Annotated in this window: 223 protein-coding genes and 7 tRNA genes (2 of these 230 cut by a window edge); 156 read left to right on the plus strand and 74 right to left on the minus strand. The window is 66.0% G+C overall.

The window, feature by feature from the left end; all coding sequences use genetic code 11:
• On the minus strand, nt 1-135 hold the beginning of the coding sequence (locus tag H1343_RS06985) for a 50S ribosomal protein L11 methyltransferase (protein WP_185985173.1). Its footprint begins 726 nt before the window's first position; the window shows 135 of its 861 coding nt (coding positions 1-135); it begins with the start codon at nt 133-135; its stop codon lies beyond the left edge, outside the window.
• Nucleotides 136-140: 5 nt separating this feature from the next.
• Nucleotides 141-770: an SCO family protein gene (locus H1343_RS06990; protein WP_185985174.1), complete on the minus strand. Its 630-nt coding sequence runs from the start codon at nt 768-770 to the stop codon at nt 141-143.
• 101 nt (nt 771-871) lie between these two features.
• Between H1343_RS06990 and H1343_RS06995 the strand changes: the two genes are divergently transcribed.
• Entirely contained in the window at nt 872-1,549 is a 678-nt protein-coding gene (locus tag H1343_RS06995) for a DapH/DapD/GlmU-related protein (RefSeq protein WP_246333420.1), read from the plus strand.
• The gene (locus H1343_RS07000) at nt 1,546-2,370 is read left to right on the plus strand and encodes a PhzF family phenazine biosynthesis protein (RefSeq protein ID WP_185985175.1); all 825 of its coding nucleotides are present in this window, start codon (nt 1,546-1,548) and stop codon (nt 2,368-2,370) included. Before H1343_RS06995 ends, H1343_RS07000 begins: the two co-directional genes overlap by 4 nt.
• Here the strand turns inward: H1343_RS07000 and H1343_RS07005 are convergent.
• Nucleotides 2,325-3,485 (minus strand): Gfo/Idh/MocA family protein, encoded by a 1,161-nt coding sequence (locus H1343_RS07005; protein WP_185985176.1) that lies wholly within the window; start codon nt 3,483-3,485, stop codon nt 2,325-2,327. The genes H1343_RS07000 and H1343_RS07005 overlap by 46 nt on opposite strands.
• Nucleotides 3,486-3,542: 57 nt before the next feature.
• The gene (locus tag H1343_RS07010) at nt 3,543-5,153 is read right to left on the minus strand and encodes an isovaleryl-CoA dehydrogenase (RefSeq protein WP_185985177.1); all 1,611 of its coding nucleotides are present in this window, start codon (nt 5,151-5,153) and stop codon (nt 3,543-3,545) included.
• 94 nt (nt 5,154-5,247) lie between these two features.
• On the opposite strand from H1343_RS07010, the gene H1343_RS17090 reads away from it, so the two are divergent.
• On the plus strand, nt 5,248-5,379 hold the full coding sequence (locus tag H1343_RS17090) for a hypothetical protein (RefSeq protein WP_281374791.1): 132 nt from the start codon (nt 5,248-5,250) through the stop codon (nt 5,377-5,379).
• Between the two features lie 10 nt (nt 5,380-5,389).
• Here the strand turns inward: H1343_RS17090 and H1343_RS07015 are convergent, their stop codons facing one another.
• Nucleotides 5,390-8,110, minus strand: a complete 2,721-nt coding sequence (locus tag H1343_RS07015) for an ATP-dependent helicase (protein WP_185985178.1) — start codon at nt 8,108-8,110, stop codon at nt 5,390-5,392.
• Between the two features lie 273 nt (nt 8,111-8,383).
• Here H1343_RS07015 and H1343_RS07020 point away from each other — a divergent pair, with 273 nt between their 5' ends.
• The 11 genes from H1343_RS07020 to H1343_RS07070 all read left to right on the plus strand — a co-directional run bounded on the left by H1343_RS07020 (nt 8,384) and on the right by H1343_RS07070 (nt 21,626).
• The gene (locus tag H1343_RS07020) at nt 8,384-12,127 is read left to right on the plus strand and encodes an AsmA family protein (protein ID WP_185985179.1); all 3,744 of its coding nucleotides are present in this window, start codon (nt 8,384-8,386) and stop codon (nt 12,125-12,127) included.
• A gap of 82 nt (nt 12,128-12,209) precedes the next feature.
• Nucleotides 12,210-13,979: a gamma-glutamyltransferase gene (ggt, locus tag H1343_RS07025; RefSeq protein WP_210270089.1), complete on the plus strand. Its 1,770-nt coding sequence runs from the start codon at nt 12,210-12,212 to the stop codon at nt 13,977-13,979.
• A gap of 96 nt (nt 13,980-14,075) precedes the next feature.
• Entirely contained in the window at nt 14,076-15,086 is a 1,011-nt protein-coding gene (locus H1343_RS07030; RefSeq protein ID WP_185985180.1) for a glycine betaine ABC transporter substrate-binding protein, read from the plus strand.
• 136 nt (nt 15,087-15,222) lie between these two features.
• A complete protein-coding gene (locus H1343_RS07035; protein WP_185985181.1) occupies nt 15,223-16,218 on the plus strand; it encodes a tetratricopeptide repeat protein in 996 nt (331 codons plus the stop codon).
• 20 nt (nt 16,219-16,238) lie between these two features.
• Complete coding sequence (der, locus tag H1343_RS07040; protein ID WP_185985182.1) at nt 16,239-17,642, plus strand: ribosome biogenesis GTPase Der; 1,404 nt, start codon at nt 16,239-16,241, stop codon at nt 17,640-17,642.
• 230 nt (nt 17,643-17,872) lie between these two features.
• Nucleotides 17,873-18,898 carry a cell wall hydrolase gene (locus tag H1343_RS17190; protein ID WP_246333422.1) on the plus strand — a complete coding sequence of 342 codons (1,026 nt, stop codon included), beginning with the start codon at nt 17,873-17,875 and terminating at the stop codon, nt 18,896-18,898.
• Nucleotides 18,899-18,972: 74 nt separating this feature from the next.
• Nucleotides 18,973-19,332: an AtpZ/AtpI family protein gene (locus H1343_RS07050; RefSeq protein WP_185985184.1), complete on the plus strand. Its 360-nt coding sequence runs from the start codon at nt 18,973-18,975 to the stop codon at nt 19,330-19,332.
• Between the two features lie 76 nt (nt 19,333-19,408).
• On the plus strand, nt 19,409-20,158 hold the full coding sequence (locus H1343_RS07055) for a F0F1 ATP synthase subunit A (RefSeq protein ID WP_185985185.1): 750 nt from the start codon (nt 19,409-19,411) through the stop codon (nt 20,156-20,158).
• Between the two features lie 65 nt (nt 20,159-20,223).
• Nucleotides 20,224-20,448: a F0F1 ATP synthase subunit C gene (locus H1343_RS07060; RefSeq protein WP_185985186.1), complete on the plus strand. Its 225-nt coding sequence runs from the start codon at nt 20,224-20,226 to the stop codon at nt 20,446-20,448.
• A gap of 73 nt (nt 20,449-20,521) precedes the next feature.
• Nucleotides 20,522-21,151 carry a F0F1 ATP synthase subunit B gene (locus tag H1343_RS07065; protein WP_185985187.1) on the plus strand — a complete coding sequence of 210 codons (630 nt, stop codon included), beginning with the start codon at nt 20,522-20,524 and terminating at the stop codon, nt 21,149-21,151.
• On the plus strand, nt 21,144-21,626 hold the full coding sequence (locus H1343_RS07070) for a F0F1 ATP synthase subunit B family protein (protein ID WP_185985188.1): 483 nt from the start codon (nt 21,144-21,146) through the stop codon (nt 21,624-21,626). Before H1343_RS07065 ends, H1343_RS07070 begins: the two co-directional genes overlap by 8 nt.
• Before the next feature lie 207 nt (nt 21,627-21,833).
• Here H1343_RS07070 and H1343_RS07075 read toward each other — a convergent pair whose 3' ends face one another.
• The gene (locus H1343_RS07075) at nt 21,834-22,523 is read right to left on the minus strand and encodes a ribonuclease HII (protein ID WP_246333431.1); all 690 of its coding nucleotides are present in this window, start codon (nt 22,521-22,523) and stop codon (nt 21,834-21,836) included.
• A gap of 117 nt (nt 22,524-22,640) precedes the next feature.
• On the minus strand, nt 22,641-23,792 hold the full coding sequence (locus H1343_RS07080; protein ID WP_185985190.1) for a PA0069 family radical SAM protein: 1,152 nt from the start codon (nt 23,790-23,792) through the stop codon (nt 22,641-22,643).
• A 119-nt stretch (nt 23,793-23,911) separates the two neighbouring features.
• Between H1343_RS07080 and H1343_RS07085 the strand changes: the two genes are divergently transcribed.
• Nucleotides 23,912-24,436 carry a glycosyltransferase family protein gene (locus H1343_RS07085; RefSeq protein ID WP_185985191.1) on the plus strand — a complete coding sequence of 175 codons (525 nt, stop codon included), beginning with the start codon at nt 23,912-23,914 and terminating at the stop codon, nt 24,434-24,436.
• Here the strand turns inward: H1343_RS07085 and moaB are convergent.
• The 4 genes from moaB to H1343_RS07105 all read right to left on the minus strand — a co-directional run bounded on the left by moaB (nt 24,433) and on the right by H1343_RS07105 (nt 28,908).
• Complete coding sequence (gene moaB / locus H1343_RS07090) at nt 24,433-24,975, minus strand: molybdenum cofactor biosynthesis protein B (protein WP_185985192.1); 543 nt, start codon at nt 24,973-24,975, stop codon at nt 24,433-24,435. The two genes, H1343_RS07085 and moaB, sit on opposite strands and share 4 nt — an antisense overlap.
• Nucleotides 24,962-25,891 (minus strand): 4-(cytidine 5'-diphospho)-2-C-methyl-D-erythritol kinase, encoded by a 930-nt coding sequence (locus H1343_RS07095; protein ID WP_185985193.1) that lies wholly within the window; start codon nt 25,889-25,891, stop codon nt 24,962-24,964. Before H1343_RS07095 ends, moaB begins: the two co-directional genes overlap by 14 nt.
• Nucleotides 25,892-25,902: 11 nt before the next feature.
• Nucleotides 25,903-27,735 (minus strand): tetratricopeptide repeat protein, encoded by a 1,833-nt coding sequence (locus H1343_RS07100; protein WP_185985194.1) that lies wholly within the window; start codon nt 27,733-27,735, stop codon nt 25,903-25,905.
• Nucleotides 27,736-27,894: 159 nt separating this feature from the next.
• Nucleotides 27,895-28,908 (minus strand): polyprenyl synthetase family protein, encoded by a 1,014-nt coding sequence (locus H1343_RS07105; protein ID WP_246333435.1) that lies wholly within the window; start codon nt 28,906-28,908, stop codon nt 27,895-27,897.
• A 154-nt stretch (nt 28,909-29,062) separates the two neighbouring features.
• On the opposite strand from H1343_RS07105, the gene H1343_RS07110 reads away from it, so the two are divergent.
• From H1343_RS07110 to H1343_RS07160, 11 genes are all read left to right on the plus strand, one after another.
• On the plus strand, nt 29,063-29,281 hold the full coding sequence (locus H1343_RS07110; protein WP_185985195.1) for a putative signal transducing protein: 219 nt from the start codon (nt 29,063-29,065) through the stop codon (nt 29,279-29,281).
• Complete coding sequence (locus H1343_RS07115; protein ID WP_185985196.1) at nt 29,268-30,053, plus strand: methyltransferase; 786 nt, start codon at nt 29,268-29,270, stop codon at nt 30,051-30,053. The genes H1343_RS07110 and H1343_RS07115 overlap by 14 nt, the downstream gene beginning before the upstream one ends.
• Before the next feature lie 69 nt (nt 30,054-30,122).
• Complete coding sequence (locus H1343_RS07120) at nt 30,123-30,983, plus strand: S49 family peptidase (protein ID WP_246333437.1); 861 nt, start codon at nt 30,123-30,125, stop codon at nt 30,981-30,983.
• 84 nt (nt 30,984-31,067) lie between these two features.
• Entirely contained in the window at nt 31,068-31,250 is a 183-nt protein-coding gene (locus H1343_RS07125) for a hypothetical protein (protein ID WP_185985539.1), read from the plus strand.
• A gap of 91 nt (nt 31,251-31,341) precedes the next feature.
• Entirely contained in the window at nt 31,342-32,283 is a 942-nt protein-coding gene (locus H1343_RS07130) for a glycine--tRNA ligase subunit alpha (RefSeq protein ID WP_185985197.1), read from the plus strand.
• 208 nt (nt 32,284-32,491) lie between these two features.
• Complete coding sequence (gene ypfJ / locus H1343_RS07135; protein WP_185985198.1) at nt 32,492-33,385, plus strand: KPN_02809 family neutral zinc metallopeptidase; 894 nt, start codon at nt 32,492-32,494, stop codon at nt 33,383-33,385.
• Nucleotides 33,386-33,461: 76 nt separating this feature from the next.
• Complete coding sequence (gene glyS, locus H1343_RS07140) at nt 33,462-35,588, plus strand: glycine--tRNA ligase subunit beta (RefSeq protein ID WP_185985199.1); 2,127 nt, start codon at nt 33,462-33,464, stop codon at nt 35,586-35,588.
• Between the two features lie 368 nt (nt 35,589-35,956).
• The gene (locus H1343_RS07145; RefSeq protein ID WP_185985200.1) at nt 35,957-37,435 is read left to right on the plus strand and encodes a glycoside hydrolase family 25 protein; all 1,479 of its coding nucleotides are present in this window, start codon (nt 35,957-35,959) and stop codon (nt 37,433-37,435) included.
• Nucleotides 37,436-37,505: 70 nt separating this feature from the next.
• Nucleotides 37,506-38,471: an L-threonylcarbamoyladenylate synthase gene (locus tag H1343_RS07150; protein ID WP_185985201.1), complete on the plus strand. Its 966-nt coding sequence runs from the start codon at nt 37,506-37,508 to the stop codon at nt 38,469-38,471.
• A gap of 16 nt (nt 38,472-38,487) precedes the next feature.
• On the plus strand, nt 38,488-39,927 hold the full coding sequence (locus tag H1343_RS07155; protein ID WP_185985202.1) for an FAD-binding oxidoreductase: 1,440 nt from the start codon (nt 38,488-38,490) through the stop codon (nt 39,925-39,927).
• A 175-nt stretch (nt 39,928-40,102) separates the two neighbouring features.
• Entirely contained in the window at nt 40,103-40,678 is a 576-nt protein-coding gene (locus H1343_RS07160) for a DUF6101 family protein (RefSeq protein ID WP_425484638.1), read from the plus strand.
• Nucleotides 40,679-40,687: 9 nt separating this feature from the next.
• Here the strand turns inward: H1343_RS07160 and ubiA are convergent, their stop codons facing one another.
• Nucleotides 40,688-41,689, minus strand: coding sequence for a 4-hydroxybenzoate octaprenyltransferase (gene ubiA, locus H1343_RS07165; protein ID WP_185985541.1), 1,002 nt, complete (start codon nt 41,687-41,689; stop codon nt 40,688-40,690).
• A 129-nt stretch (nt 41,690-41,818) separates the two neighbouring features.
• On the opposite strand from ubiA, the gene purD reads away from it, so the two are divergent.
• The 6 genes from purD to H1343_RS07195 all read left to right on the plus strand — a co-directional run bounded on the left by purD (nt 41,819) and on the right by H1343_RS07195 (nt 51,515).
• A complete protein-coding gene (purD, locus tag H1343_RS07170) occupies nt 41,819-43,066 on the plus strand; it encodes a phosphoribosylamine--glycine ligase (RefSeq protein ID WP_185985203.1) in 1,248 nt (415 codons plus the stop codon).
• 94 nt (nt 43,067-43,160) lie between these two features.
• The gene (locus tag H1343_RS07175; protein ID WP_185985204.1) at nt 43,161-45,434 is read left to right on the plus strand and encodes an acyl-CoA dehydrogenase; all 2,274 of its coding nucleotides are present in this window, start codon (nt 43,161-43,163) and stop codon (nt 45,432-45,434) included.
• Nucleotides 45,431-46,714, plus strand: coding sequence for an acetyl-CoA C-acetyltransferase (locus tag H1343_RS07180; protein WP_185985205.1), 1,284 nt, complete (start codon nt 45,431-45,433; stop codon nt 46,712-46,714). Before H1343_RS07175 ends, H1343_RS07180 begins: the two co-directional genes overlap by 4 nt.
• Nucleotides 46,711-48,906, plus strand: a complete 2,196-nt coding sequence (locus H1343_RS07185) for a 3-hydroxyacyl-CoA dehydrogenase NAD-binding domain-containing protein (RefSeq protein WP_425484639.1) — start codon at nt 46,711-46,713, stop codon at nt 48,904-48,906. Before H1343_RS07180 ends, H1343_RS07185 begins: the two co-directional genes overlap by 4 nt.
• Before the next feature lie 52 nt (nt 48,907-48,958).
• Nucleotides 48,959-50,749 (plus strand): acyl-CoA dehydrogenase family protein, encoded by a 1,791-nt coding sequence (locus tag H1343_RS07190; protein WP_185985206.1) that lies wholly within the window; start codon nt 48,959-48,961, stop codon nt 50,747-50,749.
• A gap of 16 nt (nt 50,750-50,765) precedes the next feature.
• Complete coding sequence (locus H1343_RS07195) at nt 50,766-51,515, plus strand: crotonase/enoyl-CoA hydratase family protein (RefSeq protein WP_185985207.1); 750 nt, start codon at nt 50,766-50,768, stop codon at nt 51,513-51,515.
• Here H1343_RS07195 and H1343_RS07200 read toward each other — a convergent pair.
• The 6 genes from H1343_RS07200 to aroC form a co-directional block, all read right to left on the minus strand.
• Nucleotides 51,512-52,729 carry a class I SAM-dependent RNA methyltransferase gene (locus H1343_RS07200; RefSeq protein WP_185985208.1) on the minus strand — a complete coding sequence of 406 codons (1,218 nt, stop codon included), beginning with the start codon at nt 52,727-52,729 and terminating at the stop codon, nt 51,512-51,514. The genes H1343_RS07195 and H1343_RS07200 overlap by 4 nt on opposite strands.
• A complete protein-coding gene (locus H1343_RS07205) occupies nt 52,726-53,475 on the minus strand; it encodes a TlyA family RNA methyltransferase (RefSeq protein ID WP_185985209.1) in 750 nt (249 codons plus the stop codon). The genes H1343_RS07200 and H1343_RS07205 overlap by 4 nt, the downstream gene beginning before the upstream one ends.
• Nucleotides 53,472-55,388: a 1-deoxy-D-xylulose-5-phosphate synthase gene (dxs, locus tag H1343_RS07210; protein ID WP_185985210.1), complete on the minus strand. Its 1,917-nt coding sequence runs from the start codon at nt 55,386-55,388 to the stop codon at nt 53,472-53,474. Before dxs ends, H1343_RS07205 begins: the two co-directional genes overlap by 4 nt.
• 138 nt (nt 55,389-55,526) lie before the next feature.
• Complete coding sequence (locus H1343_RS07215; RefSeq protein ID WP_185985211.1) at nt 55,527-55,796, minus strand: exodeoxyribonuclease VII small subunit; 270 nt, start codon at nt 55,794-55,796, stop codon at nt 55,527-55,529.
• 28 nt (nt 55,797-55,824) lie between these two features.
• Nucleotides 55,825-56,751: a histone deacetylase family protein gene (locus H1343_RS07220; RefSeq protein WP_185985212.1), complete on the minus strand. Its 927-nt coding sequence runs from the start codon at nt 56,749-56,751 to the stop codon at nt 55,825-55,827.
• A 19-nt stretch (nt 56,752-56,770) separates the two neighbouring features.
• A complete protein-coding gene (aroC, locus tag H1343_RS07225; protein ID WP_185985213.1) occupies nt 56,771-57,868 on the minus strand; it encodes a chorismate synthase in 1,098 nt (365 codons plus the stop codon).
• 167 nt (nt 57,869-58,035) lie between these two features.
• On the opposite strand from aroC, the gene H1343_RS07230 reads away from it, so the two are divergent.
• Nucleotides 58,036-58,254: a DUF1344 domain-containing protein gene (locus H1343_RS07230; protein WP_185985214.1), complete on the plus strand. Its 219-nt coding sequence runs from the start codon at nt 58,036-58,038 to the stop codon at nt 58,252-58,254.
• A 3-nt stretch (nt 58,255-58,257) separates the two neighbouring features.
• Here H1343_RS07230 and H1343_RS07235 read toward each other — a convergent pair whose 3' ends face one another.
• From H1343_RS07235 to H1343_RS07250, 4 genes are all read right to left on the minus strand, one after another.
• Nucleotides 58,258-58,878: a histidine phosphatase family protein gene (locus tag H1343_RS07235; protein ID WP_246333441.1), complete on the minus strand. Its 621-nt coding sequence runs from the start codon at nt 58,876-58,878 to the stop codon at nt 58,258-58,260.
• A gap of 8 nt (nt 58,879-58,886) precedes the next feature.
• On the minus strand, nt 58,887-59,705 hold the full coding sequence (gene fabI / locus H1343_RS07240; protein WP_185985215.1) for an enoyl-ACP reductase FabI: 819 nt from the start codon (nt 59,703-59,705) through the stop codon (nt 58,887-58,889).
• Nucleotides 59,706-59,809: 104 nt separating this feature from the next.
• Nucleotides 59,810-60,757 (minus strand): DnaJ C-terminal domain-containing protein, encoded by a 948-nt coding sequence (locus H1343_RS07245; RefSeq protein ID WP_185985216.1) that lies wholly within the window; start codon nt 60,755-60,757, stop codon nt 59,810-59,812.
• A 94-nt stretch (nt 60,758-60,851) separates the two neighbouring features.
• Complete coding sequence (locus tag H1343_RS07250; protein ID WP_185985217.1) at nt 60,852-61,274, minus strand: RT0821/Lpp0805 family surface protein; 423 nt, start codon at nt 61,272-61,274, stop codon at nt 60,852-60,854.
• Between the two features lie 70 nt (nt 61,275-61,344).
• Between H1343_RS07250 and pdxH the strand changes: the two genes are divergently transcribed.
• On the plus strand, nt 61,345-61,959 hold the full coding sequence (gene pdxH / locus H1343_RS07255; protein ID WP_185985218.1) for a pyridoxamine 5'-phosphate oxidase: 615 nt from the start codon (nt 61,345-61,347) through the stop codon (nt 61,957-61,959).
• A 3-nt stretch (nt 61,960-61,962) separates the two neighbouring features.
• Here the strand turns inward: pdxH and tldD are convergent, their stop codons facing one another.
• Together tldD and H1343_RS07265 are read right to left on the minus strand one after the other, a co-directional pair.
• Complete coding sequence (tldD, locus tag H1343_RS07260) at nt 61,963-63,378, minus strand: metalloprotease TldD (RefSeq protein ID WP_185985219.1); 1,416 nt, start codon at nt 63,376-63,378, stop codon at nt 61,963-61,965.
• 64 nt (nt 63,379-63,442) lie between these two features.
• A complete protein-coding gene (locus tag H1343_RS07265) occupies nt 63,443-63,955 on the minus strand; it encodes an invasion associated locus B family protein (RefSeq protein WP_185985220.1) in 513 nt (170 codons plus the stop codon).
• A gap of 405 nt (nt 63,956-64,360) precedes the next feature.
• Here H1343_RS07265 and coxB point away from each other — a divergent pair, with 405 nt between their 5' ends.
• The 11 genes from coxB (at nt 64,361) to rnhA (ending at nt 73,471) form a co-directional block, all read left to right on the plus strand.
• Nucleotides 64,361-65,254: a cytochrome c oxidase subunit II gene (coxB, locus tag H1343_RS07270; RefSeq protein ID WP_185985544.1), complete on the plus strand. Its 894-nt coding sequence runs from the start codon at nt 64,361-64,363 to the stop codon at nt 65,252-65,254.
• A 34-nt stretch (nt 65,255-65,288) separates the two neighbouring features.
• Nucleotides 65,289-66,890: a cytochrome c oxidase subunit I gene (gene ctaD, locus H1343_RS07275; RefSeq protein WP_185985221.1), complete on the plus strand. Its 1,602-nt coding sequence runs from the start codon at nt 65,289-65,291 to the stop codon at nt 66,888-66,890.
• Between the two features lie 133 nt (nt 66,891-67,023).
• Complete coding sequence (gene cyoE, locus H1343_RS07280; RefSeq protein WP_425484641.1) at nt 67,024-67,959, plus strand: heme o synthase; 936 nt, start codon at nt 67,024-67,026, stop codon at nt 67,957-67,959.
• Entirely contained in the window at nt 67,959-68,099 is a 141-nt protein-coding gene (locus tag H1343_RS07285) for a hypothetical protein (RefSeq protein WP_185985223.1), read from the plus strand. Before cyoE ends, H1343_RS07285 begins: the two co-directional genes overlap by 1 nt.
• The gene (locus tag H1343_RS07290; protein WP_185985224.1) at nt 68,096-68,722 is read left to right on the plus strand and encodes a cytochrome c oxidase assembly protein; all 627 of its coding nucleotides are present in this window, start codon (nt 68,096-68,098) and stop codon (nt 68,720-68,722) included. The genes H1343_RS07285 and H1343_RS07290 overlap by 4 nt, the downstream gene beginning before the upstream one ends.
• Nucleotides 68,723-68,838: 116 nt before the next feature.
• Nucleotides 68,839-69,717: a cytochrome c oxidase subunit 3 gene (locus H1343_RS07295; RefSeq protein WP_185985225.1), complete on the plus strand. Its 879-nt coding sequence runs from the start codon at nt 68,839-68,841 to the stop codon at nt 69,715-69,717.
• An 81-nt stretch (nt 69,718-69,798) separates the two neighbouring features.
• The gene (locus H1343_RS07300) at nt 69,799-70,191 is read left to right on the plus strand and encodes a DUF983 domain-containing protein (protein ID WP_185985226.1); all 393 of its coding nucleotides are present in this window, start codon (nt 69,799-69,801) and stop codon (nt 70,189-70,191) included.
• Nucleotides 70,178-70,990, plus strand: a complete 813-nt coding sequence (locus H1343_RS07305) for an SURF1 family protein (RefSeq protein WP_246333443.1) — start codon at nt 70,178-70,180, stop codon at nt 70,988-70,990. The genes H1343_RS07300 and H1343_RS07305 overlap by 14 nt, the downstream gene beginning before the upstream one ends.
• Nucleotides 70,991-71,001: 11 nt before the next feature.
• A complete protein-coding gene (gene ispH / locus H1343_RS07310) occupies nt 71,002-72,027 on the plus strand; it encodes a 4-hydroxy-3-methylbut-2-enyl diphosphate reductase (protein ID WP_185985227.1) in 1,026 nt (341 codons plus the stop codon).
• Nucleotides 72,027-73,004, plus strand: coding sequence for a homoserine kinase (locus H1343_RS07315; RefSeq protein ID WP_185985228.1), 978 nt, complete (start codon nt 72,027-72,029; stop codon nt 73,002-73,004). Before ispH ends, H1343_RS07315 begins: the two co-directional genes overlap by 1 nt.
• Complete coding sequence (rnhA, locus tag H1343_RS07320; protein WP_185985229.1) at nt 73,001-73,471, plus strand: ribonuclease HI; 471 nt, start codon at nt 73,001-73,003, stop codon at nt 73,469-73,471. Before H1343_RS07315 ends, rnhA begins: the two co-directional genes overlap by 4 nt.
• Before the next feature lie 18 nt (nt 73,472-73,489).
• Here rnhA and H1343_RS07325 read toward each other — a convergent pair whose 3' ends face one another.
• Together H1343_RS07325 and H1343_RS07330 are read right to left on the minus strand one after the other, a co-directional pair.
• Nucleotides 73,490-73,975, minus strand: coding sequence for a peroxiredoxin (locus tag H1343_RS07325; RefSeq protein ID WP_185985230.1), 486 nt, complete (start codon nt 73,973-73,975; stop codon nt 73,490-73,492).
• A gap of 58 nt (nt 73,976-74,033) precedes the next feature.
• Nucleotides 74,034-74,864: a protein-disulfide reductase DsbD domain-containing protein gene (locus H1343_RS07330; RefSeq protein WP_185985231.1), complete on the minus strand. Its 831-nt coding sequence runs from the start codon at nt 74,862-74,864 to the stop codon at nt 74,034-74,036.
• Nucleotides 74,865-74,888: 24 nt separating this feature from the next.
• On the opposite strand from H1343_RS07330, the gene H1343_RS07335 reads away from it, so the two are divergent.
• Nucleotides 74,889-75,497: a YqgE/AlgH family protein gene (locus H1343_RS07335; RefSeq protein WP_185985546.1), complete on the plus strand. Its 609-nt coding sequence runs from the start codon at nt 74,889-74,891 to the stop codon at nt 75,495-75,497.
• An 8-nt stretch (nt 75,498-75,505) separates the two neighbouring features.
• Here H1343_RS07335 and H1343_RS07340 read toward each other — a convergent pair whose 3' ends face one another.
• The 4 genes from H1343_RS07340 to thrC are packed head-to-tail and all read right to left on the minus strand — an operon-like array spanning nt 75,506 to nt 81,823.
• On the minus strand, nt 75,506-78,412 hold the full coding sequence (locus tag H1343_RS07340; RefSeq protein WP_185985232.1) for a sensor domain-containing phosphodiesterase: 2,907 nt from the start codon (nt 78,410-78,412) through the stop codon (nt 75,506-75,508).
• Nucleotides 78,413-78,422: 10 nt separating this feature from the next.
• Entirely contained in the window at nt 78,423-79,064 is a 642-nt protein-coding gene (locus H1343_RS07345) for a GNAT family N-acetyltransferase (protein ID WP_185985233.1), read from the minus strand.
• 15 nt (nt 79,065-79,079) lie between these two features.
• A complete protein-coding gene (locus H1343_RS07350; RefSeq protein ID WP_185985234.1) occupies nt 79,080-80,396 on the minus strand; it encodes a M16 family metallopeptidase in 1,317 nt (438 codons plus the stop codon).
• On the minus strand, nt 80,393-81,823 hold the full coding sequence (gene thrC, locus H1343_RS07355) for a threonine synthase (protein ID WP_185985235.1): 1,431 nt from the start codon (nt 81,821-81,823) through the stop codon (nt 80,393-80,395). The genes H1343_RS07350 and thrC overlap by 4 nt, the downstream gene beginning before the upstream one ends.
• A 152-nt stretch (nt 81,824-81,975) precedes the next feature.
• On the opposite strand from thrC, the gene H1343_RS07360 reads away from it, so the two are divergent.
• Complete coding sequence (locus H1343_RS07360) at nt 81,976-82,443, plus strand: hypothetical protein (RefSeq protein WP_185985236.1); 468 nt, start codon at nt 81,976-81,978, stop codon at nt 82,441-82,443.
• A 6-nt stretch (nt 82,444-82,449) separates the two neighbouring features.
• Here H1343_RS07360 and H1343_RS07365 read toward each other — a convergent pair whose 3' ends face one another.
• Nucleotides 82,450-83,130 (minus strand): HAD family hydrolase, encoded by a 681-nt coding sequence (locus tag H1343_RS07365; RefSeq protein WP_185985237.1) that lies wholly within the window; start codon nt 83,128-83,130, stop codon nt 82,450-82,452.
• Between the two features lie 162 nt (nt 83,131-83,292).
• On the opposite strand from H1343_RS07365, the gene H1343_RS07370 reads away from it, so the two are divergent.
• A complete protein-coding gene (locus H1343_RS07370; protein WP_185985238.1) occupies nt 83,293-84,429 on the plus strand; it encodes a site-specific DNA-methyltransferase in 1,137 nt (378 codons plus the stop codon).
• Between the two features lie 3 nt (nt 84,430-84,432).
• Here the strand turns inward: H1343_RS07370 and mutY are convergent, their stop codons facing one another.
• Entirely contained in the window at nt 84,433-85,512 is a 1,080-nt protein-coding gene (gene mutY / locus H1343_RS07375; protein ID WP_185985547.1) for an A/G-specific adenine glycosylase, read from the minus strand.
• Nucleotides 85,513-85,588: 76 nt separating this feature from the next.
• Between mutY and H1343_RS07380 the strand changes: the two genes are divergently transcribed.
• The 6 genes from H1343_RS07380 to H1343_RS07405 all read left to right on the plus strand — a co-directional run bounded on the left by H1343_RS07380 (nt 85,589) and on the right by H1343_RS07405 (nt 92,698).
• On the plus strand, nt 85,589-86,326 hold the full coding sequence (locus H1343_RS07380; protein ID WP_185985239.1) for a glycosyltransferase family 25 protein: 738 nt from the start codon (nt 85,589-85,591) through the stop codon (nt 86,324-86,326).
• The gene (locus tag H1343_RS07385) at nt 86,323-87,549 is read left to right on the plus strand and encodes an O-antigen ligase family protein (RefSeq protein WP_185985240.1); all 1,227 of its coding nucleotides are present in this window, start codon (nt 86,323-86,325) and stop codon (nt 87,547-87,549) included. The genes H1343_RS07380 and H1343_RS07385 overlap by 4 nt, the downstream gene beginning before the upstream one ends.
• Complete coding sequence (locus tag H1343_RS07390; RefSeq protein WP_185985241.1) at nt 87,546-88,061, plus strand: DUF721 domain-containing protein; 516 nt, start codon at nt 87,546-87,548, stop codon at nt 88,059-88,061. The genes H1343_RS07385 and H1343_RS07390 overlap by 4 nt, the downstream gene beginning before the upstream one ends.
• Nucleotides 88,018-88,986, plus strand: a complete 969-nt coding sequence (locus tag H1343_RS07395) for a DsbA family protein (RefSeq protein WP_246333453.1) — start codon at nt 88,018-88,020, stop codon at nt 88,984-88,986. The genes H1343_RS07390 and H1343_RS07395 overlap by 44 nt, the downstream gene beginning before the upstream one ends.
• 123 nt (nt 88,987-89,109) lie before the next feature.
• The gene (gene ppdK, locus H1343_RS07400; protein ID WP_185985242.1) at nt 89,110-91,782 is read left to right on the plus strand and encodes a pyruvate, phosphate dikinase; all 2,673 of its coding nucleotides are present in this window, start codon (nt 89,110-89,112) and stop codon (nt 91,780-91,782) included.
• A 70-nt stretch (nt 91,783-91,852) separates the two neighbouring features.
• On the plus strand, nt 91,853-92,698 hold the full coding sequence (locus tag H1343_RS07405) for a DUF1499 domain-containing protein (protein ID WP_185985243.1): 846 nt from the start codon (nt 91,853-91,855) through the stop codon (nt 92,696-92,698).
• A gap of 3 nt (nt 92,699-92,701) precedes the next feature.
• On the opposite strand, the gene H1343_RS07410 is transcribed toward H1343_RS07405, so the two are convergent.
• Entirely contained in the window at nt 92,702-93,607 is a 906-nt protein-coding gene (locus tag H1343_RS07410) for an MBL fold metallo-hydrolase (RefSeq protein WP_185985244.1), read from the minus strand.
• Between the two features lie 150 nt (nt 93,608-93,757).
• Between H1343_RS07410 and H1343_RS07415 the strand changes: the two genes are divergently transcribed.
• Complete coding sequence (locus tag H1343_RS07415; protein ID WP_185985245.1) at nt 93,758-95,413, plus strand: acetolactate synthase large subunit; 1,656 nt, start codon at nt 93,758-93,760, stop codon at nt 95,411-95,413.
• Between the two features lie 34 nt (nt 95,414-95,447).
• Nucleotides 95,448-96,830 carry an aldehyde dehydrogenase family protein gene (locus H1343_RS07420; protein ID WP_185985246.1) on the plus strand — a complete coding sequence of 461 codons (1,383 nt, stop codon included), beginning with the start codon at nt 95,448-95,450 and terminating at the stop codon, nt 96,828-96,830.
• Nucleotides 96,831-96,964: 134 nt separating this feature from the next.
• Here the strand turns inward: H1343_RS07420 and aztB are convergent, their stop codons facing one another.
• Nucleotides 96,965-97,840 (minus strand): zinc ABC transporter permease AztB, encoded by an 876-nt coding sequence (gene aztB / locus H1343_RS07425; RefSeq protein WP_185985247.1) that lies wholly within the window; start codon nt 97,838-97,840, stop codon nt 96,965-96,967.
• The gene (gene aztA, locus H1343_RS07430; protein WP_185985248.1) at nt 97,840-98,655 is read right to left on the minus strand and encodes a zinc ABC transporter ATP-binding protein AztA; all 816 of its coding nucleotides are present in this window, start codon (nt 98,653-98,655) and stop codon (nt 97,840-97,842) included. The genes aztB and aztA overlap by 1 nt, the downstream gene beginning before the upstream one ends.
• Before the next feature lie 117 nt (nt 98,656-98,772).
• Between aztA and H1343_RS07435 the strand changes: the two genes are divergently transcribed.
• From H1343_RS07435 to H1343_RS07445, 3 genes are all read left to right on the plus strand, one after another.
• Nucleotides 98,773-99,174 (plus strand): Fur family transcriptional regulator, encoded by a 402-nt coding sequence (locus tag H1343_RS07435; RefSeq protein WP_185985249.1) that lies wholly within the window; start codon nt 98,773-98,775, stop codon nt 99,172-99,174.
• Nucleotides 99,175-99,728: 554 nt separating this feature from the next.
• Nucleotides 99,729-100,751, plus strand: a complete 1,023-nt coding sequence (locus tag H1343_RS07440; protein WP_210270108.1) for an SDR family oxidoreductase — start codon at nt 99,729-99,731, stop codon at nt 100,749-100,751.
• The gene (locus H1343_RS07445; protein ID WP_185985250.1) at nt 100,748-102,580 is read left to right on the plus strand and encodes a glycoside hydrolase family 15 protein; all 1,833 of its coding nucleotides are present in this window, start codon (nt 100,748-100,750) and stop codon (nt 102,578-102,580) included. Before H1343_RS07440 ends, H1343_RS07445 begins: the two co-directional genes overlap by 4 nt.
• A 245-nt stretch (nt 102,581-102,825) precedes the next feature.
• Here the strand turns inward: H1343_RS07445 and H1343_RS07450 are convergent, their stop codons facing one another.
• Nucleotides 102,826-103,593 carry an SDR family oxidoreductase gene (locus H1343_RS07450; protein ID WP_185985251.1) on the minus strand — a complete coding sequence of 256 codons (768 nt, stop codon included), beginning with the start codon at nt 103,591-103,593 and terminating at the stop codon, nt 102,826-102,828.
• A gap of 1 nt (nt 103,594) precedes the next feature.
• Entirely contained in the window at nt 103,595-104,296 is a 702-nt protein-coding gene (locus H1343_RS07455; RefSeq protein WP_185985252.1) for a GntR family transcriptional regulator, read from the minus strand.
• Nucleotides 104,297-104,496: 200 nt separating this feature from the next.
• On the opposite strand from H1343_RS07455, the gene H1343_RS07460 reads away from it, so the two are divergent.
• From H1343_RS07460 to H1343_RS07490, 7 genes are all read left to right on the plus strand, one after another.
• On the plus strand, nt 104,497-105,474 hold the full coding sequence (locus tag H1343_RS07460) for a 3-hydroxyacyl-CoA dehydrogenase (RefSeq protein WP_246333454.1): 978 nt from the start codon (nt 104,497-104,499) through the stop codon (nt 105,472-105,474).
• Nucleotides 105,458-106,387, plus strand: a complete 930-nt coding sequence (gene kce, locus H1343_RS07465) for a 3,5-dioxohexanoate:acetyl-CoA acetone transferase (protein WP_185985254.1) — start codon at nt 105,458-105,460, stop codon at nt 106,385-106,387. Before H1343_RS07460 ends, kce begins: the two co-directional genes overlap by 17 nt.
• Before the next feature lie 8 nt (nt 106,388-106,395).
• Entirely contained in the window at nt 106,396-107,706 is a 1,311-nt protein-coding gene (gene hisD, locus H1343_RS07470; RefSeq protein ID WP_185985255.1) for a histidinol dehydrogenase, read from the plus strand.
• 5 nt (nt 107,707-107,711) lie between these two features.
• On the plus strand, nt 107,712-108,461 hold the full coding sequence (locus H1343_RS07475) for an SDR family NAD(P)-dependent oxidoreductase (RefSeq protein ID WP_246333456.1): 750 nt from the start codon (nt 107,712-107,714) through the stop codon (nt 108,459-108,461).
• 49 nt (nt 108,462-108,510) lie between these two features.
• Nucleotides 108,511-109,488 carry a TRAP transporter substrate-binding protein gene (locus tag H1343_RS07480; protein ID WP_185985257.1) on the plus strand — a complete coding sequence of 326 codons (978 nt, stop codon included), beginning with the start codon at nt 108,511-108,513 and terminating at the stop codon, nt 109,486-109,488.
• A 76-nt stretch (nt 109,489-109,564) separates the two neighbouring features.
• Nucleotides 109,565-110,086 carry a TRAP transporter small permease gene (locus H1343_RS07485; RefSeq protein WP_185985258.1) on the plus strand — a complete coding sequence of 174 codons (522 nt, stop codon included), beginning with the start codon at nt 109,565-109,567 and terminating at the stop codon, nt 110,084-110,086.
• Nucleotides 110,083-111,357 (plus strand): TRAP transporter large permease, encoded by a 1,275-nt coding sequence (locus H1343_RS07490; protein ID WP_185985259.1) that lies wholly within the window; start codon nt 110,083-110,085, stop codon nt 111,355-111,357. The genes H1343_RS07485 and H1343_RS07490 overlap by 4 nt, the downstream gene beginning before the upstream one ends.
• Nucleotides 111,358-111,641: 284 nt before the next feature.
• On the opposite strand, the gene H1343_RS07495 is transcribed toward H1343_RS07490, so the two are convergent.
• A tRNA-Pro gene (locus H1343_RS07495) sits at nt 111,642-111,718 on the minus strand.
• Nucleotides 111,719-111,853: 135 nt separating this feature from the next.
• Here H1343_RS07495 and H1343_RS07500 point away from each other — a divergent pair.
• The 5 genes from H1343_RS07500 to mmsB all read left to right on the plus strand — a co-directional run bounded on the left by H1343_RS07500 (nt 111,854) and on the right by mmsB (nt 116,729).
• A tRNA-Gln gene (locus tag H1343_RS07500) sits at nt 111,854-111,928 on the plus strand.
• A gap of 159 nt (nt 111,929-112,087) precedes the next feature.
• Complete coding sequence (locus H1343_RS07505) at nt 112,088-113,584, plus strand: CoA-acylating methylmalonate-semialdehyde dehydrogenase (RefSeq protein ID WP_185985260.1); 1,497 nt, start codon at nt 112,088-112,090, stop codon at nt 113,582-113,584.
• Between the two features lie 54 nt (nt 113,585-113,638).
• Nucleotides 113,639-114,790, plus strand: coding sequence for an acyl-CoA dehydrogenase family protein (locus H1343_RS07510; RefSeq protein ID WP_185985261.1), 1,152 nt, complete (start codon nt 113,639-113,641; stop codon nt 114,788-114,790).
• The gene (locus H1343_RS07515) at nt 114,787-115,851 is read left to right on the plus strand and encodes an enoyl-CoA hydratase/isomerase family protein (protein WP_185985262.1); all 1,065 of its coding nucleotides are present in this window, start codon (nt 114,787-114,789) and stop codon (nt 115,849-115,851) included. The genes H1343_RS07510 and H1343_RS07515 overlap by 4 nt, the downstream gene beginning before the upstream one ends.
• Nucleotides 115,852-115,883: 32 nt before the next feature.
• On the plus strand, nt 115,884-116,729 hold the full coding sequence (mmsB, locus tag H1343_RS07520) for a 3-hydroxyisobutyrate dehydrogenase (protein WP_246333569.1): 846 nt from the start codon (nt 115,884-115,886) through the stop codon (nt 116,727-116,729).
• Here mmsB and H1343_RS07525 read toward each other — a convergent pair whose 3' ends face one another.
• The 4 genes from H1343_RS07525 to H1343_RS07540 all read right to left on the minus strand — a co-directional run bounded on the left by H1343_RS07525 (nt 116,730) and on the right by H1343_RS07540 (nt 121,111).
• A complete protein-coding gene (locus tag H1343_RS07525; protein ID WP_185985263.1) occupies nt 116,730-118,697 on the minus strand; it encodes a polysaccharide biosynthesis protein in 1,968 nt (655 codons plus the stop codon). It lies immediately after the preceding gene.
• Between the two features lie 122 nt (nt 118,698-118,819).
• The gene (gene ribB, locus H1343_RS07530; protein ID WP_185985264.1) at nt 118,820-119,938 is read right to left on the minus strand and encodes a 3,4-dihydroxy-2-butanone-4-phosphate synthase; all 1,119 of its coding nucleotides are present in this window, start codon (nt 119,936-119,938) and stop codon (nt 118,820-118,822) included.
• A 65-nt stretch (nt 119,939-120,003) separates the two neighbouring features.
• Nucleotides 120,004-120,465 carry a preQ(1) synthase gene (gene queF, locus H1343_RS07535; protein ID WP_185985265.1) on the minus strand — a complete coding sequence of 154 codons (462 nt, stop codon included), beginning with the start codon at nt 120,463-120,465 and terminating at the stop codon, nt 120,004-120,006.
• Nucleotides 120,466-120,478: 13 nt separating this feature from the next.
• Nucleotides 120,479-121,111: a TerC family protein gene (locus tag H1343_RS07540; RefSeq protein WP_185985266.1), complete on the minus strand. Its 633-nt coding sequence runs from the start codon at nt 121,109-121,111 to the stop codon at nt 120,479-120,481.
• 198 nt (nt 121,112-121,309) lie between these two features.
• Between H1343_RS07540 and fdhD the strand changes: the two genes are divergently transcribed.
• Nucleotides 121,310-122,176: a formate dehydrogenase accessory sulfurtransferase FdhD gene (fdhD, locus tag H1343_RS07545; protein WP_185985267.1), complete on the plus strand. Its 867-nt coding sequence runs from the start codon at nt 121,310-121,312 to the stop codon at nt 122,174-122,176.
• Here fdhD and H1343_RS07550 read toward each other — a convergent pair.
• The 3 genes from H1343_RS07550 to H1343_RS07560 all read right to left on the minus strand — a co-directional run bounded on the left by H1343_RS07550 (nt 122,112) and on the right by H1343_RS07560 (nt 126,935).
• The gene (locus H1343_RS07550; protein WP_185985268.1) at nt 122,112-123,266 is read right to left on the minus strand and encodes an osmoprotectant NAGGN system M42 family peptidase; all 1,155 of its coding nucleotides are present in this window, start codon (nt 123,264-123,266) and stop codon (nt 122,112-122,114) included. The genes fdhD and H1343_RS07550 overlap by 65 nt on opposite strands.
• 100 nt (nt 123,267-123,366) lie before the next feature.
• Nucleotides 123,367-125,157 carry an N-acetylglutaminylglutamine synthetase gene (gene ngg / locus H1343_RS07555; RefSeq protein ID WP_185985269.1) on the minus strand — a complete coding sequence of 597 codons (1,791 nt, stop codon included), beginning with the start codon at nt 125,155-125,157 and terminating at the stop codon, nt 123,367-123,369.
• 2 nt (nt 125,158-125,159) lie between these two features.
• Nucleotides 125,160-126,935, minus strand: coding sequence for an N-acetylglutaminylglutamine amidotransferase (locus H1343_RS07560; protein ID WP_185985270.1), 1,776 nt, complete (start codon nt 126,933-126,935; stop codon nt 125,160-125,162).
• Between the two features lie 172 nt (nt 126,936-127,107).
• Here H1343_RS07560 and H1343_RS07565 point away from each other — a divergent pair, with 172 nt between their 5' ends.
• Together H1343_RS07565 and gph are read left to right on the plus strand one after the other, a co-directional pair.
• Nucleotides 127,108-127,608: a MaoC family dehydratase gene (locus tag H1343_RS07565; protein ID WP_185985271.1), complete on the plus strand. Its 501-nt coding sequence runs from the start codon at nt 127,108-127,110 to the stop codon at nt 127,606-127,608.
• Nucleotides 127,605-128,291 carry a phosphoglycolate phosphatase gene (gene gph / locus H1343_RS07570; RefSeq protein ID WP_185985272.1) on the plus strand — a complete coding sequence of 229 codons (687 nt, stop codon included), beginning with the start codon at nt 127,605-127,607 and terminating at the stop codon, nt 128,289-128,291. Before H1343_RS07565 ends, gph begins: the two co-directional genes overlap by 4 nt.
• A gap of 4 nt (nt 128,292-128,295) precedes the next feature.
• Here gph and H1343_RS07575 read toward each other — a convergent pair whose 3' ends face one another.
• From H1343_RS07575 to H1343_RS07585, 3 genes are all read right to left on the minus strand, one after another.
• Complete coding sequence (locus H1343_RS07575) at nt 128,296-128,901, minus strand: DUF2076 domain-containing protein (RefSeq protein ID WP_185985273.1); 606 nt, start codon at nt 128,899-128,901, stop codon at nt 128,296-128,298.
• Between the two features lie 132 nt (nt 128,902-129,033).
• Nucleotides 129,034-129,109, minus strand: a tRNA-Thr gene (locus H1343_RS07580).
• A gap of 73 nt (nt 129,110-129,182) precedes the next feature.
• Nucleotides 129,183-130,157, minus strand: coding sequence for an NAD(P)H-dependent flavin oxidoreductase (locus H1343_RS07585; RefSeq protein WP_185985274.1), 975 nt, complete (start codon nt 130,155-130,157; stop codon nt 129,183-129,185).
• A 165-nt stretch (nt 130,158-130,322) separates the two neighbouring features.
• On the opposite strand from H1343_RS07585, the gene H1343_RS07590 reads away from it, so the two are divergent.
• The 4 genes from H1343_RS07590 to H1343_RS07605 all read left to right on the plus strand — a co-directional run bounded on the left by H1343_RS07590 (nt 130,323) and on the right by H1343_RS07605 (nt 133,638).
• Nucleotides 130,323-130,694: a hypothetical protein gene (locus tag H1343_RS07590; protein ID WP_343048908.1), complete on the plus strand. Its 372-nt coding sequence runs from the start codon at nt 130,323-130,325 to the stop codon at nt 130,692-130,694.
• A 69-nt stretch (nt 130,695-130,763) separates the two neighbouring features.
• Nucleotides 130,764-131,573 (plus strand): exonuclease domain-containing protein, encoded by an 810-nt coding sequence (locus tag H1343_RS07595; RefSeq protein ID WP_185985275.1) that lies wholly within the window; start codon nt 130,764-130,766, stop codon nt 131,571-131,573.
• A gap of 63 nt (nt 131,574-131,636) precedes the next feature.
• The gene (locus tag H1343_RS07600; RefSeq protein ID WP_185985276.1) at nt 131,637-133,304 is read left to right on the plus strand and encodes a cisplatin damage response ATP-dependent DNA ligase; all 1,668 of its coding nucleotides are present in this window, start codon (nt 131,637-131,639) and stop codon (nt 133,302-133,304) included.
• Nucleotides 133,305-133,368: 64 nt separating this feature from the next.
• Complete coding sequence (locus H1343_RS07605; RefSeq protein WP_185985277.1) at nt 133,369-133,638, plus strand: DUF6460 domain-containing protein; 270 nt, start codon at nt 133,369-133,371, stop codon at nt 133,636-133,638.
• 10 nt (nt 133,639-133,648) lie between these two features.
• On the opposite strand, the gene H1343_RS07610 is transcribed toward H1343_RS07605, so the two are convergent.
• From H1343_RS07610 to H1343_RS07625, 4 genes are read right to left on the minus strand one after another with little or no spacing between them, the layout of a single operon-like run.
• Nucleotides 133,649-134,551 carry a histone deacetylase family protein gene (locus H1343_RS07610; protein WP_185985278.1) on the minus strand — a complete coding sequence of 301 codons (903 nt, stop codon included), beginning with the start codon at nt 134,549-134,551 and terminating at the stop codon, nt 133,649-133,651.
• Between the two features lie 10 nt (nt 134,552-134,561).
• Nucleotides 134,562-135,674: a quinone-dependent dihydroorotate dehydrogenase gene (locus H1343_RS07615; protein WP_185985279.1), complete on the minus strand. Its 1,113-nt coding sequence runs from the start codon at nt 135,672-135,674 to the stop codon at nt 134,562-134,564.
• Nucleotides 135,671-136,039, minus strand: a complete 369-nt coding sequence (locus H1343_RS07620; RefSeq protein WP_185985280.1) for a DUF952 domain-containing protein — start codon at nt 136,037-136,039, stop codon at nt 135,671-135,673. The genes H1343_RS07615 and H1343_RS07620 overlap by 4 nt, the downstream gene beginning before the upstream one ends.
• Nucleotides 136,036-137,022 (minus strand): alpha/beta hydrolase, encoded by a 987-nt coding sequence (locus H1343_RS07625; RefSeq protein WP_185985281.1) that lies wholly within the window; start codon nt 137,020-137,022, stop codon nt 136,036-136,038. Before H1343_RS07625 ends, H1343_RS07620 begins: the two co-directional genes overlap by 4 nt.
• Nucleotides 137,023-137,123: 101 nt before the next feature.
• On the opposite strand from H1343_RS07625, the gene H1343_RS07630 reads away from it, so the two are divergent.
• The 49 genes from H1343_RS07630 (at nt 137,124) to H1343_RS07870 (ending at nt 174,763) form a co-directional block, all read left to right on the plus strand.
• Nucleotides 137,124-137,570 (plus strand): secondary thiamine-phosphate synthase enzyme YjbQ, encoded by a 447-nt coding sequence (locus tag H1343_RS07630; RefSeq protein ID WP_185985282.1) that lies wholly within the window; start codon nt 137,124-137,126, stop codon nt 137,568-137,570.
• Nucleotides 137,571-137,646: 76 nt separating this feature from the next.
• On the plus strand, nt 137,647-138,117 hold the full coding sequence (mscL, locus tag H1343_RS07635; protein WP_185985283.1) for a large conductance mechanosensitive channel protein MscL: 471 nt from the start codon (nt 137,647-137,649) through the stop codon (nt 138,115-138,117).
• Between the two features lie 104 nt (nt 138,118-138,221).
• Nucleotides 138,222-139,391 (plus strand): pyridoxal phosphate-dependent aminotransferase, encoded by a 1,170-nt coding sequence (locus H1343_RS07640; RefSeq protein WP_185985284.1) that lies wholly within the window; start codon nt 138,222-138,224, stop codon nt 139,389-139,391.
• Nucleotides 139,388-140,464, plus strand: coding sequence for an AbrB family transcriptional regulator (locus H1343_RS07645; protein ID WP_246333459.1), 1,077 nt, complete (start codon nt 139,388-139,390; stop codon nt 140,462-140,464). The genes H1343_RS07640 and H1343_RS07645 overlap by 4 nt, the downstream gene beginning before the upstream one ends.
• Nucleotides 140,465-140,578: 114 nt before the next feature.
• Nucleotides 140,579-140,654: transfer RNA gene (locus tag H1343_RS07650), tRNA-Trp, on the plus strand.
• Between the two features lie 122 nt (nt 140,655-140,776).
• A complete protein-coding gene (gene secE, locus H1343_RS07655) occupies nt 140,777-140,977 on the plus strand; it encodes a preprotein translocase subunit SecE (protein ID WP_185985285.1) in 201 nt (66 codons plus the stop codon).
• Nucleotides 140,978-140,999: 22 nt separating this feature from the next.
• Nucleotides 141,000-141,530 carry a transcription termination/antitermination protein NusG gene (gene nusG, locus H1343_RS07660; RefSeq protein WP_185985286.1) on the plus strand — a complete coding sequence of 177 codons (531 nt, stop codon included), beginning with the start codon at nt 141,000-141,002 and terminating at the stop codon, nt 141,528-141,530.
• Between the two features lie 142 nt (nt 141,531-141,672).
• Nucleotides 141,673-142,101: a 50S ribosomal protein L11 gene (gene rplK / locus H1343_RS07665; RefSeq protein ID WP_185985287.1), complete on the plus strand. Its 429-nt coding sequence runs from the start codon at nt 141,673-141,675 to the stop codon at nt 142,099-142,101.
• A gap of 4 nt (nt 142,102-142,105) precedes the next feature.
• Nucleotides 142,106-142,807: a 50S ribosomal protein L1 gene (gene rplA, locus H1343_RS07670; protein WP_185985288.1), complete on the plus strand. Its 702-nt coding sequence runs from the start codon at nt 142,106-142,108 to the stop codon at nt 142,805-142,807.
• Nucleotides 142,808-143,168: 361 nt separating this feature from the next.
• A complete protein-coding gene (gene rplJ / locus H1343_RS07675) occupies nt 143,169-143,687 on the plus strand; it encodes a 50S ribosomal protein L10 (protein WP_185985289.1) in 519 nt (172 codons plus the stop codon).
• Nucleotides 143,688-143,737: 50 nt separating this feature from the next.
• The gene (gene rplL / locus H1343_RS07680) at nt 143,738-144,115 is read left to right on the plus strand and encodes a 50S ribosomal protein L7/L12 (protein WP_185985290.1); all 378 of its coding nucleotides are present in this window, start codon (nt 143,738-143,740) and stop codon (nt 144,113-144,115) included.
• A 273-nt stretch (nt 144,116-144,388) separates the two neighbouring features.
• The gene (rpoB, locus tag H1343_RS07685; protein ID WP_185985291.1) at nt 144,389-148,531 is read left to right on the plus strand and encodes a DNA-directed RNA polymerase subunit beta; all 4,143 of its coding nucleotides are present in this window, start codon (nt 144,389-144,391) and stop codon (nt 148,529-148,531) included.
• A 152-nt stretch (nt 148,532-148,683) separates the two neighbouring features.
• The gene (gene rpoC, locus H1343_RS07690) at nt 148,684-152,880 is read left to right on the plus strand and encodes a DNA-directed RNA polymerase subunit beta' (RefSeq protein ID WP_185985292.1); all 4,197 of its coding nucleotides are present in this window, start codon (nt 148,684-148,686) and stop codon (nt 152,878-152,880) included.
• 375 nt (nt 152,881-153,255) lie between these two features.
• Complete coding sequence (rpsL, locus tag H1343_RS07695; protein ID WP_039192521.1) at nt 153,256-153,627, plus strand: 30S ribosomal protein S12; 372 nt, start codon at nt 153,256-153,258, stop codon at nt 153,625-153,627.
• Between the two features lie 41 nt (nt 153,628-153,668).
• Entirely contained in the window at nt 153,669-154,139 is a 471-nt protein-coding gene (gene rpsG / locus H1343_RS07700) for a 30S ribosomal protein S7 (RefSeq protein ID WP_185985293.1), read from the plus strand.
• Between the two features lie 30 nt (nt 154,140-154,169).
• Entirely contained in the window at nt 154,170-156,260 is a 2,091-nt protein-coding gene (fusA, locus tag H1343_RS07705) for an elongation factor G (protein WP_185985294.1), read from the plus strand.
• Between the two features lie 66 nt (nt 156,261-156,326).
• Nucleotides 156,327-157,502 (plus strand): elongation factor Tu, encoded by a 1,176-nt coding sequence (gene tuf, locus H1343_RS07710; RefSeq protein ID WP_185982939.1) that lies wholly within the window; start codon nt 156,327-156,329, stop codon nt 157,500-157,502.
• Nucleotides 157,503-157,666: 164 nt separating this feature from the next.
• Nucleotides 157,667-157,975, plus strand: a complete 309-nt coding sequence (gene rpsJ / locus H1343_RS07715; protein ID WP_006205468.1) for a 30S ribosomal protein S10 — start codon at nt 157,667-157,669, stop codon at nt 157,973-157,975.
• A gap of 61 nt (nt 157,976-158,036) precedes the next feature.
• On the plus strand, nt 158,037-158,762 hold the full coding sequence (gene rplC, locus H1343_RS07720) for a 50S ribosomal protein L3 (protein WP_185985295.1): 726 nt from the start codon (nt 158,037-158,039) through the stop codon (nt 158,760-158,762).
• Nucleotides 158,762-159,382: a 50S ribosomal protein L4 gene (rplD, locus tag H1343_RS07725; RefSeq protein ID WP_185985296.1), complete on the plus strand. Its 621-nt coding sequence runs from the start codon at nt 158,762-158,764 to the stop codon at nt 159,380-159,382. The genes rplC and rplD overlap by 1 nt, the downstream gene beginning before the upstream one ends.
• Nucleotides 159,379-159,672, plus strand: a complete 294-nt coding sequence (locus tag H1343_RS07730; RefSeq protein WP_185985297.1) for a 50S ribosomal protein L23 — start codon at nt 159,379-159,381, stop codon at nt 159,670-159,672. Before rplD ends, H1343_RS07730 begins: the two co-directional genes overlap by 4 nt.
• Before the next feature lie 21 nt (nt 159,673-159,693).
• A complete protein-coding gene (rplB, locus tag H1343_RS07735; protein WP_185985298.1) occupies nt 159,694-160,530 on the plus strand; it encodes a 50S ribosomal protein L2 in 837 nt (278 codons plus the stop codon).
• A 12-nt stretch (nt 160,531-160,542) separates the two neighbouring features.
• Nucleotides 160,543-160,821, plus strand: coding sequence for a 30S ribosomal protein S19 (gene rpsS / locus H1343_RS07740; protein ID WP_185985299.1), 279 nt, complete (start codon nt 160,543-160,545; stop codon nt 160,819-160,821).
• Between the two features lie 2 nt (nt 160,822-160,823).
• Nucleotides 160,824-161,210, plus strand: a complete 387-nt coding sequence (rplV, locus tag H1343_RS07745; protein WP_185985300.1) for a 50S ribosomal protein L22 — start codon at nt 160,824-160,826, stop codon at nt 161,208-161,210.
• A complete protein-coding gene (gene rpsC / locus H1343_RS07750; RefSeq protein ID WP_185985301.1) occupies nt 161,210-161,926 on the plus strand; it encodes a 30S ribosomal protein S3 in 717 nt (238 codons plus the stop codon). The genes rplV and rpsC overlap by 1 nt, the downstream gene beginning before the upstream one ends.
• A 21-nt stretch (nt 161,927-161,947) precedes the next feature.
• Nucleotides 161,948-162,361: a 50S ribosomal protein L16 gene (rplP, locus tag H1343_RS07755; RefSeq protein ID WP_185985302.1), complete on the plus strand. Its 414-nt coding sequence runs from the start codon at nt 161,948-161,950 to the stop codon at nt 162,359-162,361.
• Nucleotides 162,362-162,372: 11 nt separating this feature from the next.
• Nucleotides 162,373-162,573, plus strand: a complete 201-nt coding sequence (rpmC, locus tag H1343_RS07760) for a 50S ribosomal protein L29 (protein ID WP_185985303.1) — start codon at nt 162,373-162,375, stop codon at nt 162,571-162,573.
• 12 nt (nt 162,574-162,585) lie between these two features.
• Entirely contained in the window at nt 162,586-162,831 is a 246-nt protein-coding gene (rpsQ, locus tag H1343_RS07765) for a 30S ribosomal protein S17 (protein ID WP_185985304.1), read from the plus strand.
• Nucleotides 162,832-162,894: 63 nt separating this feature from the next.
• A complete protein-coding gene (rplN, locus tag H1343_RS07770; RefSeq protein WP_185985305.1) occupies nt 162,895-163,263 on the plus strand; it encodes a 50S ribosomal protein L14 in 369 nt (122 codons plus the stop codon).
• 12 nt (nt 163,264-163,275) lie between these two features.
• A complete protein-coding gene (gene rplX / locus H1343_RS07775) occupies nt 163,276-163,596 on the plus strand; it encodes a 50S ribosomal protein L24 (RefSeq protein ID WP_185985306.1) in 321 nt (106 codons plus the stop codon).
• On the plus strand, nt 163,589-164,146 hold the full coding sequence (gene rplE / locus H1343_RS07780; protein WP_185985307.1) for a 50S ribosomal protein L5: 558 nt from the start codon (nt 163,589-163,591) through the stop codon (nt 164,144-164,146). The genes rplX and rplE overlap by 8 nt, the downstream gene beginning before the upstream one ends.
• 25 nt (nt 164,147-164,171) lie before the next feature.
• Nucleotides 164,172-164,477: a 30S ribosomal protein S14 gene (gene rpsN / locus H1343_RS07785; RefSeq protein WP_185985308.1), complete on the plus strand. Its 306-nt coding sequence runs from the start codon at nt 164,172-164,174 to the stop codon at nt 164,475-164,477.
• A gap of 12 nt (nt 164,478-164,489) precedes the next feature.
• Nucleotides 164,490-164,888: a 30S ribosomal protein S8 gene (gene rpsH, locus H1343_RS07790; RefSeq protein ID WP_185985309.1), complete on the plus strand. Its 399-nt coding sequence runs from the start codon at nt 164,490-164,492 to the stop codon at nt 164,886-164,888.
• A 47-nt stretch (nt 164,889-164,935) separates the two neighbouring features.
• A complete protein-coding gene (gene rplF / locus H1343_RS07795) occupies nt 164,936-165,469 on the plus strand; it encodes a 50S ribosomal protein L6 (protein ID WP_185985310.1) in 534 nt (177 codons plus the stop codon).
• A gap of 11 nt (nt 165,470-165,480) precedes the next feature.
• Nucleotides 165,481-165,843, plus strand: a complete 363-nt coding sequence (rplR, locus tag H1343_RS07800; protein ID WP_185985311.1) for a 50S ribosomal protein L18 — start codon at nt 165,481-165,483, stop codon at nt 165,841-165,843.
• Nucleotides 165,844-165,998: 155 nt separating this feature from the next.
• Nucleotides 165,999-166,550, plus strand: coding sequence for a 30S ribosomal protein S5 (rpsE, locus tag H1343_RS07805; protein ID WP_185985312.1), 552 nt, complete (start codon nt 165,999-166,001; stop codon nt 166,548-166,550).
• A 55-nt stretch (nt 166,551-166,605) separates the two neighbouring features.
• Nucleotides 166,606-166,809 (plus strand): 50S ribosomal protein L30, encoded by a 204-nt coding sequence (gene rpmD, locus H1343_RS07810; RefSeq protein WP_185985313.1) that lies wholly within the window; start codon nt 166,606-166,608, stop codon nt 166,807-166,809.
• Nucleotides 166,810-166,827: 18 nt separating this feature from the next.
• Nucleotides 166,828-167,304, plus strand: a complete 477-nt coding sequence (rplO, locus tag H1343_RS07815; RefSeq protein WP_185985314.1) for a 50S ribosomal protein L15 — start codon at nt 166,828-166,830, stop codon at nt 167,302-167,304.
• 209 nt (nt 167,305-167,513) lie between these two features.
• A complete protein-coding gene (gene secY / locus H1343_RS07820; RefSeq protein ID WP_185985315.1) occupies nt 167,514-168,854 on the plus strand; it encodes a preprotein translocase subunit SecY in 1,341 nt (446 codons plus the stop codon).
• Nucleotides 168,855-169,448 carry an adenylate kinase gene (locus H1343_RS07825; RefSeq protein WP_185985316.1) on the plus strand — a complete coding sequence of 198 codons (594 nt, stop codon included), beginning with the start codon at nt 168,855-168,857 and terminating at the stop codon, nt 169,446-169,448.
• A gap of 208 nt (nt 169,449-169,656) precedes the next feature.
• Nucleotides 169,657-170,025: a 30S ribosomal protein S13 gene (gene rpsM, locus H1343_RS07830; protein WP_185985317.1), complete on the plus strand. Its 369-nt coding sequence runs from the start codon at nt 169,657-169,659 to the stop codon at nt 170,023-170,025.
• A gap of 106 nt (nt 170,026-170,131) precedes the next feature.
• Nucleotides 170,132-170,521: a 30S ribosomal protein S11 gene (gene rpsK / locus H1343_RS07835; protein WP_185985318.1), complete on the plus strand. Its 390-nt coding sequence runs from the start codon at nt 170,132-170,134 to the stop codon at nt 170,519-170,521.
• A gap of 133 nt (nt 170,522-170,654) precedes the next feature.
• On the plus strand, nt 170,655-171,674 hold the full coding sequence (locus H1343_RS07840; RefSeq protein WP_185985319.1) for a DNA-directed RNA polymerase subunit alpha: 1,020 nt from the start codon (nt 170,655-170,657) through the stop codon (nt 171,672-171,674).
• Between the two features lie 132 nt (nt 171,675-171,806).
• Nucleotides 171,807-172,229 (plus strand): 50S ribosomal protein L17, encoded by a 423-nt coding sequence (gene rplQ, locus H1343_RS07845; protein ID WP_185985320.1) that lies wholly within the window; start codon nt 171,807-171,809, stop codon nt 172,227-172,229.
• A 113-nt stretch (nt 172,230-172,342) separates the two neighbouring features.
• A tRNA-Thr gene (locus H1343_RS07850) sits at nt 172,343-172,417 on the plus strand.
• Nucleotides 172,418-172,584: 167 nt separating this feature from the next.
• Complete coding sequence (locus H1343_RS07855; RefSeq protein WP_185985321.1) at nt 172,585-174,078, plus strand: alanine/glycine:cation symporter family protein; 1,494 nt, start codon at nt 172,585-172,587, stop codon at nt 174,076-174,078.
• An 80-nt stretch (nt 174,079-174,158) separates the two neighbouring features.
• Nucleotides 174,159-174,235: transfer RNA gene (locus H1343_RS07860), tRNA-Pro, on the plus strand.
• Between the two features lie 122 nt (nt 174,236-174,357).
• Nucleotides 174,358-174,666: an ETC complex I subunit gene (locus H1343_RS07865; RefSeq protein WP_185985322.1), complete on the plus strand. Its 309-nt coding sequence runs from the start codon at nt 174,358-174,360 to the stop codon at nt 174,664-174,666.
• A 21-nt stretch (nt 174,667-174,687) separates the two neighbouring features.
• Nucleotides 174,688-174,763: transfer RNA gene (locus tag H1343_RS07870), tRNA-Arg, on the plus strand.
• Between the two features lie 537 nt (nt 174,764-175,300).
• Here the strand turns inward: H1343_RS07870 and H1343_RS07875 are convergent.
• Nucleotides 175,301-177,073, minus strand: a complete 1,773-nt coding sequence (locus tag H1343_RS07875; RefSeq protein ID WP_185985323.1) for a peptidoglycan D,D-transpeptidase FtsI family protein — start codon at nt 177,071-177,073, stop codon at nt 175,301-175,303.
• 218 nt (nt 177,074-177,291) lie between these two features.
• On the opposite strand from H1343_RS07875, the gene H1343_RS07880 reads away from it, so the two are divergent.
• On the plus strand, nt 177,292-178,149 hold the full coding sequence (locus H1343_RS07880; RefSeq protein ID WP_185985324.1) for a glycine betaine ABC transporter substrate-binding protein: 858 nt from the start codon (nt 177,292-177,294) through the stop codon (nt 178,147-178,149).
• 47 nt (nt 178,150-178,196) lie between these two features.
• Here the strand turns inward: H1343_RS07880 and phnF are convergent, their stop codons facing one another.
• Nucleotides 178,197-178,934, minus strand: a complete 738-nt coding sequence (gene phnF / locus H1343_RS07885; RefSeq protein ID WP_246333465.1) for a phosphonate metabolism transcriptional regulator PhnF — start codon at nt 178,932-178,934, stop codon at nt 178,197-178,199.
• 106 nt (nt 178,935-179,040) lie between these two features.
• On the opposite strand from phnF, the gene phnG reads away from it, so the two are divergent.
• The 14 genes from phnG to H1343_RS07955 all read left to right on the plus strand — a co-directional run bounded on the left by phnG (nt 179,041) and on the right by H1343_RS07955 (nt 190,308).
• A complete protein-coding gene (gene phnG / locus H1343_RS07890) occupies nt 179,041-179,517 on the plus strand; it encodes a phosphonate C-P lyase system protein PhnG (protein ID WP_246333467.1) in 477 nt (158 codons plus the stop codon).
• On the plus strand, nt 179,517-180,116 hold the full coding sequence (gene phnH / locus H1343_RS07895) for a phosphonate C-P lyase system protein PhnH (RefSeq protein WP_185985325.1): 600 nt from the start codon (nt 179,517-179,519) through the stop codon (nt 180,114-180,116). The genes phnG and phnH overlap by 1 nt, the downstream gene beginning before the upstream one ends.
• Nucleotides 180,117-180,119: 3 nt before the next feature.
• On the plus strand, nt 180,120-181,220 hold the full coding sequence (locus H1343_RS07900) for a carbon-phosphorus lyase complex subunit (protein WP_185985326.1): 1,101 nt from the start codon (nt 180,120-180,122) through the stop codon (nt 181,218-181,220).
• Complete coding sequence (locus H1343_RS07905; RefSeq protein ID WP_185985327.1) at nt 181,217-182,107, plus strand: alpha-D-ribose 1-methylphosphonate 5-phosphate C-P-lyase PhnJ; 891 nt, start codon at nt 181,217-181,219, stop codon at nt 182,105-182,107. Before H1343_RS07900 ends, H1343_RS07905 begins: the two co-directional genes overlap by 4 nt.
• Nucleotides 182,104-182,880, plus strand: coding sequence for a phosphonate C-P lyase system protein PhnK (gene phnK, locus H1343_RS07910; protein WP_185985328.1), 777 nt, complete (start codon nt 182,104-182,106; stop codon nt 182,878-182,880). The genes H1343_RS07905 and phnK overlap by 4 nt, the downstream gene beginning before the upstream one ends.
• 3 nt (nt 182,881-182,883) lie before the next feature.
• A complete protein-coding gene (gene phnL, locus H1343_RS07915; protein WP_185985329.1) occupies nt 182,884-183,606 on the plus strand; it encodes a phosphonate C-P lyase system protein PhnL in 723 nt (240 codons plus the stop codon).
• On the plus strand, nt 183,606-184,223 hold the full coding sequence (locus H1343_RS07920) for a DapH/DapD/GlmU-related protein (protein ID WP_185985330.1): 618 nt from the start codon (nt 183,606-183,608) through the stop codon (nt 184,221-184,223). The genes phnL and H1343_RS07920 overlap by 1 nt, the downstream gene beginning before the upstream one ends.
• A 102-nt stretch (nt 184,224-184,325) precedes the next feature.
• Complete coding sequence (phnC, locus tag H1343_RS07925; protein ID WP_185985331.1) at nt 184,326-185,174, plus strand: phosphonate ABC transporter ATP-binding protein; 849 nt, start codon at nt 184,326-184,328, stop codon at nt 185,172-185,174.
• 30 nt (nt 185,175-185,204) lie between these two features.
• Entirely contained in the window at nt 185,205-186,200 is a 996-nt protein-coding gene (phnD, locus tag H1343_RS07930) for a phosphonate ABC transporter substrate-binding protein (protein ID WP_185985332.1), read from the plus strand.
• A gap of 114 nt (nt 186,201-186,314) precedes the next feature.
• Nucleotides 186,315-187,121, plus strand: coding sequence for a phosphonate ABC transporter, permease protein PhnE (gene phnE, locus H1343_RS07935; protein WP_185985333.1), 807 nt, complete (start codon nt 186,315-186,317; stop codon nt 187,119-187,121).
• Nucleotides 187,121-187,810 carry a DUF1045 domain-containing protein gene (locus H1343_RS07940; RefSeq protein ID WP_185985334.1) on the plus strand — a complete coding sequence of 230 codons (690 nt, stop codon included), beginning with the start codon at nt 187,121-187,123 and terminating at the stop codon, nt 187,808-187,810. Before phnE ends, H1343_RS07940 begins: the two co-directional genes overlap by 1 nt.
• A complete protein-coding gene (locus H1343_RS07945) occupies nt 187,807-188,946 on the plus strand; it encodes an alpha-D-ribose 1-methylphosphonate 5-triphosphate diphosphatase (protein ID WP_185985335.1) in 1,140 nt (379 codons plus the stop codon). Before H1343_RS07940 ends, H1343_RS07945 begins: the two co-directional genes overlap by 4 nt.
• Nucleotides 188,936-189,538, plus strand: a complete 603-nt coding sequence (phnN, locus tag H1343_RS07950; RefSeq protein ID WP_185985336.1) for a phosphonate metabolism protein/1,5-bisphosphokinase (PRPP-forming) PhnN — start codon at nt 188,936-188,938, stop codon at nt 189,536-189,538. The genes H1343_RS07945 and phnN overlap by 11 nt, the downstream gene beginning before the upstream one ends.
• Nucleotides 189,539-189,675: 137 nt before the next feature.
• Nucleotides 189,676-190,308, plus strand: coding sequence for a methyltransferase family protein (locus H1343_RS07955; protein ID WP_185985337.1), 633 nt, complete (start codon nt 189,676-189,678; stop codon nt 190,306-190,308).
• A 19-nt stretch (nt 190,309-190,327) separates the two neighbouring features.
• Here H1343_RS07955 and H1343_RS07960 read toward each other — a convergent pair whose 3' ends face one another.
• From H1343_RS07960 to rfbA, 11 genes are all read right to left on the minus strand, one after another.
• Complete coding sequence (locus H1343_RS07960) at nt 190,328-190,909, minus strand: hypothetical protein (protein WP_185985338.1); 582 nt, start codon at nt 190,907-190,909, stop codon at nt 190,328-190,330.
• Complete coding sequence (locus tag H1343_RS07965) at nt 190,906-192,228, minus strand: glycosyltransferase family protein (protein ID WP_185985339.1); 1,323 nt, start codon at nt 192,226-192,228, stop codon at nt 190,906-190,908. The genes H1343_RS07960 and H1343_RS07965 overlap by 4 nt, the downstream gene beginning before the upstream one ends.
• Nucleotides 192,229-192,253: 25 nt before the next feature.
• On the minus strand, nt 192,254-192,649 hold the full coding sequence (locus H1343_RS07970; RefSeq protein WP_185985340.1) for a GtrA family protein: 396 nt from the start codon (nt 192,647-192,649) through the stop codon (nt 192,254-192,256).
• Entirely contained in the window at nt 192,646-193,629 is a 984-nt protein-coding gene (locus tag H1343_RS17095) for a WxcM-like domain-containing protein (protein WP_281374795.1), read from the minus strand. Before H1343_RS17095 ends, H1343_RS07970 begins: the two co-directional genes overlap by 4 nt.
• A 17-nt stretch (nt 193,630-193,646) precedes the next feature.
• Nucleotides 193,647-194,642, minus strand: coding sequence for a glycosyltransferase family 2 protein (locus tag H1343_RS16990; protein WP_246333469.1), 996 nt, complete (start codon nt 194,640-194,642; stop codon nt 193,647-193,649).
• Complete coding sequence (locus tag H1343_RS07985) at nt 194,630-195,751, minus strand: DegT/DnrJ/EryC1/StrS family aminotransferase (protein WP_185985341.1); 1,122 nt, start codon at nt 195,749-195,751, stop codon at nt 194,630-194,632. The genes H1343_RS16990 and H1343_RS07985 overlap by 13 nt, the downstream gene beginning before the upstream one ends.
• A 135-nt stretch (nt 195,752-195,886) precedes the next feature.
• Nucleotides 195,887-198,208, minus strand: coding sequence for a glycosyltransferase family 2 protein (locus H1343_RS07990; RefSeq protein WP_185985342.1), 2,322 nt, complete (start codon nt 198,206-198,208; stop codon nt 195,887-195,889).
• Between the two features lie 5 nt (nt 198,209-198,213).
• Nucleotides 198,214-199,092, minus strand: a complete 879-nt coding sequence (rfbD, locus tag H1343_RS07995; protein WP_185985557.1) for a dTDP-4-dehydrorhamnose reductase — start codon at nt 199,090-199,092, stop codon at nt 198,214-198,216.
• 7 nt (nt 199,093-199,099) lie between these two features.
• Nucleotides 199,100-200,158 (minus strand): dTDP-glucose 4,6-dehydratase, encoded by a 1,059-nt coding sequence (rfbB, locus tag H1343_RS08000; protein ID WP_185985343.1) that lies wholly within the window; start codon nt 200,156-200,158, stop codon nt 199,100-199,102.
• A 100-nt stretch (nt 200,159-200,258) separates the two neighbouring features.
• Nucleotides 200,259-200,813 carry a dTDP-4-dehydrorhamnose 3,5-epimerase gene (rfbC, locus tag H1343_RS08005; protein WP_185985344.1) on the minus strand — a complete coding sequence of 185 codons (555 nt, stop codon included), beginning with the start codon at nt 200,811-200,813 and terminating at the stop codon, nt 200,259-200,261.
• Nucleotides 200,806-201,684 carry a glucose-1-phosphate thymidylyltransferase RfbA gene (gene rfbA, locus H1343_RS08010; RefSeq protein ID WP_185985345.1) on the minus strand — a complete coding sequence of 293 codons (879 nt, stop codon included), beginning with the start codon at nt 201,682-201,684 and terminating at the stop codon, nt 200,806-200,808. Before rfbA ends, rfbC begins: the two co-directional genes overlap by 8 nt.
• Before the next feature lie 566 nt (nt 201,685-202,250).
• Between rfbA and H1343_RS08015 the strand changes: the two genes are divergently transcribed.
• From H1343_RS08015 to H1343_RS08025, 3 genes are read left to right on the plus strand one after another with little or no spacing between them, the layout of a single operon-like run.
• Nucleotides 202,251-203,045, plus strand: coding sequence for an ABC transporter permease (locus H1343_RS08015; protein ID WP_185985346.1), 795 nt, complete (start codon nt 202,251-202,253; stop codon nt 203,043-203,045).
• A complete protein-coding gene (locus tag H1343_RS08020; RefSeq protein ID WP_185985347.1) occupies nt 203,035-204,363 on the plus strand; it encodes an ABC transporter ATP-binding protein in 1,329 nt (442 codons plus the stop codon). The genes H1343_RS08015 and H1343_RS08020 overlap by 11 nt, the downstream gene beginning before the upstream one ends.
• On the plus strand, nt 204,360-205,583 hold the full coding sequence (locus H1343_RS08025) for a class I SAM-dependent methyltransferase (protein WP_185985348.1): 1,224 nt from the start codon (nt 204,360-204,362) through the stop codon (nt 205,581-205,583). Before H1343_RS08020 ends, H1343_RS08025 begins: the two co-directional genes overlap by 4 nt.
• Nucleotides 205,584-205,596: 13 nt before the next feature.
• Here the strand turns inward: H1343_RS08025 and H1343_RS08030 are convergent, their stop codons facing one another.
• A complete protein-coding gene (locus H1343_RS08030) occupies nt 205,597-206,766 on the minus strand; it encodes an acetyl-CoA acetyltransferase (protein ID WP_185985349.1) in 1,170 nt (389 codons plus the stop codon).
• A 120-nt stretch (nt 206,767-206,886) separates the two neighbouring features.
• Between H1343_RS08030 and H1343_RS08035 the strand changes: the two genes are divergently transcribed.
• The 6 genes from H1343_RS08035 to H1343_RS08060 all read left to right on the plus strand — a co-directional run bounded on the left by H1343_RS08035 (nt 206,887) and on the right by H1343_RS08060 (nt 211,094).
• Nucleotides 206,887-207,075 (plus strand): hypothetical protein, encoded by a 189-nt coding sequence (locus H1343_RS08035; RefSeq protein WP_210270092.1) that lies wholly within the window; start codon nt 206,887-206,889, stop codon nt 207,073-207,075.
• A gap of 415 nt (nt 207,076-207,490) precedes the next feature.
• Complete coding sequence (locus tag H1343_RS08040; protein ID WP_185985351.1) at nt 207,491-207,796, plus strand: hypothetical protein; 306 nt, start codon at nt 207,491-207,493, stop codon at nt 207,794-207,796.
• Between the two features lie 73 nt (nt 207,797-207,869).
• Complete coding sequence (locus H1343_RS08045; protein WP_185985352.1) at nt 207,870-208,313, plus strand: (2Fe-2S)-binding protein; 444 nt, start codon at nt 207,870-207,872, stop codon at nt 208,311-208,313.
• A gap of 47 nt (nt 208,314-208,360) precedes the next feature.
• A complete protein-coding gene (locus H1343_RS08050; RefSeq protein ID WP_185985353.1) occupies nt 208,361-208,774 on the plus strand; it encodes a DoxX family protein in 414 nt (137 codons plus the stop codon).
• A gap of 89 nt (nt 208,775-208,863) precedes the next feature.
• The gene (locus H1343_RS08055) at nt 208,864-209,583 is read left to right on the plus strand and encodes a response regulator (protein ID WP_185985354.1); all 720 of its coding nucleotides are present in this window, start codon (nt 208,864-208,866) and stop codon (nt 209,581-209,583) included.
• Complete coding sequence (locus tag H1343_RS08060) at nt 209,583-211,094, plus strand: ATP-binding protein (RefSeq protein WP_246333471.1); 1,512 nt, start codon at nt 209,583-209,585, stop codon at nt 211,092-211,094. The genes H1343_RS08055 and H1343_RS08060 overlap by 1 nt, the downstream gene beginning before the upstream one ends.
• Before the next feature lie 52 nt (nt 211,095-211,146).
• On the opposite strand, the gene H1343_RS08065 is transcribed toward H1343_RS08060, so the two are convergent.
• Both H1343_RS08065 and H1343_RS08070 read right to left on the minus strand, forming a co-directional pair.
• Complete coding sequence (locus tag H1343_RS08065) at nt 211,147-212,325, minus strand: acyl-CoA dehydrogenase (RefSeq protein ID WP_246333573.1); 1,179 nt, start codon at nt 212,323-212,325, stop codon at nt 211,147-211,149.
• Between the two features lie 327 nt (nt 212,326-212,652).
• Nucleotides 212,653-213,249, minus strand: coding sequence for a DUF922 domain-containing protein (locus tag H1343_RS08070; RefSeq protein ID WP_185985356.1), 597 nt, complete (start codon nt 213,247-213,249; stop codon nt 212,653-212,655).
• Nucleotides 213,250-213,379: 130 nt separating this feature from the next.
• On the opposite strand from H1343_RS08070, the gene folP reads away from it, so the two are divergent.
• Together folP and folK are read left to right on the plus strand one after the other, a co-directional pair.
• Nucleotides 213,380-214,246: a dihydropteroate synthase gene (folP, locus tag H1343_RS08075; protein ID WP_185985357.1), complete on the plus strand. Its 867-nt coding sequence runs from the start codon at nt 213,380-213,382 to the stop codon at nt 214,244-214,246.
• Nucleotides 214,243-214,743: a 2-amino-4-hydroxy-6-hydroxymethyldihydropteridine diphosphokinase gene (gene folK, locus H1343_RS08080; protein WP_281374796.1), complete on the plus strand. Its 501-nt coding sequence runs from the start codon at nt 214,243-214,245 to the stop codon at nt 214,741-214,743. Before folP ends, folK begins: the two co-directional genes overlap by 4 nt.
• Before the next feature lie 11 nt (nt 214,744-214,754).
• Here folK and H1343_RS08085 read toward each other — a convergent pair whose 3' ends face one another.
• The 4 genes from H1343_RS08085 to H1343_RS08100 form a co-directional block, all read right to left on the minus strand.
• Complete coding sequence (locus H1343_RS08085) at nt 214,755-215,285, minus strand: hypothetical protein (protein WP_185985358.1); 531 nt, start codon at nt 215,283-215,285, stop codon at nt 214,755-214,757.
• 55 nt (nt 215,286-215,340) lie between these two features.
• Nucleotides 215,341-216,441, minus strand: coding sequence for a YcjF family protein (locus tag H1343_RS08090; RefSeq protein ID WP_185985359.1), 1,101 nt, complete (start codon nt 216,439-216,441; stop codon nt 215,341-215,343).
• Nucleotides 216,438-217,892 carry a YcjX family GTP-binding protein gene (locus tag H1343_RS08095; RefSeq protein WP_185985360.1) on the minus strand — a complete coding sequence of 485 codons (1,455 nt, stop codon included), beginning with the start codon at nt 217,890-217,892 and terminating at the stop codon, nt 216,438-216,440. Before H1343_RS08095 ends, H1343_RS08090 begins: the two co-directional genes overlap by 4 nt.
• A 77-nt stretch (nt 217,893-217,969) precedes the next feature.
• Nucleotides 217,970-218,461, minus strand: coding sequence for a SixA phosphatase family protein (locus H1343_RS08100; protein WP_185985361.1), 492 nt, complete (start codon nt 218,459-218,461; stop codon nt 217,970-217,972).
• Between the two features lie 264 nt (nt 218,462-218,725).
• Here H1343_RS08100 and dksA point away from each other — a divergent pair, with 264 nt between their 5' ends.
• The 3 genes from dksA to H1343_RS08115 all read left to right on the plus strand — a co-directional run bounded on the left by dksA (nt 218,726) and on the right by H1343_RS08115 (nt 222,149).
• Nucleotides 218,726-219,142 (plus strand): RNA polymerase-binding protein DksA, encoded by a 417-nt coding sequence (gene dksA / locus H1343_RS08105; protein WP_185985362.1) that lies wholly within the window; start codon nt 218,726-218,728, stop codon nt 219,140-219,142.
• 149 nt (nt 219,143-219,291) lie between these two features.
• A complete protein-coding gene (locus H1343_RS08110; protein ID WP_185985363.1) occupies nt 219,292-220,836 on the plus strand; it encodes a hypothetical protein in 1,545 nt (514 codons plus the stop codon).
• Nucleotides 220,837-220,943: 107 nt separating this feature from the next.
• Nucleotides 220,944-222,149, plus strand: coding sequence for an AI-2E family transporter (locus tag H1343_RS08115; protein WP_185985364.1), 1,206 nt, complete (start codon nt 220,944-220,946; stop codon nt 222,147-222,149).
• Nucleotides 222,150-222,241: 92 nt separating this feature from the next.
• On the opposite strand, the gene H1343_RS08120 is transcribed toward H1343_RS08115, so the two are convergent.
• Both H1343_RS08120 and H1343_RS08125 read right to left on the minus strand, forming a co-directional pair.
• Nucleotides 222,242-224,209, minus strand: a complete 1,968-nt coding sequence (locus H1343_RS08120) for an OmpA family protein (RefSeq protein ID WP_185985365.1) — start codon at nt 224,207-224,209, stop codon at nt 222,242-222,244.
• Nucleotides 224,210-224,378: 169 nt separating this feature from the next.
• A protein-coding gene (locus tag H1343_RS08125; protein ID WP_185985366.1) for an FAD-dependent monooxygenase crosses the window boundary here: on the minus strand, nt 224,379-225,080 show its 3' portion. 405 nt of this gene lie beyond the right edge of the window; the window shows 702 of its 1,107 coding nt (coding positions 406-1,107); its start codon lies off the right edge, out of view; the stop codon is at nt 224,379-224,381.

Raw genomic sequence — 225,080 nt, forward strand, 5'->3', positions numbered from 1 at the left:
CTGCTCGCCGCTCGCCTCGTCGATCTCGACAATAGCAACGGGCACGCCCTCCTCGCCGAAACGGGCGTCCAGCCGGTCGAACAGGGCGAGGGCGTCGGTCTTGCCGGCGCGCGCGAAGTAGCGGGTCTGGGTCATGATGCTCAAAGGGTCGCGAGACGGCGCAGCGCTTCGCGAGCCGTCTCCGGGTTCTCGCCGTAGGGAATGGTGCCGACGAATTGGCCGGCCGAACCAAGAAGGATGACCGAGGCGGTGTGGTCCATCGTGTAGTTATCGCCTTCGCCGACCTTTTCGTGCTGGATGCCCCAGCCTTCGAGCATGGCATCCACTTCGGCGGGCTCGCCCGTGATCGCGGTGATGGGCGTGCCCATTGATCCGACATACTGGCCGAGGATCTCCGGCGTGTCCCGCTCCGGGTCGACCGTGACGAAGACGACGTTGAGGTCCTGGCCCTCTTGCTCGAGCGCCTGCTTGTGGCCGGCAAGCTCATAGAGCGTCGTCGGGCAGATGTCCGGACAGTGGGTGAAGCCGAAGAACACCGCGCTCGGGCGCCCGCGCAAAGCCGCTTCGGTGATCGGCTCGCCGTTCTGGTCGATCAGCGTGAAGGGCGTGCCGTAGGGCTCGGTCGCGGCCGTCATCGAGCGCTCGACGCTCTGGAAGCCGAAGGTCCACAGATAGAGAAGGATCGCCGCGACGACGACGACCATCGCCCACAGGGCGGCTCGCAGCACCGCCAGCGGGCGGCGCGGCCCGCGCTCGTTCGTCTTCGCCATGGACGTTTTCTCCTGTTCGCCGGTGCGATACATGATCGCGGTCCCGCCGCAAAGCATCGTGCTGCCGGGCCGGGTCACGAAGCGGCGAAGAGGGGGGAGCCTTGGGCGAGGAGCGCGACTATATCGGCCGGGACGGCGAGGATCTGCGCTTCCGCAAGGGCGAGCCGCGCATCCATCCGAGCGCCGACCTGAAGGAGACGCGCCTAGGCCGCTTTTGCGATATCGGCCCGCGCTGCCTGCTGCGCGAGGTCACGCTCGGCGACCATTCCTATTTCGAGCGCGGCGGCGAGGCGACCTACGCCACGATCGGCAAGTTCTGCTCCATCGCCTCGAATGTGCGGATCAACGCGCTCGCGCACCCGCTGGACCGAGTGACGACCCACAAGATCAGCTACCGGCCCAACGAGGTCTTCCGCTTCCTCGGCGTGGACGAGAGCGTGCGCGCCGCGCGCCGCGAGGATCGCGTGACGATCGGCAACGACGTGTGGATCGGTCACGGCGCGGTGGTGCTGCCGGGCGTGTCCATCGGCGACGGGGCGGTCGTGGGCGCGGGGGCCGTGGTGACGCGGGACGTTGCGCCTTACGCGATCGTCGCCGGCGTGCCGGCCAAGACCCTGCGCGAGCGGTTTCCATCGGAGATCGCGGGCAGGCTGCGCGCCCTCACTTGGTGGGACTGGCCGCCCGAAACGCTGTTCGAGGCGATCCCGGACATGCAGGCGATGGATGTCGGGGCCTTCCTCGACAAATGGGAAGGCCTCAAGCGAGAGGACGAAAGATGACGACACTGCCGATCTATCAGGTCGATGCCTTCGCGAGCGCGCTGTTCGCCGGCAATCCCGCCGCCGTGGTGCCGCTGGAAGCTTGGCTCGCGGACGAGGTGCTGCAGGCGATCGCCACAGAGAACAACCTTTCCGAGACGGCCTTCCTCGTGCCCGCGGGGCCGGGGCAGTGGGAGCTGCGCTGGTTCACGCCGAAAGCCGAGGTGCCGCTGTGCGGCCACGCGACGCTCGCCTCCGCCCATGTTCTCACCGAGTGCCTCGGCGAGACGGCGCAGACGCTGCGTTTCTCGACGCGCTGGTCGGGCGAGCTTACTGTGACGCGCGTCGGTGAGCTCTACGAGATGCGCCTTCCTCGCCGTCGCTTCGAGGCCGTCGATGGCGAGGCTGCCGTGAGCGAGGCGCTTGGCCTTGCACCGGTCGAATCCTATTGCGTGCCGGTCCCCGGCGACGAGATCCTGATGGTCGTCCTGCCCGACGCGGCGGCGGTGCGCGATCTGGCGCCGGACCTTGCAGCGGTAAAGCGCCTCTCCTGGCGCAGCGTTCTCGTGACGGCGGCGGGAGAAGGCGACGTTGATTTCGTCTCCCGCTATTTCGCGCCGCGCTTCGGCATCGATGAGGACCCCGTCACAGGCTCCGCGCACTGTTCGCTCGCGCCTTTCTGGGCCGAGCGGCTGGGGCGGAGCGAATTGAAGGCTCGCCAGCTCTCCGAGCGCGGTGGAGAGATCGCCTGCCGCGTCGAGGACGAGGTGGTCGTCGTCGCCGGCCGGGCCATCCTCTATCTGGAGGGGCGCATCCACTTGAACGATGAGCGCGGCCGATAGGGCATCGTGTAGCGCCCTGCGTTCTGCGCGACGAGCGCAAGTTCCGTGACGTGCAGCGCGAAGTCGGTGTCCATTGGCGGCGCGCGTCCTGCCGAGATCGCCGCCGCCATCACGGCCGGGCCGCGCATGAAGTCCATCCGGGACGACGAAGCTGGCACGATGGCCTTGCTCGCCGGCACGGGCACGCGGCGGCCGAACCAGTGCCGCAGCGGACGCCCGCGCTCCAGCCGGCGCACGATCTTCGGCAGGATCGGCAGGCGCGAAGCCCAGCCGCCATCCGTGTCTCGCTGGTAGATCGCCGATTGCGCGTCCCACCCGTCGGTAAGGGAGAGGACACCCTCGGTGCCGACGATATGGAGCGAGCGGTCGCGCGGCGCGGCGAGGCCGCAGGTCAGCCGCATGACGGGGCCGGAGGCGAAGGTGAGGACCGCGACGGAGAAATCTTCGGCCAGCTCGTCCGGCGTCTGCGCGGTGCCCTTCTCGTCGAAAAGCCGCGCGGAGGCGGCGGTCATCTGCACCACCGGTCCGAAGAAGAGGCACGCCCAGGTTAGATAGTAGCCCGCGTGTTCCAGCGTGCAGCCGACGCCGAACTCGTCCTCGGCCGGCCAGGGCGCTCCGGAAGTGGAGCGCCAGTGGCGGTGGTCGTGGCGGAAGACCTGTCCGTCCTCCATCTCCGCATAGACGAGTTTCACGTCGCCGATGCTTCCCGAGGCAAGGGCCGCGCCGAGCGTTTGTGCGGCTTCGCCGAGCACGGAGGCGGGTGCGGCGACGAGGTGAAGGCGCTTCTCCGTGGCAAGGCTCACGAGTTCCTCGGCTTGCGCGAGGTCCATCGCCAGCGGCTTCTCGGAGTAGACGTGAAGGTCGCGCTCGAGGATCGCGCGGCTCACCGCGTAGTGGCTGTCGGGGTTGGTGAGGTTGAGCACCAGCTCCGCGCCGGAATCCGCCAGCAGCGCATCGAGGCTGTCAAAGCCGGGCACCTGGTGGAAGGCGGTGAAGCGGGCGAGGGCGGTGGGATCCCGGTCGTGGGCGCCGACGAGCGTCAGCGCCGGATGGTTGACCAGCGTCGTCATGTAGTAGTCGGCGACGAAGCCGCAGCCGACGATGGCGATCCTCATGCCCGGCTCCCCGTGTGCAGCGCGCGGCCACCATGCAACCGACGCACCAACATCCGCTTAACGATCGGGCGGAAAGGCCCGGTCGACTAAGGTGCGCGCGGCGGCCGGATCGGCGATGCCCGTGAAGGTGGAAGCCGCGCGACCCGAAAGACGGTTCTCGATGAAAGCGTCGGCGACGGCCGGTGGCGCGTGACGGCGCAGGAGGCTGGCTGCGCTCGTGACCGCAATACGCTCGGCGGCCTGACGCGCGCCGCCTTCGGTGAGACCAGCCAGCATTGCCGGCAGCGCGTAGACGGCGTCAAGCAGCGTCGCATCTCCGCTCGCCGCGTCCTGCATTTCGGACAGGACCGTGCCCGCCGCGTCCCGGTCGCGAGACAGCACGCGCAAGAGGTCGAGCGCCATGACGTTGCCCGATCCCTCCCAGATCGCGTTGACGGGCGCCTCGCGATAGGCGCGAGCGAGGAGGCCATCCTCGATGTAGCCGTTGCCGCCGAGGCACTCCATCGCCTCGTAGAGGAAGGCGGGCGCGGCCTTGCACACCCAGTATTTGACGACGGGCGTCATCAGCCGCGCATAGGCGGCTTCGCTCGGGTCCGAGCCGGCGCGATCGAAGGCGCGCGCGAGGCGGAAGACGAGTGCCGTCGCGGCCTCCACCGCCATGGCAAGGTCGGCGAGCACGGCCAGCATCAGCGGCTGGTCGACGAGCTTTCTCTGGAACACGGTGCGGTGGCGGGCGTGATGGATCGCAACCGCGAGACCGAGCCGCATCAGCGCGGCCGAGGCGAGCGCGCAGTCGAGCCGCGTGAGCGTCACCATCGGGATGATCGCCTTCACGCCGGCTCCCTCCTCGCCGACGCGGTGGGCGAGCGCACCCGCAAACTCGACCTCCGACGATGCGTTGGAACGGTTGCCGAGCTTGTCCTTCAGCCGCTGGATGTGCAGGGCGTTGCGGCGGCCGTCCGGCAGGACGCGGGGCAGGAGGAAGCAGGTGAGGCCGCCCGGCGCCTGCGCGAGTACGAGGAAGGCGTCCGACATCGGCGCCGACATGAACCATTTGTGGCCGGTGAGCGCGTAGAGGCCGGGCTCCGCCAGAGGCTCGGCGCGGGTCGTGTTGGCGCGAACGTCCGTGCCGCCCTGATTCTCGGTCATCCCCATGCCGATCGTCACGGCCGTCTTTTCGGCCAACGGACGCAGCACCGGATCGTAGGTCCGCTCGAGGATCTTTGCTCGCCACTCCGCGGCAAGCTCCGGCTCGGCCGATATCGCGGCGAGGCTCGCATGCGTCATCGTGAGCGGGCAGATATGTCCGCACTCCGCCTGCGCCGAAAGATACAGCTTCGCCCCGCGCACGACGTGGCTCTCGCCCGCCCATGTCGAGGCGTGCAGGCCCGCTTCCATGCCGTGCGCCATCAGGACGTGCCATGCGGGATGGAACTCGACCTCGTCGAGCCGGTGGCCCTTCTCGTCGAAGCTCCTCAGGCGCGGCGGCCAGGTGTTGGCATCCCGGCCGAGCGCGAAGGCCTGCGCGCTGCCGCGCGAGCGGCCGAAATACGCCAGATCGTCACCCGCCGCGTCGTTCGCCTCGACAGCCTCGCGCAGCGGCGCGTCGGTTCCCCACAGGTCGATATCGGCGAAAATCGGCGACTGGTTGAAGACGGCGTGGGTCATCGGCAACCTCCCCCTTGGCAGGATAGGGCAGGGCGCCCCGCCTTGGAATGGCCGCTTGCCTCATCCACGAAGGCGCCCTCAGGAGACCCACGTCATGCGTAAGACCGCTGCCGCCTTCATTCTCGTCCTCGCGCTCGCCGGATGCGCGCAGATCAATAAGCCGATCACTCCGGACGATCCGTGGCGGGACCAGGCGGCTGCGCTCGACAACTCGCTCTTCTACTGACGGCCAACGCTCAGATCGCCTCGACGAAACCGTCGAGGACGCGCTTCTGGCCGGCCTTGTCGAAGTCGATCGTCAGCTTGTTGCCTTCGACCACCGCGACGGTGCCGTTGCCGAACTTCATGTGGAAGACCCGATCGCCAAGAGAGAAGCGGCTTTCCTCCGTCGCGACGGACTTGGCGACAAGCTCGCCGGTGATCTCGCGCGGACCGCCGGCCTTGGCCGAGGAATAGAGCCCGGCCCCTTTTCGCGGCGGCTCGTTCTTGCCGCGTCCGTGGCTGGCCGAGAAGGGCTCCGTCAGCCGGCCGGCAAAGCCGGAGCGGTCGAACACCGAGCCGCTCGCGGCCTGCGGCGACCGGCCGGCACCACCGTCGCGACCAATGTAACGATCGGCCTTGGAAGCAGCATCGGAGCGGCGCGCGCGCAGATTCTCGCCCGTCGCGCCACGCTCGTCGTAGGAGACGGAACGATCGCGGTAGTCGCTCGTCGAAGCGCCGGAAGCTGCTTGCGCCCGGCGCCAGCCCGGCGTCTGGTAGGAGGACGCCGAGAAGGCATTCTGATCCCAGCGAGAGGCCCCGTAGCCTCCCATGCCTCCGGCGCCGTATCCACCGTAGGAGTTCGACGCCTCGATCACGTCCACATGCGCCTCGGGCAGTTCGTCGAGGAAACGCGAGGGGATGGTGGACTGCCAGAGGCCGTGGATGCGCCGGTTCGAGACGAACCAGAGCTTCACGCGCTTCTTGCCGCGCGTCAGCCCCACATAGGCGAGGCGTCGCTCCTCCTCGAGCGCGGACCGGCCTCCCTCGTCCAGCGCGCGCTGGTGCGGGAACAAGCCTTCCTCCCAGCCGGGCAGGAACACCGTCTCGAACTCCAGGCCCTTGGCGGAGTGCAGCGTCATGATGGAGACCGCGTCCATCTCCTCCGCCCGCTCGGCGTCCATGACCAGCGCCACGTGCTCGAGGAACGATGGCAGGCTCTCGTACTCGTCCATCGAGCGGACGAGTTCCTTCAGATTTTCCAGCCGGCCTGGTGCTTCGGCGGAGCGGTCGTTTTGCCACATCTCCGTGTAGCCGCTCTCGTCGAGGATCATCTCCGCCAGGTCGGTGTGGCGCATGGTCGACAGGCTTTCCGACCAGCGCTCGAAGTTGCGCACGACCTCCGCCAGCGCCGCGCGGGGCTTGGGCTTCAGCTCGTCAGTGGTGATCAGTTCGGCTGCGGCGGCCAAAAGCGGGACGCGGCGCTCTCGCGCGAAATCGTGCAGGAGACGGATCGCAGCGTCGCCGAGCCCGCGCTTGGGCGTGTTGACGATGCGCTCGAAGGCGAGGTCGTCGGCCGGCTGGCAGACGCAGCGCAGATACGCCATCGCGTCCCGGATCTCGAGCCGCTCGTAGAAGCGCGGGCCGCCGATGACGCGATAGTTGAGGCCGAGCGTGACGAACCGGTCCTCGAACTCGCGCATCTGAAATGAGGCGCGCACGAGGATCGCCATGTCGTTCAGCGCGTGGCCCTTGCGCTGGAGCTGCTCGATCTCCTCGCCGACGGCGCGCGCCTCCTCCTCCGAATCCCAGGCGGCCGTGACGGTGACCTTCTCGTCCTCGGGCGAGGACTTCTCGGTGAACAGCGTCTTGCCGAGCCGATCCTCGTTGTGGGCGATGAGATGGCCCGCTGCGCCGAGAATGTGCGCCGTCGAGCGATAATTGCGCTCCAGACGAATCACCGTGGCGCCCGGAAAGTCCTTCTCGAAGCGCAGGATGTTATCGACCTCGGCCCCGCGCCAGCCGTAGATCGACTGGTCGTCGTCGCCGACGCAGCAGACATTGATCTCGCTCCCGCTGTCGCCGCTGCGCGGGAGCGCGCCATCAAGCGCGACGGCCGTTCGGCCTTGCCTCGCTCCGCCCGGAAGCGCGTCCCGCGTCGTCTTCGGTCGCTGGGCGAGAAGCCGGAGCCACAGATACTGCGCGACGTTGGTGTCCTGATACTCGTCGACGAGGATGTAGCGGAAGCGCCGGTGATAGTCGGCGAGGATGTCCGGGTTCTCCGACAGGATGCGGATCGGATGGAGCAGGAGATCGCCGAAATCGGCGGCGTTCAACTGCACCAGCCGCTCCTGATAGGCGCGGTAGAGATGCCGACCCTTGCCGTTGCCGAAGGCGCGCGCGTCACCCTCGGGGATCTTGTCGGGCGTCAGCCCCTTGTTCTTCCACCCGTCCATCATGTTGGCGAAGGTGCGGGCCGGCCAGCGCTTGTCGTCGAGATTTTCCGCCTGGATGAGCTGCTTGATCAGGCGGATCTGGTCGTCCGTGTCGAGGATGGTGAAGTTCGACTTGAGGCCGACGATCTCCGCGTGCCGGCGCAGGATCTTCACGCCGATCGAGTGGAACGTGCCGAGCCACGGCATGCCCTCCACCGCCTCGCCGACGAGAAGGCCGATGCGGGTGCGCATCTCGCGCGCCGCCTTGTTGGTGAAGGTGACGGCAAGGATCTGGCTCGGGAAGGCGCGGCCCGTCGCGAGAATGTGCGCGATGCGCGTCGTCAGGACGCGCGTCTTGCCTGTGCCGGCGCCGGCCAACACCAGCACCGGGCCCTCGGTGGTCTCCACCGCCAGTCGCTGCTCGGGGTTGAGACCCGCCAGATAGTCCGGCGCGGCATTCTCGCGCGCGCCGCCCCGCGCGGCCATCGCACGCTGCGAGATGGAAAGGCCGCGCTTCGGCGCGCTTTCGGGGGAATCGCTCATGGCCGCTTTATTTAAGCCTTTCGAGCCGGAACACTAGAGCGCCGCGCGTCCTCTCGGGCGCACAAAAGGTCGCTCTAACCTTTTGAATCTATGCATCGGGCCTTCCGAGAACCGAACACTGTTTTTGGGCCGATCCTGTGGGGGAGAGGGCCGCGAACAGGTGTCGTCCGACCCTCGACAAAGAGCCCGCGTTCTGGCCTAAACATCGGCGACACGCGGATATTTCACCGGGCGGGGCGCGTCCGGGCGGCAGGCCGAAAGGAGGGCGGACGGATGCGGTTCTTCATTGCGATCGGCGGCCTCGTCGTCCTTCTACTCACCGCCGTCCTCGTCGCACCCTATTTCGTCAACTGGACGGCCTTCCGCGACGATTTCGAGCGCGAGGCGAGCCGTGTTCTCGGCCAGCCCGTGCGTGTCGCGGGCGATGCCGAGGCCCGGCTGCTGCCGTTTCCCTCGCTCACCTTCAACGACGTGATCGTCGGCGAAGGCAGCCGCGAACCGGTGATGACGTTGGCGCGCTTCTCGATGGACGCCGAGCTCGCGCCGCTCCTGTCCGGCGAGACGCGCATCTTCCAGATGCGGATCGAGGCGCCGCATCTGCGCCTTTCGGTGGACGAGAGCGGGCAGGCGACATCCCTGCCGGGGCTGGCGAACCTCTCCGGCACCTCCGTCGTCCTCGAAAATGTCGAGATCGCGGATGGGCGCATTTCGCTGCAGAATTCGGCGACGGGTCGCTCGCGCGAGATCACGGGCCTCGATGCGCGCCTGACGGCCCAGAGCCTCGCCGGCCCGTTCTCCGGCGGCGGCGAGATGCGCGCGCAGGGCGAGCCCCTGTCCTTCTCGCTTTCGTCCGGCCGCATCGAGCAGGACGGCCGCTTCCCGGTTCGGCTGACGCTCGGCTCGCATCGCCTCGGCGTCGATTTCACGATGGATGGCGCGACGGTCCTCTCAGATCCGCAGGGCGGTTTCGACGGGCGCTTCACCCTCGCCAGCCGCACCGGCGCCGATCCGCAGGCGCAGGCCCTCCTGCCGCAACTGCGCCTGACCGGCGGGCTCGCGATGTCGCGCCGCGACGCGCGGTTCACGGAAATCCGCGCCGAAGTCGGTGCACCGGAGCGTCCCTACGTCCTGTCCGGCGAGGGCACGCTGAACATTTCCGACATTCCGCATTTCGACATGACGCTGCGCGGGGAGCAGGTGGATGTCGATCGGCTGGCGGCCGAGACCGGCGAGGCGCCGGAAGCCTCGGTCGGCTTCTCCGAGCGTGCGGAGGCGGTGCGAGCGACGCTGGCCGCCGTGCCGCGCATCGACATTCCGGGCCGCCTCGACCTGACGCTGCCGATCGTGACGGCCGGCGATACGGCGATCCGCAATCTTCGCCTGCGTGGCTCGCCCTCCTCGGAAGGCTGGAGTGTTTCGTCCTTCTCGGCCGAGTTGCCGGGGCGCGCGCTCGTCGAGGCATCGGGCATCCTGCGCTTTCGCGAATCGCTGGCCTTTTCCGGCGATCTCCTGCTCGCCGCGCGCGAGCCCTCGCGCTTCGCCGTCTGGCTGACGGGCGAGGCGCCGCCCGCCTTCGCCGGCCTCGGGCGCGCGGGCTTTTCGGCGCGCGTCGACCTGTCGGCCGAGCGGCAGCGCTTCGAGGGGCTCGAGGTCGATGTTGGCGGGCAGATGCTGACGGGCGAGCTGGAACGGGCAGGGGCGCCGGGTGCGCGCACCGTCTCGGCCGACATCGTCGGCGGTGCGGCTGATCTCGACGCTTTCCTCGCCTTCGCCGGCCTTTTCGCCAGCGAGAGCGAGGTGATCGAGCCCGTGACGGTGATGGACGTGCGTTTCGAGGCAGGCCCCGTGAGCTATGGCGGGCTGTCGGCGGGGACGCTCGCCGCCGACTTCTCGTTCCGCGACGATCTCCTCGATCTGCGCGAGATGAATGCGAGCGATTTCGCGGGAGCGGACATCGGCATGCGGGGAACGGTGGCAGGGCTGACGACGGCACCCGTCCCGGACCTTGCCCTGGATGTCTCCTCGCAGGCGCCAGGTCCGTTTCTGCGGCTTCTTTCAGAGCGTCTTCCTGGCGCGAATCTCTCCCGAACGCTGGCAGAGCGCGCCGCGACCCTTTCGCCTTTGTCCCTGTCGGGCACAGTCGCCCCGCGCGAAGGCGGTACCGTGGCGTTGGCGGCGGCTGGCACGGCGGGGACGACACGCGTCGATCTGACGGGCGAGGTGGCGAACGGCTTCGCGGATGACGCTTCCGGCCCCCACGATCTGGACGTCTCGCTTTCAAGCGAGGCGCCGATGGACCTTCTGGCACAGTTCGGTTTCTCCGGCCTCGACCTCGGGCTGCCCGACGAACTGGCCATCACCTTCGCGCTCGACCGCACGAGCGGCGGGGCGGCGCAGGCACGTCTTGCCGCTGAGGCCGGCGAAAGCCGCTTCACGGCCGATGGCGATGCGATGCTCGACGGCAGCGCTCTGACCGGGCTCGATCTTGCGCTGGCGGCGCAGAGCGAGGATGCGGCGCCGTGGATGACGGCGGCGGGCCTCGCCTTCGGACAAGGGCTCGACGCTTTGCCTGTCGATCTGACTGGCCGCCTCGCATGGAACACGGAAAGCTGGTCACTTGCCGATCTCGCGGGCTCTGCGGCCGGCATCGAACTTGGCGGTCGCCTCCAAGCATCGGCCGGCGCTCCTGTCGCTGGTGCGATCGAGCTCGGCGAGCTCTCGCTGCCATGGCTCGTTTCGCTCGTCGCCGGCGTTTCGCCCGACCTCCCGTCGCCCGACAGCGCGTGGCCGGCGGAAGCGTTCGGGGGCTCGCTCCTTTCCGAGCGTGGTTTCGCCCTCGACGTTTCGGCGGCGCGGCTCGATCTCGGCCGCGATGCGCTGCTGCATAATTTCACAGGGCGGCTGGAGAGCTCGCGTGACAGGCTCGCCATTGCGGACGCTTCCGCCGAGCTGGGCGATTCGGGACGTCTCGGCGGATCGCTGTCGCTCTCCAACCTCGCTGGTTTCGGCACTCTTGCCGCCGATCTGACGCTCGAGGGTACGCGCCTGCCCGACGACGCCCTGGTGCCCCTGCGTGGCACGCTCGGCGGGCGGCTTACGGTGGAGGGGAGTGGGCGCAGCTTCGCGGAGATCGCGGGATCGCTGACGGGGGCGGGCGAGGCGCGGCTCGCCGACGGCGCGCTGGAGGGGATCGCGCCGGGCCGGTTCGCCGGCCTCTTGGTCGGCGCCGATGCCGAGGGCTTCGAGCCGGAGGCGGAGGCTGTTCAGGCGCTGGCGACGTCTTCGGACGTCGGCGCAAGCTATCCGCTGCCTGCCGTCACGACCCCGCTGACAGTCTCTCTCGGTGTGGTGCGTGCCGCCCCGGTCAGTGCTGCCAACGGCGACGAGACGTTGACGACGAGCGCGGCCTTCGACTTCTCCGATCTCAGCGCGGAGGGATCCGCGACGCTCGCTTTCATCCCCTCCGAAGACGAGACGATCCCCGACACCGCGCCAGCGATAAGCTATGTGTATCAGGGGGATGCGGCGGAAGGCTGGCGCATCGCCGGAATCGAACCGTTGACGGGATACCTCTCGCTGCGCGCCTACGCCCGAGAGCAGGAGCGGCTGGAGATGGTCCGCGAGGAGTTGCGCGAGACGCTGCGCCTGCGCCGCGAGGCGCGCCTCTATCGCGACCGTGCGGCCGAGCGTGAGCGGATCGAGGTCGAGCGGATCGCCGCCGAGGAAGCCGAACGTGCCCGGCTCGAAGCGGAGGAGGCCGAGCGGGAGCGACAGGAGGCGGAACGGCAGGCGGCGGCGGAAAGGGCCGCGCAGGCTGCGGCCAACGCGCCGATCCCGACGCCGCAGCCCTCTACGCCGACCCAGCCGGCTCAACCGAGTCAGCCGCCCCCCGCCAGCACGCCGCCGCTCGATTTCGAGCTCACGCCGCTGCCCGGCCTGCCATCCGCTCCATCGAACGAGGGCTTCGAGGGCCTGCCCGGCGTGACACCGCTGCCCAGCCTGCCCGCTCCCGGCTGAATTCGGACGCGTTTCATTTGGCGCAGACGACGTTTCGAGCCATCATCGCCGGCAAGATACAAGCAGGAGCGGGGAGAGCGGCATGACGACGATGAGACGTTTCTGGACGGCGGCGGGGCTTATGGTGCTCATGACCTCCGTCGCGCAGGCTCAAGACGCGGTGCGCCCAGCGCCGGAGGCGGCGACCGGCTTCACCGAGCGCGAGGAAGTGACGAGCGAGACCGACATGGTCGTCGCCGCCCATCCGCTGGCCGCTGAGGCAGGGGCCCGGATGCTGCGCGAGGGCGGCAGCGCTATCGACGCGATGATCGCGACGCAGCTCGTGCTCGGCCTCGTCGAGCCGCAATCCTCGGGCATCGGTGGCGGCGCGTTCCTGATCCATCGCGACGCCGCCAGCGGGCGCATGATCGCCTATGACGGGCGCGAAACCGCGCCGAACGCCGTCGGGCCCGACTTGTTCCTCGACGATTCGGGCCAGCCGCTCGCCTTTCTCGACGCCGTCGTCGGCGGGCGCTCCGTCGGCACGCCGGGCACGGTGCGGCTTCTGGAGCTGACGCACCGCCTGCACGGAAAGCTGCCCTGGGCGCAGCTGTTCCAGCCGGCGATCGAACTCGCCGAAGACGGCTTCCCGGTCGGCGAGCGTCTGGCCGCGCTCGTCGAGGGCGAGCGCGAGACGATGCGCCAGGATGCAATCCGGGACTATTTCCTGCCGGGCGGCCAGCCGATCGCGGCCGGGGACACGCTGACCAACCCGGACTATGCCGCCACGCTGCGCACCATCGCCGAAGACGGCGCCTCCTCCTTTTACGAGGGCGAGATCGCTGGGGACATCGTCGCGGCCGTCCAGGGCTTCGAAGCCAATCCCGGGCTTCTGGAGGAGAGCGATCTCGCCGACTACCGCGTTCTCGTGCGCGAGCCGGTCTGCGCGCCGTTCCGCGCCTACGAGGTATGCGGCATGGGGCCGCCGTCCAGCGGCGCGCTGACCGTCGGGCAGATCCTCGCGCTGCTCGATCATTTCGATCTCGAAAGCCTCGATCCTCTCTCCGCTCAGGCGACGCATTTCTTCGCCGAGGCCTCGCGCCTCGCCTATGCCGATCGCGGCCTCTACATGGCGGATCCGGCTTTCGCGTCGGTGCCCACTAGGGGGCTGCTCGACCCGTCCTACCTGACGGCTCGCGCGCAGCTGATAGACCGTTCGCGAGCGGCCGAGGCGGTATCCGCCGGCAATCCACCGTGGCGCGAGGCGGCGCAGCGCGCGCCCGACCGCAGCCTCGAAATCCCTTCGACCAGCCATGTCTCCATTGTGGACGGGGAGGGCAACGCCGTCTCGCTCACCACCACGATCGAGGCCGGCTTCGGCTCGCGGCTGATGGTGCGCGGCTTCCTTCTCAACAACGAGCTGACCGATTTTTCCTTCGTGGCCGAGGAGGACGGCGCGACGGTCGCCAACCGCGTCGAGGGCGGAAAGCGGCCGCGCTCCTCGATGGCGCCCACGATCGTCCTCGATGCATCCGGCGAGCCGGTGCTCGTCGTCGGCTCGCCCGGCGGCGCGCGCATCATTCCCTACGTCGCACGCACGATCCTCGGGGTGCTCCTCTGGGAGATGAGCCCGCAGGACGCCGTCTCGATGCCGCATGTCACGACGCTCGGCGGCCCACTCGATCTGGAGGAGGGCAGGGCGCCGGCCGGTCTCGCCGACGCCCTGACGGCGATGGGCCACGAGGTGCGCGAGATGGAGCTGAACAGCGGCATCCACGCCATAGCCCTCGAAGGCGGCCGGCTCCGCGCCGGCGTCGATCCGCGCCGCGAGGGCGCTGCCGTCTCCAGCGGGGATGTGTCGCAGGGGGACTGAGGGCGCGGGCGGTTTGACACCGCGCCTTCTCGCCACAGTTTTGCCAAGAGATCACGTTGCCGCTTTTGCGGCCGGACCCAAGCTCGGGGAACCAGCATGAAACGACTTCTTCTCGCCTCGGCAGCCGGCTTCGTGGCCATCGCCGCCACGCCCGCACTGGCGCAGGACGCTGCGCCCGAAGATTGCGGGACGATCCGCATCGCCTCGATGAACTGGGCCTCCGCCGAGACGATGGCGGCGATCGACCAGTTCATCCTGGAGAACGGCTACGATTGCGACGCGCAACTCGTGCCCGGTGACACGATGCCGACCTTCACCTCGATGACTGAGCGCGGAGAGCCGGACGTCGCGCCGGAGATGTTCGTCAATCAGTTCCGCGCGCAGATCGACGCCGCCGTTTCCGAGGGCCGCATCGAATACGCCGCCAAGGTCCTGTCGGACGGGTCGCAGGAAGGGTTCTGGATCCCGCAATATATCGCGGACGCCAATCCCGAGATCCAGACGGTGGCCGATGCGCTGGCACGCCCCGACCTCTTCCCCTCGCCGGAAAACCCGGATCGCGGTGCCTTCCACGATTGCCCGGCGGGCTGGGGCTGCCAGATCATGGTCGGCAATCTGTTCCGCGCCTATGGCGGCGAGGACAGCGGCTTCGACCTCGTCGACACCGGCTCCTCGGCAGGCCTCGACGGCTCGATCGCCAATGCCTACGAGAATCAGCGCGGCTGGATCGGTTACTACTGGTCCCCGACGCCGATCGTCGGTCGTTACCCGATGAAGCTCCTCGATTTCGGCGTGCCCTTCGACGAGGAACAATGGACCTCCTGCACGACGCAGCCGGACTGCGCCGACCCGCAGGAGAACGCCTGGACGCCTGCCGATGTCTACACGCTGGTGACGCCCGCGATCGCCGAAGGCTCGCAGGCTGCGGCGGATTATCTGAACACCCGCGCCTGGTCGAACGATGTCGTCAACGCCGTTCTCGCCTGGAAGGACGAGAATCAGGCGACCGGCGAGGATACGGCGCTGCACTTCCTCGAGACGCAGCCGGATGTGTGGAAGGCGTGGGTTACGCCGGAGGCAGCCGAGAAGGTCGAAGCAGCTCTATAAAGGGGCGCTTTTCGCCATCGGCGGACTTCAACCTTCCGTTCGCCGCAAAAACCGTTAGAAAGCCGCTGTGTTTTCAACGTCCGCCCCGTCCGTCCTTTGACGTGCGGGGCGGGTGCGCGACAGGTGACAGCGGCCGATGAGCGACGATACCTTCATCCGCGAGGTGAACGAGGAAATCCGGCAGGAGCGCGTTCGCAGCTTCTGGTCGCGCTTCGGTTGGCTGGTCATCACCTTCGTGGTCGTCGCGATCCTCGGCACGATCGGCTACGTCCTGTGGGAGCGCCATCGTGCCTCCGTGGCCGCGGCCGACGGCGACCGCTATCTGGCCGCCATCGAGATGGCCGACAACGGCGACTTGGCCGGCGCGACGGAAGGCTTCGAGGCACTGGCATCCGACGGCGTCGGCGCTTATCCGCATCTCGCCCGCCTGCGTCTGGCTGGCGCCCTTGAAGCCTCGGGCGATCTCTCGGGAGCGGTGACGGCGCTCGACGAGGTCACGGACGCCTCGGGCGCCCCCCGCGGTCTGCGGGACGTGGCGGCCGTTCGTGCCGCCTACATTCTCGTCGATACCGGCACTCCGGACGATGTGCGCCAGCGCGTCGAGCGCCTGACCGGCGAAAGCGAGCCGCTGCGCCATCAGGCGCGCGAGGCGCTCGGCCTCTCGCTCTGGAAGGCTGGGGACGGCGAGGCCGCACAGCCCTTCTTCGAGCAGCTGACGAGCGATGCCGGTGCGCCCTCGGGGATGCCACAGCGCGCACGTCTGATCCTCGATCTCATCGCTGCCGGCACGGTCCTGCCGTCAGCCGACACGCTGGAGGCAGCTCCGCCGATCACCGCGGCACCGGCTGCCGAAACGCCTCCCGCCGCTCCGGATGCCGCTGAAGTGCCGGCTGAGGCGGATGTGGTGCCGCCGGCCGAGACTGCCGACGAGGTGTTGTCGACGCCGCTCGCCGACCAGCTCGATCTGCCCGACGCCGATGCCGCGCCGGCCGACGCGCCCGAGGCGCCAGCCGGCCAGGCTGCACCAGCCGACGAGGTGGAGGGGACGCCTGCCGTCCCCGAGACGCAGACCCCTGCCGAGCCTTCCGCGCCCGCCGAGCCGCAGGCTCCCGGCGCGACGCCGCCCTCCTGATCGCGAAAGCGCGCCCGCCCATGCCCACCATCGCCATCATCGGGCGCCCGAACGTCGGCAAGTCGACGCTGTTCAACCGTCTCGTCGGCAAGCGTCTTGCGCTCGTCGATGATCGGCCGGGCGTGACGCGCGACCGGCGCGAGGGCGAGGCCTCGCTTCTCGACATCGAGTTCACGATCGTCGACACGGCTGGTCTCGAGGAGGCAGGCGCCGATACGCTCGAGGGCCGCATGCGCGCCCAGACCGAGACGGCGATCGACGCGGCGGACCTCTCGCTCTTCATCGTCGACGCCAAGTCAGGGATGACGCCGCAGGACCTCTCCTTTGGCGATCTCCTGCGCCGCAAGGGGCGCCCCGTCGTGCTCGTTGCGAACAAGGCCGAGGCGCGAGGGTCCGACGAAGGCTTCTACGACGCCTTCACTCTCGGGCTCGGCGAGCCTGTCGCGATCTCGGCCGAGCACGGCGAGGGCATGGGCGACCTGCGCGACGCGATCGTCGCCGCGCTCGGTGAAGAAGCCTTCGCGGACGAGGGCGAGGAGGCCGAGGCGTCCGTCGACGTGGAGTTCGATGCCGATGGCGAGCCGATCGAGAGCTACGACGACACCAAGCCGCTGCGGATCGCCATCGTGGGGCGGCCGAATGCCGGCAAGTCGACGCTGATCAACCGCTTCCTCGGCGAGGAACGACTGCTGACCGGACCGGAAGCCGGCATCACGCGTGATTCGATCTCGGTCGAGTGGGAATGGCGGGGACGCCGCGTGAAGATGTTCGACACGGCGGGCCTGCGTCGAAAGGCGAAGGTGCAGGAGAAGCTCGAGAAGCTTTCCGTCGCCGACGCCCTGCGCGCCATCAAGTTCGCCGAAGTCGTCGTCGTCGTCCTCGATGCAACGATACCCTTCGAGCGGCAGGATCTGCAGATCGCCGACCTCATCGCCCGCGAAGGGCGCGCGCCTGTGATCGCCTTCAACAAATGGGATTTGATCGAAGATCGTCAGGCGACGCTGGCGGATCTGCGCGAGAAGACGGAGCGGCTTCTGCCGCAACTTCGCGGCGTTCAGGCCGTGACGATCTCGGGTGAGACCGGCGCTGGTCTCGACCGACTGATGAAGGCGATCGCGGCCACGCACGCGACCTGGAACCGACGTGTTTCGACGGCGCGGCTCAATCAGTGGCTGGAGCGGATGGTGACGCACCATCCGCCTCCGGCGGTCGCCGGGCGGCGCGTCAACGTGAAATACATGACGCAGGTGAAGAGCCGTCCACCGACCTTCGTGATCTCCACCTCGCGACCCGAGGCACTCGGCACCAGCTACGTCCGCTACCTCATCAACGGCCTGCGCGAGACCTTCGACCTGCCCGGGATTCCGATCCGCATCAACCTGCGCAAGCCGGCCAATCCCTACGCATCCAAGAAGAAGCGTTAAGGCACGGGTCACGATCCCAGCCATCGTGGCTTGAATGTCACGCTCGCGTGTGAAACACGAAGCACGAAAACCGACTGGGCGCAGGCCGCCCGCAGATCGCCATTTTCGATGCGTTAACCAAGAAACAAGGTTAATGCTCGATTATCGCTCCACGTTAAGGTGATGTGGAGCGGACCATGCGGGCGAGGGGACTACGAGGGGGGCGACCGTTGGGGCGCAGCAAGAGGACGATGGCGGCCGCGGTCGCCCGTGTCACCGTGCTGGCGACGCTGTCGCTGACCTTCACCCCGTTTCTCGCCACGTCCCTTTCCACAGGTGACCGTCCGTCCGTCGTCGAGGAGGCGAACGCGGCGCTCTTTGCCGAGGGGCTCGTCTCCGAATCGCGCGGGCTCTGGGAGGATCGCGGTCCGGCCAACATGGCCGAGCGTGGCGGCCGCGTCCTGATGCTCGTCGCCGAGCGCGGCGACCGCCCGTTTCAGGCGGGCCGGATCGCAAGCCGGGGGAGCCTTCTGGGCAGCGGCCTCGTGGCGGGGGACGAACTGATGCGCACCGCCCTGGCTGGCCCGCAGGACATTTCCACCCGCATGAGCCTGGCCGCCAATCTCATGCGCCGCGGCATCCGCGTCGATGCGCCGGCGGGCGTCATGACGGCGGCACTGCGCACCGATCAGGGCCCGGGCAGCACCGCCAATGACGGCGCCGAGCTCGCCTACGCACCGTCTGCCGGGCCTTCGGCATCGTCGCGCTTCAACGACATCCTCCAGGATCGCGGCGGCGCGTTCATCCCGCCGATCGGCGAGAAGGACCACTCCTGGGCCGCGACACCGCTGTCACCCGCCGTCTTCTCCAAGGAGGAGCAGACCTGTCTCGCCACCGGCATCTACTTCGAGGCGCGCGGCGAGGTGTCGCGCGGCCAGGAAGCGGTCGCGCAGGTGATCCTGAACCGGGTGCGCGCACCATCCTATCCGGACACGATCTGCGGCGTCGTCTACCAGAACCGCCACATGCGCAATCGCTGCCAGTTCTCCTTCGCCTGCGACGGCATCCCCGACCGCATCACCAACAAGGCAGCCTACGCCAAGGCCGAACGTATCGCGCTGGCGACCACAAAGGGCGAAATCTGGCTTCCCGAAGTCGGCTCGGCCACGCATTACCATGCGACCTATGTGCGCCCGCGCTGGGCCCGCGCGATGGAGCGCGTCGACAAGATCGGGCTGCACGTCTTCTACCGCACCTTCGGCGGCGGCTGGAACTGACGCTCGGCTGCAGTACATGACTTGACGCGGGCGGTGCCGATGCGCCGCCCGCTCTCGTATTTCCGGAGCGTGCGATGAGCGAAAAGGGCGAGGACCATCAGTGGGCCGAGCGCCGCGCGAGCCTCGATGAGAAGCTCGGCGTGCACAGGGCGCGGCGGGAAGTGGAGACGCGGGCGCAGGCCCAGCGTGTCGGTGGCATGCGCGGAATGGCCGAAGGCCTCAAGATCGCCAGCGAATTCGTCTCGGGAATCGCCGTCGGTGCGCTTCTGGGCTACGGCATCGACTATTTCGCCGGAACCGGGCCCTTCGGCCTCATCATCTTCCTGCTTCTCGGTTTTGCCGCAGGAGTTCTGAACGTGGTTCGCTCCCAGTCGGGCCAGCGCGGGCCACACAGCGCCGATAAGGTCGAAAACGAGGGCGATTCATCGCCTTGAAGGTGTTGCGAAGCTGGTTTCGGGACGCTAAGGGAGTGGCGCCCGGCAAAGGGCACCCAGCATGAGGACCTGACGTTTGGCGACCGATCCGCTCTACCAGTTTCAGATTTCACGGCTTGTTCCGATCGAAGTCGGGGGCGTCGATCTCTCCTTCACCAATTCTTCGCTGTTCATGGTTGCGACCGTCGCGGCGACAACCGCGTTCCTCTACTGGTCGACCCGCGGGCGCGGCCTCGTGCCGAACCGCTCACAGTCGGTTTCCGAGCTCGCCTACGAGTTTATCGCCAAGATGCTCCGAGACGGCGCAGGGTCGGACGGGATGCGGTTCTTCCCCTTCGTCTTCTCGCTCTTTCTCTTCATTCTCGTCGCCAACCTCTTCGGAATGTTCCCGTATTTCTTTACGGTGACGAGCCATATCATCGTGACTTTCGCGCTCGCGATGCTGGTGATCGGCACGGTTGTGGTTTACGGCATCTACCATCACGGGCTCGGCTGGTTCCGCATCTTCATCCCGTCCGGCGTGCCGGCTGCCGTGGTGCCCTTCGTCTCGCTGATCGAGGTGATCTCGTTCCTCTCGCGCCCAGTGTCGCTGTCGGTTCGTCTCTTTGCCAACATGCTGGCGGGCCACATCACGCTCAAGGTCTTCGCGGGCTTCATCATCTCGCTCGGCAGTCTCGGTGCGCTCGGCATTTTCGGTGCCGTCCTGCCGCTGATCATGACGATCGCGATCACCGCGCTCGAATTTCTGGTCTCGTTCCTCCAAGCCTACGTCTTCGCGGTTCTGACCTGCATGTATCTCAATGATGCGCTGCACGTGCATCACTGATCTTCCGCACCGCGCGGCCTGAGGCTGCGTGACTATCCCGCACGATCCCATTGAAGGAGTTTGACATGGAAGCGGACGCTGCACGTTACATTGGCGCTGGCCTGGCCTGTTTCGGCATGGCCGGTACGGCTCTGGCCCTCGGCAACATCTTCTCGAGCTTCCTGACGGGCGCCCTGCGCAATCCGTCGGCTGCCGACGGTCAGTTCGGCCGCCTCGTCTTCGGCTTCGCCGTGACCGAGGCTCTCGGCATCTTCTCGCTGCTGATCGCGCTGCTCCTCCTCTTCGTCTGATCGAAGTCGAGAAAGAGGATCGTGTTTCCGGCCGCCCGTTCGGGGCGGCCGGTCAGTTTCGCCGGAGTGACAGATGTTTGTCCGTGACGCGCAAGCGCAGACAAGTGAGCCGGACGTCGGCGGGGCGCACACCCTGACTGATTCACCGACACCGCCGACCGCGGAAGCCATCGGGCTTCACGAGGAGGAGGTGGGCGGATTCCCGCCGCTGGAGAGCGAATTCTTCGCATCCCAGCTTCTCTGGCTCGCAATCACCTTCGGCCTTCTCTACTGGGTGATGTCGAAGACGCTGGTTCCGCGTCTGTCCGGCATCATCGAGAACCGTCAGGACCGGATCGCGCTCGACATCGACGCCGCAGAGCGCATGCGCGCCGACGCGGACGCCGCTCAGGCTGCATACGAGCAGGATTTGGCGGAGGCGCGCGAGCGCTCTCACAAGATCGCGTCGGACGCGCGCGACGCGGCCAAGGCGGAGGCGGAAGCCGAGCGCAAGAGATCGGAGGCCGAACTTGACGCCAGGCTCGAAGCCGCGCAGGTGAGGATCGGCGAGATCAAGGCGAAGGCTCTGGCCGACGTCGACGCGATCGCCGAGGAGACTGCCGAGGCGATCCTCAACGAACTCACCGGACTGAACGTCACGCGCGAGGAAGTCGCCGCCGCCGTTCGAGAGACCGGAATGGGCCAGGAGGCGCGTCATGCTTGAGGATTCCAGTTTCTGGGCCCTTGTCGGCCTCATTCTCTTCCTCGCGCTGATCGCCTATCTCGGTGCGCCGAAGATGATCGCCAAGTCGCTCGACGGGCGTGCGGAGCGCATTCGCCGCGAGCTGGACGAGGCGCGCGACCTGAAGGAAGAAGCCAAGCAGCAGCTTGCCGAGTATCAGCGCCGGCGCCGTGAAGCGGAGGCCGAAGCACGCGAGATCGTCGCAGGAGCCGAGCGGGAGGCCAAGGCAATTCTCGACGAGGCACGCAGCAAGAGCCACGATTACATCGAGCGCCGCACGCGCTCGGCTGAGATGAAGATCGCCCAGGCCGAGAACGATGCCATCGCGGAAGTTCGCGCTTCTGCCGTCAATCTCGCGATCGATGCGGCAACGCGGGTGATCTCGCAAAAGGATGCGGGCGCCGACCCGGCGATGACGCAGAAGTCGATCGAGGAGATCCGCCGCCGCCTGAACTAGGCTTCGGTCGATACCCTGATCAATGAGAGCGCCGGTCCAGAGGGCCGGCGTTTTGCGTTTTGCGTCGGAGTAAGGGCGGGCTGGGGTGAGGCGCTGCGGCACGGCCAACCCCAACGGCCGAGGCTTCGGAAGCAGGTACGGCGTTTTGTTCTCCCGCGTCCACCACGATCAGCCGATGGCATCGGGTTCGAGGCAGCCGACGATCGGTCAGATCAGGAGGGGCTCTTCCTGGCGAATGGGCCGGAAGCTCATGCGGTGGAAGGGGCAAGGGCCATGCCGCAGCAGTGCCTCGAGATGCGGCGGCGTCGCATAGCCCATGTGGCGACTGAACCCATAGTTCGGAAAGCGCGCGCAGAGCCGCGTCATGATCCGGTCTCGCGCGACCTTGGCGACGATCGAGGCCGCCGCAATCGACAGCGAGCGCGCATCGCCTCCGACGATGGCCGAGCCCTCGCGCAGGAGCGGTGAGGGGACGTCGCGGCCGTCGATCAGGACATGGCAGGGGCGCGTGCCGAGACCGCGCGCGGCTCGCACCATCGCCAGCAGCGTCGCTTGCCGGATGTTCAGAGTGTCGATCTCGATCGCGCTCGCGGAGGCGATCGAGACGCTTGCCCAGCGCAGGATCTCCGGGAACAGCCGTTCGCGGTCCGCCGCATCGAGTTTCTTCGAATCGTTCAGCCCATCAGGCACGTTGAGTGGGTCGAGGATAGCCGCTGCCGTCACCACCGGCCCGGCGAGGGGGCCGCGTCCGGCCTCGTCCACCCCCGCGACGATGCGTGCGCCCCGCGCCCGGCGCTCATCCTCAAGCGAAAAGTCAGGTACAGTCGTTGCGGCAGGCGCGCGACGAGCGCGAGCGGTCGACGAATTGCGCGGAGAATCGGGTCGAAGGAAAGCCATGGTGCGGCGAGGCTCCTCCATCGCCCGATTCTCCGCAAGCCTTTCCCGCCGATGAAGCGGGAAAGGCGGCACCGGCCGCGTCGAGGAACGCGGACGGCGATCGGCATGCCGGTCTTCTCAAAGCAGTGCCAGCTGGACGCCAGCCCCCTTCGGAGCCGTGAAAAGGTCGGTGCGCAGAGCGGTGCGTCGTTCGTTCAGGCCGAGACGGCGAGCGGCGAGTTCAAAGCGTCGCCGGATTTGCATGGCGTACGGGCCCGTGCCGCGCATGCGCTTGCCCCATTCGGCGTCGTAGTCCTTGCCGTCCCGCATCGAGCGCAGGAGTGAGAGCACGTGCCGGTAGCGATCCGGGTAATGCTGCAGGAGCCAGTCCTTGAAGATCGGCGAAACCTCCAGCGGCAGGCGCAGCAGCACATAGCCCGCCTCGCGGGTGCCGGCTTCGCGCGCAGCCTCCAGAAGTCGCTCGATCTCGCTGTCCGTCAGCCCGGGGATGATCGGCGCCGTCATCACCATCGTCGGTACGCCCGCCTCGCTGAGTGCCTTCACAGCCTCCAGCCGCCGCGTCGGCGTGGCGGCGCGCGGCTCCATCGTGCGGGCGAGCCGCCGATCGAGCGTCGTCACCGACATGGCCACCTTCGCGAGGCCCCTGGACGCCATGCGCGACAGGATGTCGATGTCACGCATGACAAGCGCCGACTTCGTCACGATGCCGACCGGGTGGTTCGCGGCCTCCAGCACCTCGAGGATCTCGCGCATGATGCCGTAGCGCTTTTCGATGGGCTGGTAGGGGTCGGTGTTGGTACCGATCGCGATCGTGCGGACCTCGTAGCCGGGCTTGGAAAGCTCGGCCTCGAGGAGCGATGCCGCGCCCGGCTTTGCGAAGAGCTTCGATTCGAAATCGACGCCCGGCGACAGGCCCATATAGGCATGTGTGGGGCGGGCGAAGCAGTAGACGCAGCCGTGTTCGCAGCCGCGATAGGGGTTGATCGAGCGGTCGAAGGAAATGTCCGGAGAGGTATTGCGGGTGATGATCGTGCGTGGCCGCTCGACCTGAACGTCGGTCTTGAAGGCCGGTAGGTCTTCCAGCGAACTCCAGCCGTCGTCAAAGCTGGAGCGGGCGAAGGGTTCGAAACGCCCGCTCGGATTGATGCCGGCACCGCGCCCGCGCCTTCGCGCGGGGTCGATCCGTGTCCGCGCCAGCATCCGATTGGCGATCTCGACTCCATCGCTCTGCGCAAAGGCCGCGCGATCCGCTGCCATGATCTCCTGCATCAGAGGCACTCCCTCGGTGTGTTAACGAAGTCCTAACGCCGGAGGGAGAACAATACAAGAACAAAAGGGTTCCGTGGCGCAGCGCTGGCCTCGCTTGTTCCGTTGCGTTATCGAGGGACATGGTCAGCGCTTTTCTGGAAATGCGGGACAATGACGCCGCCGCGCTCGGCATGACGCTGGCATCGCTCGTGCCCGGCGCCGTGGAAGGCGTACTGCGCGAAGTCGTCATACTCGATGCCGGCATGGGAGCCGATGTGAGAGCCGTCGCCGAACACGCGGGCTGCGTGGTGCGCCCCGTCGACGAGCTCGAGGGGGCGCTCCACGGTGCAAAAGGGGAGTGGGTGCTTCTTCTGGAACCCGGTGCGACCCTGATGCCGGGCTGGGCCGAGGCTTTGGGGACGACGGTCGCGGCCGCTGGCGATGCATGCCGCCTCACGAACGAGGATCGTTCCCTCATCGCGCGGCTGTCGGACATGACGGCCCGAAAACGGCCGTGGCGGCTCGGCCTCGTGATGCGTCGGCGGGTCCTGTGCGATCGTGCGCGCTCGGGCCGCGTCAGTCTCGTCGAATTGACCAGAGCCGTCCGCGCCGGTCCCGTGCCAGCACTGATCCGGCCTGCGAGAAGACCGGCGGCGGGTCTTTAGGCCGACCGACCGCCCCTTCGCAGATGCTCGTCGAGGCGCGGCATGATCTCGACGAAGTTGCAGGGCCGATGACGATAGTCGAGCTGGTCCTTGAGGATATGGGCCCACGCATCGCGGCAGGCGCCGGGCGAGCCCGGCAGCACGAACACGAAGGTTGCGCGTAGGACGCCGGCCGTTGCGCGGGACTGGATGGTCGAGGCGCCGATCGTCTCGAACGAGATGCGATGGAAGATCGCGGAGAAGCCATCCATGCGCTTCTCGAAGAGTGGCTCCAAGGCTTCGGGCGTCACGTCTCGGCCGGTGAAGCCGGTGCCGCCGGTGGTGATGACGACATCCACCGCCGGATCGTCGGCCCAGCCGTTCACGGCGTCACGGATCGCCTCCACGTCGTCGGCCACGATGCGGCGTTCCGCCACCCGATGGCCGGCTTCCGTCAAAAGGCTTTCCAGCGTGTCGCCGGAGCGATCGTCGGCGGCCGTGCGCGTATCGGATACCGTCAGAACCGCGATGGAAAGCGGCAGGAAATCACGATCGCTCATCACCTGGCCTTGCGTTGCCGCAGGTCGTCGCAACGACCCACCATTGCGGGAAGGTGCGGGCGAGGGCACCCGCTGCCTCATCGGCCTCCTCCATCGTCTGGAAGAGGCCGAACACGGTGGCGCCGGAGCCGGACATCCGCGACAATGCCGCGCCACTCGTCGTGAGGGCCGCGAGCGCTTCGCCGATGGCGGGAGCGATGGACAAAGCTGGCTGCGTCAAATCGTTTCGGCAGCTGCGAAGGTAGCCGACAAGCGCTTCGGCGTCCCGGAACCCATCGCCGGGTAGAGCCGCCGGCAAAGCGTTGTTGCGGTCCATGAGGCCTGCGAAGACTGCGCGCGTTTCCACAGGAACGCCGGGATTGACGAGGACGACCGGCATCCGTCCGAAGGCGGCGACGGGCTCGACCATCTCGCCGATCCCACTGACTCGTGCGGCGAAGCCATCGAGGCACATCGGCACGTCGGCGCCAAGGGTCACCGCCTCCCGGGCGACGGCGTCGCGCAGATGCGGGTGATCGGCGAGAAGGATGGACAAAAGCGCTGCTGCATCGGCTGAGCCGCCACCGACGCCGGAGGCGACGGGCAGCCGTTTTTCGAGGTGGATCGCGAGCGGCGGGATCGTATCACCGGCTTGTTCGGCGATCCGCCTCGCGAGCCGCAGTGCCCTGAGAACGAGATTGTCGTCGTCCGCCGAAAGACCCGCGGAGAAAGCCCCGACGATCGTCAGGCGGTCGGCGTGCGAGGGTTCGATGGTCAGTTCGTCGCCGTGGTCGGCGAAGGCGACGAGACCGTCGATCCGGTGATAGCCGTCCTCGCGAAGCCCCACGACATGCAGAGACAAATTGATCTTGGCGGGCGCGCGGATCGCCTTTGTGCCGATCTTCGTCGCCTCGGGCGCGAGCGCGTCCGCTTCCATTGCGGCGTTCCTTACTGCGCCGGCTGCGTGCCCTCGGCGCGCTCCTCGGGCGCCTGCGGCTCCGTCTGGTCCTGGTAGGAGGGCGTGACGTCTGAGCCGACGGGACCGAGACCCTCGTCCAGCTTGACGCGGATCTTCTCGGCAACGTCTTCTTCCGGCGCCGGGTTGGCGTTCAAGGCCCGTTCCCACTGGAAGCGGGCCTCGCGCTGACGCCCCACCCGCCAGTAGGCGTCGCCCAGATGATCGTTGATCGTCGGGTCGGACGGCGTGATCAGGACGGCGCGCTCAAGCTCCTCGACGGCCTCGTCGAAACGCTGGAGACGATAATAGGCCCAGCCGAGAGAATCGATGATGTAGCCGTCATTCGGGCGCAGATCGACGGCTGTGCGGATCATCTCGAGGCCCTCCTCGAGATTGCGGTTCATGTCGACCCAGGAATAGCCGAGATAATTCAGGACCTGCGGCTGATCAGGCGAGAGCTCGAGAGCCCGTCTAAAGTTCGGCTCGGCGCGGTCCCACTCTTTCAGGCGCTCATAGGCGATGCCGCGCTGGTAGTAGATGTTCCAGTTGTTGGCACCGTCCTCGGGCGCGATCTCGATCGCACGCTCCAGAACTTCGGCTGCCCGCCGATAGTCCCTGTTCGCGGACAGGACGTCGGCGAACGCGAGATGGGCCTGCAGATCGTCCGGATAGTCCGCAACCGCCCTTTCCAGATGGTCTCGAGCCTCCTCCTTGCGGTCGGCGTACCAAAGGTCGAGGCCCATCTGGAGCTCGGCCGTGCGCCGGTAGGGCGAAGTGGTCGGCACCTGCTCGTAGTAGGCGATCGCGGCGTCGATCCGCCCCGCACGCTCGGCGATGCCGGCCAACGCAGTCAGAAGCTTGGGCGAGGTCTCGTCTGCGACCGCGTCGGCGAACTGGAAATAAAGGAGTGCGACCTGCTGGCCTTCGCCACGGTTGATCGCCTGACCTAGGATGTAGAGGGCCTCCGACGCGCCGTCGCGGGCACTCCTGACGGGCGCGGCGATCGACTCGCGCAGAGCTGCGTCGTCGTCTCCGGCGGCCTCGATCTTCGCTTCGAGCGACAGGAGCGGATCGTAGGTTGGGGCAAGTTCCAGTCCGCGCTGTGCAGCCGCGAGCGCCGCCTCGCGGTCCCCGGCACGCGCCTCGATCTGCGTCAGTGCCTCGGCTGCGGCGAGATAGGCGTCCGGTGAGGTCTGCACCGAGGTGCGGTCGTCGAGGAGGACGTTCAGAATGCGCCGCGCCTCGTCGTCCTGCCCGTCGAGCGAGGCCATCAGTGCGCGCTGGTAGAGGTTGAAGATCGGGAACCACGGCGGCCCGTTGATCTCGTCGACGCGCTGCATGGCATCCGAGACCCGTCCGTCGCCAGCTTCGGCCCAGGCTGCGAGATGGCCGATGAGGAGCTGATCCAGCTCGCTCGGCTCTTCGATGGCGAGCCGTTCGATCGCTTCGGAGGCACGCCCGTCACGAAGAGCGGCGATGCCGAGGGCGAGGCGCGCGACCTTGCCGGCGTCCGGATCGTCGGCCAAATCCCGCGCAAGGGCCACGCCATCGTCGAAGCGGCCCTCGGCGAGATAGGCGAACATCGCCTCCTGGCGCAGCGTGGTCGATTCAGGATCGATCTCGAGAGCCTTGTCGAAATAGATGCCCGCCGCATCCAGAGCGCCCTCGGCCTGCGCTGCCTTGGCGGCGAGATACGCGCCGGGAAGCGTCTCGGCGTTCATCGCCAGCGCCTCCCGTGCCGTCGTGGCGAAGGCGGTGCCGCCCAGTGCCGTAGAGGCGAGAGCGGCCGCAAGGGCTAGACGGGACAGGCGCAGGATCTGCACGGATCGTTATCCTTTCACGATCGACCGATCGAAAGCGACGATGGGCCTTCCAGAATGGTCGATAGGGTCCTGAGGCGGCGAAGGCACCGCAAATCTACCGGGCGTGGGCAGAGTCGGAAAGCAGATAGACGTTTTTGCGGCCAACGACCGCGATAGGTATCAATTGATGCGGTCGATGCAGAAGGCGACCACATCGGCCAGTGCCTCGCGCGCCGCGGGATCGGGCACCGCCCGCGTTGCGGCGAATGCCGAACGGCCGAATGCGCGTGCTCGCTCCTTCGTCTCGTCGAGGGCGCCGTGAGCGGCCAGAAGCGAACGGGCATGCCGCAGCGCGTCATTGCCGTTCTCGCCTTCCTCCATCGCCGAGCGCCAGAAGACGCGCTCCTCCTCGCTGCCGCGTGCATAGGCGAGGATCACCGGCAGCGTGATCTTCCCCTCGCGAAAATCGTCGCCGACATTCTTCCCCAGCGCGTCGGCCGAGCCGCCATAGTCGAGCACGTCGTCGACGAGCTGGAAGGCGAGGCCGAGATCGCGGCCGTAGAGGCGCATCGCGTCCTGCGCCTCCTGCGGGGCCTGCGCGATGACGGGGCCGACCTCCGTTGCCGCCGAGAAGAGCGCGGCGGTCTTGGCGTCGATGACGGCCATGTAGTCCTTTTCGCTCGTCGCCATGCTTTTCGCCGCCGAAAGCTGCCAGACCTCGCCCTCGGCAATAACGGCCGAGGCATTGGAGAGAATGGCGAGCGCGCGCATCACGCCCACTTCGACCATCATCCGGAACGCCTGGCCGAGGAGATAGTCGCCGACGAGGACGCTCGCCTGGTTGCCCCAGATCATGCGCGCCGTCTTGCGACCGCGACGTAGATCGCTCTCGTCCACGACATCGTCGTGCAGAAGCGTCGCCGTGTGCAGGAACTCGACGCTCGCCGCCAGCTTCACATGCGCTTCGCCGCGGTAGCCGAAGGCGAGGGCGGAGGCGATGGTCAGCATCGGGCGCAGGCGCTTGCCGCCCGACGAGATGAGATGATCGGCGATCTGCGGAATCAGCTCGACGTTGGAGCCGGCCATCGAGAGGATGAGCGCGTTGACGCGGCTCATGTCCGCCTTCGTCAGGTCGGCGATCGCGGCGACCGAGGGGCGGGCCGCGACGTCGGGCTTGGGATGGGCGACGCTCAAGGCGAACCTCCGTTGTTGCGCGCGGCATAAACACGCGCGACGGCGACGGCAAGGCGGAAGATCATAACGCCGGGCATCGGGTATGGTGCCGAAGCGGTGCTGCCGGGCGTCGCATGCCTTGCGGCTGCCCCTCTTTTGGTGGACATCATGCCCCATGCTCGAGCTGATGCGCACCACCGACGCCGTCCTGATCTCCTTTGTGGACGCCCTTTTGAAAGACGCCGGTATCACGCATATCGTCGCGGACAGCCACATGAGCATCCTCGACGGCTCGATCGGCATTCTCCCCCGTCGCATCCTCGTCGATGCCGAGCGCATCGAGCAGGCGCGCCGCATCCTGCGCGATGCCGAACTCGGCCATGAGCTCTCCTGAGGCCGGCGAGCGGGCCGACCGCTTTCATCGCGGCCGCTTCACCCTCATCCAGCCGGCCGTCGGCGGCTACCGCGCCGGGCTCGACGCGATGCTCCTCGCCGCGACCGTGGCAAAGGACATGGAGGGTACCGCGCTTGATCTCGGCGCGGGAACCGGCGCCGTCGGGCTTGGCGCGGCGGCCCTTGCTCCCGCGCTTCGGGTGGTGCTCGCAGAACGGGACGAAGCCTGCGCCGCCGCACTTGCGCGCACGCTCTCGCTCGCCGGGAACGCTGACTTCGCCGCGCGCAGCCGGGTCGCACGGCTGGACGTGCTGGCCGGACGCGCGGCGCGCGAGGCGGCCGGTCTCGCCGATGGCGGTTTCGATCTCGTTCTGACGAACCCGCCATTCTATCCGGCCAATCATCGCGTTTCGCCCGATCCACGCCGCCGCGCCGCGCTGAACGTCGAAGGACCGGATTTCCTCCTGCGCTGGCTGCGGGTTGCGGCCGCGCTCGTCGCTCCGCGCGGTCGTCTCCACGCGATCGTGCGACCTGCTGATCTGCCGACCGTCTTCACGGCACTGGAGAACAGGCTCGGGGCGCTCTCGATCCTTCCGGTCCACACGAGGCCCGGGGCGGCGACGCGCCTCCTCGTCGGCGCGCGCCGCGGCTCGCGAGCCGCGCCGTCGATCCTTCGGGCCGTCGTCCTCTTTGGGCCGGACGGTTCGGCGAACGAGCTTTCGGGTGAGATCGGCGACGGTGCCGCACATCTTTCGCTTGCCGCGGGGCGCTGACCGGCCTTTGCGAAGGAGCGCCGTGGCTCTTACATCCGCCGGATCGAAGCAAGATAAAGGCGATGCCCCGTGAGATTCCCGACAAGGCTCCTCCCGAAGCGCTTTCGCAAGGACGAGGTCGCCGTTCCGGTCGTCCGCATTCACGGAACCATCATGTCGGGAGGCGGGCCGCTGCGCCAGAGCGTTTCGATGGCCTCCGTCGCCCCGCTCCTCGACCGGGCCTTCGCGATGAAGGACGCGCCGGCGGTCGCCATACAGGTCAACTCGCCGGGCGGCTCGCCCGTCCAGTCCCGTCTGATCTTCCAGCGCATCCGCGATCTGGCGGCCGAGAAGAACAAGCATGTCATCATGTTCTGCGAGGATGTCGCAGCCTCAGGCGGCTACATGATCGCCTGCGCGGGTGACGAGATCGTCGCAGATCCGTCCTCGATCGTCGGGTCAATCGGCGTCGTCTCGGGCGGCTTCGGTTTCGTCGACCTTCTCGGCAAGATCGGCGTCGAGCGGCGTGTCCACACAGCCGGTACGAACAAGGCGATCCTCGATCCGTTTCGCCCCGAGCGCGCCGAGGACGTGGAACATCTGAAGAGCCTGCAGGCCGAAATCCACGAGACCTTCGTCGACCTCGTCAAGACGCGCCGCGGCGGGCGCCTAGTGGACGACCCGGACCTCTTCTCTGGGCTGTTCTGGTCCGGCACTCGTGGCCGGGCGCTCGGCCTCGTCGACAGGCTCGGCGACCTGCGTTCCGTTCTGCGCGAACGGTATGGCGATAAGGTGCGACCTGTGATGATGCAGGCGCGTCGCGGCCTCTTCGGAACGCGGGCCCCGGCACCGGGCATCGAAGGCAGCGCTGCCGCGATCGGCGCGGGCGCCGTTTTACAGATCGCCTCACTGGCGGAGGAGCGCGCTCTGTGGGCGCGTTACGGCCTTTGACGGAGCTTTGATCGCAGTGCCTTTACTTCGCCGCTCTGGCTCAACATAGTCGGCGACAGAAGGTCTCTTCCCATGGTCGATCTCATGCCTCCGCTGCTGCTTCTGGGTTTTGTAGGTGCTGCCGCCTATTACGGCTTCCAGCAGATGAAGAAGGATGCCGCGCGCGTGACCGAGCGCAACCGGCAGGCGGAGGCCGAGCAGCGCAACCGCGCGCACGGCACGCTCGTGCGCGGCCAGGATGGCGTGTATCGCCTTCGCAAGGATTGAGGGACCTCGCTTTCGCGCGATCCTCTGCCATTGACCCTTCACGGGCGCGCGTGGCACGAGCGGGTGAAGCCGCTTCAACCTCAGGCGCCCGATGCTCGAAACTGCCCCTTACATGCGCCCGGAACGCTCGTTCCAGGGTCTGATTCTCGCCCTTCACCGCTACTGGGCGGATTACGGCTGTGTCGTCCTGCAGCCCTATGACATGGAAGTGGGCGCGGGCACGTTCCATCCGGCGACGACGCTGCGCGCGCTCGGGCCGAAGAGCTGGAACGCGGCCTATGTGCAGCCTTCGCGCCGTCCCAAGGATGGGCGCTACGGTGAGAATCCCAACCGCCTCCAGCACTACTACCAGTATCAGGTGATCCTGAAGCCGAACCCCTCGAACCTGCAGGAACTCTATCTCGGCTCCCTGAAGGCGATCGGCATCGACACCGCACTCCACGATATCCGCTTCGTCGAGGACGACTGGGAGAGCCCGACGCTCGGCGCCTGGGGCCTTGGCTGGGAATGCTGGTGCGACGGGATGGAGGTCTCGCAGTTCACCTATTTCCAGCAGGTCTGCGGGATCGAGTGCGCGCCTGTGGCGGGTGAACTGACCTACGGGCTCGAGCGGCTGGCGATGTACGTCCAGAACGTCGACAACGTCTACGACCTGAACTTCAACGGCCGCGACGGCGACGAGAAAGTCACCTATGGCGATGTCTTCCTGCAGGCCGAGCAGGAGTATTCGCGCTTCAACTTCGAAATCGCCGACACGAAGATGCTGCTGTCGCATTTCGACGATGCCGAACGCGAGTGCGCCGCGATCCTGAAGGCGGGCGAGCCGGGCGAGAAGGGCGGACTTCACCGCTGCGTGTTGCCGGCCTACGACCAGGCTATCAAGGCGAGCCATGCCTTCAACCTCCTCGACGCGCGCGGGGTGATCTCCGTGACGGAGCGTCAAAGCTATATCCTGCGGGTGCGCACCCTCGCCAAGGCGTGCGGCGAGGCATTTCTGCTGACGGAAGCCGGCGGGGCGCTGCTCGCCGCCTGATCGAGGTGTCCCGGGTCGTTCGCCCTTCCGGCGACGACATTCTCCCCGCCGCACCGGCGCTCGGGAACGACATTCGCGCTGGGTGTCGTCATGGCATTGGGTGGCAAGCGATCCGAAAGCCTCGGACACATAGCTCGCTGGCCGTCGGACCTGTTCCGGCTGGCCCCCCGCTCTATCTGCCTGTCCTCAACGATCGAGGGAACCGGTCATGCAGTGGAGAGGCCGTCGCCAGAGCACCAACGTCTCAGACCGCCGAGGCGGGGGAGGCGGTTTTTCCGGTGGTCGCGGCGGCGGTTTGCGGGTTCCGATCCGCGCCGGCGGCGGCGGCGGAATCGGTTTTCTCCTCATCATTGGCGCGCTCTGGCTCTTCTTCGGCATCAATCCGCTGACGCTCCTCGGAATGACTGACGGCGGCGGCAATGCACCGACCCGAACCGCGCAGGGCCCGGGTGTTCAGGGCACGGCCGATGAGACGGACGATTTCATCGCGACAGTCCTCGCCGACACCGAGGACGTCTGGAACGCGCGCTTCGAGGCCGCGGGCGAGACCTATCCCGAGCCGACGCTGGTGCTCTTCACCAACACCGTCTCCTCCGGCTGCGGGTTCGCGGGAGCGGCCACCGGCCCCTTCTACTGCCCCCGCGACCAGAGCCTCTACCTCGACCTCGGTTTCTTCGGCCAACTCGCGAACGATCTCGACGCGCCGGGCGACTTTGCGCAGGCCTATGTGATCGCGCACGAGGTCGGGCATCACGTCCAGAACGTGATGGGAACGCTCGGGGAGACGCAGCGGCTTCGCCAGCAGCTGCCCGAGGCGGAGGCGAACCGAATCTCCGTCCAGACCGAGTTGCAGGCGGACTGTTATGCCGGCGTGTGGGCGCACGACGTCTACCAGGACGGGTATCTCGATGACGGGGACATCGACGAGGCGCTGAACGCGGCCAGCCAGATCGGCGACGACACGCTCCAGCGCCGCAGCCAGGGCACCGTCGTGCCCGATTCCTTCACGCACGGCACCTCCGAGCAACGCCAGACATGGTTCCGTCGTGGATACGAGAGCGGCGAGACGGCGAGCTGCGACACCTTCGCAGGCGCGCTCTAGCCTTGCATTCGGACGGCGGGCGTGATGTTTCGCCCCGCGCGACATCACCCCGCCCGAAAGCCTGACACGCGATCCCATGCCCGACCTGCTTCTCGAACTCCGCTCCGAAGAGATTCCCGCGCGCATGCAGCGCAAAGCCGCCGGCGACCTGCGCAAGCTCGTCACCGACGCTCTGGTGGAGGCGGGGCTCACCTACGAGGGGGCGCGCGAATACTGGACTCCGCGCCGTCTGACGCTCGACATCCGTGGGCTGGAAGCGCGTTCGAAGGACCGGCGCGAAGAGCGCAAGGGACCGAAAGTCGGCGCGCCGGAAAAGGCCATCGAGGGCTTCTTGCGCGCTGCCGGCCTGGCCTCCATCGAGGAGGCGAGCATTCAGAGCGACAAGAAGGGCGACTTCTACGTCGCGACGAGCGTGAAGCCAGGCCGCCCCGCGGAAGAGATCGTCGCCGAGTTCATGCCGGCTATCGTGCGCGATTTCCCGTGGCCAAAGTCGATGCGCTGGGGCCCTGCCTCCGCACGCCCCGGCTCCTTGCGCTGGGTACGCCCGTTGCAGTCGATCCTGTGCGTTTTCGGCCCCGAAGTAGGCGAGACGGCGGTGGTGGAATTCGAGATCGACGGCTTGCACTCCGGCAACACCACCGTCGGCCACCGTTTCCACGCGCCCGACCCGATCATGGTGCGGCGTTTCGATGATTATGTCGCGAAGCTCGAAGCGGCCCACGTCGTTCTCGATGCCGAGCGCCGGAAGGAGGTCATCCGCACCGACGCGCAGAACCTCGCCTTTGCGCAAGGGCTTGAGCTCGTCGAGGACGAGGGGCTTCTGGAGGAAGTGTGCGGTCTCGTTGAGTGGCCTGTGGTGCTGATGGGCGCCTTCGACGAGGCGTTCCTCTCCATCCCGCCGGAGATGATCCGCCTGACGATCCGCACCAACCAGAAGTGCTTCGTGACGCGGCAGATGGGCGGTGAGGGGCTTTCCAACCGCTTCCTCCTCGTCTCCAACATCGAGGCGAGCGACGGCGGCGCCGAGATCGCGCGCGGCAACGGCAAGGTGGTTCGCGCGCGGCTCTCGGACGCGCTCTACTTCTGGAACACCGACCAGCAGGACCTGCCGGACGTCGCCGCGCTGAAAGGCTCGGCGGAGGCCTTCGGGCTCGACCTCGCCCGGCCGCTCGATCAGCGCATGGCCAAGCTCGACGCGCTGGGCGTCACCTTCCACGCCAAGCTCGGCACGCAGGGCGAGCGGGTGAAGCGCATCGCCGCGCTCGCAGAGGCGCTGGCACCGAGCGTCGGCGCCGATCCGGCCGAAGCGCGCCGTGCAGCCGTCCTCGCAAAGGCGGACTTGACCAGCGAGGCCGTGGGCGAGTTCCCGGAACTGCAGGGCCTGATGGGCCGCAAATATGCCGGCCTCCAGGGCGAGAGCGAAAGCGTGCAGGCGGCGATCGAGGATCACTACAAGCCGCTCGGGCCGACCGATAGCGTGCCAGCCAATCCGGTGGCGGTGGCAGTCGCGCTTGCCGACAAGCTCGATACGCTCGTCGGCTTCTGGGCGATCGACGAGAAGCCGACTGGCTCGAAGGACCCCTACGCGCTGCGCCGAGCCGCGCTCGGCGTCATCCGCATCGTCCTCGACAACCGCCTGCGCCTGCCGCTTGGACCGCTGATGCCGGCGGGCGATCTCCTTTCCTTCTTCCACGACAGGCTGAAGGGGCAGTTGCGCGACGAAGGTGCGCGGCACGATCTCGTCGACGCTGTTCTCTCGTCCGGCTCGGGCGAGGGTGCGAAGGACGACCTTCTCGACATTGCGGAACGCGTCGCCGCGCTCGGTTCGCTTCTGGAGACCGAGGACGGCCGCAACCTCCTCGCCGCCTATCGCCGCTCGGCCAACATCCTTGCCGCCGAAGAGAAGAAGGGCACCGCAGTCGCGCCCGCCGTTTCGCGCGATGTGCTCGTGGAAGCGGAGGAAACGGCGCTGTTCGATGCTGTCGAGTATGCTGAACGCGAGCTCGACACGGCGCTCGCTGCCGAGGATTACCGGCAGGCGACGGCTGCTCTCGGAAAGTTGCGCGGCCCTGCCGACGCGTTCTTCGAGAAGGTTCTCGTCAACGCGGAAGACGAGGGGCTGCGCGCCAATCGCCTGGCGTTGCTGGCGCGAATCCGGTCGGCCACCGAACGCGTCGCGGACTTTTCGCGGATCGCCGGTTGATCCGCCGCACGGGTTCCCACGGTCCGTCGCGCCGCAGGCAAGCTTTCGTTAAGCAAGATTTGGCTTGATAGGCGCTCGGCCGAAAAAAATGTCGAGGTCGCCGGACCGACGCCTGCCACAATGAATCACGGGAACGTGACGAAGTCGCCCGGAACCTGACAAAAACTGTCGGCACAAGGACTTAATCGCATCCGGCTCCTCTGCGGAGACAGGCCGGGCCCGAAATCTCTGTACGCATTCCCGGTCGTCCCCTCCTCGCGTTTTCTGGGGAATGACGCCGGATCGCATGGGGCAGGTCGACCGACCTCTTCGCCGCTTCCCGCCAGGGGTGCGGCGGCGATGGCGGTGACGACGAGGGGAACTCCTGTATGCTGAAGTTGAGCGTGGCCATCGCGGCCGCCGGTCGATGGTCGTTGGCATTCGTTGCCGGAGCGATGGTGCTCGGTGCGCTTCCCGCGCAGGCCGAATGGGATCGCCCCTGGAAAGACGAGAGCCGGGCCCTCGTGATCGACGCCTATGAGTTCAATCCGATCAATTGGGCGGAGATGACCTCGGACGAGCGGATCGCCGGCTTCATCTCGAAGGCTTCCGACGGTTTGCCGCCCGCCTGGTCGTGCCGAGGCCTTTCGGGAGACGACGAGCGCCTGTGCAAGAACCGCTGGTGGAAGTACTCCGTCACGCAGGAGCTCTATTTCACCCGCCGCGAGATGGCGAAGATGCTTGGCCTCAAATGGGGCGCCTACCATCTCGGCCGCCCCGGCAATCCGCGCGAGCAGGCCGACCACTTCATCGACTTCGCCAAGCCCGAGGAGGACGAGCTGATCGCCCTCGACATCGAGGACAACGATCCCGACGCCTGGATGTCGCTCGCGGACGCGGAAATCTTTGCCGAGCAGATCAAGATCCGCGTCGGGCGCTATCCGGTGCTCTACACCAATGGCAGCACCGCCGCCTACATCTCGAAGAACGCTTCGGATTATCCCCTGCTGTCGCGCCTGCCGCTCTGGTACGCGCGTTATCGCGACGACATCACCGGCATGTTCCCGGAGGAAACGTGGCCCAGCTACGCGCTGTGGCAGTTCGCATCCATGCACAATTGCAACGGCCGCTCCTGCCCCTATCGCGTGCAGGGCACGAAGACCGACATCGACGTGAACGTCTCGCCGTTGACGGTGGCCGAACTGAAGGAGGCGTGGCCCTTCGCCGATCTGGTCGGCGACGCCCCAGCGCCGCCCATGCACCCGAACTCCGACGCGCTGATCGCGAGTGCGGCAGCAAAGGCCGGCGATTCGATTGAGGCCGTCGGCTCGATCGTCGCCGCCAATGACAATGCGGACGACGAGGGACCTGGCGCGATGCTTGCCGCCTACGGGCCGAGCGGAGAGTCGGGCGGCAGCCACGTTGATCCGCTTCAACTCCTGACGGAGGTTGCGCGCCGCGAACACACCCAGGCTGGCCGCAGCCCGGTTCTCTCCGCGCTGACGACCACTGCCCCGCGCGTCGAGCCGGATCTGCCCGCCGACGCCAAGGTCCGCCGCGCGCCACCGCTGCGCACGCAGGATGTCTCGGCCGGCATGATCGATGCGTTCGGTCAGCTTCAGGGCGATATGTCCAAGGTGCGGGAAATCCTGGCCCCGGAAACGCCGGCCGCCGGAACGCTGCAGAACGCCGCACGCCTCGATGAACTGGCGCAGGCGCGGGTCGACGCCCACTCTCGCATCGCGGAGCGCCTCCGCGAAGCGGCTGCCCATCCCGAGCCGGAGCGGCGTTCGTCGCTCGACGATGAAGAGAAGGGCGGCTGGGCGCTTTCGAGCGTGACCAGCCGCATCGCATCCGCCTTCCGGTAGTCGACATTCGCGGGACACGTCCGGCCCGCGCTTGGAGCGCGGGTCTTTCCGCATTATGGCTTGCCGCGTGATGGACACGCGTACCCTTTCCCTGAACGATCCGCATGCCGAGGCCGAGGCGGTTCGTGTGCTGGCGGCCGGCGGTCTCGTCGCGCTGCCGACCGAAACGGTCTACGGCCTGGCCGGCGACGCCACGCGCGGCGAGAGTGTCGCGCGCATCTTCGAGGCGAAGGGTCGGCCGAGCTTCAACCCGCTGATTGCTCACGTGAGCGATCGCGAGATGGCACGCCGGATTGCGCGGTTTGATGCTAGCGCCGAACGGCTCGCCGATCTGTTCTGGCCCGGTCCGCTGACGCTCGTCCTGCCGCTGGAGGAGGGGTCGCCCGTGCATCCGCTGGCGCTGGCCGGGCTCTCGAGCGTCGCGGTTCGAATGCCGCGCGGCGCCGCTTCCGACATCATTGCCAAGCTCGGTAGACCGCTCGCGGCACCCAGCGCCAACGCCTCTGGCCGCGTCAGCGCGACTAGCGCCGGGGAGGTTCGACGCACGCTCGGCGGACGGATCGAGCTCATCCTCGACGGTGGGCTATGCGCCCTCGGTCTCGAATCGACGATCCTCAAGGTCGAGGCGGACGGGATCCGTCTCCTGCGGCCCGGCGCGCTGACCGTCGAAGAGGTCGAGGCCGCGACAGGGGCGCAAATTCTGGCCGCGTCGGGCGGCGGTATCGAAGCGCCCGGCCAGATGTCGTCGCACTACGCGCCTTCCGGGAGAGTGCGGCTCGGCGCGCGAAACGTGGAGCCGGGCGAGCATTTTCTCGCCTTCGGTCCACAGGAGGTGCCGGGCGCCGGCGAGGCGGCGGCGCTCGTTAATCTCAGTGAGGCAGGCGATCTGCGCGAGGCGGCGGCGGGGCTCTTCGCCGCACTCGCCGGTTTCGACGATCCGGCGATCGAGCGCATTGCCGTCGCGCCGATCCCGGAGAGGGGGCTCGGACAGGCGATCAACGACCGCTTGCGGCGCGCCGCTGCGCCGCGTGAATGACAGGAAAGGGAGGGTCATGGACGCGAGGGGAGAGACAAAGGGCAGGCCGCTCGACGAAGCGGTGATCGAGCGCTTCCGCGAGATCGTCGGGCCGGCCAACGCATTGAGCGAGCCGGGCATGATCGCGCCTTACATGCACGAGCCGCGCGATCTCTTCGCGGCCGATGGTCGGCTGGTTCTGCGCCCGGCCGATGTCGGCCAGGTTTCCGCGGTCCTCCGCCTGGCGAGCGAGACTCGCACCCCCATCGTGCCGCAGGGCGGGAACACCGGTCTCGTCGGCGGCCAGATGCCGCGCGGCCCGGGGGAGGTGGTGCTGTCGCTGTCGCGCCTCGATCGCATCCGCGAGGTCGATCCGGTCGGGCGCACGATGACCGTCGAAGCCGGCGCTGTCCTTCAGAACGTGCACGAGGCGGCGGACGAGGCCGGGCTGTTCTATCCGCTGTCGCTCGGTTCGCAGGGCTCGTGCCAGATCGGAGGTAACCTTGCTTCCAACGCAGGCGGCACGGGCGTTCTGGCCTATGGCAACAGCCGCGATCTGTGCCTCGGGATCGAGGCGGTGCTGCCGTCCGGCGAAGTGCTGAACGGCCTGCGTCGCCTCAAGAAGGACAATCGCGGATACGATTGGCGTCATCTCCTGATCGGCTCGGAAGGCACGCTTGGCGTTATCACCGCCGCCGTCCTCAAGCTCTTTCCCAAGCCTGCGGGGCGCGAGGTGGCCTTTGTCGGCCTGCGCTCGCCCGACAAAGCGATCGCGCTTCTGCGGCGCGCGGAGGGGCTGGCGGGCGGCCAGTTGACGGCGTTCGAGCTGATGGCGCGCATCGGCATGGAATTCACGTTGCGCCACACGCAAGGCGCCCGCGACCCGATGGGCGAGCCGCACGGATGGTACGTGCTTCTCGAGATCTCGTCGCAGCGCTCGGGAGAGGACGCGCGCGAGACGATGGAGCGCGTGCTGTCGGAGGCCTTCGAGGCGGGCGAGATCGAGGATGCCGCGATCGCCCAGTCGGGCGCCGACGCCGAAGCGTTCTGGCGCATGCGCGAGGCCATGAGCTGGGCGCAGAAGCCCGAGGGCGGCTCGATCAAGCACGACGTCGCCGTGCCCGTGGCCGAGGTGCCCCGCTTCCTGCGCGAGGCGGGGGCAGCGGTGACGGCCGCGATGCCGGGCGTGCGCATCGTCGCGTTCGGGCATCTGGGAGACGGCAACATCCACTACAATCTGACGCAGCCGGTCGGGATGGATTCCGCTGTCTTTCTCGATCGCTGGCACGAGATGAATGCGATCGTCCACGCCGTCGTCGCCGGCCTTTCAGGCAGCTTCTCGGCCGAGCATGGAATTGGCCAGCTCAAGCGCGAGGAACTCGCGCGCACCAAGGAGCCGGCCGAGATGGCGCTCATGCGCGCCATCAAGGCGACCGTCGATCCTTACTCGATCTTGAATCCCGGTAAGGTTCTCTAAAGTTTCGTTCAAATTGCGTTTTCGATAACCTTGAGCGCATGCAGGAAGACTTAACCGACTTTCTTAGGTCGAGCGAAACAGCCCCCCTGTAGCCTGCAGTTATCCGAGCCGGGAAACATCGGCCGGATCGACAGGACCGGAAGCATTTCCGGAACAACAGGCAGAGGTTTCGACCATGAGCTCGCTGACCAGCACTCTTCCGCACCGTCCCGAATGGGCGAGCGTTCCCATCCGCGTCGACCCGGCCTTCGCCGATCGTCGCCAGGTCTTCGAGATGATGGACGGCGAGGAGGTCGTCGGCTACCGCATTGACCATCGCGGCGCCGTCGTGCGCCGTCGTCTCGCCCACAGCGGCGTGCCCGTCTCGATCGCCCTGCCGGCGAACGCCTTCAAGGGTGTCGCCGCCCGCGCGATGGAGGATGGCGAGGGCAAGGTGACGGTCACGCTGGAACTGCACCACGAGAACCCCAAGCTCTGCGTGCCGCTTCTGGTCGCGAGCGATCTCTTCGACGTCGCCGCCGACTGGCGCGGCTGGTCGGAGCTCTTCGGGCTGGCCATGCTGATGGTGGAGGCGGACGGCTCCGTCGTACCGCTTGAGGAGACGCTCGGCCGCGTTCGCACCGCCGATCCGATGCCGCGGCGGCGCGCGGTGCCGAAGAACCGCCGCCCGCGCTTCCTCGCGCGCCGTAAGCCGGGCGGCCTTGGCATGCGCCTTTGCGTCAGCGGCGAAGAGATCATCGCCCGTTCCTGACCTCTCGCTTCAATAGTGGGTCGGGAAGGAGAGCATCCAGAGCGATGAGACGATCAGCCCGAGGAAGATGATCCAGCCGAAGAGGTTGTTCGACTTGAAGAGGGCGAGGCACTGCTCGGCATCGTCGATGTCGAGCGACCAGATCTGCCAGATCATCTGGCCTGCGCCGATCGCCAGTGCCGCGTAGGCGGGCCATGCGGGCCCGCCGCTCGTCCCGCCGGTGAGCTGGTAGGCGAGTGCGAAGCACAGGATCGTGCCGAGATAGAGGATTGCGAGCGCGGGCTTGGTGCGCTCGCCGAAAAGGCGGGCGGTGGAGCGCACGCCCACCAGCGCATCGTCCTCCCGATCCTGATGCGCGTAGATCGTGTCGTAGCCCACGGTCCAAAGCACCGCGCCGACATAGAGCGCGAAGGGCGCCCAGCCGAGCGTGCCCCAGTATCCCGCCCATCCCATCAGCGCGCCCCAGGAGAAGGCGAGGCCGAGGCCGACCTGCGGCCAGTCCGTCACGCGTTTCAGGAACGGATAGATCGCAACCGTGGCCAGGGAGGCGATGCCGAGCCCGATGGCGAAGAGGTTGAACTGGACGAGCACCGCGAGGCCCACGAGCGACTGGGCGACGAGGAAGAGCTTGGCGTTCAGCCGCGTCACCCGGCCCGAGGGCAAAGGGCGGGAGCGCGTGCGCGTCACGCGCCCGTCGATCTCGTGATCCACGAGGTCATTGTATGTGCAGCCCGCTCCGCGCATGGCGATGGCGCCGATGACGAAGAGGAGAAGGTGCCAGAAATTCGGCAGGCCGGTGTGGACGGCCGAGGCCGCCGCCCATTGCGGCGCGAGTGCCGCCGACCACCAGCACGGCCATAGGAGAAGCTGCCAGCCGATCGGCCGGTCCCAGCGCGCCAGCTGCGCATAGGGCCAAAGGGCGCGCGGCAAGGCGCGGTAGACCCAATTCTGCGACGGCGCGTCGACCACGCGCTCGCCGGATGCGACCGTGCGGTCGTGCCAGTTCTGCATGGGTGCTGAGAAAGGCCGGAAAGCGGCGCGCGTCAAGCCGTTTCCTCGCCGAGTCCACGCTTGACCGGCAAGGCGGGCGCCTCGTAACTGCGCGCACTCGATCGAGCATCACGAAGCGGACCTCTTCCCATGACCAACGTCCTCCTGATCGGCGCCGGTGGGCGCGAACATGCGCTGGCCTGGAAGTTGAAGCGCTCGCCCTCGATCGGCCGCCTGTTCGCCGCGCCCGGCAATCCCGGGATTGCAGAGGAGGCGGAGATCGCCGCGCTGGACATCGCGGACGGCGCGGCCGTCGTCGCCTTCTGCCGGCAGAACGCCGTCGATTTCGTTGTGGTGGGCCCCGAGAAGCCGCTTGTGGACGGGCTTGTGGACGAGCTTTTGGCGGCCGGGATCGCGGCGTTCGGCCCGAGCGCCGCTGCTGCACGGCTGGAGGGCTCGAAAGCGTTCACCAAGGCGCTTTGCGACGTCAAATCGATCCCGACTGCCCGCTATGCGCGCTTCGATGACCTTGCCGCGGCGCGCGCCTATGTCGAGAGGCAAGGCGCGCCGATCGTCGTGAAGGCGGACGGGCTCGCGGCGGGCAAGGGCGTGACGGTCGCCGCGAGCGTCGACGAGGCGCTGGCCGCGCTGGAGGATTGCCTCGCCGAGCCGGGCTCAAGCGTCGTCGTCGAGGAATGCCTTGAAGGGCCTGAAGCAAGCCTCTTCTGTCTGTGCGACGGCCGCACCGCGATCGCCTTCGGCACGGCTGAGGACCACAAGCGCGCCTTCGACGGCGACAAGGGCCCGAACACCGGCGGCATGGGCGCCTATTCGCCGTCCGGCCTGATGGACGAGGCGCTGGTGGAGCGCGCGATGGCCGAAATCGTGCGCCCGACGCTGGAGGGCATGGCCGAGGCGGGAACGCCCTTCAAGGGCGTGCTTTACGCCGGACTGATGCTTACCGTCGAGGGGCCGAAGCTCATTGAATACAATGTCCGCTTCGGCGACCCGGAGTGTCAGGTTTTGATGATGCGCCTTGAGGACGACATCCTGCCGATCCTGATGGCCACCGCTTCGGGCGGTCTCGCCGACGTGTCGCCGCGCTGGCGCGACGAGGCGGCAGTGACCGTGGTGATGGCGAGCCCCGGCTACCCTGGAGCGCACAGGCGCGGGACCGTGATCGCCGCGCTGCCGCCCGAGAGCGATACCGTGAAAGTGTTCCACGCCGGCACGACGCTGGAGGGCGATGTCCTGACCGCGACAGGCGGCCGCGTCCTCAACGTCTCCGCGATCGGCACGGATGTCGGAAAGGCAGCGGATGCGGCCTACGAAGCCGTCGCGCAGGTCGACTGGCCCGAAGCCATGTGGCGCACGGACATCGCGCATCGCGCGCGCTGATCGGCGACGAACCCGAAAGGCATCTTCACGAAACGGCTGGATTTTTTCGGGGCGTTCTTACGTTAACGGTAAAGCCGAAGACGGGAGAGCCACCATGTCGTTCCGCAAGGAAAAGCTGACCAAGCCTATCTATCGCTGGGCCAAGGGCGTCCTGCCCTCGATCTCGGAGACCGAGGCGAAGGCGATCGACGCGGGAACGGTCTGGTGGGACGGCGAGCTGTTCTCCGGCTCGCCGGATTGGGACAAGCTCCTGGCGATGCCGCCGGCCAAGCTGACGCCGGAAGAGCAGGCCTTCCTCGACGGACCGGTCGAGGATCTGTGCGCGATGATCGACGACTGGAAGATCGCGCACGAAGACCATGACCTCCCGCCGCAGGTGTGGGCCTTCCTGAAGGAGAAGAAGTTCTTCGGGATGATCATACCGAAGGAGTATGGCGGGCTCGGCTTCTCCAACACCGCTCATTCGGAGGTCGTGCGCAAAGTCTCCTCCGCCAGCGTAGCGGCCGGCGTCACCGTCATGGTGCCCAACTCGCTCGGACCGGGCGAACTGATGTTGCATTTCGGCACGCAGGAGCAGCGGGACTATTGGCTGCCCCGCCTTGCGGACGGGCGCGAAATTCCGTGCTTCGGCCTGACCTCGCCTGAGGCGGGCTCGGATGCGGCCGCGATGATCGATACGGGCATCGTCGAGCATGGCGAGTTCGAGGGCGAGCGTGTCCTCGGCATCCGGCTGAATTTCGAGAAGCGCTACATCACGCTCGGGCCCGTCGCCACCGTGATGGGCCTCGCCTTCAAGATGCGAGACCCGGACAACCATCTCGGGCGGGGCGAGGATCTCGGCATCACCGTGGCGCTGATCCCGGTCGACACGGCGGGCGTCACGACGGGTGACCGACACGTTCCGCTCTCCACCTACTTCCAGAACGGCCCCCTCCACGGGTGCGACGTCTTCGTGCCGATGTCCTCGATCCTCGGCGGCGAGGAGCAGATCGGCGAGGGATGGACGATGCTGATGACGGCGCTCGCTGCGGGGCGCGGCATCTCTCTGCCTTCGCAGTCGGCGGCAGCCTGCGCGATGGCCGCGCGCGTCTCCGGCGCCTATGCCCGCGTGCGCACGCAGTTCAACCTGCCCATCGGCATGTTCGAGGGCATCCAGGAGCCTCTCGCCGAGATCGCGGCCAACGCTTATCAGGTGGATGCGGCCCGTCGGTTGACCGTCGCGGCGCTCGACGAAGGGCATCGCCCGTCCGTCGTCTCGGCGATCATGAAGTACAACGCCACGACGCGGATGCGCGAGACGATCACACTTGCGATGGACATCCACGGCGGGAAGGGCATCATCGACGGGCCGAAGAACTATCTCGGCGCGCAGTACAAGTCCGTGCCGATCGGCATCACGGTCGAGGGCGCCAACATCCTCACCCGTTCGCTGATGATCTTCGGGCAGGGGGCGATCCGCGCGCATCCCTTCATGCTGAAGGAGATGAAGGCGCTCACCGAGGAGGACCGCGAGAAGGGCCTCGATGCATTCGATACCCATTTCTGGGCCCATGTCGGTCATTCGGCGAAGAACGCGGGGCGCGCCTGGCTGCGCGGGTGGACAGGTGGGCTTGCCGGCCCCGCACCGCACAAGGCGGCCTTCACCAGCCACTGGCGCCAGCTTTCGCGCTTCTCGGCTGCATTCGCGCTTCTCTCCGACCTTGCGCTCCTGACTCTCGGCGGCGCTCTCAAGCGCCGGGAGATGATCTCCGCGCGGCTCGGCGACATCCTCTCCGAGATGTATTTGCTCGCCGCGACGCTGAAACGCTTCGAGGTCGAGGGGCGGCCGGAGGTCGATCGACCGATCGTTGAGTATCTGATGATCCGCGGGTCCAACCGCATCGGCGCGGCCTTCGAGGGCGTGCTGCAGAACCTGCCGGCGCGCTGGGCTTCGGTCGTCACCCGCCTGATCGCTTTCCCGCTCGGCGTGCCTAACCGGGCCATGGCCGACGAACTGGTCACGGAAGTCGCGGGGATCCTGATGCGCCCGGCCGCACAGCGCGACCGCCTCACGCCGGACCTCTACCTCGGCACCCGCCATGAGGAGCACCCGATCCGCGACCTGGAAGCCGCCTTCGACCTCGTGACGCGCGCCGCACCGGCCGCCAAGAAAATGCGCGAAGCGAAGTTGCGCGATCGCGACAAGGCGCTGGAGGGCAAGATCATCACGGCCGAGGACGCGGCGCTTCTGGCCGAAGCGGAAGCCGCCGTGGCCAGAGTGGTCGCCGTCGACGCCTTCCCGGCCGAGGACGTCTCTCCGCTTGCCGCTCAGCATCGCCGCGACAAGGAGCCTGCCCGGAGTGAAACGCGCGCGGAGGCCGCCGAATGAGCCGCCCTGTCTATATCGTCGACGGCGCTCGCACGCCCTTCATCAAAGCGCGCGGCAAGCCGGGGCCCTTCAGCCCGGTCGACCTCGCGGTCCAGTGCGGGCGCCCGCTGCTTCTGCGGCAGGACTTCTCGCCCGAGTTGGTGGACCTTGTGATCCTCGGCTGCGTCAACGTCGTTGCCGACGAGATGAACCCGGCGCGCGTTGCGGCTCTGCGCCTCGGCCTGCGACCCGAGATCTCGGCCTTCACGGTGCAGATCAACTGCGGCTCCGGCATGCAGTCGATCGACACCGGCTTCCGGGCCATCGAGGACGGCACTGCCGAGATTGTTCTAGCAGGCGGGACGGAAGCGCTCAGTCACTCGCCGCTGGTCCTGCGCCGCGGCGCCGTCGAGTGGTTCGCGCGGCTGAACGGCGCGCGCTCGGCGACCGATCGGCTGAAGGCCGCGGCGAGTTGGCGGCCTGATTTCCTCAAGCCCGTGATCGGGCTGGAGCGCGGGCTGACCGACCCGATCACCGATCTCAACATGGGCCAGACGGCGGAGAAGATCGCGCACCTCTTCGACGTCTCGCGCGAAGAGGGCGATGCCTACGCGGTGGAAAGCCATCGGCGTCTGGCGAGCGCACAGGCGGAAGGGCGGCTTGCCGGCGAACTCCTGCCGGCTTTCGCGCGCGACGGGCAGGTCTTTGACCACGATGACGGCGTGCGGCCTGACTCAAGCATCGAATCACTGTCCCGGCTCAAGCCGGTGTTCGAAAAGCCTTATGGGCGGGTGACGGCGGGCAATGCCTCGCAGATCACCGACGGCGCGTCGTGGACGATCCTCGCCTCCGAAGCCGCCGTCGAACAGCATGGGCTGACGCCGCTCGCGCGGATCGTGGATTCGCACTGGGCGGGCCTCGACCCTTCGATCATGGGGCTTGGCCCGGTCGTCTCGATGATGCCGATCCTCCAGCGCCGCGCAATCTCGCTCGACGAGATCGATCTGTTCGAGCTCAACGAGGCTTTCGCGGTGCAGGTGCTCTCCTGCCTCCGTGCGCTCGAGGACGAGACCGTCTGCCGCGAGGTTCTCGGGCTGGACGGGCCAGCCGGCACGATCCCTCATGACAAGCTGAACGTCGACGGCGGCGCCATCGCTCTCGGCCATCCGGTCGGAACGAGCGGCAACCGCATTACCCTGCATCTGGCGAACGCCATGCGTGCGCGGGGCGTCAAACGGGGCATCGCAACCGAGTGCATCGGCGGCGGGCTCGGCGGCGCCATGCTTCTGGAGGCCGCATGACCATGATGGACGACGCGCGAAACCCATCCCTCGACGGAGATCGCCCGATGCGCTCCATGCTGGACGCCCTTTCTGACCGCGTCATCGAACTGGGCGCTGCGGCGACTGCCGAGCCCGAAGGCAACTGGCGCTATGGCGTCGACGCCTCAGACGTCGCCTGGCTGGTGCTCGACCGGCCGGGCAAGGGCGTCAACACGATCGACCGCAGCGTGCTGGAAGAGCTCGACGGGCTCCTGGCGCGCCTCGAGGCGGCGCGACCGAAGGCAGTCGTGCTGCGCTCTGCCAAGCGTGCGGGTTTTGCGGCGGGCGCCGACATCAACCAGTTCGTCGGCGCGTCGACGATCGAGATCGCAGCGATGCTGCGCGAGGGGCACGGCGTTCTCGACCGGCTCGCGGCGCTTCCGATGCCGGCGATCGCGGTGATCCACGGGCATTGCCTCGGCGGCGGGCTCGAACTCGCGCTCGCCTGCCGACACCGCATCGCCGTGCCGGGCGCGAGCCTTGGTTTTCCCGAAGTGATGCTCGGCCTGCATCCGGGCCTTGGCGGCACGTTCCGCGCCACCGAGATCGCCGATCCTGTCGAGGCGATGACGATGATGCTCACGGGCAAGACCGTGCGCGATCGCAAGGCGAAGGCGATCGGCCTCGTCGACGAGATCGTGGAAGAGCGTCATGTCGCTGCCGCCGTTCGCTCCGGCTCGCTGCGTTCGGCCGGCGGCGGGCTCAAGGCCAAGGCCTTCGCGCTTCGCCCCGCCCGGGCTTATGCCGCCAGCCAGATGCGCCGCAGCGCCGAGGAGAAGGCGCCGAAGCGGCACTACCCCGCGCCCTACCGCCTGATCGACAGTTGGGAGGCCCATGGCGGCAACGCGAAGGCGATGCGCGAGGCGGAGATGAAGAGCTTCGCCGAACTGGTGGAGACGGACACGGCACGCAATCTCGTGCGCGTGTTCTTCCTGCGCGAGGCAATGCGTGGCCTGCGTGAGGGCTCCTCGGCCATCTCGCATGTCCACGTCATCGGCGCCGGCGCGATGGGCGGCGACATTGCGGCCTGGGCGGCGCGCGAAGGCTTCCGCGTGACGCTCGCCGACATCGCCCCAGCCTCTATCGGGGGCGCGATGAAGCGTGCGACGGCCATGCTCGAGGCGACGCTCAAGGACCCGTTGAAGGTGCGCGACGCGCTCGACCGGTTGATGCCGGACCTCGATGGCAACGGCGTGCGCCATGCTGATCTCGTGATCGAGGCCGCGCCCGAGAAGCTCGACCTCAAGCGCCGCCTCTATGCAGAAGTGGAGTCGAAACTGAAGGTTGGCGCGCTTCTTTCGACCAACACTTCGGCGCTCCCGCTGGAGCAGCTCGCTGAAGGGCTGAAAGACCCGTCGCGCTTCGTCGGCCTTCACTTCTTCAATCCCGTCTCGCGCATGCAGCTCGTCGAGATCGTGCGGCACGAGAAGACGGGCAGCGAGACGCTGCGGCGGGCCACGGCCTTCGCGGTCGAGCTTTCGCGCCTGCCGGCGCCCGTCACCTCCGCGCCGGGCTTTCTCGTGAACCGTGCGTTGACGCCATACATGGCCGAGGCGCTGATCATGGTCGACGAGGGTATTCCGAAGGAGCGGATCGACGCGGTGGCCGAAGAGTTCGGCATGCCGATGGGGCCGGTGGAACTCACCGATCAGGTCGGGCTCGACATCGCGCTCGATGTCTCGTCCTCGTTGCGCGAGCGGCTGGACCGGCCGTTCCCCGAGACGCCGGAATGGCTGGTGCGCATGGTCGAGCAGGGCCGGCTCGGCCGCAAGACCGGCGGCGGCCTCTACGACTACGAGGACGGCAAGCCGAAGAAGGCCAAGGTGGAGCCGGCCGGCGAGAGTTCGCCCTCCGACGCAGACATCCTCGACCGCCTGCTCCTTCCGATGCTCGACGCACTGGTCTCGAGCCTTCGAGAGGGCGTTGTCGCCGACGAGAAGATCGCCGACGGCGCGATGATCTTCGGCACGGGCTTTGCGCCCTTCCGTGGCGGACCGCTCCACTACGCTCGCCAGCGCGGCATCGGAAAGATTGTCGACCGGATGCGGACGCTGGAGGCGAAGCATGGGCCGCGCTTCCGCCCGGACGATGGCTGGCACGCGCTGGGCGATTCGGCCGAGGGCGACGATCGCCGGCCGCAGGAGCAAGCGCCGGCTGTTACCGTCGATTGACGTTTACGTACGGTGGCGATAGCCCTCGTTCAGAGTTCGGGGAGGAACATGCATGTACAAGGCACCCGTCGGTGAGATCGGCTTTGCGCTGAACAAGGTCGCGGGGCTCGAGGCCGCGATCGAGCAGGGGCTGCACGGCGAACTGACGCCTGACCTCGTCGATGCCATCCTTGAGGAGGCCGGGCGCTTCTCGGCGGAGGAGATCGCCCCGCTCGCCGCCATTGGTGACACGCAAGGGGCGCGGCGCGAGAACGGCACGGTGCGCACGCCGGACGGATGGCCGGCGCTTTACACGCGCTGGCGCGAGGCCGGCTGGAACGCGCTGACCGGCCCCGAAGATCACGGCGGGCAGGGCCTGCCCACCGCGCTTTCGGCGGCGGTCACGGAGATGTGGAACGGCGCCTCTATGGCTTTCGCCATCGGCCCGACGCTGACGATCGGTGCGGTCGACGCGCTGGAGAAGCACGGCAGCGAGTATCTCCGGAAGACCTATCTGGACAAGCTCGTCTCGGGCGAGTGGATGGGAACGATGAACCTGACGGAGCCGCAGGCGGGGTCGGATCTTTCAGGCCTGCGCACGCGCGCCGAACGCCGCGACGACGGCACCTACCGGATCTTCGGCCAGAAGATCTTCATCACCTATGGCGACCACGACTGGACGGAGAACATCGTTCACCTCGTCCTCGCGCGGCTTCCGGATGCGCCTGCCGGCGTTAAGGGCATTTCGCTTTTCCTCGTGCCGAAGTTCCTCGTCGAGGGCGACGGCACGCTCGGGCCGCGCAACGACGTTCTGTGCCACTCGATCGAGCACAAGCTCGGCATCCACGGTTCGCCGACCTGCACGATGATCTACGGAGACGGTGCCGGCGAGACGGGAGAGGCGGGTGCGATCGGCTGGCTGGTCGGCGAGGAGAACAAGGGCCTCGCCTGCATGTTCACGATGATGAACTCGGCGCGGCTCTATGTCGGCCTGCAGGGGCTCGGCGTCGCGGAAGCTGCGTTCCAGAAGGCCTTGGCCTACGCGCAGGAGCGCCGCCAGGGCCGTTCGACGCTGCTCGCGAAGTCTCCTGAACCCTCGCAGGGCGCTTCGCCCATCGTGGAGCATCCGGACGTCGCGCGCATGCTCTTGACGATGAAGGCGCTGACAAGCTCGGCCCGCGCTATCGCCTATGCCTGCGGCCACGCGATCGATCTCGGACGCATCCACGAGGGAGATGAGGCGCGGCGCTGGCAGGAGCGGGCCAGCCTTCTCACCCCGCTCGCCAAGGCCTTTCCGACCGATGTCGGCGTGGAAGTCGCATCCCTCGGCGTGCAGGTCCACGGCGGCATGGGCTTCATCGAGGAGACGGGGGCCGCGCGCCTCCTGCGGGACGCACGCATCGCGCCGATCTACGAGGGCACCAACGGCATCCAGGCGATTGACCTCGTTACCCGCAAGCTGCCGCTTTCGGGCGGCGCCGCGGTCGCTGCCTATATCGACGAGCTCGCCGCGGTGGTGAACGATCTTCGCGGCTCGAACCGCGATGGCCTCGGCATGACCGCCGACCGGCTCGCCGACGCCCTCGACGATCTGCGCGAGACGACGGACTTCCTCCTTGCCGCTCTCAAGGATGGTCGTACCGATGAGGCGCTTTCGGGCGCTACCGCCTATCTGCGTCTCTTCTCGCTGACGGCCGGTGCCTCCTATCTCGCACGCGGCGCGCTGATCGACAGCGATGGCGAGGCCCGCATGGCGCTCGCACGCTTCGCGGCGGAGAACCTCCTGCCTGAGGTCGGCGCCCTCAAGCGGCAGGTGCTGGAGGGCGCGGCCTCGCTGGAAGCTGCGCGCGCCGCACTGAACTGAGCGTGAGAGGGGGAATATGACCGACACGATCAAGACCGCGATCGCTGATGGCGTGATGACCATCGCGCTCGACCGGCCGGAGAAGAAGAACGCGCTCGACCAGGCCATGTATGGCAAGCTCGTCTCAGCTTTCGAGGAAGCCGCGTGCGAGGACGCTGTGCGGGTCGTCCTCGTCAAGGGCGTGCCGGGTTCGTTCAGCGCGGGCAACGACATCAAGGACTTCGTGACGCGCGCCTCGGGGGGCGACGCCGGAGAGGAAACGGCCCGGTTCCTGCGCATCCTCGCCGGCTTCAGGAAACCGCTCGTTGCCGCCGTCGACGGGCTCGCGATCGGCATCGGCACGACCATGCTGATGCATTTCGACCTCGTCTATTCGAGCCCGGCTTCGCTCTTCCGCACGCCCTTCCTCGACCTTGGGCTGGTGCCCGAGGCCGGTTCCAGCCTGATCGCGCCGCGCCTGATGGGGCACACGCAGGCCTTCGCCCTGCTCGTGGCGGGCGAGCCTTTCAATGCCGAACGCGCCACGCGGGCCAACATCGTGACCGAGATCGTCGCGGCCGATGCGCTCGAAGCCCATGCTCTGAAGGCCGCGGCGTCGCTGGCGGCGAAGCCGCCGGAAGCGCTCCGCATCGCTCGCGCGCTGGTGCGCGGCGACGAGGCGGGCATTCTGGAGCGGATCGAAGTCGAGATTCGACATTTCGCCGAGCGCCTGCGTTCGACGGAAGCGCGCGAGGCCTTCACCGCCTTCATGAACCGCAGTCGCTAGCGCGAGAAGAGCGCCACAGCCTCGACATGGTGCGACCAGAGGAACTGGTCGATCGGCGTCACCGAGAGGAGGGCGTAGCCGCCTTCGATGAGGATCGCCGCGTCGCGCGCGAGTGTCGTCGGATTGCAGGAAACCGCCGCGACCCGCTTCACCTTCGAGGCTGCAAGCTCGCGGGCCTGCGCCTCCGCGCCCGCGCGAGGCGGGTCGAAGACGACCGCATCGAAGCGCGCCAGTTCCTTCGCGGTCATCGGGCGGCGGAAGAGGTCGCGGCGTTCGCTCGTTACCGGCTTCAGGCCCGGTGCGCCGCGACGTGCTTTATCGAGTGCCGCAAGGGCCGGCGCCTCGCCCTCGACCCCGTGAACGGCCGTGTGCCGCGCGAGACGCAGCGTGAACGTGCCGACGCCGCAGAAGAGATCGGCGGCTGCCTTGGCGTCTTCGAGATGCGTCTCCACCAGAGTCGCCATCTGCGCCTCGGCTCCCGTGACAGCCTGCAGAAAGGCGCCGGGCGGTGGTTCCACGACGATGCCACCGAGATCGACGACCGGCCGGCGCGATTCAACCAGCACCTCGCCGCCCACCGTCAGCCGCGCGAGACCGGCCTCGAGCGCCATCGTCAGAGCAGACTGACGCAATGCGTGGGTCAGGCGCGCGGCGTCTTCGGCGGCGATGTCGAGCCCGGCCGGGCCGGCGAAGACCGTCAGCCGCAGTGGGCGCTTGCGGTCGATCAGTGTCGCGGCGAGCCTGCGAAGCAGAGGCAACGCCTTCTCGATCGCCGGGACGGCGACGAGGCAGGTCTTCAGATCCTCAATGCGGTGGCTCTGCGCCTGATGGAAGCCGAGGAGGACGCGCGGCCCGGCGCGAACGGCCGTGAACACAGCCCTCCGGCGGGTTCCGGGCGCGCAGGGGACTAGGGGCGCCACCTCGGTCTTGATGCCTGCCCGCCGGAAGGCCTCCGCGACGAGCTCGCGCTTGAAGGCGCGGTAGAGTTCGTCCGAGGCGTGTTGAAGGTCGCAGCCGCCGCAGGCGCCGAAATGCGGGCAGGGGGGCTCCCTGCGTTCGGCCGAAGGTTGGACGATGCGCAGGGGGCGGGCGCGCGCGCCCCGGCGTTCGACCTCGACCGTCTCTCCGGGAAGCGCGAAGGGCACGTAAAGCGGGCCCGGCGCGATGCCGTCGCCCTTTGCGCCGAGCGCCTCGATCTGGACCGTTTCGCTCATGTTTTTCTTGCGCCCATCAGGAATTCGCGGTTGCCGTCGCCGCCGTCGATCGGGGAGGGGACGAGGCCGATCGAACGCCAGCCCGGCACCGTATCGAACCAGTCCCGCACGCCCTCGGCCACGGTCTCGGCCGATCCTGGATCGCGCAGAAGGCCGCCCTTGCCGATGGCTTCGCGACCCGCCTCGAACTGCGGCTTGACCAGAAAGAGGCCGAGCGCGCCGGGTTCGGCGAGATCGAGAGCCGGCGGCAAGGCGAGGCGCAGCGAGATGAAGGACACGTCGGCGACGACCATCGTGATCGCACGGGCGTCCAGATCATCCCGCACCATTTCGCGTGCGTTCAGGCCTTCTCGCAGCGTCACGCGCGGATCACCGGCGATCAGTGGATGCATCTGCCCGTGGCCGACATCCACCGCCACGACATGCGGGGCGCCGCGCCCGAGCAGCACCTGCGTGAAGCCTCCCGTCGAGGCACCGATGTCGAGAGCCTCGCGCCCCGCCGGGTCGAACCCGAAGGCGTCGAGCCCTGCAATGAGCTTCAACGCGGCGCGCGAGACGTAGTCGCCGACCGGGTCGTCCACAGTGATCGCAGCATCGACCGCCACGCTCTGGGACGGCTTTCGCGCCGGCTCGCCATCGACGCGCACATGGCCGCGCAGAATGGCGTCGCGCGCCCGCGCCCGCGACGGAAAGATGCCACGCTCTGCCAGGAACTCGTCGAGGCGTTGTCTGGAAGCGGCGTTCACGCCTTCATGACGCGCTGAGCGCCCGGCCCGAGCGCGCGGAAGACAGCGTCCACGATGCCCGCCTTGTCGAGCCCGGACTGGCGGATCATCGCCTCCGGTGCCGCGTGATCGACGAAGCTGTCCGGCATGGTCAGCGGGCGTACCTTGATGCCGGTGTCCAGGAGGCCGGTGCGCGCCATGTGCTCGAGCACATGGGCCGCGAAACCTCCGGCAGCGCCCTCTTCGAGCAGGATCAGCACCTCGTGGTCACGCGCCAGTCGCGCGACAAGCTCGGCATCGAGCGGCTTGGCGAAGCGCGCGTCGGCGACCGTGGTCGAAAGGCCGAAGCCTTCGAGTTCCTCGGCGGCGAGGACGGCATCGGTCAGCCGCGAGCCGAAGGACAGGATTGCGACCTTCGAGCCCTCGCGCACGATCCGACCCCTGCCGATCGGCAGGATCTCGCCACGCTCCGGCATCTCGACGCCCGTGCCGTTGCCGCGCGGGTAGCGGAAGGAGATCGGGCCGTCGTCATAGGCGGCAGCCGTGCGTACCATGTGGCGCAGTTCGGCCTCGTCGCTGGCGGCCATCACCACCATGTCCGGCAACGCGGCGAGGAAGCCCGTATCGAAAGAGCCGGCGTGAGTCGGCCCATCCGCGCCGACGAAGCCGGCACGATCGATCGCGAAGCGCACCGGCAGGTGCTGGATTGCGACGTCGTGGACGATCTGGTCGTAGGCGCGTTGCAGGAAGGTGGAGTAGATGGCGCAGAAGGGCTTGTAGCCCTCCGAGGCGAGGCCCGCCGCGAAGGTGACGGCGTGCTGTTCGGCGATGCCGACATCGAAGGTGCGCGTCGGGAAGGCTTCGCCGAAGAGATCGAGGCCGGTGCCGTTCGGCATCGCCGCATTGATCGCGACGATCTTCTCGTCGGCCTCTGCCTCCTGGATGAGGCTTTGCGCGAAGACCTTCGTGTAGCTCGGCGCATTCGCCTTGGCTTTCGCCTGCGTGCCCGTCACGACATCGAATTTGGAGACGCCGTGATACTTGTCCGCGCTCGCCTCGGCTGGCGGATACCCTTTGCCCTTCTTTGTCACGACATGGACGAGGATAGGGCCTTCCTTGGCGTCGCGGACGTTCTTGAGCACGGGAAGGAGATGGTCGAGGTCGTGACCGTCGATTGGCCCGACATAGTAGAAGCCGAGTTCCTCGAACATCGTGCCGCCGGTGAAGAATCCGCGTGTGAACTCCTCGGTCTTGCGCGCGCCCTCGCGCATGAACTCCGGCAGCTTCTTGGAGATGGCCTTAGCGCGGTGGCGCAGAGAGCGGTACGCCTTGCCGGAGACGAGCCGTGCCAAATAGGCGCTCATTGCCCCCGTCGGCGGGGCGATCGACATGTCGTTGTCGTTGAGGATGACGACGAGACGGGCGTCGAGCGCGCCGGCGTTGTTCATCGCCTCGTAGGCCATGCCGGCCGACATCGCCCCATCGCCGATGACGGCAACGACGTTGTTTTTCGCGCCGGCCAGATCCCGCGCGACCGCCATGCCGAGGCCGGCGGAGATCGAAGTGGACGAGTGCCCCGCACCGAACGGGTCGTATTCGCTCTCCTTGCGCTTGGCAAAGCCCGACAGGCCGCCCTCCTGGCGCACGGTGCGCATGCCTTCGCGGCGCCCGGTGAGGATCTTGTGCGGGTACGCCTGATGGCCGACGTCCCAGATCAGGCGGTCGTTCGGCGTGTCGAACACATAGTGGAGCGCGACTGTGAGCTCGACGACGCCGAGGCCGGCGCCCAGATGCCCGCCGGTGCGCGAGACCGCGTCGATCAGGTCCGACCGCAACTCGTCTGCGAACTGGCGCAGGTCGGTTTCGGGCAGCGCCCGAAGGTCTGCCGGCACACGAACCTTGTCGAGCAGCGGGGTGTCGTTGGTCTGCGTCACAGGCTCACGCGCCTTCCATTTTCGTCTTACGCTCCACGAGCATGCATTCGCGTCAAACGCGGTGCGATCCCTGGAACCCTTGTAAATCGCGGAACGTGCCTTTCCTTCAAGGGGAAAGGCGGCAGGCGGGACGTTTTGTCAGGCCGGGTCGAGCGGTTCAGTGCCGTCGGTCTTGCCGGCGCGGGAGGCCTTGATCTTCTCCACCTTGTCTTCAGCGGCGTTCAGAAGCCGGTCGCAATGCGTCTTCAGCTTCTCCCCGCGTTCGAAGATGCGAATCGACTGTTCGAGCGGAACGTCGCCGCGTTCGAGATTGGAGACGATGCCTTCCAGCGCCGCCAGCGCCTCCTCGAAGCTCATGCGGCGGATGTCGGAATCGTCGTTCGGGACGGCGGGGTTCGGATCGGACATGCATCACCAGATAGAGAGAAAGATCGGCTCAGCCAACGATCAGGCGTTCGACATGCCTAGCGACGCTCCTGCCGAGCGCGTCGAGATCGTAGCCGCCTTCCAAGATCGACACGAGCCGCCCGTCGCAATGGCGATAGGCGGCGTCGAGAAGTTGGGCTGTCGCCCAGTCGAAATCGTGCTCCGTCAGCTTGAGGCCGGCGAGCGGATCGCGCCAGTGTGCGTCGAAACCGGCCGAGACGATAAGGAGATCGGGGTGAAAGGCCTCCACGGCCGGCAGGATCACGGATCTGAAGGCGTCTCGGAATTCGTCGCTGCCCTCACCTTCGCGGAGCGGGGCGTTGAAGATGTTGCCGGCGCCGGTCTCGCTTTTCGCGCCCGTGCCCGGATAGAGCGGCATCTGGTGGGTGGAGGCGTAGAGGACAGACGGATCGGACCGGAAGATGTCCTGCGTGCCGTTGCCGTGATGGACATCCCAGTCAATGATCGCGACGCGCGAGAGGCCGTGCGCGCTCTGCGCGTGGCGCGCCGCGATGGCGGCCTGATTGAACAGGCAGAAGCCCATGGCCGTCGCGCGTTCGGCATGGTGACCCGGCGGGCGGGCGGCGACGAAGACATTGTCCGCGCGCTTCTCCACCACGTCGTCGACGCCCGCGCAGGCCGCGCCAACGGCCAGAAGCGCTGCGGTGAAGCTCTTCGGGCTGACGATCGTGTCGCTCTCGATCCGCGCCAGACCCTCCGTCGGGATCACGCGCGCGAGCTGGCGCACATAGTCGTGCGGGTGACAGAGAAGCACCTGCTCGGTCGTGCCCTCGGGAGCCTCGGCGCGGTCGAGATGCTGGAAGGGCTCGGCTTCGAGCACCGCCTCCACCGCGGCCATGCGCTCCGGTCGCTCGGGATGGTCCGGCCCGGTCAGATGCTCGGCGAAAAGGGAATGCCGGTAGAGCCGCGTCGTCATGCGCGTTCCGCTTCGCCCTTCACTCACCCCTCCCGGTCTGACCACGGTGGCGAAGATAGTGGTCCGCAATCGCGCAGGCCACCATCGCCTCGCCGATCGGCACCGCCCGGATGCCGACGCATGGATCGTGGCGCCCCTTGGTCATGACATCGACCTCCTGCCCGTCGGTATCGATCGACCGACGCGGTGTCAGGATCGAGGAGGTTGGTTTCACGGCAAAGCGCGCGACCACCGGCTGACCGGTCGAGATGCCGCCGAGAACGCCGCCGGCATGGTTGGACAGGAAGACCGGCCGGCCGTCCTCGCCCATGCGTATCTCGTCGGCGTTCTCTTCACCCGACAGTTCGGCGGTGAGGAAGCCGTCTCCGATCTCGACACCCTTCACGGCATTGATCGACATGAGGTTGCCGGCGATATCCTGATCGAGCTTGCCGTAAAGCGGCGCGCCGAGCCCGGCGGGCACGCCCTCGGCGACGATCTCGATCACCGCGCCGATGGAGGAGCCGCGCTTGCGTACTTCGTCGAGGAGTGTCGCCCAGCGTTCTGCGGCCGCGCGATCCGGGCAGAAGAACGGATTGTCGTCCACTGCGTCCCAGTCGAACTTCGCGCGATCGATCCTGTCCGAGCCGACCTGGACGAGCGCGCCCCGCACGGTGAGGCCTGGCACGATGAGCCTTGCGATCGCCCCCGCGGCAACGCGTGTCGCCGTCTCGCGGGCGGAGGAACGCCCGCCGCCGCGATGGTCGCGCAGGCCGTACTTCATGTCGTAGGCGATATCGGCGTGGCCCGGCCGGTAGCTCTGCGCAATGTTGGCGTAGTCCTTGGAGCGCTGGTCGACGTTGCGGATTTCCATCGCGATCGGCGTTCCGGTGGCCACCAACTCGCCGGGGCGCTCGCCTTCGACGACTCCGGACAGGATCGCGACCTCGTCCGGCTCGCGCCGCTGCGTCGTGTAACGCGACTGGCCGGGGCGACGGCGGTCGAGAAACGCCTGCACGTCCTCGCGCGTGAAGCGCAGTCCCGGTGGCGTCCCGTCAACCACGCAGCCGATCGCCGGCCCGTGACTTTCGCCCCAGGTGGTGACGCGGAAGAGATGGCCGAAGCTGTTGTGGGACATGGGGTTCCAGGGCTTGGGGAGGCACGGCGCGAACGGGCGGGATTTAGAGGGGCCGGGCCATGCGGTCAAATATCGCGGCACTCACGCGTCGCGGCGTCAAACGGCCACATTCGCGCGAAAGCTTCACGCAAGGCCGGCTGCGGCGTCGAGACGAGGAGGAACCTGACATGACCGGGCGTATCGTAGGTCTCTTCGGCAGTTCCGTTCTCGCGATATCGCTGTGCGTTCCCGCGCTCGCACAGGAGACGACCGGCGTCGTCGCGGCGGTGGATGTCGGTGCCCGGACCATCGCACTCAACGACGGCACGCTTTATCTGGCTCCTGACCACATTGCCCTCGGCAACGTCTCGCCCGGCATGGAAGTGTATCTGATCTTCACGAGCTGAGGATCAGACCCACTCGGCGATGCCGTCTTCCCAACGCAGGACACGGTTCTGGAAGACGCGCGCATGGGCCGCATCCGCCGGATCGACACTGCCATAGGTGTTCAGAAAGGCACGCGTGATCCCGCCGTGGGCGACGACGATGGCCGGGCCTTTCAACCCCTGGAAGACAGGGATGCAGCGCTCCACCAGCATCCGGTAGCTCTCGGCCGCGTCGCCCGAAGGCCGGAAGTTCCACTTGTCGGCGTCGCGCTCCGCGACGATGCCCGGCCAGCGCGCCTCGATCTCGGCGAGCGTCATGCCCTGCCAGTCACCGAAATTGAGCTCCATCAGCCGCTCGTCGGTCCTGAAGCCGTCCTCCGGGAGCCCGGCCTCGCGGCGCAGGATGCGCATCGTTTCCTGCGTGCGGTTCATCGGGCTGGCGACGAAGTCCCACCCGTCCAGAGCCTCGCCCAGTGTCTCGCGCAGGAAGGCGCCGTTTCGCGCGGCCTGCGAGCGGCCGTGGTCGTTCAGCGGAATGTCGCGCTGCCCCTGGATGCGCCCTTCGGCGTTCCAGTCGGTCTGGCCGTGGCGGCACAGGAACAGGCGAGGCAGGGCGGCCGGATCGGCAGGCACGGCGAGCGGCACGGGCGCGCTCAGTCCTTGACGACGGAGATGTCGGGTGCGTCCACGGCTTTCATGCCGACCGTGTGGTAGCCCGAATCGACGTGGTGGACTTCGCCGGTGACGGCGGTCGACATGTCCGAGAGAAGATAGAGCGAAGACTGCCCGACCTCGTCGATCGTCACCGTACGCTTGAGCGGAGAGTTGTACTCGTTCCACTTCAAAATGTAGCGGAAGTCGCCGATGCCGGAGGCGGCCAGCGTCTTGATCGGTCCGGCCGAGACAGCGTTGACGCGGATGGCCTTCTTGCCGAGATCGACTGCCAGATAGCGCACGGACGCTTCGAGGGCGGCCTTTGCGACGCCCATGACGTTGTAGTGCGGCATCACCTTCTCGGCGCCGTAATAGGTGAGCGTCAGCATGGAGCCGCCCTCGCTCATCAGCTTCTCGGCGCGCTGAGCAACGGCGGTGAACGAATAGACCGAGATCAGCATCGTCTTGGTGAAGTTCGCTTCGCTCGTATCCACGTAGCGGCCGGTCAGCTCGTCCTTGTCGGAGAAGCCGATGGCGTGGACGAGAAAGTCGATCTTGCCCCACTTCTCGCGCAGCGTGTCGAAGACGGCGTCGATCGTGGCCGCGTCGCCGACGTCGCAATGGCCGGCCAGCGTGGCGCCGAGTTCGGCAGCCAGAGGCTCGACGCGCTTCTTCAAGGCATCGCCCTGATAGGTGAGCGCGATCTCCGCGCCCTCGTCGGCGAGCGCCTTGGCGATGCCCCAGGCGATCGAACGGTTGTTCGCCACACCCATGATCAGCCCACGCTTGCCCGCCATCAGGCCGCTCGTCCGTGCCATGGGTGCTCCTTCCGCCTGCCTCTTTTCAGTGCGGGGCGGTATGGCATAGGCATCAGAAGCCAGCAAGCCGAGGCGCGATCACGCATCTCGCTGCTTTGTTGCGCTCAGACGGCGCCCGACTCGCGACGGGCACGCAGGAAATCGGCAAGGCTCTCGTCGGGTTCGGCCGGAAGCGCGATCTTGAGCGAGACGAGAAGGTCACCGCGTCCGCCGCCCTTCTTCGTCAGCCCCTTGCCCTTCAGCCGAAGAACGCGACCACTCGTCCAGGGGGCGATCTTGGTGGCGATGCGCCCGTCCAGCGTCTCGACCTCGACTCGCCCGCCCAATACGGCGTCCTCCAGCGAGACCGGCTGATCGAGGTGAAGATCACGGCCCTCGACGCGGAAACGCGGGTGCTCTGCGAAAGCGATCGTCACCAGTGCGTCGCCCGCGGGCGAGTCGGGGAAGGGCGCCGGCTGGCCCTGGCCCCGTAGGCGAATGGTCTGCCCGTCCTCGACGCCGTCCGGCAGCTTGATCGCGAGGCGCTTGCCGTTCGGAAAGATCGCCTCGACCTTCTTGTTGGAAACGACGTCTTCCAGGGCGACCTTGAGCGTCGCCTTGATGTCCTCACCTTTCACAGGCGCATTGCGCGCCGCCGTGAAGCCGGAGCGCCCGCTGCGCGCGCCAGCTGCGGAGAAGGCCTGCTCGAAGAAGTCGGCAAAGCCGCCCCCGCCCATATCTGCGCCGGCCGCTGAGCGGAAGTCGAACCCGCGCGTTCGCGCACCGCCGCCGAACGGGCTCGCACCCCCGCTGGCGCTGCCGCCGAAGCCGCCGAAACCTTGGAACTTCGGCTTGCCCTCGCCGTCGATCTCGCCACGGTCGAACTGTCCGCGTTTCTCCTTGTCGCCAAGAATCTCGTAGGCCTGGTTAGCCTCGTTGAAGCGCGCGGCCGCGTTGGCATCATCGGCGTTCGCGTCCGGATGATACTTCTTGGCCAGCTTCCGGAAAGCGGATTTGATCTCGGCGTCTGTGGCCGACTTGGCAACGCCGAGGACGGCGTAGGGATCACGCATGGCGTCTGTTGGGTCCTTCGATGAAGCGGAACAGGGCAATTGTCGCGCTTCTATATGGTCCGCGTCGGGGCCCTATTGAAGAGCCGTCCGAACGTCAGTCGCCCTCGGCGAAGCTCGTGAGCGTCCATTCGCCGTCGCCGGTCGTGCAGGTCTCGCCCCTGAAAAGGGCGATTCCATCGAAGCGTTGGCGTGATGTCTTGAAGGTGCGGCAGATGTTCTTGCCGCTGCGCGCCTCGACGATGGAGGTGATCATGCCGCTCGCCCCCGTATCGGCGTTCGCCCAGGCCAGCGGCGCGCCTTCCGCCCGGCCGAGATCGGCGGCCGAGACGGCGTTGCGCACGGTGCGGCTGTCTGAGACTTCCTCGCGGTTCGGCATGGGGACGGCCGGAGCATTGATCGAGCCCGTCACGATGGAGCGATCGACCATCTCCTCCATTGCTTCGCCGCTCATGACTGTGCAGCCAGCGCCGGAGGCGGCTGCGACGAGGACGAGGAGGGTTCGGAGCATCTCCGACATCAAGTTCGCTCTCTTTGCCGGAGGTGGCGGGGCGGCTATGAAGGCTTCCGTCTGAAGAGGAAAGACGAAAATGGCCGGGCAATCGCTAAAATTGGATGAAACCGACGAACCGATGGCGTTCTTTGCGGGCTGGCTCGCCGAGGCCGAGGCGTCGGAGCCGAATGACCCCAACGCGATGGCGCTCGCGACGGTCGATCCGAGCGGCCTGCCAGATGTGCGCATGGTGCTTCTGAAGGGACACGATGCGCGGGGCTTCGTCTTCTACACCAATTTCGAGAGCGTGAAGGGTGCCGAGATCCTCGCAAGCGGCAAGGTCGCGTTGTGCCTGCATTGGAAGTCGCTGCGCCGGCAGGTGCGCGCGCGCGGGCCCGTCGAACAGGTGACGCCGGCGGAGGCCGACGCCTATTTCGCCTCCCGCCATCCGGCGAGCCGCCGAGGGGCCTGGGCCTCGCAGCAATCGCGGCCGCTCGATTCGCGCCAGACGCTGGAGGGAAGGCTTGCCGAAATACAGACGCTGTACCCCGACGACGATGCGATTCCGCGCCCGCCGCACTGGTCGGGATTTCGCATCGTGCCGAGCGAGATCGAGTTCTGGCAGGACGGCGCGCACCGACTGCACGACCGTTTCCGCTTTACGCGCGGCGAGGCGGCGCAGCCCTGGAAGGTGCAGCGGCTCTATCCGTGAGCGTCAGGTCTGCGTGCCGCCGACGGTGATCGCGTCCATGCGCAGATGCGGCTGGCCAACGCCGACCGGCACGCCCTGGCCAGCCTTGCCGCAGGTTCCGATGCCGGTGTCGAGTGCAAGGTCGTTGCCGATCATCGAGACGCGATGCATCGCGTCCGGCCCGTTGCCGATGAGCATGGCGCCTTTCACCGGCTCCGAGACGATGCCGTTGCGGATGCGATAGGCCTCGGTGCAGGCGAAAACGAACTTGCCGCTGGTGATGTCGACCTGCCCCCCGCCGAAGGACACGGCATAGAGCCCGTCCTTCACCGAGGCGATGATTTCCTCGGGCGTCTTGTCACCGGCCAGCATCATCGTGTTGGTCATGCGCGGCATCGGGACATGCGCGTAGGATTCGCGGCGGCCGTTGCCGGTCGGCGCCATGCCCATGAGCCGGGCGTTCTGCCGATCCTGCATGTAGCCGACGAGCTTGCCGTCCTCGATCAGCACGGTGCGGTTGGTCGGCGTGCCCTCGTCGTCGACGCTGAGCGAGCCTCTGCGTTCGGAGATGGTTCCGTCGTCGACGACCGTTACGCCGCGGGCTGCCACCTGCTGATTCATCAGCCCCGCGAAGGCGGATGTCTTCTTACGGTTGAAATCGCCCTCTAGGCCGTGGCCGACGGCCTCGTGCAGCATGACACCGGGCCAGCCGGCACCGAGAACGATGTCGAACGCGCCTGCGGGTGCGGGCACCGCGCGCAGGTTCACCTTAGCCTGCCGCAACGCCTCGTCGGCGACAGTGCGCCAATTCGCTTCCGCCATGAACTCGCCGAAGCCGCGACGCCCGCCGATGCCGTGCGTGCCGGTCTCCTGCCGGTCTCCCTCGCCGGCGACGACGGACACGTTGAGGCGCATGAGCGGGCGCACGTCGCGAACGAGGCGGCCATCGGCCCGCAGGATCTCGGCCACCTGCCATTGGGCCGCGATCGAGACGGTCACCTGCCGTACCGCTTCGTCGGCGCCGCGCAGGTAGCTGTCGATCGACTGCAAAAGCCTGACCTTCTCCTCGAACGAGGGGGAGGGGATGGGGTTTTCGTCGCCGTAGAGGCGATGGTTGGTGCCGGCCGGCGCGGGTGCGAGGACGCCCGAACGCCCGGTGCGCACGGCCGAGACGGCGTCGGCGGCGCGGGCAAGGGCTGCTTGGCTCATCTCGCCGGAATGGGCGTAACCGACGGCTTCGCCGGCGACGGCGCGCAGGCCGAAGCCCGAATCAGTGGAGAAATTCCCGGCCTTCAGGCGGCCATTATCGAAGACGAGCGATTCCTGCTCGCGATACTCGATGAAGAGCTCCCCGTCATCGGCGCCAGCCAGCGCATCGCCGAGGATGCGCTCCACCGCCGCCTGGGAGACGTCGAAGCGTTCGATGAGCGAGCCGGCCATGTCGCGCGTGTCCTTATCGTCGAAATGTCAGCGACGAGATAGGCACGCGAGCCGCGCTTGTCACTTACGGAAGCGCGGCGAACCCGTCCGCGAAGCCGTCGAGATCGACCGGGATGCCGATGCCCTGCTCAGGCGTCTGGAAAACGATGAAGGTCGCCGAGTCGCCGTCGGACAAGGTCTGCCGCAGCCCGTCCTCCAGAATGACCTCGGCGTAGCAACCGTCCTCGAAGCAGCGCACGAACTGCGCCCGGCCGATGTCCGTGCCGTCGACATACAGACCGAGGCCGTTGGGCAGGAGAATGCCGAGCGGGGCGAGGACGCGCAGGATCTGCGCCTGGCCGTCCGCCGTCTTCAGGGCGAGCACGGACAGCCCCACCTCCGGCCTGTCTTCCGCAACAACGTTCTGCAGAAGCGCGCACTGTTCGCCGGAGGCGCCGGCGGGCTCGTCGCAGACGACGGACCAGGCGCCATGCTGGGAGCGCACCTCGCCGGTCAGCGCCGATTGCGCGTGAGCGGGGAGGGTGCCGGCGGCGCCGAGAGCGGCGAGGGCCGCAAGGTGGAGAAGGGGCAGTCTCATGGCAGGCGAATCCGTAACACGATCGTGGCGATCTTCCGGCGGCATGGCAAACAAATCGTTACCGCGCCAGCGCTGTTCATATCGGACCCGCTCCGTTCATGTTCGTGCGTCATCGTTTCGCGCTTCCGCGCGAGAGGCGCGCGGCGTATGACGGAAGGGTCCGCACAGCGCGCGAAGGACGGGAGGCGAGCGCGCTCATCATGTTGCGAACGGGCGGGTTTCGTGGTTGAAGCGGCCGAACGTACATTGGCGGCATTCTAAACGCGGACGGCTCTTGCGAGCGTCCGCTTCGGACGGACGGGGGCGTTCGTCGCCACTGGCAAGATGATCCTCACGGGGAGAGCATTCGTGAAAAGACCGATCCTCGCAGCCGCGACGCTTCTGGCTCCGACGCTTCTGGCATCGATGCCCGGCGCCAGCGCGCAGGAGAGCACGGACCTGTTGCCGGGCCAGCCGCATCCCTGGCAGCTCGGGCTGCAGGAGCCAATGGGCGGCATGAAGGCCCAGATCGACTGGTTCTCGAACTACACGCTCTGGTTCATCATCCCGATCACCATCTTCGTCGCGCTGCTGCTGGCCTGGTGCATCATCCGCTACCGCGAGAAGGCCAACCCGACGCCCTCGCGCACCAGCCACAACACGACGATCGAGGTGGTCTGGACGCTCGCGCCGGTGCTGATCCTCCTGGCGCTGGCCATTCCGTCCTTCCAGCTCCTGACCGCGCAGTACAATCCCCCGCGAGAGCCCGAACTGACCGTGAAGGCGACGGGTTACCAGTGGTACTGGGGTTACGAGTATCAGCCGGCCGAGACGGACGCCGCCGCCGAGGGTGGTGCGGCGGAAGAGGCGGGCGCGGCCGCGGAGCCGGTGTCGTTCCTCTCGTATATGCTGAACGATGCCGACCGTGAGGGTGCTGCCAAGCAGGACACCAACCTCTACCCGCACCTCCTCGCCGTCGACAACGAGATGGTCGTGCCGGTGAACACGGTGGTGCGCCTTCTGACCACGGCGGGTGACGTGATCCACTCCTTCGCGCTGCCCTCGCTCGGCGTGAAGGTGGATTCGATCCCCGGCCGGATCAACGAGTACTGGTTCGAGGCCAACCGCGAAGGGATCTTCTACGGCCAGTGCTCCGAGCTTTGCGGGCGCGACCACGCCTTCATGCCGATCGCCGTCAGGGTTGTGAGCCAGGAGCAGTTCGACAACTGGCTGGCGGCCGCCGCTGGCGGTGTCGAGGCGGCGAACGAACAGCTCAACGCCGAGATCGAAGCCGCGGGCGAAGTCGTCGCAGCGCGCTGAACCTTTTTAGAATATCCGTCCAACGGAGAGCGAGATGGCTCACGCCGCCGACCACGAAGCCCACGCACACCACCAGCCGACCGGCTGGGTGCGCTGGGTCTATTCCACGAACAACAAAGACATCGGTATCCTGTACCTGATCTTCGCGATCGTCTCGGGCATCATCGGCGGTGCCCTGTCGATCGCGATGCGTATGGAGCTCCAGGAGCCGGGGATGCAGATCTTCGGTGATCCGCAGGTCTTCAACGTCTTCGTGACGGCGCACGGTCTCATCATGGTTTTCTTCATGGTGATGCCCGCGCTGATCGGCGGCTTCGGAAACTATTTCGTTCCGATCATGATCGGCGCCCCGGACACCGCGTTCCCACGCGTGAACAACATCGCCTTCTGGCTGTTGCCGCCTGCGCTGCTGCTGCTCATCATGTCGCTCTTCGTAGAGGGTGCGCCCGGTTCGTGGGGCGCGGGCACCGGCTGGACGCTCTATCCGCCGCTGTCGACGGCCGGCCATCCGGGCCCGGCGGTGGATCTTGCGATCTTCTCGCTGCACATCGCGGGCGCCTCGTCGATCCTCGGCGCGATCAACCTGATCACGACGATCCTCAACATGCGGGCGCCGGGCATGACGCTGCACAAGATGCCGCTCTTCGTCTGGTCGCAGCTCGTCACCGCATTCCTGCTGCTGCTCTCGCTGCCGGTGCTCGCGGGCGCGATCACGATGATCCTGACGGATCGGAACTTCGGCACGACGTTCTTCGCGCCCGAGGGCGGTGGCGACCCGATCCTCTACCAGCACCTGTTCTGGTTCTTCGGCCACCCCGAAGTCTACATCATGATCCTGCCGGCCTTCGGCATCATCAGTCACATCATCGCGACTTTCTCCAAGAAGCCGGTTTTCGGCTATCTCGGCATGGCCTACGCAATGGTGGCGATCGGCGTCGTCGGCTTCGTCGTGTGGGCGCACCACATGTATACGACCGGCATCTCGCTCAACACGCAGCGCTACTTCGTCTTCGCCACGATGGTGATCGCGGTGCCGACCGGCATCAAGATCTTCTCCTGGATCGCGACGATGTGGGGTGGGTCACTGCGCTTCACCACGCCGATGCTCTGGTCGATCGGCTTCATCTTCCTGTTCACCGTCGGCGGCGTCACGGGCGTCAAGCTCGCCAATGCCGGCATGGATCGCGTTCTCCACGACACCTACTACGTGGTCGCACACTTCCACTACGTGCTGTCCCTCGGCGCGGTATTCGGCATCTTCGCGGGCTGGTACTACTGGTTCCCGAAGATGAGCGGCTACATGTACAACGAGACGATCGGCAAGATTCACTTCTGGCTGACCTTCATTTCGGTCAACATCGTCTTCTTCCCGCAGCACTTCCTGGGCGCGGCCGGAATGCCCCGCCGCTATGTCGATTATCCGGAGGCTTTCGCGGGGTGGAACTACGTGTCCTCGATGGGGTCCTACCTATCGGGCTTCGCGGTGCTGATCTTCATCTACGGCGTCTTCGAGGCCTTCGCGAAGAAGCGCGTCGCCGGCGACAATCCTTGGGACGTCGGTGCGACGACGCTGGAGTGGAAGCTCTCCTCGCCGCCGCCATTCCACCAGTGGGAGGAACTGCCGCGCATCCGCTGAGGCGGCGCACGGACAACCGTCATGCGGACCGGCCGGCACAACCGGCCGGTCCGCTCCGTTTCCCGGCCCCGGATGAAGGGCCGGTGCCGGATTGCCTTCGGAGCATGATCGGCAGAGTATGAGGTCGAAGGATTTGAGCGTGACAACCAGCCCCGCCATGGCGCGTGCCGGCATCAGCCTCGCCGAACCGGGAGACTATCTAAGCCTCCTCAAGCCGCGCGTGATGTCGCTCGTGGTGTTGACGGCTGTCACCGGTTTCGTGCTCGCTCCGGGCTCGATGAACCCGTTCCTCGCCATCATCTCCATCCTCGCGATCGCTGTCGGAGCCGGCGCCTCCGGCGCGCTGAACATGTGGTATGATGCCGACATCGACGTACTGATGGCGCGTACCGCCAAGCGGCCCGTCCCTTTGGGCAAGATCACTCCGGGCGGCGCGCTCGCTTTCGGCCTCTCGCTCTCCGTCCTCTCGGTGATCCTGCTCGGCCTAGCCTCGAACTGGTTCGCGGGCGCCTTCCTTGCCTTCACCATCTTCTTCTACGCCGTGATCTACACGATGGGTCTCAAGCGCTCGACGGCGCAGAACATCGTCATCGGCGGTGCGGCCGGCTCCTTTCCGCCGATGATCGGCTGGGCCGCGGTGACGGGCGGTGTCAGCTTCGAGTCCTTCGTCCTGTTCCTTATCATCTTCCTGTGGACGCCGCCCCACTTCTGGGCGCTGTCGCTCTTCAAGATGAAGGACTACGGCGCCGCGGGCATCCCGATGCTGCCGAACGTGGCGGGCACGGCTTCCACGCGCCGGCACATCTTCGCCTATAGCCTGGTCCTCGCACCGGTCGGTGTCCTTCCCTTCGTCCTCGGCTATGCCAGCCCGGTGTACGGCATTGCGTCCGCGCTTCTGGGTGCCGTGTTCCTGTGGCATGGCTTTCGGGTCCTGCGCATGAGCGACGAGGACGCCGCTATGGTGCCCGCCAAGAAGCTTTTTGCCTTCTCCATCCTCTACCTCTTCGCGCTGTTCGTTCTGCTTCTAGGCGAGGGTGTCGTCGGCAAGCTCGCGTTCGGGGCGGCCTGATGGAAAACGACGAGCCCATCCGCCTTACCGAGGCCGAGCGCAAAGCGCAGCGCCGACGTTCGGTCGCCATCGCGCTGGTCCTCGCCGCGCTGATCGTTATCTTCTACGTCGTCACGATCTTCAGGATGGGAGCGTCATGACCGATCGCGAGCGTCCCGCCGAGGCTGCGAAGCCATTCGATCCGAAGCGCGCAAGGCGGATCGCCGTCGGCTGCTTCGCTTTCTCGCTTGGCATGCTGGGCGCAGCGTATGCGTCCGTGCCGCTGTACGAGCTGTTCTGCCAGGTGACGGGCTACGGCGGGACGACCCAGCGCGCCGAGGCCAACGCCGCGACGGTGAGCGACCGCGAAATCAATGTCCGGTTCGATTCGAACGCCTCGCCGGGCGTTCCCTGGACCTTCAGGCCGACCGAGCGGCAGGTGCGTGTGAAGCTTGGCGAGACACGCCAGACGGCTTATCGCGTACGCAACGATGCGAACCACCCGGTGAAGGCGATGGCGACGTTCAACGTCACGCCGCTTTCGGCCGGCGCGTACTTCAACAAGCTCTACTGCTTTTGCTTCGACGAGCAGACGTTGCAGCCTGGCGAGGAGGTCGACATGCCGATCGTCTTCTTCGTCGACCCGGCGATGCTGGAGAAGGAAGAGCTGAAGAACGCGCCGACCATCACGCTCTCCTATACGTTCTTCCCCGTCTCCGGCGGCTCCGCTCCGGTGGCGAGCGCGAAGGGCGCTCCGCAAGACGGTGAGGCGGACAGCCTCTGACCGGCGTTTGAGGAGGATGCGCCTTCGGGCGCACGGGGCGCGCGGGCGCCCGCCACAGATTGGAATCGATCCGGCAACGCGCTATGAGCGATGGGACCGGAGGAACGGGGCAGGGCATGGCTGACACGCACGCGAAACATCACGACTATCATCTCGTCGAGCCGAGCCCGTGGCCCGCGCTCGCCTCGCTTGGCGCCTTCATCCTGATGGTCGGCTCGGTTGCGCTGTTCCGCTGGCTGAACGATGCGCCGTTCAACTTCATCGGCGTTAACTGGGCGACGCCGTGGATCTTCTTCATCGGCCTCGCCATCGTTCTTTACACGATGTTCGCATGGTGGTCGGACACGATCCGAGAGAGCCAGGCGGGCGCGCACACACCCGTTGTCTCGCTACACCTGCGCTACGGCATGATCATGTTCATTGCCTCGGAGGTGATGTTCTTCGTCGCGTGGTTCTGGGCCTTCTTCGACGCAAGCCTCTTTCCGGGCGAGGCACATCAGGTGGCCCGCACGCAGGCGCTCGGTGGCCAATGGCCGCCCGCCGGCATCGAGGTTCTCGACCCGCTCCATCTGCCGCTCTTCAACACCGTGACGCTGCTGCTCTCCGGCACGACCGTGACGTGGGCTCACCACGCGCTTCTGGAGAACGACCGCAAGTCGATGGTCACGGGCCTCGCGCTCACTGTCGTCCTCGGCGTGATCTTCTCTTTCGTCCAGTATGTCGAGTATGCTCACGCGCCGTTCGAGTTCGCGGGCTCGATCTACGGTTCGACGTTCTACATGGCGACCGGTTTCCACGGCTTTCACGTCATCGTCGGCATCATCTTCCTGTTTGTCTGCCTCCTGCGTGCGAGCGCCGGCCAGTTCACGCCGCAGAAGCACTTCGGCTTCGAGGCGGCAGCCTGGTACTGGCACTTCGTCGACGTCGTGTGGCTGTTCCTCTTCTTCGCCATCTACGTGTGGGGAAGCTGGGGCGCTCCGATCTACGGGGGCTGACGGGCGCAGGGCCCGGCACCATATGAGCCTTTGCGGGGCGGCCGGTGTTCCGGTCGCCCCTTTCGTTTGCCGAGTAGCTTCATGACCGATGATCCATCGCACCGCGCCGAAGCCGAAGCCGCCATGGCTGGGCTGAAAGGCCGTTGCCCGCGATGCGGGCAGGGCCGGCTGTTTGCTGGTGTCCTCAGCCTCGAGCCGGCGTGCGAAGATTGCGGGCTCGATTTCGGCCCGTTCGATTCGGCGGACGGTCCCGCCTTCTTCGTCATGTCGATCGTCGGCTTTGTGATCGTCGGGCTGGCTCTCTATGTCGAGGTCGCACATTCGCCGTCAGTCTGGGTTCACATCGTCCTGTGGCCACTTCTCGCAGCCATTCTCACGCTGCCGCTCCTTCGGCTGTGCAAGGGGCTGATGGTCGGGCTGCAGTACCGCAACAGGGCGGCCGAAGGTCGGTTGGTTGATCGTGACGAGGTCTGACGTCGTGACGGCTGGCGAGTCGATCGAGAACGCGGCGCCGATGTCGCGGGCGCGCTACTGGAGCGCGGTGGTGCTCTGCCTTGCGGGAATAGCAATTCTTCTCAATCTCGGTGCCTGGCAGGTGGAGCGCCTGACGTGGAAGGAGGGGATCGTGCGCACGATCGATGCGCGCATCCATGCCGAGCCACGTCCCGTCGCGGAGATCGCGCGCCTTGCCGAAGCCGGCGAGGACATCGAGTACATTCCCGTCACGGTGCGGGGCCGCTTCCTCCACGATGGCGAGCGCTACTTTCTTTCGACACATGACGGGGAGGCCGGCTGGCACGTCTATACTCCGCTGGCGCTCACGGGCGCCGGCGATGTTGTCTTCGTCAACCGAGGCTTCGTTCCCTATGCCCTGAAGGATCCCGCGACTCGTCCCCTCGGCCAGGCCGAGCGCGAGGTGGAGATCACCGGTCTCGCGCGCAACGCGCAGGACGAGAAGCCGGGCGGCATGGTGCCGGACAACGATCCCGCGCAGGGCGTCTTCTTCTGGAAGAACATCGACGAAATGGCGCAAGGCCTTGATCTGGAGTCCGGAGCGCGTGTCCTGCCGCTGATCGTCGATGCCGGGCCGGGGGCTGCCGAAGGCGGCTATCCGATCGGGGGCGTCACCGTGATCGACATCCCCAACAACCATCTGCAATACGCGATCACCTGGTTCTCGCTCGCCTTCCTCATGGCCGGGATGCTGGTGATCCTCGTCGTGACGCAATGGCGGCGACGCCGCGCCTTGACACGCGGCGGCCCCGTCCGTTGATTGCGGGCGCCATGCCACAGGAGCCGATCTTGGACAGCGTCCTCGTCAAGCCGAACCTCACCGTGCGTCTGTGCGAGCCGCGCGGCTTCTGCGCAGGCGTCGACCGGGCGATCCAGATCGTCGTGCTTGCGCTGAAGAAATACGGCGCGCCGGTCTATGTGCGCCATGAGATCGTGCACAACAAATACGTCGTCGAGGGACTGCGCGACATGGGCGCAGTGTTCGTGCGCGAGTTGACCGATATTCCCGATGACGGGCGGCCCGTCGTCTTCTCGGCGCATGGCGTGCCGAAATCCGTGCCGGCCGAGGCAGATCGGCGCGAGATGCTGTATCTCGACGCGACCTGTCCGCTGGTCTCGAAGGTCCACAAGCAGGCGATGCGTCACATGCGGCTCGGCCGTCACGTGCTCCTCATTGGCCATGCGGGCCATCCCGAGGTCATTGGCACGATGGGCCAACTGCCCGAAGGCACGGTCACGCTGATCGAGACGGAAGAAGACGTCGCCGCTTTCGATCCGGTCGACCCCGCCGGGCTCGGCTTCGTGACGCAGACGACGCTCTCGGTCGACGACACCGCCGGTATCCTGGCCGCGCTGGAGGCGAAGTTCCCGCTCCTCAATGCGCCGTCATCCGAATCGATCTGCTATGCGACGACCAATCGGCAGGACGCAGTGAAGGCCTCAGCGCCCGGAACCGATCTCTTCCTCATCGTCGGCGCGCCCAACTCGTCCAACTCCAAGCGGCTCGTCGAGGTCGCCGAGCGCGCAGGTTCTCGGGTGGGGCGGCTCGTACAGGGTGCGCAGGAACTGCCTTGGGAGCTTCTGGAAGAAACCCGAACGCTCGGCATGTCGGCCGGTGCCTCGGCCCCCGAGATCCTCACGGACGAGATATTGGCGGCCCTGCGTGAGCGCTTCGAGGTGCGGATCGAGATCGTGCAGACGGCGATCGAGAACGAGAACTTCCCCGTCATGCGTTCGCTGCGCGACACGCCGCTCCTGCCGGCCGACATGGCCTTCGTGAACGGCAACGCAGCCTGATGGCAGTCTATACCGATGTGAGCGAGCCGGAGGTCGCAGCGTTTCTGTCGCGCTACGATCTCGGGCGCCTTCTTTCCTACAAAGGGATCGCGGAGGGGGTGGAGAACTCCAACTTCCTCCTGCGGGCGGAGGGGGGCACCTTCATCCTGACGCTCTACGAGAAGCGCGTCGATCGCGGAGACCTGCCGTTCTTCGTCGGCCTGATGCGGCATCTGGCGGCGGCGGGCCTCTCCTGTCCGCTGCCGGTCGAGCCGCGAGAGGGCGAGACGCTGGGCGAACTCGCGGGCCGCCCCGCTGCGCTCTTCACCTTCCTCGAAGGCATGTGGACGCGCAGGCCGACGGCCGAACACTGCCGCGGCGTCGGTGGTGCGATGGCCGCGATGCATCTGGCAGGGCAGGACTTTGCGATGCGGCGCGAGAACGCTCTGTCACTTGGCGCATGGCGCCCGCTCTTCGCCGGCTGTGGTCCGCGCACCGACGAGATCGAGCCGGGATTGGCCGATGAGGTCGAGGCGGAACTGGCCGCGCTCGAGGCCGGCTGGCCGCGCGCCCTGCCTGCCGGCGTGATCCACGCAGACCTCTTCCCCGACAACGTCTTTTTCCTCGGCGGCGAGCTCTCGGGGCTGATCGACTTCTACTTCGCCTGCAACGACATCCTCGCCTACGATCTCGCCATCTGCCTCTGTGCCTGGTGCTTCGAGGCGGACGGGGCGTTCAACGTGACCAAGGCGCGCGCGATGATCGAGGGCTATCGCGCGGTACGGCCGCTCGGCGGCGACGAACTCGACGCCCTGCCGATGCTGGCGCGAGGCGCGGCGATGCGCTTCTTCCTGACGCGCCTCTACGACTGGATCCACATTCCCGATACGTCCTTCGTCACCAAGAAGGACCCGCGCGAATATCTGCGCAAGTCGCGCTTCATGCGGCAGGTCCGCGATGTCCGCGAGTTCGGACTCGTCACCGAGGCGCTGCGATGAACGACAAGACGCGGGTGGAGATCTTCACGGACGGCGCCTGTTCCGGCAATCCCGGGCCGGGCGGCTGGGGCGCGATCCTCGTTCACGGCGAGACGCGACGCGAGATGTCCGGCGGCGAGGCGATGACGACCAACAACCGGATGGAGCTTCTGGCGGCGATCGAGTCCCTGTCGGCACTCAAGCGCCCCTGCGCCGTCGATCTGCACACCGATTCGCAATATGTGCGCAACGGCATAACCAAATGGATCCACGGCTGGAAGCGTAACGGCTGGCGCACGGCCGACCGCAAGCCGGTGAAGAACTCCGAGCTCTGGCAGCGCCTCGACGAGGAGCGCGGTCGCCACGAGGTGACCTTCCACTGGGTGAAGGGCCACGCCGGGCACGACATGAACGAGCGCGCCGACGAACTGGCGCGCGAGGGCATGGCGCCCTTCAAGGCCAACCGAAAGCCGATGCCGGCCGCCTGAGCGCGGGAAACTTTCGCGTCAGAGCTGGCCGAGGATCGTCTGCGCGGAGGACTTGTCGGCCTGGCCCGGTGCTTCCTCGATGTTGAGCAGCTTCACGACGCCGTCTTCCACGAGCATGGAATAGCGCCGCGAGCGCGGGCCGAAACCGGCGACCGAAAGGTCCGCGTCGAGGCCGATCGCCCGCGTGAACTCGGCATTGCCGTCGGCGAGGAACAGAATACGATCGTCCGCGCCGGTCGCCTTCTTCCAAGCATCCATCACAAAGACGTCGTTCACCGAGACGACCGCGATCGTGTCGACGCCCTTTGCTCGAATCTCATCGTTGAGGTCGATGAAGCCGGGAAGATGGTTCATCGAGCAGGTCGGCGTGAAAGCGCCAGGCACGGCGACGAGGACAACGCGTTTGCCCGAAAAGATCTCGTCGCTCGTGAGGTTGACGGGGCCATCCTCGCCGGGGGTGCGGAAGGTGGCGGAGGGCAGGCGGTCGCCGGGTTTGATGCTCATTTGTCCGATCTTCGCTGTTCGCCGCGGGCGGCGGGTTTCAGTTTGCCGTTTCTCCATATCACGGGCGAAGGCGCAAATCGAAGCGGGTGGCCGTTGCCGCGTCATCGCGCGTGCTGACGGCCTCGAAGGCGTCGTCGTCACCGGTCAAGGGGCTTGCAAGGACGGGCACACGCCACGCCCCGTCCTCTATTCGGGCCGGCCCGAAGCCCCAGCCGGCGGGGCCGGCGACGAAGAAATCGGAGCCTTGCGCGCCATCGATCACCAGATGGGATCCGTCCTCGTCGAAATGCGCGTCGAGGGGCGCGTCCGCATGGGCCGGGCGCGATAGAAACGCCCTGTCGATGGCGTTCGCATCGGCAAGGTCGGGCATGAGACCGAGATCGCGCGACAGGTCGACTGAAACCGGCACGCAGATCTCGCGGCAGAGGCCGAGGGTCGCGCGCAGGACAAGGCGAGGGACGGTCGCATCGGCGTGTGCGCTGAGCGCAATGACGACGGGTTGGTCGTAGCCGTTGGAGACGTTGTCGCCCTCGCGGAAGCGCGACGGCGCAGGAAAATCGACTGTGAGCCCGCTGACGCCCTGGCTGGCCGAAATATCGAGAACGGGGGCAAGACCGCTTTCGCCCGGATCGCGCCAATAGGTCTTCCAGCCGGGCTCGAGGTCGATCGCAAGCGCCGCGCGGATCGCGCCATTCTCGTTAGGGGGCTCCGAAAGGAGGCGAATGGTCGCGCCTTCGGTGCGATAAATGTCCTGAAACTGAGCGGAGGCGGGCGGAATGCCCGCGAGCAGAGTCACCGCCGCAAGGAGCGTGCGGCCGAGCACGCAGGCGTGATTGCGCCGCAATGCTCGCAAAGAGCTCTCGCCGAGGTGTAGAGGATGAAAAGCCAAGAGACCTCGTCTATCTTTGTGGGCATGGACGTCGACACGCTCAAGAACCGCACCGATGGCACCGCTTCTCTCGAGGGGCACTTTCTCATTGCCATGCCCGGCATGGAAGACGAGCGCTTCTCGCGCAGCGTCGTCTACATCTGTGCCCATTCCGCGTCGGGCGCCATGGGTTTCATCATCAACAAGGCGCAGGACCTGACCTTTCCCGATCTCCTGCGCCAGCTCGACATCGTCTCCAGCTCCGAGGAGATCCGTCTGCCGGAGAAGGGGATGGAGATTTCGGTCTGTCAGGGCGGGCCGGTGGAGCGAGGTCGCGGGTTCGTCCTGCACTCCGACGACTATGACTCGGAATCGACCGTTCAGGTGGATGGGCGCATCGCGCTCACCCCGACCCTTGATATTCTGAAGTCAATCTCGAGGGGCATCGGCCCCGACTCGGCCATCATGGTGCTCGGCTATGCCGGCTGGAGCGCCGGCCAGCTCGAGACCGAAATCGCGGCGAATGGCTGGCTCACATGCCCTGCCAATTTCGACATCGTCTTCGACCGCGAACTCGACGCCAAATATGCCCGCGCTCTCGCGATCCTCGGTGTCGATCCGGCCTTCCTTGCGAGCGAAGCCGGACACGCCTGAGATCGTCGTCAGCCGGCGCGGGTGAGCGTGCCGGGCGCGTTCTGCCTGTCCTGAAGAAGACGACGCGCCTCCTCGGCCGCGAGCGGCGGCGCGAACATGAAGCTCTGGACATACTCGCATTTCAGCGCCTTGAGGCGCGCGGCATCCTTCTCCGTCTCGACACCCTCGGCGACGACAGCAAGGCCGAGTTCGTGCGCCATCGTCACGATCGACTGGACGATGATCGAGCGCTGCGGGCCGGTATCGCCGCGCAGGAAGGACTGGTCGATCTTCAGCGTGTCGAAGGGAAACTGCATCAGATAGGCGAGTGACGAGTAGCCCGTGCCGAAATCGTCCAGCGACAGGCCGACGCCCATCTCGCGAAGCTGGGCCAGCAGCTGGCTGGAGCGCTCCGGATTGTCCATCACCATCGATTCTGTCAGCTCGAGCTTCAGCGATTCCTCGCGGATGCCGTAGCGTTTCACCACCGCGCGCACATCGTTCAGAAGGTCCTGCCGGATGAGCTGGCGCGACGAGATGTTGACGGAGACGGTGAGACCCGCGCGCCCGCTGAGCTTCTGCCAGTCCGAAAGCCGACGCGCGGCCTCGTCGAGGGCGAACTGCCCGAGCTGGACGATCAGCCCGCTCTTCTCTGCGATCGGAATGAATTCGGCCGGCGAGACGAAGCCGCGCTTGGGGTGATCCCAGCGGAGCAACGCCTCGAAGCCCGCGACCTGGCCGTCCGACAGGCGGATGATCGGTTGGAAGGCGAGCGAGAGTTCGTGGCGCGCGAAGGCGCGGCGCAAGTCCGATTCCAGTTCCAACCGGCCCGAGCCGACCGTCTTGAAAGCAGGGCGGAAGGCCTCCACACGGTCGCCGCCCATGCGCTTTGCCTGGTAGACCGCGAGTTCGGCCTCCTTCAGCACCTCGTCGCTGCCCGCGCTTTCGCTCCAGCCCGTCAGGCCGACGGAGGCGGTGAGGATGATCTCGCGGTTGGTGAAGCCGATCGGTGCGCGGATGACGTTACGCAATGCCTCAGCGAAGCGGGCGACACCCTCGACATCGGTCTGTGACATCAGGATCAGGCCGAACTGGTCGCTCGAGAGGCGGGCAAGCGAATCCTGCGGCTTGAGAAGGCGCTTCAGCCGGCGGCCGACGGTCAGGAGGATCGTGTCGCCGGTTGCGATGCCGAACTCGTCGTTCACCTGCTTGAACCGGTCGATGTCGATCATGAAGATCGTCGGGCGCAGATCGGGCCGCGTCGCGGCGATCGCGGCCAGCGAGTCGAGCCGGTCGAGGAAAAGTTCGCGGTTCGGCAGTCCCGTCAGCTGGTCGTGCAAAGCGTCGTGGAGAAGGCGCTCCTCGGCTTTCTTGCGCTCGGTCACGTCCTTCAGCGTGCCGACGCAGCGCACGACTTCTCCGTCCGAGCCGAGCACGGGGCGGGCGCGCAGGTTCATCCAGTGGTAGTGGCCGTCGCCCGCGCGGAGGCGGAAGTCCTGCGCGATACGCCCGCGCCTGTGCTCGACGATCGTGTCGAGCGTCAGCTTGAAGCGGTCGCGGTCGTCCGGGTGGATGATCGGCAGCCAGTCGCGTGCCGGGCCGTTCATGTCGCGGACCGGCATGCCGGCCATGCCGTCTCCGTCGGTCGAGGCGAAGATGCGGTCGCGCGCGACGTCCCAGTCCCAAATCGCGTCGCCCGTGCCGGCGAGTGCGAGCGCCCGGCGCTCCATGTCGGAGATGAGGCCGCTCGCGAAGGTGCCGCCGGCGAAGGCGTGCTGCATCACCGTGAAGCCGATGAGGAGCACGATGAGGACGAGCCCGCCGCCCAGCGCGGGCTGGATGATGTCGTTGTCGATGCGCCCCGTCACGGTCATCCAGCCGCCGATGAGCCAGGCGATGATGAGGAGCCAGGTCGGGATCAGCATCACCGCGCGGTCGAAGCGCTGGAACGCCATCACCAAGATCAGCACGAGGCCGACGCCGCCCGTTGCGGCCAGTGACAGGCGGGCGAGGCCGGATGCGAGCGGCGGGTCGACGATCGCCATGAAGCCGAGGCCGAGGAGCCCGGCGAGCCAGACGATGGTGAAGGCCGAGAGTGCGCTGTGCCAGCGGTTGAGGTTCAGATAGGCATAGAGGAAGACGATCAGCGTGAAGGCGAGGGCGACCTCCGTCGCCGCCCTCCAGATCGATTCCTGTCCGGGCTGGGTGGGCACCAGCCGCTGCCAGAAGTCGAAGTCGATGCAGATATAGGCGAGCACCGCCCAGGCGAGGGCGGCCGTGGCTGGAAACATCGCCGAGCCCTTCACCACGAAGAGGATAGTCAGGAAGACCGCCAGAAGGCCGGCGATGCCGAGTACGATGCCACGATAGAGCGTGTAGGCGTTGACGGTGTCCTTGTAGGCGTTCGGTTCCCACAGGCGAAGTTCGGGCAAGCGGTCGGACGACAGTTCAGCCACGAAGGTAACGACCGAAGCGGGGTCCAGCGTGACCAGGAAGAGATCGGCTTCAGAGGGATCCTGCCGCTCCGGGGCAAAGCCTTCCGAGGGCGTGATGGCCGCTATCCGCTGCGAGCCCAAGTCCGGTGAGAGAACACCGGAGCCCGCCAGCTTGAAATGAGGCGCGACGACCAGCCGGTCGATCTGGACGTCGGTGTTGTTGGCGAGGGCGAAGACGGCCCAGCCACGGGCCGCGCCGCCGCTCCCCGATTCCACCTCGATGCGCCGCACGATGCCGTCGGCGCCCGGCACCGTGGAGACCTGAAAGCTCGATCCGGATCCGGGGTGCATCTCCACCGCCGGCAGGAGATCGATCGCCACGTCATCGCGAGAGATCCCGACGGGCTCGAGCGCGAGCGCGGGTATCGACAGGAAGACGAGGCCAAGGATCGCCGCGACGAGGGCGAGGATCGGACGAGGGATGCGGAGTAGGTCGAACATGAAGGCGGGATCAGGACCAATCGGCGGGAGGCATGTGCGCCATTGGCGCTTGAGTGCGTCTATCACCCGAAGCGGACCAATCTTCGGCGAGCAGCGCATAGAGGTGGTGGTCCTCCCAGTTTCCGGCGATCCGCAGGTATTTTCGCAGATGACCTTCCCTTGCGAAACCTGCTTTTCGCAGAAGCGCGATGGAGCGTTCGTTGCGCGGCAGGCACGTCGCTTCGATGCGGTGCAGCCCCTCGGGACCGAAGCCGTGCGCGCAGACGAGGCCCAGTGATTGCGACATTCGGCCGGAACCGGCATAGCGCTCGCCCATCCAGTATCCAAGGACGCCGGCCTGGGAAACGCCGCGCCGGATCTGGCCGAGCGTAATGCCGCCGCATAGGGCCCCGCTGGCGCGATCGGTGATCATGAAGGCGAGGGCGCTCCCGTTCCGCGCGTCCTGCCGATAGCGGGCAAGGCGCTCGCGCCAGGCGGCGGGGGACAGCTCGTCCGCCGTCCAGGCCGGCTCCCAGGGCGTGAGGAAGGCGCGGCTTTCGTCGCGCAGCGCCCGCCATTCCTCATAGTCGCCGCGCCGGGGCAGGCGAAGCATGACGCGCTCGCCCTCCAGCACGGGGCCGGGAGGCGACAGGAACCGCTGGAGGATGCCCATCGGCTTCGCGGACCGTCAGCGCGCCGCTGCGGGCCGTGCCTGCCGCACCTGAGGCGCCCGTCCACCGGCAAGACGCTCTTCCAGTTCTCCCAGCGATGCCAGGCGCTTCAACGGACCGATGGCGGCGAGCGTCGGCTTGGCGCCGACGAAGGTCGTCTCCGCGAGTCCGGCGAGGCGCTGCGCGGTGATCGCCGACAGGCGGTCCATCAGCTCCACATTGTCGATGAGCTCGCCTTTGAACATCAGCTGGCGGGCAATCTGGCCGGCGCGCGCAGCCGGGCTTTCCTGGCTCATCAGGAGGCTGGAGCGCATCTGCGCGCGAGCCCGAACGACCTCCTTCTCGGAGATGCCTTCAGCTGCGCGCATCAGCTCGTCGACGATCACCGGCGCGAGTTCGGCAAGCTCTTCCTCGCCGGTCGCGGCGTGGATGCCGAAGATGCCCGAATCGGCAAAGCTCCAGTGAAAGGCGGAGATCGCGTAGCAGAGCCCGCGCGTCTCGCGGATTTCCTGGAACAGCCGCGAGGACATGCCGCCGCCCAGAATGATCGAGAGCACCTGCGACGCATAGAAGTCGCGCTTGTAGTAGGGCCGTCCCTCGAAGCCGAGGACGAGCTGCGCATCGGCCAGATCGCGTTCTTCGCGGAACTCGCCGCCGGTGTAGACCGCCGGTTCCCGTTCCTCCACCGGCGCGGCTCGACCGGGGGCTACAGCCCCGAAGCTCGCCGAGACGCGATCCACGATGTCCTGATGGGACACGGCGCCCGTCGCCGAGACGACCATCTTCTCCGGGGTGTAATGGCTGCCGAGATAGGAGCGCAGCCCCTTCGGCGTGAACGAGCGCACCGTCTTGCGCGTGCCCAGGATCGGCCGGCCGAGGATCTGGTCGCGGAAGGCGCGCTCCTGGAAATGGTCGAAGACGATGTCGTCCGGCGTATCCTCGGCCGCACCGATCTCCTGAAGGATAACGTGCTTCTCGCGCGCCAGCTCGTCCTCGTCGAAGCGCGAATCGAGCAGGATGTCCGACAGGATGTCGAGCGCCAGCGGCACGTCCTCGCGCATCACACGCGCGTAATAGGCGGTCGTCTCGACACTCGTCGAGGCGTTCAGCTCGCCGCCGACGTCTTCGATCTCCTCGGCGATGCCGCGCGCCGAGCGGCGCGTCGTGCCCTTGAAGGCCATGTGCTCGAGGAGATGGGCGATGCCGTGCTCGTGCGGCCCCTCGTCGCGCGCGCCCGCCTTCACCCAGACGCCGAGCGCGGCACTCTCGAGCGATGGCATGGTCTGCGTGGCGATGGTCAATCCGTTGGACAGCTTCGTGATCTCGACGCTCATGCCGCGGCTCCGAGGCGCACGGCGCGGCTTTTCTCACGCACGAAGGCCTGGACGGCGGAAAGGTCGTTGGCGATCGTCTCGAACACTTCCGGGCGGCTCATCAAGTCGGCGTGGGTCGGCGGCAACGGGGGCTCGGTGCCGATGGCGGCCTTCACGGCAGCCGGGAACTTCGCCGGATGGGCGGTGCCCAGCGTGATCATCGGAACGGCACCCTGATGGCGCGAAGCGACCCTCACGCCGACCGCCGTGTGCGGGTCGAGGAGATAGGCCGAGTTCCCAAAGGTCTCGGCGATGGTCTCGCGCGTCTCCTCTTCGCTCGTGCGGCCCGCGTCGAACTCGGTGCGGATCGTGTCCAGCGTCTCTGCGGGAAGAGTGAAGCCGCGCGACTGCGAGAGCCCGTCCATCAGGCGGCGGATGGAGGCGCCGTCACGCCCGCCGGCCTCGAAGAGCAGTCGCTCGAAATTCGAAGAAATCTCGATGTCCATCGAGGGCGAGGTCGTGGCGCGCACGCCCTCCATCTCGTAACGCCCGCTGGCGAGCGCACGCGCGAGGATGTCGTTCTCGTTGGTGGCGACGACGAGCCGCTCCACGGGAAGGCCCATCCGCTTGGCCGCGTAGCCGGCGAATATGTCGCCGAAATTGCCGGTCGGCACTGTGAAGGAGACCTTGCGGCCAGGGGCGCCGAGCGCGCTCGCGGCCGTAAAGTAATAGACGATCTGCGCCATGATGCGCGCCCAGTTGATCGAGTTGACGCCCGAAAGCGCGGTCTCGGCCCTGAACCGGCGATCATTGAACATGGCCTTCACCATCGCCTGGCAGTCGTCGAACGTGCCCTCGACGGCAATCGGGTGGACGTTCGGCGCGGCGGAGGTCGTCATCTGGCGCTGCTGCACCGGCGAGACGCGCCCGCGCGGGAACAGTATGAAGACGTCGGCCCGGTCGCTGCCGGCAAAGGCCGAGATCGCCGCGCCGCCCGTATCGCCGGACGTCGCGCCGACGATCGTCGCGCGCTGGCTGCGCTCGGCAAGGACATGATCCATCAGTCGGGCGAGGAGTTGCATCGCCACGTCCTTGAAGGCGAGCGTCGGGCCATGGAAAAGCTCGAGCACGAAGGCGTTCGGCCCGGTCTGGACGAGCGGGGCAACGGCCGGATGGCGGAACGTCGCATAGGCCTCGTCGACCATGCGCCTGAGGGCGCCGGCCTCGATCTCGCCGCCGACATAGGGCGTCAACACCTCCAGCGCGACTTCGGCGTAGGCCCGGCCGGCAAAGCCGGCGATGGTCTGCGGCGAAAGCTCGGGCCAGCTCTGCGGAACATAGAGCCCGCCATCTTCGGCAAGGCCGGCGAGCAGGACATCTGAGAAGCCCAGAACGGGCGCTTCGCCCCGCGAACTCACATATTTCACGGCAACTCCCTGGCCGCGCATGCGGCGGTCAATTCCCGGGCCGCGCGAGCGGCCGTCGATCCATGTCGTCGCGGGCTTGGCGCCGCGCGGGTTGGATGCGCGCCTCCAGCAGTCGCGCGGGATCCATCGCGATGATATAGAACGGCGCCGTACGATAAGGGAAGAACCGCACGATGCTTCCTTCCATGCCGGCGCACCCGGCATCGCTTCTCATCCTCGCCGCCCTCGCTCTCGCAGGCTGTTCGTCAGGCGCCGGCAATGGACCGGCGGCCTCGGTGCCGCAGGCGGATATGCCCGCCCGGTGCCCGGACATCGCCGTACGCGACGGCACACGCAGCCTGCGCACGCAGAACCACAGCGCCACGATCATCCAGACCACGCGCTCCTGCAGCGTGATCGACGGACGGCTCGCCGTGCAGGTTCGCGTGGCGGGGGACGTCTCGTTCATCGGAACGAGCCCGGCCGAACTGCCGATCCGCGTCGCAGTCGTCGATGGCGCCTCGGTCCAGTATTCGCAGCTCGGCCGCCAGAGCGTTACGCCCGGAGCGTCGACCTTCACCTTTCTCGACAGTGCCCTTCGCCTCACCGAGCCGGCCGGCCCGAACGTGACGATCTATGTCGGCTTCGACGAGCGGAACTGAGCGTCTTCAGGCTTCGTCCCAGGAGGAAAGCGCCTCGACGACGGCCGGAAAATCCGAGAGGCGCGAGATCACCGTCTCGGCCCCGGCTTCGCTCAAGGCTTCCGCGTGGCCAGGATGGGTATGGCTGGCGCCCGTGAAGCCGATGGCGCGGCAGCCCGCAGCGACGGCCCCGGCGACGCCGTGGACCGAGTCTTCCAGTACGATCGCCTCGCGCGGGTTGATCTCGAATTCGCGGCAGGCGTGCAGGAAGACGTCGGGCGCGGGCTTGATGCGCTTCTCGCCGACCTCGCGCGAGGCGAAGACGTAGGGGCGGAAACGGTCCCACAGCCCGTTCGGCTGGAGCATCAGCTTCAAACGCGGTGTCATCGAGTTCGAGCAGATGCAGCGCGGCAGATCGAGCCGGTCCAGCATCTCGTGGACGCCGGCAATGGGCGCGACGGTGGCGAGGCGCCGGTTGCCCTCGGCTTCGGCCTTCGTGGCGAAATCCTCCGGCAGCGTGACGCCGGTTTCGGTCTCCAGCGTCTCCAGGATGCGCACGAGCGTCAGGCCGGCGAAGCGCTCGGCGAGTTCCTCTGCCGAGATTTCGATGCCGTGCTCCTTCAGCATTTCCGATTCGATGCGCGCGGCGACGATCTCGGAATCGACGAGCACGCCGTCGCAGTCGAAGATGATGAGGGAGAGGGCCATTCTTTGCTCCGCCTGATAGCGGCCGGGGCCTAGCATGGCGCGCATCGCGAGGCCAACCGGAGATGGATCGCCGGCTTCGCCGGCCGTTTCACCGATCGTTTACCCCGTTCGGTAACTATGACCGCGGTTCTTCAAGTTCTTGCGTCAGACCCCGGTGATCGAATGTCCAACGTCGTGCGTGCGCATCCCGTCCCGTCCCAGGCCGCGGCGAAAGCTGATTGGCTCGACACCATCATCAAGGGCGACTGCGTGTCGCGGATGGCGGCGCTGCCGGAGCATTCGGTGGATGCGATTTTCGCCGACCCGCCCTACAACCTCCAGCTCGGCGGCGATCTGCTGCGGCCCGACCATTCGAAGGTCGATGCGGTGGACGATGCCTGGGACCAGTTCGAGAGCTTCCAGGCCTACGACGCCTTCACGCGCGCCTGGCTCCTCGCGGCGCGCCGCGTCCTGAAGCCCAACGGCACGATCTGGGTGATCGGGTCCTACCACAACATCTTCCGCGTCGGCGCGGTCATGCAGGATCTCGGCTTCTGGATGCTGAACGACATCGTCTGGCGCAAGGCCAATCCGATGCCGAACTTTCGCGGCCGCAGGTTCCAGAACGCCCACGAGACGATGATCTGGGCGTCCCGCTCTCAGGACGCGAAGGCCTACACCTTCAACTACGAGAGCATGAAGGCGGCGAACGACGATCTCCAGATGCGCTCGGACTGGATGTTCCCGATCTGCTCGGGCTCGGAGCGCCTCAAGGGAGCGGACGGCAAGAAGGCTCATCCGACGCAGAAGCCCGAGGCGTTGCTGGCCCGCGTCATCCTCTCCTCCACCAAGCCGGGCGACACGATCCTCGATCCGTTCTTCGGCACCGGCACGACCGGGGCCGTCGCCAAGCGTCTCGGTCGACACTTCGTCGGGATCGAGCGCGAGGACGCCTATATCGAGGTCGCCACGCGCCGCATCGAGGAGACGGTGCAACTGGACAATCTCTCGGTGCAGGTGGCCACCGGCAAGCGCGCCGAGCCGCGCATCCCCTTCACGACGCTGATCGAGGCGGGGCTGATCGCGCCCGGCGCCGAGCTGACCGACATCAAGGGTCGTTTCTCGGCACGGGTGCGCGCTGACGGCACCATTGTGGCGGATGGCGAGGCCGCCTCCATCCACCGGATCGGTGCCCGCGTTCAGGGGGCGGAAGCCTGTAACGGCTGGACCTTCTGGCACGTCCGCGAGGGCGCGCAACTCACCCTGATCGACGATCTTCGCAAGGAAGTGCGCCAGCGTATGGGCGCCGCCGGCGCCTGAGCTTCAAGCGGCGAGGGCGGTCTCGATCGCCTTGCGCATGAGCGTCGGCAGGGCCTCGGCGTCCAACGCGTCGGCGGGGGCCCACCAGCCTGATGTGTCGGGCACTTCCATCACCACGGCGCGCCAGACCTCGAGCGTCAGGTCGAAATGGGTGAAGCCGTGGCGCACCTCGCCGACGAGCCGCCAGTCGGCCGGAAAGGGGGCGGCGTCCTCTCCCGTTGCGCCGTCCGCTCGTGCGCTCCAAGCGGTCGTCGGCGGTTCGCTCATCCCGCCGAGCATTCCTGTGGACGGGCGCTTGCGCAGGAGCACGGCGCCATCGCCGCGCCGGAGCGCCACGAAGGCGGCCCCGATGCGGCTCGGCTTGGCAGCCTTCTTCACCTTCACGGGGAACGTCTCCTGCCGCCCTTCCGCCCGCGCCCGGCAGGGCTCGGCGATGGGGCAGATCACGCAGGCGGGCTTTCGCGGCGTGCAGATTGTGGCGCCGAGATCCATCATCGCCTGCGCGAAGTCTCCCGGCCGGTCTGCCGGCGTCATCGCGTCCACATGGTGGCGCACGAACGGGCGGCCGGCGGGCAGGGGCGTCTCGATCGCGTGGAGGCGGGTCGTCACGCGCTCGACATTGCCGTCCACCACGGCGACCCGTTCGCCGAAGGCGATCGCGGCAATTGCGGCTGAGGTATAGTCGCCGATGCCAGGCAGTGCTCTGAGACCCTCGGCGCTCGTGGGAAACAACCCGCCGCGTTCGCCAGCGACCACTCGCGCGCAGGCGAGGAGGTTGCGGGCGCGCGCATAGTAGCCAAGGCCCGCCCAGGCGCTCATCACCTCGCCGTCCTGTGCTGCCGCCAACGCTTCCACGCTCGGCCAGCGTTCGGTGAACCGCGCAAAGTAGCTCTTCACCGCCGCGACGGTCGTCTGCTGGAGCATGATCTCAGAAAGCCAGACCCGGTAAGGGTCGGCACGCTCGCCTTCAACTGCACGTTCCGGCCCCAAACGCCAGGGAAGCTCTCGCGCGTGTCGATCGTACCAGGGCAGGAGAAGACCGGCGATCCGGGCGTCCGGCGCGTGTTCGCTCGGAAGGCGCATACGGCTCAATGATTGACTTCCATGCAGTTTGACGCCATCCGGTGAGCCGATCGGACCCTGCCATAAAGCGTATCTCTTGGCGACCAAGGCCTATCTTATCAATCTCGACCGTTCGCAAGACAGACTGAAACGCATCCGGGGCGAAGCGGAACGTGCGGGTGTCGAGCTCGTGCGCGTGCCCGCCGTGGACGGTCGGACGGTGCCTGCGGCCGAACGTGCGCTCCTCGACGAGCCCGGCTTTCTGCGCGACCACGGCAAGCGACCGCTGCCGGGGGAATACGGGTGCTATGCGAGTCATCTAAAGGCTTTGGAGATGTTTCTTCAAAGCTCGGATGAATTCGGTCTCATCCTTGAGGACGACGTGGTCCTCTCTCCCGATCTCTCGCAAACGCTGTCGGCGCTCGAGACCGTGGGCGGCTGGGACGTGCTGAAGCTCGTTCATCACCGGCGCGCCATGCATCTCACGGAACGGAGCCTCCCGAACGGCCTGCGGGTGGGGCGCGCCGCCTTCGGGCCGAGCGGTTCGGCAGCGGCCTATCTCGTGCGGCGTGAGATCGTGCCGCGACTCTTGCGATCGCTGACGCCGATGCGCTTGCCTTACGATGTCGCGCTCGAGCGCGAATGGGCCCTCGGCGTGCGTCTGCGTCACGTTCATCCTGACCCGATCGGCCTCGCGGGAACCAGAAGCCTGACCCGAGACGGGCGGAAATACGCCGACCAGAACCTGCCCCTCTGGCAGCGGCTGACGACATTGCGCTTCCGCACGATCGATGCAGCACGTCGCCTGCTTGGCGCCATGCGGCCATCGCGATGACCTTCAAGCGGATCCTCCTGGCGCGGCGGCGCCTCGACCCTCTCGTCCTGATGACGGCGGTAGCGACGGTGATCCTGCTATTCGCCGTCGGCAAGGCTGGCTTCATCGCGTTCGCCGCCTGTGGGTTCTACCTCGTTCTGGTACGTCACCGCGTGTGCCGGCATCTGCCGCCGCTCTATTCGGCATTGCTTCTCACCTACGTGATATGGGCGATCGCGCTGTCGCTCGGGCGTGGGGAGCCGGTGCAGGGGAACCGGCAACTCGGCTACGCGCTTGTGGAGCTTTCGGCCTTCTTCATCCCGGTCGGACTGTGCCTCGTGCGCAGGCCCGTCGACGCTATGGTGATCGGCGCGCGCATGGCGTTGCCAACGCTTCTCGTCGCTTCCGTGCTTCAGGTCCTGCTGCTGAAGGGCGAGCGCCTCGACCTCGGTGAGAATGCGGCGATACTGGCCTTCCTTGTGGCGGGGGCGGCGGTGATGGCGCGCATCGATGCCGCCCGGCCGCCGCGCTTCCTGCCCAACGGGCGCTGGTGGGCGTATCTGGCGATCGCGCCGATCCTTCTCACGCAAACGCGCGGGGCCTGGATCGTTTTCCTGCCGATTGTGGCGATCGACCTGTGGGCGATCTTTCGCGGCGACCAGCCGAGCCGGCGCATGGCGGTGCTGACGGCCGGTCTCGCCGGCCTCGTCGCGGCGTCCTTTGTGGCGTACCCGCTCGTCGCTGATCGCGTCTCGCGCGCCGTGGAGGAGATGGAGCGCTTTAACGCTACCGGCAGCGCCAGCGGTTCGGTCGATGTGCGGCTGACCTTCTGGAACGCCAGCCTCCAGATCGTGGCAGAACATCCCTTAACGGGCGTAGGGGCCATGAGCCGGATGGAGCGGGTCGCGGAGTTCTCCGGCCCGAACGCCGAGCGCGTCATGCAATTCCAGCACCTCCACAACTTGTTCCTCGACGAGATGCTCTCGAACGGACTCGTCGGGCTCGCCCTGCTGCTCGCGATCTTCGCCGCTTTCGCCGTCTCATGTGTCAGGTTCGGCTCGCGAAACCTCGTTGCCAACGCCGCCGTGTTCGTCTTCCTCGTCTTCTCCTTCGGCGCCTTTCATGGTGTGCTCCTGAACGAGTGGATGATCATCTTGGTTTTCGGCTTCATGGGCATCGTCCTCACCAGCCTGCGGCGCACGGAACTGGCACTGACCGGGCGCCGCCTCGGTCCCTCGTCATGAAGGCGGCGAGCGCGCCAAAGCGTCCCGGTGTCAAGCCGCTCGCGGACCTCGTGGCCGGCCTCGTCGATCCGATCCTGGCGAAAAAGGCGGGCATGACGAGCGGGCTCGTCACGGCGTGGCCGGAGATCGCCGGCCCACGGCTCGCGGCTGGGACACGGCCGGAAAAGCTGATCTGGCAGGCGCGGCGCAGCGACAACGATCCGTTCGAGCCAGCAACGCTCGTCGTCGCCTGTGAGGGTGCATCGGCGCTGAGGCTTCAGCACGAGAGCAGCGAGCTGCTCCAGCGAATCGACGCCTTCTTCGGCTTTCATGCCGTCGGGCGTCTGAAGATCATACAGAAGGCGCTGCCGCTGCCACCGGCCTCCCGCAAGCCCGCGACGGCGCCGCTCTCCGCAGCGGACAAGGCAGCTATCGAAGCGCAGGCTGGATCGGTGGAGAATGAACGCCTGCGGAAGGCTCTGACGCGTCTTGGCGAAAGCGTTCTGGCGCGCAACCGGGCGCCTACGGACTGAACACTGCGTTCAGGATTCGTTCAAGCGCAATCGCGCAATCGTCAGGATGGTGTATTGGAAAAGCCCCAATCGCCTCCTAGACAAGGCATCTCCGCATTGTTGCGGCGCGCAATCGAAGGCCCATGAAGGACATTCATCGATGAAAGCTTCCAAGCAGACCATCACCGTCGGCCCCTCGCTTATGCAGCGGGCGCGCCATGCATCGGTTCTGCTCGGCAGTGCCGCGGTGCTGGCCCTTGCGGCGTGCGCTGACGACGACGGCACCTTCCGGCTGATCGGTACGGCACAGGCTCAGGAGGCGCCGGCCGCGAACCCCGACGCCGCCCCGGCCGAGCGCCGCACTGATCCTTCGTCCGCCACAGCTCCGGAGCCGCAGGGCAGCGTCGATGTCGCGGAGCTCATGGCTGAGGGCGCGCTGCCCGACATCGTCATCGGTGACCCGAACGCGCCGGTTACCATCGTTGAGTACGCCTCACTGACCTGCCCGCATTGCGCCCAGTTCCACAATCAGGTGCTGCCGGACATCAAGGCGGACTATGTCGACACCGGCATCGCCAAGGTGATCGTGCGCGAGTTCCCCTTCGACCCGCAGGCGCTCGCCGGTTTCATGCTGGCGCGGTGCGTGCCGGAAACCCAGCGCGAGCCGATGGTCGACGTCCTGTTCCAGCAGCAGGCGACCTGGACGCGCGCCGAGAACGTCTCCGCAGCGCTTCTCCAGATCGCGCGCCTCTCCGGCATGAGCCAGGAAGCTTTCGTCGCCTGCCTGCAGAACCAGGAGCTGCAAGGTCAGGTCGCGGCCGTCAAGGAGCGCGGCGAGAACGAGTTCGGCGTGCGTGCCACGCCGACCTTCTTCATTAATGGCGACCGTTATTCCGGCGCGATGACCGCCGACCAGATGGCGGCGGTCATCGAAGCGCATCGGTGAAGGCGGTTTAGCGCCGCGGCGCGCAAGGCGGGGCTTGGGGTTCTGCGGCGAATGCCGTAATCGGACCACTGGCTCTTAAGGACGGGCCCGGTGGCCATCCGGGCGACGGCGTGGTGCGAGTGCATGGCGAAGCGCGTGTTCACCTTCAAGCGAGGATCGGCGGAACGGCCCGCCGACGCTTCGGAGGCGCTCGGGCTGAAAGGCGCCAATCTCGCCACGCTCGCCTCTCTGGACTTGCCGGTGCCCCCCGGCTTCACGGTCTCCACGCTCGGTTGGCGGCAGAGCATGACGGCGCATGGCGAGGTCTCGCAGAGCCTTCGCTCGGAGATCCTGTCTGCCGTCGAATGGCTCGAGCAGACCACGGGCCGGGTGTTCGACGGCAAGACGCGGCCACTTCTGCTCGCGCTGCGCGTCGGCGCTCGCGCTCCCATGCCAGGGCTCGCCGACACCATTCTGGATATCGGCCTCAACGATCGCACGGTGGAGACCTTCTCCACGGAACTCGGCGATCCGGCCTTCGCCTTCCGGTCCTATCGCCGCTTCATCGAGAGCTTCGCGCTTCTCGTCTACGGCGCCGATCCCGGCGAGTTCGAGGACATTGCAGACGACGAGCGCGATCGGGCCGGCTGGGGCGGTGCGGAGCCGGCGACCGTGCCGCAATGGCGCGCGCTGATTGCCCGTGACCTCGCCTTCCTAGAGGAAGAACTCGGGCACGCCTTCCCGCAGACGCCATTCGAGCAATTGATCGCAGTGGTGGAAGCCGCCTTCTCGAGCTGGCGCGGCCCTGTCGCGCGCGCCTTCCGGGTTCTGCACGGCATTTCGGAGAATGCGGGCCTCGCGGTGACGGCACACGCGATGATCTTCAACGAGCGCGGCGAAAAGTCCGGCACGGGCCGAGCGTTTTCGCGGGACATGGCAACGGGACGTTCGCTTCTCACCGGCGAGTTCGAACTGCGCGGTCGCGACGATGCGCGGGAGATCGGCGAGCGCGGGACCATGCTGGACCTGTCTGTCGGGGACGATACGCGCTTCCCGGGAGACCTCGCGGCGCTCTCCACCTATGTCCGCCGGATCGAGGCGCATTTCGGCGATGCCTGCGAGGTCGACTTCATGGTCGGCGACGGCGCGCTCTTCCTCCTCCAGTCGCGGCCCGCCCGGCGCGGCATCGCGGAGGCCATTCGCGTGGCCGTCGACATGGTGCGCGAGGGGCTGATAGACGAGGAAGAGGCGCTCCTGCGCATCGACCCGGCCTCGCTGGACCAGATGCTGCACCCGACGATCGAGCGGGCCGAGAACCTCGACATCCTCGCGCGCGGGCTTCCCGCCTCGCCCGGCGCGGCGAGCGGCGAGATCGTCTTTTCCGCCGAGCGCGCGCTGGAATTGGCCGGCGAGGGGCGCCCCTCTATCCTGGTGCGCACCGAGACGCTGCCCGACGACATCCACGGGATGCACGTCACCGAAGGCGTCCTGACGGTGCGCGGCGGCACGACGAGCCATGCGGCCGTGGTGGCGCGCGGCATCGGCAAGCCGTGCGTGACCGGCGCGAGCGCGCTTCGCATCAATCTGGACGCGCAGACGCTGACGGCGGCGGGCCGTGTCCTCCGGGCCGGCGACCGGCTGACGATCGACGGCGCGACGGGTGACATCATCGCAGGCGCCTGCAAGCTGACGACGCCTTCGCTCTCGGGCGACTTCGCCACGCTTATGGAGTTCGCGGACCGGGCCCGGCGCATGGCTGTGCGCACCAATGCGGAGACGCCCGCGGAGGCGCGAGCGGCCCGCGCCTTCGGCGCCGAGGGCATCGGCCTTTGCCGCACCGAGCACATGTTCTTCGAGGGCGGCCGCGTCGGCGCGATGCGCGAGATGATCCTCGCCGGCAGTGAGGAGGGGCGGCGGGCGGCGCTTGCGCGGCTCCTGCCGATGCAGCGGTCCGACTTCGTCGAGCTTTTCGAGATCATGGCCGGCATGCCGGTGACAATCCGCCTTCTCGATCCGCCCTTGCACGAATTCCTGCCGAAGGGCGAGGGCGAGGTCGCCGAGACTGCGCTTGCGCTCGGCATTCCCGAGAAGGTCCTCGCCGAGCGCATCGAGACGCTTCAGGAATTCAACCCGATGCTCGGCCATCGCGGGTGCCGCCTCGCGATTTCCTATCCGGAGATCGTCGAAACGCAGGCCCGCGCCATCTTCGAGGCCGCGATCGAAGCCGGCGAGCGCAAGGGCAAGGACGTCGTTCCCGAGATCATGGTGCCGCTCGTCGGCCTGCGAAAGGAGCTCGACTTCCTCAAGGCCCGCATCGTGGAAGTCGCCGAACTCGTGCAGGCCGAGCGGCGCCGGCGCGTTTCCTACCATGTCGGCACGATGATCGAGCTGCCGCGCGCCATCATCCGCGCCGACACGATCGCCGAGGTGGCCGACTTCTTCTCCTTCGGCACCAACGACCTGACGCAGACGGTCTACGGCATCTCGCGCGACGACGCGGCCAATTTCATGTCGACCTACGAGCGTCACGGCATCATCGATCGCGACCCTTTCCAGTCCATCGATGTCGAAGGCGTCGGCGAACTCATCTCGATCGGCGTGGAGAAGGCGCGGCGCGCGCGGCCGGACATCACGCTCGGCATCTGCGGCGAGCAGGGGGGCGACCCCGCCTCGATCAGCTTCTTCGAGCAGGTCGGGCTCGACTATGTCTCTTGCTCGCCCTTCCGCGTGCCGATCGCGCGCGTGGCCGCGGCGCAGGCTGCCATCCGCTTCTCACGCGGCTCGCGCGGGTCCGGCAAGGCAAGGGCGCGCGGCTGAGGATGCTGACGCTGGCGTTGCTTCGATCTGCCTGTGATATGCTCGCCCGGACGGCAGTGCGAGGCATGGCGTGAGCGGACACTACATCAGGAAGCGTGCGCGTTCGGCCGGTTGGGCCTGGGCGCTGGCCACTTTCGCGCTCGCACTTCTGGCTGTCGCGCTGATCTTTTTCCGCCTCCAGATCCTGAACCTGCAAGCGTTCTCGCTCGTCGTCGTCACGGTGGGCGGACTGGTGGTCGTTGCGCTCCTCTGCGCACTCTTCGCCGCCGCAAAGGCCTGGTTCCGCGGCCATCGTGGCGGCGGGCGCGCGGTGGCCGCACTCTTCCTATCCTGCTTCCTGGCCGTTCCCTTCGCGGTCGGCATGTTCCTGGCGATCGAGTATCCCAATTCAGCAATGGCCGAGACGGACGGCATGGCCGCCCAGCTTTCACCGTCCGCCGGCCTGCCGATCGAATCGACGCGCGTCGTTCTCGGCCGCGATTTCCGCGCGACGGCCGCCGAGGTCTACGGCGCGGCGCGGAGCGCCATCGACGCATCGGGGTGGGAGGTGGAGGACATCGTTGCAGGCTCTGGCCCGCAGCCTGCCGAAGGCGATCTGGGCGTCGCCGGCACGGTGGTCACCGCCGTGCCGACGCTGCGCGATACGCTTGCGGCCGAGGGCGAACAGGACCCCTCGGCAGTTCAGGATTCGGACCAGTACGTGATCTCGGCAGTTGCCTACGCGCCGATCCTCGCCCTGCCGAGCGACGTGACCATCCGTATCGTGGAGGAAGACGGCGTCAGCTATGTCGATGTGCGGTCGGTCTCGCGCGACGTGCCGCGCGATCTTGGCCAGAACCGCCGCTTCATCGACGCTTTCCTCGCGCGGCTGGATGCTGCGATGGATCTTCTGCGCAGCGGCCCCGTCGAGGAATAGGCTTCAAACGCGTTCGAAACGCGCTCCGATCAATGGCGGGCCATCGCTCGCCGCAAGGCCCCGGCCGACGAGGTCCTCCAGATGGGCGAGGACCGAAAGTCCGGCCGCCCCATGCAAGCGCCTGTCCGTCGTCGCATAGAGGGCGGCGACGATCTCCGGGATGGTTCGATCGCCGGACTGCAGACGTTCGAGGATTGCCGCCTCGCGCATGCGGCGATGCGAACGCAGCGCGCGCATGAAGGGGAGCGGGCGCTCGAGCGGCGCGCCGTGCCCCGGCAAGTAGAGGCTCTCCGGGCGCGCCATCAGCTTGTCGAGCGAGGCCATGTAGTCGGCCATCGAGCCGTCCGGCGGTGCCACGATGGTGGTCGACCACGCCATGACGTGGTCACCGGAGAAGAGCGCCGGAGTTCCTTCGAGCGCAAAGGCCAGATGGTTCGCGGCGTGGCCGGGCGTCGCGATCGCGGTGAAGCTGCTGGCCCCGAAGCGCACCGTCTCGCCGTCGCCAACGCGGATATCCGGCGCGAAGCCGCGATCGGCGCCGGCGTCGAGGGCGTTCGTCTCGCCCTCGTGCAGGGTCCGCGCGGCGCGGTGCGGGCCTTCGGCGTAAACTAGCGCGCCCGTCGCAGCCTTCAGCTTTGCCGTAAGGCCGGTGTGGTCGAGATGGGTGTGGGTGACGAGGATTGCTTCCAGCGGCGCCCCGCCCAGCGCATCGAGGATCGCCGCCAGATGCGCCTCGTCGTCCGGCCCGGGATCGACGAGGACCAGGCGCTCCGTGCCGACGAGGTAGGTGTTGGTGCCGCGAAAGGTGAACGGCCCCGGATTGGGCGCGGTGATGCGGCGCACGTTGTCCGCGATCTCGACGGGCTCACCCGGCTGCGCATCGAAGGTCAAATCGAATTCCATTGCCATTTGTCCCAGGTCGAGCTCCGGGGATGCACCGTTGTCAAGGCGCGTATTGCTTGACGCGACGTTCACGCCCGGAGGTAGCTTGAGCTTGCCCTGTGCCCATTTATGGTGGGCACACACGACTGTCCGCAATCCCATCACGAGGTCGAAACCATGCCTAAGGGCTCGGATCTGTTTGTCGCCGCGCTGGAGAACGAGGGCGTCGAGCGCGTCTTCGGCGTTCCCGGGGAAGAGAATCTCGACGTTCTGGAATCGTTGCGAACCTCGTCCATCGAAGTGGTCCTGACACGCCATGAGCAGGCGGCCGCCTTCATGGCCGCGACGCACGGAAGGCTGACCGGCAAGCCCGGCGTCTGTCTGGCGACGCTCGGCCCGGGTGCGCTGAACTTCTCCACCGGCGCGGCCTATGCTCATCTCGGCGCCATGCCGATGATCCTCATCACCGGGCAGAAGCCGATTCACACCGCAAAGCAGGCGCGCTTCCAGATCGTCGATATCGTTGCTTCCATGAAGCCGCTGACCAAGATGACGCGCCAGATCGTCAGCGCGGGCAGCATCCCCTCGACGGTGCGCGACGCCTTCCGTGTCGCGATGGAGGAGCGGCCGGGTCCGGTGCATCTCGAACTGCCCGAGGACGTGGCCGCCGAGGAAGTCGAGAATGCGCCGGTCATCCCGTCCCACGTCCTGCAATGGCCCGTCGCGCAGTCGTCCGTGCTCGACCGCGCTGCGGACACGATCCTTGCCGCCAAGCGTCCGCTCGTGATGATCGGGGCGGCCGGAAACCGGCCCTCGCTCGTCGATGCCCTGTCGAACTTCATCGCGCGCACGCGTGTGCCCTTTTTCAACACGCAGATGGGCAAGGGCGCGGTGACCGGGGGCTCGAACCTTTACGTCGGCACGGCGGCGCTGTCCGAGGGCGATTATGTCCATGAGGCTATCGAGCGCGCGGATCTGATCATCGCCATCGGTCACGATACCGTCGAGAAGCCGCCGTTCCTGATGAAGAGCGCAGGCGGGCCGAAGGTCGTCCATGTCGGCTATCAGTCGGCGACCGTCGAGCAGGTCTATCATCCCGACATCGAGGTCATCGGCGATATCGCGACGACCGTCGACGCGCTCGCGGAGCGCCTCGAAGGCAAGCTGACCTCCGATGAGGGGATGCTGGAATTGCGCCAGCGGATTCTCGCGCGGATCAACGACCGCGCCGAAGAGGACCGTTTCCCGGTGACGCCGCAGCGCATGGTCCACGATGTCCGCAAGGTGATGCCCGAGGACGGGATCGTGTGCCTCGACAACGGGATGTACAAGATCTGGTTCGCGCGCAACTACCGCACCCATGTCGCCAACACGCTGCTCCTCGACAACGCGCTCGCCACGATGGGCGCTGGGCTGCCCTCGGCCATGATGGCCGCGATGCTCAATCCGGGCCGGCGTGTGATGGCCGTCTGCGGTGACGGCGGCTTCATGATGAATTCGCAGGAGATGGAGACGGCGGTCCGCCTGGGGCTGAACCTCGTCGTTGTCATCCTGAACGATTCGGCCTACGGCATGATTCGCTGGAAGCAGGCTGTGGACGGCTTCCCGGATTTCGGCATGAGCTTTGGCAATCCAGATTTCGTGCGCTACGCCGAGGCCTACGGCGCCAAGGGCTCGCGGGTGAACGCGGTGGAAGACCTCGTGCCGACGCTGGAGGCGGCCTTCGCGGGCGGCGGCGTGCATCTGGTCGAGGTGCCGATCGACTATTCGGAGAACACCCGGGTTCTCGTCGACGAACTGCGCAACCGCACGCCGGACGTCGAGTGCGCCTGAGCTGAGAGGCTCGTGAAGGCGTGAGGGAGATGACATGCTGACAATCGTGCAGGCTTTCGATCGCGAGCCGATCGCTGAGGTCGATACCGACGACGCGACGGCCCTGGAGCGCAAGCTCCAGGCGGCGGAGCGCGCCTTCAAGGACCGCGGCGGCTGGCTGAAGCCGCACCAGCGCATCGCGATCCTGCGCAGGCTGGCCGCGCTGATGGAGGGGCGGCGCGATCACCTCGCCATGCAGATCGCGCGAGAGGGTGGCAAACCGCTGCCGGATGCGATCGTGGAGACGAGCCGGGCGATCGACGGTGTCCACAACGCCGCGGACGAGCTTCGCAACTTCGCCGGCCGGGAAATCCCGATGGGGCTTTCGCCTGCGGCAGACGGTCGATGGGCCTTCACGACGAAGGAGCCGATCGGCATCGTCGCGGCGATCTCGGCTTTCAACCACCCCTTGAACCTGATCGTTCATCAGGTCGCACCGGCGATCGCGGTCGGCTGCCCTGTGATCATCAAGCCGGCGAGCACGACGCCGCTCTCATGCCTCGAATTCGTATCCATGGTGCATGAGGCGGGCCTGCCGGAAGCCTGGTGCCAGAGCTTCCTACCGGAGGGCAACGAACTGGCGGAAAAGCTGGTGACCGATCCGCGTGTGGCGTTCCTAAGCTTCATCGGCTCGGCGAAGGTCGGCTGGTCGCTCCACTCCAAGCTCGCCCCCGGCGTGCGCTTGGCGCTGGAGCACGGGGGCGCGGCGCCGGCCATCGTCGACCGCAGCGCCGATCTTGATAAGGTCATCGAGCCGATCGTGAAGGGCGGTTACTACCATGCCGGCCAGGTCTGCGTTTCGACGCAGCGCATCTTCGTGCATTCCGATCTCGCCGAGGATTTCACGCAAAGGCTCGTCGCGCGCGTCGAGACGCTGCGCACGGCCGATCCCGTCTTGCCCGACACGGAGGTCGGGCCGCTGATCCTGCCGCGAGAAGCCGATCGCGTCGCGCAGTGGATCGAGGAAGCGGTGAAGAGCGGGGCGGTGCTTGCGACCGGAGGCGAGAGGCTGTCCGAGACGAGCTTGAGCCCGACAGTGCTCGTCGACCCGCCGGCCGATGCAAAAATCTCGACGCTGGAAGTGTTCGGCCCCGTCGTTGCCGTCTACCGCTACGACGATCTCGACGAGGCGATCGGGCGCGCGAACGCGTTGCCGACTGCCTTTCAGGCCAGTGTCTTCTCGCAGGACATCGATGTCGCCATGCATGCGGCCGACCGGCTGGACGCCTCGGCCGTGATGCTGAACGATCCGACGGCGTTCCGCACGGACTGGATGCCCTTCGCGGGGCGCAGGACTTCCGGCTACGGAACGGGCGGCATCCCATACACGATGCGCGACATGACGCAGGAAAAGATGATCCTGATGCGCAGGGGCTGATGCCGCTCGGTTCCGCCCGCGCTTGGACGATCTTGGTCGGCACCGTGATCTCCGCCGCCACCCTGCCCGAAATGGAGACGGTCGCCACGACGCGGAGCAATCCGGCTTGAGCCGTGTTGCCGTGTCCTGGCGGTTCAGGCTGTTCGGTGGGCCGCGGGCCGGCGATGTGTCAGGATCAGGCCGCGCGGCGCGACGAGGACCGAGATCGCATAAAGGATGCCGGCCGAAAGGATGATCGCCGGGCCCGAAGGAAGGGAGGCGTGGTAGGACAAGAGCAGGCCGGCGACAGATGAGACGGCCCCGAGAACGACAGCGAGCGCGCACATGCCTTGAACACGGCTGGCCCAGAAGCGCGCGGCCGCCGCTGGCAGGATCATCAGGCCCACCGACAGAAGCGTTCCGAGCGCCTGAAACCCGGCAACGAGATTGAGGACGACGATCCCCAAGAAAATGAAATGAACCGGCGACCCGAGCCGCGAAACCGAACGCAGGAAAAGCGGGTCCATGCATTCGGCTACGAGAGCGCGTCCGAATATAGACAGGCATCCGAGCGTGATCGCCGTGACGAGGGCGATAAGGGTGATCGCCGCGCCGTCGAGGGCCAGAACGGTGCCGAAGAGCACATGCATCAGGTCGATGTTGGAGCCGCGTAACGAAACGATCAGCACGCCGAGCGACAGGGAAATCAGGTAAAAAGCCGCCATGGAGGCGTCTTCCTTCTGCACCGTGAAGCGCGCGACGGCGCCCGCGCCAAGGGCCACCAGCACGCCGGCGACCAAGCCGCCGATCGTCATCGGCACGATCTCCAGCCCGTAGAGGAGAAAGCCGACCGCTGCGCCCGGCAGGATGGCATGTGCCATCGCGTCGCCGGTGAGGCTCATGCGCCGTAGCATCAGGAAGACACCGATCGGCCCGGCAGCGACCGAAAGCATCAGTGCGCCCAGAAGGGCGCGCTGCATGAAGGCGAATTCGACGAACGGCGCGATGAGGAGGTGGTAGGCGGTCTCCATCAGGCAGCTTTCCCGGCGCGTGCTTCGCCGGTCCCGTCGTTCGCGGAAGAGCCTTGCGCCTTGTCGCCGTGTTCGTGCGTGTCGCCGACGCCGCACCATGGCGCGTGCTCGTCCCAGGCTTCCTGGAACTGCCGCGCTCGCAGGAGGTTTTCAGGCGCCAGCGCGCCGGGCAGGGCGCCCCACGCCACCGGACGCCTCGCCAGGAGAAGGGCCTCGGGGAAATTCGCGCGCACGAGTTCCAGATCGTGAGCGACGACGAGGACGGTGCGCATCTCGCCGTGCCAGCGTTTAATCAGTGCTACGAGATCGACCACGGTTCGCGCGTCGACTGCGTTGAACGGTTCGTCGAGAAGGATGAGATCGGCATCCTGTACGAGAACGCGCGCGAAGAGCGCGCGCTGCAGCTGGCCGCCGGACAGGGTGTCGATCGGGCGCCTCTCGAAGCCGGCCAGGCCAACGGCGCGCAGCGCTTGCGCGAGTGACGCTCTGTCCTCGGCCGTGTGGCGTCGGAAGAAGCCACGGCGCGGCCACAGGCCGAGCGCGACGAGGTCGAGCACCCGGGCGGGGAAGGACCGATCAAGCTCGGACTGCTGCGGCAGGTAGGCGATGCGCGTGCCGGGGCGGACGTCGCACCGTCCGCTCATCGGCGTCATCATACCTGCAATGCCCTTGAGAAGCGTCGATTTTCCCGAGCCGTTGGCGCCCACGATCGCCATCAGCGCACCGCGCGCGATGGTGCCATCCACGTGATGCACGGCTGGATGGCTGCCGTAGCCAAGAGTCAGATCGTCGAGGGTGATCAGGGCTTCCGGCATAATCGTTCCAGGAGAGCGCCCTACGGTGATATCGCGCCGTAAAAGGCGCTCGTAAAGCTGGTGTTATGTTATTATGTTTGCTCAGTCGTCATTGCAAGGCGTGATAAGGAGGCGGCCATGATCGCCCATTCGAGCGAACTGACACGCAACCAGAGCCTGGTTCTGGACGCGCTCGTCGATGCCAAGGGCCCGGCCAGCGCGTATGGTCTCCTCGACACGCTGCGCGCGCAGGGGCTGCGCGCCCCGCCCCAAATCTATCGGGCGCTCGACAAGCTCGTGGAGTTCGGTCTTGTCCACAAGCTCGAGAGTATGAACGCCTATGTCGCGTGCGCGCACCGCCATGATCACGACGGTTGCGGGGCGACGGCCTTCGCCATCTGCGAGCGGTGCGAGAGCGTGGTGGAATTCTGTGATGCTCAGGTTGCCGAGCGCCTGTCCGCCTGGGCTGGCGCCCACAAGTTTCGCTCTCGTCGCACCGCTATCGAACTGCGCGGCGTCTGCGCCGCGTGTTCCACCTGAACCCGGATCCTTCGTTCGGCGCCTGACGGAAGCATCTCGGCGAACGGGGCAAAGCCATTTCCGTGAGCCGCTTCCACCAACGATGCGGAGCTTTGCGTGACCTTGACGCTCCGAAGGCTTGCGGAGTGGGCTGCGTACCAAGACCGGCTACCCATCCTTGAAGCCGGACGGACGATATCTCAGCTTTCCTAAGAGCGAACCTGCGCGATCGTTGCTCCCTAGGCAGCCTTCACCCGCGACAGGAAGTTCCGGAGTTCTCTCGTCCGCTTGGCCGCGCTCGCGGATTGCGCCGGGCCCTTTGCTGGTCGGCTGTCTCGCTGGCGACGATGAGGAGGGTCGGAGCCACGGTGTTCCAGTCGCATTCGTTGGCGGGTCTTGGCTGCGCCCATCATACCTGGATCGATGCCGGCATCAGGCGATCTCGAGGCCCCGGCTGATCTGTCGCACCTGCAACTCCGAACTCCCTAGAACGTCTTCGCGGCCGGAACGTTGTGCAGCGCAAGGCAATCACCGCTCTCGCTCATGAGCGCTTCGATCGTCGTCTTCATCGGCCAATGCGTTCCAGGAGAGCGAGAATGAAGGTAGCAGTTGTCACCGGCGCGAGCGCCGGTATCGGGTTTGCAACCGCCGAGCGGTTCGCGCGATCCGGCTGGCGGGTCGCGATCCTTGCACGCGATCCCGACCGTCTCCGAGATGCCCGCTCGCAGCTCGAGCGCATCGGCGGCACGATCCTGGATATTCCGACCGATGTCGCCGACGCGGCGCAGGTTGAAGTGGCAGCTAAGCGTGTCGTGCGCGAACTGGGCTCGATCGACGCGTGGGTCAACAACGCGATGACGACCGTCGTCGCGCCGGCGCACGAGATCACCGCCCAGGAATACCGCCAGGTCACGGCCTCGACATACCTCTCGCAGGTCTACGGTACGCTCGCGGCGCTGCGTCGGATGCGGAGCCAAGGACGCGGTGCCATCATTCAGGTCTCGTCGGGTCTTGCCATTCGGGCTGCGCCCCTGCAGGCAGCTTATTGTGCGGCGAAGGCTGCTGTCGGTGGGTTCACTGACTCGCTGCGCGCCGAGCTGATCGCCGAAAAATCGCCTGTCACTCTCTCGGTCGTCTACCTGCCGGGCGTGAACACGCCACAGCCGACATGGGCGCGCAATCGCATGGGCCACGAGCAGGTCATACCGGACCCGCTGTTCGATCCGCGTCTCTGTGCGGAAGCGGTCTACTCGGCCGTGCGGGATCCGCAGCGTGAGATCTGGGTCGGACGCTCAACGATGATGATGGCGCTTGGTCAGGCGTTGTCGCCGAGCGTCGCCGATCGACGGGCGGCCAGCATGGTCGAGGCGCAGCAGGGCGATCCGATGCCGCACCGCGACGGTAATCTCGCGGGGCCAGAGACCGGACCTGCCCGCATCGACGGCCCGCGGACGCGGGACGTCGTCGGTTCGCGCTCGGAGTTCGTGACGAGCCGCGATGTGCGCCTTCTCAAGCTGGCGGCAGCGGGTGGGCTGCTGCTCGCGGGCGCAGCCCTGAGGACGCTCACAGGGCGCGGCGCGTCGGAGCGCTTGCGATGACCGTTGTTGAAAGGATCGCGGCTTTCGTGCCGGGCAAGTCCGGCACGCGTCGTCGCGGAGATCGCACAGCCGGCTATCTCGCGCTCGAGGACTACGGCGCGATCGGCGAGGGGCGCTCGGTTGCTCTCTCCGGCGCGGATGGGTCGATCGACTGGTGGTGCGTTCCGAACATGGATTCGCCACCGTTGTTCGACCGCCTGCTCGACGGCGAAAATGGCGGTCGCTTCTCGATCTGCCCAGAAGAGCCGTTCGAGGTCGAACAACGCTACCGCGAAGCCAGCAACGTCTTCGAGACCGTGTTCACCACCGCCAACGGCAAGGCGATCATGACGGAATCGCTGAACAGCGGGACGGCAGGACGCCTGCCTTGGGCGGAACTCGCACGCCGTGTCGAGTGCGTGCGCGGTTCGGTGAAATTCGATGTCCTGATGCGGCCGGGCCGGCGCGGCGATACGGTGAACCCGTACCATTCGACGATCGGCGCGCAGACTGTCTTCAACGTCGGCACGGTGCTCGGCCTCTTCCTGCATTCTACGGGGCTCGGTTTCGACTGGTCGGACGAGTGCATTTCCGGACGCTTCGAAGTCCGCGAAGGTGAGCGGCGTACGCTGGCGATCGTCGCGTGCAGCGACGGGCCGCTCGTGGTCCCCTCGATCGAGGAAATCGACGAGCGGATCGACATCTCCGACGAGGAATGGCGCGTCTGGGCCCGTCGCGTCTCCTATGACGGGGAGAACCGGGAAGCCTTCGTACGCAGCGCTCTGGCGCTCAAGCTCCTCCTGTTCTCGCCCTCCGGTGCCATCGCGGCAGCACCGACGACCTCGCTGCCGGAGAAGATCGGCGGTCCGAAGAACTACGACTACCGCTACGCCTGGGTGAGGGACGCGGGATACACGATCAAGGCGTTCCTCGCTGCGGGCGCCGAGGCAGAAGCGAAGGCAGCTTTCTCCTGGCTCCTGAACCGGATCGAGGAACACGGTACGCAGGTCTGCTACACGCTCGACGGCGGGCTCGTGTCGGGCGTCCATGAATGGGCAATGCCGGGCTACCGCGGCTCCAAACCCGTGGTTACGGGGAACGTCGCTGCCAAACAGCGCCAGCACGGCGTCTACGGCGATATCTTCGAGACCGCGTCGCGCTTCGTGGAGCGCGGCAACATCCTGGATGCGCGAAGCGCCATGACGCTCTCGTCGCTAGCAGACGAATGCGCCGACCTTTGGCGCACGCCCGATGCCGGCATATGGGAACTGGAAGACATCCAGCACTATACGATGTCGAAGATCAGTTGCTGGCAGGCGCTCGCCCGGGCGGTGGAACTCGCCGACAACGGGCAGTTGCCGACGACCTGCCGCGAACGCTGGGTCCGCGAGCGCGACCGGATCGCGGCCTGGATCGAGGAGCATTGCTGGTCCGAGGAAGTGGGCAGTTTCGTCATGTATCCCGGCTCAACGCGCCTTGATGCCTCGCTCGCGCTTGCCGTGCGGTTCGGGTTCGACGGTCGTGATCGGCTGCGCGAGACGCTCGAGGCAATCGATCGCGAACTCGGCAGCGGGCCGTTCCACTACCGCTATTCGGGGGCGGAAAGGGAGGAAGGCTGCTTCCTCGCTTGTTCGTACTGGATGGCCGAAGCCTGGGCGATCCTCGGCGAACGGGATCGCGCCAAGGAGCGATTGGCCGAACTCGAACGGGCTCTTGCGCACGGCGCCGGCGTCCTCTCCGAGATGGTCGATCCCCGAACCAACGCGTTCCTCGGCAACATGCCGCAGGGCCTCAGCCACCTTGCACATATCATGGCGATGTCGACGCTGAGTGGCGAGGACGCGGCATAAGAGATGAACGTCCGAACTCGGACCGATATCCGGTGAACGGGAACCGCCGCTAGGAAGACATTCGGCGCTCGTGATCCTTATTCGAGCGAGGAATACGGGCTGACGTGCTGTCGTGACGTTGCCAGCTTTCGATAACACCTTTCTTTCGCGGGCGGCCCAGCGCCATGCGCGTGGTATTCGCCCTGAGGATAGCGATCCACTGGCGCACGACTTTGGCGATGATCCCCCCGAGGGACATCACTAATTCAGGCCAGCATGTTGGTATCGCCGCATACTGAAATGGCCTGCCCCGAGATCGTGCGGCCCGTGCGCCCTGCCAGGAACAAGGCCTGGCCCGCAATCTCGGAAGGCTCCACGTAATGCCTGATCGACGTGTAGGAGAAGGCCTCCGCCTCGGTCTCCGCGAAGCTGCGCCCTTGCCGTTGCGCCTTCGCCTCCAGGACACGCCGCTGGCGATCCCCCGCGACAAGGCCGGGCAGGATGGCGTTGACCCGGATGTCGTCCGGGCCGAGCTCGGCCGCAAGCGATTTCGTCAGCCCGACTACCCCCCATTTGGCGGCCGCGTAGGGCGTGCGAAGTGCGAAGCCCATTCGGCCGGCCAGCGACGAAAGATTCACGATCGAAGCATTATTCGAGCAGCGCAGGGCGTGCACGGCCCGAGAGGCGGCAAGATACTGGCTCGTCAGCACCACGCGCAGGCAATGATCCCAATCAGCGAGGTCGATATCCTCCACCCGTGCCGTCGGCCCGGCTATGCCGGCATTGTTGACGAGGCAGTCGAGCCCGCCGAAGGCCTCTATCGCCTCGTCGATGAAACCGGTGAACGCCTCAGGATCGGAGACGTCGATCTTCCTGGCGAGCACATCCTGCGGAAGGGAGGCGAGCGCCGCGTCGTCGATGTCGCAGGTCGCGACCTTGGCTCCCTCCCCACGGAACGCATCGACGATCGCGCGTCCGATCCCGCCGGCTCCGGCGGTGACGATCACGCGCGCGTCCTGCAATCCCAGGTCCATCTCAGTCCTCCTTAGGCCTGTCCGCGCCGAGCGCGTTTTCGATAATCGAGGCAGCCGCGCTCTGAATGTCGATCGTCACTGCGGCCGCCGCGCCCTCGACATCGCCGGCTTCCAGCGCCAGCAGGAGCGCGGCATGCGCCTGCATCGAGCTGGCATTGCGGGAGCGGCGCGTCGGCATGCCGATATCAAGGTTGATCATCGGCCCCGCGCGCAGCCAGTTGCTGGCGATGATGCGCGACAATGTTGCGGAGCCTGCGGCGTCGTAGAGGCAGAAGTGCAGGCGCTGGTTGATCGGCACGGGCTCGGTGGAGCCCGGATCGCCCATCGCCTCCACGAACGCGTCGTTGATCCGGCGCAGCTCATTTAAGATTTCCGGGGTCATCCGTTGGGCCGCCCGGCGCGTCGCCTCAGCTTCGGTGAGGATGCGCGCCTCGGTCAAATCCTGAAAATCGGCGATCGAGAGCTTCGGCACCACGACGGCGCGGTTTCGCTCGATGGCGAGCGCACCCCCCGCCACCAGACGCGAAACGGCGTCCCGCACCGGCATGGTGGAAACGCCCATGGCTTCGGCCAGCTCTCGGATGGAAGTGCGATCTTCCGGCTTGAGCACACCGCTGCAAAGCATGTCCTCCAGGCGCGCACGCACCTGATCGGCTAGCGAATGGCTGGCCAATGGCAGCTCTGCAAAATCCGTGAAGCCCATTTTCGACGCTCGGCGGCCATTGACGTGAAGTTAGATTATGCCATCATGATCTGAGATCACAGTGGTGTTGAAGAAGATCTATATCTTTTGAACGCCGCCGTGAAGGGAGGAGAGTTCGACATGGACCATACGCGTTTGGCCGCATCGGGCGGCGCGCGATATAAGTCGCTACTGCACGGCGTTCGCCCTTTTGCGGACGCATGCGCGAAATGACGACGGTCGCCATCGTCGGCGCGGGCCTAGTCGGGCGGGGCTGGGCCTTCGTTTTCGCACGGGCCGGAATGGCCGTGCGCGTCTGGGATGCCGAGCCAGCTGTCCTCGAACGGTTGCCCGCAGAGATCGCGAAAATGGCTGCAGAGGCCGGCGCCTTCGGCTGCGGCGGCTCCGATCACGCCGGGCTCGCGGACCGAATCCTCACTTTCGCTTCGCTCGACGAGGCGTTGCGCGGCGCATCGCTGGTGCAGGAGAGCGGGCCGGAAGTTCTGTCGGTCAAGCAGGCGTTGTTCACCCGTCTCGATGAGCTCGCCGAGCCCGATGCGGTCGTCGCCTCCTCAAGTTCGGGGCTGACCGTCTCGCAATACACGGACGAACTGCCAGGCCGGCACCGCTGCCTCGTCGGCCACCCGGTCAACCCGCCGCATCTCGTGCCGGTCGTCGAGCTTTCGCCCGGCCCGCACACCGATGCGGCGACGCTTGATACGGCGGAGCGTATTTACCGCCAGGCTGGCCAGGTGCCCGTTCGTCTCGAACGCGAAATCGACGGCTTCATCCTCAATCGCCTGCAGGCGGTGGTGCTGGCCGAGGCGCTGCGTCTCGTCGACGAGGGCTATGTGAGCGCGCACGGGCTCGACGACACGATGCGCCACGGCCTCGGCCGGCGCTGGGCCTTCATGGGGCCGCTCGAGACGATCTCCCTCAACGCGCCGAACGGCATTGCCGACTATCTGCGCCGCTACGGACCAACGATGGCGCGCCTCGCCGACGATGCGGCGCGCGGCGAAGCCTTCAACGAGGCCGCGATCGAAAAGGTCGCGCGGGCTTTTCCGGTGACCGAAAGCGACAAGGTGAGGGCGCGCCAGGCATGGCGTGACGACGAACTGGCCGCCTTGGCGCGGCATCTGGCCGAGCGCAATGCCCGGCATGCGGAAGGGGAGGGACGTCATGGCGGGCAAGCGTAAGGTCGTCATCACATGCGCGGTGACGGGCGCTATCCATACACCCTCCATGTCACCGCATCTGCCGATCAGCGCGTCGCAGATCGCGGACGCCGCAATCGGTGCGGCAGAGGCCGGTGCGGCCGTCATTCATCTCCATGCGCGTGACCCGGAGGACGGGCGGCCCGACCAGAGCGCCGGGGCCTTCGAGCCGTTCCTGCGCCGGATCAAGCAGGCGAGCGACGCGGTGGTGAACATCACCACCGGCGGCGCTCCGACGATGGCGATCGCCGAGCGCATCGGCCCGGCGCTGCACTGGAAGCCCGAGCTGGCCTCGCTCAACATGGGTACGATGAATTTCGGCCTTTTCCCCATGCTCGGGCGCTTCAAGGATTTGAAGCATCAGTGGGAGCGGGACTATCTGTCCAACAAGGACATCATCTTCCGGAACACGTTCGGCGACATCGAGCATGTCATGACCGAACTCGGCGCCAACGGCACGCGCTTCGAGTTCGAATGCTATGATACCGCCCATCTCTACAATCTGAAGCACTTCAAGGATGCCGGCCTCGTCACGGGGCCTCTCTTCATCCAGACGGTCTTCGGCCTGATGGGCGGTATCGGCGCTCATCCCGACGACGTCCTGCACATGAAGCGCACCGCCGACAGACTGTTCGGCGAGGATTATCGCTGGTCGGTTCTGGGCGCGGGGCGCAACCAGCTTCCCGTGGCCGCGATGGCCGCAGCCATGGGCGGCAATGTTCGGGTGGGTCTGGAGGATTCCCTGTGGGCCGGGCCGGGGCGTCTTGCCGAGACAAATGCCCAGCAGGTGCGTTCGGTGCGCCAGATCATCGAAGGGCTGGGCCTCGAGGTCGCTTCGCCCGCCGAGGCGCGCGAGCTCCTTGCCCTCAAGGGCGGCGACGCGGTCGGCTTTTAGGAGGAAAGATGGCAGTCGAACACATCAAGTGTGGCAAGGCCGATACCGAGCGCAACGAGGACGACCGCGCGGTGCGCACTCAGGTCGAAGCGGCACTCGCCGACATCGAGACGCGCGGTGACGCAGCCGTGCGCGAGATGAGTGCGCGCTTCGACGGCTATGAACCGGCCTTGTACCGGCTTTCGCAGTCCGAGATCGACGCGCTGATCGGAACACTGGACGCGCGCGAGATCGAGGACATCCGCTTCGCGCAGGCGCAGGTGCGCAACTTCGCGGAGATCCAGCGGGCCAGCATGCGCGACGTGGAGGTAGAGACGCTGCCCGGCGTCACGCTTGGCCACAAGCACATCCCGGTGCAGGCGGTCGGTTGTTACGTGCCAGGCGGCAAGTTTCCGATGGTGGCCTCGGCCCACATGTCGGTGCTGACGGCTTCTGTCGCCGGCGTGCCACGCATCGCGGCGGCCACCCCGCCCTTCAAGGGAGCACCCAACGCGGCCGTCATCGCCGCGATGCACTGGGGAGGCGCGCACGAAATTTACGTGATGGGCGGCATCCAGGCCGTCGGGGCGCTCGCCCTCGGCACCGAGACCATTGCGCCGGTGGACATGCTGGTCGGGCCGGGCAACGCCTTCGTGGCCGAGGCTAAACGCCAGCTTTACGGGCGAGTCGGCATCGACCTCTTCGCCGGCCCGACCGAGACATTGCTGATCGCGGACGAGACGGTGGACGCGGAATTGTGCGCGACAGACCTTCTCGGGCAGGCGGAGCACGGTTTCAACTCTCCGGCGATCCTCCTGACGACTTCTCGCAAGCTCGCGCTGGCGACGCTCTCGGAGATCGACCGTCTTCTCGGCATCATGCCGACGGCCGCCACCGCGGGTGCGAGTTGGCGCGACTACGGCGCCGTCATCGTGTGCGACACGCATGAGGAGATGCTCGCCGCCGCCGAGGAGATCGCGTCCGAGCACGTACAGGTGATGACCGATCGCGACGACTGGTATCTCGAGAACATGACCGCCTACGGGGCGCTGTTCCTCGGGCCGCGCACGAATGTGGCGAACGGAGACAAGGTGATCGGCACGAACCATACGCTGCCGACAAAGAAGGCGGGCCGCTACACTGGCGGGCTATGGGTTGGCAAGTTCCTCAAAACGCATACCTATCAGCGCATCACCACCGACGAGGCGGCGGCCGATATCGGCCGCTACTGTTCGCGCCTTTCGATGCTCGAGGGTTTTGCCGGCCACGCCGAGCAAGGCAATGTCCGCGTCAGGCGTCACGGCGGCCAGACCGTGCCCTATGCGAGCGCCGCGCAATGACGCCAATGCCATCCTTTTCGCTGGAAGGCCGATCCGCGGTCGTGACAGGCGCAGGGCGCGGCATCGGCCGGGCCATCGCCGAGACCTTTGCGCAGGCAGGCGCCGAAGTCTGGCTCTGCGCGCGCACGGGAGCCGAGATCGAAGAAGCGGCCTCGGCTATCCGCGACGCGGGCTACAAAGCCGAGGCGTTGGCGATTGACGTGACTGACATCGCCGGCTTTCGTGCCGCGATCGACGGCATCGGATGCCTCGACGTCTTCGTCAACAACGCAGGCACCAACCGGCCAAAGCCGTTGATCGAAGTCGAAAAGGACGATTACGACGCGGTCGCGGACCTGAATGCTCGTGCCGCCTTCTTCGCCCTCCAGTCCGCCGCGCGCCGGATGATCGCGCTCGGGACGGGAGGGTCGATCATCAGCATGTCCTCCCAGATGGGGCATGTCGGCGCACCGAACCGTTCGCTCTACTGCGCGACGAAATGGGGTCTCGAAGGGCTGACGAAGGCCGCTTCGATGGAGCTCGCGCCGCATGGCATCCGGGTCAACACGATCTGCCCGACCTTTATCGAAACGCCGCTCACGCGGCCGTACTTCACCGACCCCGCGTTTCGCGAGGAAACGTTGAATAAGATCAGGCTCGGCCGATTGGGGCAGGTCGAGGACATCACCGGAGCGGCCCTGTTCCTCGCCAGCGACGCCTCGTCGCTGATGACGGGCAGTGCCGTCCTCGTCGACGGCGGCTGGACGGCGGGCTGAATATTACAGGCTAAGAATAGACGACAATCGATTTCGGGAGGAAATCACCATGAGAACCATCACCATCGCCCTGTCGGGTATTGCGGCTCTCGCCACCGTCGCGACGGCCGGCGCTCAGGAACGTGTCTTCGACGTCAGCCTGCCGCTCGGACCCGAATCCCATCAGGGTATCGGCGTCCTGAAGTTCGGCGAGGAACTGGAGCGGCTTTCGGATGGGCGCCTGTCGATCCGCCCCCATTACGACAATGCTCTGGGCGGCGAACGCGAGGTCGTGGAGGGTGTCGGGCTCGGCATCATCGATGCCGGCATCACGTCCACCGGGCCGATGGGCGGCTTCTCCGATCCGTTCTTGCTGTTCGATCTGCCCTACATCTTCACGAGCTACGACCAGGCACACGCCTTCCTCGACAGCGAGTACGGGGACCAGTTGGCTCAGCAGCTGGAGGACGCGACGGGCGCCAAGATCATCGCCTGGATGGAGAACGGCTTCCGGCACAACACCAACAATGTTCGCCCCCTCCACACACCGGACGATCTGCGGGGCATCAACCACCGCACACAGGAAAGCCGCGTGCAGGTCGACACCTGGCAGGCGCTCGGCGCCAACGCGTCGCCCATGGCCTGGACGGAGGTCTTCACCGCGCTCCAGCAGGGCGTGATGGACAGCCAGGAAAACCCGCTGCCCACGATCTACGACGTCAATTTCTACGAGGTGCAGCGCTATCTGAACCTTACGCAGCATGTCTATTCGCCGGCCCCGTTGATGATGGGGCGTGACCTCTTCAATTCCCTTCCCGAAGAAGATCAGGCGATCGTTCTGGAAGCAGCGGCTCTGGCGCTTCCCGTTCAGCGCGAGGCGAGTGCGCGCCTCGAAGCTGAGTACAAGGAACGCCTCGCCGAACTCGGCATGGAGGTGACGGAACCCGACCTCGATGCTTTCGCCGAAAGGGTGCAGCCGGTGATCGAGAACTGGACCCCGACTGTAGGCGCGGAACTCGTCGAGGCTGCCCGCGGCTTCCAGCCCTGATCCCAGCAAAGCAGGCAGGTCCGCGCACGCGTCGGTCGTGCCGGGCCTCCTCGTCCAGGCACGCCGGAGAGCGATCATGCAAGCGATATTGAAGGCGGCGAACCGTGCCACGCACGGTTTGAACTGGCTGGTGGGGTGGCTCATCGCCACGCTGCTCGCCGTGATGACGGTGCTGATCACCTGGCAGGTCTTCGCGCGCTACGTGATGGGGAGCCCGCTGACCTTCTCGGAGGAAATCGCGCGTTTCTCGATGGTGTGGATGACGATGCTCGGCGCCGGCTACGCTTTCCGCTACGGGGCGCTCATCTCGGTCGACATCGTTTCCGAGTTCGCGCCGAAGCGCATCGCGCGGTTTGTGGAGATCAGCGTCGTGCTACTCGTCGCTGTCTTTGCGCTGGTTCTCTTGAAGGAGGGCTGGTCCCTTGCCGAGCGCGTCTCAGCCCAGACCGCGCCCAGCACGCGCATCTCCATGCTTTGGCTCTATGGCGCCATGCCAGCCGGCGCCGTCCTCATCCTCATCAACGCGGCCGGTCTTCTGATCGACAAGGCGACAGGCGAGGAACCCGTTCTTGCAGAGAAAGAGGCATTGAGCGAATGATCGCGCTTCTCTTCGGGCTTCTTCTCGCCCTTCTGCTGCTCGGCGTTCCGATCGCCTTCGCGCTCGGTATCGCGGCTATCGCCACGATCTGGCAGGGATCGCTGATGCCGATGCTGATCGTCCCGCAGGAAACGATCCGCTCTATCAACTCATTCCCGCTGCTCGCAATCCCGTTCTTTGTCCTCGCCGGCTTTCTGATGCAGTCGGGCGGCATCTCGCGCCGCCTCGTCGATTTCTCGAACACGCTGGTGGGCGCGACGACGGGGGGCCTCGCCATCGTCGCCATCGTAACGTCCCTCTTCTTCGCGGCGATCTCCGGTTCGGGCACGGCAACCACGGCCGCAGTGGGCTCGATCCTCATCCCGGCCATGATCGCAAGGGGCTATAACCGCGACTATGCGGCCGCCAACCAGGCCGCCTCCGGCGCACTCGGCGTGATCATTCCGCCTTCGATCCCGCTGATCCTCTATGCTATTTCAGCCAACGTCTCCGTGGGCGACATGTTCGTCGCGGCCGTGATCCCCGGCATTCTCGTCGCGCTGTCCCTGATGGTCTACGCCTATGTCTATGCGCTCGGTCATCCGCATGTGCGCGAGGAGGCCGCAAGCCTCGGCGACATTATGAAGGCGGGGCGGAGCGCGATCCTCGCCATCCTCATGCCGATGATCGTGCTCGGCGGCATCTACGGCGGCATCGTCACACCGACCGAAGCCGCCGTGATCGCCGTCGTCTATTCGCTCTTCGTCGGAGTCGTCGTCTATCGAGAGATCGGCCTAGCGGATCTGCCGGGAATCTTCCGCAAATCCGCGGTGACGGCCGCGATCGTGCTTGTCATCATCGCCACCGCAGGCCTTTACGGTCGCATCATCCTGTCCCTGCAGGTGCCGGGCATGGTCTCCAACCTCGTCGTCGGCTCGATCGACAACGCGATCCTGTTCCTGATCCTCGTCAACCTGCTCCTGCTCCTCGTCGGCATGTTCCTGGAGGCAGCGGCGGCGATCCTGATCTTCACCCCGATCCTCCTGCCGATCGCGCAGACCTTTGGCGTTCATCCGGTGCATTTCGGGGTGATCGTCGTGGTCAATCTGGCCATGGGCATGTTCACGCCGCCGGTCGGGCTGAACCTCTTCGTGGCTTCGCAGATTTCCGGCTCAGGCATCTCCCGCCTGTCTCGCTACATCCTGCCTTTCGTGGTCGTGGTCTTCGTCAACCTTCTGGCTATCAGCTTTCTGCCAGTGCTCTCGCTCTGGATGCCAGGGCTATACGAGTAGGTGGGGCAATTCGGCAGCAGCGCTCACTCTCCAGCGATCTTGACTGGCATAGTTCGGTACGGCCTCGTCTTCCGACGTTGAAGAGCCTTTTCGGCAAAGTTCGAGTGTTGCCGCCCTAATGATCGCCACCCTCGAATCATGCAGAGCCACGATCGATTGTACGCAACGGGCTGCGAAACCCGCCTCGCGAGCGCCCCTCGCGGGCAGGCTTCCGGCAGTTGTTTCTGTTGCCGCTGGAATTTCGGAAAGGCTCACGAAATCCATAGTGACTGTGGTGATTGGAGTGGTCGGAGTGGCAGGATTCGAACCTGCGACCCCCTCGTCCCGAACGAGGTGCGCTACCAGGCTGCGCTACACTCCGAAGCCGCCGGGTGTATAGCGGGCGCCATCGCGGCGGGCAAGAGCCGAAAACACGTTCGCCGGCATGAAAACGCAGAGCCGCGGATGCGTTGCGTGCCTTCGGGCAACGAGCTATAGAAGCGCGCCGTCGCGGCGTTGGGGCGTAGCCAAGCGGTAAGGCAGCGGTTTTTGGTACCGCCATTCCCTGGTTCGAATCCAGGCGCCCCAGCCATCATCGTTTTTCCTCGCTATCGCTATCGCTCCTCTCCAGGGCCGCGGGGGCGATCGCAATTTGCTCATCGGCCGTCTTTCTGCCGCCGTCCCTTGGCGGGCTCTGACGTTTCGTCCTACAAATCGTCGAGCAGGACAGGGTACGGCAAGGGAGGACTGCATGCGGGACGTCGGGCATTTCATCGGTGGAGAGCATGTCGCCGGGCGTTCGGGGCGAAGCTCCGACATTTTCCAGCCGATGACGGGCGAGGTCGTCGGAAAGGTCGCGCTGGCCGGCGCCGACGAGGTGCGCCGCGCGGTGGAGAACGCCAAGGCCGCGCAGCCTGCCTGGGCTGCCGTGAACCCGCAGCGGCGCGCCCGCGTGATGATGCGCTTTCTCCAACTCGTCGCCGACGAGGTCGATAGTCTGGCGGATCTTCTCGCCCGCGAGCACGGCAAGACGGTGCTGGACGCGAAGGGCGATATCCAGCGCGGCGTCGAGGTGGCCGAGTTTTCGCTGGGCGTTCCGCATCTGATGAAGGGCGAGTTCACCGACAATGCCGGGCCCGGCATCGATGTCTACTCCATGCGCCAGCCGCTCGGCGTCGTCGCCGGCATCACGCCGTTCAACTTTCCCGCGATGATTCCGCTCTGGAAGTTCGCGCCGGCCATCGCCTGCGGCAATGCGTTTATCCTCAAGCCATCCGAACGCGATCCGGGCGTTCCGATGCGCATGGCCGAGCTGATGATCGAGGCGGGCCTGCCCGCCGGCATCCTCAACGTCGTCAACGGCGACAAGACGGCCGTCGACGCGATCCTCGACGATCCGCACATCAAGGCCGTCGGCTTCGTCGGATCGACGCCCATCGCCGAATATGTCTACAGCCGCGCGACGGCCGCGGGCAAACGCGCGCAGTGCTTCGGCGGCGCCAAGAACCACATGATCATCATGCCGGACGCCGACATGGACCAGGCCGTCGACGCTTTGATCGGCGCCGGCTACGGGTCGGCCGGCGAACGCTGCATGGCCGTCTCCGTGGCCGTGCCGGTCGGGCAGGCGACGGCCGACGCGTTGATGGAGAAGCTCGTGCCGCGGGTCGAAGGGCTGAAGATCGGCCTGTCGACGGATTCTTCGGCCGACTACGGGCCGTTGGTTACGCGCGAGGCCGTGGAGCGCGTGCGGAACTACATCGATATCGGCGTGAAGGAAGGCGCGCGGCTCGCTGTCGACGGGCGCGATTTCAAGATGCAGGGCTACGAGGACGGCTTCTATCTAGGCGGCTGCCTCTTCGACGAAGTGACGCCTGACATGCGCATCTACAAGGAGGAGATTTTCGGACCCGTCCTTTCGGTCGTGCGCGCCAAGGATTACGGTGAAGCCCTGAAGCTCCCGTCCGAGCACGAATACGGAAACGGCGTCGCGATCTTCACGCGCGACGGCGACGCGGCGCGTGATTTTGCCGCCAAGGTGGAGGTCGGAATGGTCGGCATCAACGTGCCGATCCCGGTACCGATCGCCTACTACACCTTCGGTGGCTGGAAGCGCTCCGGGTTCGGCGATCTCAACCAGCACGGTCCGGATTCCATCCGCTTCTACACCAAGACGAAGACCGTCACTTCACGCTGGCCTTCCGGCGTGAAGGAAGGCGCGCAATTCTCCATCCCGACGATGGAGTAGGGGTGCGCCGCACGGGAGGGCGGCGAGGACGGACGAGGGGAGGAGACGGCGGAGATGGCCTCGACATTCGGGCTCGACGAGGAGCGACTCGCGATTCGGGCCATGGCCCGCGATTTCGCTGACGAAAAGATCGCGCCCAACGCGCTCGACTGGGATGAGCGCAGGCATTTCCCCGTCGAGACTCTGCGGGAGGCGGCCGCGCTCGGCATGGGCGGCATCACGGTTCGCGAGAATGTCGGCGGCTCGGGCCTGTCGCGCCTCGATGCCGCGCTGATCTTCGAGGCGCTGGCGACCGGCTGTCCGACGGTCGCGGCGTTCCTGTCGATCCATAACATGGCCGCCTGGATGATCGACCGTTTCGGCATGCCGGAGCTTCGCGAAGCTATCCTGCCGGCGATGACATCGATGCAGGCGATCGGGGCCTACGCGTTGACCGAACCGGGATCGGGCTCCGATGCCGCAGCGCTGAAAACGCGGGCCGTGCGCGAGGGTGACGACTATGTGGTTACCGGGTCCAAGCAGTTCATCTCGGGCGCCGGCGCGGCTGATCTCTACGTCGTCATGGTGCGAACAGGCGGGGAGGGACCGAGGGGCATTTCTGCGCTGGTCGTGCCGAAGGACACGCCGGGTCTGTCGTTCGGCGCGAACGAGCGCAAGATGGGCTGGAATGCGCAGCCGACACGTGTCGCGATCTTTGACGGCGCGCGCGTGCCGGTCGCGAACCGGCTGGGCGCGGAGGGTGAGGGGTTCTCGATCGCGATGGCGGGCCTCGACGGGGGACGGCTCAACATCGCCGCCTGTTCGCTCGGCGGGGCGCAGAGCGCGTTGGAGAAGACCCTCGTCTACATGGGCGAGCGGCAGGCCTTCGGCGCGAAGCTCGAGACGTTTCAGGCGCTCCAGTTCCGCGTCGCCGACATGGCCACGGAGCTCGAGGCGGCGCGCTCCTTCCTCTGGCGCGCCGCTGCCGCACTGGATGCGCGCGACCCGAGCGCGACGCAGTTCTGCGCGATGGCCAAGCGCTTCGTCACCGATGCCGGATTTGCCGTCGCCAACGAAGCGCTGCAACTTTACGGCGGCTACGGCTATCTCGCCGAATACGGGATCGAGAAGATCGTGCGCGACCTGCGCGTCCACCAGATCCTGGAGGGCACCAACGAAATCATGCGCCTTATCGTGGCGCGTTCCATCATCGGGGGCCGGCAATGACAGAGAGCGGCGAAGTGATCGTGCAGCGGGAAGGGACGGCCGGCGTGATCCGTCTCAACCGGCCGAAGGCTCTCAACGCGCTGACGCTCTCGATGGTGCGCGAGATCAATGGCGCTCTCGACGATTTCGAAGGCGATCCCGGCATCGCGTTGATTCTCCTCGAAGGCGAGGGCGGGCGCGCCTTCTGTGCGGGCGGCGACATCCGTGCGATCGCAGAGGCCGGACGCGCTGGCACGGGAGAGGCCGAACGGTTCTGGCGCGAGGAGTACGAGTTGAACGCGCGCATTGCGTCGTTCCAAAGAGCCGTCGTCGTCCTGATGGACGGCATCGTGATGGGCGGTGGCGCCGGCCTTTCGATCCATGCGCGGCACCGCATCGTGACGGATCGCACCCGCTTTGCGATGCCCGAGGTCGGCATAGGCTTCATCCCTGACGTCGGTGCGACATACCGCCTCCCGCGCGCGCCGGGCGGCTTCGGACGCTTCCTCGCGTTGACGGGCGAGATCGTCGGCGCGGCGGACGTGATCGCAGCCGGTCTTGCCGACGCGATGGTGCCGGCGGACCGGCTGGCCGGGCTGCGCAATGATCTCATCGGTGCGCGAGCCGCGCACATCGAAGAGATGATCGCCCGGCATGCGGCAGAGGCTCCGGCGGGCGTCTTCGCCGCGCACGGACCGACCATCGCGCGGGCCTTCGGCCGGCAGACCATCGAGGAAGTGCTGGAAGCACTGGCGGCCGATGGCAGCGATTTCGCCGAGAAGACGCGGCAGACGATTCTCTCGCGCTCCCCGACGAGCCTTCGCGACACCGAGACGCTGCTCTGGCTCGGCGCGAAGGCGCGCACCCTAGAGGAGTGCCTCATCCACGAATATGTCGCGGCGATCGGCACCTTGGCCCGCCCGGACTATTACGAGGGCGTGCGAGCAGCGGTCATCGACAAGGATCGCAATCCGAAATGGTCGCCGGCAACGCTTGCCGAGGCGCCGGTCGTTCCGCCGGAGCGTTTTGCGCCGCAGGGAGATATGAGGCCTCCCTTCACACGGCAGGAGGCTGCCCAGTGACCCAGCGAACCGCATTTGTCGGCCTTGGCAACATGGGCCTGCCGATGGCCCTGAACCTGAAGAAGGCAGGGTATTCCGTCTGCGGCTTCGATCTCTCCGAAACGGCTTTCGCGAGTGCCGAAGCGGCCGACCTCGAAGTTGCCGGAACTCTCGCCGAGGCCCTGGAAGGTGCGGCCACCGTCATCACCATGCTCCCTGCCGGCCATCATGTCCTGTCGGCCTGGAGCGAAATCCTGCCGCAACTTCCTGCGGGTGCGCTGATGATCGACTGCTCGACGATCGACGTCGACAGCGCAAGAAAGGCGCATGAAGCGGCCGCGCAAGCCGGAATCGCATCGCTCGACGCGCCGGTCTCGGGCGGCACCGGCGGAGCGGCCGCGGGCACGCTGACCTTCATGGCGGGCGGGAGTGCGGAGGCCTTTCACCGGGCCGAGCCGTTTCTTTCCGCGATGGGTGGCCGGATCGTCCATTGCGGGGAGGGCGGCGCGGGGCAGGCGGCGAAGATCTGCAACAACATGATCCTCGGCATCTCGATGATCGGCGTCTGCGAAGCGTTCGTCCTTGCCGAAAAGCTCGGCCTCTCGCACCAAGCGCTGTTCGATGTGGCGTCCACCTCGTCTGGGCAGTGCTGGTCGTTGACGACCTATTGCCCTGTGCCCGGCCCCGTGCCGGCTTCGCCTGCTAACAGGGAATACAGACCGGGCTTTGCCGCTGCGCTGATGCTGAAGGATTTGACGCTCGCGCAGGAGGCGGCCGCCTCGAGCGGCGCGCATACGCCGCTCGGTGCGCATGCGCGGGACATTTACACGGCCTTTGCGGAAACGGGGGAGGGCGGCCGTGATTTCTCCGCGATCATCGAGCGCCTGCGGGCGGGCTGACTACTTTGCTGCGATCATCGTCGGCGCGGTGCGGGCAATGCTCTTCAGGCGCGCTTTGGGCGCCGAGCGGAGCTGACGCCCGAGCGCCTCGCTGACGGTGAACTCGGGAACGTTGGCCGAAAGAAGCTCGATCGCGGCGTCGAGATCGCCGTTCGCTACATGACGCGCCATCTCGTCGGCCACCTTCAGCGCCTCATCGGTCTCGATCAGGCGCGGTGCGGCGACGAGAAGACCGGGAACGCCGGACTCACCGATCATCTCGGCTTCGTCGAACAACTCCTCGAACAACTTCTCGCCGGGGCGAAGCCCGGTGAATTCGAGCTTGATGTCTACGTCGGGACGCCGGCCGGCAAGTCGGATGACGTTCCTTGCCAGATCGCTGATCTTCACCGGCCGTCCCATATCAAGGACGAAGATGCGGCCGTTGTTGGCGCCGTCGCGCGTCTGGTGGACCGTCGCCTGCAGGATGAGCATGCAGGCCTCGGCGATCGTCATGAAGTAGCGTTCGATCTCCGGGTGCGTGACGGTCAGCGGCCCGCCCGCGCGAAGCTGCTTCTCGAAGAGCGGGATGACCGACCCGGCCGAGCCGAGGACGTTGCCGAAGCGCACGGTGACGAAGCGCGTTCCGGTTTCACCCGCCTGGACGTCGAGGCCCTGGCAGATCATCTCCGCGAGCCGCTTGCTGGCGCCCAGGACGCTCAGCGGGTTCACCGCCTTGTCCGTGGAGACCATGACGACCGCCTGCGCGCCCGCGCGCACGGCCGCCTCGGCCACGTGCCAGGTGCCTAGAACGTTCGTCGCAAGGCCCTCGAGCGGCTGCTGCTCGACCATCGGCACGTGCTTGAGCGCAGCTGCGTGGAAGATCACGTCGGGCCGCCTGGCCATAAAGGTCCGGGCGATGTTCTCGCGCTCTCGCACATTGCCGAGAATGGCCTCGATTTCGATGTCGGGCCAGCCGGCGCGCAACTCCTGCTCGACCGAATAGAGAAGGAACTCGCTCGAATCGAGAAGCACGAGCCGCGCCGGGCGCATGGCCGCGATCTGCCTTGCGAGTTCCGAGCCGATCGAGCCGCCGGCACCGGTGATCAGCACCTTGCGGCCCTCGATGAAGCCGGGCACGGCGCGTGGGTCGAACGTCAGCGGCCGCCGCTGGAGGAGGTCTTCCAACCGGATCGGCTGGATGTCGATCTCGGAGATTGCGTTCCGGATGTCGAGCAGGTTCGGCAGGCGCAGGACCTCCAGGCCGAGTTCGCTCGCCACCGCGATCAGCTCTTCCAGCTTGGCATGGCTGTCGTAGTCGCTGAAGGAGCGCGCCAGGATCACCGCATCGGGCTTGCGTCCACGCTGGGTGAGGCGATCGACGATGCGCGGCAGGTCCGCGACTCCGCCGTCGATCCGCACGTCACGCATGTAGCGGCCGACCCGTCGCTCGCGCTCGTCCACGATGGACACGACCTCGAAGAGCTTTGCGCTGTGCTCGCGGGCGTATTTCAGAAAGATCTCGGCATTGTCGTTTGCGCCGACCACGATGGCGCGGCGTACCGGCGACGTCTGCAGGCGCATCTGCCGCTTCGCGTCGCGCGCATTGCGATACAGTCGATACAAAGCGCGGGGCGCCGACAGGAAGATGATGAGGATCGACCAAGAGATCAGAACCGTGGAGCGCGGGATGCCTTCCAGACGCACCAGAACGAAGTGCATCACGATGAAGAGGCCGACCGCGATGGTGGCGGTCTTCACGATGGCGACGAGATCGTCCAGCGAGGCATAGCGCCAGATGCCGCGGTTCATCCCGACCAGAAGGCCGGTGATGCCGACGAGGACTCCGAAGGCGAGGCTGGCGACGGCGTAGTCCCACAATTCGCCGAGGAAGACCGAGGCGTCCTGGCGAAGCGCGATCGAAAAGATGAAGGCCAGCGAGCCGGCGATCACGTCATGCAGGAGCGCCGCCCCCCGCGAGAGCGCCATCCGGCGCATTCGCGCGCTGGGTCCAGCCAGGAAGGCCCGCAGCCGTCTGGCCGGAACCGTCGTGTCGCGGCGGTCAGCCTCGCACTCGTCCTCTGGCTCTCCTGCGGCGGGGGAAGGGTGCATCAATCCTCGACGATGATGGTGGCGGCCACGTCGATCCCGAAGCCTGTGAGACCCACATAAGCGCGTTCATGTGTCGCGATCACGGCAATGGATCGAGCGCCGATGTCGCGCAGGATCTGCGCGCCGACACCGATATCGCGCCAACGCTGCGAGCGGGCACGGGCGCTCGCGTGCTTCTCGCCGTCGCGCGGCGCCTCGGAGAGCTCTACCTCGATCTCTCCGCAGTCGATCTCGGGCGTGCGTAGAAGCATGAGGATGCCGACCCCGCCGGCAGCCCGAACCTGTTCGATGGCAATCTCCGCCCAGTTGGGCGTCCCGCGCGTGCGATCGAAGAGGTCCTGCACCGGCTGCTCGCGGTGGATGCGCGTCGGCACCTTCTCGGCGTAGCGCACGTCGCCGAAGAGGACCACGACATGCTGCATGTCATCGAAGGGTGTGCCGTAGATGCGCACGCGAGCGCGCATTCCTCCGATCACCGCCTCACGCTCGTCGAGGCTGGAGACAAAGCTTTCGCGGCGGATGCGATAGGAGATCAGGTCCTCGATGGAGATGATCTTCAGCCCATTGTCGCGGGCGAAGGGGATCAGTTCGGGCAGCCGCTTCACCGTGCCGTCGTCGTTGACCACTTCGGCGAGGACGCCGACGGGCTCGAGGCCGGCGAGGCGCGCAAGATCGGTGCCCGCCTCGGTGTGGCCCGAACGTGTGAGGACGCCGCCTTCTCGCGATATCAGCGGGAACATGTGGCCCGGGCGCAGGAAGTCACGCGCCGTGGCGTTGTCGTTGGCGAGCGCGCGCGCGGTGTTGGCGCGTTCCTCGGACGAGATGCCGGTCGTCATGCCGATCCGGTAGTCGACCGAGACGGTGAATGCCGTGCGCATCGGGTCGAGATTGTTGGCGACCATCGGCGGCAGGTTGAGCGCATCGGCGCGCTCTTCTGTCATGGGCACGCACAGGATGCCGCTCGTGTGGCGGATCATGAAGGCGATGGTTTCCGGCGTCGCCTTCGAGGCGGCCATGATGAGGTCGCCCTCGTTCTCGCGGTCGGTGTCGTCCACCACGACCACCAGTTCACCGGCGGCGATCGCGGCGATCGCGTCTTCGATCCTGTCGAGTTCCATGCCCTGTCCTTCCCCACGCCCCAACGGACGCCTTGGAACGGCTGTAATGAAAGCCGGGGCGTCGTTCAACCGCGCCCGCGATAGGGGGGAACGCCCTGGTCCGGCAGGAAGACCCCAGCCGGGGGCTCGCCCGTCTGCCAGAACACGTCGATCGGGATGCCGCCGCGCGGATACCAGTAGCCGCCAATGCGCAGCCACAGGGGCTTCGTCGCCTCCACGATGCGGGTCGCGACCATCACCGTGCAGTCCTCGTGGAAGGCACCGTGGTTGCGAAAGCTCGTCAGGAAAAGCTTCAGCGACTTCGATTCCACGAGCCTTTCGTCCGGCGCGTAGTCGATCACGAGATGGGCGAAGTCCGGCTGGCCCGTGACGGGGCAGAGGGACGTGAATTCGGGGCAGGTGAAGCGCACGATGGCAGGAGCGCCCGTCTCGAGCCGCTTGTAGGGCACCGTCTCCAGGACGGCTTCTTCGGGGCTTGCGGCCGGGCGCGCATCGGCGCCGAGCTGCGAAAGGTTCATGTCTGTCATGGTCTGTCTCCGCTCAGGCGGGACATAGCGCAGGCAGGACGCCCGCGCACGCGACTTCGCCCCCGCCGCGCCAGATCATCCCGATCGCCACATAGACGATGACGAGAAGGCCGATCCAGGCGATCCACCGGTGGCGCGCGAGAAGCCGGGCGATCAACGAGGCCGCCGCGCCCATTAATGTTACCGAGATAAGGAGGCCGAGGACGAGGACAGACGGATGTTCGCGCGCGGCCCCCGCGACGGCGAGAATGTTGTCGAGCGACATCGAGAGATCGGCGACGACGATCTGGAAGACGGCCTGTCCGAAGCTCTTCTGCCTGCCGGCTTCGAGCGCTTCTTTGTCCACCTCAGCGTGCGCGCCTGAACGGATTTCGCGGAACATCTTCCAGCAGACCCACAGGAGCAGGATGCCGCCCGCAAGCGTCAGCCCGACGATCGCGAGGAGATGCACCGCAATCAACGCGAAGGCGATGCGCAGGACGACTGCGGCGGCAATGCCCCAGAAGATGACGCGGTTGCGCTGCTCGCGCGCGACGCCAGCCGCCGCGAGACCGACAACAACGGCATTGTCGCCGGCCAGAACGATGTCGATCAGAAGCACCTGCACAAGCGCAGAAAGCTGTGCGGTCAATTCGAGTTCACTCAAGGCAGGAGACCTTCTTCGAGCGGATGCGCTGCGGGCGCGTGTTCTGCCACCTGTTCAGAGCGGCCGGAAACAGCGTAAACGGTAAAAATAATATAGACTTATTATTATCGATCCAATGCCGACATGTCGATTTGCGGCATCGTCAGCGCGCGGCGATCGTGGCAGTCTGCCTTTCAGGATGAACCATGAGTGACGGTGATGACGCAGGCTCTTGAGACGAGCGGACAAGTCGTGATGATCGCCTATCGCGGCGGGCAGTTCGTCACCGCCCCGCGAGAGGTGCCGGAGGAGACGGCGATCGCCATCTCCGTCAATGGCTCGACCCACGCTGTGATGATGGCAACACCTGACCACGTGCGCGATCTGGCGCTCGGGCTCGCCCTGAACGAGCGCATCATCGCAGTGCCCGACGAGATCGAGCGGCTGGAGATCGAGGCGAGCGAGCTCGGCCTAGACTGCCGGCTGTGGCTGACGGCCGAGCGGGCGTCGACCTACGTGCAGAGGCGCCGGCAGATGACAGGCCCGGTCGGCTGCGGGTTATGCGGTGTCGAGAGCCTCGAACTGGCCGCGCGGGAACTGCCGATGGTGACGGCGGAGGCCAGCCTTTCCGGCCACGAGATCGCCCGTGCGATGGATGCGATGTCCACGCATCAGGTGCTGGGCGCACGCACCCGTGCGGTGCATGCCGCTGCGTTCCACGATGAGCGCGGTCATGTCGTGACGCGTGAGGACGTGGGTCGCCACAACGCGCTGGACAAGGTAGCTGGGCATCTTGCGAGCGAGGGGATAGACTCTGCCGCCGGGTTCCTGACCATCACGAGCCGCGTCTCGGTTGAGCTGATCCAGAAAGCGGCAGTGATGGGCACGGGGCTGATCGCGGCTGTTTCGGTCCCGACCGCGCTCGCGATCCGCGCCGCGGAAGGCGCGGGCGTTACGCTGGTCGCGATCGCGCGCGGTGAAGAGTTCGAGGTCTTCACCCATCCGTGGCGGGTGGCAGGTGCTACTCCGCCGGCTCGGAATCCTCTGCCAGTTCCTGAGCGGCCTCTGCGAGCGGCTGGCGGGTGAACCCTTCGATCCCGGCGTGGATGTTGCGGTCACGCGTGATCTCCACCGGGGCCGTCGTGTAGGCCGTCACCAGTTCGGCGAGCGAACGCAGAGCGTGGATGTGGACGCGCTCCCAGCCGTGCGAGGCGTCGACGCCGAATGTGATGAGCGCGGTGCGCACGTCATGGCCGGCCTCCAGCGCGGAAGCCGAGTCGGAACGGTAGTAGCGGAAGACGTCCTTCTGGTAGCGGATGTCCTCTTCGACGCAGAGCCGTACGAGCTTCTTCGTCAGATGGTAGTCGAACGGGCCCGTCTGGTCGGCCATCGCGATGGTGACGCCGAACTCCGACGAGTTCTGGCCGGGCGCGGTGGTGCCGTTGTCGATCGCCAGCATGGAGGCGATTTCCGGCGTCAGGATCGAGGCCGCGCCCACACCGACTTCCTCGGCGATGGTGAAGAGCCAGTGGGTGTCGACGGGCGTGACGGCCTTCTCGCGCTCGAGCGCCTCGATGGCCGCGAGCATGACGGCGACGCCCGCCTTGTCGTCGAGATGGCGCGAGACAATGAAGCCGTTGTCGAGGAATTCGGGTTGCGGATCGATGGCCACCGTGTCGCCCACCTCGATGCCGAGCCTGTCGAGTTCGGTGCGATCGCGCGAGAGGGCATCGATTCGAAGCTCCACATGCGCCCAGCCGACGGGTTGGGTATCCACCTCTTCATTGAAGGTGTGGCCGGACGCCTTCAGAGGCAGGATCGTGCCGCGATAGGAGCCCTTCTCGGAGAAGATCGTGGCGCGCGCGCCTTCGGCAAAACGCGCCGACCAATGGCCGATGGGCACGAGTTCAAGCCGTCCGTTGGCCTTGAGGTTTTTTACTTGCGCGCCGAGCGTGTCGACATGGCCGACAATGGCTCGGGCCGAAGCCCGGCGCGAGCCCTGGCGGATCGCTCGGATCGCGCCGCGACGCGTCAGTTCGACCGTCAGTCCGAGGCGCTGGAGTTCCTGTGTGACGTGCCGCACCACGGTGTCGGTGTAGCCCGTCGGGCTCGGGATCTTCAAAAGCGCCTTGAGTTGGTCGAGCAGATAGTGGTTGTCGATGGCGAGCCGCGGCACGGACTGCTCCTGCAATTGGTCGTCGCGCGGGTGGGCCGCACGGTCTGGATGCTTCTAAAGGAATGGCGTGGCGAGGACGAGGCCCGCCTTCGAGCGCCGATCAGCTAAGGGGCGGCATGCGCCGTCGTGCAACGCGCGCCGAGGCCGGCATCGAGAGCGGAAAGAGAAGGTCCACGAAGCGCTCGGCCGTCGGCTGGGGCTCGTGGTTGGCGAGGCCCGGCCGTTCGTTCGCCTCGATGAAGACGTAGTCCGGCTCACGCGGGTCCTTGATCATCAGGTCGATGCCTGTGACGGGGATGTCGATCGCGCGAGCCGCGGCGATCGCGGCCTCCACCAACCGCGGATGTACGATGCCGGTGACGTCGTGGATCGTGCCGCCGGTGTGGAGATTCGCCGTCCGTCTCACCGTCAGCGACTCGCCCTGCGGCAGGATGTCGTCCATCTCGTAGCCACCCGCGCGCACTGCGCGCTCGGTCTCGCCGTCCATCGGAATGCGGCTTTCGCCGTGGGTCGCAGCGGCACGGCGGCGCGAAACACTCTCGATCAGCTTGCGCACGCTTGTCCGGCCATCGCCGACGATCTCGGCCGGGCGCCGCACCGCGGCGGCCACGAGTTTGAAGTCGATGACGATCAGCCTCAGGTCGGACCCCTCGAAGCAGGATTCGACAAGCACCCGCTCGCACTCCTTCTTCGCCTCGGCGACGGCGATCCGCGCCTCGTCCATCGTCTCGATGCCGACGGCGATGCCGCGGCCCTGTTCGCCCCGCGCGGGCTTGACCACGATCGACCCGTGCTTCTCGATGAAGGAGGCCAGCTCACCTTCGTCATCCGCCACGATCTGTTCGGGCACCTTGACGCCAGCCTCGGACACGAGCCGCCGCGTCGTGCTCTTGTCGTCGCAGATCGACATGGCGACGGCGGAGGTGAGCTCCGACAGGCTCTCGCGGCAGCGCACCGATCGCCCTCCGTAGGTCAGGCGGAAGAAGCCGCCTGCCGCATCGAGGATGTCGACCTGGATGCCGCGCCGGCGCGCCTCCTCGACGATGATGCCGGCATAGGGGTTCAGTCCCTCGTCGGCCTCCTGGCCGCCGGTGAACAGACGTTCGTTGATCTGGTTGCGACGCTTCACCGCGAAGAAGGGCACGCGGTAGAAGCCCAGCCGGTCGTAGAGGCCGATGGCGGCCTCGTTGTCGTGCATCACCGAAAGGTCCATGTAGGCGCAGCCACGCGCCTGATAATGCTCGGCCAGCCGGCGCACCAAGGCCTCGCCGACGGCCGGATGCGGGGTCTGCGGATCGACGGCGAGGCACCACAGCGAGGAGCCGTTTTCCGGGTCGTCGAAGACTCGGCCGTGATGGACGCCAGTGACCGTGCCGAGGATGGCGCCTGTCGTCTCGTCCTCGGCGACGAAGTAGGTGAGGGCGCGGTTGTCGCGGTTCGACCAGAAGAAGTCCGGATCGACCTGCACCATGCGGCGGCTCTGATAGATGCGGTTGACCTCGGTCGCGTCAGAAACGGAAGAAAGCCGGCGCACGAAGAAACCGCGCGGACGCCTGCGGCTCGGACGATAGGTCGACAGGTCGAGCCGGTAGGTGTGCGACGGGTCGAGGAAGAGTTCCTGTGGCGCATGGCCGAGAAGGACGTGCGGATCGCGGATGTAGAAGGCGATGTCGCGTCGATCCGGCCCTTCTTCTTCCAGCCCCTCCAGGAGAGGGCCGGGTTCGAAGAAGGTCTGGCCGAAGAAGAGCCTGCCCCAGCCGCAGTCGATCGACGCGTTGACCGCCGCCGGCGCTTCCTCCCCGTATCCGGCAATCGGCGGCTTGGAGCCGTAGCTGCGCATCCGTTTCAGCCGGTGCCCGTATCCGTGATGCCGATTTCGCGCATCGGCCATCGTCAAAGCTCCTGCGTCTGGAGCCACATCTCAAGAAGCGCCACCTGCCAGAGTTCCGAGCCCTGGAGCGGCGTGATGTGGGAGGTCGGGTCGGCGAACAGCGTCTCGAGATAGTCCTGCCGAAAGAGCGAGCGCTCGCGGGCGGCCTGTGTCGACAGGGCATCGCGAACCATGTCGAGATAGGGCCCGGAGATGTATTTGAGCTGCGGGACGGGGAAGTATCCCTTCTTGCGGTCGATCACCTCCGACGGGATCACCTGCCGAGCCACTTCCTTGAGGACGCCCTTGCCGCCCTGCTTGAGCTTCTCCGCGGAGGGCATGCGCGCGGCAAGCTCGGCCAGTTCATGATCGAGGAAGGGCACGCGTGCCTCCAGCCCCCAGGCCATCGTCATGTTGTCGACGCGCTTGACCGGGTCGTCGACGAGCATGATCTGGCTGTCGAGCCGGAGCGCCTTGTCCACCGGGTCGTCCGCGCCGCCGATGGCAAAATGGCGGCGCACGAAATCGAGGCTGACGTCGCCGTCCGCCATCCACTCCGGCGAAAGCTGGCGCGAGAGCGTTTCGTGCGTGCGGTCGAAGAAGGCCTTGAAGTAGGCCCCCAACGGATCGGCCGCCTGTGCCATCGGCGGATACCAATGGTATCCGCCGAAGATCTCGTCGGCGCCCTGGCCCGACTGCACGACCTTGATGTGCTTGGAGACCTCACGCGAGAGCAGGTAGAAGCCAATATTGTCGTAGGAGACCATCGGCTCCGACATCGCGCCGATCGTGCCCGGCAGGTTTTCCATCAGCTCGGCGCCCGGCACGAAGATCTTGTGGTGCTGCGTGCCGTAGTGCTTGGCGATGAGGTCCGAATAGACGAACTCGTTGCCGACCTCGCCATTGGCGTCCTCGAATCCGATCGAGAATGTGTTGAGTCCGCTCTGGCCGGCTTCGGCCAGCAGCCCGACGATCAGTGAGGAATCGACCCCACCCGACAGGAGCACGCCGACCGGCACGTCCGCGACCATGCGGCGGGCGACGGCGGCCTTCAGGCTCTCCATCAGCATGTCGCGCCAATCGTTTGACGACAGACTCTCTTCGCCGGCCTTGAGGCCGAAACTCGGCTGCCAGAAGATCTCGTCCGTGAAACTGCCGTCCGGCTCGACCAGACGGATCGTGGCGGGCGGCAGCTTGCGCACGCCCTTGAGGATCGTCAGCGGTGCGGGAACGACGGCGTGGAAGCTCATGTAGTGGTGAAGTGCTTCGCGATCGATCGACGTGTCGACGTCCCCGGTCTTCACGATCGACTGCAGCGAGGAGGCGAGATAAAGGCGCTCGGGCGTATGTGAGATATAGAGCGGCTTGATGCCGAAACGGTCGCGCGCCAACATCACGCGGCCGGTATCGCGCTCGTGGATGGCGAAAGCGAACATGCCCTTGAAGCGCTGAACGCAGTCCTTGCCCCAGGCGTGATAGGCTTTGAGGATCACCTCCGTGTCGCCGTGCGAGAAGAATTTGTAGCCTTTGGCGGAGAGTTCGCCTCGCAGCTCGGGGTAGTTGTAGATGCAGCCGTTGAAGGCGATCGTCAGTCCGAGATCGGGATCGACCATCGGCTGCTGGGCCTTCTCGGACAAGTCGATGATCTTCAGCCGGCGATGGCCGAGGCCCATATTTCCGCGCACGACCTGGCCGGCGCCATCGGGACCGCGGCGGGCGAGGCAATTGCCCATTCGCTCGATGCGTTCCGGCGAAGCCGGACGTCCGTCGAAACGAATTTCACCGCAGATTCCGCACATAAGCCTATCCTGTTGTCACTTTGATTCACGTTCAGCCGAAGGGCCCTCGGCCGGCTATATGGGCCAGTCGCTGCGCCTGCACAGTTCAACGGGCGGATGCGACGGTTTGCGCGACCACGTTTTCGAGCCTAGAGCGTGGTGAAGCGATCGCCGGAGCGAGAAGGAAAACGGGATGAGCCAAGCCGCAGAAGCCGCGATCCGCAGACGTCTCGTGCCGATCGAGACCTATCGCGGCTATGTCGACGGCGAGGCCTTCGTTTCCGACTGGCTTCTCGTCGATCAGGCGATGATCGACACCTTCGCCGACGCTACGCACGATCACCAGTTCATTCATGTCGATCCGGCGCGCGCGAAGGCGGAGACGCCGTTCGGCGGGACTATCGCCCACGGCTTCCTGTCGCTCTCGCTGCTTTCGACGCTCGCCTACGATGCGCTGCCGGGCGTGGAGGGTTCGCAGATAGGCATCAACTACGGCTTCGACCGCGTGCGCTTCATGAATCCGGTGAAATCCGGCGCGCGGGTGCGCGGCCGTTTCCGCCTGGCGGCGATCGCCGAGCGCGCCGTCAGCGTCCAGTCGACCTGGGATGTCGAGGTGGAGATCGAAGGTGCCGTGAAGCCGGCCTTCGCCGCGCGCTGGCTGACGCTCGCCATGCTCGCCGAGCCGCTCTCGTGACGCAGGCGCGCTGGCCGTCCGCGATCCTGTTCGACCTTGACGGTACGCTCGTCGATTCGGTGCCGGACATCCACGCTGCGCTCAACGAGACGCTGGAAAGCTACGGCGAGCCGCCGTTCACGATCGAGGCCGTCGCCAGGATGGTCGGGCGTGGCGTGCCGACCCTCATCGAGCGAGCCTATGAAGCGCTGGACAAGCCGCTGGACGCGGCGACGCGCGACAGGATCGTCGATCGGTTCCTCGCCATCTACGGGCCGCGCGCGACGGAGCTCACGACGCTCAATCCCGGAGCCACGGGGGCCGTGCTCGGTCTTGCAGAGAGAAGTCACCGCCTCGGCGTCGTGACCAACAAGCCGGAAGCGGCGACGCAGAAAATCCTCGACCATTTCGGTTTGGCCGAGGCTATGGCGATCGTGATCGGCGGCGATGCGGGCGTGCCACGTAAACCGGCGCCCGATCTCATTCTCCTCGCCTGCAAGAAACTCGGCATCGAGCCGAGCGAGGGACTGTTCGTGGGCGATTCGCAATATGACGTCGAGGCCGCGAGGGCGGCCGGCATGTCCGTGGTCGTGCTGGAGGGCGGATACTCGGCCCGCCCCGCCGGAGAACTCGGAGCCGACCGCGTGGTCAAAAGGCTCGACGAGATCGAGGCGCTGCTGGCCGGGCTGGCGCCCGGCCATTGAAGGCTTACATCTCGAAGTCGTCGAACCCGCCGCCATCGTCTGCCCCGAAATCCTCGCCCCCGTCCATGCTGTCGGGCTCGGCCGGCATCTCGTCGGCCACCGCCTCGTCGCCGCCCATCAGCATCGAGCCAAGCATGGAGCCGAGCACCATGCCGCCCGCGACGCCGACCGCGGTCTGCGCGGCGCCGGCCAGAAAACCACCGCCACCCGAGCGTGCGGAACCGGCGTTGGGCACGCTGCGGCTGGAGTTCCACGGAGAGCCCTCTGGAGCGGCAGCCTGTGCGGCCGAGCCCTGATAGCCGGATGGCACGCCCATTGGACGCGCGGCGGGGCGCGATGCGGCCGAGCCACCGCCGAACAGGCCACCGAGAAGGCCGCCGCCTAATCGCTGACCCTGGCCCTCCAGTTCCTCGATGCGCCGCTGGGCCGCCTCGAGCGCCTGTTCCTGCACGATGATGGTCTGCGCCATGTAGTAGGGCGCGCCGGGCTGGGCCTCGACGCTGTCCCGGATGAAGCGGTCTGCTTCGGCGTCGCGCGGCGGAGCGGAGCGCTCCGCGTCCTGCAGCCGGCCGAAGAGGCTCTGGATCATCTGCTTCTCGTCGCTGTGCATCGCTCGGTTCCCGTTGATCGGTACGACAGCCGCAGGGGCAGTCGCCGAGCGGATATGCGCACGAGTGCGTTCGGGTTCCAGAGCGCAGACGCCGCTCTCGAAAACGCGATCAGGGATTCAAGTAAAAGGAAATGGTGCCGCTTAGGTGACTCGAACACCTGACCCCATCATTACGAATGATGTGCTCTACCAACTGAGCTAAAGCGGCCTCTGGCTCCGGGCGATGCCTGCGGAACGACGCCCTGATAACCGCAAAGTGCGCGGCGTTCAAGACGCAATCTTCAGACCGAAGCGCTTGCCCCCAACCGTGCCTTCGCATGCGCGTATTCGCGCGCGAGCCGGTCGATCAGCATGGCCGCCGGCACGAGGTCCTTCACCGCCCCGATGCCTTGCCCGGAGCCCCAGATGTCCTTCCAGGCCTTGGCCTTGGAGCCGTCACCAGTGCCGAAATCCATCTTGGACGGATCGCTGGCGGGCAGATTGTCCGGGTCCAGCCCCGCTGCCTCGACAGAGCGCCGAAGATAATTGCCGTGAACGCCGGTGAAGAGGTTGGAGTAGACGATGTCCGAGGCTCCGCCTTCCACGATCGCGCGCTTGTAGTCGTCGGCTGCTCGGGCTTCCTCCGTGGCGATGAAGGCCGAGCCGATATAGGCGCCGTCGGCGCCCATGGCCTCCGCTGCCAGCACCGCGTCGCCGGTCGCGATCGCGCCCGACAGGAAGAGCGGGCCGTCGAACCACGCGCGGATTTCCTGCACCAGCGCGAAGGGGGAGAGCGTGCCAGCGTGGCCGCCCGCACCGGCTGCCACGGCGACCAGACCATCCGCGCCCTTGCGGATGGCGCTGTTGGCGAACCGGTTGTTGATGACATCGTGCAGGACGATGCCGCCATAGGAGTGGACTGCCTCGTTCACCTCCGGCACCGCGCCGAGGGAGGTGATGACGATCGGCACCTTGTGCTTCACGCACAGCGCCAGATCCTGCTCCAGCCGTTTGTTGGAGCGGTGGACGATCTGGTTCACCGCAAAGGGTGCGGAGGGGCGGTTCGGGTTGGCGGCATCATGCGCGGCGAGCGTCTCGGTGACCTCGGACAGCCAGTCGTCCAACTGCTCGGGCGGACGGGCATTCAGCGCAGGGAAGGAGCCGACGACCCCGGCTTTGCACTGCGCAAGCGTCAGATGCGGATTTGAGATGATGAAGAGCGGCGCGGCGATGACCGGCAGCCGCAGGCGGCCCTTCAGAATGCTTGGCATCGTCATCTGCGGCGGTTCCTCCCTTCGCGACAGGGCAGGAGCGTTAGCAGAAGCGCCGGGTGCAGGCAAAGCGCTCTCGACGAAACGGCGAGGCGCCTCATTTGCGACCGCGATCGCATGGCAATTGGGGTGCGTGAAGCCGGACAGGCCGGCGGCCAGAAGGAAAGATCGATGTCCCACCGCATGTTCGCCCGATCCCTGATCGCGCTGGCACTTCTCGCCGCGCCGATGTCCGTCGCGCCCGCCGCGGCCTCGTCGGACGACGCATGGGAAGCGTTCCGCTCCGACGTCGAGGCTGCATGCCTGAACGCCGTGGGAGACGAGATCGCCGACAAGGACGCTGTAGTCGATCCGTTCGGCTCCGAGAGCTACGGGTTGGCGATCGTCACCGGTCAGGCGGTGGACGGGGAGCGTCAGTCCGTCATCTGCGTCTATGACAAGTCGGCCAAGACCGTGGAACTCGGCAGCGCCATGTCGATCGACCCGGAAGAGGACGTCGAGTCGGAAGGCTCGCAGCAGGAAGCCGGCGCGTCACGCGACTGATTGCGCAAAGAGGGGATGAACCGGATGCCGCCTTGCGTCCGGCGCTTCGGCGGACGATCTTAAGGACAGATGATCGATCTGTTCGCCTCCGTCCCCTCGACGCCCTCGCTCTTCGCCGTCGCGCCATCGCCCGTGGTGCGGGTGATCGACACCGAGACGGCTGGCCATCGGCTCGCCGAGGACGCGGTGATCGAGATCGGCTCGGTCGATCTCGATCTTCTCACCGGTGCGATCTTCAATCCGATGCAGGCGCTGATCGATCCGGGCGGGGTGGCCATCAACCCGCATGCCCGCAAGGTCCATCGCATCAGCGACGAGATGCTGGCCGGTGCGCCGCCCTTCGCTGAAGCCGCGGCACCCTTCGCGAAGGCGGAAAGCTTCGCGGCGCAGCGCGCCGAGTTCGACAGGCCACGCCTGCGCATGACGGGGCGCTGGCTCTGCACGCATAAGCTGGCCTTGCGCGCCTTTCCCCAGGTGCGGGCGCACGGGCTCCAGTCGCTCGTGAAATATGTGCCGCTCGACCTGTCCGACGTCCGGGAGATGATGGACGGGCTGCATCCGCACCGCGCCCTCTACGACGCCGTCTGCACCGCCGTTCTCCTGCGCACGATCGCCTCCGCCCTGATGCCGCGATGTGCCGACCTCGTTGACTTCTTTGAACGTGCCGAGCGGGTTTCGGCCGAGCCGGCGCTCCTCTCGCGACTGCGCTTCGGCAAGCACAAGGGCGTCGCCATCGCACAGGTGCCGGACGACTATCTCGAATGGCTCGTCGCACAGCCGAACATGGAGGCGGACGCCGTCTTCACGGCGCGGCACCATCTAAAGGCTCGCAACGCCGCCCGGCTGGCGCGTTTCACGCGGCCGCCTGCGGCAGCCTGACGCTGGCACGGCCCTGCGTGGGGCCTATCTCCCCGGCCAGATCTGCCGGATGACACCTGCCTCGTGAAACGCTTCGCTGAACTCCTCGACCGCCTCGTGCTGACTCCATCGCGCAACGGCAAGCTGAAGCTGATGGTGGACCACTTCGCCTCCACGCCCGATCCCGAGCGAGGCTATGCGCTGGCGGCCCTGACCGGCGGCCTCGACATCCGCTCGGTGAAGCCGGCCATGCTGCGCGCGCTGATGGCGAGCCGCATGGACGCGGTGCTGTTCGGCTATTCCTACGACTATGTCGGCGATCTCGCCGAGACGATCGCGCTTGTCTGGCCGGCGCCGAATGACGGCGAGCGGGATCGGCGGAACGACGTTCCGACGCTCGCCGAGGTAATCGGCGCGCTCGACGCCGCGAGCCGTGCGCAAGGGCCGAAGCTCGTGGAGGAATGGCTCGATCGGCTGGACTCCTCGGGCCGCTACGCCCTCCTCAAGCTCGTGACGGGATCTTTGCGCATCGGCGTCTCGTCACGCTTGGCCAAGCAGGCGCTGGCAGATTTCGGGCAGAAGGATGTCGCCGAGATCGAGGAACTCTGGCACGGGCTGGTGCCGCCCTACGAGCCGCTTTTCGCCTGGCTCGAAGGGCGGGATGAAAAGCCAGTCTCGGCGGCCGCCGCGCCGTTCCGCCCGGTGATGCTGAGCCAGCCGCTGGAGGCGCCGGACTATTCGCGAATCATTCCGGGCGATTATGCGGTGGAGTGGAAGTGGGATGGCATCCGCGTGCAGGCGAGCGCGGAGCGTGGGCAGCGCCGCCTTTACTCGCGAACGGGCGACGACATTTCGGGCTCCTTCCCGGACCTCACCGACTTCATGACCTTCGACGGCACGCTGGACGGCGAACTTCTGGTCGCCCGGCCTGCCGCGCGGGGGAAGGGCGAGCCGGCTCTCGATCCGGAGAGGCCCCGCGATGCGGACGATATCGTCGTCGGCACCTTCTCGGACCTCCAGCAGCGGCTGAACCGCAAGACCGTATCGGCAGCCGTGATGAAGAAGCATCCGGTCTTCCTGCGGGCCTACGATCTCCTGCAGGACGGGGAGGAGGATCTGAGGCCTTTGCCCTTCGCCGAGCGGCGCAAGCGGCTGGACGCCTTCATGCTCAAGCTGGAGCGCACGCGCTTCGACATCTCGCCATTCGTTCCGTTCGAGACCTTCGAGGATCTGGCGAAACTGCGCGCCTCGCCGCCGCATCCGGTGATCGAGGGGCTGATGCTCAAGCGCTGGGACAGCACCTATGTACCGGGCCGCCCCAAGGGGCCGTGGTTCAAGTGGAAGCAGGACCCGCATCTGATCGATGCCGTCCTGATGTATGCCCAGCGCGGACACGGCAAGCGCTCGTCCTTCTATTCGGACTACACGTTCGGCGTCTGGACCGGGCCGGCGGACGAGCCGGAGCTCGTGCCGGTCGGCAAGGCCTATTTCGGCTTCACCGACGAGGAACTGAAGCAGCTCGACAAGTACATCCGCGACAACACGATCGAGCGGTTCGGCCCTGTGCGCTCCGTGAGGGCCGAGCCCGACCACGGCCTCGTCATCGAAGTTGCCTTCGAAGGGCTGGCGCGCTCCACGCGTCACAAGTCTGGCGTCGCCATGCGCTTTCCGCGCGTCTCAAGGCTGAGGTGGGACAAGCCGGCCTTCGAGGCCGATCGGCTCGAGACGCTTCAGGCGATGCTCGACGCCTGATTGCTTGCGCGCACGGCGCTCACCGCCTACCTCATGGTCCGAATTGGATAGAGGATTGTCGTCGATGTCCGGACCCGTGACCCGCTTTCTCGGCGGATCTCCGCTTTCGGTTCTCCTGAAGCTGGCGTTGCTATCGCTCGCCGTCGGCATCCTCCTGTCGTGGCTGAATCTCCAGCCGCTCGACCTCGTCGAGTGGATCGTCGACCTCGTGCGAGACGCCTGGAGCATGGTCTTCGGCTCTCTCGGCCGGGCTGCGGAGTATTTCGTGCTCGGCGCGGTGATCGTCGTGCCGATCTTCCTGATCTCGCGGCTGATGAAGAGCGGCCGGGGCTGATCTTCCGGCGTCAGGCGAATTCGAAGGCCGCTCTGTGAATGATGGTGTGGCGGCGCGACAAGGCTTCGATGTCACGCGAGTAGCCGCCTCCGATGACGCAGGCGACCGGCAGGCCGCGCTGTCGGAAGAAGCCGATGACGCGGCGATCGCGCTCCGTCAGGCCATCGTCGGTGAGCGCGAGGCGCCCCAGCCGGTCGTCTCGATGCGGATCGACCCCTGCATTGTAGAAAACCAAGTCAGCACGGAATCTTGCGGCGGATTCCTCAAGAATAGAATCGAGAACGCGCAGATAGCTTTCGTCGTCCGTTCCGTCGCGTAGCGGCACGTCGAGGTCGGAGCGTGCCTTGGGGTGCGGGTAGTTCTTCTCGCCGTGGATCGAGACGGTCGCGACACGCGGATCGTCTTGGAAGATGCGGGCCGTACCATCGCCCTGATGAACGTCGCAGTCGAACACGATCGCGCGCCCGATTTCGCCGGCCGCCAACAGGACGCTCGCGGCTACGGCGACGTCGTTGAAGACGGAGAAGCCCGCTCCGCCATCGCGATGAGCGTGGTGGCTGCCGCCCGCCGTGTTGCAGGCAAGGCCCTTCTCCAGCGCGAGGCGTGCCGTCAGGACGGTGCCGCCGCAGGCGCAGCGCGAACGCATCGCCACGCGTTCGTCCACAGGAAAACCGATCGCCTTCTCCATTTCCAGCGGCAGCGCCCGCCGAAGCACCCCTTCGACATAAGCGGGCGCGTGGGCGAGTTCGAGCCACGCCTGAGGCGCCGGGATCGGCTCCTCGAAGCCGCCGGGCGCGACAAGCCCGTCCTCCACGAGAATCTGGGCGAGGCGCGTGAACTTCGACATCGGAAAACGATGCGCTTCGTCGAACCGCGCGTCGAAGGCCGGGTGGTGGACGATCGGCAGGTCCATCAACGGAGCGCTAAGGGGTCTCCCACCCCGCGGGCGGCGGACGGTTCAGGATTTCGTCGACCTTGACGCCGCGAAGCTCGCCGATCGACTTCAGCCCGCTCTTGTCGAGGTAGCGGCTCATGCCGTCGAGAATGCGCTTGGGCAGCGACGGGCCTTCGTAGACCAATGCTGTGTAGAGCTGCACGAGGTCGGCCCCAGCCTCGATCTTGGCGAGCGCGGTGCGAGCGCTCTCCACGCCGCCGACGCCGATGAGAGGCATGTTCGCGCCGAGCGCGCGGCGGAAGGCTGCGAGAACATAGGTCGAGCGCGCCATGAGCGGCCGCCCTGACAGGCCGCCAGTCTCGTTCGCCGCGCGTCTGCCTTCGACGCCCTCCCGCGAGAGCGTGGTGTTGGAAACGATCAGCCCGTCGATCTTGTGCCTCTTGGCGGCGTCAGCGATGCCGCCGATCTCGGCGAAGGAAAGGTCGGGCGCGACCTTTAGGAAGATCGGGCAGGGACGGGAGGCGGCGATGGCGGCGGCGCCCGAACGCGCAGCCATGACGGCTGCGAGCAGTCGATCGAGGTCCTCGGCGCCCTGGAGCTTTCGAAGCCCCGGCGTGTTCGGCGAAGAGATGTTGACCGTGAGATAGGAGGCCATGCTCTCGAAGCGATGGATGCCGGTCACGTAGTCGTCGATCCGGTCGGTCGAGTCCTTGTTCGCGCCGATGTTGACGCCGACGAGACCGGCCTTGCGCTTGCGCTTCTCCAGCCGGGCTGCTGCTTCCGCATGGCCCTCGTTGTTGAAGCCGAGCCGGTTGATGACAGCTCGCGCCTCCGGCAGGCGGAAGACGCGTGGCCTGTCGTTGCCTGCCTGCGGCAGCGGCGTGACCGTGCCAACCTCCACAAAGCCGAAGCCGAGCCGCAGGGCGGCATCGGGAACCTCGGCGTTCTTGTCGTAGCCGGCGGCGAGCCCCAGCGGATTCGGAAAGGAGATGCCGGCGACCGATACGCGCAGGCGGGGATCGACGTTGAGATTGCGAGGCGCGAAGGCCCGGCTCTTGAGAGCCAGCAACGAAAGCGTGTGGGCGCGCTCGGGATCGAGCGCGAAGAGCGCCGGGCGCGCAAGGCTATAGCTTCGGCTCATCGAAGATCGTCCGGGAAGGCATGCGCTCCGTCGGGGCCGAGCGGCAGAGGATGGGCATCGAGAACGGCGTCCATCGCCAGCGGCGCGTAAAGGTGCGGAAAGAGATCGCCGCCGCGCGCAGGCTCCCATCGCAGCGGCGAACCTAGCCGCCCCGTATCGATGACCAGGAGGACGAGACCGGTCATGCCCGCGAAATGCCGCGCGGCGGTTTCGCGCACCTGCCGGGCGGTGGAGAAGTGGATGTATCCGTCGGCAAGATCGACCGGCGCGCCGTCGAAGCGGCCGGACTGGCGGAACAGGAACCAGTGCTCCTCTGTCAGGATCTTGTAGATCACGTCGCCGACGGCAGCTTCCTGCGTGCTCATGCGCGCGTTCCGTTCATGCGTTCTGCCAGAAATCGTGCGATCTCGTCATTGGACTGGCGCGCAGCCGCGCAGTCGAACGCCTGGAACACGTGGCAGCCGCCGGTCCAGACGGAAAGCGTGGCGGCGTTGCCGGAACTCAGCCAGCGCGTTGCCATGAACAGCGTGTCGTCGACGAGCAGATCGCGCGTGCCGACCGAGAAGAGAGCGGGCGGCAGGCCCTTCAAGTCCGCGAAAAGCGGCGAGACGGCCGGGTCCTTGAGAGCGACCTCGTTGGGCACGAAGCGCAGCACGAACTCCTTCACGTCGTCCGTATTGAGAACGAGGCGCTCCTCGCCGAAATTGCGAACGCTCGGCGTCAGTGAGAGGTCGTAGCAGCCGGCGACGAGATTGGCTGCGCCAAACGGCGTGAGGCCGTGCCCGTCTCGCAGCCGCAGGAGGGTGAGGACGGAAAGATGAGCGCCGGCCGATTCGCCGCCGATGGCGAGAAAGTCGGTGGGGCAGCTCTCGATCTTGCCGCCGGCCAACGCCAGCGCGACGTCCTCGCAATCCTCCGGGCCGGCGGGGTAGGGGTGCTCGGGCGCCAGACGGTAGTCGACGGAGAGAGTGGCGAGACCGGTCTCGTCCGCGATGGCGCGCAGGCGCGTGTCGTTCTCCATCGGTTCGCCGAAGACCCATCCGCCGCCGTGGATGTGCAGATAGGTGCCGACGGCCGCGCGATCGGCAGGCAGGATCAGCCGCACGGGGATCGCATGGCCGCCGCGCCCTTCGACCGTCAGGTCGCGCGCAGATGGATCGGGTTGCGGAGCGGCGAAGACGCCGCGACCCTCGCGCCGTGCCGCGCGCACGGTCTCGATCGGGAAGCTCCAGGGGCTGGGGCGTGACTTCTGGAAACTGGCGATCGAAGCGTTGAGCTCGAGAAGGTCGGGCGCCGCGCCATCCTCGTCGAACGTCTTTCGATTGATGATGATCGTGTGGCCTGCCATCCTGACGCCCCGACTGTCCGATGTTCGCGACCCATCTAGAGCATCGCGCGGTCATGTTGAAAGCGCATTGTCCCGAAAGCGCGGGTGGAGGCGACGATAGGATGCAGAAGCCCGAGCAGCTGAGGCCGCTCATGTTCGTCGAACGCTTCGCCGTCGAGACGCGCGGACGAGAAATGCGCGACATCACCGCGCCCGTCGCCAAGCTCCTCAGGGAGCACGGTGCGGCTATGGGGCTTGCGACGATCTTCGTGCGGCACACCTCCGCTTCGCTCACGATCCAGGAGAACGCGGACCCTGACGTCCGGGCCGATCTTCTCGATGCCTTCGAGCGGCTCGCGCCCCGCGACTTTCCCTATCGCCACGATGTCGAGGGGCCGGACGACATGCCCGCCCACATCAAGAGCGCGATCACCGCAACGAGTGTTTCGGTGCCGGTCGAGGGCGGCTCGATGCTGCTCGGTATCTGGCAGGGGCTCTACCTCGTAGAGCACCGCGACAGACCGCATCGGCGCGAGGTGGCGATCCATTTCGCGGGCACGATGCGGTGAGCGGGCAATTGCGCCGGAAGGCACTCGGGGGCATTGTTCACGCCGTCGTGTACGCTCTGCCAGAAAGGGGACATCGGTGCTCAAGGAATTTCGCGAATTCGCCCTGAAGGGCAACATGGTCGATCTCGCGATCGGTATCATCATCGGCGCCGCGTTCTCGGGGCTCGTGAACTCCATCGTCGCCGACCTCATCATGCCGGTGATCGGCCTCGCGACGGGCGGCGTCGACTTCTCCAACCAGTTCGTGCCGCTCTCCGGCGATGTGACGGCGACCGGCCTTGCGCAGGCGCGCGAGCAGGGCGCCGTGCTCGCTTACGGCAATTTCATCACGCTTCTCATCAACTTCATCATTGTCGCCTTCGTGCTCTTCATGGTGGTGAAACTGATGAACCGCATGAAGCGCAAGGAAGAAGCCAAGCCTGCCGAGGTGGCCGCCGTGCCGCGCGAGCAGGAGCTTCTGGAAGAGATCCGCGACCTCCTGGCCGGCGGCCGTTCGTCCGCGCCCAAGGCGCCGATCGCCGCCCCGCGCGTTCCCGGCGACCTCTGATCGCCATCACGCCGACTTGACGCGGGCGGCCTAAAGGCCTCTCTCGCGGCTGCGAAACGGGCGCATGTCCATGCGCCCGCCCGGCTGATTCGAGAGAGGCGGATATGCAACTCGTCGAGCGTCTTCACGAACGCGCCCTCGGCGCGCCCGAAAGTGGCATCGTCGCGGTCATCAATTATGCGCGGGGGCGTGAGGGTCTCTTGCCGCTCTGGGCAGGAGAGGGGGATCTCGCGACGCCCGACTTCATCGGAAACGCCGCCGCGGCGAGCCTGGCGGCGGGCGAGACCTTCTACACCTGGCAGCGTGGCTTGCCGGAGCTTCGCGCTGCGCTGGCGCGCTACGCGTCGAACCTCTATGGCCTTCCGGAAGCGCCCGAGCGCTTCTTCGTCACCGCCTCGGGAATGCATGCGATCCAGATCGCGCTGACCTGCGTGGCCGGTGCCGGGGACGAGGTGGTCTTCATCGGCCCCCTCTGGCCGAACCTGCCGGCGGCAGCCGCGCTCGCGGGAGCACGACCCGTCGAGGTGTTGCTGGACGCGGTCGACGGGGGATGGCGCCTCGACTTCCAGAAGCTTGCCGACGCGATCATACCGCGCACCCGCGCGATCTTCGTCAACACGCCGAACAACCCGACAGGGTGGACGGCGGACGAGGAGACGCTGCGCGCTATCCTGACGCTGGCGCGTGAACGCGACCTTTTCATAATTGCCGACGAAATCTATTCGCGTTTCTTCTATGAAGGCGTGCGGGCGCCGTCCTTCCACGACGTGGCCGACCCGGACGAGGCCGTGATCTACGTCAACTCGTTCTCGAAGAACTGGGCGATGACCGGGTGGCGCGTCGGCTGGATCGAGGCCCCTGCCGCGCTTGGGGACGTCATCGAGAACCTCGTCCAGTATTCGACCTCCGGCGTGGCGGCCTTCATGCAACGCGGCGCCGTCGCCGCGCTGGAGGAAGGCGAACCCTTCGTGACGTCGCAGATCGAACGAGCGAAGAAGGCGCGCGACATCTTTTCCCAGCGTCTGACCGCCACGAACCGCGTCGAGATGATGCCGCCGGCTGGTGCCTTTTACGCCTTCTTCGCGATCGACGGGCTGGAGGACAGCCGTGCGGCGGCCTTCCGCATCGCCGACGAAGCGGGCGTCGGGCTCGCGCCCGGAACGGCCTTCGGCTCCAACACCGGACGCTTCATGCGCGCCTGCTTCCATCGACGCCTCGACCAGGTCGAAGAAGCGGCCGAACGCCTCGCGGACTGGATCGGGAAGACGGCGTGAAACTGCGCCGCTTCCTACGCACGATGGCGTTTGCGGGCGCGGGCGGGGCGGCCGCCACGGCGCTCGGCTTGCCGGTCGGCTGGCTTTTGGGTGCAACGGTGGCGACGGTCGCAGCGGCTCTGGCCGGCCTTCGCTCCCGCGTGCCGAACCGGCTGCGCGATGCTGCCTTCTTCTTCCTCGGCATCCAGGCGGGCTCAGGCGTGACGCCGGAAGTGCTGACGCAGGTCCACCTCTGGCCCGCGTCCTTCGCGATCCAGCTCGGCGGCGTCGGCCTCGTCGTCGCGCTCACCTATGTCTTCCTGAAACGCGGCTTCGGCTGGGACCGCGACACCGCTTTATTCGCCTCGATCCCAGGTGCGCTGTCCTTCGTGCTCGCCGCGGCGAGCGAGACCCGGGCCGACATGACACGCATCGTCATCGTGCAGTCGGTGCGCCTGCTTCTCCTCATCGGTTTCCTGACACCGACGCTCGCCTGGCTGGAGGGCGGGCAGGGCGCCGCCCCTTTCGTGCTCGAAGGCGGCACGCTTTTCCAGTATGCCATTCTCTTCTCGGTCTGCGCGCTGGCGGCGGTGGCTGGCGCAGCCTCGCGTATGCCGGGCGGGCTGATCCTGGGTGCGCTTCTTGCGAGCGCAGCGCTGCACGGAACAGGGATCGCACCCGTCGCATTGCCGCGCTGGCTGGCGATCCCCTCCCTCATCGTTCTCGGCGCACTGATCGGCGGACGGATCGAGCCGGAAAGCCGGGGCGCCCTCGCGCGGCTCGCGCCGGCGGCGTTGGGAGCCTTCGTGATCGGACTGATCGGCTCGGCGATCGCCGGCGCTTTGGCAGTGATCGCGCTGCAGATCGAGATCGGCAAGGTGGCACTCGCCTACGCGCCGGGCGCGCTGGAGGCGCTCACCGTGCTGGCTTATCAGTTCGATCAGGATCCGGCCTATGTGGCAGCGCACCACGTCGTACGCTTTCTCCTGCTTGCGCTTCTCGTTCCGCTGGTCGCCCGCCGTTTGCCCCGTCGTCTCGACGAGGCCGCGAGCGAAGCGGCGCATGATACGGAGTCTTCCCCGCGCCAGGGCTGAAAGGGTCTGAAGAGGTCGCGCCGAGCGAAACCGCCCTTGCCAACAACGAGCCGAAAGACTATTGGCTCATCCCGCACGCGCGCTGCCCCGCAAGGGCCGGGACGCCCGTCGCCTAGGGGTATAGCTCAGTTGGTAGAGCGGCGGTCTCCAAAACCGCAGGTCGGGGGTTCGAGCCCCTCTGCCCCTGCCATCTCTCAAAGTCCCGTTAGGCCTCTTGTGAATCAGTCAAGGGCCGGTTATGTAGTTTTTCGACAGACAAGAGGCGCGTGGGGCCGCAGAGGCTTTTCACGCGCTTAATGCCGTGGGCGGTTGATGGCTTCCAGAACGAATCCCTTCACGTTTTTCCAGCAGGTCCGGACCGAGGTCTCCAAGGTCACTTGGCCGAGCCGGAAGGAAACCATGATCTCGACGATCATGGTTCTGGTGATGGTGGCCTTCGCCGCGACGTTCTTTTTCGTGGCCGATCAGATCCTCGGCTACGTCGTCGGCCTCGCGATGAACGTCGGCGGCTGACAGCAGGAGCTTGCATTCGCATATGACCGCGCGCTGGTACATCGTCCACGCCTACTCGAACTTCGAGAAGAAGGTGGCCGAATCGATCGAGGAGCAGGCTCGCCAGAAGGGGCTCTCCGACAAGTTCGAGAAGATCCTCGTACCGACCGAGAAGGTGGTCGAGGTGCGTCGCGGCCGCAAGGTCGATGCCGAGCGCAAGTTCTTTCCCGGCTACGTGCTGGTGAAGGCCGAGCTGACCGACGCCGTGTTTTCGATGATCAAGAACACGCCGAAGGTGACGGGCTTCCTCGGGCCGGACAATCGCCCGGTGCCGATCTCGGAAGCCGAGGCGACGCAGATCCTGACGCAGGTGCAGGACGGCGTGGAGCGCCCCAAGCCCTCGATCTCGTTCGATATCGGCGAGAATGTGCGCGTTTCGGACGGGCCTTTCGCCTCGTTCAACGGCGTCGTCCAGGAAGTCGATCAGGAGCGTGCGCGTCTCAAGGTCGAGGTCTCGATCTTCGGGCGTGCGACGCCCGTCGATCTCGAATTCGGTCAGGTCGAAAAGGTCTGATCGTGAAGCGGGGCGTTTCGCCCCGGAATTGCGCGGGAGGCGAGCCGGCTTCTAGCCGGGTCGGCGAACCGGACCGCGCGACTGCAACGGGGCGGATTTCGCTCCCTGCCGGACGATCCGGCGACGAAACGAAGGCAGAGATATGGCTAAGAAAATTGCAGGCCAGCTCAAGCTGCAGGTGAAGGCCGGCTCGGCGACCCCGTCGCCCCCGATCGGCCCGGCCCTCGGCCAGCGCGGCATCAACATCATGGAATTCTGCAAGGCGTTCAACGCGCAGAGCCAGGAGATGGAGAAGGGTTCGCCCGTCCCCGTCGTTATCACCTATTATCAGGACAAGTCCTTCACCTTCGTCATGAAGACGGCGCCGGTGAGCTTCTTCCTGAAGAAGGCGGCGAACCTGACGAGCGGCTCCAAGGAGCCCGGCAAGGTCAAGGCCGGTTCGGTGACTCGCGATCAGGTGCGCGAGATCGCCGAGAAGAAGCTGAAGGATCTGAACGCGAACGATATCGACGCGGCGATGGCGATGGTCGAGGGCTCCGCCCGCTCCATGGGTCTGGAAGTGGTGGGCTGAGACGATGGCAAAGATTGGCAAGCGTATCGGCAAGGCCCGCGAGGGTATCGACCGCGAAAAGCTCTATGACCTCTCGGAGGCCGTCGGCATCCTGAAGGATCGTGCGAGCGCCAAGTTCGACGAGACCATCGAGGTCGCGATGAATCTCGGCGTCGACCCGCGCCACGCCGACCAGATGGTCCGCGGCGTCGTCAACCTGCCGAACGGCACGGGCCGCACGGTCCGCGTGGCGGTTTTCGCGCGCGGTGACAAGGCCGAGGAGGCCAAGGCCGCCGGTGCCGACATCGTCGGTGCCGAGGATCTCGTGGAGCAGGTGCAGGGCGGCACGATCGACTTTGACCGCGCCATCGCCACGCCCGACATGATGGGCCTGGTCGGCCGTCTCGGCAAGGTGCTCGGCCCTCGCGGCCTGATGCCGAACCCGCGCGTCGGCACGGTGACGCCGGACGTCACGGCCGCCGTGAAGGCTTCGAAGGGCGGGGCCGTCGAGTTCCGCGTCGAGAAGGCCGGCATCGTCCATGCCGGCGTGGGCAAGGCGAGCTTCGGCACGGATGCGCTGGTCGAGAACATCAAGGCTTTCGCGGACGCCGTCCAGCGAGCCAAGCCGACGGGCGCAAAGGGCAACTACGTCCAGCGCGTCGCGGTCTCCTCGACCATGGGACCGGGCATCAAGCTCGACCCGGCAAGCGTGCGCTCGGAGGCCTAAGGCCTTAACATTTCGAGACGCCACCCCATATGTGGCGTTTCCCAAAAGGTTCCACGGCTGTTCGGCCGTGGTGCGGCGGGCTTCTCAGGAAGCTCGTGTCTCCTGTCCGAGATTGCGGGCGAGGGCCGGTCAGCCGGTCTTCTTAATCGCCAAGCCCGCATGAGACGTGGAAGAGCCGGGATTGCGGGCCTTGCCCGCCAGATTGGTTCGAACCTCTGAATGCCTTGAGCGACTGCCGGTTCCATTCGTGGGCCCAGTGAAGCCAAGGGGACAGGATCCTCGTGTCGTCCGCTTTCGGGCGGGCGGCAAACGGCAACCGGAGCGTTTCCCGCGAGGGGAGGGCTCCAACTGGAGAGTGGCAGTGGACAGAGCGGAAAAGCGCGAGTTCGTCACGGAGCTGAACGAGACCTTCAAGGCCTCGGGCGCGATCGTGGTGGCCCGCTACGCCGGTCTCACCGTCGCGCAGATGAATGACCTTCGGGTCAAGATGCGCGATTCAGGTGGAACCGTCAAAGTCGCGAAGAACCGCCTCGCCAAAATCGCTCTTCAAGGCACCGACGCCGAAGGCATCTCGAACCTGTTCGAGGGCCAGACCCTGATCGCCTACTCGGTCGATCCGGTCGCGGCGCCGAAGGTGGCCAACGACTTCGCCAAGGGCAACGACAAGCTCGTGATCCTGGGTGGAGCGATGGGGGCCACCGCTCTCGACGCGGAAGGTGTGAAGGCGCTCGCCTCGCTGCCTTCGCTCGACGAACTGCGCGGCAAGCTTCTGGGCATGATCCAGACGCCCGCCACCCGCATCGCGGCCGTCACGGCCGCGCCGGCGGCGCAGCTCGCACGCGTCTTTGGGGCGTATGCCAAGAAGGACGAAGCGGCGTGAGGTCGTTCCTCGCTGCATTCAGAACAATCGAACCAAAGGGAATTTGAACCATGGCTGATCTCGCCAAGATCGTTGAAGACCTGTCGAGCCTGACCGTCCTCGAGGCGGCCGAGCTCTCGAAGATGCTCGAAGAGAAGTGGGGCGTCTCCGCTGCCGCTCCGGTCGCCGTCGCGGCTGCCGGTGGTGGCGGTGCGGCTGCCGCCGCCGAGGAAGAGAAGACCGAGTTCGACGTGATCCTCGCCGACGCCGGCTCGCAGAAGATCAACGTCATCAAAGAAGTCCGTGCGATCACGGGCCTCGGCCTCAAGGAAGCCAAGGACCTCGTCGACGGTGCTCCGAAGCCGGTCAAGGAGGCTGTCTCCAAGGACGAAGCCGCCAAGATCAAGGACCAGCTTGAGAAGGCTGGCGCCAAGGTCGAGGTCAAGTAAGCGTTTTCGCGCTTACGCGACGACAACAAGTCGGGCGGGACGGCAAAACGCCGTTCCGCCTTCCGTGCTGGCGAGACATCCCCAGGGTACGACGCCGGCAGTGCCCGCTTCTCCAGAACGCCTCCCCGGGCTTTGTGGAGACACGGGCCGGTTGATACGAGACCGGACTGACGTTCCGTGTGCGCCGGCGAGCGCAATGGCAGCCTGGCTGCCAGCGGGACATGAGACTTTCGGCCCTCTGGTCAAGGGCGCTGTCGAGATGAAGGAGCGACGATGTCTGAAGTGACGACGTTTTCGGGTCGCAGGCGGGTGCGCAAGTTCTTCGGGTCCATCCCCGAAGTCGCCGAGATGCCGAACCTCATCGAGGTCCAGAAGGCCTCCTACGATCAATTCCTGATGGTCGAGGAACCCGAAGGTGGACGCGGCGATGAGGGCCTGCAGGCCGTCTTCCGCTCGGTCTTCCCGATCTCCGACTTCTCCGGGCAGTCGATGCTTGAGTTCGTCAAGTACGAGTTCGAGGCGCCGAAGTTCGACGTGGACGAGTGCCGCCAGCGCGACCTGACCTTTGCCGCGCCGCTGAAGGTGACACTGCGCCTCATCGTGTTCGATATCGACGAGGACACCGGCTCCAAGTCCATCAAGGACATCAAGGAGCAGGACGTCTACATGGGCGACATGCCGCTGATGACGTCGAACGGCACGTTCATCGTGAACGGCACCGAGCGCGTCATCGTCTCGCAGATGCACCGCTCGCCGGGCGTCTTCTTCGACCATGACAAGGGCAAGAGCCACTCGTCCGGCAAGCTTCTGTTCGCCGCGCGCGTGATCCCCTATCGCGGCTCTTGGCTGGACATCGAGTTTGACGCGAAGGACATCGTGTTCGCGCGCATCGACCGCCGCCGCAAGATCCCGGTGACGAGCCTCCTGATGGCGCTCGGCATGGACGGCGAGGAGATCCTCTCGACCTTCTACGACATCGTGAAGTTCGAGAAGGACAAGAACGGCTGGCGTATTCCGTTCTCGGTCGAGCGTGTGCGCGGCCAGAGCGCGGTCGTCGACCTGATCGATGCCGACAGCGGCGAAGTGCTCGTCGAAGCCGGCAAGAAGGTCACGGCTCGTCAGGCTCGTCAGATGAAGGAGAAGGGCGTCAAGGCCCTGCGCGCCACCGAGGAAGACCTCTACGGCAACTACCTGGCGGAAGACATCGTCAACTACCAGACGGGCGAGGTGTATCTCGAGGCCGGCGACGAGATCGACGAGAAGACGCTGAAGGTCCTCGTCGATGCGGGCTACGAGGAAATGTCGATCCTCGACATCGACCACGTCACGGTCGGTGGCTACATCCGCAACACGCTGGCGGCGGACAAGAACGAGTCGCGTCAGGACGCGCTGTTTGACATCTACCGCGTGATGCGTCCGGGCGAGCCGCCCACGATGGAAACCGCCGAGGCGATGTTCCAGTCGCTGTTCTTCGACAGCGAGCGTTACGACCTCTCGGCCGTCGGCCGCGTGAAGATGAACATGCGTCTCGACGTCTCGGCGGAAGACACCGTGCGCGTGCTGCGCAAGGAGGACATCCTCGCCGTCGTCAAGACGCTGGTGGACCTTCGCGACGGCAAGGGTGAGATCGACGACATCGACAATCTCGGCAACCGCCGCGTGCGTTCGGTCGGCGAGCTGATGGAGAACCAGTACCGCGTCGGCCTGCTCCGCATGGAGCGTGCGATCAAGGAGCGCATGTCGTCTGTCGAGATCGACACCGTTATGCCGCAGGACCTGATCAACGCGAAGCCTGCGGCCGCCGCCGTGCGCGAGTTCTTCGGCTCCTCGCAGCTCTCGCAGTTCATGGACCAGACCAACCCGCTCTCCGAGATCACGCACAAGCGTCGTCTCTCGGCGCTCGGACCCGGCGGTCTGACCCGCGAGCGCGCCGGCTTCGAGGTGCGCGACGTGCACCCGACGCATTACGGCCGTATCTGCCCGATCGAGACGCCGGAAGGCCCGAACATCGGCCTGATCAACTCGCTGGCGACCTTTGCGCGCGTCAACAAGTACGGCTTCATCGAGAGCCCGTACCGCCGCGTGATCGACGGCAAGGTGACGCAGGACGTCGTCTACCTGTCGGCGATGGAGGAATCCAAGCACCACGTCGCGCAGGCGAACGCGGTTCTGACCGACGACATGCGGTTCGAGGAAGAGCTGGTCATCTGCCGCCATGCAGGCGACGTCTTCATGACGCCGCGCGAGAACGTCGACCTGATGGACGTCTCGCCCAAGCAGCTCGTCTCGGTCGCCGCGGCGCTGATCCCGTTCCTCGAGAACGACGACGCCAACCGCGCTCTCATGGGCTCGAACATGCAGCGCCAGGCGGTGCCGCTGGTTCGCGCTGAGGCGCCGTTCGTCGGCACCGGCATGGAGCCGATCGTCGCCCGTGACTCGGGCGCGGCCATCGGCGCGCGTCGTACCGGCGTCGTCGACCAGGTCGACGCGACGCGTATCGTCATTCGTGCGACGGAGGATCTCGAATCCGGTAAGTCCGGTGTCGACATCTATCGTCTGATGAAGTTCCAGCGCTCGAACCAGAACACCTGCATCAACCAGCGTCCGCTGGTCGCGGTGGGTGATCGGGTGCAGAAGGGCGACATCATCGCGGACGGCCCGTCGACGGATCTCGGCGATCTCGCCCTCGGCCGGAACGTGCTCGTCGCGTTCATGCCGTGGAACGGCTACAACTACGAGGACTCCATCCTCCTGTCCGAGCGCATCGTTGCCGACGACGTCTTCACCTCGATCCACATCGAGGAGTTCGAGGTCATGGCGCGTGACACCAAGCTCGGGCCCGAGGAGATCACGCGCGACATTCCGAACGTTTCGGAAGAAGCGCTGAAGAACCTCGACGAAGCCGGCATCGTCTATATCGGTGCCGAGGTTCAGCCGGGCGACATCCTGGTCGGCAAGATCACGCCGAAGGGCGAAAGCCCGATGACGCCGGAGGAGAAGCTCCTGCGCGCGATCTTCGGCGAGAAGGCGTCCGACGTCCGCGACACCTCGAACCGCATGCCTCCCGGCACCTACGGCACGGTCGTCGAAGTGCGCGTCTTCAACCGCCACGGCGTGGAGAAGGACGAGCGCGCGATGGCGATCGAGCGCGAGGAGATCGAGCGCCTCGCCAAGGACCGCGACGACGAGCAGGCGATCCTCGATCGCAACGTCTACGGGCGTCTGGTCGAGATGCTCGACGGCAAGTCGGCGATTTCGGGGCCGAAGAACTTCAAGAAGGGCGGCAAGCTCTCGGCCGAGGTCATGAGCGAGTACCCGCGCTCGCAGTGGTGGATGTTCGCTGTCGAGGACGAGCGTCTGCAGGGCGAGATCGAGGCTCTTCGGGGCGTCTACGACGATGCCAAGAAGACGCTCGAGGCGCGCTTCATGGACAAGGTCGAGAAGGTGCAGCGCGGTGACGAGCTGCCCCCCGGCGTCATGAAGCAGGTGAAGGTCTTCGTCGCGGTCAAGCGCAAGATCCAGCCGGGCGACAAGATGGCCGGCCGTCACGGCAACAAGGGCGTCGTCTCGCGCATCGTTCCGGTCGAGGACATGCCGTTCAACGAGGACGGCACGCATGTCGACATCGTTCTGAACCCGCTGGGCGTGCCTTCGCGCATGAACGTCGGTCAGATCCTGGAGACGCATCTGGGCTGGGCGTGCGCCGGCATGGGCCGCAAGATCGGCGACATGCTGGAGGCTTACCAGCAGTCTCACGACGCGGGACCGCTGCGTCAGGAGATCGCCGGGCTTCTGGGCGACTCGGACCGCAACGAGAAGGTGAAGACCTACGACGACGATTCGGTCATCACCCTCGCCAAGCAGATGAAGCGCGGCGTCTCAATCGCCACGCCCGTCTTCGACGGCGCGGTGGAGCACGACATCGTGGAGATGCTTGAGAAGGCCGGGCTGAACGGCTCGGGCCAGGTGACGCTCTATGACGGGCGCACCGGCGAGGCCTTCGATCGTCAGGTGACGGTGGGCTACATCTACATGCTGAAGCTGCACCACCTGGTGGACGACAAGATCCACGCGCGTTCGATCGGCCCGTACTCGCTCGTCACCCAGCAGCCGCTGGGCGGCAAGGCGCAGTTCGGTGGTCAGCGCTTCGGTGAGATGGAGGTGTGGGCCCTCGAAGCCTACGGCGCCGCCTACACGCTGCAGGAAATGCTGACCGTGAAGTCGGACGACGTGGCGGGCCGTACCAAGGTCTACGAGTCGATCGTGCGCGGCGACGACGCCTTCGAGTCCGGTATTCCCGAGAGCTTCAACGTTCTCGTCAAGGAGATGCGCTCGCTCGGCCTCGACGTCGACCTGTCGAACTCCACGCCGGACCTCAACGCCTCGCTCGAGGGCCTGCCGGACGCGGCCGAGTAGTCGGACATACTGCGGTCGCCCTTGGAGGCGACATTGCCGGCGCCGCCCTTTCGGGAGGGCGCCGGCGAGACGATGGCGGTTTTGGATGATTTTGCGCTGCGGGCTGGCCCCGGCGCATTGCGGGGCGAGACGCCCCAGAAGGAGAAAGCACCATGAATCAAGAGGTCATGAATCTCTTCAATCCTCAGGTGCAGGCTCAGACGTTCGATTCCATCCGGATTTCGCTCGCGAGCCCCGAGAAGATCCTTTCTTGGTCGTTCGGCGAGATCAAGAAGCCGGAGACGATCAACTACCGCACGTTCAAGCCCGAGCGTGACGGCCTTTTCTGCGCGCGCATCTTCGGTCCGATCAAGGACTACGAGTGCCTGTGCGGCAAGTACAAGCGGATGAAGTACAAGGGCATCATCTGCGAGAAATGCGGCGTCGAGGTCACGCTGTCGCGCGTGCGTCGCGAGCGCATGGGCCACATCGAACTCGCCGCGCCCGTCGCACATATCTGGTTCCTGAAGTCGCTTCCGAGCCGCATCGGCACGCTGCTCGACATGACCCTGAAGGACATCGAGCGCGTCCTCTACTTCGAGAACTACATCGTGACCGAGCCCGGCCTCACCGCCCTCAAGGAGCATCAGCTCCTGACGGAGGAGGAGTACATCATCGCGACCGAGGAGTATGGCGAGGACTCGTTCACCGCGCTCATCGGCGCGGAGGCGATCCAGGAGCTTCTCGGCTCGATGGACCTCGAGAAGATCGCCGCCGATCTGCGCTCGGAGCTTGCGACGACGACGTCCGAGCTCAAGACCAAGAAGTTCATGAAGCGGCTGAAGATCGTGGAGAACTTCCTGGAGTCGGGCAACAAGCCCGAGTGGATGATCATGCGCGTCGTTCCGGTGATTCCGCCGGACCTGCGTCCGCTCGTTCCGCTGGACGGCGGCCGTTTCGCCACGTCCGACCTCAACGACCTCTACCGCCGCGTCATCAACCGTAACAACCGCCTCAAGCGGCTGATCGAGCTGCGCGCGCCGGGCATCATCATCCGCAACGAGAAGCGCATGCTTCAGGAGGCGGTGGACGCGCTGTTCGACAACGGTCGTCGCGGCCGCGTCATCACGGGCGCCAACAAGCGCCCGCTGAAGTCGCTGTCCGACATGCTGAAGGGCAAGCAGGGCCGCTTCCGCCAGAACCTTCTTGGCAAGCGCGTCGACTATTCCGGCCGTTCGGTGATCGTGACCGGTCCCGAGCTGAAGCTGCACCAGTGCGGCCTGCCCAAGAAGATGGCGCTCGAGCTGTTCAAGCCGTTCATCTACGCGCGTCTCGACGCCAAGGGCTATTCGTCCACCGTCAAGCAGGCGAAGAAGCTCGTCGAGAAGGAGCGTCCGGAGGTTTGGGACATCCTGGACGAGGTGATCCGCGAGCATCCGGTGCTGCTCAACCGCGCGCCGACGCTCCACCGCCTCGGCATCCAGGCGTTCGAGCCGACACTGATCGAGGGCAAGGCGATCCAGCTTCACCCGCTGGTCTGCACGGCCTTCAACGCGGACTTCGACGGCGACCAGATGGCGGTGCACGTGCCGCTGTCCATCGAGGCGCAGCTCGAAGCGCGCGTCCTGATGATGTCGACGAACAACATCCTGCATCCGGCGAACGGTGCACCGATCATCGTGCCCTCGCAGGACATGGTGCTCGGCCTCTACTACCTCTCGATCATGAACGAGAACGAGCCGGGGCAGGGCATGGCCTTCTCCGACATCGGCGAGATGGAGCACGCGCTGGCTTCCAAGGCCATCACGCTGCACACCAAGATCAAGGGGCGTTTCAAGTCGGTGGACGAGGCGGGCAACCCCGTTTCGAAGATCTACGAGACGACGCCGGGCCGCATGCTGATCGCGCAGCTTCTGCCGAAGACGCACAAGATTTCCTTCGACATCGCCAACGACCTGATGACGAAGAAGAACATCTCGCGCCTGATCGACACGGTCTACCGCCACTGCGGGCAGAAGGACACGGTGATCTTCTGCGACCGGATCATGCAGCTCGGCTTCAAGCATGCCTGCACCGCCGGCATCTCGTTCGGCAAGGACGATATGCTGATCCCCGACACCAAGGAAAAGATGATCGGGGAGACGCAGGCGCTCGCGAAGGAATACGAGCAGCAGTACAATGACGGCCTGATCACCCAGGGCGAGAAGTACAACAAGGTGGTCGACGCCTGGGCCAAGTGCACGGACAAGATCGCCGACGAGATGATGAGCCGCATCAAGGCTGTCGAGTTCGACGACAACGGCCGTCAGAAGCCGATGAACTCGATCTACATGATGTCGCACTCCGGTGCGCGCGGCTCGCCGACCCAGATGCGCCAGCTTGCGGCGATGCGCGGCCTGATGACCAAGCCTTCGGGCGAGATCATCGAGACGCCGATCATCTCGAACTTCAAGGAAGGCCTGACGGTGCTCGAGTACTTCAACTCGACCCACGGCGCCCGCAAGGGCCTGGCCGACACCGCCCTGAAGACCGCGAACTCGGGCTACCTGACCCGCCGTCTCGTCGACGTCGCGCAGGACTGCATCATCACGCAGACCGATTGCGGCACGCCGAACGGCCTGACGATGCAGCCCATCGTCGACGCCGGTCAGGTGGTGGCGACGCTCGGCCAGCGCATCCTGGGCCGTACCGCACTGGAGGACATTGTCCATCCGACGACGGGCGACGTTCTCGTCGAGGGTGGCCGCACGGTCGAGGAGAAGGACGTCGAGGTGATCGAGAAGGCCGGCGTCCAGTCGGTCAAGATCCGCTCGGCGCTGACCTGCGAGGTGCGCACCGGTATCTGCGCCGTCTGCTACGGCCGGGATCTCGCTCGCGGCACGCCCGTCAACATGGGCGAGGCCGTTGGCGTCATCGCGGCGCAGTCGATCGGCGAGCCGGGCACGCAGCTCACCATGCGCACGTTCCACATGGGTGGCACAGCTCAGGTGGTGGACTCGTCGTTCCTCGAGGCTTCCTACGAGGGCACGGTCCAGATCCGCAACCGGAACGTCGTTCGCGACTCCGAGGGTCGTCTGGTGGCGATGGGCCGCAACATGGCCATCCTCATCCTCGACCCGTCGGGCAAGGAGCGCGCTTCGCACCGCGTCACCTACGGCAGCCGCATCTTCGTCGACGACGGGGATCAGGTCCGCCGTGGCCAGCGCATCGCGGAGTGGGATCCGTACACCCGTCCGGTTCTCACCGAGCTTGAGGGCACGGTGGAGTTCGAGGATCTTGTCGAGGGCCTCTCGGTGCTCGAGCAGGCGGACGAGTCGACCGGCATCACCAAGCGGCAGGTCATCGACTGGCGGGCCAACCCGCGCGGCGCTGACCTGAAGCCCGCGATGGTTATCCGCGGCTCCGACGGCGAGATCCTGAAGCTCGCGCGCGGCTCGGACGCTCGCTACTTCCTCTCGGTTGACGCGATCCTGTCCGTCGAGCCAGGCTCGAAGGTGAAGGCCGGTGACGTGCTCTCGCGTATCCCGATGGAGAGCGCCAAGACGAAGGACATCACGGGCGGTCTGCCGCGCGTGGCGGAGCTCTTTGAGGCGCGTCGTCCGAAGGACAACGCGGTGATCGCGGAGATCGACGGGACGGTGAAGTTCGGGCGCGACTACAAGAACAAGCGCCGCATCGTCATCGAGCCGCACGAGGACGGCGTCGAGCCGGTGGAGTACCTGATCCCGAAGGGCAAGCCGTTCCACCTCCAGGAAGGCGACGTCATCGAGAAGGGCGACTACATCCTCGACGGCAATCCGGCCCCGCACGACATCCTGGCGATCCGGGGCGTCGAGGCGCTGGCTTCCTATCTCGTCAACGAGATCCAGGAGGTCTACCGCCTGCAGGGCGTGCTCATCAACGACAAGCACATCGAGGTCATCGTGCGGCAGATGCTGCAGAAGATCGAAATCGAGGAGTCGGGTGACTCGGGCTACATTCCAGGCGACCATGTCGACCGGATCGAGCTTGCGGAGCTGAACGAGAAGCTGGTGGAGGAGGGCAAGAAGCCCGCGTCCGGCCAGCCGGTCCTCCTCGGCATCACCAAGGCCTCGCTGCAGACGCCGTCCTTCATCTCGGCTGCGTCCTTCCAGGAGACGACCCGCGTCCTCACCGAGGCGGCCGTCGCCGGCAAGATGGACACATTGCAGGGCTTGAAGGAGAACGTCATTGTCGGCCGCCTGATCCCGGCCGGTACGGGCGGAATGATGACGCAGGTCCGCCGCATCGCGACCTCGCGCGACGACCTCATCATCGAGGATCGCCGCAAGGCGTCCAACGCCGCCGAGGCGGACCGCATGCTGACCTCGCTGAACGACGCCGCCGAGTAAGCGCCGTTCCACGACACGAGATCGGGAAGGGCCGCTGCCATGCGGCCCCTTTCTTATAGGCGGTTCAGCCGGTTCCTCCCCGCACGGCCGGGGTTGACGAGACCGGATGGAATCGTTAAAGACGCCGCAACAGAGCCGATGTGAGACCGAATCTTCCCTGGGGCGCCAAGCTCGGGATGCAGCGATCTCAAACAAGGTTTCGTTCTACGAGACGCACCATCGCTGGCTGCATGACCGCAAGGTCCTCTGCTTTCGTCCGGGCAATCCACCGCAAGGCGGATTAAATGCCCGGTTTCGCGTATGACGGCAACGTCCCTGCGCGATGCGTTGTGCCGATCGTGTCGAAACGTTCTTGAAGGAAAAGGGAAGGCCCAGATGCCGACCATCAACCAGTTGATCCGCAAGCCTCGCGTCCGTCCGACGGAGCGCAATACGGTTCCGGCTCTGCAGGCCAATCCGCAGAAGCGCGGCGTTTGCACGCGCGTCTACACGACGACGCCGAAGAAGCCGAACTCGGCTCTTCGTAAGGTCGCCAAGGTGCGCCTCGTGAACGGTTTCGAGGTCATCGGCTACATTCCCGGCGAAGGCCATAACCTTCAGGAGCACTCCGTGGTCATGATCCGCGGCGGCCGCGTGAAGGACTTGCCGGGCGTGCGTTACCACATCATCCGCGGCGTGCTCGATACGCAGGGCGTCAAGGACCGCAAGCAGCGCCGTTCGAAGTACGGCGCGAAGCGTCCGAAGTAAGCGCCACCGTAGACCGCCCGAGACGAAAAGAGACGATATAGATGTCCCGTCGCCATTCCGCCGAGAAGCGTGAGATCAATCCGGACCCGAAGTTCGGCGATCTTGTCGTTACCAAGTTCATGAACGCCATCATGTACGACGGCAAGAAGTCGACCGCCGAGCGTATCGTCTACGGTGCGTTCGACGCTGTTCAGGACAAGGCTCGCCAGGACGCTGTGGCGATCTTCCATCAGGCGCTCGACAATGTCGCGCCTCACGTGGAAGTCCGTTCGCGTCGCGTCGGTGGTGCTACCTACCAGGTGCCGGTCGATGTCCGTCCCGAGCGCCGTCAGGCGCTGGCTATCCGTTGGCTCATCACGGCGGCCCGCAACCGCAACGAGACGACCATGGTCGATCGCCTTTCCGGCGAGCTCATGGATGCCGCGAACAACCGCGGTTCCGCGGTGAAGAAGCGCGAAGACACGCACCGCATGGCGGAAGCGAACCGCGCCTTCTCTCACTATCGCTGGTAACCGCTCTCCAGATCCGAAAGGCGACGCCCTATGGCCCGCGAATACAAGATCGAAGACTACCGCAATTTCGGCATCATGGCCCACATTGATGCCGGTAAGACGACGACGACCGAGCGGATTCTCTTCTACACCGGCAAGTCCCACAAGATCGGCGAAGTCCATGACGGCGCCGCGACCATGGACTGGATGGAGCAGGAGCAGGAGCGCGGCATCACGATCACGTCCGCCGCGACGACGACCTTCTGGGAAGGTCGCGACGGCAAGAAGCGTCGCTTCAACATCATCGACACGCCGGGCCACGTCGACTTCACGATCGAGGTCGAGCGTTCGCTGCGCGTTCTCGATGGTGCGATCGCTCTTCTCGACGCCAATGCCGGTGTCGAGCCGCAGACCGAGACGGTCTGGCGCCAAGCCGACAAGTATCATGTCCCGCGCATGATCTTTGTCAACAAGATGGACAAGACGGGTGCGGATTTCTTCCGCTGCGTTGAGATGATCAAGTCGCGCCTCGGTGCGCGTCCGATCGTCGTCCAGCTGCCGGTCGGTGCCGAGAACGAGTTCAAGGGCCTCGTCGACCTGATCGAGATGAAGGCTCTCATCTGGCGCGACGAGACGCTCGGCGCGAAGTGGGATGTCGTCGAGATCCCGGCCGATCTCCAGGCGAAGGCCGAGGAGTATCGCGAGGCGATGATCGAGGCCGCCGTCGAGATCGACGAGGGCGCGATGGAGCGTTACCTCGAAGGCACGATGCCGTCGAACGACGAGCTGCGCGCGCTGATCCGCAAGGGCACCTGCGATGTCTGGTTCACGCCCGTCCTGTGTGGCTCGGCGTTCAAGAACAAGGGCGTCCAGCCGCTGCTCGACGCGGTGGTCGACTTCCTGCCTTCGCCTGTCGATGTGCCGGCGATCAAGGGCATCGACCCGAAGACCGAGGGTGAGACCACGCGCAAGTCGTCCGACGACGAGCCGCTGTCGATGCTGGCCTTCAAGATCATGAACGACCCGTTTGTCGGTTCGCTCACCTTCTGCCGCATCTATTCGGGCAAGGTGTCGAAGGGCACATCGCTGCAGAACACGGTGAAGGACAAGAAGGAGCGTCTGGGCCGCATGCTCCAGATGCACTCCAACTCGCGCGAGGACATCGAAGAGGCTTATGCGGGCGACATCGTCGCTCTCGCCGGCCTCAAGGAAGTCACCACGGGCGACACGCTCTGCGATCCGCTGAAGCCGGTCATCCTGGAGCGCATGGAATTCCCCGATCCGGTCATCGAGATCGCGATCGAGCCGAAGACCAAGGGCGACCAGGAGAAGATGGGCCTCGCGCTCAACCGGCTCGCGGCGGAGGATCCGTCCTTCCGCGTCAAGACGGACGAGGAGAGCGGCCAGACGATCATCGCCGGCATGGGCGAGCTTCACCTCGACATCCTCGTCGATCGCATGAAGCGCGAGTTCAAGGTCGAGGCGAATATCGGCGCCCCGCAGGTCGCGTACCGCGAGACGATCACCCGTCAGGCGGAAGTCGACTACACGCACAAGAAGCAGACCGGTGGCACGGGTCAGTTCGCCCGCGTCAAGATGGTCTTCGCTCCGGCGGAGATCGGCGAGGGCTTCCAGTTCGAGTCGAAGATCATCGGCGGCGCGGTGCCGAAGGAATACATCCCCGGCGTCCAGAAGGGCATCGCATCCGTGATGACCTCCGGCCCGCTCGCGGGCTTCCCGATGGTCGACATCAAGGCGGAACTGATCGACGGCGCGTTCCACGACGTTGACTCATCGGTCCTAGCGTTCGAGATCGCCGCCCGCGCGGGCTTCCGCGAGGCGATCCAGAAGGCCGGCCCGAAGCTGCTCGAGCCGATCATGAAGGTCGAGGTTGTCACGCCGGAAGATTATGTCGGCGACGTCATCGGCGACCTCAACTCCCGCCGTGGCCAGATTCAGGGCACCGAGGCTCGCGGCATCGCGACCGTGGTGAACGCGATGGTGCCGCTGGCGAACATGTTCGGCTACGTCAACACGCTGCGTTCGATGTCTCAGGGCCGCGCGCAGTACACGATGCAGTTCGACCACTACGAGCAGGTGCCGAACCAGGTCGCCGAAGAAATCCAGAAGAAGTACGCCTGACGCGGGCTCCGCGACGGCATAACCCTCTGAAGGCCGCAAGCGGCCGAGTGAAATTGGAGAGCCACGATGGCCAAGAGCAAATTCGAGCGTAACAAGCCGCATGTGAACATCGGGACGATCGGTCACGTCGATCATGGCAAGACGTCTCTGACGGCGGCGATCACGAAGTTCTTCGGTGAGTTCCGGGCGTACGACCAGATCGACGCGGCGCCTGAGGAGAAGGCGCGCGGCATCACGATCTCGACGGCGCATGTTGAGTACGAGACGGAAGCGCGCCACTACGCTCACGTCGACTGCCCGGGCCATGCGGACTACGTGAAGAACATGATCACGGGTGCTGCGCAGATGGACGGCGCGATCCTGGTGTGCTCGGCCGCGGACGGCCCGATGCCGCAGACGCGCGAGCACATCCTGCTGGCCCGCCAGGTCGGCGTCCCGGCGATCGTCGTGTTCCTGAACAAGGTCGACCAGGTCGACGATCCTGAGCTTCTGGAGCTGGTCGAGCTCGAGGTTCGCGAGCTTCTGTCGTCCTACGACTTCCCGGGCGACGACATTCCGATCGTCAAGGGTTCGGCGCTGGCCGCGCTCGAGGACTCCAACAAGGAGATCGGCGAGGACGCGGTGCGCGCGCTGATGAAGGAAGTCGACGCCTACATCCCGACGCCGGAGCGTCCGGTCGACCAGCCGTTCCTGATGCCGATCGAGGACGTGTTCTCGATCTCGGGCCGCGGCACGGTTGTGACGGGTCGTGTCGAGCGCGGCATCGTGAAGGTTGGCGAGGAAGTCGAGATCGTCGGCATCCGCGACTCCAAGAAGACGACGGTGACGGGCGTCGAGATGTTCCGCAAGCTTCTGGACCAGGGCCAGGCGGGCGACAACATCGGCGCGCTGGTTCGCGGCGTCGACCGCGAGGGCGTGGAGCGCGGCCAGGTGCTGTGCAAGCCGGGTTCGGTGAAGCCGCACACGAAGTTCAAGGCCGAGGCGTACATCCTGACGAAGGAGGAGGGCGGTCGCCACACGCCGTTCTTCACGAACTACCGTCCGCAGTTCTACTTCCGCACAACGGACGTGACGGGCGTGGTGACGCTTCCGGAGGGCACCGAGATGGTGATGCCGGGGGACAACGTGACGATGGACGTGGTTCTGATCGTCCCGATCGCGATGGAAGAGAAGCTGCGCTTCGCCATCCGCGAGGGCGGCCGTACCGTCGGCGCCGGCATCGTCGCAACCATCGTCGAGTAAGCTGCGCGTGAAAGAAGCATCCGGCGGGGCGGCAGCCGCCCTGCCGGATGATGCCCGAAAGGGCGGTTGGGTCGCCTGTAGGCGGCTCGTTTCGAACGGCTGAAGAAGTTTCAAGCGCTCGGACAGTGCCGCCCGACGGCAGCTCCGACGAGAGGACGAATGCAATGAACGGCCAGAATATCCGTATCCGCCTGAAGGCGTTCGATCATCGGGTCCTCGACGCTTCCACGCGCGAGATCGTTTCGACGGCGAAGCGGACGGGTGCCAACGTGCGCGGGCCGATCCCGCTGCCGACCCGTATCGAGAAGTTCACGGTGAACCGCTCGCCGCACGTCGACAAGAAGTCGCGGGAGCAGTTCGAGATGCGCACGCACAAGCGTCTTCTCGACATCGTCGACCCGACCCCGCAGACGGTCGACGCACTGATGAAACTCGACCTCGCCGCAGGCGTCGACGTCGAGATCAAGCTCTAAGGAGCGACATGAACCGACCGGGTTACGGCCCCTAAGGTTCCTCTGGAGAGAGAACGAGAAAATGCGTTCAGGTGTAATTGCACAGAAGGTCGGCATGACCCGCGTCTACAACGACGCAGGAGAGCATGTGCCGGTCACTGTCCTCAAGGTCGAGAACCTGCAGGTTGTCGGTCAGCGGACCCAGGAGAAGAACGGCTACACCGCCGTTCAGCTCGGCGTCGGACTTGCGAAGGTCAAGAACGTCTCGAAGGCGATGCGCGGCGTGTTCGCGCAGGCGTCGATCGAGCCGAAGAAGAAGCTCGCCGAGTTCCGCGTCTCTCAGGACAACCTCGTCGATGTGGGCGCCGAGATCACGGCCGACCATTTCGTCGCGGGCCAACTGGTGGACGTCACCGGCACCTCGATCGGTAAAGGCTTCGCAGGCGCCATGAAGCGCCATAACTTCGGCGGCCTTCGTGCCACGCACGGCGTGTCGGTCTCGCACCGCTCGCACGGTTCGACCGGTCAGCGCCAGGATCCGGGCAAGGTCTTCAAGAACAAGAAGATGGCCGGTCACATGGGGCAGACCCGCGTGACGACGCAGAACCTTGAGGTCGTTCGCACGGACGCCGACAAGGGCCTGATCCTCATCCGCGGCGCGGTGCCGGGTTCGAAGGGCGGCTGGATCTACGTTCGCGATGCCGTCAAGGCGACGCTGCCGGATAATGCGCCCAAGCCCGCCGCGCTGCGACAGGCCGCAGCGGCTACGACTGCCGAAGAGGCGAACGCTTCCGAGGGAGCCGAGTAATGGACATCACGATCAAATCCCTGAACGGCGATGATGCCGGCAAGGTGACGCTCGCCGACGAGATCTTCGGTCTCGAGCCGCGCGAGGACATCCTGCAGCGCATGGTCCGATACCAGCTGGCCAAGCGTCAGCAGGGCTCGCACCAGACGCTCGGCCGCGCCGAGATCGCGCGCACCGGCGCCAAGCTCTACAAGCAGAAGGGCACCGGTCGCGCCCGTCACGGCTCGGCCCGTGCGCCGCAGTTTCGCGGCGGCGGCAAGGCCCACGGCCCGGTCTCGCGCTCTCATGCGCATGATCTGCCGAAGAAGGTCCGTGCGCTGGCCCTGCGCCATGCGCTCTCGGCCAAGGCTCAGTCGGGTGGCCTCATCGTCGTCGACGAACTGACCTCGGCGGACGGCAAGACCAAGGCGATGATCCAGCAGTTCGCCGGCCTTGGCCTGACGAACGCCCTGGTCATCGGTGGTGCCGAGGTCGAGGCGAACTTCGCCCGCTCGGCGCGCAACATCCCGCACGTCGACGTGCTGCCCGTGCAGGGCATCAACGTCTACGACATTCTCCGCCGCCAGACGCTGGTCCTGTCGAAGGCCGCGGTCGAGGCTCTCGAGGAGCGCTTCAAGTGACCGATCTTCGCCACTACGACGTCATCACGAGCCCGGTCGTCACCGAAAAGTCGACCATGGCTTCCGACAACAACCAGGTCGTCTTCAACGTGCCCGGCACCGCGACGAAGCCCGCCATCAAGGCGGCCGTCGAAGCGCTGTTCGGCGTGAAGGTCAAGGCGGTCAACACGCTGGTCCGCAAGGGCAAGACGAAGCGTTTCCGGGGCCGTCCGGGCCGCCAGAGCGACCAGAAGAAGGCGATCGTGACGCTGGCCGAGGGCCAGAGCATCGACGTCTCGACCGGGCTCTAAGGGCAGGGCGAGGATAAGATCATGGCATTGAAGAACTTCAAACCGGTCACGCCGAGCCTTCGCCAGCTCGTCATCGTCGACCGCTCGGGTCTGTGGAAGGGCAAGCCGGTCAAGCAGTTGACCGAAGGCCTGACCCAGAAGGGCGGCCGCAACAACACCGGTCGCATCACGGCTCGCTACCAGGGTGGCGGTCACAAGCGCACCTACCGCGTCATCGACTTCAAGCGTCGCAAGCTCGATGTTGTCGGGACGGTCGAGCGTCTTGAGTACGACCCGAACCGCACGGCCTTTATCGCGCTCATCCGCTACGAGGATGGCGAGATGGCCTACATCCTGGCGCCGCAGCGTCTGGCCGCAGGCGACAAGATCGTGTCGGGCCTGTCCGGCGTCGACGTGAAGCCGGGCAACGCGATGCCGCTTTCGGCGATGCCGGTCGGCACCATCATCCACAATGTGGAGATGAAGCCGGAGAAGGGCGGTCAGATCGCCCGCTCCGCCGGTGCCTACGCCCAGCTCGTCGGCCGCGATGCCGGCATGGCGATCCTGCGCCTGAACTCGGGCGAGCAGCGTCTTGTGCCGGGCTCGTGCTTCGCCACCGTCGGCGCGGTCTCGAACCCGGATCATGGCAACATCAATCTCGGCAAGGCCGGTCGCTCGGTCTGGCTGGGTCGCCGCCCGCATGTCCGCGGTGTCGCGATGAACCCGGTCGACCACCCGCACGGCGGTGGTGAGGGCCGCACCTCGGGTGGCCGTCACCCGGTTTCGCCCTGGGGCAAGCCGACCAAGGGCAAGCGCACGCGCTCGAACAAGTCGACCGACAAGTTCATCATGCGCTCGCGCCATCAGCGTAAGAAGTAAGGGTAGTTTGAGATGACACGTTCCGTCTGGAAGGGCCCGTTCGTCGATGGCTACCTTCTGAAGAAGGCCGAGAAGGTCCGCTCCGGTGGCCGCAACGAGGTGATCAAGATCTGGAGCCGCCGCTCCACGATCCTGCCGCAGTTCGTCGGTCTCACCTTCGGCGTCTACAACGGCTCCAAGCACATCCCGGTCTCGGTTTCCGAGGACATGGTCGGACACAAGTTCGGCGAGTTCTCCCCGACCCGCACCTATTACGGCCACGGCGCCGACAAGAAGGCGAAGAGGAAGTAATCATGGGCAAGGCCAAGGCCGAGCGCGTGCTGAAGGACAACGAGGCGAAGGCAGTCGCCCGTACGATCCGCGTCAGCCCGCAGAAACTGAACCTCGTCGCGCAGATGATCCGCGGCAAGAAGGTCGACACGGCGCTCGCCGACCTGACCTTCTCGCGCAAGCGGATCGCCGAGACGGTGAAGAAGACGCTGGAAAGCGCCATCGCGAATGCCGAGAACAACCACGATCTCGATGTCGACGCCCTCGTCGTCGCCGAGGCGTTCGTCGGCAAGTCGATCACGATGAAGCGTTTCCACGCCCGTGGCCGCGGCCGCGCCAGCCGGGTCGAGAAGCCTTTCTCGCACCTGACGATCGTGGTGCGCGAAGTGGCTGAAGAGGAGGCCGCGTAATGGGTCAGAAAGTCAATCCGACCGGTCTGCGGCTCGGCATCAACCGCACCTGGGATTCGCGCTGGTTCGCGAACACCGGCGAGTACGGCAAGCTTCTCCACGAGGACCTGGCGATCCGTCGCTATCTCCTGAACGAGCTGAAACAGGCGGCGGTCTCCAAGATCGTCATCGAGCGCCCGCACAAGAAGTGCCGCGTTTCGATCCACTCGGCGCGTCCGGGCATCGTGATCGGCAAGAAGGGCGCGGACATCGAGAAGCTTCGCAAGAAGCTGACCGCGATGACCAACGCCGAGACGCACATCAACATCGTCGAGGTGCGCAAGCCCGAGACGGACGCGACGCTCGTCGCGCAGTCGATTGCACAGCAGCTCGAGCGTCGTGTGGCTTTCCGCCGCGCGATGAAGCGCGCGGTTCAGTCGGCAATGCGCCTCGGCGCCGAGGGCATCCGCATCAACTGCGGTGGCCGTCTCGGCGGCGCGGAGATCGCGCGCATGGAGTGGTACCGCGAGGGTCGTGTGCCGCTGCACACGCTGCGCGCGGACGTCGATTACGGCACGGCCGAAGCGCACACCGCCTATGGCGTCTGCGGCGTGAAGGTCTGGATCTTCAAGGGCGAGATCCTCGAGCACGATCCCATGGCCTCCGAGCGCCGTGCGGTCGAGGGCGAGGCGTCGGGCGGTGGCGGCCAGCGTCGTCGCGAACGCGAACACGCCTGAGCATATTCGGAGTAGAACGAGATGTTGCAGCCAAAGCGCACGAAGTTCCGCAAGGCGTTCAAGGGCCGGATCCACGGTTCTGCCAAGGGCGGAGCGACGCTCAATTTCGGTGCTTTCGGCCTGAAGGCGCTGGAGCCGGAGCGGGTGACCGCGCGGCAGATCGAGGCGGCTCGCCGCGCGATCACGCGCCAGATGAAGCGCCAGGGGCGCGTGTGGATCCGGATTTTCCCGGACCTGCCCGTCACGGCCAAGCCGACCGAAGTCCGCATGGGTAAGGGCAAGGGTGCGATCGAGTACTGGGCGGCCCGCGTCGCACCGGGTCGCATCATGTTCGAGATCGACGGTGTTGCCGAGGACGTCGCCCGCGAGGCGCTGCGTCTTGGTGCTGCCAAGCTTCCGATCCGTACGCGCTTCATCCAGCGCATCGCCGAGTAAGGAGAGCGAAGATGAAGCCGTCCGATATCAGGACCAAGACCCAGGACGAGCTGAACGACCAGCTCGGTTCGCTGAAGAAGGAGCAGTTCAACCTGCGCTTCCAGCGGGCCACCGGCCAGCTCGAGAACACGGCGCGCGTGAAGGAGATCCGTCGCGACATCGCGCGGATCAAGACCATCGCCCGTCAGAAGACGGCCGAGAACAAGGCCTGAGGGTAGACAACGATGCCAAAGCGCGTTTTGCAGGGGACCGTCGTCTCCGACAAGAATGACAAGACCGTCGTGGTGCTCGTGGAGCGTCGCTTCACGCACCCGCTGTTCAAGAAGACCGTGCGCCGGTCGAAGAAGTACAAGGCGCACGACGAGACGAACCAGTACAAGGTCGGCGACATCGTCTCCATCGAGGAGACCCGTCCGATCTCCAAGGACAAGACCTGGACCGTCGTCGCCAACGAGGCGGCGTCCAACTGAAGACCACCGCCGGGCAGGCGCCGCATGGACGCCGCCCGGATCGCAATGTGAAGGCGGCCTGACATGATTCAGATGCAGACTAACCTCGATGTGGCGGACAATTCCGGCGCCCGTCGTGTCATGTGCATCAAGGTGCTGGGCGGCTCGAAGCGGAAGTACGCCTCGGTCGGCGACGTCATCGTCGTCTCGATCAAGGAAGCCATTCCGCGCGGCCGCGTGAAAAAGGGCGATGTGATGAAGGCCGTGGTGGTGCGTACCGCCAAGGACATCCGTCGCGCCGATGGTTCGGTGATCCGGTTCGACCGCAACGCCGCCGTCCTGATCGACAACAAGAAAGAGCCGGTCGGCACCCGTATCTTCGGCCCGGTTCCCCGCGAGCTTCGCGGTAAGAACCACATGAAGATCATCTCGCTGGCGCCGGAAGTGCTCTGAGGAACCGGACCGATGCAGAAGATTCGCAAAGGCGACACCGTCGTCGTACTCGCCGGCAAGGACAAGGGCCGCACCGGTGAGGTCATCCAGGTGATGCCCAAGGACGATCGCGCGCTCGTGCGCGGCGTCAACATGGTCAAGCGCCACCAGCGCCAGACCGCTTCCCAGGAAGCGGGCATCATCAACAAGGAAGCCTCGATCCACCTATCGAACCTGTCGCTGACCGACAAGAACGGCAAGGCGACGCGGGTCGGGTTCAAGATCGTGGGCGAGGGCGAGAACGCCAAGAAGGTGCGCTTCGCCAAGACCACGGGAGATCAGATCGATGGCTGAGGCCGCTTACGAACCCCGCCTCAAGGCGGTCTATCGCGACGAGATCCGCAAGGCGCTGCTCGAGGAGTTCAAGTACTCCAATCAGATGCAGGTGCCGCGGCTCGAGAAGGTCGTGATCAACATGGGCGTCGGCGAGGCGACGGGTGATTCGAAGAAGCCTTCGGTCGCTGCGGAAGACCTCGCCAAGATCGCCGGCCAGAAGCCGGTGATCACCAAGGCGCGCAATTCCATCGCGGGCTTCAAGGTTCGCGAGGGGATGCCGATCGGCGCGAAGGTCACGCTGCGCCAGGACCGGATGTACGAGTTCGTCGATCGTCTCGTTCAGATCGCCCTGCCGCGCGTGCGCGACTTCCGCGGGCTGAACCCCAAGAGCTTCGATGGCCGCGGCAATTTCGCCATGGGCATCAAGGAACACATCGTGTTCCCCGAGATCAACTACGACAAGGTTGATCAGATGTGGGGCATGGACATCATCGTGTGTACGACGGCGAAGACCGACGAGGAAGCACGGGCCCTTCTGAAGGCGCTCAACTTCCCCTTCCGCCAGTAACGGCAGGCGAAAAGGAACCTTAGACATGGCCAAGAAGAGCGCTGTCGAGAAGAACAAGCGTCGCGAGAAGCTGGTGGCGAAGTACGCTGCGAAGCGCGAGGCGCTGAAGAAGATCACGACCGACCAGAGCGCGAGCATGGAAGACCGTTTCCGTGCGCAGCTCCAGCTCGCCGAACTGCCGCGCAACTCCTCGAAGGTGCGCGTGCGCAACCGCTGCGAAGTGACGGGCCGCCCGCGCGCCTATTACCGCAAGCTCAAGATGAGCCGTATCGCGCTCCGGGACCTCGGCAACAATGGCCAGATTCCCGGCGTCGTGAAGTCGAGCTGGTAAGGAGGGTTTGAAATGGCTTTGTCCGATCCGCTCGGCGATATGCTGACCCGCATCCGCAACGCGGTGCTGCGCAACAAGAACACGGTGGCGACGCCGGCTTCCAAGCTGCGCGCGCGCGTGCTCGACGTCCTGAAGGACGAGGGCTACATCCGCGGCTACACCGAGACGACGTTTGAGAACGGCACCGCCGAGTTCAACATCGAGCTCAAGTACTACGAGGGCCAGCCAGTGATCCGCGAGATCGCCCGCGTCTCCAAGCCCGGCCGCCGCGTCTACGTCTCTTCGAAGACGATCCCGAACGTTGCGAACGGTCTTGGCATCTCGGTGCTCTCCACGCCCAAGGGTGTGATGGCCGACCACAGCGCCCGTGAACAGAATGTCGGCGGCGAGGTCCTCTGCCGCGTCTTCTGACGCGGTAGGGTCGATCTCAGCGCAGACGCGAACCGACAGGTTTTACGATGTCTCGTATTGGTAAGAAGCCGGTCACTGTTCCGGCAGGCGTGACCGCCTCCGTGGACGGTCAGACGGTCAAGGCGAAGGGCCCGAAGGGCGAGCTCTCGTTCGTGGTGAACGACGAGGTGCTGGTCAAGATGGAAGAGGGTGGCGTCAAGGTCGACCCGCGCGATCAGTCGAAGGAGGCACGCTCCAAGTGGGGCATGTCCCGCACGATGATCAATAATATCTTCACGGGCGTGAAGGACGGTTTCGAGAAGCGTCTCGAGATCCAGGGCGTCGGCTACCGCGCCGCCATGCAGGGCAAGAACCTGCAGCTGGCGCTCGGCTTCAGCCACGACGTCGTCTACCAGGTGCCGGAAGGCATCACGGTGGCGGTGCCGCGTCCGACCGAAATCGTCATCACCGGGATCGACAAGCAGCGCGTCGGTCAGGTGGCGGCGGAGATCCGCGAGTATCGCGGGCCCGAGCCGTACAAGGGCAAGGGCGTGCGCTACGCCGGCGAACAGATCGTTCGCAAGGAAGGCAAGAAGAAGTAAGGCACGCGATCATGGCTACACAGAAAGATCTGCTGCGGCGCCGCGCTTCCCGCGTCCGCCGTTCGCTCAAGAAGGTGGCGAACGGGCGTCCGCGCCTCTCGGTCCACCGCACTTCGAAGAACATCTACGTTCAGGTGATCGACGACGTAGAAGGTCGCACCCTCGCGGCCGCCTCGACGCTCGACGTCAAGCTGCGCGGCGACCTGAAGACCGGCGCCGACGTTGCCGCCGCCACGGCGGTGGGCAAGCTCGTTGCCGAGCGCGCGAAGGATGCCGGCGTCACCGACGTCGTCTTCGATCGTGGTTCGTTCATCTATCACGGCCGCGTCAAGGCGCTGGCCGACGCCGCTCGCGAGGGCGGTCTCAACTTCTGAGCCAGTCGGGCCGTCAGGTCCGGCGCTCAAATCGGCATGATTGACCGGCGACGCGGTTTCCCCGCGCGCCGGATCGTGCTTTAAGCCGGGCGTCGTTCGCGAAAGCCAAGCGACGCCCTCCCTGGACGCCTCCGGAAAAGAACAAGGAACAGGATATGGCGCCTCGTAACGAACGGAACGATCGCGAAGATCGCGACGACGGTTTCGTCGACAAGCTCGTTCACATCAACCGCGTCGCCAAGGTGGTGAAGGGCGGCCGACGCTTCGGCTTCGCCGCTCTCGTCGTCGTCGGCGATCTGAAGGGCCGCGTCGGCTTCGGTCATGGCAAGGCACGCGAAGTGCCGGAGGCGATCCGCAAGGCGACGGAAGCCGCCAAGCGCGACCTCATCTTCGTGCCGTTGCGCGAAGCTCGTACGCTGCACCACGACGTTCACGGCCGCCACGGCGCCGGCAAGGTCATTCTTCGAACGGCAGAGGCCGGTACGGGGATCATTGCGGGTGGTCCGATGCGCGCCGTCTTCGAGGTCGTCGGCATGCACGACGTCGTCGCCAAGTCGCTCGGCTCGTCGAACCCGTACAACATGGTGCGCGCGACGTTCGACGCCCTCAAGGGCCAGGCGCATCCGAAGGATGTCGCTGCCCGTCGCGGGATCAAGTACTCCACCCTGCAGGCGCGTCGTCGCGACCTGGTCGGCACCGAGGAGTAGGCGAGGGCTCCGCCTTTCGCCTTCTCATCAACGCCGCTTTTGAAGGAGCCATACGATGGCCGCTCAGAAAGAAAAGACCGGGACGATCACCGTCGAGCAGATCGGCAGCCCGCTTCGCCGCCCGGCCGAACAGCGCCAGACGCTGGTCGGCCTGGGCCTGAACAAGATGCACCGCCAGCGCACGCTGGAAGACACGCCTGCCGTGCGTGGCATGATCGCCAAGGTCAGCCACCTCGTGCGCGTCGTCGACGGCCAGTAAGAGCCGGGAGACTCAGCGATGAAACTTAACGAACTTTCCGACATCGAAGGCGCGACGCATTCGCGCAAGCGCGTCGGTCGCGGTATCGGCTCGGGCTCCGGCAAGACCGGCGGACGCGGCGTGAAGGGTCAGAAGTCCCGTTCGGGCGTGGCGATCAACGGTTTCGAAGGCGGCCAGATGCCGCTCTACCGTCGTCTGCCCAAGCGCGGCTTCGTCAACATCTTCGCCAAGAAGTACAACATCGTGTCGCTCGGCCGCATTGCCAAGGCGATCGAGGACGGCAAGCTGGACGGCAAGGCGACCATCGATGCCGAGGCTCTCAAGGCCGCTGGCATCCTGCGTCGCTCGCGCGACGGCGTCCGTCTGCTGGGCGATGGCGAGATCACCGGCAAGCTGACCATCGCGGTCGACGGTGCTTCGAAGTCGGCCGTCGAGAAGGTCGAGAAGGCTGGCGGGTCGGTCCAGCTTCCTGCTTCGGCAGCTGCCGAAGCCTGAGAATCATGAAGGGGCGGCGACCGTTATCCGTCCCTTCACTTTTGCGCGCGTCTTCACGTCAGGCCGGGAATTGTCGGTCGCACGACGTCATGAGCGTTGTTGTCCGGTGACGGGACGTCCTAGATAGAACGAGCCGAGCGCGCGACCTTGGCGATCGGAATTGCGATTCGGTCCCGCGCGCTCCTGGGGGAAACCCGGAGAGATCGACGATGGCATCGGCCGCCGAACAGCTTGCAGCCAACCTGAACTTTGCCGCCTTCTCGAAGGCGACGGACCTGAAGAAGCGAATCTGGTTCACGCTGGGCGCGCTCCTGGTCTACCGGCTCGGGACCTATATCCCGATGCCCGGGATCAACCCCGAAGCGATGGCGCAGGCGTTCAGCCAGCAGTCGACGGGCATTCTCGGCCTCTTCAACATGTTTGCCGGCGGCGCCGTCGAGCGCATGGCGATCTTTGCCCTCGGCATCATGCCGTACATCTCGGCCTCGATCATCATCCAGCTGATGACTTCGGTCATTCCCTCGCTCGAGACCCTCAAGAAAGAGGGCGAGCAGGGCCGTAAGATCATCAACCAGTACACCCGCTACGGCACGGTGCTGCTCGCCACGATCCAGGCCTACGGCATCGCGATCGGCCTGCAGTCCTCCGGCAATATCGTGACGTCGCCCGGTACGTTCTTCATCGTCTCGGCGGTGATCACGCTCGTCGGCGGCACGATGTTCCTGATGTGGCTCGGCGAGCAGATCACCGCGCGGGGTATCGGCAACGGCATCTCGCTGATCATCTTCGCGGGCATCGTGGCCAATCTGCCGCGTGCCATCGCGCAGATGCTGGAGTTGAGCCGTACGACGCAGGCCTATGGCCTGATCCTACTCGTCGTCGCCGCCTCTCTCGGCTGCATCGTCGTGATCGTCTTCTTCGAGCGTGCCCAGCGCCGGCTTCTGATCCAGTATCCCAAGCGCCAGGTCGGCAACCGGATGTTCCAGGGTGACACGTCACACCTGCCGCTCAAGCTCAATACGGCGGGCGTCATCCCCGCGATCTTCGCGTCTTCGCTCCTGCTCCTGCCGGTCACGATCGCGAACTTCTCCGACACCAGCCAGCTTCCGGGCTGGGCGACAGCGATCGTCGCCGCTCTCGGCCACGGCCAGCCGCTGTACATGCTGTTCTACGCGGGCATGATCGCGTTCTTCGCCTTCTTCTATACGGCGATCGTCTTCAATCCGAAGGACACGGCCGACAATCTGAAGAAGCACGGCGGCTTCATCCCGGGCATCCGTCCCGGAGAGCGGACCGCGGAGTATATCGACTACGTGCTGACGCGCATCACGGTGGTGGGCGCCATCTATCTCGTCGCCGTCTGTCTGCTGCCCGAAATCCTGATTTCGACCGCAGGCATTCCCTTCTATCTCGGCGGTACCTCGCTTCTGATCGTGGTTTCGGTCACGATGGACACGGTGGCGCAGATCCAGGGGCATCTGTTGGCGCATCAATACGAAGGCCTCGTCAAGAAGGCGAAGCTGCGTGGGGGAAAACGGGGTAATCGATAGATGAGACTGATACTGCTTGGCCCGCCGGGGGCGGGGAAGGGGACACAAGCGCAACGCCTCATTGAGCGATATGGCATTCCGCAGCTTTCCACCGGCGACATGCTGCGTGCGGCGGTTGCGGCGGGGACGGACGTCGGCAAGCGAGCACAGGCGGTAATGGACGCGGGCGAGCTCGTTTCGGACGAGATCGTCGTCGGGATCGTCGATGAGCGAATCGAGGAGCCCGACGCGAAGAAAGGCTTCGTTCTCGACGGCTTTCCGCGCACTGTTCCGCAGGCCGACGCTCTGGAGAAGATGCTCTCCGAAAAGGGCCTGAAGGTCGACGCGGTTATCGAGTTCCAGGTTGACGAGAAGGTGCTCGTCGGCCGGATCGAGAAGCGCGCCGCCGAGACGGCCGCCAAGGGTCTCCCGATCCGCAAGGACGACAAGCCGGAGGTGTTCCTTCGCCGGCTCGAGGAGTTCAAGGCTGCGACGACAGCCGTCGGCCCGTACTATCGCGAACGCGGCATTCTGCATTCGATTGATGGCATGGCACCGATCGACGAGGTGACGCGCCGCATCGAGGAGATCCTCACGGCCGCGGCGCTCGATTAGGACAACAGACACGGGCGGGCGCCCGGTTGACTTGCGGCGCCCTCTCGATTATCTGCGCACCATCCTTTCAGGTGGAAACGCGGCTGGCCGTCCGAGCAGGGCGTTGCCGGCCTTTCGCCTGTAGGTATCCCGCAAGGGCCGGCCTCCACCGGACGCGGGGTTCTGTCAAACGCGCCGACAGATCGTCGGCCCACATGGAGAGACGAATATGGCCCGTATTGCCGGCGTCAACATTCCGACCAACAAGCGCGTCGTCATCGCGCTGCAGTACATCCACGGCATCGGCCCGCGCTTCGCGCAGGAGATCGTCGAGAAGGTCAACCTCGCTGCCGAGCGTCGCGTGAACGACCTGACGGACGCCGAGATCCTGCAGATCCGCGAGATGATCGACCGTGACTACCGGGTCGAGGGCGATCTTCGTCGCGAGACCTCTATGAACATCAAGCGCCTGATGGACCTTGGCTGCTATCGCGGCCTGCGCCATCGTCGAGGCCTGCCGGTTCGTGGCCAGCGCACGCACACCAATGCGCGCACCCGCAAGGGTCCTGCCAAGGCAATCGCCGGCAAGAAGAAGTAATCTCGGGGAGGGCCATCGGGCTCTCCTCGTTCATGGGTGCGCCGGGCCGGCGCGCCCGGTGTAGCCGCCGGCATTACGGCGGTGTCGATATCCAAGGGAATAGAGAATGGCCAAGGAAGCACAGCGCGTCCGTCGTCGCGAGCGCAAGAACATCACCTCGGGCGTCGCCCACGTGAACTCCTCGTTCAACAACACGCTGATCACCATCACGGACGCGCAGGGCAACGCCATCGCCTGGTCGTCGGCCGGTGCGCAGGGGTTCAAGGGCTCGCGCAAGTCGACGCCGTTTGCTGCGCAGATCGCTGCCGAAGATGCTGCCAAGAAGGCGCAGGAACACGGCATGCGTACCCTCGAAGTCGAGGTCTGCGGACCCGGCTCGGGTCGCGAGTCGGCGCTGCGCGCGCTGCAGGCCGCCGGCTTCACGATCACCTCGATCCGCGATGTGACGCCGATCCCGCACAACGGCGTTCGCCCGCGCAAGAAGCGCCGCGTCTAAGGCCGTCTTCGAAGACTGCACCGCACCGCTTATCCAGCGGTGCGGTTTTGCCCGTTTCGAGAGGGGGGATCCTTCTCATGAGACGCCCGATGCCACGATTGGATGGTGGCCGGGCAGTTGAAAGGCAAAAGCCATGATCGCTAGCAACTGGCAGGACCTGACCAAGCCGAATCAGGTCGTCTTCAAGAGCGGCTCGCGCACGAAGGCCTCGCTCGTCGCTGAGCCGCTGGAGCGCGGCTTCGGCCTGACGCTCGGCAACGCGCTGCGTCGCGTTCTTCTGTCCTCGCTGCAGGGCGCGGCGGTGACTGCGATCCAGATCGACGGCGTTCTCCACGAATTCTCCTCGATCGCCGGTGTGCGCGAGGACGTCACCGACATCGTCCTGAACGTCAAGGAAATCGCCATCGGCATGCAGGGCGAGGGCCCGAAGCGCATGGTCCTGCGCAAGCAGGGCCCAGGCGTCGTCACTGCCGGCGACATCCAGACCGTTGGTGATATCGAGATCCTGAACCCCGAGCATGAGATCTGCACGCTCGACGAGGGCGCAGAGATCCGCATCGAGTTCACCGTGAACACCGGCAAGGGCTATGTGCCGGCCGACCAGAACCGCGCCGAGGATGCGCCGATCGGGCTCGTGCCGGTCGATTCGCTGTTCTCGCCGGTGAAGAAGGTGTCCTACAAGGTCGAGAATACCCGCGAGGGGCAGGACCTGAACAAGGACAAGCTGACGATGGAGATCGAGACCGATGGCTCGATCTCGGGCGAGGACGCCGTGGCCTACGCCGCGCGCATCCTGCAGGATCAGCTTTCGGTGTTCGTGAACTTCGAGGAGCCGCAGCGCGACCAGCGCGGGGCCGCCGACGAGCAGATCGCAGAGCTCGCCTTCAACCCGGCGCTGCTCAAGAAGGTCGACGAACTCGAGCTCTCGGTGCGCTCGGCCAACTGCCTGAAGAACGACAACATCGTCTATATCGGTGATCTGATCCAGAAGACCGAGGCGGAGATGCTGCGCACGCCGAACTTCGGGCGCAAGTCGCTGAACGAGATCAAGGAAGTGCTGGCCTCCATGGGCCTGCATCTCGGCATGGAAGTGAACGCCTGGCCGCCGGAGAACATCGACGATCTGGCCAAGCGCTACGAAGACCAGTACTGAGAACCAACCGCCGCCTCCGGGCGGCGGTCGCATGCCAGACCAATCATTCAAAGGCACATGCGACCCGCTTGAAGGGAACGCGAGGATGCCGTCCCCCGGCGAGAATGCCGGCATTTTTCGAGGAAGAACACGATGCGTCACGCCAATCGGGGCCGCAAGCTCAACCGCACCCACGAGCATCGCAAGGCGATGTTCGCCAACATGGTCGCTTCGCTCATCGAGCACGAGCAGATCGTAACAACCCTGCCGAAGGCGAAGGATCTTCGCCCGATCGTCGAGAAGATGATCACGCTCGGCAAGCGCGGCGACCTGCATGCGCGCCGCCAGGCGATCAGCCAGGTGCGCGACGAGACCGTCATCAAGAAGCTGTTCGATACGCTGGCTCCCCGCTATGCGGACCGCAACGGCGGATACACACGCGTGCTCAAGGCGGGCTTTCGTCGCGGCGACAATGCGCCGATGGCGGTGATCGAGTTCGTCGACCGTGACGTCGATGCGCGCGGCGCGATCGATCGCGCTCGCGTTGAGGCCGAAGGCGAGAACGAGGCCGCCTAAGCCACACAGCGTTGATTTTTGAAGGCGGCGGGTGCGGATTTTCGTGCCTGCCGCCTTTGCTATGGAGGCGCTCCGTCGTATGTCGGGGCAGGGGCGGCGTGTCGCCCCATGAGGCCGGCTTAGCTCAGCGGTAGAGCAGCGGTTTTGTAAACCGAAGGTCGGGGGTTCAATCCCCTCAGCCGGCACCATTCTTGCTGTCCGAGGGCCCAAGAGCCTTCAAGGACAGCGCCGCGAGGGAAGCGGCGACTGATTCGACGTTCTCCCCGCGCTTGCGAACGACGGCGCATTCCCCGACAGTCTGTGCGGCGATTCTGCGGCGGCCTTTCGCCGGGACGGGATGAAAGGGCGTAGGGCGATGGATCTCATTTACGGGCTGTTCTCGGCGATCGAGGACTTCACGTGGGGCTGGGCCCTTATTCCCATCCTGGTGATCTTCGGCGTCTTCATCACCGTGATGAGCGGCTTCGTGCAGTTCGAATATGTCGGGCGGATGTTCCGTGTGCTGTCCGCCAAGAACCAGAGCGGCGATCCCAACGCGATCAGCGCCCGCGAGGCGCTCCTCGTCTCCGTCGGCGGGCGCGTGGGCGGCGGGAACATCGCGGGTGTCGCCGTCGCCATCACCATCGGCGGTCCGGGCGCGGTGTTCTGGATGTGGGCAGTGGCGCTGATCGGCATGGCGACGAGCCTCGTCGAATCGACGCTCGCGCAGGTCTACAAGCGCGCGAACGGTGACGGCACCTATCGCGGCGGCCCCGCCAGCTACATCATCCACGGTCTCGGCGCACAGTATCGATGGCTCGCGATCTTCTACGCCCTGTGCCTGATGGCGGCTTTCGCCTTCGGCTTCAACGCTTTCCAGGGCAATACCTTCGCGGGCGCGGTGAACGATTCGTTCGGCCTCGGTCGCGGCTGGAGCGGCGCATTCCTCGCCGTCCTCACGGGCTTCATCGTCTATGGCGGCATCAAGCGGATCGCCAAGGCATCGGACGTGATCATCCCGATCATGGCGTTCGGCTACATCGGCATGGCGCTCCTAATCATCGTGCTTAACATCACGGACGTGCCGAGCGTCCTCTACTCGATTGTCGCGAACGCGTTCGGCTTCGAGGAGGCCGTCGGCGGGGGCGTCGGGGTCGCGCTAGCGCAGGGGCTGCGTCGCGGCCTGTTCTCCAACGAGGCAGGGCTCGGCTCCGCGCCGAATGTCGCCGCGACGGCCGACGTGCGGCACCCGATCAGCCAGGGGATCACGCAGTCCTTCTCGGTCTTCATCGATACGATCATCATCTGCTCGTGCACGGCCTTCATCATCCTCCTGAGCCCGGTCTATCAGCCGGGCGCCGAGGGCATCGACGGCGTGGTGCTGACCCAGCAGTCGCTTGTCAGCCATGTCGGGGACTGGTCGCAGTACTTCCTGACCTTCGCGATCCTGCTCTTCGCCTTCTCCTCCATCATCTACAACTACTATCTCGGGGAGACGGCGCTTTCGGTGATGACGCAGAACCCGGTGGCGCTGCACGTCCTGCGGCTCGCGATCGTCGCCGTCGTGTTCCTCGGGGCGACGGCGCCCGGGGCGAGCGCGGTGTTCTTCTTCTCCGACCCGCTGATGGGCGTGCTCGCGCTTGTCAACCTGATGGCGATCATGATGCTTTTCCCGATCGCGCTGCGCGTGCTCAACGACTTCCGGGCGCAGTTAAAGGCGGGGGTTTCGCGCCCGGTCTTCGATCCTGAGCGCTTCTCGGACCTTGCGATCGATCCGACCGCCTGGCCGCATGCGCGCAAGGCCGGGGAGGAAGGGGCATCGCGCGATGACAAGCCGACGGCTGGCGCGGCGCCGGCCACGGCGCGCTGACGGGAAAATCGTGCTGGCGACGATTGACTTCCGGCGTGAGACACCGCAGATCGCCGTTGTGGCTGGTTCGTCCAGCCATTCGGAGCGTAGCGCAGCCTGGTAGCGCATCTGGTTTGGGACCAGAGGGTCGCAGGTTCGAATCCTGCCGCTCCGACCAAATGCCAAGTATCGCACCGAACGCCGGTCGGTTCTGTACGGCAGATGGGTGGAATGACGTTTCAGAGCGCTTTCGCGTCCGCATGGGCGTCTGCGCTCCAAAGCCGCCGACGGAGAGTTTCGATGGTCGCCCGCATCTATCGTCCCTCACGCACCGCGATGCAGTCCGGCAAGGGTAAGTCCCACGAGTGGGTGCTCGTTTACGAACCCGCCGAGGCCAAGACGGTTGAGCCGCTGATGGGCTATACGTCCTCCGGCGACATGCGCTCGCAGATCCGCCTGACCTTCGAGACGAAGGAAGAGGCTATCGCCTATTGCGAGCGACAGGAAATCGCCTTCGAGGTGGAGGAGCCGAACGCGCCGCGCTCACGGCCCAAGCTTTCCTATTCCGACAACTTCCGGTACGACCGCGTACAGCCCTGGACGCATTGACCCGCGGCCGGGGTCCGGTGCGGCCCCGTAGCTCAGTGGATAGAGCACCGGCCTTCTAAGCCGATGGTCGCAGGTTCGAATCCTGCCGGGGTCGCCAGTCGTTTGCATGCTTCCCCCGGCCGTTGATCGCCGTCGCGAGTTGATGCCTTAACGTACCGAGGTCAAGAACGCGGCAGAACGGCATCTGCACGATACTCATCACGCAGCATCGAGAGCGACGCTCCGGAACGGATCGTCGCTCGCGGGATTAGCTGCCCATGGGCAAGAGATACACCGTCGAGACGGCTTTCAAGGCCGGCAAGGACGCACACGACCGCGGCGTGCTTCGCGCTCTCGGTCCGCATCGCAGAGGTTCGCCCGACTATGAGGATTGGGTTCGCGGATGGGATGCGGCCCTGCGCGCCGGACGTGGCGATCCGTCGAGGCTGAACGAAAGGCCGGATATTCTCACGCTCAGGGACGCCCGGCTCCAAAGCGCGAACAGCGAGGACCTCAACATTCTCGGCGACCGTCCTCGACCGAGAGCGCGGTGATGTCAGCTCGTGTCTGAGCGCGCTAGCCTGGGCGCTCGCACATTTCGCGGGTCCGGCTCGGCTCGGGCGACTGTGCGGTGTCGATAGCCCGGCGGGCCGCATCAGTAGTTCGCGAGCACCGCGTCATAGGTCGCCATCCGGATGCGGTCATATCCGAAGGGACGCAGGGCCAGCGTGTTGGCGAAGGGGTTCTGCGGATTCCCCATTGTCGGCGGCATGTGCATGATCGGCAGGATCCGGCTCAGGATCCGGCCCGCTGCCGGCACCGCGTTCCAGCCCGAGGTGCGGAAGCCGTGCGTACCCTCAACGGGTTTGGGCTCATCCAGAATCACCAGGAAAAGGTACTTTGGGTCGTTCGCCGGGAGGATGCCCATGAAGGAGGTCATCACGCGCGTGCGCTCGTAACGACCATTGATCACCTTCTCCGCCGTCCCGGTCTTGCCGCCGATATAGTAGCCATCGAGGTTGGCGCCCTTGGCCGAGCCGGTGATGGCGTTCAGGCGCATCAGATAGCGTAGTGCCTCGCCGGATTGCGGCGTCACGACATTGTCCTGAATGATGCGTGAGGCCGGATCGCTGCCCTTCACGAAGGTGGGCCGATAGAGGTGCCCGCCGTTGACGAGCGCGCCGATGCCCATCGCCGCCTGCAGGGGCGTGACGGCAAGGCCGTGCCCGAAGGCGATCGTGGCCGTGTTCACCGGCTGCCAGTTCCGCGGCACGATGGGGCTTGCGCTCTCGGGCAGTTCGGTCGTCAGGCGGTCGAGTTGGCCGAGCTTGCGCAGGAACGCCTGGTGGCCTTCCACGCCGACGCCCATCGCCATGCGGCCGAAGGCGATGTTGGAGGAGTGCAGGAACGCCTCCGGGACGTTGAGCGGCCGGTTTTCGCCGCGGAAGTCGTTGATGCGGAAACGGCCGAAGCTGAGCGGACGGCTGGCGTCCAGCACGGAATGGATGTTGAAGATGCCCGAATCGAGCGCCATCGCCGTCGTCATCGCCTTGAAGGTCGAACCCATCTCGTAGACGCCGACATTGATGCGGTTGATGTTCTCCGGCTTCTGGGCCTGCGTGGCGTCGTTCGGGTCGAAATCCGGGATCGAAACAAGCGAGAGGACCTCGCCGTTCGTCACGTCGAGAACGAGCCCGGCGCCCCCGACGGCCTCGTACTTGTCGATCTCGGCCTTCAGGCTGTCGGTGAAGGCGTGCTGGACCTTCAGATCGACACTGAGCTCGACCGGGGTCAGGCTTTCGCTGGAAAGGTCCATGCCGGCCGTCTGCAGTGCTTCGAGGCCGCTGCGATCGATCCAGCGCTCAATGCCGGCGATGCCCTTGTTGTCGATGTTGACCGCGCCCAGCACCTGAGCGGCCGCGGGCCCGTTGGGATAGAGGCGGCGCGTCTCCCGGCGAAAGCCGACGCCCGGCACGCCCTGCTCCCACATCGCCTGCTGCTGGCGTGGGGTGATGGTGCGCTTGACCCAGGTGAAGCCGCCATTGCCGCTGAGACGCCGATGCAGCGTGCTCGCGTTCAGGTCCGGGAAGATCGCCATGATCTTTTCCACAGCCTCGTCGACGTCCACGATGCGGCGCGGCTCGGCATAGACGGAGAAGGACGGTACGTCGGTTGCCAGGATCTCGCCGTTGCGATCGAGGATATCCGGACGCGCGACAGAGGGCGGGGCGGGGTTGTAGCGCGCAACCGCCTCGTCGACCGCGCCGAACCAGACGAGGCGCGTGAGGATCACACCGTAGACGCCGGCAAAAAGCCCTGCGGCAAGGAGCGCCCGGACACGGTTGCGCGGCGGCTGGCTTGCACGCCTGTTGTGCGGGCTCTTCTGCGTTGCGTCTGCCTGCGTCGATGGCCCGGTCTGTCTTGTCATGCGAACTCGCTGGTGGAGGGCAGGCGAGCGAGGCCATGCCGCAGCAAATTGATGTAAATTCTATGTGCCAAGGTGGTTAAGAACGGGTTGATGGGCCGTCGACTCCGTCTGCGGAGCGGCTGCCGGATCGTCGGTGACCACAGGGTCGGTCGTGGGGTAGGAATGCGCGGACCGTCTCTTTAGGGTTGTGCCCGTTCACAACAGCCGAAGGCGATCGAATGCAGAAAAGACGCTCCACCCTCATCCTCACGGGCGCGGCCCTTCTGGGCTTTGCCGCCGTGCCGCAGGCGAGCGCGCAACCCGGCGGCGAGATCAGGATAGGCATGAAGGAGTGGGCCGAGAACGTCGCCGTCTCCAACATGTGGAAGCAGGTTCTGGAGGAGAAGGGATACAGCGTCAGCCTGACGACGGTGGGCCGGGTCATCTCGTTTGCAAGCATGGCGACCGGCGACCTCGATCTCGACCTTGAGAGCTGGCTGCCTGCGACGGACGCGGAGCTTTTCGAGCGCTACGGTGACGACGTCGAAGCTGGAAGTGCCTGGTATGATGGTGCGCGCCTCGGCCTCGTGGTGCCGAGCTATGCGGACATCGAATCAGTCGATGATCTGCAGGACGCGAACGTCCTGGACAGCGCCTATTCCCAGGACGTCATCGGCATCGAGAGTGGCTCGGCTTTGATGGGCATGGCCGAGAGGGCGATGGGCAGCTACGAGCTTGATCGCGAGCTGATCACCGGTTCCGAGGCTGCGATGATGGCCGTTCTCAACCGCGCCTACGAGACCGAGCAGTCGATTGTCGTCACGCTCTGGAGCCCGCATTGGGCCTTCGCGCAGTATGACCTCAAATATCTGGACGACCCGCAGGGCGTGTTCGGTGACGTGGAGCAGATCCACTATGTGACGCGCTCAGGATTCGCGGAGGATTTTCCGAGGGTCCACGAATGGCTGGAGGCATGGGAGATGGACGATCAGTCCCTCGGCAGCCTGATGGCGGCCGTCGAGGAGGGCGGAGAGGTCGAGGGCGTCTCTCAGTGGATCGACGAGAACCGCGAACTCGTGGACAGCTGGATTGAGTAGCGGGTCGGAATGCCGCCGGCAGGCTTTTACAGAGTCGGCCGGGGCTCTTATGCGCCTCCGCTCGCCTGCGGGTTGAAGACGAGTTCCATGCGCTCCGCCGGAAATCGCGCGCGCTTGGCTTGGATCGGGCGGCCGTCGGGATCGACGTCGACGGCCGTCGATACAAGTACGATTCCATCGGCGGGCAGCAGCAGATGCTCGGCGTCCGCAGGATGCACCCGCTCGGCGGTGATCCGTGTCTCGCCGCGTCGGTAGTCCGAAAGCCCCTGAGCCTTGAAGGCTTCGGTGACGGAGCCCGTCTCGGCGTAGGCCTGCACGATGCCGGGAAAGCGATCGGCCTCGAAATAAGCGGTGGCAAGCGAGAGCGGCAGGCCGTTCGCCACATGCAAAGTCTCCAGGCGGTGGAGCGGCGTGCCGGGCGCGCATTCCAACATCGTTGCCGTGCGCCCGTCCGCGCGAACCGCGTCCGCCCGGATCAGGCGACCCGCGGCGCTGCGCCCGCCGGCCGCAACATTCTCCGAAAAGCGGGTGCGTGAGCCGACCGGATAGGGAAGGCGCGGCACAGGCGCGTTGACGAAGGTGCCGCGACCACGCTCGGCACGCAGAAGCCCCTCCTGCGCCAAAGCCTGTATGGCCCGCCGTACCGTGTGACGGTTGACCCCGTGCTCGTCAGCCAAGACCGCCTCGGGCGGCAAGCGCTCGCCAATCGTACCGTCTCCGATCGCCGTTCGAATGCGATCCGCCACGCGCCGCCAGCGGGTGATCCCGTCATCCAGATCGTTCAAATCCCAACCTCCATCCAAACGTCATCATACAGTCATCGTCGAGCCGCTAGAAACAACATATCAATATAGTTGTCTATACAAATAGACAAATAATGGCTTTGGACCGATGAGCGCGACGCAGACCCATACTAACGATGACGACCGCGCGGATCGGCGCCGGAAGATGCTCGGTACCCTGACCATCATGCCGGTCGCCGCGATGGCCGAACGCTATGCCGCGCTTGGCGCACTCCCACAGGCGCTGCCGGTGCGCGGGCCCGAAATCGGGCTTGTCATGCTCAATGGACGGATGGGTGGGGGCGGTGCGCCGTTCAAACTCGGCGAAGCGAGCGTGACGCGCGCCACCGTACGCATCGAGAGCGGTGAGATCGGTCAGGCGATGGTTCTCGGACGGGAAACGCACAAGGCGCAGATGATCGCCCATCTCGACGCGCTTTGGCAGCACGATGATTGGCGCGGGATCGTCGAGCGCGAGGTCGTCGTCCCCGCGATGGAAATCGAAGAGGCGGCCGTTCGAGACCGTGCGGAAGAGACGGCGGCCACCCGAGTTGACTTCTTCACCCTGGCGCGAGGAGAAGACTGATGGGATCTCCGATGCAGACGGCCGTCGTCGGTGGCCTCGAAGACCCGGTCTTCGGGTCGCAGGCAATCTTCCGGCAGGTGATGAACGCCTTCGCCGCGCCCGGCACGATCGCCGATCTCGGCGATCTGGTTCAGGCTCCCGAGGGCGTCGTGCCGGCAGCTGCGGCCGTTCTTGCCGCGCTTGCCGATCAGGATACGCCGGTGTGGGTGGCGCAGACCGGTGCGACAGTGGGCGCATGGGTCGCGTTCCAGACGGGCGCCGAGGTGACGGATGAGCCACGCCACGCTGTGTTCGCGCTCCTGCCCGCCGGCATGACCGTGGACGACTGGGCCGAGTTTCCCATCGGGACCGCGCAATACCCAGACCGTGGCGCGACATTGATCCTTCCCGTCGAGGCGTTCGAGGGTGGATCGGAACTCCAGTTGACGGGGCCGGGCATCCAGACCGTGCGCTCGATCGCGCCCCGGGGTCTTCCAGCCGGCTTCGTCGCCGCCCGCGCAGCGGATCGCGAGCGGTTCCCGCTCGGCCACGATCATCTTCTCGTCTGTGGAACGCGCGTCATGGCGCTGCCGCGCACGACGCGCATCCAGGAGGTCTGAATCATGTATGTCGCCGTGAAGGGTGGCGAGGCCGCCATCCGCAACGCCCATGCGCTCTTGGCCGACCGTCGCCGCGGCCCGCGCGACGTGCCGGCGCTCACGCTCCAGCAGATCGTCGGGCAGCTTTCGCTCGGTGTCGACCGCGTCATGGCCGAGGGCTCGCTCTACGACGCGGAACTGGCCGCGATGGCCGTGCGCCAGGCACGGGGTGACCTGATCGAAGCGATCTTCCTCATCCGCGCCTATCGCACCACGCTGCCGCGCTTCGGCGAGGCGCTACCGTTAGACACGGCGGCGATGAGCATCGAGCGCCGTGTGTCGGCGACCTACAAGGATCTGCCGGGCGGCCAGCTTCTCGGGCCGACCTTCGACTATACCCATCGCCTGATCGACCCGGCGATGGCCGGTGACGAGCCGGTCGACGCCCCCGAAAAACGCGACGCCGAGGCGATGCAGCGCGTGCCGCGCGTGACCGACATCCTCGGCGACGAGGCGCTGATCGAGCCCGATGGAGACGGCGAGGGGCCGGCCGGCGACCTGACCCGCGATCCGCTAGAATTCCCGGCCGACAGAAGTCTCAGGATGCAGGCGCTTGCGCGCGGCGACGAGGGCTTCCTCCTCGCGCTCGGCTATTCCACGCAGCGTGGCTACGGGCGGACGCATCCCTTCGTCGGCGAGGTCCGCATGGGCCTCGTGGATGTCGAGGTCGAACTTCCGGATGTGGGGGCGGTCCGGATCGGACAGGTCCGCGTCACCGAATGCCAGATGGTCTCCCAGTTCAAGGGCGCGACCGGCGAGGCTCCGCGTTTTACAAGGGGTTACGGTCTCGTCTTCGGCCAGTCCGAACGCAAGGCGATGGCAATGAGCCTCGTTGATCGCGCCCTGCGGGCCGACGAGTTCGGCGAGGAGCGCCTTGCGCCCGCGCAGGACGAGGAATTCGTGCTGGAGCACTGCGACAATGTCGCGGCCACCGGTTTCGTCGAGCACCTGAAACTGCCGCACTATGTCGACTTCCAGGCCGAGCTCGACCTCCTGCGCAAGCTGCGCGCGGAGTTCGAGGACAGGGCAGGCGACGGGGACGCGCTGAAGGAGGCCGCCGAATGAGCGCCACCGCCGAACTGCCAGCCTACAACTTCGCCTATCTCGACGAAGGCACCAAGCGGATGATCCGCCGCGCGATCCTGAAAGGCATCGCGATCCCGGGCTACCAGGTGCCCTTCGCCAGCCGCGAGATGCCCATGCCCTACGGCTGGGGCACGGGCGGTGTGCAGGTGACGGCCGCGATCCTCGGGCCGGACGATGTCCTGAAGGTCATCGATCAGGGCGCCGACGACACCACCAACGCGGTTTCCATCCGCGCCTTCTTCGAGAAGACGGCGGGCGTCTCCACCACGACGAAGACGGGCGAGGCGACGATCATCCAGACCCGCCACCGCATCCCCGAGGCGCCGCTGACGGCCGGCCAGACACTCGTCTATCAGGTGCCGATCCCCGAGCCGCTGCGCTTCCTGGAGCCGCGCGAAAGCGAGACGCGCACCATGCACGCGCTCGAGGAATACGGGCTGATGCACGTGAAACTCTACGAGGACATTGCGCATCACGGCCATATCGCGACTACCTACGCCTATCCGGTCAAGGTCGAGGGCCGCTACGTGATGGACCCTTCGCCCATCCCGAAATTCGACAATCCGAAGATGCACCGCTCACCGGCGCTGCAACTCTTCGGTGCCGGCCGCGAGAAGCGCATCTACGCGCTGCCACCCTTTACGGATGTCGCGAGCCTTGACTTCGAGGACCATCCCTTCGCGGTCCAGCAGTTCTCCCAAGCCTGCGCGCTCTGTGGCGCAAGGGCCGTATATCTCGACGAGGTCGTCACGGACGACAGGGGCGGGCGGATGTTCGTGTGCTCGGACACCGACCATTGCGAAACGCGCCGCGCCGAAGGGCATGTCGGCGCCGACCTCGAGCGCGATAAGGAGAACGCCTCGTGACCGATCTCCCCATCCTTTCGGTGCGTGGTCTCGAGAAACGCTACGGCGCCCGGATCGGCTGCACCGGCGTGACCTTCGACCTGTGGCCTGGTGAGGTTCTGGCCGTCGTCGGCGAATCCGGCTCGGGCAAGACGACGATGCTCAACTGCATCTCGGCGCGCTTGGAGCGCTCGGCCGGCAGCGTCCGCTACCGGATGCGCGACGGCGAGATGCGCGACCTCAGTGATCTGAGCGAGGCCGAACGCCGCTTCCTGATGCGCACCGACTGGGGCTTCGTCCACCAGAACCCGATCGACGGGCTGCGCATGCGCGTCTCGGCCGGTGCCAATGTCGGCGAGCGGCTGATGGCCGTCGGCGAACGACACTATGGGTCGATTCGCGAGACGGCGAGCGAGTGGCTGGGGCGCGTGGAGATCGCGCAGACCCGCATCGACGACCAGCCCGTCGCCTTCTCGGGCGGCATGCGCCAGCGCCTCCAGATCGCCCGCAACCTCGTCACCCATCCGCGGCTCGTATTCATGGACGAGCCGACCGGCGGCCTCGACGTCTCGGTCCAGGCGCGTGTTCTCGATCTCCTGCGCGGGCTCGTCGCCGATCTCGGCCTCGCGGTGGTGATCGTCACCCACGACCTCGCCGTGGCGCGACTCCTCTCCCAGCGGATGATCGTCATGAAGGACGGCCGCGTCATCGAGGAGGGGCTGACGGACCGGGTGCTCGACGATCCGCGCCACGCCTACACCCAACTCCTCGTCGCATCGATCCCGGAGTCCTGAGCCATGTCTTCCGACAAGAGCGTCAGCCTCGCCGTGTCCGGCGTCGCCAAATCCTTCCGGATGCATCTGCGCGGTGGTGTCGAGCTGCCCGTCGTCTCAAACGTCGATTTTGATGTCCATGCCGGTGAATGCGTCGTCCTCGGCGGGCCTTCGGGCGTCGGCAAGTCCTCGATCCTGCGCATGGTCTACGGCAATTACGGCATTGATGGCGGTCGCATCGAGGTGAGGGACCGCGAGAGCGGCGTCATGCTCGACCTCGGCGCCGGCGATCCGCGTCTCGTGCTCGCGCTCCGCCGCACCAGTATCGCCTATGTGAGCCAGTTCCTGCGGGCCGTGCCGCGCGTTTCGGCGCTGGACGTCGTCGCAGAGCCGCTGACGATCCGGGGCGTCGAGCGGGACGAGGCGCGCGAGCGTGCGAACGCCATGCTGCGACGCCTCAACCTGCCGGCCGCGCTCTTCGACCTGCCGCCCGCGACGTTCTCGGGCGGCGAGAAGCAGCGCGTGAATATAGCGCGCGGCCTCCTGACCGATCATCCGGTGCTGCTGCTCGACGAGCCGACGGCTTCGCTCGACGCGGCCAATCGCGAGGTCGTGGTGGAGATGATCGGCGAGAAGCTTGCCGCTGGCGTCGCAATCCTCGGTATCTTCCACGATGAGGTCGTGCGCGACCGCGTCGCGAGCCGCATCGTCGATGTCTCGGCCTTTTCGGCGCGGGAGGCGGCGTGATGGCCAAGCTCAGCGAAAACACGCCGCTCGTCCATCCGACCGCCGAGGCGAGCGACACGACCCTCGGTCGCTACACCGAAGTGGAGGCGCGCTCGCGCATCTCGGAAAGCGAACTCGGCGATTACTCCTACGTGATGCAGGACTGCCAGATCTGGGCGTCGCGCATTGGCAAGTTCGTCAACATCGCCAGCCATGTGAGGCTCAACGCCACCAATCACCCGACGTGGCGCGCGACGCTTCACCACTTCACCTACCGCGCCGGCGACTATTTCGATGGTGCGTCGGACGAGGCCTCGTTCTTCGACTGGCGGCGCGAGAATGCCGTCACGATCGGCCACGACGTGTGGATCGGCCACGGCGCGACGGTGCTGCCGGGCGTGTCCGTCGGCAATGGTGCGGTGATCGGCTCCGGCGCTGTCGTCTCGAAGGATGTTGCGCCCTACACGATCGTCGGCGGCGTTCCGGCCAAGCTGATCAGGGAGCGCTTCGGCCCTGGCATCGGCGAGAGAATGGACGCGCTCGCGTGGTGGGACTGGCCGCACGATCAGCTCTTTCAAGCACTTGAGGACTTTCGCGGCCTCGATGCCGAGGCCTTCCTCGAACGCTACGCCGCCTGACGCGTGAGCGTCATCCAACCTTCATCGGATCATCATCCCGCACACATGGCTCATGCCTAGATGGATGGTTCGGGAGCCCGCAGCATGGACGGAGACATCTCGATGACTGCGATCAAAGTCGCCAATCTTTCCAAACACTTCGGCCAGACGCAGGCGTTGAAGCATGTCGGGCTCGAGATCGCCGCGGGCGAGATGGTCGCCCTGATCGGCGCATCCGGCTCGGGCAAGTCGACGCTCATCCGCCACATCGCCGGTCTGGAGCTCGGCGAGCGCGAGGGCGGGCGGATAGAGATCTTCGGCCGCCTCTTGCAGGAGGGCGGCCGGCACGGCGCGGCCGCGCGGGAACTGCGCGGCGAGGTTTCAGTAATCTTCCAGCAGTTCAATCTCGTCGGTCGGCTGTCCGTTCTGACCAATGTCCTCGTCGGACTGCTGGGACGTATCCCTCGCTGGCGAGGCACCTTCGGCCTTTTTGCGCGCTCCGAGCGCAGCGACGCCCAGCATGCGCTTTCGCGCGTCGGCATTCCGCAGGTCGCGCGTCAGCGGGCCTCGACGCTTTCCGGCGGCCAGCAGCAGCGCGCCGCGATCGCCAGGACCCTCGTCCAGAAGGCTCGTATCCTGATAGCCGACGAACCGATCGCCTCGCTCGACCCGGCGTCGGCGCGGCGCGTGATGGACGTCCTGTCGAGCATCAACCGGGACGAGGGGATCACCGTCCTCGTCTCGCTGCATCAGGTCGAGTTCGCCAAGGCCTACTGCCCGCGGACCATCGCCATGCGTGACGGCGAGGTCGTGTACGACGGCCCTTCAGCGGCGCTCACCAACGAATTCCTGTCGGGCCTCTACGGCGCGGCATCGGAGGAACTGATCCTGCCGGATGGGCCGGCGGAGCATGCCGAACGGGCGCTTCCCGCCTGGACGGAAAAAAAGACCGCGACGCTTCAGACCGCCTGAGGCGCCGGCAACCTTACTATCGGAGACGACATGAACGCTTTTCTCGTCAGAATGGCGGCGCTTTCGCTCGCCTCGACTTTCGCCACCGGCGCCTACGCGCAGGAGACCATCAACTTCGGCATCATCTCCACCGAGTCGCAGCAGAACCTGCGCACGCTGTGGGAGCCGTTCCTCGACGACATGGAAGAGAAGACCGGCCTGACGGTCGAGCCGTTCTTCGCGTCCGACTATGCGGGCGTCGTGGAGGCGATGCGTTTCGGCCAGGTCCAGATGGCCTGGTACGGCAACGCCTCTGCCATGCAGGCTGTCGACCGCGCCGATGGCGAGGTGTTCGTGCAGACGGTCGCGGCCGATGGCAGCCCAGGCTACTGGTCGGTGCTCATCGCTCCGGTCGATTCTGAGCTGACGAGCCTCGAGGACGTGCTGGTGTGCGACCAGACGCTCGACTTCGGCATCGGAGACGTAAACTCGACCTCCGGCTATCTCGTGCCGATGACCTTCGTTTTCTCGGCCAACGACGTCAATCCGCGCGACTGCTTTGCCAACGTCACCAATGCCAACCACGAGACCAACGCCATGGCGGTCGCCAACGGCCAGGTCGATGTTGCGGCGAACAACACTGAATCGATGGCCCGCATCGAGCAGAACGACCCGGAAGCCTTCGCCCGGATCAAGGAAATCTGGCGCTCGCCGCTGATCCCGTCCGATCCGATCGTCTGGCGCACCGACCTGCCGGACGAGACGAAGGAGACCCTCCGCGACTTCTTCCTGACCTACGGGACCGACGAGTCCGACGGCGACGTTGAAGCCGAGCGCGAGAAGCTCGCCGCTCTGTCCTGGTCGAACTTCCGCGCCTCGTCAAACGATCAGCTTCTGCCGATCCGCATCATGGAGGCGACGCGCCAGATGAGCGGCCTCGAGACCGATACCACCATGTCGGACGAGGCCAAGGAGGCGCGTCGCGCCGAGCTGCAGGCCCAGATCGACGAGTACCAGGCCGCACTCGACGCCCAGCCGCAGGGCTGAGGCCGAAGACGGAGCTGCGGCGGCGGGACCCAGCGCCCTGCCGCCGCCTCCGGCACACCTTCCATGAACGATGTCGTCCGCCGTCGGCGGAGACGAGACGGTAAGGACAGACCCATGACCACTGCGACGCAGAGCCAGCCGGCCGCTGCTCGGCCGGGCGACTCGGGACGGATGTTCTACAATGGCCTGATCTGGGCGGTCATCGTCGCGCTGCTCGTCTGGAGCTGGGGGCCGGCGCAGATGTGGCGGATCCCAATGCTGGGCTCCAATGCCGGCAACATGGCGGAATACGCTTCGGGCTTCGCCAGCCCCGACTTCTCCCACTGGCGATTCTATCTGGAAGAGATGATCGTCACGATCCAGATCGCGATCTGGGGGACCTTCCTGGCCGTTGTCTTCTCGGTGCCGTTCGGTATCCTGTCGGCGCACAACATGGCGCCTGGCTGGGTCCTTCAGCCGGTGCGCCGTCTGATGGATCTCTTCCGCGCCATCCACGAGATCGTCTTCGCGGTGCTTTTCGTCGTGGCCGTCGGCCTCGGCCCCTTCGCCGGCGTCATGGCCCTGTTCATCCACACGACGGGCGTTCTCGCAAAGCTCTTCTCCGAAGCCGTCGAGGCGATCGATCCCCGGCCGGTGGAGGCGCTGCGCACGACCGGGGCGTCCCGCGTGCAGCAGGTGATCTTCGGCGTTATCCCGCAGGTCATCCCGCTCTGGATTTCCTTCTCGCTCTATCGGCTGGAATCCAATATCCGTTCGGCGACCGTCCTCGGCCTGATCGGGGCCGGTGGCATCGGCCAGGTGATGTTCGAGAACATTCGCGGGTTCTACTATGAGGAGTCGGCCGCCATCCTGATCATCGTCGTCCTCACCGTCTCGCTGATGGACCTTCTGTCCCAGCAGATCCGCCGCCGCGTCATCTGATGCGCGCGGCGATCTACTACGCCCCGGCGCCCGGCACGGAGATCGCAGGCACTGCTGCCGAATGGCTCGGGCGCGATGCCTTCTCGGGAGAGGCGACCCGCGAGGCGGACGGCGGCATCGATCCACTGGTCGCCGAGCCGGCACGCTACGGCTTCCATGCAACGATGAAGGCACCGTTCCGGCTTGCCGATGGCTGCAATCTCGAAGTGCTGTCCGAGGCGCTGGCCGCTTTTACGGCGCGTCGCGACAGCGTGACGATCAACACACTCGCCCTGCAGCAGATCGACGGGTTCTTCGCGCTCGTTCCCGCGGATGCCGAACCGGAGCTGGATGCGCTTGCGGCAGAGACGGTCGAGGCCTTCGAGCCGTTCCGTGCGCCGCTGACGAGCGCCGAGCGAGACCGCCGCCGGCCGGAACGTCTGTCCGAGCGGGAGCGCGAGCTTCTCGACCGATACGGCTACCCGTATGTGCTCGACGCGTTCCGCTTCCACATGACGCTGACGGGGCGGATCGGGGACGGCGCCGAGGACGTCGGCCGCATCCTGTCCTCGCGCTTTGCCTTCGTCATCGACAGGCCCCTGCCCATCGACGCTCTCACGCTGTTCGTCGAGCCTGAGCCTGGCGCCCCCTTCCGCGCCCACGCCCGCCACGCATTCCAGTCCCCTGCATCCGAGCCTTCAGCCCCATGACCGAGACCCTCTTCAAGAACGCCTCCATCGTCCTGCCTGATGAGGTCATCCACGGCAGCCTGCTCGTGCGTGACGGTGTCATCGCCGATATCGCGTCTGGGGCTGCGGCCGGCGGGGGCGAGGACATGGGCGGCGACACGCTCATTCCCGGTCTCGTGGAACTGCACACCGACCATATAGAAGGCCACTATCTGCCGCGCCCGCGCGTGCGCTGGAACATGATGGCGGCGCTCCAGGCGCACGATGCGCAGATCGCGGCCTCCGGCATCACGACGGTCTTCGACGCCCTGCGCGTCGGCATGGACGAGGATGCCCAGCTCGGGTCCGAGGACATGCGGGCGATGGCCGACACGATCGAGGCCGCGAGCGAAGAGGGGAGGTTGCGCGCCGACCACTTCATCCACCTGCGCTGTGAGGTCTCTGCGCCCGACGTGACAGAGAGCTTCGAGGTGATCTCGGGCGGAAAGCGCGTTCGCCTGGCCTCGCTCATGGATCACGCGCCCGGCCAGCGGCAGTTCGTCGATCTCGACACGTACCGCACCTACTACCAGCGCAAGATGAAGATGACGGATGTCGAGTTCGAGGCGTTCTGCCACCGGCGCGTCGCTGAATCCGAGGCCAATTCGGCGCCGAACCGCCGCGCGATCGCGCAAGCGTGTCTTTCGGCCGGCATCGCCATTGCCTCGCACGACGACGCGACAGCCGAGCACGTGCGCGAAGGGGCCGAACTCGGTATCACACTGGCTGAATTTCCGACCACGGCCGAGGCGGCCGAGCATTCGGTGAAGGCCGGTATGCTGGTGCTGATGGGCGCACCCAATATCGTGCGTGGCGGCTCGCATTCGGGCAATATCTCGGCGGCCGCTCTTCTCGACAACGGCACGCTCGACATCCTCTCCTCGGACTATGTTCCGTTCAGCCTCGTCCAGGCGGCGTTCCATCTCGTGGAGAGCGGCAGCCTCGATCTTCCGGCGGCGATCCACCTCGTCTCGACCAATCCCGCGAAGGCGGCGCGTCTCGACGACCGTGGCGCCATCGCCATCGGCCGGCGCGCCGACCTCGTTCGCGTTCGCCGCGCCCCGGGGATGCCGCCGCTCGTAGCAGGCGTTTGGCGGGAGGGCGCCCGTGTCGCCTGAGCCTCGGCCGCAAGACGCGGACAGTCCGGCCGCCGGATGCCTCGTGGCGGTGGTCGGGCCGAGCGGCGCGGGCAAGGACACGCTGATCGCTGGGGCAATCGCCGAGCTGGCGGGGGAGGACTGGGTGCGTTTCGCCCGCCGCGTCGTCACGCGCCCTGCGCACGCGGCCTCGGAGGACCACGACAGCCTCGACGACGATGCCTTCGCGCGGGCCGAGGCGGCCGGCACCTTCGCCCTGACGTGGCGGGCACACGGCCTGCGATACGGGCTGCCGAGCGCCATCGTGAGCGAGGTCCATAGCGGGCGGGTCGTCGTCGCCAATCTCTCGCGCCGCGCGCTGCCGGCGGCGGCCGCCTCCTTCGAGCGCATCAGCGTGGTCGAGATCACGGCCGAGCCGGAGGTTCTCGTTGCACGTATCCTGGCGCGGGGCCGCGAGGACGAGGCAGCGGCTCGCAGGCGGGTGGCCCGCCGTGTCGACGTGATCCTGCCCGAGCGATGCTGCTGCGTTCAGCGCATCGACAATTCCGGTGGCATCGAGGAGGCTCTCGGCGCGTTCGTGCGGCATTTGCGACAGGCGGGCGGACAAGGCTGACACGCGGCGCCTTCAAGAAGGCGACGCCGCAACAATTCGACATCGAAAGACGCCGTGCGAGGGCTTTCGGGCGTCTATCACCGGAGGCATCACGCGGTGTCCGATCCGGCCCGCCTCCACCGATGCGGGAGCCCGTCATGTCGCAAACCGCCCTTCTTCGACGCGATCTCGGCAGGGTGCAGTCGCAGCGCAAGACGACCATTCGGCTTCTCGTCCTCCTTGCCCTGCCGCTTTTCGTTCTGGCTACTGGCAACGCGCCGGCAGGCTCGTTGCAACGCGATACGACGGAGGCGATCGGGCTCGCCCTCGTGTTTCTCGCGATCCTCGGGCGGGCCTGGTGCACGCTCTACATCGGCGGGCGCAAGATCGACCGCCTGGTCGTGACCGGACCGTACTCGATGATGCGCAACCCGCTCTACGGATTTTCCTTTATGGGGGCGGCCGGCCTCGGGGCGCAGACCGGCAGCGTCATGCTTGCCTGCGGTTTCGCACTCGCGGCTTATCTGGTTTTCCTGCCGGTGGTGCGCCACGAGGAGCGCGCGCTTCATCGCATGTACGGCTCGACCTACGGCGACTACTGCCGCAACGTTCCGCGCTTCCTGCCGAAGCCGAGCCTGTGGCTGGAGGAGCGCTCGCTCGACATCGATCCCGTCCGCTGGCGCCAGACAGTGGTCGACGCGCTGCTCTTCCTGCTCCTCGTGCCAGCCGTACGTGGCCTCGCAGAGCTTCAGGCGGCATTGCCGGGCCTCACGCTCCTGCGTCTGCCTTGATTCTTAGAGCGATGCGCCGTCAGTTGGCGGGGCAGGCCGTATCCGGACGACGAAGCCATCCGACCTGAAGCGCCTCGTCGAGCGTGAAGACACCGAGAGAGCACAGCTCATCCTGCGGTGGTGTGAAGCTGATCGAGAAGCCCGAATGGCCGGTCTCACGACCCAATGCGGCGTTCACATCTTCACGTAGAATGGAGGGCTCGGAGATGGCCAGCAACTGTCCACCGTGCCAGACGCCCACGAATGCGAGCTGTTTCTCCTCATCGCTCGGAACAGCCCAACCAGATATCGTCCCTCGGCTCGCACTGGTTGTGAGAGTGTCGACGTTTCCGAGGATCTGATAGTCGGCCGCAGGGAGGGTGATCCTGTCAGGACCACCGCTGTTGCCTGCAAGATGCCCGGCAAGTTGCGAAGGCTGGATCCGGTAGGCCGGCGCGAGTTGTGCCGGGTCAGCGCCTGCTGCCAGCATGACAAGCCGCATCGCCGGTATCTGCGATAAATCAGCGGGAACCGCTAGCATCGATCGGATGCCGACGACGTTGGCAACCGCCATGATTGCGACGATGACGACCATGCCGACCACGAGAAGGCCCCTGTTCATGCGAGTTTCCCCCGCAGTGAGGCATCGGGCTCATATGGTGGGCGCCGCCGTCCGAATAGCGAGGCGAATAGGAAGAGCGCGAATGGAAAGATCACGTAGAGATATCGTCCCTGCGGCTGCGGCAGGAGAGATTGCGAGCCGATGATGTTCAAAAGGATGACAGCGACTGACATGCTCCAGAACAAAACGGTGATCAACGGGACCCAAAGCGCCGCCAGACCGTCTGCCCGCACTCTGACAAGCTCGCGCACCGATATCGCGATGCTGAAGAGGAAGAGCGCCGCAACCAGCGGGAAGAAGAATACCTCGTAGGCAACGTCGGGCAGAAAGACGTTCATCCACCCGAGGCCAAAGAAAAAGCTCTTCGAAGCGGTCGAGAGCCACCAGAGGAGGTTCTGGGTCTCGATCAGTGCGGAGGAGCAGTAAATGAAGCAGGGCGTTGTCTGATCCCCGATATGCATTTCGGTGAAGAGGATCTGCCCCTGAATGCCCGTGAACTCCCCGAAGTGAGCGTAGGTCGTACCCAAGGCTGGTATGGCGACAGCGAGTGCCCCGACCAGAGTAAGCGTCAGAAGACGAACGATCGGGAAGCACCTGACCGTGAGCCATTGGAACCCGATCAAAGCGGCGAAGAAGACCAGCGCAGGGTAGAAATATATCTTCGATGACACGAGGAGGCCGCAGCTGAGGCCGAAGAACAGCATGGTGTCCGTGCGGGGATTCGCGAGCGCCTTCAGGAGCAAGGCGAGCGACAGTGCCGTCACCGTCAACGCGAAAGCGTCGGCATTGAAGTAGCTGAAGAGGAAGGTCGCCTGCGGGACAAGCAGGAACGCGACCGGGGCGAGATAGGCGAGAGCGCCACGAAGCCCCGCTGCACGAGCCGTGACAAGGAGCGCCACCGCGAAAACGGGCGCGAGAAGCCAGTTGAAGGCCCGCGCGGCGATGTAGCCGTAATTTTGCGGCAGGATGTCGGCGAACAATGCGGACAGTCCGGCCGCTCCCAGCGAATTGAGATAAGGCAGGCCGAAGTACCAGAACTGGTCTTTCGTCACCGGCCAGCCGCTCAGATCGCCTATGAACGGTTCTGCCGGGTCGACGCCCGGTGTCGGAACCGCTCCGAATCTGTAGAGATACTCCACCAGATACAGGTGCGTCCGCTCGTCAGGGGCACCGTGGAAAGGAATGACGAGCGACCACGCTACCACGAGGATGAAGAAGCAAGCCGCAACGATTGCGTATGGCACCGCACGCGCGTTGAAGGCCGGCGCGTTCGCTGCGGGCTGCGCCTCGACAATTCTGACTGGCGGAGAGCTTTCCACTGATCTCAACTTTCACTTGGATGGCTTAGCGGCGTAGCAGCAGGCGTCCGACGATGAAGTTCGCGGCGGTCGTCGCGACCATCACCACGAGGATGCCGAGGCGCGGGGCGACGCCCGCGTAGGTCAACGCTTCCAGAAGAGCCAGGCCGAAGAGGAACATTCCGGCATAGCTCGCGCCGAGCGCGATGCGGTCGGACATCCCCGTGCGACCCCGCGGGAAAACGCGCGAGGGATAGACGATCATCACGAAGGCGATGCCGCTGGCCCATGCGAGCGCATAGGCCGCCTGATGCGGCACTACGAACAGAAGCGCTTGGTAGACGACGAGAGTGAGGAGCGTATTCAGGCCCCCTGCTACGAGGAAGCGGGCGGCATCCGCCCCGAAAGACGTCCTCAGGCGGTGGAGCGGGCCCCCGCTCAACGGCCTCGCCCTTCCTCCACGAGACGACGGAACTCGCTATAGTCGCGGATATAGTCCTCGCCCTCGTAGGGGCGCGAGGCTGCGACCATCAGGACGCTCTCGGGATCGAATTTGTACTGTACCCCCCAGACCATCGGCGCGAGATAGAGACCCATCGTCTGGTTCTCGAGGCGCACCTCGCGGCGATGCGTCCCGTCGTCCACGACCACCGACACGCTGCCATGCGCGGGCACGAGGAACTGTTCGCAGCGGTGATGAGCGTGTTCGCCGCGCACATGATGGCTGGCGACACCATAAACGAGGAAGACGCGGGCCGGCGTGAAAGGGAGGCCGCGGCCCATCTCAAGAGGCGTCAGGCTGCCGCGCATGTCCGTGAAATGCGGCAGGCGCTCCACGAAGCAGCGTCCGACGCCGAGCTCCAGGCGGCTGCCGATCGCACCACCCAGCGCGTTGCCCGCGATCGCCTCATCTTTTGCGCGCGGCGCCTCGCTGACGGCATTGTCCTGATAGCCGACGATCTTCGCCGGGTTGCCGACCACCGTGGCATTGGCTGGAACGTTGCGCGTGACGACGGCGCCTGCTCCGACCATCGCGCCGCGCCCGATCCGCACCCCCGGCAGGATCGTGGCATTGGCGCCGATCGAGGCGTCGTCCTCCACGACGGTCTGCAGGAACGCTTCCGGGTATTGCCGGGAGCGCGGGAAGCGGTCGTTCGTGAAGGTGACGTTCGGCCCGATGAACACACGGTCGCCCACGCGAGTGCCGTCCCAGAGCTGCACACCGCACTTCACCGTCACGCCGTCGCCGACGACGACGTCGTTCTCGATGAAGACATGGTCGCAGATGTTGCAGTCGGCGCCGATCCGCGCGCCCGGCAGCACATGCGCGAAGGCCCAGACGCGCGTGCCCGCGCCGACGGTCTCGCTTTCGCAGAGCCCCCGCGGATGAACGAAGGGGCGGGTATCAGAAGCGGTGGACAAACCGGTCTCTCCTTCGGTCACGATTGCGGGTCGGAGGCAGCCTCGACGACACGGCTGATGATGCGCAGCGGGCGACGCTTGGTGTTCTCGAAGGTCCGCCAGAGATAAGAGCCGAGAATACCCTGTACGGCGAGGAGCGCCGAGGCGGAGAAGGTCATCAGTACGGCCAGCGCCGCATAGCCCGGCTCCGTCACGAAGCCGAAAATGCGCGCGAAGGCGATCACGAGGCCGACGGCGAGGCTCAGAAGGCAACCGAAGACGCCGAACCACAGGACGAACAGGATCGGCAGGTCCGAGAAGGAGAAGATGCTGTCCATCATGTAGCGCATGCGACGCGAGAAGTTCCAGGCGCTGGTGCCCTTCAAGCGTTCGCGCCGCTCATAGGGCACGAACCGGCGGCGGAAGCCGATCCAGAAGAGCTGGGCGATCAGGGAACTGTTCGGCTCCTCGAACTGGAGGACCGCATCGGCGGCCTGCCGGTTGCAGGCGAAGATATCGACGCCGCCCTTCGGCACATCCTTGATGACGAGCTTTCGATAGAGCCACCAGAAGCCGTTCGACAACGCATCGCGAAGCGGTGAGTCATGACGGCCGGCGCGCTGCCCGAACACCACGTCCGCCTCGTCCCGCTCGAGCATGGCGAAGAACTCGCGGATCAACTCGGGCGGCTCCTGCAGGTCCGCCGCCATCACAGCCACGACCTGACCGCCCGCGAGCTCCATGCCGGTGCGGATGGCGGTGAAGGAGCCGAAATTGCGGCTGTGGAAGGCGATCTTGGCGGAGAACGCCATGTCGTCGCGCGCGGCCAGCAGGAGCTCGCCCGAGCGATCCGGCGAGCCGTCGACGACAAAGACGACTTCCATTCCCCCCACGTCGCGATCCAGCGCGTTCAGAGCCTCGACGAGGTCGTCGATGTTCTCCTCGTTGCGATAGACCGGGATGACGAGCGAGCGGGCCGGCAGCACAGCCGGTTCGGCGAGCATGGTCGGCGAGGGGGCGGTCAGCTCTGCCACGAACCCAGCGCCTCGCAGACATGGGAAATCTCGTCCTCGCGCATGCCGGGAAAGCAGGGCAGCGTCAGGAGGCGCGGCACGCTCGCCCGCGCGACAGGCACGCCGCCCGGTGCCTCGCGATACGGCAGGTCGCGCCAGCCGGGCTGGTCGAGGTCAAGGACCGGGTAGTGAATATCGGTACCTACGCCCTTCTCGGTCAAGTGGCGCCGCAGCGCGTCCCGCTCGTCGGACAGGACCACAGCGAGATGAGCGACTGTGTCCGTGGACGCGCGCACCAGCGTTACGCCAGCGGGCGCCGCCGCCTCATAACGCTCAAGGACCGCCACACGGCGGGCGTTGGCTTCGTCGAGTTTGGGCAGGAGGACGGAGAGGATCGCGGCCTGCACCTCGTCGAGCCGTGAATTGCGGCCGAAGGGCTGGCCGATCGTGTATTTCGAACTCCAGCCATACTGGCGCAGCGAGTTCGCAGCCGCTGTCAGCTCGGCGTCGGCCGAGACGATGGCGCCGGCATCGCCGAACGCGCCGAGATTCTTAGTCGGGTAGAAGCTGAAGGTCGCGATGTCGCCGAGACTGCCGACCCTGCGCCCCCCGACGCGCGCCCCATGTGCCTGTGCGCAATCCTCCAGGATCGCAACGTCCCTATGGCCGGCGTCGTCGAGGCGACGGCGCAGCTCAGGCACATCCACCGCACCGCCGTAGAGATGCGTCGTCACCACGAAGGCGGTGTCCGGGCCGACGCAGGACAGGATCGAATCGAGCGAGGCGAGCTGGCTCGCCTCCTCGATGTCCGCGTAGACGGGAACCAGACCCGTCAGATGGCAGGCGATCGCCGAGTAACCGCCGGCGTTCGGCACCGTCACCACCTCGCGGCCACGCGGCTTGCGCACCTCGACGAGCGCCCGGAAGGCAATCTCCAAAGCGTCCGAGCCGTTGGCGACACCGATGCACTGGCCCGCCCCGACATAGGCGGCGAACTCGGCACAGAAGGCTTCCGTCTTCTTGCCGTTCAGCCACCAGCCGGACGCGAGGGTCTCCTGCGCCGCGCGCAGCAACGGCTCGCCGCCGGACTCCAGAATGCGCTTCAGGTCATTGATGGGGATGTTCGTCATCTTCAAAATCCGGTTGCGGCTCGAAAACGGGTGCCGGCGCTGGCCCGGTCCGTCGACAGCCGGACTTGCCGTAGACAATCCGGCGCGCTGAGGGCAGGGCGGCGATGCATCATGCAAGTGTTTTTCGGCTGGACATTACAGGTGCTCAAGGGCGGCTGCCTCGGCTTGCCGATCTGGTTGCTTGCGTGCGAAACGTCCGATCCGCGGCGGGAATGCCGGAGAGTAGTCTGTGTAGCTGATCGACAGATTGACCGAATAATACGGGTCTCGCCGGATCAGAGCCGGCCATGTCGTCAGCATGTACTCGATCTCTCGATTGAAGCGCGCAATCTTTTCAGGGCTGTCCTCGCGACCGCGCGAGACGCTTTCCAGATGGTAGAGTTCGGCGAAGGGCGTGAAGACGTTGCGATAACCCTTCGTCATCACTTTCAGACAGAAGTCGACGTCGTTGAAGGCGACAGCGAGGTCGCGCTCGTTCAGGCCGCCGACCTCCTCGTAGATCGACCGGGATACCAGAAGACAGGCCGCGGTGACGGCCGAGCAGTTGTGGTGAACGCGTAGGCGACCGAAATATCCGTCGCGATCACGATGAAGGCGAAGGTGCGAATGGTTGGCAACGCCGCCGACGCCCAGCACTACGCCGCCGTGCTGGATGGTATCGTCCGCGTAGTAGAGCTTGGCGCCAACGCAGCCGATTTCGGGTTGAGCGGCGAAGGAGACCATTTCGCCGAGCCAGCCGGGCGCGATCACCTCGATGTCGTTGTTGACGAGGCCGACGATCGAGCCTTTTGCTTCGCGCACCCCGAAGTTGTTGATCGCCGAATAGTTGAAAGGCTGGTCGTAGCGAAGAACGCGCACCTGCGGATGGTCGGCAAAGCTCTCGAACCAGGCAAGTGACTCCGGCTCAACCGAACCGTTATCGATGATCAGAATCTCGAAGGAACGATAGGTGGTCCGTTCGAGGATGGAACCGACGCAGTTGCGGATCAGTTCTAGGCGATCCCGCGTCGGGATGATCAGTGAAACCAGCGGCTCGGGAGAAGGGATTGCTGGCCTGTAGCGATAGAACGGCAGGCCCGCGACAGCTTCGACGGACGCACCGTCTTCGCAACGTGCGGCATGCTCCTGCAGAGCCTTCAAGCCGGCGTGGTAGGCATAGCCCTTCTCGTCACCCGAGGAGGCGGTCGAGCCCTCCACCGCACGCCAGTGGTAGAGCACCTTCGGGATATGGCGGATCTGTTCGCGCTGCAGGCGCTCCACCACCCTTAGGTTCAGGTCGTAGTCCTGGCTGCCTTCGAAGCCGCGGCGCCAACCGCCGACTTCGCGCACCAGATCCGCGCGATGGACGGTGAGGTGGTTGAAATAGTTCTGCGCGCGAAGCTGTTCGAGCGAGAAGTCCGGCTTGAAGAAGGCGTCGTAGCGCTCGCCGGTGCCGTTGATCTTGTCCTCGTCGGAGTAGATGAGACCGGCATCGGGATGGGCCTCGATTTCCTGCGCAACCTCGAGGAGCGCGTGCGGGCGCAGAAGATCGTCGTGATCCAGCAGCGCGATCCATTCGCCTTTCACGAGTTCGAGCGCGCTGTTCGAGGCTTCGGAGATATGACCGTTCTTCGAGCGGTGCGCGACTGCGATGCGAGGTTCGCGCGCGGCATACTCGTCCAGCACCCTGCGCACAGCGGGATCGGTCGAGGCATCGTTGGCGATGCAGAGCTGCCAGTTGTCGTAGACTTGCGTCAACACACTGTCGATCGCCTCGCGAAGGAGCTTTTCGGGTGTGTTGTAGACCGGCATGAGCACTGAGATCAGCGGACGAATCGACAATGCTGCGGACTGTTCTGCGAACGCCGCAAGCTCCAAGGGCGTGATCTCGTCGTAAAGCGAGATCCATTCAGCATAACTGCGAACCATCGCACCTGCGCCATGGTCGACGGACCACTTCCGCATGGCTGTGCGAAGGCCGCGTATGCCTTCGCGGCGCAGCACTCCGCTCGCGCGGCCAGCCAGATGCAGAGCGTGGCCCGGCGAACGAACGCGATCGCGACCCAGGGTGACGAGCTCTCGGATCTGATGGTATCGGCGCGGCACGCGCACGATCGACACGCTCCCGAGGACGACCTCTCCGGGCCCATCGCTGGGGTCGAAGCGGAGGCGCAGGGCGCCCTTCGGCAGTTCGAATACGGCGATCGACAGGCGCTCTCCGTTGAAGCGCAGATCGACGGTCTCGCCTTCGTTGAAGTCGTTTCCGCTGTCCACGTAGAGAACAGGCCGATGCATTGCCTTGCGGCCCTGCGGGGTTTCGACCCGCAGGACATAGACCCCTGCTGGATAGCTCGCAACGCCCTCCATGAGGAACGCGGGATCATTGTCCGTCATTCGCCAGGCAATGAAGCGTCCCTGCTCATGACCCTTTTCGACGTGGCTCAGCGGGTTCAGGACAAGATTGCGCTTCGTGAACACTATGCTTACCTCGCCATCCGAGCGGCAAACCGCGCGACGCCGTTCTGCCAATGAGGCAGGGCGTGCCCGAAGACGCGCTCGAAGCGTGTGTTGTCCAGACGAGAATTGGCCGGGCGCCGCGCAGGTGTCGGATAGTCTGCCGTGGTGATCGGCTCTACATCCGCTGAGGCGCCACCCTGTGTCTTCGAATGGTCGAACACGGCCTCGGCAAAACCTGCCCAGGTCGTCTCGCCGCCTCCAGTCATGTGAAAGACCCCCCGCCAGTCTTGGGATGCGGGCGCCTTCGTGACGACCCGGGCCACGGCGATCACCGCCTCGGCGATGTCGGGAGCATAGGTCGGCGTGCCTTGCTGGTCCGCGACGACGCGCACGAGATCACGATCCATCGCCAAACGAAGCATCGTGCGCGCGAAATTGTGGCCCCAGGGTGCATAGACCCATGCCGTTCGCAGGATGACGTGCGCCGGGTTGGCCGCCTCGACGGCTTTCTCCCCCGCGAGTTTCGACGCGCCATAGACACCTTGCGGGTCCGTCGGATCCGTCTCGGTGTAAGGGGCCGTCTTGTCGCCGGCGAAGACATAGTCGGTCGAGAAATGGATCACGGGCAGTCCGAGGTCGGCGGCGGCAGCTGCGACATGCCCGGCGCCGTCTCGGTTGATCGCGAAGGCGAGATCCCGTTCGCTCTCCGCTTTGTCGACGGCGGTGTAGGCGGCCGGGTTGACCACGACGTCCGGCTTGTGGGTCGCGATCGCGCGGCGGATCGTTTCCGGCTCGCCGAGGTCGAGTTCGGGGCGGCCTATGCACATGACGGTGACGTCGTCGCCGGCATATTGCGCCAACGCCTGCGCGACTTGGCCCTCGCGGCCTGTCACGAACAGCTTGATGGCCATCTCAGCCGGCCTGTCCAAGGCGTTCTCCGCCATAGGCCTTCTCGCGGATCGGGCGCCACCAGGCCTCGTTGGCCAGATACCAGTCGATGGTCTTGGCGATACCGCTGTCGAAGTTTTCGCGTGGCTGCCAGCCGAGTTCGCGATCGATCTTCGTTGCGTCGATGGCGTAGCGCCGATCGTGGCCGGGCCGGTCGCGGACGAACTCGATAAGATCTCGATGGCTGGCGCCGCCCATGCGCGGCCGCTTTGCGTCGAGGAGGTCGCAGATCGTCTCCACCACCGAGAGATTGGTGCGCTCGGCGCGCCCGCCGATATTGTAGCTCTCGCCGGGAACGCCGGCGGTGGCAACAAGCTCGAGTGCTCTGGCGTGATCCTCCACGAACAGCCAGTCGCGAACGTTCGCCCCCTCGCCGTAGACGGGCAGGGGCTTCTCATGCAGCGCATTGAGGATCACGAGCGGGATAAGCTTTTCGGGGAAGTGATATGGCCCGTAATTGTTCGAGCAGTTGGATATGACTGTCGGTAGTCCGTAAGTGTGATGCCACGCCCGGACGAGGTGATCGGAGCCGGCCTTCGATGCCGAGTAGGGCGAGGAGGGGGCGTAGGGCGTCGTCTCGGTGAAGATGCCGCTGTCGAAGGGCAGATCACCGAACACCTCATCCGTCGAGATGTGCTGGAAGCGGAAGGCGTCGCGTGCCGCCCCCGGCAGCTCGCGCCAGTAGGCGAGCGCGGCGTTGAGAAGCTTGAATGTGCCGACGAGATTGGTCTCGATGAAAGCGCCGGGCCCGTCGATCGAACGATCGACATGGCTCTCGGCGGCCAGGTGCATCACGTGGGTGATCGCCTCCTTACGCATGATCTCCAGCATCCGCGCATCGTCGCAGATGTCGTCCTGGTAGAAGCGGTAGCGCGACGAGCCCTCGGCCACGGCGACGGACGCCGGATTGCCGGCATAGGTCAGCTTGTCGACATTGACGACGGTGACGTCCTCGCGCCCGATCAGGTGCCGCACGACAGCCGAGCCGATGAAGCCTGCGCCGCCTGTGATCATGATACGCATTGAAATTCCGTGTCCTGCTTGCGTGTGAGGCGCTCTGGATGCCCTGCGAGTACAAGTCGATCGGCCTTCCGCACGAAGCTGCGGTAAAGGGCCGTCTGGTTCAGTCGAAAAGGTCCGCCTCGGCCATCGGGCGTGCTTCCGCGTCCTTCTTCGACAACTGAAGGTCCTGCGCCGCCAGCGGCCATTCGATGGCGAGCTGCGGGTCGTCGTAGCGGATGTTGCGGTCGTGCTCGGGAGAGTAGAGATCCGTTACTTTGTAGACGACCTCGGTGCCGGGCTCGAGCGTCACGAACCCGTGCGCGAAGCCCTTGGGCACGAGAATCTGGTTCCATTTGGCTGCCGAGACTTCCAGCCCCACCCAGCGGCCGAAGGTTGGCGAGCCCTTCCTGATGTCGACGGCCACATCGAAAATCGATCCGCGCACCACGCGTACCAGCTTGTCCTGCGCGCGTGGGGCGAGCTGGTAGTGCAGCCCGCGCAGAACCCCCTTCGCAGCGGACAGGGAATGATTGTCCTGCACGAAGACGAGGTCGATGCCGGCCTCGGCCATCTTCTGCGCGTTGAAGGTCTCGGAAAAGAAGCCGCGTTCATCACCGAACTTTGCGGGTACGATCTCGAGCACGTCCGGGATGGCGAGTGGCCTGACTTCAACCACGCGGGGCCTCCGTCAGGCGGCGCAGATACGAGGCGTATTCCGTCTTGCCGAGCTGCGCCGCACGTTCCACGAGATGTGCATCGTCGACGTAGCCGAGTTCGTACGCGATCTCTTCCAGGCACATGACCTTGCCGCCTTGGCGATGCTCGATCGTGCGCACGAAGGAGGAGGCCTCGTGCAGGCTGTCGTGCGTTCCGGTATCGAGCCAGGCATAGCCGCGCCCGAGCCGCGCGACGTTCAACGTGCCGCGTTCCAGATAGGTGTTGTTGACGTCGGTGATCTCGAGCTCGCCGCGTGCCGAAGGCTGGACGGACGCGGCGATGTCGAGAACGTCGTTGTCGTAGAAGTAGAGACCTGTGACCGCCCAGTTTGATTTCGGCGCGGCGGGTTTCTCTTCGATGGCGAGCGCGCGGCCCGTCTCCTGGTCGAAGCTCACGACGCCGTAGCGCTGCGGATCGCTCACCCAGTAGGAGAAGACGGTAGCTCCGATCTCGCGCTCTCGTGCCTGGCGGCAGAGGGCGGAGAGCCCGGCTCCGTGGAAGATGTTGTCACCCAGGATCAGAGCGACCGGATCGTTGCCGACGAACTCGCGCCCGATGATGAACGCCTCGGCCAGACCGTTGGGTTCGGCCTGCTCGGCGTAGGAGAGCGAGATGCCGAACGCGCTGCCGTCGCCGAGAAGCGCCTGGAAAGTCGGTAGATCCCGAGGGGTGGAGATGATGAGAACCTCGCGGATACCCGCCAGCATCAAGACCCCCAGCGGGTAGTAGATCATGGGCTTATCGTAGATCGGGAGGAGCTGCTTGGAGACAGCCAGAGTCAGAGGATAGAGGCGCGTACCGCTGCCGCCCGCCAGAATGATTCCCTTCACGCGTCGCTCCTAGAAGTTGTCGCGGCGTGGCTGGTGGTGCCTTGGGGGAAGTTTGTCAACGTCGGTCTCCGGATGCGGCCTTGGATGCCCAAGTGCCTGCAATCCGGGCCTTTAAGCCCGCGATATGGACGAAATCAGACAGTCGAACGCAACCGAGCGTTGGGTCCGCCTCTTGCCTTCTATGTCGAATTTGAGCGAGGGTCGCGGAGAGCGCTTAAACCCAACGCGGGCATCACAAAGCTGCGTCGAAGCCGGCCCTTTGAGACCACGCGCCGTGCGTGTTCCGATATGTCGGTTTTTGGTCACGATGTTGCATTCGAGCAACGCGGCGCTCCGTTAATCGGCATCTTCGCCTAGACGTGGAGGAGCAAAAAAGAGCGAGGAAGCCATATCCGAAACGGTGGCTTTCCATATTTTGACCATCCGGATCGTGATCGGAGAGGCTGGGAATCTGCAGCGCGCCGATGATTCGCCGTCGGGGCGAACGCCTCGGCGGGCTCCGCTGGCTTGTAAGGTTAGAGCCGCTCCAATAACAACGGCGCTCCTCGTTTGCTGAACGGACGTGAATGACGACTTTACTTCAAAACGCGCCGCTGACGCTCAAGCTGGCGCGGCGCGAGTTCGATCAGCGATTTCGGGGATCCATGCTCGGCTGGTTCTGGGCGCTGATTGCTCCGCTCGCCATGCTCGCGGTGTTCTCGCTCGTCTTCGGGGTGATCTTCCAGTCGCGCTGGCAGCGGCCGGGCACCGAGATGCAGGCGGAATTCGCCTTTCCGCTGCTCCTTTTCTCCGGGCTCATCCTCTTCAATTTCTTCGCTGACCAGTTCAACCGTGCGCCGACGCTGATGATGGAGAACGTCTCCTACATCAAGAAGGTGGTGTTCCCGCTGGAGATCATGCCGATCGTCAGCATGCTGACGGCGCTCGCGACGGCCGCGATCTCGTTCATCGCCTTCCTCGTGATCTACGTGATCATGCATGGGGTTCCGCCCCTGACCATCCTGCTGCTTCCGTTCGCGGTTCTTCCGCTGGCTCTTCTCAGCCTCGGAATCAGTTACTTCCTGTCCTCGCTCGGGGTCTTCCTGCGGGATCTGAAACACGTCACGCCGCCCCTTTCGACGGCGCTCTTGTTCCTCTCGGCCGTATTCTACCAGCCGGAGAACCTGCCCAAGCCCTACGACGCTATCGTCTGGATGAATCCGCTCACGCCCGCAGTCACGTACATGCGCGATCTGGTGTTCTGGGGGCGGTTGCCGGACCCCTTCGCCTACATCGCCTATCTCCTTTTCTCGATGATCGTGTTCATGCTCGGTTTTGCCTGGTTCAAGCGCACGCAAAAGGCCTTCGCCGATGTCATCTGAAGCCGTGATAGAGGCGAAGGGGCTGGGCAAGGCCTATCTCATCTACGCCAAACCTCAGGATCGCCTGAAGCAGATGATCTTCCGCTCGCGTCGGTTCTTCACCGAATACTGGGCTGTGCAGAACGTCGATCTGTCCATCTCGCGCGGCGAAACGGTGGCGATCGTCGGCCGCAACGGATCCGGCAAGTCGACGCTCCTTCAGATGATTGCCGGCACGCTCCAGCCGAATTCGGGAGCCCTCCGCGTGGAAGGCCGGGTCGCGCCGCTGCTCGAACTCGGCGCCGGCTTCAATCCCGAGTTCACCGGGCGCGAGAACATCCGCCTGTCAGCCGCGATCCTCGGCCTTTCCGGCGAGCAGATCGCGGCCCGCGAGCCGGACATCATCGCCTTCGCCGGCATCGGAGACTTCGTCGACCAGCCGGTGAAGACCTTCTCGTCGGGCATGTATGCACGCCTCGCCTTCGCGGTCGCCGCCCATGTCGATGCCGACATCCTGATCGTCGACGAGATTCTGGCTGTCGGCGACGCTGCCTTCACCCAGAAATGCATGCGCTACATTCACGATTTCAAGAAGCGGGGGACGATCCTGTTCGTCTCGCACGACACGGGTTCGGTGAACGCCTTGTGCGACCGCGCGATCTGGATGGAGAACGGCCAGGTGCGGGCCGAGGGAGAGGCGCGCGACATCACGCTGGCCTATCAGGCCGCACTCCACGGGGAGGCGGACGGCCAGACCTTCTCGATCGAAGGGCGGCGCCGTGACGCGCCGCGCCAGCGCCAGGACGTGCGGCATGAGCTGATCAGTTCATCCGTGAAGCGCAACGACATCGAAGTCTTCGAATTCGATGCGCGAACGCCGTCATACGGGGCTGGGGGCGGACGCGTCGTCGACGTGACCCTGAGTTCCCTCGACGGGAGCAGCGGCGTGCTCGAGGGCGGCGCGGAGGTCCAACTGACGGTGGAGGCAGTAGCGGATCAAGCGATGTTCAGCCCGATCGTTGGCTTCTTCGTGCGCGATCGCCTCGGCCAGAACCTCTTTGGTGACAATACCTATATCACGAACGCGCGCGCGCCACTCTCCCTCGAGGCGGGCGAGAGTTGCCGCGCTCGCTTCGTTTTCCGGCTGCCTTATCTGCCTGATGGCGATTATTCGGTCACTGTCGCCTTTGCCGCTGGCACCCAGGCCGAGCACGTTCAGCATCACTGGATTGACGAAGCGCTGACTTTCCGCGCCGTCGGCGGCGCTCACCAACAAGGATTGCTTGGTATCCCCATGCACGACATCGAGATCATGGCCACGGGAGGTCGCGCCGCGTGAATTTCGCCACCAGGGCAGCCTTCATGAAACCTCGACGGATCGTCGAGCCCGGACCCTGGATTGGGCTCGTTCCATTCGCGTTCTGGCTCGTTGAGGCCGCTCGTCCGCGCACGATCGTGGAACTGGGTACACATACCGGCAATTCTTTCTGCGCGTTTCTCCAGGCGGCGGAGGCTGAGGGCCTCGATACGAAGGTTTTTGCCGTCGACCACTGGATGGGTGACGAGCATTCGGGGCATTACGGCGACGACGTGTATACGGAACTTCAAGCCTACGTAGACGCGGTCTACCCAGGTCGAGCGACGATGATCCGTTCATCTTTCGATGACGCGCTCGACGGCTTCGAGAACGGAAGCATCGACATCCTGCACATCGACGGCATGCACACTTACGATGCCGTTCGGAAGGATTTTGACAGCTGGCTTCCGAAGGTGGCGCCGAACGGCCTCGTGCTCCTTCATGATACGGCCGTCAGGGCTCGCGACTTCGGCGTCTGGAAACTGCTCGAGGAAGTATCGGCAGATCACCGGACGGCGCAGCTTCACAACTCCCACGGGCTCGGGATCGTCGCACTTGGAGAACAGCCGGCGCCGATTTCCGCTCTCCTTGACGGAAGTCGGGACCAGGCCGGTCTTTCATCGGACGAGGTCTTCGCGCCGCTCGGCGACGCCGTGATGGATGCGTTTCATCTGACGAAGTTTCTTGCCTACTCCGACCCCGGAGCGCCGGCGGCTAGCCTCAAACGGTCGCTGATGGAGCACGAGAGTCCGCAAAGCGTTCTCGCCGATATCTTCAGACAGGAAGCCCATCTGCGGTCGACCATCCGTTCGCAATATGTCGAAACAGGCCGGGTCCGGGACCTGCTGATACCTCAAATCCTGGCCACTCCTTTCTTCGTTCCGGCGCATTATGCAAGCCAGCGCGGCAGCGAGGGGATCTCGGCCTGGTCGCTCTGCGACGATTATCTTGTCGAGGGTGAGAGGGAGGGGCACTCGCCTTCGCCGCTTTTCGACCCGGCATACTACCGAAGCTCGAACGCGGATGTCGCGGCTTCGGATTTCGGCATGTTGGAGCATTTCATCCTTCACGGGCTGAGAGAAGGACGACCGCCGCTCCCACCTCAGGGATCGGTCTTCGACGAGGAAACCGGCCAGTGGATTGAAAGGGTGGCCGAACCTGAAGAGGACGGGCAGGTCGCGATCGGGCGCGAGCGGATTTAACCGAACGGCGCGCCTAGCGCGCCCGCTCCAGGATCGACACATAGTTGGCGACGGCAGCGCCGCCCATGTTGAAGACACCAGCACGTGTGGCGCCGTCGATCTGCATGTCGCCGGCATCGCCACAGAGCTGCATCGCCGCCATCACGTGCATCGATACGCCGGTCGCGCCGATCGGGTGGCCCTTCGACTTCAGCCCGCCGGACGGGTTGACCGGCAGGCGGCCGTCCTTGTGCGTCGTTCCCTCCCGCGCCACGCGCCAGCCTTCGCCCGGCGCCGCCAGCCCCATCGCCTCGTATTCGATCATTTCGGCGATGGTGAAGCAGTCATGCGTTTCCACAAGGTCGAGATCGTAGAGGTCGAGGCCGGATGCCTCAAGCGCGGCCGCCCAGGCGCGGCGTGCCCCATCGAAGGCGATCGGGTCGCGGCGCGATAGGGCCAGCACGTCGTTGGCTTGCGAGCGCGCACGGAAGGCCACGGCCCGGTTCAGCGTCGCGGCCGTCTCGGCATCTGCCAGAACGAGCGCGGCCGCGCCATCGGAGATCAGCGAGCAGTCCGTTCGTCGCAGCGGTGCTGCGACGTAAGGATTCTTGTTCGAGACCGTGTTGCAGAACTGCTGCGAGAAATCCTTGCGCATGTGAGCATAGGGATTGGCCAGGCCGTTGCGATGGTTCTTGGAGGCGATCATCGCCAGTTCCTCGGAGCGGTCTCCGTAGCGCTGGAAGTAGCCCTGCGCGATCCGCCCGAACAGGCCGGCAAAACCGCCGTCGACGCCAGCTTCCTCTTCACGGTAGGAAGCCGAAAGGAGGATGTCGCCGGCCCGCGCGGTCGCAACGCCGGTCATCTTCTCGGCGCCGACAACCAGTGCGATGCGTCCCCGGCCTGCCGCGATGAAGTCCATCGCGGCGTGGAGCGCCGCCGAACCCGTCGCGCAGGCGTTCTCCATGCGAACCGCCGGTTTGCGCGCCAGCGCGTCCGCCCCCATGCCGACGAGAGCGCCTTGGAAGTCCTGCCCAGTGAAGCCGTTGTTGAAGACGCCGACGAACAGCGCGTCGACATCTTCCGGCGGTACGCCCGCGTGCTCGAGGGCGGGCAGGGCGACTTCGCCCATCAGCGCCTGCGTGTCCTTCGCCCCGGACTTGCCAAAATGCGAATGCGCCCACCCGACGATCTGCGGCTCGGACATGATCGTTCCTCCCAGAACATACGGCCTGCGGTCCGCTTCAACATATAACATGGGGGATCAAGAGCGACGAATGATGGGAACGAAGTCCGCCGCCATGAATTTGATGCCCGAAGGCGGCATATGATGAACGAACTCCACAGACAAATCCGCAAGCTCGCGACCAACGAGAGCAATCGGCGCACTCTGCGTTCGCAGGCGCAATTTGCCGTGCCGCGCCAGGATGCGCAGGATCGGTTCGCCATACTCCTCCACCGTTTGGATAAGGCTGAAGCCTGCCAGAATGGGGCGGAACTGAACCGCGAGGCCTGAGCCCGACCGCGCGAGGCTTCAAAAGATTCATGTGGTGAAGCGCCCGGGGAGATAGTCGTCAAAGCTGTTATGACACGTCGCCTGCCGGCGGGCGGCAAAGGCGAAGCCGTTGCCGCAGGTATGTTTAGGCGACCGGGGTGTTCCCGTTTTCGGTTCAATAGCGGCTGAACCTGATCGTTGTTGACCAAGGCGCTACGCTGTCGGGTTCGATCTGCTGACGATTTCGGGCGTGTATAACGCTGATGAGCGAGGCGCGTGATGTGCCGCCTTGCGACAATTCGGCAATTGTTTGCAGCAATTTCGTACAATTTCGGACGCCTCGGGCAACGGCGTGCGACAACGCCCTGCCATCCTGTCCTCGTCGAAACAGTGTCGGTCGCTCACAAGCGACGGAGACGGAACCGAGGACAATACGATGACTATGAAGACCCTTCTCATCTTGACCGCTTCGCTTGCCGCGGTTGCGCCTGCTGCTGCCGAGACGACCTACTACGGCACGTCCGAGCGCATGCCAGTCGCTCGCCAGCAGAACAATGCCGATGCCGCCGCTACGGCGCAGTCTGCTTCGAATGACGCGCGTTTGAGCGGCATGAGCGAGGTTCGTTCCTTCGGCTATCCGGGGGCGCTGACGGCGGCCGGCGCGGGCCGTTCGGACACCGCTAACGGCTTCACCGGCACGCGCTGGCGCACCGACGACAACGCCGATGACAACATGGGCTGAGCCTCGCCTCCAGGGGCTGCCGACGACGTCGGCGGCCTCTCCTCCCGCAGGAACACCAGACAAGGAGGTCGCCATGAGCGACGGAGAAATTTTCGATCGCGGCGGGGGCGGCCTCACCTGCGGCACGGAACCGGGCACCAGCGGCGGTGCCACCATCATGACCATTCTCCCGCTGGAACTGCGCGTGACGCGCGCGCGGCCTATAGCGGGGCCCGTATCCGGGCCGATCGTCCGGACAGAATTCACGGTCAATGGCGAGACGTTCACGCTGGATGTTGATGCCCTGGTTTCACTGCTCAACCTCTTGAGTGAAAGGCTCGGCCAGACAGACATGAGGAACGGCGATCCCCGCAGGCGCGAGGCGTGCATCATGCATCTGGACGGCCCCACGGCGGTCTCCTGCCTTGGACTCGCGGCCGAGATCGAGGGGCGCACCGTCACGACCATCGAAGCCGTCGGCCACCGGAGGCGAATTGCAGCCCGTGCAGGTCGCGTTCACCGAGCACGGTGCCCATGATGGGACGAGTGCGCATCCTGAACCCTTCCAGCCAAGGAGTGGCCACGATGAACCCTCTCGCCAGCCTCGCCCCGCAGTTGTTCAGCATCCTGCGGATCGTCACCGCCGCAACCTTCTTCACGCATGGAACGATGAAGATCTTCGCCTGGCCCGCGCCATTCCCGTACCCGATGGGGCTGATGCTCTACACGGCCGGCGTGCTCGAGGTCGTTGGCGGCCTGCTTCTGATGGCAGGGCTCTTCTCGCGCCCGACCGCCTTCCTCATGTCAGGCCTCATGGCTTTCGCCTATTTCATTGGCCATGGTTCGGAAAGTTTCTTTCCGATCCTCAACGGGGGCGAGGCCGCTTTGATGTTCTGTTTTCTGTTTCTTTACGTCGCAGCGGCCGGGCCCGGACCCTGGAGCGTCGATGCGCTCTATTCGAACGGCGAGGAGCCGGAGTCGGCACTTTCACCGCGCTGAAGGATGAGTTCGAACGTACAATTTGTTACATTTTTGCGCGTGGAAGGCGTGGGGCGCTGGCGTAGGATCGCAAGAAAAGGAACGAGCCGATGCCGGACGCAGCGCATGTCGTGGTGGTCGACGATCACAGCGAGATCCGAGATCTCGTTCGACAATATCTCGAACAGCAGGGCTATCGTATCAGCGTGGCCAAGGATGGCGCCGAACTGAAGCGCATTCTCGAGCGCAAGGCGGTCGATCTGATCGTTCTCGATATCATGATGCCGGGAGAGGACGGGATTACGCTCTGCCGACAGATTCGGGCGGCTTCCGAGACGCCGATCATCTTCCTGACCGCCATGTCGGAGGATGCCGACCGGATCGTCGGGCTGGAGCTGGGGGCCGATGATTATTTGGTCAAACCCTTCAACCCACGCGAGCTTCTGGCGCGCATTCGCGCCGTGCTGCGCCGCTCCTCGGCAACGCCGAGCGTTCAAGCCGCGCAGCGCAGCAAGACGGTTCGCATCGGCCAATGGCGGGTGAACATGAGCCAGCAGGAACTGTCCGGCGAGAACGGCATCGGCGTGCCTCTCAGCACCGCGGAATTCCGGCTGCTGAAGGTGCTGATCGAGCGGCCCGGCTCGGTGTTGAGCCGGGAGCAGCTCCTCGACCTGACCGTCGGCCGCACGGCCGACATCTTCGACCGCAGCATCGATAATCAGATATCGCGGCTGCGCAAGAAGATCGAGGAAGACCCGAAGAACCCCTCGATCATCAAGACCCATTGGGGCGGCGGCTATAGTCTCTGCGCGGAAGTGAGCTTCGAATAATGAGCCTTTGGAAGCGCAGCCTCGCGACTCAACTCGTCGCCTTCCTGCTGACGGCGCTCGTCGTCTCGCAGGGGTTGACTTTTCTCATCTACTGGCAGGACCATTCCAAGGCGCTGGACGACGCGGCCAAGAGCGAGTTCTTCAGTCGGGCGCGCACGATGACGCTTCTGATGGAGACGATGCCGGCCCCGTTCCGCGAGCAGGCGCTGCTGGCAAGCGAGACGCGCGATTCGCGATTCTGGGTGACGCGGGAGGACACGCGCGACCCGGCAGCTTGGCGCCAGAGCGCGGTTCAGCAGTTCTCCCGCCCGCTCGAAAATTTCGTGGATCTGGGCCAGTTCTACAACGGTGGCCCCGCCGCGCAGCAATTGCCGGACGCACAGGCGGTCGCGGCCAAGAATGTCGGGGAGGGCTGGGAGGTGCCGTTCCAGAGCCTTTGGGCGTTGCCGCAGCCGGTGCGCTACGCCTATTTCGAGGGCACGCGCGGCTACGGTTTCGTCATCCGCCTCGACGACGGAAGCTGGCTGAACGCCGCCTTCTACTTCCGCGAACCAGGCGGCTGGTGGACCTCGACCTCACTTGCTTCACTGGGACTGACGGCCTTGGTGCTGGCGCTCATCGCCGTCCTCTCGGCCAACCACATTGCCCGCCCGCTGCGGCATCTGGCGCGTTCGGCGGAGGCGCTCGGCCGTGGGGAGAACCTGCCGCCGCTCGTCGAAGAGGGGCCGACCGAGGTCCGGCGTACGGCCGAAGCCTTCAACCTGATGCGGGACCGGCTGCAGCGTTTCGTGCAGGATCGCACCAAGATGCTGGCGGCGATCGGCCATGACCTTCGCACGCCGCTGACGACGCTGCGCCTGCGCGCCGAGTTCGTCGAGGACCGCGAAGTCCAGAGTCGGATGCTCTCCACCATCGACGAGATGCGTGGGATGACAGAGGCTGCCATCGCATTCGCACGCGGCGAAACGGCGGACGAGCCCACGCGGGAAATCCAGCTCGACGCGCTCGTCGCCAGTGTCTGCGACGATCTTCAGGACCTTGGCTACCCGGTTTCATGCGTCGAGGTCGCCGCCGTCAGCCATCGCTGCCGTCCCGACAGCCTGCGACGGGCGCTGAGGAACATCGTCGAGAACGCCGTGCGCTACGGAGGCGAGGCGCGAGTCCGACTGCGGCACACGCCGAGCTTTGTCGAGATCGTCGTGGAGGATAGCGGGCCGGGGATTCCCGAAGCGATGCAGGAGATGGTCTTCGCGCCCTTTTTCCGCCTCGAAAGCTCGCGCAACCGCGATACCGGCGGCATCGGGCTCGGACTTTCCATCGCGCGTTCGGCGGCGCGCCGGCACGGAGGAGATATCGCCTTCGTGAACGGGGCGGGCGGCATGCAGGCGATCATTTCGCTGCCTCGCCAGGCCGAGGCCGCCAGACCTGTGCCGCGCTCGCGCCTGTTTGACCGGCGGAGTGAGGCGCCGGCGGCCCTCGTCCGTCCGGCGCTATCGCGCCGACTGAACTGAGGTCGCACTTGCGCGTCCGGGGCACGACCTCGGTCGATGCGCTGTATGCGGCTCAGCCGAAGGCCTGTATGCCGGTCTGCGCCCTGCCGAGGATAAGGGCGTGGACGTCGTGGGTGCCCTCGTAGGTGTTGACCGTCTCGAGGTTCTGCGAATGCCGGATGACGTGGTACTCGCCCATGATGCCGTTGCCGCCGTGCATGTCGCGCGCCATGCGCGCGATGTCGAGCGCCTTGCCGCAATTGTTGCGCTTGACGAGGCTGATCATCTCCGGCGCGGCCTTGTTCTCGTCGAGGAGGCGGCCGACGCGCAGCGAGCCCTGCAGGCCAAGCGCGATCTCGGTCTGCATGTCGGCGAGCTTCTTCTGAACGAGCTGGGTCGCGGCCAGCGGCTTGCCGAACTGCTTGCGCTCCAGCGTGTAGGCGCGGGCGCGGTGCCAGCAGTCCTCGGCAGCGCCCATCGATCCCCACGAAATGCCGTAGCGCGCCCGGTTGAGGCAACCGAATGGGCCGGACAGGCCGGAGACGTGCGGCAGGACATGCTCCTCGCCGACCTCGACGTTATCCATCACGATCTCGCCGGTGATCGAGGCGCGTAAGCTGAGCTTGCCCTCGACCTTGGGTGCCGACAGGCCCTTCATGCCCTTTTCGAGGACGAAGCCGCGGATCTTGCCGTCATGCGCCTCCGACTTCGCCCAGACGACGAAGACCTCCGCGATCGGGGCGTTGGAGATCCACATCTTGGCGCCGGACAGGCGATAGCCGCCATCGGTCTTGACCGCCTTCGTCACCATGCCTCCGGGATCGGAGCCGGCGTCGGGCTCGGTCAGGCCGAAGCAGCCGATCCACTCTCCGGAGGCGAGCTTGGGCAGGTACTTCCGGCGCTGCTCCTCCGAGCCGTAGGTGTAGATCGGGAACATCACCAGCGAGGACTGGACGCTCATCATCGAGCGGTAGCCGGAATCGACACGCTCGACCGCGCGGGCCGCAAGGCCGTAGGAGACGTAGGAGGCGCCGGCGCAGCCGTATTCCTCCGGCAGCGTCACGCCGAGAAGGCCAAGTTCGCCCATCTCTGCGAAGATCGAGCGGTCGGTCGTCTCGTTCTCATAGGCGTCCATCACGCGCGGTAGGAGCTTTTCCTGCGCATAGGCCGACGCCGTCTCGAAGATCAGTCGCTCATCCTCGGTGAGCTGCTCGTCCAGAAGGAATGGATCGGCCCAGTCGAACCGCGCCATCTTTGGCGCCTCGCCGGGCGCATGGCCGTGGGAGTGCGAATGATCGGAAGCGCGCGCGTGAGACATGGGAGTTTTCCGTCGTTTTCCTGCGTGGCCCATTTTTCGGTGAAATGCGCTGTGCGCGCAAGGACGCCGTAAGGGAGCGGTGGCCTCCGGTTGACGCAGACATCGCGCCCTGCCAGCGTATCGCGAACCCACGAAGTGATCGCTTTCAGGGATCGTGCGCTGGCAATGGTGGAGAGCCATGAGATCCAGTGCGTCGCATAGGCCCGGTCTCGTCCACGGAATGCCGCCGGAAGCGGCTCACCGGATCCCGCCCGTCAACGCTTATTGGCCGCCGTACCGGTTGTCGCGCAGTGCCCGCCGCAGCCGCTGGCTCGCCTCGCGGCCCTCGCGGGTGTCGAAGGCGTTCTGCGCCGCCTCGTGCTTTCGCAGGTATTCGCGCGTTGCCGCATTCACGGCACGCTCCATCGCCGCGCAGTTGCGTCGCGGCTTCAGAACGCGCAGACCGCTTTCCATCCGTGCCAACCATTCCTTGGCGATCTCGGCGTGTTCCTGCTCGTGGCGGCGAATGTCGCGCTCGAGCGTACGCCAGATCAACGCCGTCTCGGCGCTGGCGCGGAACCGCGAACGCCAGCGCGGCAGCGTCATCTCAAGGTCGAGCGAGAGATGCGTCTCATCGACCTTGCACCAGCCATCGCCCGCCTCGTAGGTGACGTGACCGTCGAAGCGCACGCTCGTGGCGCCGGGATGGCGCGAGGCGCCGCCGATCGATGGCCCGCGCTCCTGCAACTGGCGATCCAACTCTTCCAAGGTCGAGCCCTGCACCATGAAGTAGGTCGTGCGCTCGCGTATCTCGGTGGCCGAGGCGGGCAGGGCGCAGGCGAGCGCTGCGAGGACTGCTGTCACGGCAAGACGCGGCATCGACTTCCTTCCGTCTAGCGCTTGCAAGATCGTGACGAGACGCTATCGGGTTGGTTTCGCAAGAGATAGCCCTGGACGGTCAAAGCCTGAGCAATCTTTGGCGCTCGGCATCACGAACGCGGCATTCATCATGCACATTCAATCGTTTCCTACGCGCATCTGGCGCCTTGCACATGGCCGCAGTCTCGAACTCGGCACGAGGACCGCCGTCATGGGTATCTTGAACGTGACGCCCGACAGCTTTTCGGATGGTGGCGCCTATGCCGGCTCGATCGAGGCGGCGGTCGCGCGTGCCGAAGCCATGATGGCGCAAGGGGCGGACATCATCGACATCGGCGGGGAATCGACACGCCCCGGCGCGGTCGCCGTGAGCGCGGCCGAGGAGCAGCGCCGTGTCCTGCCGGTGATCGAGGCACTGGCCAGTATGAAAGACGTGCTGATCTCGGTGGACACCTACCGCGCGGAAACAGCGAACCTCGCGATCCGGGCCGGCGCCCATATCGTCAACGATGTCTGGGGTGCGCAGAGGGAGCCGGATATCGCGAGAGTCGCGGCGGAAACGGGCGCCGGTCTGTGTCTGATGCACACGGGCCGCGAGCGTGAGAAGCAGGCGGACGTCATCAAGGATCAACTCGCTTTTCTGCGGCACTCCCTAGCGATCGTGGCGGAAGCCGGCGTGATGGCGGAGGCGATCGTTCTGGATCCGGGTTTCGGCTTCGCCAAGGATGTGAGCGAGAACGTGGAACTGATGGTCCGCCTGCCTGAACTTCTGGCTCTTGGCCATCCGCTTCTGGTCGGCACGTCCCGCAAGCGTTTCCTGCGCGCGCTCGCAGGTCGCGAGGATCTGTGGCTCGACATTGCGACGGCGACAACGAGCGCCCTCTTACGTGAGCGAGGCGCCTCCATCGTGCGGGTTCACGACGTCGCGGCCAGCCGCGAGGCCTTGTCGGTCATCGATGCGATGCTAAGCGCCCGCGATGGAGGGCAGCCGGCGTGACGACCGGCTATCTCGGCCTCGGCGGCAATATTGGCGATCCGGCCGCGACGATGGCCAAGGCGCTGCGGGCGCTCTCGCGCGACGGTGCGATCCAGATCGCGGCCGTCTCGCGGCTCTACCGAACTCCGCCTTGGGGGAAGCTCGACCAGCCGGCATTCCTGAACGCCTGTGCGCGCATCGAGACCGACCTTTCGCCCGAACCGCTGCTGGAGCGCTGCCTCGCGACCGAACATGCGCTCAAGCGCGAGCGGATCGAGCGCTGGGGGCCACGCACGATCGATATCGACATCCTGCTTCTGGGGACAGCGCGCTTTTCGTCCGCACGGCTCACGCTCCCCCACCCGCGGATCACCGAGCGTGCCTTCGTGCTCATCCCTCTGGCCGAGATCGCGCCCGATCTCGTCGTGGAACGATGGCCGCTCCCGGTCTGGCTAGAGGGGCTCGATACGGCAGGGATCGTGCCGCTCGATGGCGACGCCGGCTGGTGGAAGGATTGAGGCCTCCGGCTTCAGTTCTCGAGCGCCGTCTGGCGCACGGCCGCGCCCTCGCGCTTGAGGTTCATGCCGATCACCGGGACGAGCTCTGAACCGACCTGAACCGATACGGTGACAGCGAGCTGATCCCTTTCGGCGAAACGCGCCACCATCGCCCCGTTGAGTTGCTTGCGGTCGAGCGCGAAGACCATGCGGTCACCTTCGAGTGCGCCCGAGGTTACGTCGAGGCCGGCGCCGCTCGCACCGTCTAGGAAGGCGCCGACGAGTCGGCCGTCCTGGCGGGTGATCTTCGCCGTCATGCGCTGGCCGAACAGGCCGACGCGGCACGAGCCGTCAAGCGACATGCCGACCATCTCGGTCGGCCCGCCCGAAAGGTCGCAGACGAATTTGGTGCCTTTATACTTTCCGGCGACGATTTCCCCCGGCCCGACCCATCGCCCGGCAACGCTCTGGAAGAAGGCGGCCTCGGGATCGGCGGCGGCTGGCGCAGCGGCGCCGAGATAGAGAGCGGAAGCTGCGGCGAGGGCGGCGACTGAGCGGATCATGGACGAGCTTTCCGATCGGGGAGGCGAGGGGCCGAGCCGCCCGCCGACCAACACACTATCGCTCGTGAGGGTTAACCGATTCTTGCGATGGTGCGCGGGCGGCCTTGCCACCATCTCCCTGCGACGCTGCCAAGCGCGTGAGATCGCTCACGAAATCTCCCGCGGTCGGGCGCTTGACCGCAAGGAACGGCATCGGTCGGCACAGGTCCATCGCCGCGATGCCGACGCGCGCTGTCAGGAGGCCATTGACCACGCCTTCGCCGAGTTTGGCGGACAGGCGCGAGGCAAGGCCGTGGCCGATGACCTGCTGCACGAGACCGTCGCCGATCGCGATCGAGCCGGTGACGGCGAGGTGCGCCAGAACGTCGCGCGTCAGCCGGATGAGGCCCACGGTGCCAGGTCTTGCGCCGTAGAGTTCCGAGATGCGTCGGATGAGCCGCACGGTCTCGAACAGAACGAAAATCAGATCCACCGCGGCGCGCGGGCTCAGTGCCGTCACGAGCGAGACGCGCTTGGCGGAAGCGAGCACCAACGCGCGGCCCTTCGCATCGAGCGGCAGAAGGAGGTCACGTTCGGCGACGACCATCCTGTCGCGACCGTCCATCACGTCGTCCTTGAGCGCGTCGAACGCTTTCAGGCGCGCGTCGAGCTCGGGCTTGCCTGCGAGGATCGACCGCAAACCGGCGATGGCCGCTGCGGCTTTCTCGTCGCTGTTGGTTTCGAAAGCCTCGGCGCTCGCCCGTCTTTCGGCCTCCACCGCGCGCAGGCGAAACAGCGCCAGCATTTCGCGCCCGACCAGCCCGAGGACGCTGATGACGAGCAGGACGGTGGCGGCGAGCGCCACCCAGCCCAGCCATTCCGCACGCTGGAAGAGGTCGCGGATGAGGCTGTCGATCGCAAGGCCGATGCCGAGCGAGACGAGGGCACCGGCCGCTGCCATGAAGATGCCGCCGAAGGTCCAGCCACGCCGCTTCGGCCTGCGGCGCGCTGGTGCGGCGTCGAGCTCTTCCAACGCCTCGCGCTCCAGCGCGTCGTCTGGCTCGATGGCGACGCGTTCCAGTTCGCCGATGGCACGCGGTGCGCGCGAGAGTGGGGGGGCGGCTGCCGCAGGCTGGGCGCTGGGGAAAGCGCGTGGGGCTCTCGGCTCGTCGCTCATGCCAGCCGGTCTCCGATCAGGAACTGCATGGCACGGTCGAGCCGGATGTGCGGCAGGGACAAGGTCAGACCTTCCGCTGTGCGTTCGAGGCGCGGCGGCCGGAAGCGAACGAAATTGATGGGTACGGCGTCGTTCGCCTCACCGGAACGCTTGAAGAGCTCTCCGGGATCGTCCGGCAGGTCTCCGGGGAAGATCGCGGTCTCCGCAATGCCGTCGAAGGTCTCGCCGCCGATCCTCTCGCCGGCCATCGGCGTTCCGACGATGACCGGCAGGCGCTCGCCCTTGTCCTCGACGCTCGCCTCGCGCGTCGCGCGCACGGCCGCCATTGCCACGACATCGACGTCCGCCCCCGAGAACTCCGCGCGGCGCACGGCGTCGTCCACCAGCCGGCGCACGATCGCCTCGAGCTTGCGATGGCTCTCGCGATGAAGATGGTCGGCCTTCGTCGCAGCCACGAGGATGCGGTCGATGCGCCGTGAGAGCAGGCTGCCGAGCCAGCTCGCGCGGCCCGGGCGAAAGCAGGTGAGAATGTCGGCGAGGGCGGTTTCGAGGTCTCGCACGGCTTCCGGGCCGGCATTGATCGCCTGCATGGCGTCGACCAGCAGAATCTGTCGGTCGAGCCGGGCGAAATGGTCGCGGAAGAAGGGCTTCACCACGACCGATTTGTAAGCCTCGTAACGACGCGCGTGAACGGCGGCAAAGCTGCCTTTCACAGCCAGCGCTTCCTTCGATGCAGCGAGCGGAGCGAAGGTCAGCGCCGGCGAGCCCTCCAGGTCTCCTGGCATCAGGAAGCGGCCCGGGGGCAGGGTAGAAAGGGCTGTCGTGTCCTCGCGTCCGCGCCGCAGATATTCGGTGAAGGTCGCGGCAAGGCGCTGGCTCGTCGGCTCGTCGGCGGGCGCCGCAGGATCGACAGATCCGAGCGCTGCAAGGAAATCGCCCGCGATCGCGGCACGGGCTGGCAAGCGTGCGCGTTCGATGGCCTCGGCGCTGAAGGCGGCGAAATCCTTATCGAGAAGCGGCAGGTCGAGAAGCCATTCGCCGGGATAGTCGACGATGTCGAGCGAGATGCGCCCGGCCGAGAAGAGCCGCGACCAGCCCGATGCCGAATCGAACTCGATGGTCAGCCTCAGTTCGGAGATGGCACGCGTGGAGGCGGGCCAGAGCCGCTCCTCCACCATCTTGCGCACGTGATCCTCATACTGGAAACGCGGAACGGCGTCGTCCGGCTGTTCCTCCAGATAGGTCCGGGTGATTCGTCCGCCGGCCTGCGCGGCGAAAAGCGGAAGGCGCCCGCCGTGCAGAAGATTGTGGACGAGCGCGGTGATGAAGACCGTCTTGCCGGCGCGCGAGAGCCCGGCGACACCGAGACGGAGCGTCGGATGCAGAATTCCGGTCGCGCGATCGGTCAGATTGTCGAGGGCGATGCGGGCTTCGTCGGCAAGGGATGTCATGAGCCCGTCGCGGTCTCCGATCTAAGGCGTGCCCGGCCGATATAGGCGCATGGCCGTGCCCGTGACAGGGCCGGCGCTCAAGTGGAGAAGGGCGGCTCGATGAGCTCTTTCAACACGAAGCGGGGGGAGGCCGCCTTTTCCTCCGTGACGATCGCCAGTGCGCATTTTCGCAATCCACGAGCGAAATCACCATTTGCAGCGGACGGCTGGACGAGCGTTAGCACGAAGTCGGAGATCATCGGGTTATGGCCGACGATGAGAAGATCGTCGTCGCCATATCGATCAGCAACCGCACGGTATCGGTCGGTTTTGCCGTGATAGAGATCGTCATCGGTTGCGGGATTGATCCCAAAGCCGCCTGCGACCAGCGCATCGCAGGTCTGCCGCGTGCGCAGGGCTCCCGACGTCACCGTTCGCCGGACATGCATTTCCCGATCGCGCATCAGGCGGCCAAGGGCCTTGCCGTCTTCCCAGCCGCGCGCGTCGAGGGCGCGGTCGTAATCGCGCTGGCCGGGGAGCGGGGCGGTGGCGCGTGCATGGCGAAGGATGAAGAGCGTGCGCGTGATCATGCCCGAGGCGTAGCCGGAGCCGCTGCGATGGGCAATTGGGAACTTACCGGCCGGCTCGCTTTACGCGCGCCCGGACAACAGTTGGATCGCCTGCCTCGGCCGTTTCACCGCTCTCTGCCTTATTCTGAGGCAAATGAAAAAAGTGAAGTCACCATGGGGAGTTACTTATGCCGCGACTGTGTGCGTAGCGGCATGGAACGCGTCTTGTGGCTCCCCGCAACCGCCGTTATAAGCACCGCCACTCGCGGTTAAGGAGGACTTGGGATGAGCGAAACCCTGCCGTTTGGCGATCATCTCAGCGAGGATGGGCCGTTCATGAATGACGGCCAGCGCGACTATTTCCGGCGAAAGCTTCTCGCCTGGAAAAGCGACATCCTGCGTGAGGCGCGCGAGACGCTGGAGGGCTTGGCGAGGGAGAACGCCAATCTCGCCGATGCGGCGGATCGAGCGTCCTCGGAGACGGACAGGGCGATCGAGCTGCGGGCTCGTGATCGCCAGCGGAAGCTGATTGCCAAGATCGATGCCGCTCTCGAGCGTATCGAAGAGGGTACCTACGGCTTTTGTGAGGAGACGGGAGAGCCCATCAGCCTCAAGCGGCTGGATGCGCGCCCCATCGCGACGCTGTCGCTCGAGGCGCAGGAGCGGCACGAACGCCGAGAGAAGATCTACCGTGACGAATAGACAAGGCGCCGGCGGCTGATCCCGCCGGCGTTTTCGTATTCCGGTTGAGACCGACGGTATCTATCGTCCGCTTCGGCCAAGAGCTGGAAGGTGCCGCGGAAAGGCGAGGTGATCTTGTCCGCCGTGTCGCAGCCAAGGAGGAGTAGGCGATGCAGCGTCTTACCTTAATATCTGCAGTCATGACGATGGTTCTGGCCCAGCCCTTGCAAGCCCAGACCGACGCTCCGGATCTGTCGCCCGAGCCAGCGCCGGCGGGTACCTCCGAGGAGGCTGGTAGGCTGCGCGACGCCATCGCGCAGGTCACGACCCAGGCAGCCTTCGAGAACGGCCTTCTGCGCGTCCAACCGGCCGCCGCGGGCTATCGTGTCACGTTCGATCCGACCGATCTTCTCTCCGATGCCCTGGGGATGGAACTCGGCTTCGCGCCGCTCTCGATCCTCGTCAGTGCGCGGGAGGATGGCGACTGGAACGTATTCTTCGACGACCCGATCGAGTTCTCCTACAGCATGGAGGAGGACGGCGTGCGCGAAGAGGAGTTCTACCGTCAGGACGACAACCGGATGAAGGGCGTATGGTCGCCCAGCCTCGCGACCTTCCTCATCGCCGAGGCGGTGGCGGGCCGGGCCGTCAGCCGCTCAAAGTACGACTTCCAGGAGGCGAGCACCATCGTTGACGAAACGGTCACGTCGATGGAAACGCGGCCCGGCGCCGCAGGGGGCGCCGACATCGAGTTCCGGCAGGTTTCCCGAGGCTATTCGCAGAGTATGGCGATGGAGATGCCCGGTTCGCCCGGCGTTCCACCTGTGTCGCTCGACTTCGAAGCGGTCGCGGAAAGCATCGAGGCCGATGGCGCGATGAGCGGTGTGCAGTCCAAGGCGCTGCTTGACCTTCTGGCATTTGCCTTCGCCAATATCGACGTTCTGGAGAACGGCACCGATGCGCCTCTCGACGAGGAACGCTCGCACGAACTTGTTGAGCGTCTGCGCGCGGCCATGCCGCTCTGGACGCTCGTCGATGGTGGGGCGCTCGCGCGGGGGATGGCCGTTTCATCGTCCTATGGGAATCTTTCCATCGAAGAGGCTGCGCAGACGATCCGCATGACCGGCATCACAGAAGAGGCGCTTGTCGAAATGAATGTCGTTCTCAGCGGCATGAGCGTCTCGAGCCCGATGATCCCGCAATGGTCGCAGTCGCTGCTCCCGAACTTCGTGGAGATCGGTCTTTCGATGACGGGCGGCGACCTCGCGCGTCCGATGGAGATTACGCTCGACGAACTCGATTTTTCGGCCGAGCAACCGCTGTCCGACGCTGCGCAGGAGCGCATCGCGGCCTCCTTCGAGCTGGACCGCATCGATGTACGGCTTACGCCGAGCCGCATACGTGCGCAGGAGCTCGATATCGCCTTCAGCGGTGACATCCCGTTCCACGGCAATCCACGCGATGCCTCGATCGCGGTCGATGCGAGCGGGCTTGACGAGGCCATCGCCACGCTGCAAGCCGATGCGAACGCTGATATGAACGCGTTGTCGGCCGTGGGCATGATGCAGATCGCCAAGGGCATGGCCCGCACGCGTGACGACGGACGGCTCGAATGGCTGGTCGATGTGGGAGCGGACGGATCGGTGGCGCTCAACGGAAACGTCATCGTGCAACCGACGCCGCCTTCCGGCCCACAGTCTCTGCCCGTCGAGTGATCGGCAGCCGCCCGTCAAGTTACGGCAAGTCGCGCGCAATCCCCTGACGGGCGGGGAACGCGCAAGGCGCGGCCCGCGTTTCGCCCCGACGATCAGAGGGGGCGAAATTGACCAAGACTTCCAACAGTGAACCGACTGAAAAGGCGACGGTGGTCGCGCCCAATATCGGTCTCGTCAACCGTCAGGTGTTCCAGGTCGGCCCGCGCTGGGCCGTCATCGGTATCTTCGTGATGATGCTCGGGGGCTCGCTCTATCTGACAGCGAGTTTCACCCTTCCGGTCGTGTTCGCCTTTGTCTTCGCGCTTGTGCTCTCCCCGATCGTCCGGTTCGCCCGCCGAAGGCTGAAGGTCTGGGAGCCGATCTCGGCTGCCGTCCTCGTCGTCGGTACGCTGATCGTCATCATCTCCGCCTTCTACGCCTTGAGCGGGCCGATCACGCAGATCGCGATGAACGCACCGGAATATACGCAGGCCGTGGAGCGGCAGGTGAACGCTGTTCGCGATCGGTTTTCCCGGCTGTCCGAGCGCTCCGTGGAAAGGTCGCCGGAAGAGGCCGCGGCGGCGCAGGTGGGACGCGCGGAGGACGAGCCCGAGGTGCCCGTCGAAGACGACCAGTCACAGGAGGTGGTGGTGCGCAGCCCGAGCCTCCTCGATAATGCCGCCTCGACCGTCCCTCAGCTCGGCGCAGCGGTCCTCTTCGCACTCATCTTCCTCTATTTCCTGCTGTCGTCCGGCTCGCTCTTCCACCAGAAGCTGATCGAGACGATGCCGACGTTCAGCGACAAGAAACGCGCGCTCGTGATCGCTCACGAGATCGAGCGGGAATTGTCGCGCTATCTCTTCACGATCACGGTCATCAATGCCGGCCTCGGCATCGTCATAGGCTTCGCCCTGTGGTGGGCGCAGATGCCGACGCCCGCGGTCTTCGGAGCCCTGGCCTTCATATTCAACTTCATTCCCTATATCGGCGCGATCGTTGGCATCGCCCTCGTCGGGGTCATCGCGCTCGCCGAGTTCGGGACGCTCGGCCAGGCCCTGATACCTGTCGCGCTTTATCTGGCCTGCACGAGCATCGAAGGGCAGCTCATCACGCCGATGGTCGTCGGGCGGCGTCTCGAGATGAACGCCGCCGCAGTCTTCCTGGCCGTGGCGTTCTGGGGTTGGATCTGGGGCGTCGTCGGCATGTTCCTCGCCGTGCCTATCATGGTCGGGGTGAAGATCCTGTCAAACTATGTCGACGGTCTCAGCACGTTTGGAAATTTCATCTCCTCCGAGCGCTCGCATGTGCCGGAAGATGACGCCGCCGCGAAGTAGGCGTACCTAAACAGAACGACCTCCTGAAACGAAGACGGCGACACCATATGGTGTCGCCGTCTTTCACTTGTTGGGCCGGAGTTGTTCGCGCGTCAGTTGGCCTGTGCGCTCACGACCGGCTTCACCAGCGCCGTGATGCGACGAAGCGTAACGCGCCGATTCTCGGCGTTGGGCTCCTGGGTATCCACCTTCAGGTATTCCTCGCCATAGCCCTGCGTAACGAGGTTCTCCGGCGGAATGTCGAAGTAGTCCGTCAGCGCGATCGCCACGGCTTCGGCGCGGCGATCCGAGAGGGCAAGGTTTGCCGCGTTCGAGCCGACCGCATCCGTGTGACCTTCTAGGAGGAAGGTTTCGTCCGGATTTTCTTCGATCACCTGCGCGATCGCATCGGCCAGCGCCTGCAGATTCTCCACCTGGCCCTGATCGATGTCGGCCGAGCCAAAGGCGAAGTTGACCGTGTTCAGATCGATCCGCCGCACTTTGTCTCGGATGCGTTCCGAACGACGAACCTCGTCGATCGAGTAGATGCGCTCCACCGTTTCGACCGGCGGGGCGACGATCGTGTCGTAGTAGAGCCGCTCGTCCGGCTGCGCGACATCCACGATGTAGCGGTCGCGCGGGATGGTGAGGTTGAGCGGCGGCAGGTCGGCGCCGACGTCGTAATAGTAGTTCGGGTCAGCCGCATCCTCGAGATACGGGTCGTAGAAGAGCACGACTTCTCGCCCGTCGGGCAGGATGCGGGAGCGTTGCACGACGTCGCCGTACTCGTTGTAGATGGTGACGACCTGCACGCCGTTGTCTCGCACGATGGTCTCGCGCGTCTGGCGGCGGGGCAGTTCCTCGACATAGAACTCCTGCGAATTTTCGCGCAGGCGCTCATTGTCGTTCGACTTGATGAAGTAAGTGGCTGCGGCACCTGCCGCAGCGCCGGCCAACGCCGCTCCGGCGTAAGTCAGGATGTCGCGATTGCCGACCCGCTCGATCACCTGCACGTCCGGCGGCAGCACCGCGGCAGGCGCGGCCTCGATGCGGTTGCCCTCAATGTTGGTGACGGAATTGATGGTCACGCTCTGATCGATGTTCTGAACGCGCGCATCGCTGGCCGCGACACCGCCCGGCTGGACGGCCTCGAGCTGGATGGCCTCGTCCACCGGCTGCGGGGCCTCCAGCGGTTCGGGCGGCGCAGCAAAGGACTGTGCGGGCGCTGCTTCGCCTTCGGGCGCGGGTGCTTCTGCACCGGTCGTGGGATCGACCGGCTGGCTCGTCCCTTCGTCGATGGGCGGCTGGGGCGGGGTCACATCGGGGGCAGCGGGCGATTCCTCGCTCGTGCCGTCCGGAGCCGGGGTCACCGCATCGGGCGCGACCTCCGGCGCGGGCGCGGCAGGCGCCTCGCCTTCGACGGGTGCACCGGTGGAGTCCTCGCCTACCGGTGGCTCCTCGGCCGGCGTGCTCGGGGCAGCTTCCGCCGGGGTTTGCGGTGCTGGGTCGGGCGCGGTCGGCGCTTCTCCCGCAGGCGGCGTCAAGGCCGGCTCTTCTGCAGCAGGCGCCTCTGGAGCAGGTGCGTCACTCGCCGTTCCCTCGTCGGTCGGGAGTTCCTCCGGCTGGCCAACGGGCGCGTCTTCGACCGGTGCGGTATCCTCCGGAGCGGGAACGGCGCTCTCGGCTTCGGGCGGCTGGACGGGCTCCGGCGCCGGTTCGGGAGCGGGCTCTGGCTCAGGTTCGGGCTCCGCAGGGACGTCGAGAGCAGGTTCAGGGCTAGGCTCAGGCTCCGCTGCTGGCTCTGGCTCGGGTGCCGCTTCAGGCTCCGCTGCTGGTTCTGGTGCCGCTTCGGGCTCAGGTGCAGGTTCCGGCGCCGCCTGCGGCTCGGGAGGCGCCTCGGGCGCCGGCGCTGGAACCTCCTCGGAGGTCGGCGCCTCGGGGGCTGGCTGCTCGGGAGCTTGTGCCAGCCGAACGGGGCTGTCGGCGTCCTGCGCGTAGGCGGCGAGCGGCCCGCTGAGAGCCGTCGAGGTGGCCAGCGCGGCGACCGACAGGAACCTGCCTGTCCGGGTAAGTTTCGTCATGTTTCGACCTTTTCATCTGTCCCTTGCAGACTCGGTCGGCACACAGTCCATGACGATGCGTCAGGTATGCGGGCCGTGCGGCCGGTTTGCCAGCCGTCTTGGGGCGATGAACTAGGCCTTGCGCACGCCAGTTCAAAGGCGCGTGACGAAAATCGAACCGGTACAGGCGTCAGGGGCGCCAGTCGTAGAGCCAGGAGAGGTCGGCGGCCAACGATTCGCGCGAGCGCATCGCGAGGGCCGCATTGCGGGCCCAGCCGAGCGTGCGGGGCAGGTGGTAGACGCGATCGTGGAAGGCCACACGCTTTCGAAGACGTTCGAGCCGGGGCAGACGCTCGGCCTCAAATCGTGCCAACGCGACGCGCATGTCCGGTTCGAACGCGAGTTCTCGCGCAAGAACATGCGCATCCTCGATTGCCATCGCGGCGCCCTGCGCCGCGAAGGGCATCATCGCGTGGGCGGCATCGCCGATGAGGCAGACGGCGCCGTGAACCAGCCGGCGATCCGGCTCGGTTTCGCGCAATGTCCACGCTCCGGCGTAGTTACCCCGCGCGAGCATGACCTGCAGGCGCGCGTCCCAACCGGCGAATTGCGCTGCCGGGCTTTCGGTCGCTGAGGCTGCGCGCGACAGAAGCACCAGATTGATCCGTTCGCCGCCACTGATCGGATAGGCAACGGCGTGGGCCGCGGGCCCGAGCCATGCTTCGACGGGCCGGCCCTCAGCTTCCCCAGCGTCCGCATTCAGCAAGTACCGGTAAGCGACGACACCGGTTTCCCGGGCGGCTGGAAGCTCCAGCGATCGTGCCACCGTGGAATGAACACCATCCGCGCCGATCACCAGCCAGTTGCTGCGCAGTGCCTTCTCTCCGTTCTC

The organism is Aureimonas mangrovi, from assembly GCF_014058705.1.
GTDB lineage: Bacteria > Pseudomonadota > Alphaproteobacteria > Rhizobiales > Rhizobiaceae > Aureimonas > Aureimonas mangrovi.

Excerpts from the sequence above, each read along its gene's own strand:
- H1343_RS08120 (WP_185985365.1), bottom strand. The coding sequence starts at position 224,209 with ATGACGAAACTTACCCGGACAGGCAGGTTCCTGTCGGTCGCCGCGCTG.
- pdxH (WP_185985218.1), top strand. The coding sequence starts at position 61,345 with ATGGCCGGGCAATCGCTAAAATTGGATGAAACCGACGAACCGATGGCG.
- secY (WP_185985315.1), top strand. The coding sequence starts at position 167,514 with ATGGCATCGGCCGCCGAACAGCTTGCAGCCAACCTGAACTTTGCCGCC.
- H1343_RS17090 (WP_281374791.1), top strand. The coding sequence starts at position 5,248 with ATGCGTAAGACCGCTGCCGCCTTCATTCTCGTCCTCGCGCTCGCCGGA.
- H1343_RS08045 (WP_185985352.1), top strand. The coding sequence starts at position 207,870 with ATGAGCGACGGAGAAATTTTCGATCGCGGCGGGGGCGGCCTCACCTGC.
- rpsQ (WP_185985304.1), top strand. The coding sequence starts at position 162,586 with ATGCCAAAGCGCGTTTTGCAGGGGACCGTCGTCTCCGACAAGAATGAC.
- H1343_RS07180 (WP_185985205.1), top strand. The coding sequence starts at position 45,431 with ATGAGCCGCCCTGTCTATATCGTCGACGGCGCTCGCACGCCCTTCATC.
- H1343_RS07880 (WP_185985324.1), top strand. The coding sequence starts at position 177,292 with ATGCAGAAAAGACGCTCCACCCTCATCCTCACGGGCGCGGCCCTTCTG.
- H1343_RS07630 (WP_185985282.1), top strand. The coding sequence starts at position 137,124 with ATGCAGAAGCCCGAGCAGCTGAGGCCGCTCATGTTCGTCGAACGCTTC.
- rpsM (WP_185985317.1), top strand. The coding sequence starts at position 169,657 with ATGGCCCGTATTGCCGGCGTCAACATTCCGACCAACAAGCGCGTCGTC.
- H1343_RS07195 (WP_185985207.1), top strand. The coding sequence starts at position 50,766 with ATGACCGACACGATCAAGACCGCGATCGCTGATGGCGTGATGACCATC.
- H1343_RS07070 (WP_185985188.1), top strand. The coding sequence starts at position 21,144 with ATGCTTGAGGATTCCAGTTTCTGGGCCCTTGTCGGCCTCATTCTCTTC.
- H1343_RS08095 (WP_185985360.1), bottom strand. The coding sequence starts at position 217,892 with ATGACATCCCTTGCCGACGAAGCCCGCATCGCCCTCGACAATCTGACC.
- H1343_RS07030 (WP_185985180.1), top strand. The coding sequence starts at position 14,076 with ATGAAACGACTTCTTCTCGCCTCGGCAGCCGGCTTCGTGGCCATCGCC.
- H1343_RS07955 (WP_185985337.1), top strand. The coding sequence starts at position 189,676 with ATGTCGCAAACCGCCCTTCTTCGACGCGATCTCGGCAGGGTGCAGTCG.
- H1343_RS07855 (WP_185985321.1), top strand. The coding sequence starts at position 172,585 with ATGGATCTCATTTACGGGCTGTTCTCGGCGATCGAGGACTTCACGTGG.
- der (WP_185985182.1), top strand. The coding sequence starts at position 16,239 with ATGCCCACCATCGCCATCATCGGGCGCCCGAACGTCGGCAAGTCGACG.
- kce (WP_185985254.1), top strand. The coding sequence starts at position 105,458 with ATGGCGGGCAAGCGTAAGGTCGTCATCACATGCGCGGTGACGGGCGCT.
- H1343_RS07575 (WP_185985273.1), bottom strand. The coding sequence starts at position 128,901 with ATGCACAGCGACGAGAAGCAGATGATCCAGAGCCTCTTCGGCCGGCTG.
- H1343_RS07125 (WP_185985539.1), top strand. The coding sequence starts at position 31,068 with ATGCCTCCGCTGCTGCTTCTGGGTTTTGTAGGTGCTGCCGCCTATTAC.
- H1343_RS08070 (WP_185985356.1), bottom strand. The coding sequence starts at position 213,249 with ATGCCGCGTCTTGCCGTGACAGCAGTCCTCGCAGCGCTCGCCTGCGCC.
- H1343_RS07150 (WP_185985201.1), top strand. The coding sequence starts at position 37,506 with ATGGACACGCGTACCCTTTCCCTGAACGATCCGCATGCCGAGGCCGAG.
- rplN (WP_185985305.1), top strand. The coding sequence starts at position 162,895 with ATGATTCAGATGCAGACTAACCTCGATGTGGCGGACAATTCCGGCGCC.
- H1343_RS07625 (WP_185985281.1), bottom strand. The coding sequence starts at position 137,022 with ATGGCAGGCCACACGATCATCATCAATCGAAAGACGTTCGACGAGGAT.
- ypfJ (WP_185985198.1), top strand. The coding sequence starts at position 32,492 with ATGCAGTGGAGAGGCCGTCGCCAGAGCACCAACGTCTCAGACCGCCGA.
- H1343_RS07185 (WP_425484639.1), top strand. The coding sequence starts at position 46,711 with ATGACCATGATGGACGACGCGCGAAACCCATCCCTCGACGGAGATCGC.
- ppdK (WP_185985242.1), top strand. The coding sequence starts at position 89,110 with ATGGCGAAGCGCGTGTTCACCTTCAAGCGAGGATCGGCGGAACGGCCC.
- H1343_RS07415 (WP_185985245.1), top strand. The coding sequence starts at position 93,758 with ATGCCTAAGGGCTCGGATCTGTTTGTCGCCGCGCTGGAGAACGAGGGC.
- H1343_RS07875 (WP_185985323.1), bottom strand. The coding sequence starts at position 177,073 with ATGACAAGACAGACCGGGCCATCGACGCAGGCAGACGCAACGCAGAAG.
- H1343_RS07605 (WP_185985277.1), top strand. The coding sequence starts at position 133,369 with ATGTCCGGACCCGTGACCCGCTTTCTCGGCGGATCTCCGCTTTCGGTT.
- H1343_RS07590 (WP_343048908.1), top strand. The coding sequence starts at position 130,323 with ATGTCCCACCGCATGTTCGCCCGATCCCTGATCGCGCTGGCACTTCTC.
- rplR (WP_185985311.1), top strand. The coding sequence starts at position 165,481 with ATGGCTACACAGAAAGATCTGCTGCGGCGCCGCGCTTCCCGCGTCCGC.
- H1343_RS08040 (WP_185985351.1), top strand. The coding sequence starts at position 207,491 with ATGACTATGAAGACCCTTCTCATCTTGACCGCTTCGCTTGCCGCGGTT.
- H1343_RS07325 (WP_185985230.1), bottom strand. The coding sequence starts at position 73,975 with ATGAGCATCAAACCCGGCGACCGCCTGCCCTCCGCCACCTTCCGCACC.
- H1343_RS07475 (WP_246333456.1), top strand. The coding sequence starts at position 107,712 with ATGCCATCCTTTTCGCTGGAAGGCCGATCCGCGGTCGTGACAGGCGCA.
- H1343_RS07360 (WP_185985236.1), top strand. The coding sequence starts at position 81,976 with ATGCTTCCTTCCATGCCGGCGCACCCGGCATCGCTTCTCATCCTCGCC.
- H1343_RS07160 (WP_425484638.1), top strand. The coding sequence starts at position 40,103 with ATGAGCTCGCTGACCAGCACTCTTCCGCACCGTCCCGAATGGGCGAGC.
- H1343_RS07110 (WP_185985195.1), top strand. The coding sequence starts at position 29,063 with ATGCTCGAGCTGATGCGCACCACCGACGCCGTCCTGATCTCCTTTGTG.
- H1343_RS07480 (WP_185985257.1), top strand. The coding sequence starts at position 108,511 with ATGAGAACCATCACCATCGCCCTGTCGGGTATTGCGGCTCTCGCCACC.
- H1343_RS07610 (WP_185985278.1), bottom strand. The coding sequence starts at position 134,551 with ATGGACCTGCCGATCGTCCACCACCCGGCCTTCGACGCGCGGTTCGAC.
- H1343_RS07435 (WP_185985249.1), top strand. The coding sequence starts at position 98,773 with ATGATCGCCCATTCGAGCGAACTGACACGCAACCAGAGCCTGGTTCTG.
- H1343_RS07620 (WP_185985280.1), bottom strand. The coding sequence starts at position 136,039 with ATGAGCACGCAGGAAGCTGCCGTCGGCGACGTGATCTACAAGATCCTG.
- H1343_RS08055 (WP_185985354.1), top strand. The coding sequence starts at position 208,864 with ATGCCGGACGCAGCGCATGTCGTGGTGGTCGACGATCACAGCGAGATC.
- moaB (WP_185985192.1), bottom strand. The coding sequence starts at position 24,975 with ATGAGCGATCGTGATTTCCTGCCGCTTTCCATCGCGGTTCTGACGGTA.
- rpoC (WP_185985292.1), top strand. The coding sequence starts at position 148,684 with ATGAATCAAGAGGTCATGAATCTCTTCAATCCTCAGGTGCAGGCTCAG.
- thrC (WP_185985235.1), bottom strand. The coding sequence starts at position 81,823 with ATGCGCGGCCAGGGAGTTGCCGTGAAATATGTGAGTTCGCGGGGCGAA.
- rpsC (WP_185985301.1), top strand. The coding sequence starts at position 161,210 with ATGGGTCAGAAAGTCAATCCGACCGGTCTGCGGCTCGGCATCAACCGC.
- H1343_RS07075 (WP_246333431.1), bottom strand. The coding sequence starts at position 22,523 with ATGGCTTTCCTTCGACCCGATTCTCCGCGCAATTCGTCGACCGCTCGC.
- H1343_RS07485 (WP_185985258.1), top strand. The coding sequence starts at position 109,565 with ATGCAAGCGATATTGAAGGCGGCGAACCGTGCCACGCACGGTTTGAAC.
- H1343_RS07080 (WP_185985190.1), bottom strand. The coding sequence starts at position 23,792 with ATGCAGGAGATCATGGCAGCGGATCGCGCGGCCTTTGCGCAGAGCGAT.
- rpsH (WP_185985309.1), top strand. The coding sequence starts at position 164,490 with ATGGCTTTGTCCGATCCGCTCGGCGATATGCTGACCCGCATCCGCAAC.
- H1343_RS07960 (WP_185985338.1), bottom strand. The coding sequence starts at position 190,909 with ATGAACAGGGGCCTTCTCGTGGTCGGCATGGTCGTCATCGTCGCAATC.
- H1343_RS08020 (WP_185985347.1), top strand. The coding sequence starts at position 203,035 with ATGTCATCTGAAGCCGTGATAGAGGCGAAGGGGCTGGGCAAGGCCTAT.
- ribB (WP_185985264.1), bottom strand. The coding sequence starts at position 119,938 with ATGGAACTCGACAGGATCGAAGACGCGATCGCCGCGATCGCCGCCGGT.
- H1343_RS07505 (WP_185985260.1), top strand. The coding sequence starts at position 112,088 with ATGCGGGACGTCGGGCATTTCATCGGTGGAGAGCATGTCGCCGGGCGT.
- ubiA (WP_185985541.1), bottom strand. The coding sequence starts at position 41,689 with ATGCAGAACTGGCACGACCGCACGGTCGCATCCGGCGAGCGCGTGGTC.
- H1343_RS07200 (WP_185985208.1), bottom strand. The coding sequence starts at position 52,729 with ATGAGCGAAACGGTCCAGATCGAGGCGCTCGGCGCAAAGGGCGACGGC.
- rplC (WP_185985295.1), top strand. The coding sequence starts at position 158,037 with ATGCGTTCAGGTGTAATTGCACAGAAGGTCGGCATGACCCGCGTCTAC.
- H1343_RS07560 (WP_185985270.1), bottom strand. The coding sequence starts at position 126,935 with ATGTGCGGAATCTGCGGTGAAATTCGTTTCGACGGACGTCCGGCTTCG.
- rplE (WP_185985307.1), top strand. The coding sequence starts at position 163,589 with ATGGCTGAGGCCGCTTACGAACCCCGCCTCAAGGCGGTCTATCGCGAC.
- H1343_RS07390 (WP_185985241.1), top strand. The coding sequence starts at position 87,546 with ATGAAGGCGGCGAGCGCGCCAAAGCGTCCCGGTGTCAAGCCGCTCGCG.
- H1343_RS07060 (WP_185985186.1), top strand. The coding sequence starts at position 20,224 with ATGGAAGCGGACGCTGCACGTTACATTGGCGCTGGCCTGGCCTGTTTC.
- H1343_RS07015 (WP_185985178.1), bottom strand. The coding sequence starts at position 8,110 with ATGAGCGATTCCCCCGAAAGCGCGCCGAAGCGCGGCCTTTCCATCTCG.
- H1343_RS07130 (WP_185985197.1), top strand. The coding sequence starts at position 31,342 with ATGCTCGAAACTGCCCCTTACATGCGCCCGGAACGCTCGTTCCAGGGT.
- H1343_RS08110 (WP_185985363.1), top strand. The coding sequence starts at position 219,292 with ATGCAGCGTCTTACCTTAATATCTGCAGTCATGACGATGGTTCTGGCC.
- phnE (WP_185985333.1), top strand. The coding sequence starts at position 186,315 with ATGACCACTGCGACGCAGAGCCAGCCGGCCGCTGCTCGGCCGGGCGAC.
- H1343_RS07445 (WP_185985250.1), top strand. The coding sequence starts at position 100,748 with ATGACCGTTGTTGAAAGGATCGCGGCTTTCGTGCCGGGCAAGTCCGGC.
- H1343_RS08050 (WP_185985353.1), top strand. The coding sequence starts at position 208,361 with ATGAACCCTCTCGCCAGCCTCGCCCCGCAGTTGTTCAGCATCCTGCGG.
- H1343_RS07455 (WP_185985252.1), bottom strand. The coding sequence starts at position 104,296 with ATGGGCTTCACGGATTTTGCAGAGCTGCCATTGGCCAGCCATTCGCTA.
- H1343_RS07515 (WP_185985262.1), top strand. The coding sequence starts at position 114,787 with ATGACAGAGAGCGGCGAAGTGATCGTGCAGCGGGAAGGGACGGCCGGC.
- mmsB (WP_246333569.1), top strand. The coding sequence starts at position 115,884 with ATGGGCCTGCCGATGGCCCTGAACCTGAAGAAGGCAGGGTATTCCGTC.
- phnG (WP_246333467.1), top strand. The coding sequence starts at position 179,041 with ATGAGCGCGACGCAGACCCATACTAACGATGACGACCGCGCGGATCGG.
- H1343_RS07290 (WP_185985224.1), top strand. The coding sequence starts at position 68,096 with ATGACCGATCGCGAGCGTCCCGCCGAGGCTGCGAAGCCATTCGATCCG.
- rpsE (WP_185985312.1), top strand. The coding sequence starts at position 165,999 with ATGGCGCCTCGTAACGAACGGAACGATCGCGAAGATCGCGACGACGGT.
- phnH (WP_185985325.1), top strand. The coding sequence starts at position 179,517 with ATGGGATCTCCGATGCAGACGGCCGTCGTCGGTGGCCTCGAAGACCCG.
- H1343_RS07340 (WP_185985232.1), bottom strand. The coding sequence starts at position 78,412 with ATGTTCGACCTACTCCGCATCCCTCGTCCGATCCTCGCCCTCGTCGCG.
- rplX (WP_185985306.1), top strand. The coding sequence starts at position 163,276 with ATGCAGAAGATTCGCAAAGGCGACACCGTCGTCGTACTCGCCGGCAAG.
- aztB (WP_185985247.1), bottom strand. The coding sequence starts at position 97,840 with ATGGAGACCGCCTACCACCTCCTCATCGCGCCGTTCGTCGAATTCGCC.
- H1343_RS07450 (WP_185985251.1), bottom strand. The coding sequence starts at position 103,593 with ATGGACCTGGGATTGCAGGACGCGCGCGTGATCGTCACCGCCGGAGCC.
- rpsG (WP_185985293.1), top strand. The coding sequence starts at position 153,669 with ATGTCCCGTCGCCATTCCGCCGAGAAGCGTGAGATCAATCCGGACCCG.
- H1343_RS07365 (WP_185985237.1), bottom strand. The coding sequence starts at position 83,130 with ATGGCCCTCTCCCTCATCATCTTCGACTGCGACGGCGTGCTCGTCGAT.
- H1343_RS07595 (WP_185985275.1), top strand. The coding sequence starts at position 130,764 with ATGATCGATCTGTTCGCCTCCGTCCCCTCGACGCCCTCGCTCTTCGCC.
- H1343_RS07035 (WP_185985181.1), top strand. The coding sequence starts at position 15,223 with ATGAGCGACGATACCTTCATCCGCGAGGTGAACGAGGAAATCCGGCAG.
- aztA (WP_185985248.1), bottom strand. The coding sequence starts at position 98,655 with ATGCCGGAAGCCCTGATCACCCTCGACGATCTGACTCTTGGCTACGGC.
- rpsL (WP_039192521.1), top strand. The coding sequence starts at position 153,256 with ATGCCGACCATCAACCAGTTGATCCGCAAGCCTCGCGTCCGTCCGACG.
- rpmD (WP_185985313.1), top strand. The coding sequence starts at position 166,606 with ATGGCCGCTCAGAAAGAAAAGACCGGGACGATCACCGTCGAGCAGATC.
- H1343_RS07865 (WP_185985322.1), top strand. The coding sequence starts at position 174,358 with ATGGTCGCCCGCATCTATCGTCCCTCACGCACCGCGATGCAGTCCGGC.
- H1343_RS07565 (WP_185985271.1), top strand. The coding sequence starts at position 127,108 with ATGAGCCAAGCCGCAGAAGCCGCGATCCGCAGACGTCTCGTGCCGATC.
- H1343_RS07300 (WP_185985226.1), top strand. The coding sequence starts at position 69,799 with ATGACCGATGATCCATCGCACCGCGCCGAAGCCGAAGCCGCCATGGCT.
- H1343_RS08035 (WP_210270092.1), top strand. The coding sequence starts at position 206,887 with ATGATGAACGAACTCCACAGACAAATCCGCAAGCTCGCGACCAACGAG.
- H1343_RS07220 (WP_185985212.1), bottom strand. The coding sequence starts at position 56,751 with ATGACGACGCGGCTCTACCGGCATTCCCTTTTCGCCGAGCATCTGACC.
- rplV (WP_185985300.1), top strand. The coding sequence starts at position 160,824 with ATGGGCAAGGCCAAGGCCGAGCGCGTGCTGAAGGACAACGAGGCGAAG.
- fusA (WP_185985294.1), top strand. The coding sequence starts at position 154,170 with ATGGCCCGCGAATACAAGATCGAAGACTACCGCAATTTCGGCATCATG.
- H1343_RS07945 (WP_185985335.1), top strand. The coding sequence starts at position 187,807 with ATGACCGAGACCCTCTTCAAGAACGCCTCCATCGTCCTGCCTGATGAG.
- queF (WP_185985265.1), bottom strand. The coding sequence starts at position 120,465 with ATGACAGACATGAACCTTTCGCAGCTCGGCGCCGATGCGCGCCCGGCC.
- H1343_RS08065 (WP_246333573.1), bottom strand. The coding sequence starts at position 212,325 with ATGGCGCGGTTCGACTGGGCCGATCCATTCCTTCTGGACGAGCAGCTC.
- H1343_RS07900 (WP_185985326.1), top strand. The coding sequence starts at position 180,120 with ATGTATGTCGCCGTGAAGGGTGGCGAGGCCGCCATCCGCAACGCCCAT.
- H1343_RS07250 (WP_185985217.1), bottom strand. The coding sequence starts at position 61,274 with ATGTCGGAGATGCTCCGAACCCTCCTCGTCCTCGTCGCAGCCGCCTCC.
- hisD (WP_185985255.1), top strand. The coding sequence starts at position 106,396 with ATGGCAGTCGAACACATCAAGTGTGGCAAGGCCGATACCGAGCGCAAC.
- rpmC (WP_185985303.1), top strand. The coding sequence starts at position 162,373 with ATGAAGCCGTCCGATATCAGGACCAAGACCCAGGACGAGCTGAACGAC.
- rpsJ (WP_006205468.1), top strand. The coding sequence starts at position 157,667 with ATGAACGGCCAGAATATCCGTATCCGCCTGAAGGCGTTCGATCATCGG.
- H1343_RS17190 (WP_246333422.1), top strand. The coding sequence starts at position 17,873 with ATGGCGGCCGCGGTCGCCCGTGTCACCGTGCTGGCGACGCTGTCGCTG.
- H1343_RS07265 (WP_185985220.1), bottom strand. The coding sequence starts at position 63,955 with ATGAGACTGCCCCTTCTCCACCTTGCGGCCCTCGCCGCTCTCGGCGCC.
- H1343_RS08100 (WP_185985361.1), bottom strand. The coding sequence starts at position 218,461 with ATGATCACGCGCACGCTCTTCATCCTTCGCCATGCACGCGCCACCGCC.
- H1343_RS08030 (WP_185985349.1), bottom strand. The coding sequence starts at position 206,766 with ATGTCCGAGCCGCAGATCGTCGGGTGGGCGCATTCGCATTTTGGCAAG.
- purD (WP_185985203.1), top strand. The coding sequence starts at position 41,819 with ATGACCAACGTCCTCCTGATCGGCGCCGGTGGGCGCGAACATGCGCTG.
- rplA (WP_185985288.1), top strand. The coding sequence starts at position 142,106 with ATGGCAAAGATTGGCAAGCGTATCGGCAAGGCCCGCGAGGGTATCGAC.
- rpsS (WP_185985299.1), top strand. The coding sequence starts at position 160,543 with ATGACACGTTCCGTCTGGAAGGGCCCGTTCGTCGATGGCTACCTTCTG.
- H1343_RS07490 (WP_185985259.1), top strand. The coding sequence starts at position 110,083 with ATGATCGCGCTTCTCTTCGGGCTTCTTCTCGCCCTTCTGCTGCTCGGC.
- tuf (WP_185982939.1), top strand. The coding sequence starts at position 156,327 with ATGGCCAAGAGCAAATTCGAGCGTAACAAGCCGCATGTGAACATCGGG.
- phnL (WP_185985329.1), top strand. The coding sequence starts at position 182,884 with ATGTCTTCCGACAAGAGCGTCAGCCTCGCCGTGTCCGGCGTCGCCAAA.
- glyS (WP_185985199.1), top strand. The coding sequence starts at position 33,462 with ATGCCCGACCTGCTTCTCGAACTCCGCTCCGAAGAGATTCCCGCGCGC.
- H1343_RS07145 (WP_185985200.1), top strand. The coding sequence starts at position 35,957 with ATGCTGAAGTTGAGCGTGGCCATCGCGGCCGCCGGTCGATGGTCGTTG.
- dksA (WP_185985362.1), top strand. The coding sequence starts at position 218,726 with ATGAGCGAAACCCTGCCGTTTGGCGATCATCTCAGCGAGGATGGGCCG.
- H1343_RS07410 (WP_185985244.1), bottom strand. The coding sequence starts at position 93,607 with ATGGCAATGGAATTCGATTTGACCTTCGATGCGCAGCCGGGTGAGCCC.
- phnD (WP_185985332.1), top strand. The coding sequence starts at position 185,205 with ATGAACGCTTTTCTCGTCAGAATGGCGGCGCTTTCGCTCGCCTCGACT.
- H1343_RS07245 (WP_185985216.1), bottom strand. The coding sequence starts at position 60,757 with ATGCGTGATCCCTACGCCGTCCTCGGCGTTGCCAAGTCGGCCACAGAC.
- H1343_RS07295 (WP_185985225.1), top strand. The coding sequence starts at position 68,839 with ATGGCTGACACGCACGCGAAACATCACGACTATCATCTCGTCGAGCCG.
- ngg (WP_185985269.1), bottom strand. The coding sequence starts at position 125,157 with ATGGCCGATGCGCGAAATCGGCATCACGGATACGGGCACCGGCTGAAA.
- coxB (WP_185985544.1), top strand. The coding sequence starts at position 64,361 with ATGCCCGGCGCCAGCGCGCAGGAGAGCACGGACCTGTTGCCGGGCCAG.
- H1343_RS07155 (WP_185985202.1), top strand. The coding sequence starts at position 38,488 with ATGGACGCGAGGGGAGAGACAAAGGGCAGGCCGCTCGACGAAGCGGTG.
- rplB (WP_185985298.1), top strand. The coding sequence starts at position 159,694 with ATGGCATTGAAGAACTTCAAACCGGTCACGCCGAGCCTTCGCCAGCTC.
- rplO (WP_185985314.1), top strand. The coding sequence starts at position 166,828 with ATGAAACTTAACGAACTTTCCGACATCGAAGGCGCGACGCATTCGCGC.
- folP (WP_185985357.1), top strand. The coding sequence starts at position 213,380 with ATGCACATTCAATCGTTTCCTACGCGCATCTGGCGCCTTGCACATGGC.
- H1343_RS07085 (WP_185985191.1), top strand. The coding sequence starts at position 23,912 with ATGGTCAGCGCTTTTCTGGAAATGCGGGACAATGACGCCGCCGCGCTC.
- H1343_RS07370 (WP_185985238.1), top strand. The coding sequence starts at position 83,293 with ATGTCCAACGTCGTGCGTGCGCATCCCGTCCCGTCCCAGGCCGCGGCG.
- rplL (WP_185985290.1), top strand. The coding sequence starts at position 143,738 with ATGGCTGATCTCGCCAAGATCGTTGAAGACCTGTCGAGCCTGACCGTC.
- H1343_RS07525 (WP_185985263.1), bottom strand. The coding sequence starts at position 118,697 with ATGGCGCTCTCGCGGGGGGCGGCGCTCCTGCATGACGTGATCGCCGGC.
- H1343_RS07005 (WP_185985176.1), bottom strand. The coding sequence starts at position 3,485 with ATGAGGATCGCCATCGTCGGCTGCGGCTTCGTCGCCGACTACTACATG.
- mutY (WP_185985547.1), bottom strand. The coding sequence starts at position 85,512 with ATGCGCCTTCCGAGCGAACACGCGCCGGACGCCCGGATCGCCGGTCTT.
- H1343_RS07640 (WP_185985284.1), top strand. The coding sequence starts at position 138,222 with ATGCAACTCGTCGAGCGTCTTCACGAACGCGCCCTCGGCGCGCCCGAA.
- fabI (WP_185985215.1), bottom strand. The coding sequence starts at position 59,705 with ATGGCACGGACGAGCGGCCTGATGGCGGGCAAGCGTGGGCTGATCATG.
- H1343_RS07345 (WP_185985233.1), bottom strand. The coding sequence starts at position 79,064 with ATGGGCATCCTCCAGCGGTTCCTGTCGCCTCCCGGCCCCGTGCTGGAG.
- H1343_RS07315 (WP_185985228.1), top strand. The coding sequence starts at position 72,027 with ATGGCAGTCTATACCGATGTGAGCGAGCCGGAGGTCGCAGCGTTTCTG.
- rplD (WP_185985296.1), top strand. The coding sequence starts at position 158,762 with ATGGACATCACGATCAAATCCCTGAACGGCGATGATGCCGGCAAGGTG.
- nusG (WP_185985286.1), top strand. The coding sequence starts at position 141,000 with ATGACCGCGCGCTGGTACATCGTCCACGCCTACTCGAACTTCGAGAAG.
- secE (WP_185985285.1), top strand. The coding sequence starts at position 140,777 with ATGGCTTCCAGAACGAATCCCTTCACGTTTTTCCAGCAGGTCCGGACC.
- H1343_RS07335 (WP_185985546.1), top strand. The coding sequence starts at position 74,889 with ATGGACGTCGACACGCTCAAGAACCGCACCGATGGCACCGCTTCTCTC.
- H1343_RS07385 (WP_185985240.1), top strand. The coding sequence starts at position 86,323 with ATGACCTTCAAGCGGATCCTCCTGGCGCGGCGGCGCCTCGACCCTCTC.
- rplF (WP_185985310.1), top strand. The coding sequence starts at position 164,936 with ATGTCTCGTATTGGTAAGAAGCCGGTCACTGTTCCGGCAGGCGTGACC.
- rplP (WP_185985302.1), top strand. The coding sequence starts at position 161,948 with ATGTTGCAGCCAAAGCGCACGAAGTTCCGCAAGGCGTTCAAGGGCCGG.
- fdhD (WP_185985267.1), top strand. The coding sequence starts at position 121,310 with ATGACGCAGGCTCTTGAGACGAGCGGACAAGTCGTGATGATCGCCTAT.
- rpsN (WP_185985308.1), top strand. The coding sequence starts at position 164,172 with ATGGCCAAGAAGAGCGCTGTCGAGAAGAACAAGCGTCGCGAGAAGCTG.
- H1343_RS08085 (WP_185985358.1), bottom strand. The coding sequence starts at position 215,285 with ATGATCCGCTCAGTCGCCGCCCTCGCCGCAGCTTCCGCTCTCTATCTC.
- H1343_RS07420 (WP_185985246.1), top strand. The coding sequence starts at position 95,448 with ATGCTGACAATCGTGCAGGCTTTCGATCGCGAGCCGATCGCTGAGGTC.
- H1343_RS07510 (WP_185985261.1), top strand. The coding sequence starts at position 113,639 with ATGGCCTCGACATTCGGGCTCGACGAGGAGCGACTCGCGATTCGGGCC.
- H1343_RS07585 (WP_185985274.1), bottom strand. The coding sequence starts at position 130,157 with ATGACGATGCCAAGCATTCTGAAGGGCCGCCTGCGGCTGCCGGTCATC.
- H1343_RS07175 (WP_185985204.1), top strand. The coding sequence starts at position 43,161 with ATGTCGTTCCGCAAGGAAAAGCTGACCAAGCCTATCTATCGCTGGGCC.
- H1343_RS07010 (WP_185985177.1), bottom strand. The coding sequence starts at position 5,153 with ATGACCCACGCCGTCTTCAACCAGTCGCCGATTTTCGCCGATATCGAC.
- H1343_RS06990 (WP_185985174.1), bottom strand. The coding sequence starts at position 770 with ATGGCGAAGACGAACGAGCGCGGGCCGCGCCGCCCGCTGGCGGTGCTG.
- rpoB (WP_185985291.1), top strand. The coding sequence starts at position 144,389 with ATGTCTGAAGTGACGACGTTTTCGGGTCGCAGGCGGGTGCGCAAGTTC.
- H1343_RS07920 (WP_185985330.1), top strand. The coding sequence starts at position 183,606 with ATGGCCAAGCTCAGCGAAAACACGCCGCTCGTCCATCCGACCGCCGAG.
- H1343_RS07065 (WP_185985187.1), top strand. The coding sequence starts at position 20,522 with ATGTTTGTCCGTGACGCGCAAGCGCAGACAAGTGAGCCGGACGTCGGC.
- ctaD (WP_185985221.1), top strand. The coding sequence starts at position 65,289 with ATGGCTCACGCCGCCGACCACGAAGCCCACGCACACCACCAGCCGACC.
- H1343_RS08015 (WP_185985346.1), top strand. The coding sequence starts at position 202,251 with ATGACGACTTTACTTCAAAACGCGCCGCTGACGCTCAAGCTGGCGCGG.
- H1343_RS07050 (WP_185985184.1), top strand. The coding sequence starts at position 18,973 with ATGAGCGAAAAGGGCGAGGACCATCAGTGGGCCGAGCGCCGCGCGAGC.
- H1343_RS07095 (WP_185985193.1), bottom strand. The coding sequence starts at position 25,891 with ATGGAAGCGGACGCGCTCGCGCCCGAGGCGACGAAGATCGGCACAAAG.
- rpsK (WP_185985318.1), top strand. The coding sequence starts at position 170,132 with ATGGCCAAGGAAGCACAGCGCGTCCGTCGTCGCGAGCGCAAGAACATC.
- phnC (WP_185985331.1), top strand. The coding sequence starts at position 184,326 with ATGACTGCGATCAAAGTCGCCAATCTTTCCAAACACTTCGGCCAGACG.
- aroC (WP_185985213.1), bottom strand. The coding sequence starts at position 57,868 with ATGTCCCACAACAGCTTCGGCCATCTCTTCCGCGTCACCACCTGGGGC.
- ggt (WP_210270089.1), top strand. The coding sequence starts at position 12,210 with ATGACGACGATGAGACGTTTCTGGACGGCGGCGGGGCTTATGGTGCTC.
- H1343_RS07190 (WP_185985206.1), top strand. The coding sequence starts at position 48,959 with ATGTACAAGGCACCCGTCGGTGAGATCGGCTTTGCGCTGAACAAGGTC.
- H1343_RS07460 (WP_246333454.1), top strand. The coding sequence starts at position 104,497 with ATGCGCGAAATGACGACGGTCGCCATCGTCGGCGCGGGCCTAGTCGGG.
- H1343_RS07215 (WP_185985211.1), bottom strand. The coding sequence starts at position 55,796 with ATGTCCGATCCGAACCCCGCCGTCCCGAACGACGATTCCGACATCCGC.
- H1343_RS07115 (WP_185985196.1), top strand. The coding sequence starts at position 29,268 with ATGAGCTCTCCTGAGGCCGGCGAGCGGGCCGACCGCTTTCATCGCGGC.
- H1343_RS07615 (WP_185985279.1), bottom strand. The coding sequence starts at position 135,674 with ATGAGCCGAAGCTATAGCCTTGCGCGCCCGGCGCTCTTCGCGCTCGAT.
- H1343_RS07000 (WP_185985175.1), top strand. The coding sequence starts at position 1,546 with ATGACGACACTGCCGATCTATCAGGTCGATGCCTTCGCGAGCGCGCTG.
- H1343_RS07985 (WP_185985341.1), bottom strand. The coding sequence starts at position 195,751 with ATGACGAACATCCCCATCAATGACCTGAAGCGCATTCTGGAGTCCGGC.
- H1343_RS08060 (WP_246333471.1), top strand. The coding sequence starts at position 209,583 with ATGAGCCTTTGGAAGCGCAGCCTCGCGACTCAACTCGTCGCCTTCCTG.
- rplK (WP_185985287.1), top strand. The coding sequence starts at position 141,673 with ATGGCTAAGAAAATTGCAGGCCAGCTCAAGCTGCAGGTGAAGGCCGGC.
- H1343_RS07230 (WP_185985214.1), top strand. The coding sequence starts at position 58,036 with ATGACCGGGCGTATCGTAGGTCTCTTCGGCAGTTCCGTTCTCGCGATA.
- H1343_RS07825 (WP_185985316.1), top strand. The coding sequence starts at position 168,855 with ATGAGACTGATACTGCTTGGCCCGCCGGGGGCGGGGAAGGGGACACAA.
- H1343_RS07905 (WP_185985327.1), top strand. The coding sequence starts at position 181,217 with ATGAGCGCCACCGCCGAACTGCCAGCCTACAACTTCGCCTATCTCGAC.
- H1343_RS07285 (WP_185985223.1), top strand. The coding sequence starts at position 67,959 with ATGGAAAACGACGAGCCCATCCGCCTTACCGAGGCCGAGCGCAAAGCG.
- tldD (WP_185985219.1), bottom strand. The coding sequence starts at position 63,378 with ATGGCCGGCTCGCTCATCGAACGCTTCGACGTCTCCCAGGCGGCGGTG.
- ispH (WP_185985227.1), top strand. The coding sequence starts at position 71,002 with ATGCCACAGGAGCCGATCTTGGACAGCGTCCTCGTCAAGCCGAACCTC.
- H1343_RS08090 (WP_185985359.1), bottom strand. The coding sequence starts at position 216,441 with ATGAGCGACGAGCCGAGAGCCCCACGCGCTTTCCCCAGCGCCCAGCCT.
- rplQ (WP_185985320.1), top strand. The coding sequence starts at position 171,807 with ATGCGTCACGCCAATCGGGGCCGCAAGCTCAACCGCACCCACGAGCAT.
- H1343_RS07440 (WP_210270108.1), top strand. The coding sequence starts at position 99,729 with ATGCGTTCCAGGAGAGCGAGAATGAAGGTAGCAGTTGTCACCGGCGCG.
- H1343_RS07350 (WP_185985234.1), bottom strand. The coding sequence starts at position 80,396 with ATGAGCGTCGAGATCACGAAGCTGTCCAACGGATTGACCATCGCCACG.
- H1343_RS07940 (WP_185985334.1), top strand. The coding sequence starts at position 187,121 with ATGCGCGCGGCGATCTACTACGCCCCGGCGCCCGGCACGGAGATCGCA.
- rnhA (WP_185985229.1), top strand. The coding sequence starts at position 73,001 with ATGAACGACAAGACGCGGGTGGAGATCTTCACGGACGGCGCCTGTTCC.
- H1343_RS07840 (WP_185985319.1), top strand. The coding sequence starts at position 170,655 with ATGATCGCTAGCAACTGGCAGGACCTGACCAAGCCGAATCAGGTCGTC.
- rfbB (WP_185985343.1), bottom strand. The coding sequence starts at position 200,158 with ATGCGTATCATGATCACAGGCGGCGCAGGCTTCATCGGCTCGGCTGTC.
- H1343_RS07020 (WP_185985179.1), top strand. The coding sequence starts at position 8,384 with ATGCGGTTCTTCATTGCGATCGGCGGCCTCGTCGTCCTTCTACTCACC.